Genomic DNA, 226382 nt, shown 5'->3' with positions numbered 1-226382 from the left:
GCTTCACCGCGGGCTATCTGGGACTATTGCTGTTCGTCGCGGCGCCGCTGCGCCGCTCGGGCGCCTACACCGTTCCCGACTTTGCCGAATTCCGGCTCGGCTCAGCTCGATTGCGCAAGCTGGCGATGCTCGTGGTGGTGATGATCTGTGTGTTCTACCTGGCCCCTCAATACCAGGGCGCCGGTCTAGCGTTGAAAACCATACTGGGAGTGCCGGTCTGGATCGGCCCGCTGCTGGTCGGCACGATCGTCATCGCCAATGTGGTGGCAGGCGGCATGCGCTCGATCACCTTCGTGCAGGCCTTCCAGTACTGGCTCAAGCTGACCGCGATCGCCGTCCCGGCGCTGGCCCTGCTGGGGTTGTTCATCGGCGGCGGTGGCGAACTCGGCGGCCCGTTGCCGCCGACCGTGCATCAGCAGACCACTGTCGCCGTCGACACCGCCGTCGTCGTGCACGTCACCGAACCGGCAGGCATCACCGTGACAGGCACCCTCGACGGACAGCACGTCGAGGCCGTCGCGATCGGCAACGCGGGCGAGCACACGCTCGGCACCGGCACCACGCTCACCCTTGCGGCAGGCGCCGCAACCCCCGTCGTGGCCGGAGCGCCGAGCACCGGCACCGAATGGATCGCCTCCGGCGGCGGGCTGGGTGGCGGCCATCCGCTCTATCAGGTGGTGTCGATCATCGTGGCCACGTTCCTCGGCACCATGGGCCTGCCGCACGTGCTGGTGCGCTTCTACACCAACCCCGACGGTCGGGCGGCCCGGCGTACCGCGCTCGCGGTGATCGCCCTGCTGTGGCTGTTCTATCTGTTCCCGACGCTGCTGGGCGTGTTCGCCCGCTTGTACGTTCCGCAACTGCTGATCACGGGAACCGCCGACGCGGCGGTGCTGCTGGCGCCCGGCGCCGCGATCGGCGGCGTCGGTGGCCAGCTGCTGGCGGCCCTGGTGGCGGCCGGGGCCATCGCGGCTTTCCTCGCCACGTCGTCGGGACTGCTGGTCAGCATCGCGGGCGCGCTGGCCACCGACGTGTTGCGCGGGCGGGTGCGGGACTTTCGGGTGGCCGCGGTGATCGGCGGGCTGATCCCAATCCCGCTGTCGCTGGTGGTGTCCGGGTTGGAGCTCTCTCGCAGTGTCGGTCTGGCCTTCGCGGTCGCGGCGTCGACGCTGTGCCCGCTGCTGGTCCTCGGCATCTGGTGGCGCGGGCTGACGGTGACTGGCGCAGCATGCGGGCTGGTGGCGGGTGGCGGCGTGTGCGGCGGCGCAGTGACGGTGGCCATCGCCGGCGGCGTCGACGAGGACGTGCTCGGTGGCTGGCCGGCCGTCATGGTCGGCTACCCGGCCGCGATCAGCGTGCCGTTGGCGTTCCTGACGATGGTCGTGGTCAGCCGTTTCACCCGGGCCACGCCGAACGTGGCGCAGATCTTCGCCCGCATGCATGTGCCCGAGCGCCTCGGCATGGGCGTCGAGCGCGTGCCGCGGGGCTGATTTCTTCCGCCGAGCAGACGCTCGGGGCCGCGACACGCCGCTGTTCCGGTACCGCCGCGTCTGCTCGGCAGGGAAAAAGGACCCACCGCTCACCGTGACTGACCGACCACTCGGCGCACCGACACCCGGCTTCGGCGTATCGCCTCGATTGTGACTCACATCTCATCTAGGTTCGATTCCCAGCTGCCTCACAGACAACCTCAAGGAGCCCCGGTGCCCGAGACCGACCTTCCGCCACGCGTCGTGCCCAGCGGCGCGCAATTCCTCGCCGCCCAGGCCAGTCCGGAGTTTCAGGAGCTGCGTAGCAAGCTGCGCCGGTTCGTGTTCCCGATGACGGCGTTCTTCCTGCTCTGGTACGGCCTGTACGTCGTACTCGGCGCCTTCGCGCACGACTTCATGGCGACCAAGGTGTTCGGCAATGTCAATGTCGGCCTGCTGCTTGGCCTGGGCCAGTTCGTCACGACGTTCGTCATCACCGGCGTCTACGTGCGGTTCGCCAACCGCGAGCTCGATCCCCGGGCCGCGGCCATCCGCACCGAGCTGGAAGGGCCTACCCAGTGAACACGCTTCTCGCAGCAGCGGATTCGGTCGGCAACCCGATCGCCAACATCGCCATCTTCGGCGCCTTCGTCGTCATCACGATGTTCGTGGTGATCCGGGCCAGCGGCAACAACCGCTCCGCCGATCAGTTCTTCACCGGCGGCCGGGCCTTCTCCGGCCCGCAGAACGGCATCGCCATCGCCGGGGACTACCTGTCGGCGGCCAGCTTCCTCGGTATCGCCGGGGCCATCGCCGTGTACGGCTATGACGGCTTCCTCTACTCCATCGGCTTCCTCGTGGCCTGGCTCGTGGCGCTGCTGCTGGTCGCCGAACTGCTGCGCAACACCGGCCGATTCACCATGGCCGACGTGCTGAGCTTCCGGCTCAAACAGCGCCCGGTACGGCTGGCCGCGGCCACCACGACACTGACGGTGTCCCTGTTCTACCTGCTGGCCCAGATGGCAGGCGCGGGCGGCCTGGTGGCGCTGCTGCTCAACGTGCACAGCAAGGCCGGGCAGTCCGTGGTGATCGCCGTGGTGGGCGTGCTGATGATCATCTATGTGCTGGTGGGCGGGATGAAGGGCACCACCTGGGTGCAGATCATCAAAGCCGTCCTGCTGATCACGGGCGCCGCGCTGATGACGTTCATGGTGCTGGCCAGGTTCGGGCTGAACTTTTCCGAAATCCTGGGCTCGGCGCAGTCGGCGATCTCCGGTGCCACCACCAAGGGCGTCGCCAGCCGGGACGTCCTCGCCCCGGGCGCCCAGTACGGCGGGTCGACCACCTCCAAGATCAACTTCCTGTCGCTGGGCCTGGCGCTGGTGTTGGGCACCGCGGGCCTGCCGCACGTGTTGATGCGCTTCTACACCGTGCCCACCGCCAAGGAAGCGCGGCGCTCCGTCGTCTGGGCCATCTCCCTGATCGGCGCGTTCTACCTGTTCACCCTGGTGCTGGGGTACGGCGCCGCAGCGATCGTCGGCCCCGACCGCATCCTGTCCGCCGCGGGCAAGGAGAACTCCGCGGCCCCGCTGCTGGCCCTCGAGTTGGGCGGCGTGGTGCTGCTCGGCATCATCTCCGCGGTGGCCTTCGCGACCATCCTGGCCGTGGTCGCCGGGCTGACCATCACCGCGTCGGCATCGTTCGCTCACGATGTCTATGCCTCGGTGCTGAAGTCCCACAACGTGACCGAAGAGGAACAGGTGCGGGTCTCGCGGATCACGGCGGTGGTCCTCGGCGTCTTCGCCATCGTGCTGGGCATCCTGGCCAACGGGCAGAACATCGCGTTCCTGGTCGCGCTGGCCTTCGCCGTCGCGGCCGCCGCCAACCTGCCGACCATCGTGTACTCGCTGTACTGGCACCGGTTCAACACCCGTGGCGCACTGTGGAGCATGTACGGCGGGTTGGTGTCGACCATCGTGCTGATCGTGTTCTCCCCGGCCGTATCGGGTACTCCGAAAGCCATGTTCCCCAACCTGGATTTCGCCTGGTTCCCGCTGGCCAACCCCGGCATCGTGTCCATCCCGCTGGCGTTCCTGCTGGGCGTCATCGGCACGCTGAGCTCGTCGGACCGCGGCAATCCCGAACTCAACGCCGAGATGGAGGTGCGGTCGCTGACCGGTGTCGGCGCCGAGAAGGCCATCGCGCACTGAGGTGATTTCGCCATCCCCGGACCCGGTTCGGGGATGGCGAACCGCCTCGACAACGTTGGACTGCCACATGCCCGACTCCCGGAGCCCCGAGCCACGTAACCGTTCCGCCTTCGCGTTCGGCCTACTCGCCTATGCGTTCGCAGCCATCATGGTCGGCACGACACTGCCCACCCCGATGTACGCGCTGTACGCCGAACGCATGCATTTCGCGGTGCTCACCACGACGGTGGTCTACGCCACCTACGCGGGCGGCGTGCTGTTCGCGCTGCTGGTGTTCGGCCGGTGGTCTGACGCGGTGGGCCGACGACCGATGTTGTTGGCCGGTGTAATTGCTGCTCTGGCCAGCGCCGTGGTGTTCCTGGTCGCCGACTCGGTGCCGGTGCTGCTGATCGGCCGGGTGCTGTCCGGCTTGTCGGCAGGTCTGTTCACGGGCACCGCCACCGCCGCCGTCATCGAGGCCGCACCGCCGCGCTGGCACACGCGTGCCGCCACGATTGCGACGGTTGCCAACATCGGCGGGCTCGGAGCAGGCCCGCTGCTGGCAGGCCTGCTGGTGCAGTACGCACCGCATCCGCTGCAGCTGCCGTTCCTGATCCATATCGTGCTCGCCGTCATCGCGGGCATCGCCGTTCTGGTCGTTCCCGAGACCTCGGAGCGCAGCGGCAGCATCGGCGTGCAGCGCCTGTCCGTTCCTGCCGAGGTGCGCGCAGTGTTCGTCATCGCGGCACTGGCGGCGTTCGCAGGTTTCGCCGTCACCGGTCTGTATACCGCGGTGGCGCCGTCGTTTCTCGCCAATGTCGTCGGCATCGACAACCACGCGATCGCGGGTGCCATCGCGTGCTCGATCTTCGCGGCATCCGCCGTCGCGCAGATCGCCGCGACGCTCATCCCGCCGCAGCGCGCGGTTGCGATCGGCTGCGCGATCCTCGCGGCTGGCATGGCCGTTCTGGCTGTCGCGCTGTACTTTTCGTCGTTGTTCGGACTGATCGTCGCGGCCGTGGTGGCGGGCGTCGGGCAGGGCATCAGCTTCAGCCGCGGGCTAGCCGCGGTCGCCGAGCTGACGCCGCCGGAGCGCCGCGCGGAGGTCAGTTCCACCTACTTCGTCGTCGCCTATGTGGCCATCTCGCTGCCGGTGGTCGGCGAGGGTCTGGCAGCCCGCGTCTGGGGTCTGCGGACCGCGGGCGTGGCGTTCGCCATCGCGATCGGCGTGCTTGCCGTCATCTGTCTGGCAGCCATCCTGTGGCAGGAATCCCGGCAGGCCCGCGAGGCCGAATTGAGTGCAATTACCTAGATCTGCGCGACCGTGAAGCCCTTAGCGTTACTGCCATGACCAGTGCTGTCGCGACACCGGCCGCCAAAGCCGCATCGCTGTTCCCCACCCCCGCCGAAGTCGAGGCGGCCACCCCGGCCGGCCGTGACCGCGCCATCGACGTGATCCGCATCGTGTCCCTGGTGGGCGTGGTGTTCGGGCACACCGTCATGGCTACCAGCACCATCCGCGACGATGTCTTCATCTGGAGCAACCTGCTCACGGCCTCGACCGTGTTTCAGGCCCTGACCTGGGTGTTGCAGATCATGCCGTTGTTCTTCTTCGCCGGGGTCGCGGCATCGGTCACGTCCTGGCGCCCCGGGACGCCATGGGGTGGCTGGCTGCTGAAGCGCTGCACACGGTTGTACCGGCCGGTGTTCTACTACCTGGCGTTCTGGGGCGTGACGCTGGCGGTGCTGCGGTTCGTGCTCCCGATCCACGTGTACGAGCCGGTCGCCGGCATCTCGATTCAGCTGCTCTGGTTCCTCGGCGCCTACGTGCTGGTGCTCGCCGCGGTGCCGCTGCTGTCCCGGATCACCACGACGGCACAGCTGGCCGCCGCCGTGATCGGTACCTATGCGTTCATCGCCGTGATCGACGCGATCCGGATCAACGTCCACGGCTACGCCACGCTGGGCTACCTCAACACCGTGGTGTGGCTGATCCCCGGCATGTTCGGCGTGGCCTACCGCCGCAACCTCCTACCCGGCCGGTCGGCGCTGGCGCTCGGTATCTCCATGCTCGGCGTGAACCTGGCGCTGCTGGTGTTCGGCCCCTATGAGCTGAGCCTGGTCGGCATCGAGAGCCAGCATCTGAAGAACATGACGCCTCCTTCGCTGCTGCTGGCCGGGCACGCGATCATGATGTGCGCGTTCGCGATTGCCGCGGCGCCCGCGATCGCCAGGTGGGCGCGGCGGCCGCGGGTGTGGTGGCTGGCCGCGATCGGCAACTCCGGCGCGATGACGCTGTACCTGTGGCACATGCCGCTGCTGCTGGGCATGCACCTGGTGTTCGACTACCTGGGCTTCGACCGGTACGACCCGGCTTCCCCCGGCTTCGTCGCGTTGTCCGTGCTGCAGCTGGTGCTCATGGCCGCGGTGGTGGCAATGGCGTTCGTCGCTCTGCGGCCGCTGGAGAACTCCCCGCTGCCCCTGTGGGACGGCGGAGCGGTCGACCACCGTGGAATCCGCAGCGCCACAGTCGGTTTGCTGCTCTGCACAGCGGGCGCTGCCACCCTCACCTCGGTGGCGTGGGGACTCAAAGACCAGGGCCTGTACTGCGTCGCGGTGATGTTGACCGCGCTGGCCGCCGCCCGCTGGCTGGCGACACCGCAGAGGATCGCAGCCACTGGGTGACTGCAATCCTCGGCGCTGTCACAACGCCCTAACCGCTCTTGCGGCGGAACTCCCTACGGTTCTCCACGGGGCCGTGCGCTCGGGGCTGCTTGTTGCCGCCGTCCTTGTGCGCCGATCCGCCGCTTGCCTGGGCCTTCTTACGTTCCAGCGCCTCCCGGAACTTAGCCTTGGTGTCGTCTGCTTCCGGTGTCTCCGCCATGGCGCCAGCCTAGCCAATCACCGGAGGCCCGGCGGCATTCCGTACAGGTGCGAGATGGGCAGTGTCAGCTTCACCCGACGATCGTCGACCATGGCCCGCCGGTAGTCGTCCCAGTCAGGGTGCTCCCCGGCGATGTTGCGATACAACGCGATCAGGGCCTCGACGGTGTCGTCGTCGGGGGATGCCGCGGGTGGGGTGAGGATTGCGTCGCCCTCGGCGACGGCATACGCCCAACCGTCGTCGGAACTGACATGGATCGATGCCCGCGGATCGCGGCGCAAGTTCCGGGTCTTGGCCCGCGGTTCGGTGATCGACACCTCCAGGGCCACGGCACGCGGGTCGAAGTAGTAGGACACGTTCGACAGCTGCGGCCTCCCGTCCTGTTTGATCGTGGCCAACACGCCCAGCGAGTTGCCGCTGATCAGTGCCAAGAGCTTGTCGTCGAAAACGTGGCGCCCCATGAACCGAGCGTACGTCTTTACTATCAACTCGATGACTGTGATTGACGGCAATATCCTCGACGGTGTCTCGGCCACCACGTTGTGGACACTGCACAACCGCGGCACCGAGGCCAAGCGCTCCGACGGCGTGATCAGGGACCCGTGGGCGGTCTCCCTGCTCGACGCGATCGACTACGACTACCTCAAGTTCGGCAGGCCCAACCAATCCCACGGTTTGCGGGCCCGCGCGTTCGACACCGAAGCAACCGACTACCTCTCGGCCCATCCGCGGGCCGCGGTGGTGGCCCTTGCCGAGGGCTTGCAGACCAGTTTCTGGCGACTGGCCCAGGCGGGCGTCGCCGACGAATTGACTTGGTACTCGGTCGATCTGCCACCCGTCATGGCGTTGCGCGAACAGCTGCTGCCGGCTGACGACCGCATCGTGGCGCTGGCCCAGTCCGCCCTGGACCGCAGCTGGATGGACCGAGTCGACGCGTCGCACGGGGTGTTCATCACGGCCGAAGGCCTGTTGATGTACCTGCAGGCCGACGACGTGATCGACCTGATCACCGACTGTGCCGCGCGATTCCCCGGCGGCCGGTTCATGTTCGACTCGGTCCCGCACTGGTTCAGTCGCCGCACCATCAAAGGTCTACGGCTGTCCGATCGTTATGTCGCGCCGCCTATGCCGTTCGGGATGACCGCCGATGAAGGCCTGGCCCTCGCCGAACGCGTTCCCGGGGTGCGGGCAGCGCGCGACATCGCGCTGCCGCCCGGGCGCGGCCTGTTCAAAGTGGCGGCGTGGCCGCCACTGGATCGCGTCGGCGCGTTCCACCGGGCGCGGCCGAGCATCACGCTTCTGGAATTCGCCTAGCCCCAGCCGCCCGCGCCGAATATGGTGTCAGGCAAAGGGAGAGGGCATTGCGTCGGAGGGACCTGGCCGCCGTTTTCGGCGCGGTGTTGGCAGTTGCGGTGGTGCCGTCGTGTGCGGAGAGTTCGGTTGCGCCGAAGGTGCTCGCCCCCGCGCCCGAGTTGGTCAGCCTCGCCGAGATCACGGTCGAACGGTTCTGGTACCCCATCGATGAGCGGCCCGGCTCCCCGGCCGACACCGGCCAGAACTGGGCCGACCTGTACCTGCCCGCAGGCCCGCAGCGGGTCGACAGCATCCCGCTGATCGTGCTCATCCACGGTGGCGCGTGGCAAAGCACCCTCAGCGCCCACGTATTCGACGGCCTGGCCCGCGAACTCGCCGGCCGCGGTTTCGCGGTCTACAACGTCGAATACCGCCGGATCGGCTCCGGCGGTGGGTGGCCGAACACGTTCCGCGACGTGGCCCACGCGCTCGACAACATCATCGAGGTGGCCCGCAAGTATCCCCAGCTGACCACCGACGACGAGCTGGTCGTCGGGCACAGCGCGGGGGCTCAGCTCGCAGTATGGGCAGGCACCCGCAAAAACCTCAAGGCCAACGAAGAGGGCGCTCGGCCGGTTTTCCGTCCGACCCGGGTCATCTCGCTGGCTGGTCCGCTCGACATGGTGTATGCCGCCAACCACGGTGACGACCACATCGTCACCGTGCTCGGTGGACGCCCCAGTGAGGTTCCGGACCGCTACGCATCGGTGGACCCGATCCAGAACATCGATCCGACGGTTCCGGTGATCGCCCTGCACGGCACCCGCGACACCGTCGTCGCACCCGCGAACTCCCAGCGTTACGTCGCGGCGGTCAAACAGCGCGGCGGCCGGGCTGCGGTCGAGTTGCTGCCCGGCGACACCCACACCTCGATCGTGTCGGCGCGCTCCCCCAACTACCAGCACGTACTGCATGTCATCACCACGACGTCGCAGGCGGAATTGGCCACCCTGCTCAAGGAGTAATCCCATGCCCCGATATGCGGTCTTTCTGCGCGGCGTCAACGTCGGCGGTGTGAACCTCAAGATGGCCGAGGTGGCCAAAGCCCTCACCGACGCCGGTTTCGACAACGTCAAGACGATCCTTGCCAGTGGAAATGTATTGCTGGACAGTAGATCCAGCGCCAAGGCCGTGCGCTCCAAGGCCGAACGGGCGCTGCGCGACACGTTCGGTTACGAGGCGTGGGTGCTGGTGTACGACGTCGATGAGCTGCGCGCACTGTCGGATGATTACCCGTTCGAGCGTGAAGTCGAAGGCCACCACTCGTATGTCACGTTCGTCAGCGACGCCGATCTGCTCGACGAATTGGCGGCCCTTGAACCGGGACCCGAGGAGAAGGTGCAGCGCGGTGACGGCGTGCTCTACTGGCAGGTCGCCCGCAACGCCACCCTCGACAGCACCATCGGCAAGACCATGGGCAAGAAGCGGTACAAGTCATCGACCACCACCCGCAACCTGCGGACCGTGGAGAAGGTGCTGCGGTGAGCCAGAACGAGTTGGCGGCGTCGCGACGAACTGCGTGGTGGATCGCTGACACCGCCGTCGGGATCAGTATCAGCTTCTCGGTGATCGCACGTGTGTGCCAACTGTTCGCTGATCACCACCGGTTCGATATGACCGGGACCGAGTACGGATTCGTCACACAAGTCGGCCACGGCTTCGGGTACGTCGCATTCGGCTGGATCGTGGTCAGTGCCATCTTTGCCATCACGAGCCGCATCAAATACGGAATCGCCAACGACACAACGATTTACCTTGTGCTGCTTCTGCTGGCGGTCATTGCCGTCGTGGTCGTGCAGTAGTTACAACTCAGCTCACCGCTACTGCGCCCACACGTCTTCGACGTACCGATCAGTGTTGACCAGATCGGCAAGCCAGCCGGCGGCTGCGTCGTCGTCGGCCCCGGTGAATCGGCGATAGATGTCCCGGAACGCGCCGCGCACGGCAGGAGCCATCCGGGCCCCGTCTCCGCAGACGTATACGTGGGCATCCATGTCCGGGTCGCCAAGCATCGCCCACACCTCGTCGGCGTCGGCGGCGATACGGTCCTGCACGTACCGGATCTCGTCTTCGGGCCGCCTCGAGAAAGCTGGGCGCATCCGCACGACGCCGGCCTGTTCGGCCGCCTCGAACTCGTCCCGGAACAGATAGTCCACATCGGGATGCCGCACGCCGAAGAAGCACAGTGCCGACGTGAACGGTTCACCCGCGTCCTGCGCGGCGAGCCGGTCGCCGATGAAGCCGCGGAACGGGGCCACGCCGGTTCCGGCGCCGACCATGATGACGTTCTTCGCCGGCTCGGCACCGGCCCGGAACGCCTTGCGGGCAGTGTCGACGCGCATCCGGATCTGTTGTCCCGGTATGGCATCGGCGAGGTAGCTCGACGACACCCCGCGGAACACGCCGTACCCGGAGCGCGCCGGCCCCTCGAGCACACTGACCACCAACTCGACCTCCCTCGCCGACCGGCGCGCTGACGAGGCGATCGAATAGTGCCGGGTGCCCATCGGCTCGAACAACTCCAGCAGTTCGGCACGCGACAGCTCGGTGGCCGGGAACTCGGCCAGGCACTCGGTGACGCTCAGCGCCCGGGTCTCGGGGTGTTCGGCGAGTTCGGCCAGCGCCGTGCGTTCGGGTGGGCAGGGGTTGGCCATCGCGAGCTTCAGCAGCTGGCTGCGGCTGGCGGCCTTGCGCAATTCGATGAAATGCGTGAGCAATTCGCGCACACTGACTTCGCGGTCGATGGCGATGGCCCGTCGGGTGCTGCGCCGGGGATTGACCGAGATGCGGCGGTCGAGCCGCAGCTCAAGCAGTTCGGCGACCTCCTCCACCACCTCGGGACTGTTGTCAGGCAGCACCGTCACGTGGTCCCCGGTGTGGTACTCGACGCCATCGGGCAACGCAATCCGGATGAGCCGCTTGCCATTTCCCATACCGTGGGCATCGACGTCGACCAGCGCCACGTTGTCGAGCACCGTGGCGGGCTGCACCTCGAAGCGCGCGTCGATCGCCGACGTCACCGGGCCGTCGATGGCGCGCAGCTCGTAGAGCAACTCCGTGTTGTCGGCAGCGTCGAGCACCGCGGTACCCGATGCGGGGGCAAGAGCTTGCCACAGCGCCGCCGAGAAATCCTCGACCGCTCCGGCAAAGTCGCCTGACGTGTCCGCCTCACCACGCGGAATCACCGCTGCACCAACCAGTTCCGCCAAACGCTCGTCGATACGCTTCGGGACGGACTGATACGTCTCGGCCCAGTTGCGATCTCCGACACCGAGAACGGCATACGGGATGGCCGGTTGCTTCGGTGTGTCGGCATCGTCGAGCCATTCGACGAAACGTCTTGCGTCGTCGGTGGGCTGGCCGTTGTACGACGCGGCGACCACCACCACCGCACCCTCGCCCGGCAGCGCACCCGCTGCCGTGTCAAGGGCGGCCACGGTCGTCTGGTAACCGAGATCGGTCGCCTCGTCGGCCAGTTGCTGCGCCAACGCCCGGCAGTTGCCGAGGTTCGAGCCATGCAGCACAGTCACTTTCGAACCGGGCGCGGCCACGGCACGCGGACGTGCCGCGGTTGCCGCCTGCGGGGCGGGTTCGGCGTGCCGGCGATCCGACGGAGTGCGCCGCGCCAACTCAAGATGGAAGCCGACGGGTTTGCGTAGCAGGTCACTGTGGGTGCGCAGCTGGTAATGCTCGACGTCAAGGAAGCGGTAGCGGTGCAGTAGCGTCGCCAACGCCATCGTCGCCTCGTGCAACGCGAACTGCCTGCCGATACACGACCGGGCTCCGGTGCCGAAGGGCTTGAACAGGTTCGCGGGCCGCGCGGCGGCGTGCTCGACGCCGAAGCGGTCCGGATCGAAGATGTCGACGTTGTCACCCCATTCGGGCTGGCGGTGCAACGCCGAGGTGGTGATCGTGACAACCGTGCCCTTCGGTATCGGATAACGACCCCCGATGACGGTGTCAGCCAAGGCCATTCGGTCGATCTCGCGCACCGGTGGTGAGAGCCGCAACGTTTCGTCGACGATCTGGCGGATGTAGGTGAGTTTGCCGATCTCGTCGAAGGCAGGCACATGGTCGTCGTCCGGGCCGAACAGCGCATCCACCTCGCGACAGGCCCGGTGCAGCACTGCGGGGTGCTTGACGATGCTGTACATCGCCGTCGGCATCAGCGTCGACGTGGTGTCCTGCCCGGCGATGAGGAACGTCAGGATCTGGTTGCGGACGGCGTCGTGGTCGAGGAGCGGCGTACCGTCGGCGCCCGGTTCGAGCATGAGCGCGAGCAGGTCGTCGAGGTCGGCGGCTCCGGCGCGGTGCCCGGCGATCAGGTCGTCGATGAAGGCGTAGAGCTTGTCGCGCTCGGCGTCGAAGACCGTCCGGTCGCCACCGCCCGGGGCGAGGATCTGGTCCAGCGCGGCCGCGAAGCTCGCCGGGATATCGGCGAGTCCGTCGTGGTGGTAGGAGTCGAACCGGGCGCCGAATCCGGCCAGGCCGACGGTGTCCATGGCGAGCTTGGCGAGGTCGCCGGCCACGTCGACGGCGCGCCGCCCAGCAGCGTCATCCCACTGCGCCAGCAACTGCCGGTTGATGTCCAGCATGGCCGGGTGATAGCTGCGCAGCCCGCTGAAGCTGAAGCCGGGGATCAGGACGTCATGCGCCTGCTGCCAACCGTTTTCACCGGGATACGACGTGAACAGCCCGTTTTCGACGAGGGTGCGGAAGCGGTCGAGCCGGTCGGTGATGCCCTTGGTGAACCGGCTCTCGTCGCAGAGTTCGTCGACCAGCGCCAGCGAGCACGCGTACAGCCGCCGGCTGCCGGTGAAGTCGCCGTAGAACAGTGGTCCGTACTGTTCGGCGAGCACGTCGGCGGGCAGTGCGTACGGCCGGCCGGGAACCGGCCCAGGTGGCAGTTCTGCGCCGACGGCCGAGGGCACGCCGTCGATCTCGGGTGGCAGCGCCGGCGAGAACGTCTCCATGTGCGCAGAGCATAGCCACCGGACGCCGCTGATCCGCGAGAACGAACCTCAGAGAACGAGCTGTGGGGTCTGTGCCGAATTCCTGGCAGTACGCCGGGATCCGAACCGTAGGCTCGGGTCGACCACCGGGCCGTTGCGCAGCATGTCCGCGTCGTAGGTGTAGTTCATCGACATCACCCAGGGTCCGCTGGCGCCCTGCCGCGGCATCTGGTCGGCGGCGCGCTGCACGTAGCCCGCGGCGAAGTCGAGCAGCGGCAGCGTCGCGATACCCGGATCGTCGAACACGGGCCGCACCGAGTCAAAGCCGTTGTCGTCCATGTACTTCAGCAGTCGGCAGAAGTGCTCGCACAGCAGCCCGACCTTGAGCGTCCACGACGAGTTGGTGTACCCGAAGGCGAACGCGAAATTCGGCACACCCGAGAGCATGATGCCCTTGTAGGCAACGGCCTCGGGCAGATTCACCGGCTGACCATCGACGGTGAGCGTCATGCCGCCGAACAGCTGGACGTTGAGACCCGTTGCGGTGACGATGATGTCGGCGTCAAGCTCGCGGCCCGACTCGAGCAGGATGCCGCGCTCGGTGAAGGTCGCGATGCGGTCGGTGACCACCGAGGCGGTGCCGTTGCTGATCGCCTTGAAGAGGTCGCCGTCGGGCACGGCGCACAAGCGCTGGTCCCACGGGTTGTACTGCGGCGCGAAGTGCTCGTCGACGGCATACCCCTGGGGCAGCTGGCTGGCGTTGACCTTGCGGATCAGCCGGCGCGCAGCGGTCGGGTACTTCTGGCACAGCGTGTAGACGGCGCGCTGTTTGATGATGTTCTTGCGCCGGGTCAGGGCGTATCCGCGGTGATCGCCCAGCAGCCGCTTGGCGGTGTTGGCGAAAGAGTCCTTGGCCGGCACCGGAAGCACGTAGGAGGGCGAGCGCTGCAGCATGGTCACGTGGCCTGCCGTCGGCGCCATCGACGGCACCAGCGTCACCGCGGTCGCGCCGCTGCCGATCACGACGACCTTTTTGCCGGTGTAATCGAGGTCTTCGGGCCAGTGCTGGGGGTGCACGATCTGCCCGGTGAACCGCTCCTGCCCTTCGAACGTCGGCGTGTAGCCCTGGTCGTAGCGGTAGTAGCCGCCCGCGCAGAACAGCCAGTTCGCCGAGATCTGCACCAGTTCGACGTCCTCGCCGCGCTCGTCGGTGCGTTCGACGTCGACGACCCAGCGGGCGTCGGCCGAACTCCAGGCTGCGCCGAGCACCTTGTGGTGGAACCGGATCTTGCGGTCGATGCCGTTTTCGGTCACCGTCTCCCGCAGGTAGGCCAGGATCTTGTCGGCGGTGGCGATGGCGTGCTCGTCACGCCACGGCTTGAACTCGTAGCCGAAGGTGTGCAGGTCGGAGTCCGAGCGGATTCCCGGGTAGCGGAACAGGTCCCATGTGCCACCGGTCGCGCCACGGGCCTCGAGGATCGCGAAGTTGCGTCCCGGGTGCTCCTGCTGCAGGTAGTAGGCCGCGCCGATGCCGGAGATGCCGGCCCCGACGATCAGGACGTCAACGTGCTCGGTGAGGGTCATTCGGGCTCCCGTGGGGTGGTCTGGTGGAGATGTGTTCAATCGTCGCGGGTTCCGGGGGCGCCACCAAGGTCAAAACAAACCATTTCGAAGAGTCGATGGTGCACTGTGCACCACCGCCCTAGGCTTGGCGGATGACGTGGCAACTGCCGTCACCGCAGGTGCGGGAGCTGATCCGGCAATGCGCGCAGATCGTCGTAACCGCACGCCCGGAATGGCTGGAGGAGCTCGACGAAGCCGTGCTGGCCGCCAGCCCGGTGATCGCGGCGGATCCCGAACTCGCGGGTGCGGTCAGCCGCAGCAACCGGGCCAATCTGTTCTTCTGGGGTGCGGCCAATGTCCGTGACCCAGGGGCGCCGGTGCCGCCGAACACCGGGCCCGAACCACTGAGCATCGCACGGGAAATGGTGCGGCGCGGCATCACCGGATTCCCACTCGACGCCTACCGGGTCGGCGAGGGTGTCGCGTGGCGGCGCCTCATGGAAATCGCCTTCGAACTGACATCGGACGCCGGGCAATTGCACGAACTGCTCGACGTCTGCTCACGGTCGATCAGCGCCTTCATCGATGCGACGCTGTCCGGTATTGCCGCGCAGATCGAGCTCGAGCGCGACGAGCTCACCCGGGGCACCCATGCCGAGCGGCGCGAAACTGTCGCACTGATCCTCGACGGGGCCCCGATCCCGCGCCAGCGCGCCGAGACGCGCCTCGGCTACTCACTGACCGGCGCGCACACCGCGGCGGTGATCTGGACCGAACGCCCGGACAGCGACCTGGTCCGATTGGACCGCGCCGCCGAGTCTTTCGGGGTGACGCGCCCCCTGAGCCTGCTGGCCAGCGTGGCCACGCGCTGGGTGTGGACACACAGCCCGATCGACGTGGCAGCGCTGGGTGAGCACATCCGTGCGGATCCCGACATCCGGATCGCGATCGGACCGACCGCCGAGGGCGTGGACGGCTTCCGGCGCAGCCATTTCGGCGCGCTCACCACCCAGCACATGATGGCGCGGCTGCACTCGCCACAGCAGATCGCCACCTTCACCGAGATCGAACTGGTCGCGCTGATCACCGCCGACGCCGACCGCGCTGCCGCCTTCGTCAGTCGAGTGCTCGGTGATTTCGAGACAGCAAGTACCGAATTGCAGGAAACGGTACGGACTTTCGTCGAACAGCAGTGCAACGCGTCGCGCGCGGCAGCGACGCTCTACACGCACCGCAACACGCTGCTGCGTCGGCTGGCCCGCGCCGATGAACTCCTGCCCCGCCCGCTCGCCGAATCCGCCGTCGACGTCGCGGTGGCTCTCGACGTGGTGCGCTGGCGGGGTCAGGCGAACCCGCGCGGTTAGTCGAATGCCGTGTCGAGGTAACGCAGCGCATCGACCTTGGCGATGCCCAGCGCCCGAGCCGCTTCGGCAAACGAATTCGCGGCCGCGGCCATCGCGGCATCCGCCGGATCGGCCCGCGCGACAAACGTGCCGTACCGTCCGCGGGTCTCCAGCACGCCTGCCGCCTCAAGTTCGCGATAAGCCCTGGCCACGGTGTTGACAGCCAGTCCGATCTGGCCCGCCAACTCCCGGACCGTCGGCAGCCGGGTGCCCGGCGAAAGGCGCCCGTCTCTGATGCCGTCGATGATCTGGATTCTCAACTGGTCGAACAACGGCCTGTCAGCATCCGGATCGACCCGGACCCAATCCCCCAACTCGGTCACGTGCTCAGTATCACCCAAAGCCGCTACGTTGGTGAACGTGCAATTGACAGTGCTCAGCGGTGCGGGGATATCGGCGGAAAGTGGCGTGCCGACCTTCCGCGACGTCGAGACGGGCCTGTGGGCCAAGGTCGACCCCTACGAGATCTCGAGCTCGGAAGGGTGGCAGCGGCACCCGGAGCGCGTATGGGCCTGGTACCTGTGGCGGCACTACATGATGGATGCGGTCGAACCGAACAACGGACATCGCGCCGTGGCGGCCTGGCAGGACTACGCCGACGTGCACGTGGTGACCCAGAATGTCGACAACCTGCACGAGCGGGCCGGCAGCACCAATGTGCACCATCTGCATGGCAGTCTCTTCGAATTCCGCTGTGACGCTTGCGAATCACAATTCGAAGGGGTGCTGCCGGAGATGCCGGAGCCCGTGGAGGAGGTCGAGCCGCCAGTGTGCTTCTGCGGCGGGCTGATCCGGCCGAACGTGGTCTGGTTCGGCGAACCGCTGCCCGAGCGGGCCTGGCAACAATCGGTGGCCGCGGTGGGCAATTCCGACCTCGTCATCGTGGTGGGGACCAGTTCGATCGTGTACCCGGCGGCCGGTCTTCCCGAGGCAGCGCTGGCCAACGGCATCCCCGTCATCGAGGTCAATCCGCAGCGCACACCGCTGTCGGACAGCGCGACGGTGTCGTTGCGGGAGACCGCGGTGAGCGCGCTGCCCGGACTGCTGCAGCGCCTGCCGACACTTCTCGGCTAGGGCCGCACTGCTGGGCTGAGGCCGTCGCCGTTCCATAGGTATTGCACTCAATGGTTCGTACGCGCTAGATTGCGATCTGCATCATGCAAAGCGCTTTGCATAGGAGTTGAGGATGGCCACGATCGCTGAAGTCGCGCGGCTGGCGGGTGTCAGCCCGACGACGGTGTCGCATGCGCTCAGCGGTCGGCGCGCAGTGTCGGAGGAGACCAGACGCCGCGTGCAGGAGGTCATGGACGAACTCGGCTACAGCCCTCGCCGCGCCGCCCAGAACCTGGCCACAGGCGGCACCCGACTGCTCGGCCTGATCGTCCCGGACATCTCGAACAGTTTCTTCGCCGAGTTGGCCAAAGGCGTCGAAGAGGCGGCGATCGATGCCGGGTACAACATGGTGCTCTGCAATTCGGCGTTCAATCACGACCGCGAACTGCTCTACCTGGAGACCATCCGCTCCCGCGCGGTCGACGGCGTGGTCTACGCGGCCGGCTCACCGACCACCCACCGGGAAATGGCCGATTCCCTCGGCAGCATCCCGGTGGTGCTGGTCGACGAAGAGGTGCTCGGGTCGAACACCTGCTCATTCGTTTCCGACAATGCCGAAGGCGGTCGGCTTGCCGCCGAGCACCTCATCGGACTCGGCCACACAGACGCAATCATCCTGTCCATGGCCGGGCTCGCCAGCTCCGACGACCGCGCACAGGGCTTTTCGGACGCCTGGGTGTCACACGATCTCCCGCAACCCGTGGTGATCGGCGGCGACTTCACCTACGACGGCGGATACGCGGCGCTGACCGATGCCGTCGGCCCGCTGCACGACATCGATTTCTCTGCCGTCTTCGCGACGAACGATCTGATGGCGCTCGGCGCGATGAAGCGGCTGATGGAGATCGGTTTGCATGTCCCGCAAGATGTTTCGGTCGTCGGGTTCGACGACATCAACATCGCCGGCATGACCAATCCGGGCCTGACGACCGTCAGACAAGACGTGTGGCAGCTCGGATTCCGTGCCGCGGAGGCACTCATCGCCTCGATCGACACCTCAAGCCCGCCACCGGCCGAACGGCACGTCCAGCGCGTGGAACTCATCGTGCGCGGGACGACGTCACTGTGCATGTCCGACGCCGACTGACCGGCGTCGTAGCTGTGCGGGCTGACCCGCAGCGAACCAAAGGAACAGCATGTCTCTTCAGATTCACCACATCGTCACCGGCGAGCTCGAGAGCTCGTTGTCGGTATCCATCCTCAACAGCGGAATTCACCCCGACATCCCCGATAACAAGGCACTTCTGTACGGCTTCCGCGATGACATTGTGCGCCTTGATGGTTCGGTGCACGAGGGTGTCATGGTCCCGGTGCCCGTGTGGCTCATCCTCGGTGGTGACAAGACCATTCTCATCGACTCCGGACTGGGTGACGTCGACGAAGTCGCGGCGATGCAGCACCGCTACGGCGTCGACTTCGTCGCGTCACGCAGCCATGACCAGGATCTCCGGGCCGGGCTCGCCCGCTACGGCGTCAAGCCCGAGGACGTCGACATCGTCGTCCTGACCCACCTGCACTTCGACCATGTGGGAAACAACGAGATCTTCCCGAACGCAACGTTTTTCGTGCAGAAGGACGAGTTGCCACAAGCCACCACACCACCTCATTTCTGCATGTTCTACTACCCGGAGTACGTGTACAAGGTTGATCAGATCCGCGACCGGCTGTGCGTGATCGACGGCGATTACGACCTCGCCGACGGAATCCGGTTGCTGAAGATCGGCGGCCACACCCCGGGATGTATGGTGGTGCTGGTCGAAACCGGCTCGGGCGTAGTGTGTTTGACAAGCGATGTGATGTACAACTACGTCAATCTCGAACTCAACTGGCCGATGGGCTCATTCTGGAATCTGCCGGAGCTCATGACGGGCTACGACAGGATCCGCAACTCGGCGGACATCATCGTCCCCGAACACGACTGGAAATTCCTGCAGCACTTCCCCTCCGGAACCATCTCTTGATCAGATAGGACCTCTGTCATGCCGCGTTTGCTTCTGCTCGGTGAGTCTTGGACCACCCACATGATCCACCAAAAAGGGTTCGACACCTTCACCACCACCGAATACGTCGAGGGTGGCGCCGAATTCGTCGCCGCGATGCGCTCAGGTGGGTGGGACGTCACGCACATCCCGGCCCACAAGATCGAAAGCGATTGTCCGCGTTCGCCGGCCGAGTTCGGCGAGTACGACGTCGTCGTGATCAGCGATGTCGGAGCCAACACATTCCTGCTCACTCGGGCGGTGTTCAACCGCAGCCAGCCCGAACCCAATCGTCTTGCCGCCCTTCGGGAATACGTCGAGACTGGCGGCGGCCTGGCCATGATCGGCGGCTATCTGTCGTTCTCCGGAATCGACGCCAAGGCCAACTACGCCAACAGCCCGATCGGCGACATTCTCGCCGTTGCGCCACTGCTGACCGACGATCGTGCCGAAACCCCCGAGGGCGCGGTACCGACCGTGACCGCCGCAGGCCACCCTGCCCTCGGCAGCACGGGTGAAACCTGGCCCGCGTTGCTCGGTTTCAACCGCACCAACCCGCATCTCGATTCCGAGGTGCTGGCCGAAATCAATGGCTCCCCCCTTGTCGCGGTCCGCACGGTCAAGGCCGGTCGCTCGGTCGCATTCACCTCCGACATGTCCCCGCACTGGGCGCCACCGTCATTCGTGGCCTGGGAGGGGTACGCCGCACTCTGGCTCGCGCTCATGGCATGGGCGGCAGACCGCACCACCGTCGACGCCCGGTAACGACAGCAACCAAGGACAAACAATGGCCGTAGAACTCGTCGAAGACCGTTCGTTCGACTATGTGCCGCCCTCGGCACGCACGGGAAGTCTCTGGTCGCAGACCCAGTTGTGGTTCATGATCAACGCCTCGTTCCTCACGGCGTCCACCGGGGCACTCGGGTCGCTCGCCGGCCTCGGCCTGCGATGGTCGATCACGGCGATCGTGCTCGGCAGCGTCTTCGGCACGCTGTTCCAGGCCTTTCACGGGGCGCAAGGCCCGCGCATGGGACTGCCCCAGATGATCCAGTCCCGGGCGCAGTTCGGGACGCGCGGCGCCGTACTGCCGCTCGTGGCAGCGACTCTCGTGCAGTTCGGCTTCGCCATCTTCTATGTGCAGACCGGTGCGGCGTCGATTCACGTCATCACCACAGGGATTTCACTACCGGTACTGTCCCTGGGCGTCGGCGTCGTCGCGCTGCTGGTGGCCACCATCGGCTACCAGGTGGTGCTACGGGCGGAGAAGACCGTCTCCTACCTGATGCTCGCCGCACTGGTCGTGCTGAGCGTGTGCGCATTGCGCTATCTGCCCGTCGGCGCCTACCTCGGCGTCGCCGACTTCGGGCTCGCGCCGTTCCTGCTGCAGTTCGCCGCGTCGGCAACGTTCCAGATCGCCGTCGCGCCAGTGGTTTCCGACTACACCCGCTATCTGCCCGAATGGATATCCGGTTGGAAGGTGTCGGCGACCGTCTTCGGCGGCACCTTGCTCTCGGCGATCTGGATCGAGATTCTCGGTGCCATCCTGGCGATCGCCTACCCCGATGCCAGCACCGTCGCGGGTTTCGACCAACTCGCCGCGAACATGTCCCCGGTGCTGGCCGGCGTCATGATGGTGGTGTCGCTGCTCACCTGCCTCAATGCCGTCGCGGTGGCCTTCTACAGCGGATCCATCGCGTTTCTCACGGCGGTCGAAGGCTTCCGCCGCTTCACCTCAACCTTCAAGGTCAGGGCAGCAGCGATCGTGTCGCTCGGCTCGATCGCCATCTTCGCCAGCCTCTTCGTGCCGGAGAACGCACTCAACGCGTTCAGCGTCTTCCTGGCGATCCTGACCTACTTCCTCATCCCGTGGACCGCCGTCAACCTCATCGACTACTACATCGTTCGCCGGGGAATCCTCTCCATCAGCGACATCCTCAAGACCGATGGCGGCATCTACGGGCGCTGGGGACGCTCGGGAATGATCAGCTACACAGTGGGATTCATCGCGATGATCCCGTTCTTCAGCACCACCGTCTGGGTTGGCCCCGCCGCTGCGGCAATCGGCGGCGCCGACTTCTCCTTCGCCGTAGGGCTTTTCGTATCAGGCGGGCTGTACCTGTTCCTGACCCGCGACTTCGATCGCGAAGCCGAATACCAACTGGTCGCACGTTCCCCCATCAACACCATCGACACTCGGGTGACCGCGACATCCAGCCCGGTGGGAGGTCGATGATGACCACGTTGCGACTCGAATGGCCGCAATGGCAGGGCGGCGAACCGCAGGCCGTGGCGCACTACACCCCCGGCCTCGACGTCGCCGAAAGCCGCACCGTCTACGGCCTCGGCGGACAACTGACAGCCGCGCTGGCTCCCCGGCACGATGGGCCCACCGTGCGCGTGGCGGTGCCCGACTACAGCCACGACCTACCTGAGATCGACGGCATCGTCGGGAAGGACGAGGTGCTGCGCCAACACGCGGAAGCGCTGTCGCTCATACGCGAAGCGGACGCCGACCGCATCCTCACTCTCGGTGGCACGTGTGCCGTCAGCCTGACACCGTTCGGCTACCTCGCCGAACGATACGCCGACGACCTTGTCGTCATCTGGCTCGACAGTCACGCCGACTGCAACCTGCCCGGCGGCCCGAACCGTGGCTTCAACACCATGGTGGTCAGCCACCTGTCGGGGCGCGGCGACAACGACGTCCTCGAGAGCATGCCGGCCACGCTGCCGTCGAGTCGGGTCCTGCTCGCAGGGGTGCACGCGTGGGACGATCAAGACAGCCACACGCATGAGTCCTGGGGGCTGCGCCTGATTCCGCCCGCCGACACCGAGCCATTCGTCGACGCGGTCCTCGGGTGGATCCGCGACAGCGGAGTCCGCCATGTCGCGGTCCACTTCGACCTCGATGTTATCGACAGCGATGAACTCGCCTTCGGAATGGCATGGGAGAAGGGCGGAATCTCGAAGGCGACCGCACTGCGCACCATCGCGGCCATCGCGGAAGCGTTCGATCTGGTCGGCCTGACGGTGGCCGAATTCGTTCCCCGCGAAGCCGTCGCGCTGCGCTCCATATTGCACGGCCTACCTCTCGCAGGGAGCGAAAGGTCGGCTGAATAGACCATGCCGACCGGCCCTGAACCACTCATCGCCGTCCTGGGCAGCATCAACCTCGATCTGACCGTCGAAGTCGAGACCTTGCCCAGGCCTGGGCAGACGGTGCTGGCTCATCGCGTCGTCCGCGGGCTCGGCGGCAAAGGCGCCAACCAGGCTGCCGCCGCAGCGCAGCTGCTCGGCCGCAGCCGGATGATCGGCGCGGTCGGCAACGACGCCGACGGAGTCTGGCTGCGCGAGCAGTTGGAGAGCTTCGGCGTCGACGTGAGCACCGTCGAGTTCGATGACGTGCTTCCATCCGGTATGGCGCTGATCGGCGTCGACCGGGCCGGTGAGAACAGCATCATCGTCGTTCCCGGTGCCAACGCACACGCCGCAGCGCCGCCTGCGGCCCTTGCCGACGCCGACGCGCTGATGTTGCAGTTCGAGATCCCGATCCCCGAAGTCGTGCGCGCGGCAGAGCAGTTCGAGGGACTGGTCGCCGTCAATCCCTCTCCGAGTCAACGTATCCCGGCCGCGCTGCTCGATCGTGCCGACCTGTTTGTGGTGAACGCCGCGGAGTACCGCGACATGCCGGAACTCGCCGACGCCGCGCTCGTGGCGGTGACGCTGGGCGCGCAAGGGGCCGAACTCCGGGAGCGGGGACGCAAAACCGAAGCGCTGGAAGCCTTCCCGGTCAGCCGAGTGGTGAGCACAGTCGGCGCGGGTGATGCCTTCTTTGCGGCTCTGACATGTGCCCTCACCCGAGCTTTTCCGCATCGCGTCGCCCTCGAAATCGCCTGCTGTGTCGCAGCAGTCGCGGTCGAGGACCCGTGCTCGCAACCGCGGCTGGACAAACTCGAGTGCTACCTGAGCAGCAGGGTGTAGTCACCCCCAGAGAGTCACGCCGGCCGCACAGCATGCCCGATTGCCCACTCCGACACCGGCAGCGGCACCCAGGACGGCAACACCCATTCGCGACGGGCGCCGTCGATCACGAAACCGGCCTCTACGATGGCGTGCTCGGTGTCGCGATGTGTGTGGCAGTTTCCCAGCAGCCGCGGCCACACGGTGGCATCGGCGATCCGTTGCAGCCGATCCTTGTAACCCGAGCTGGCCACGTGCTCCAGGTACCGCAGTTGCCCACCCGGGCGCAACAACGAAAAGAGCTGCCGCAGAACAGCACCCGGATCATCGATGGAACACAGCACCAGTGAGCAGACCACCGCGTCGAACGGCTCGGAGCTCGCGAATTGTTCGGCGGTTTCACCGGTCACCCTGACAGGTACCGACGCGACGGCCGCGGCCTGCTGCGCCACCTCGGCGAGATGGCGTTCGGGTTCGATCGCCACGACCTCGGTGACCGTGTCGGGGTAGAGCGCGAAGTTGGTGCCGGTGCCCGCGCCGACCTCGAGCACCCGGCCTGTGAGCCCGGTCAGGTTCTCGGCCCGCAGCCGGCGCAGCGCGTCCGGTTCGTAGCTCGACAGCGTTTTCCACACCCGCGCGAAGAACGGGTTGTCGACGATGGTCGGAGTGCTCATTGGTGGATCCCTTCGGCGAATTCCTTCAACCGGGCGACGGTGTCGCTCGGCGCCACGTCGGTGCCGATCATGCCCCCGACGATCTGCCCGAGACACACCGCGCGCAAGACACGGTCGGCGAATTCCTCGGCGTCACCCCAGGGCAGATACGGCTTGGCGACGAGCATGGCCGCGACGCCATGGGCCGCGGTCCACAGTTCGAGCGCCATTGCCGTGGCGTCACCCGCCGGGTAGACACCTTCGGCGATGAGCGCTTCCACGGAGGTCCGCAGATGCATGAACGCCGAACTGTTGAGTGTCAGGTCGACATCGCTGCCCGGCCTGCCCTCGCCCATGGTGGCGATGCGGTAGAGCTCCGGGGTGGCCATGGCGAAGCGCACGTAGGCCAGACCCTGCGCACGCAGCACCTCGATCGCCGATGGCTGGTCGGCGACCGCCTGCATCTGCTCGTCGAGCTTCTCGAAGTACCGTGCGCACACGGCGTCCAGCAACGCGTCCTTGTCGGCGAAATGCAGATAGATCGACGGCGGCGTGATACCCACTCGCTGCGCCACCGACCGGATCGACACGGCCTTGGCGTGGCCCGTTTCGAGCAGCAGTTCGGTGGCGGCGTCGAGGATCTCCTCGCGCAATTGCTCTCCGGAACCGCGCGGGGCGCGTCGGCGCTTGAGGGGCTGTATCACATCACCCAGCATCCGCCACCCCGACGGCGGCGCATTCCCGTTCGACGGGTTTGGTTGGCGCAGCACCGGATTCGCTGATGCCGATCCGACGATGCAGGCGGGCCAACGGGGCAGGCGCCCACCAGGACCACTTCCCCAACACATGCATGAAGGCGGGGACCAGCAGGACGCGGACCAGGGTCGCGTCGACGAGGATGGCCAACGTCAACCCGAGCCCGAACATCCGCATGAAGGCGACCTGGGCCGCGATCAGCGCGGCGAACGATATCGACATCAGCAGTGCCGCCGCGGTGATCACGCGGCCCGTGCGGGCCAGGCCGAGTGCCACCGCCTCGTCGTTCCGTGCGCGTGGAGACGTCTCGCCGGATTCGAGCCAGTACTCGCGGACGCGCGAAACCAGGAACACCTCGTAGTCCATCGACAGCCCGAACGCGATGCAGAACAGCAGCACCGGCAAGTTGGCGACGAGCGTTCCGGTGGATGTGGTGCCCAGCGCGCCCAGATGGCCGTCCTGGAAGATCCACACCAGAGCGCCGAACGCCGCGGACAGGGATAACACGTTGAGCAACAACGCTTTCAGCGGCAGGACCACGCTGCCGGTGAGCAGGAACAGCAGGATGAAGGTGATAGCCGCGATCACGCCGAGAACCAGCGGCAGCCGCGACGTGATGGCCACGGAACTGTCCCGGTTGGTCTGTGCGGTGCCGGTCAACTGCACCGCGGCCGGGGCAGGGACTGCCCGCAGGGCGTCGAGCTGTTTCTCGGACGCGGCGCTGAACAGTGGTGCGCTACTGCCGACGCTGAGGAACGCACTGCCGTCTTTGAGCCCGGTCGCCGCCGACGGCGGGCCTACCGGCCGTCCCCCGACGAACGTGCCACCCGGGGCGGACACCGAGGTCACGTCGGTGACCGTCGACAGCGCACCGGCATACCGGTCGAGATCGGCGGGCGTGAGGCCGGCGGCATCGGGGAGGACGACGGTCACCGTAGTGGCCGCGTCGGCCGCGAAGGCCGTCCGCAGTTCGTCGCCCACCTGACGCGCCGACGCCGACTGCGGCAGCACCCGATCGTCGGGGAAACCCCATTTGATCCCGAGGAACGGCGCGCCCAGCAACAGCAGCACCGCGACCAGCGTGACGCCGATCGGAAGCGACCGCCGCATAACGCGTTTCGTCATGCGGTACCAGAGCGTCTGGTCCACCGGTCTGCGCACCGGTTCGGGCCTGCCGAGGATGCGCCGGGCGAAACGACGGACGTCGAAGGCGTCGAGTCGGTCGCCGAGCAACACGATCGCCGCGGGGGCGATGACGATGGCGGCCAGCGCCGCCAAGCCCACCACCGCGATGCCCGCGTAGGCGAACGACTTGAGGAAGTACATCGGGAACAGGACCATTGCGACCATCGACAGCGCCACGGTCATCGCCGAGAACAGCACGGTGCGTCCGGCGGTCGTCATGGTCCGCACCAGGGCCTGCTCGGGCGCGGCGCCGTCGGCCAGCTCGTCGCGATACCGGCTGATGATCAGCAGGGTGTAGTCGATGGCCAGGGCCAATCCCATGGCGACGGTGAGGTTCAGCGCGAAGATCGACACGTCGGTGATCATGGTGAAGCCGCGCAGTACCGCCAGCGATCCCAGGATCGCGAACCCGCCGACGGCCAGCGGCAGAGCGGCCGCCAGCAGCCCACCGAACACCCAGACCAGCACCACGAAGCTGAGCGGGATGGCGATGGACTCCATCATCAACAGGTCTTTCTCACTCTGCCCGTTGATCTGGACGTAGATCATGGCCTCGCCACCGGAGCGCACGGTCACACCGTTGCGGTCGTGCACGAGACGGTCCGTCAGTTCCTTGGCGTGCTTCTGCGCCCCGCTCTCACCACCGCTGATGCCCGCGACGATGAGTCCCGTCCGGCCGTCCTTGCTGATCAGGCCGGCCGCGGCAGGCGGAGGTGCCGTCCAGGCCGAGCTGACCTGCGTCACATCCGGGGAGCTCTGCAGCGCGGTGACGATGTCGGTGCCCGCGGCCGTCGCGGCGGCGCTGTGTACGCCGTGATCGGCGGTCACGCTGATCACCAGCTGCATGTCACCGCGGTCGAACTTGTCCGAGAGCAGCTTGGCAGCCCGGGCGGACTCCGACGACGGGTCTTGGAAGCCGCCGGCGGACAGGCTCTTGGCGACGGGGATACCGAAGATCGCGGCTGCGGCCATCACCAATGCGGCGACGACGAGGATGCGCCTGGGCGCGGCGATGGCCAGATGAGCAATCCGGTTCAGCACGTCGGTTCCTTCCCACGACCCATTACCGGCGTTAACTTAACTCCGATAACTTAGGGACGTCAACACCGGCCTCGCTGATTCATACGGCGCAGGACCGCGAAACGTTCACACTTGATGCGCACGAGATGAATTGCCGGCCGACGACGGGTCTAGTAGTCATGACAACCACCACAGCGCTCCGCGCGGACACCACAACGACAGACATCGGCCTGCTGATCCTGCGCATCGCCACCGGCGCCACGATGCTGCAGGCAGGCCTGATCAAGGCCTTTGACTTCGGCACCGTCACCGGGTTCATGCAGAGCGGGGGCTGGCGACTGCCGCCGCTGGCAGCCTTCATGGTGACCGCTGCGGAGACCTTGGGCGGCATCGGCTTGCTACTGGGGGTACTGACTCCGCTGGCGGCCTTGGCGGTGATCTCGGCGATGGTCGACGCCTGGGCGGTGAACGTGTCGGGCGGGGCCTTCTGGTCGCAGCCGTTCAACGTTCCGTTCATGGTGGCCTTCGCCGCGGCGGCCCTGCTGTTCACCGGGGCCGGGACGCTGTCGATCGATCACCGGGTCTTCGGCCGGGCCCGCGGCACGCGTTCGGTCGCGGTCGCCATGTTGGTGGCGGGCGTAGCCATCGCGGTCGTGACCTGGATCGCCCTGAACGGCACCAACCCGATCCATTTCACTCACAGCGGGAGCTGAGAACCCGCCCCAGAGTCGCCGAACCGGCCGGAAACCTACCGCGAAGTAAGTATTGCCACCATTTTCCGAATCGTGACTCAAAGATTCCTTAATGGTGACACCTACTGTTCAGTACATGTGGATCGACGACACCAGTGCAGATGTCATCAAGGTCGACTTCGACGCTCTCTACCACGGCGATGTCCTGGTCGAGGGTGATACGTCGGAGCAGTTTGACGACTTCCAGCCGCTCCGTACCGCGGTATGAGAAAGCGCGCGCCGCGCGGCGCGCGCTTCACACGTTGAGTTTGCCCGGCACGGGCGTTTCTCAGCACCCCATGCCGTGATGGCCAGTCCCCGCCTATGCGGGGACTGTTTCTTTCTCAAGGTCCGTCTCATCGGCGCCGATCATGTCCAACAGGCGCCCCGTGATGAGTCCTTCGGCCTCGGTCACCATCCGCGACACCAGCTCACCCACCGTGGGGATGTCGTTGATGAGGCCCATCGAGGTACCGACCGACCAAATGCCGGCATCCAGGTCACCCAGTTCATAGACCTTGTTGCCCCGCACGCCGGCCACCAGATCCTTGACATCGGGGAACTGCCCACCCTTGTTGAGGATGTCCACGACCTCCCGCGACACCGCGTTACTGGCCACCCGAGCAGTGTTGCGCAGCGGACGGAAGATCAATTCGGTATCCAACTCCGAGCCGGCCACGATGGCTTCCTTGACGTTCTGATGAATCGACGACTCCGCGGTGCACATGAACCGCGAGCCCATGTTGACCCCGTCAGCACCCAGCGCCAACGCCGCCACCAAACCCCGCGCATCGGCGAAACCACCCGAAGCGATCATCGGAATCTCGATCTTGGCCGATGCGGCCGGGATCAGCACCAGGCCCGGAATGTCGTCCTCGCCGGGGTGCCCGGCGCATTCGAACCCGTCGATGCTGATGCCGTCCACACCCAGGCTCTGCGCCTTGACCGCGTGACGCACCGATGTGCACTTGTGCAGCACCTTGATGCCGTTGTCGTGGAACATCGGCAGGTGCGGCGCGGGGTTGGAGCCCGCGGTCTCGACGATCTTGATGCCCGCATCGACGATCACCTGGCGGTATTCGTCGTAGGGCGGCGGGTTGATCGTCGGCAGGATCGTCAGGTTCACCCCGAACGGCTTGTCGGTCAGCTCCCTGGTCTTGGCGATCTCTTTGGCCAGATCCGCCGGTGTCGGCTGCGTCAGCGCCGTCAGAAAACCCAACGCACCCGCATTGGCCACCGCGGCAACCAATTCCGCACGACCCACCCACTGCATACCACCCTGCACGATGGGATGCTCGACCCCGAACGTCTCGGTGAACTTCGTCTTCAATGCCATATGTTCGCCTTCCTCAGTTACCGGGGGGCCATGCGGATGGCGCCGTCGAGGCGGATCACTTCGCCGTTGAGCATGGGGTTTTCGATGATGTGCACGGCCAGGGCGCCGTATTCGTCGGGATCACCGAGCCGGGCCGGGTGCGGCACCTGAGCGCCCAGCGATTTCTGGGCCTCTTCGGGCAGCGAGCCCAGCAGCGGGGTCTTGAACAAGCCGGGCGCGATGGTGCACACCCGGATCAGCTCCCGCGACAGATCGCGCGCGATCGGCAGGGTCATGCCGACCACACCGCCCTTGGACGCCGAGTACGCGGCTTGGCCGATCTGCCCGTCGAACGCCGCCACCGAGGCGGTGTTGATGATGACACCACGCTCTTCACCGACCGGTTCGGTCTTGGCGATGCGCTGCGCTGCCAGGCGGATCACGTTGAACGTGCCGATCAGATTGACCTCGACGACCTTGCGGAACCCCGCCAGCGGGAACGGCCCGTCTTTACCGAGGGTCTTGATCGCGTTGCCGATGCCCGCACAGTTGACATTGATCCGCACGGGGCCAAGCGATTCCGCGACATCGAGTGCCTCGGACACCCCGGCCTCATCGGTGACGTCGGTGCCCACGAACCGGGCCCGATCGCCCAGTTCGGCGATCACCTCTTCGCCCTTGAGATCGATCACGACCACCGACGCCCCCGCATCCAACAACCGCTTCGTGGTGGCCAACCCCAAACCCGAAGCCCCGCCGGTGACGACGGCTACCGAATCCCTGATCTCCATGTACCGCATTCCTCTCCGGCCGGCCCGGTGCCGACCAACTAGTCGGTTGGGACTATACCCAGTCGCGCAAGACCGCTTCGGTGTCAGCGCCGCGCGCTCCCGGCGGCGTCGGCCGGACCGGGGCACTGCGCGAAAACCGCGGCGCAGGCATCGGCTGCAGGTTGCCGCGGTCGTCATAGAACGTGTCGCGCTCGGCGATGTGCGGTTCGGTGAGCACCTCGGCGAACGACAGCACCGGCGTCACACACGCATCCGTACCGTCGAACACCGACACCCAGTGGTCGCGGTCATGTGCCGCAATGGCTTTGGTCAAGATCTCGCGCAGCTCGGGCCAGCGGGCCACGTCGTTCTGCCCGGGCAGATCGGCGGCGTCGAGCCCGAGACCCTTGAGCAGCTCGGCGTAGAACTGCGGTTCGATCGCGCCGACGGCGACGTACTTTCCGTCCGAGGTCTCGTAGGTGTCGTAGTAGGGCGCACCGGTGTCGAGCATGTTGACGCCGCGCTCGTCGCTCCACATGCCCTGCGCCCGGAAGCTCCACATCATCTGCATCAGCACGCTGGAGCCGTCCACCATAGCGGCGTCGATCACCTGCCCCTTGCCGGAGGTCTGCCGCTCGAACAGCGCGGCGAGTATGCCGACCAGCAGGAACATCGAGCCGCCACCGAAGTCGCCGGCCAGGTTCAGCGGCGGCACCGGCCGCTCCCCGTGGCGACCAACGGCATGCAGCAGACCATTGAGCGAGATGTAGTTGATGTCGTGCCCGGCCTGCAGAGCCCGCGGACCCTGCTGACCCCATCCCGTCATCCGCGCATAGATCAGGCGCTCGTTGACCTTCGCGCAGTCATCGGGGCCCAGGCCCAGGCGCTCGGTAACCCCGGGGCGGAAGCCTTCGATCAGCACGTCGGCCTTCGAGATGAGCGTGAGCACCAGTTCGCGGCCCTCGTCGCTCTTCATGTCCGCTTCGACCGATCTGCGGTTGCGCAGCATGGCATCAGCGCTCGGTGTGCCGGAGGCCTTGCTGGGTCGCTCGATCCGCACAACGTCCGCGCCCAAGTCGCCAAGAATCATCGCCGCGTGCGGGCCCGGGCCGATGCCGGCCAGCTCCACAACGCGCAAACCCTGCAATGGTCCTGCCATGCTCATCCGCCCTTCGCGTATCCGGCCTTGGTTGACCGCCGACATAGCTTACTTGTATAACCTTCTCAACCGGCCGTAGCCTATAGCGGGCCCCTCGCCTGCCAGACCGAAGGTGCAGATATGACATCCACCGACACCAGCGCAGCCCCGTCCATCAGGGAGTACCGCAGCATCGATGACCTGTCGGTGAGACTGGCCGATGGCGTGCTGTCCGTGACGCTCAGTCGGCCGGAAAGCCTGAACTCTCTGACCCAGCCGATGCTCGTCGCCATCGCCGACGCGATGGACCTCGCCGCAGACGACCCCGCGGTGCGCGTGGTTCGGCTGGGTGGAGCGGGCCGCGGATTCAGCTCGGGCGCGGGGATCAGCGAGGCCGACCAGAATGCCGAATCCCATGACGCAGAAGGCGTTCTCGACGCGGCCAACCGCGCCGTCGGGTCCATCGTGGCGCTGCCCAAGCCAGTCGTCGTGGTGGTGCAGGGCCCTGCCGCCGGAGTCGGGGTCTCGCTGGCCTTGGCCGGTGATGTGGTGCTGGCTTCCGATGCGGCGTTCTTCCTGCTGGCCTTCACCAAGATCGGGTTGATGCCAGACGGTGGCGCGTCAGCTCTGGTCGCGGCGTCGATCGGCAGGGCCCGCGCGATGCGGATGGCGCTGCTCGCCGAGCGGCTCACCGCTGCCGACGCCTACGCAGCGGGTCTGATCGGCGGCGTCTACCCGGCTGCCGAGCTGGATGCCGAAGTGGACAAGGTCATCGCCAAACTGCGCTCGGGTCCGGCGGTGGCCCTGCGCAAGACCAAGCACGCCATCAATGCGGCCACCCTGACCGAGCTCGAGAGCGCCTTCGCCCTCGAGCGGGAAGGCCAGCTGCAGCTGTTGGCGTCCAACGACTTCCGTGAGGGCACCCGCGCATTCCAGCAGAACCGACGGGCGGAGTTCACCGACTCCTGACTCCCCGGGCGAAAATCGTTGGACGCGGGCGGTATCCGTCCGCGACCATCGAGGGATGAGTACGCAACTCGACGCCGGCCGACCGGTCCGATGGCGCGTGCTCGCCCCGTTCCGGGTGCGGGAGTACCGGCTGCTGATCGGCGCCGTGAGCCTGTCGATCTTCGCCGAAGGCATGTGGTCGGTGGTGATGGCGCTACAGGTCATCGCCCTGGACAACGATCCGGCGTCCCTGTCGCTGGTCGCCACCTGCCTCGGTGGAGGTCTGGTGCTGTTCGTCCTCATCGGCGGCATCGCCGCGGACCGGATCAACCAGCGCGCCATCATCATCGCCGTCGAGACGGTCAACCTGTTGACGGTCTCCGCCGTCGCTGTGCTCGGACTCCTTGGCGCCCTTCGGATCTGGCACATGGCGGTGGCCGCCGGTGTGCTCGGCATCGCCGCGGCCTTCTTCTTCCCGGCCTACAGCGCGCTGCTGCCACGCATCCTGCCCGCCGAACAACTGTTGGCCGCCAACGGGGTTGAAGGCGTCGTACGGCCGGTGTTCCAGCGCTCGGTGGGCCCCGCAGTGGCGGGCATCGTGGTCGGTGCGACGCTCCCGTCGGTGGGCGCAGTAGGCGTTGCCTGCCTGTTCGGCCTGGGCCTGGTGCTGCTGGTGGCCACCCGCGGTGCCACTGATTCGCCTGCGCCGCAAGCGGATCAGCGGCCACATGTACTGCACGATCTGATCGACGGATTCCGGTTCATGGTGCGCACGCCGTGGCTGTTGTGGACGCTGTTGTTCGCCAGCATCTTCGTGCTGGTGGTGGTCGGGCCCATCGAGGTGTTGCTGCCGTTCATCGCCAAGGACCGGTTCGCCGACGGCGCGCGCATGTACGGGTTCATCCTGGCGTTCTTCGGTTTCGGTAGTGCGCTGGGTGCGTTGACGGTGTCATCTCGGCGGATGCCGCGTCGCTACCTGACCTCGTTGATGGTGATGTGGGGGCTCGGTGCCCTCCCGCTCGTGATCGTCGGCATCACAACGTCATTCCCGTTGATGGCGGCCGCCACGTTCGTCATCGGCGTCACCGACGGAGCCGGGTTGGTGATCTGGGGAACGCTGCTGCAGCGTCGGGTGCCGACGCAGATGCTGGGCCGGGTGTCGAGCCTGGACTTCTTCGTGTCGCTGGCCTTCATGCCGCTGTCGTTCGCGATCGTCGGGCCGTTGTCGAAGGTGGTCGGAATGCACACCATCTTCCTGGTGTCGGGTGTGGCGCCGGTCCTGCTGGCGCTCGTGGCACTCGTCGCCGCACGCATGCCCCGCGACGAACTGGCGCACCCGCTGCGCTGACTCAGTGCGCCTCGCGGTGCAGCCCGGTGAGATGCGTGTAGGCCTGGGCGTTGAGCTGGTTGTGGCCGACCTCGTCATCGCTGAGCTCGCGGCGCACCTTGGCCGGAACCCCCGCCACCAGCGACCGCGGTGGTACCACCATGCCCTGCGGTACCACCGCGCCTGCGGCCACCAGGGAACCTGCACCGATCACGGCGCCATTGAGCACGACGGCCCCCATGCCGATCAGGCTGTTGTCCTCGACAGTGCAGCCGTGCAGGACGACGTTGTGGCCGACGGTCACCCCGGCCGCGATGCGGCATGGGAATCCGGGGTCGACGTGTACCGTCACGCCGTCCTGAATGTTGCTGCCCGCGCCCACCTCGATGGGTTCGAACTCGGCGCGCAGCGTGGCGCCGTACCAGACACTGGCGTCGGCCGCGAGCGAAACCTGGCCGATCACATTGGCATTGGGCGCGATCCAGGCGTCGGGATCCACTGTGGGGGTATGACCGGCGACGGACACGATGAGCGGCTCAGGCATGTCGGCCATGGTAATCAGGCGCTCATGCGAGGTGCGCGCAGCCTCAAGTTCCCTGGAATACCTTGCGATAGCTCGACGGGGACATGCCGAGCCCGCGGCGCAGGTGATGCCGCAGGTTGCCTGCACTGCCAAGGCCGGCGCGCCGAGCCACCTCATCGACCGAAAGGTCATGGGATTCCAGCAGTTCCCTGGCGCGGTCCACGCGGCGGCTGCGGATCCACGCTCCGGGGGCCTGGCCGGTTTCCGCGAGGAATCGGCGGCTGAACGTGCGTGTGCTCATGTGGGCGTGCCGTGCCAGCCGCTGCACGGTGAGTTCCTCGTCGAGGTGGGCCAGCGCCCACTGGCGGGTGGCGGCCGTGGACGCCTGCGGCACGTCCGGCTCGGCGACAGGAGCGATGAACTGGGCCTGACCGCCCTCCCGCCAGGGCGGCACCACGCAGTAGCGCGCCACGCCGTTGGCCACCGCGGCGCCGTGATCGCTGCGAATGATGTGCAGACACAGGTCGATTCCGGCGGCCAGGCCAGCGGAGGTGAGCACATCACCGTCGTCGACGAACAGCACGTCCTCGTCGAGTCGCACCGCGGGATGCAGCCGCCGCATGTCCGCGGCGAAACGCCAATGGGTGGTCGCGGGTCTGCCGTCGAGCAGCCCCGCAGCGGCGAGCACGAATGCCCCGGTGCAGATCGACACCAGACGCGTTCCGGGACGGATGCGGGCCAGCGCCCCGGACACCTCGGCATCCAGCACACCGTCGATGCGCGCCGGGGTATAGCGGGTTCCCGGGATCACCACGGTGTCGGCGGTATCCAGCGCCTCCGGCCCGGCCGCGGGCACGATCGCGAAGCCGTTGGTGGCGGGCACCGGTCCGATGTCGAGACCACACGTCACGACGTCGTAGAGCGGATTGCCGTCGGCGTCGACGGCGTTGCAGAACAGTGTCGGCGCGATGGCCGCGTCGAATCCGACCACTTCCGCCAGCAGCAGTACGGCCACGCGGTGCATACCCGATTCTGGCATGTTTTTGATGAATGCTGGCATTTATGCCACTGGCCGGTCGGCCGCCGGTCGGACACAGTGGTCGGGTGAAAACCCGCGTCCACTGGGCCTGGGTGGTGGCGGCGGTCAGCTTCGTCGCGATCCTCGGTGCCGCAGGCTTCCGCTCGATCCCGGGCGTCATGATGAACCCGCTGCACCACGAGTTCGGCTGGTCGCACGGCACTGTCGGCCTGGCTATGTCGGTCAACATGACGCTGTACGGCCTGACCGCGCCGTTCGCCGCCGCGCTGATGGACCGCTTCGGTGTGCGGCCGGTGCTGACGGTGTCCCTGCTGCTGATCGCGACCGGTTCAGCGGTCAGCACCCTGATGACCGCCAGCTGGCAACTGGTGCTGCTGTGGGGCGTGCTGGTGGGTATCGGGACCGGCTCCATCTCGATGGGGTTCGTCGCCACGGTCGCCACGCGCTGGTTCGACGCGCGTCGCGGTCTGGTCACCGGCGTGCTCACGGCGGCCAGCGCGACGGGCCAGCTGATCTTCCTGCCGGTCGTCGCAGCAGTCACCACCGCCCACGGCTGGCGTTGGGCCTCGCTCATCGTCGCAGCTGCCGCGCTGGCGGTCGTCCCGCTGGTGGCGCTGTTCATGCGCAACTACCCCAGCGACAAAGGCCTTGCCCCCTACGGCGCCCACGCCATCGCACCGCCCACGCCACTGCCCACCGGCAGCTTCAGCGCGGCCTTCGACGGGCTGCGCATCGGCTCGCAAGTCCCGGCGTTCTGGCTGCTGGCGGGCAGCTTCGCGATCTGCGGCATGACCACCAACGGTCTGATCGGCACGCACTTCATCCCCGCCGCCAACGACCACGGCATGCCGACCACGGTGGCCGCCGGCTTGCTGGCCACCATCGGCATCTTCGACGTGGCAGGCACGGTGTTCTCCGGCTGGCTCACCGACCGCGTCGATCCCCGCGTGCTGCTCCTCGTGTACTACGCGGGCCGGGCCGTCTCACTGCTGCTGTTGCCGTCGTTGCTCTCGCCGCACGCCGAGCCGAGCACGTGGGTGTTCGTGTTGTTCTACGGCCTGGACTGGGTGGCCACCGTGCCGCCGACGATCGTGCTGTGCCGCGAGTACTTCGGCGATCGCTCCCCCGTGGTGTTCGGCTGGGTCTTCGCGTCGCATCAGCTGGGCGCAGCCGTCGCCGCAGCGGGCGCGGGCTGGCTACGTGATCTGAACGGCAGTTACGACGTGGCGTTCTACCTGGCTGCGGGGCTGTGCTTCGTCGCGGCGGCATTCTCGGCAAGCATCAGAAAAGTGCAGGTCGGTACAGTCGAACCAGCGGCAGTAGACACTTCTGCTTTGCCGTAACCGCACGGTTACCTTTACCATCCGATGCGGCGCCGCGGGGAACGCCGAGGCCGTCGTATCTTCGTGTGCCCCCCTGGGGTACGCGCGCCACCGGCTGCCGACGAACCACAGGCCAGGCATGAGCGGGAGGAAAACCCACCTATGAAGACTCGCACCAAGACTCTTGGCGCAGCCGCGGCGGTTGCCGCCATCGCGGCGTCGCTGCCGTTGTCGATCACCGCCAATGCCGATCCGGCAGCACCGACGACGACAGAGACGATCAACGTCGAGATCCCGGACCCACAGGGCCCCGGCTGCGACAACTTCAAGAAGGAAATGCCGGACTGGAAGGCACTGTCCAAGCAGCCCGTCAGCAAGGTCCTGGCGAGCATCCCCGAGATCAGCACCTTCAACTCCGCGGTCGCCGGCGGGATGAACCCGGCGGTCAACATCACCGCGGTCCTGGACAACGGCCCGTACGTGGTGTTCGCCCCGAACAACGACGCGTTCGCCGCCATGGAACCGGGCAAGCTTGACGCGCTGAAGGGCAACGTCGCCGCGCTCACCAGCCTGGACTACTACCACGCGTTCCTCGGCCTGCTCGGCCCGGACGACGTCAAGGGCCAGCGGCCCACCCAGCAGGGCGCCGAGATCAAGGTGACCGGCAAGGGCGGCGACATCAAGGTCAACGACACCGCCAAGATCGTCTGCGGCGGCATCGAGGCCCAGAACGCCCGGATCTACATCATCGACGCGGTGCTTGACCCCAACTCGCCTCCGGAGCCGTTCACCCCGACCGGTGTCAGCACCACGTCCACGACCCCGACGACGCTGTCCAGCGAAGCTCCGAAGCCGTCGCCCAGCGCGACGCCTGCCGCCGACGCACCGATCGGCTGATCTCTCTTCTCCGCGAGCAGACACAAAACTGCCCCTTTTCGCGTGAAAAGGGGCAGTTTTGTGTCTGCTCGGCGAACTAAACCCCCAGATCGCGACCGATGATCTCCTTCATGATCTCGGTGGTGCCCCCGAAGATCGTCTGGATGCGCCCGTCGACATAGGCGCGCGCGACGCGGTACTCCATCATGTAGCCGTAACCGCCATGCAACTGCACGCAGTTGTCGATGACCTTCTTGGCGGTCTCTGTCGCCCACCACTTGGCCTTGGCCGCCTCGACCGCCGTCAGCTCACCGTCGACGACGGCCTGCAGGCAGCGGTCGATGTAGGTCTCGGTGACCTCCAGCTCGGTGTCCATCTCCGCGAGCAGGAACCGGTTGTGCTGGAAGCTGCCGATCGGCTGGCCGAATGCCTTGCGGTCCTTGGCGTATTGCAGGGTCTCCTGCCACACCGCGCGGGCGCCATAGATCGCGGAGATGGCGATCGAGAGCCGCTCCGAGGGCAGATTGGTCATCAGGTGGTAGAAGCCGCGCCCTTCCTTGCCCAGCAGGTTGGCGTTCGGCACCCGCACGTTCTCGAAGTGCAGCTCGGAGGTGTCCTGGCTGTGCAGGCCCATCTTGTCGAGCTTGCGACCGCGAGTGAAGCCTTCCATGCCCCGCTCCACCACGAACAGCGTGAAGCCCTTGTGCCCGGCCTCGGGATCGGTCCGGGCGACCACGACGACCAGGTCACTGTTGATGCCCGACGAGATGAAGGTCTTGGAGCCGTTGATGATCCAGTCATCACCGTCGCGCACCGCGGAGGTCCGGATACCGGCCAGATCGCTGCCCGCGCCGGGCTCGGTCATGGCGATGGCGATGATCAGCTCGCCGCTGGCGATGCCGGGCATCCAGCGCTGCTTCTGCTCGTCGTTGGCCAGCTCCTTGAAGTACGGGCCGACGACGTCGTTGTGCAGGCTCAGCGCCGGGCCGTGCACGCCGGCACGGGCGATCTCCTCGTCGATGATCGCGTTGAACCGGAAGTCATCCGAACCACCGCCGCCGTACTCCTCGGGCATGTTGAAGCCGATGACGCCGTACTTGCCCGCAGCCGTGTAGGCGGAGCGGTCGACGATGCGCTCGGTCTCCCACTTCTCGCTGTTGGGCACGAGCTCGCGCTCGATGTATTCCTTGACGGTCTCGCGGAACGCTTCGTGTTCCGGGGTATAAATCTGTCGCTTCATGGCTTACTTTGCCTTCCAAACAGGTTGGCGCTTCTGAGCGAAGGCCAGTGGCCCTTCTTTGGCGTCATCGGTCTGCAGCAGCGTGCTGAATTCGCGGTTGGTGCGCTTCCATCCGTCCTTGTCCGCGGTGATCACGCCGTCGTCGACGCCGTAGGCCACGCGCTTGCTGGCCTGCACGGCCAGCGGCGCGTTGCCCGTGATCCGTTCGGCCAGTTTGAGTGCCGCGTCGACCACGGTGCCGTCGGGCACCACCTGGTTGATCAGGCCCCACCGCAGCGCGTCGGCCGAGGACATCGGCTCACCGGTGAACAGCAGCTCGTTGGCCACCTTGCGGGGCAGCTGCTCGGCGATGCGGAACACCCCGCCCGCTCCCGCGATGAGTCCCCGCTTCACCTCGGGCAGACCGAATTTCGCGCTTTCCTCGGCCACGATCAGGTCGCTGGCAAGGGCCAGTTCGGTGCCGCCGCCCAGTGCGGTTCCGTTCACCGCGGCGATGGTCGGCTTGTCGATGAAATGGCTGACGTATCCGGCGAATCCGTATTCGGGATGGTCGGGGTGGAAGAGGTTCTCCCCACGCGAGATCGCCTTCAGGTCGGCGCCCGCACAGAACGACTTGTCGCCCGCACCGGTGATCACCACGGCACGGATCTCCGGATCGTTCTGGGCCTGCTCCAGCGCGTCGCCTACGGCGATGCTCACCGCGGAATTGACCGCGTTGCGGGCCTCGGGCCGGTTGATGGTGATGAGCAGGACGTTACCGCGCTTTTCGACAATCGCGCCGGGTTGGTCGGTCACAGGAGCTCCAGGATGGTCGCGTTGGCCTGGCCGCCGCCCTCGCACATGGTCTGCAGGCCGTACTGAATGTTGTTGTCCCGCATGTGGTGCACGAGAGTGGTGAGAATGCGGGCGCCGGATCCGCCGAGCGGGTGGCCGAGTGCGATGGCCCCGCCGTTGGGGTTCAGGCGGTTCTCGTCGGCGCCGATCTCTTTGAGCCATGCCAGCGGCACCGGGGCGAATGCCTCGTTGACCTCGAATGCTCCGATCTCATCGACGCTCAGGCCGGATTTCTTGAGCGCCTTCTCGGTGGCGGGGATGGGCGCGGTCAACATGATGACCGGGTCGGCACCGGCGAGCACTGCGGTGTGCACCTTGGCAATCGGCTTGAGCCCCAGCTCTTTCGCCTTGTCGGCTGACATGACCAGCAGCGCCGCCGACCCGTCGGAGATCTGGCTCGAGTTGCCGGCGTGGATCACGCCGTCCTCTTTGAATGCCGGCTTGATGGCGGCCATGGACTCGACCGTGCCGCCTCGGCGGATGCCGCCGTCCTCCAGGACGATGCCGCCTTCCTGGTCCTTGATCGCCACGATCTGATCTTTGAACGCGCCGGAATCCTGTGCAGCGGCAGCCTTTTCATGCGATCGTAGCGAGAACTCGTCGAGCTGGGTCCGCGAAAGACCCCACTGCTCGGCGATCATCTCGGCGCCGATGCCCTGATTGGGGGTCTTGTGGTCGTAGCGGGCCTGGAACGCCTCGGGATAGGGATGCCCGCCGTTGGCCAGCGAGGAACCCATCGGCGTGCGCGACATGGACTCGACGCCACCCGCGACGACGACGTCGTAGTGCCCGGCGATCACCCCGGCGACGGCGAAGTGCAGCGACTGCTGACTGGAACCACATTGGCGATCCACGGTGACGCCGGGGACGGTCTCGGGCCACCCGGCCGCCAGCACCGCGGTCCGCGCGATGTCGAGCGCCTGCTCACCGGCCTGCATGACACAGCCCCAGATGACGTCATCGACAAGAGCGGGATCGACGCCGGCACGCTCCACCAGCGCATTGAGCACCTGCGCGGAGAGTTCCGCGGGGTGCACCCCCGACAGCGCGCCGTTGCGCTTGCCGACCGGAGAGCGCACCGCCTCCACGATGACAGCTTCAGCCATGGACTTCTCCTTCGAAGATGGGTTGGCGTTGACACAGACTCTGCATTACAAGTGAACGTAGAACAGAAGGTTTACTAGGTCAACCTACTGGTTGGTAGACGGCCCTACCCTGGGGTTTCGGGTACGGTGATTGCTCCGTTTGCCGCGGCTGCCGGGCTTCACATGGTTTACTGAGTTGTACACCTAGCCGCAGCGGCCGGGTCGTTCAGTATTACCGGGAGAGTTAGCAGGAGACCGTTGTGGCTGGAAGTACACCCCTGGCGCCGATGATCGGGCCGGACTCGATCACGCCGCACACCCCGGTTCGCTCCCCGAAGACCGCCGAGCTCGTGGCGGGCACCCTGCGCCGCATGGTCGTCGACGGCCAGCTCAGGGAGGGCGACTTCCTGCCCAACGAAGCCGAGCTCATGGAGCACTTCGGCGTCAGCAGGCCCACGTTGCGCGAGGCGGTGCGCGTGCTGGAATCCGAGCGGCTGGTCGAGGTGCGGCGCGGCTCCCGCACCGGCGCCCGGGTCCGGGTGCCGGGCCCCGAGATCGTCGCGCGACCGGCCGGGCTGCTGCTCGAGCTCTCCGGCGCCGACATCGCCGATCTGCTGGTCGGACGTGCGGCGATCGAGCCGATGGCCGCACGACTGCTCGCCGAGAAGGGTGACGAAGAGGCCTTCGCCGAACTGGAACATATGCTCGACGAGCACATCCCGAAGGACTACCAGTCAGACCGGCTGGCCGAGACCACCGGAGATTTTCACCGCCGGGTGGTGGAACTGTCGGGCAACGCCACGTTGGGCATCATCGCCGGCATGCTGCACGAGATCACGGTGCGGCACCACGCCTTCCTGTTCAAGGAGCGCCGCCCGGTCGCCAAGAACGACTACGACAAGCTGATGCGCTCCTACCGCAAGCTGATTCAGCTGATCCGCTCCGGCGACGGCGATGCCGCCGAGGCGCACTGGCGCAAGCATCTGGACACCGCGCGCATCCTCATGCTCAAGGACATCGAGAGCGTCAAGGTCCGCGACGTCATGCGCTGAGCCCCGGCTCAATCCGGCCAGACCGCCAGCCGCGCAGCGGTATCCCGCCAGCCGTCGGCGGTCTTCCATCGCATCGGCAGCAGCCGGTAGCGCCAGCTGCCCGGCGGGCCGCCGGCGCCCACATGGTCCACACTGATCGAGATCATGTCGGCCGCAATGAGTTTTGCGTGGGTCTCCAGGTAGATCCCGGCCTCGTCGTCGAGTTCGGACATCAACTCGCCGAACAGCAGTCGCGGCCCCGGCGGCCGGTGCACCAGGACGCACTGCCGACGCTGCGCACAGTGGCCCGCCCGCACGGTGGCGTGACATCCCGTGTCCACAGCGCCGAGGTCACTCATGAGCCGGCCGGTCTCGTCGCGCCAGACCGCAACGGGCTCAGGCGGAGTCATGTCGATCGATGTGCACGGGCACGTCGTCGGCCCATGGCTGGCGGGTCACCATGTCGGCGACGTTGACATATCCGCTCTCGAACTCGCCCGTCGCGGCGTCGACCAGTCGGTACCGCTGCGTCTGCCGGTGGATGGGTTGCGCATCGAGCATGACGATGCGAACCTCGCCCGGCTCGAAGCCGCACCGCTTCTGCAGTGCGGCAACCAATTGCTCGTTGCTCATGTGCCCGTCGCCGAAGTTCCAGCCGATGGCGGTGCTGACGATGCGCTCACCGTCGGTGAGGGTGTAGTCGTCCTCGTTGTGCCCGGCCATCGCGCGGTGAGCCAGAGTGAACAGCGCACGGCCGTGAGTGTTGAACGCGCGGAAGGCATATCCCATGTACAGCGGGATCTGCGCGGCTTCCTTGCTGCCGTAGAACCGCTCCAGCTGCGCGGCGGGCATGCTGGCGATCGCGACGATGCCCTTGCCGATCTTCTCGTCGGCCGATCCTTTGATGCACCACAGCGACGTGTCCCAGTTGCCCGCGTAGTACCGCATGCCTGGCAGGAAAGACACCTTGCGCGGGAACAGGTTTCCCAGCGCCACGGTGCCTGCGACGACGGCGAACAGCACGATCGGCCAGGGACTCGCGAGGTCACCGAGCCCGATGCCGGCGTGGCCGACGAACAGGGCCAGTACCGAGAACATCATGAAGACGTTCCATTCCAGCGGCACCCCCATCGGGATCGAGGACAGGATGCCGAAGTGGAAGCACAGCATGACGAAGGCCGCGACGTACGTCGGCCAGCCGCCACCGGAGAAGAACAACACCAACGGCACCAGGCCCTCGATCGCCGTACTGAAAGGCGCGAGCCACCGCGACAACAGGCCCGGCCGCAGATCGTCGGGGAAGTGCTCGAAGAACCTGCGCTTGATCCACCGCGGACGGAACACCGGGTTGTTGCTCATCATCGTCGAGATGACGAACGGGAAGTGCTTGTTGAGCTTGGAGGTGGCCGCGCCCAACCAGATCACCAGGCAGACCAGTTTGGCGGCGATGACGATGTCGGCGCCGGTGAACAGGAAGCACACCGCCAGCGAGCCGTACACCTCACCGCGGGCGGCCAGGAAGATCACCTTGTCCCGCAAACCGGCCACGGCGAGGAGGCCGACGATGGTCGCGGTCTGCCAGACCGGCAGCACACCGATCTCGGTGCCGAGCGCCGGGATGGGGCCGGTGCCCTGCGAGAACAGCGCCACCAGCAGCGCGACGAGGAGGGCGGCGTAGAGCAGCACATCGAGCGGCGTGCGGCTGTCGCCTGCGGTGAGCGGGATCCGGTTGGGCCACGGCGGAAGCCGAATGGTCTTGGGGCGCAACCAGTACAGCGCCGAGCCCATCGGCGGGAAGAACCGGTTGTTCAACGGCCCGAAGCCGCAGCCGAACCCGACTACCTCGAACAGCATCGTGAAGAACACGGTCTTCTGGTACACGATCGGTTCGGCATACCAGTGCGCGACATTGGTGAAGCCGTTGATGCCGTCGGTGCCGAGTGCGATCAACCAGGCCACCAGGATGTAGGCGGCGATCTTCGCGACGTAGAACAGATGCAGTGCGACCGGCGTGCCGAAGCCGACCTCAGCCCAGTGCCGGGCCATCGGAACGATCTTCTCCGCCCGCGTGCCCTTGCTCCACTGCTCGAAGTCGATCTGTGGGGTGTCCTGTTTGAGAAATCCCATGCCCGCAAGACTAGAACGTGTTCTAGTCCCACCAACGCCGAAACTACGGTTTTTGGCGCGAAAACGCGGGAAATGCAGCAGAAACCGTAGCGTGGGCGCTAGGCGCTGCCGGCCTTGACCGGCGGACGGAAGAAGATCACCAATTGGCCGATGCCGCCGGCCAACCCGAGCACCACCGCGATGGCCAGCCCACACCATCCGTGCAGTAGGTGATACAAGCCTGAAGTGTGGAACAGGGCGTAGTCCAGGCTGTAGCGCCCGGCGCCGGTGCCTGCGATCGCGACCGCGGTCACCGCGAGGATCAGGTTGTACTCCCAACCCTCCTTCACGATGAAGAACCCGTTGTGCCGGTGCACGGTCCACGCCGCAACCAGCATGAGCGCGACGAACCCGGCCGCGGGCACGGGCGTCAGCAGACCGACCGCCAAGCCGAGGCCCGCGGCCAGTTCCGTACTGGCCGCGACCCGGGCGTGGAAGGTGCCCGGCTTCATGCCGATGCTCTCGAACCATCGCGCAGTGCCGGCGATCCGGCCCCCGCCGAAGAACTTGTTGTAGCCGTGGGCGGCCATGGTCAGCCCGAGAACCACCCGCAGAATCAGGATCGCAACGTCAGCAGCCATGTAACAGAATCTAGGTCATCTGTTAAACGGCTGCCCAGCCACCGTCGACACTGAGGACCGCACCGTGAATGTTGGCGGCGTCGTCGGCAGCCAGGAACACGACCGCGGCCGCGACCTCCTCGGGCGTGCTCATCCGTCGGGACGGGATGCGGGCCAGCACCGGGGCCAGTTCATCGGCGATGTCGACAACCCGCTCGGTGGCGATGGGCCCTGGCGCGACGGCGTTCACCCGCACCCCGCGCGGGCCGTACTCCACCGCCCACGACTTGGTCAGCGAGTGCACGGCCGCCTTGGTCGACGAGTACAGCGCCGACTGATCTCCGCCGATCAGCCCGTTGATCGATCCGATGTTGACCACCGCGCCGGTGCCGCGCTCGGCCATCGCCGCCGCCAGTTCGCCGGTCAGCAGGAACGGAGCGATGACGTTGGCCCGGTAGGACTCCAGCAGGACCCGCTCGGACACCTCGGCCGTGGGCTCGGGCATGCCCCACACGGCCGCGTTGTTCACCAGGATGTCGATCTGCCCGCCGGCTGCCGCCGCGGCTTCACGCGCCAGCCTGCGGACCTCGTCGGCCCCCGCGCCGAGATCAGCGGCGACGAACTCGGCCCGCCCTCCGGCGGCGCGGATCTCGGCGACGACGACGTCACCTCGTTCCTTGTTGCGACCACTCACGACGACGAAGGCGCCTTCGGCGGCCAACGCCTTGGCGATGGCGACGCCAAGCCCGCCGGTGGACCCTGTGACCAGTGTTGTTCGACCTTGCAACCGCGTACTCTTTGGACTCATGAGTCCAGGTGTACTGCCATGAAAATGGACCTGCAAGTCCAGAAATTTACCGCCAAGGGTGAAGCGACCCGGCAGCGCATCATCGAGGGCGCCGCCGCCGAGATCCGCAGCCGCGGCGTGGCCGAAACCACGCTCGACGACATCCGCGCCCGCACGCAGACATCCAAAAGCCAACTGTTCCACTACTTCCCGGGCGGTAAGGAGCAGCTGCTGCTCGCCGTCGCGTCGCATGAGGCCGATCAGGTGCTCGCCGACCAGCAACCGCACCTCGGCGCACTGACCTCATGGGCGGCGTGGCAGCGCTGGCGCGATGCCGTCGTCGATCGCTACCGCCAACAGGGCCAGAGCTGCCCGATGAGCGTGCTGATGTCGGAGATCGGGCGCACCACCCCGGGTGCGCAAGCCGTCACGGCAACGCTCGTTCGGCGCTGGCATGACGACATCGCAGCAGGGATCACCGCGATGCAGGCCCAGGGCAAGATCTCGGCGGGCATCGACGCCGGCCGCGCATCGGCGGCACTACTGGCGGGAATCCAGGGTGGCGTCGGCATCCTGCTGGCCACCGGCGACATCTCATACCTCGAGACCGCGCTCGACCTCGGAATCGAGAACTTGCGCCCCAGGCCGTAATTCAGTCGGCAGGGCCCGATCGATGCCGCTTGCCCCACGCGCACATGGCGTCGGTGACCGGGCGGAGGGTCTCGCCGTATTCGGTCAGCGAATATTCGACCCGCGGCGGAATCTCCGGAAAGACCTCGCGCCGCACCACGCCGTCGCGCACCAACTCGCGCAGCTGGCTCGTGAGCACCCGTTCACTGATCCCCGGGACCTTGCGGCGCAACTCGGCGAACCTGTGGGTGCCACCGTGCATCAGGTGGAAGATCAGCACGGCCTTCCATTTGCCGCCGATCACCGCGAGCGTGGTCTCGACCGGACACAGATCGAGAGGCTCGGTGGTTGCCGCAGCGCGCCCACTTACCTCCACCTCAGTAACCCACCTCGAAATGCGTTATTGCCGGTCAGTCATCCGATACCTAGCGTAACGCTCATCATGATCGCGATCATCGGAGCAGGCAATGTCGGTCGGGCACTGGGGAATGCGTGGGCCCGCACCCATGACGTGAGCTACGGGGTACGGACGCCCGACGACGACAAATACGCCGACCTGGGGCCGGCTGTCACCACGAACGCCCGCGCCGTCGAGCAGGCCGACGTCGTCGCGCTGTGCACTCCCTGGCAAGCCACCCGCCGGGCGATCCTCGATTGCGGCGACCTGACCGGCAAGGTGCTCATCGACTGCACCAATCCGCTGACCCCCGATTTCAGCGGACTGGAGGTGGGCCACGACACCTCGGGCGCCGAGCTGGTCGCGCAGTGGGCGCCGGGTGCACTGGTCTGCAAGGCCATGAACCAAATCGGGGCGCCGATGATGGATCACCCGCCGGTGCCCTCCGTGCCGGTGATGTTCATCTGCGGCGACGACGCCGCGGCAAAGCGGCGCACCGGAGATCTTGTTGGTGATTGGGTTTTCGGACAATCGATATCGGCGAACTCGCATTGGCGCGGCTATTGGAGCCGTATGCCCTGCTGTGGATCCATCTGGCACTGCGTTGCGGGCTGGGACCGACGTTTGCGTTCGGGTTGCTGAGCACCCCATCCTGACAATCGTTCAACGACTCTGTTGACTATTTTCATCCTCCGTGCTGTGCTGGGTGGAGAACATTCAACAGAGTTGTTAAACGATTGAAGGGAAGTGCCCCGGTATGGCGACCGCTGACCCCCTCTACGTCTGGACGCTCTACCGCGATACGCGGCAGCGCATCGTCGACCTCTTGACCGATGACGCGTGGGAGGTCGCCCTGCCGGCGTGCCCGCTGTGGTCGGTGCGCGATGTCGTCGCGCACATGACCGCCGTCGCCGAGGACTGGGTCGCCGGCACGCTGACCGTACCCCCATCCGACATCGAAACCGCCTCGCAGATAGCACGTTTCGACGGGAAGGACACCACCGCGGTGCTGACCGCCTGGGATGCGGCGGCGGCCGAGTTGCACCGCCTCGCCGAACAGGGCACCGCTGCACCGCTCGGTGACATCGTCGTGCACGAGCACGACATCCGGGGCGCCCTCGACGCGCCTGGGGCCCGCACCGACCCCGCGGTGGCACAGGCTTCCGATCAGTTGCTGAACATCCTGGACACTCCCGTCCCGCTGCGGGTGACCGTCGAGGACGGCGACTACCGCAGCGGCCCGCACGACGGCACCGAGATCGGTCTCCGCACAACCCGATTCGAGGTATTGCGGTGGCGCACCGGTCGGCGCAGCCGTGCGCAACTGGCAGCCATGGACTGGTCGGCCGATCCCGCACCGCTGCTCGAGCACCTGTACCTGTTCGGCCCCACCGACACCGACCTCACCGAGTAGGAGGGCCCGTGAACACCGAATCACCAAGCCGGCCGGCGATTGTGGATCGGTCGCAGTTCGAAGCCGACGTCGCCGCACTGCGCGTACGTGAGAAGGCGCACGTCCGCGAGGGCGACGCGATCGCCGCAGCGCGCCGCCGGCTGCCCATGGTGGAGGTCGACGCGAGCTCCGAGCTGATCGGGCCCGACGGGCCCACCACCCTGCTCGACGCCTTCGAAGGCCGGAGCCAACTGCTGGCGTACTACTTCATGTGGCATACCGGGCATCCCGCACCGGAGCAATGCGAGGGGTGCACCTGGGTGACCACGCAAGTCGCCGAACTGTCCTACCTGCATTCCCGCGACATCACCTACGCCGTCTTCGCGCAAGGCCCTTATCCCGAAACGGCGCGGTATCGCGAGTTCATGGGCTGGCAGGTGCCGTGGTACTCCGCGCTGCCGTCAATGGACACCCTGCTCGTCGGGCGCAGCGTCGGGATGATGCACATCGTCTGCTACCTGCGTACCGATGACCGGGTGTTCGAGACGTACTGGACCACCCGACGCGGCGTGGAAGCCATGGACTACAGCTACGCACTCATGGACCTCACCGTGTACGGGCGCCAGGAACCATGGGAGGACTCCCCCGCGGGATGGCCGCAGCACTGGCCGGTCGACGGTTCCAACACGCGCATCGACGGCAGGCCGATACCGCAGTGGTCCCGGTTGGCCGCCGGCCGGTCTGACGACCTCAGCGGCTAGTCAACGCCCGCTCGAGCCGCGCCACATAGGCATCGATGTCGCCGACCGCCGACTCGGCGGCGTGGACGCTGAGGGCCACGGTGTCGCCAACGCCGTGCACGCCGTGCGTCAGACCCATCATCGGCGAGAGCGCCGGGTAGCCGGCTGTCATCACCACCGGCGTGGCGCCGAACCGCAGATCGGCCGGGCCGCGGTTGACGCTGGACACCACGGTGTTGCCGGTCACCGTCGGCGAACGCTGCGACGAATCGAATTGGGTTACCCCCCAGCGCAACAACGGAGCAGGCGTCGCAGCGTACGCCCGGCTGGCGGCGAGCATCGCAGGATGCTGCGCGCGACGGCGGCGCTGGGCGAGATCCTGCCCGATCCGTCCGATGCGGGTGTCGCGGTCCAGCATCGGATAGAGCCCGACGCCGACGTTGCCGAACTGGTTGTTCGCCATACGCGGACCGGCTTTGGCCATCGGCACCTCGGCACCCAGGTCTGACGGATCGTCGCCGAGCTCACGCAGGTGTTCAGCGAGGGCGGCGGACACCGCCGCCAGCACCGCGACCGTGACAGTCGGACCACCCAGTTGATCGCGGCTGCGGACGATCGTGCGCAGCGAGACCGGCCCTGCGGGCGCCGCGTTACTGCGCAGCGCCGCACGGGAATCCGCCTGCCGCGGAACTCGGTCGCTCTCTTCGTCCCGCACCAGCCTGCGGTGCCACCGGGCTGCTTGCGCCGCACGCCACGGCAGCCTGGCGGTCACCAACCGGGGTACCTCGACGGCACGCACCTCACCCGGCCTGCCGAACATCAACCCCGCCAAATCCGCCGACCGGCCGCCGTCGGCCAGCGCGTGCGCCACCTGCACGACGATCACCGTCCCCATATCGGTGACCGTGGGTATGTCGCGGACCCGAGGGAAGACGTGCATGCGCCAGGTGACCCGAGTCGCATCGAGCTGGTGATCGGCCAAAGCCGCCACGGCAGCCAAGCAATCGTCGAAGCCCGGATCGCCGAGATCGTGCACGAGGAACTGGTCGTCGCCGATCTCGCGGGGTTCCCACACCGGATATCGCAGCCCGTGGTCATCCCTGATCTGCAGACCCAGTTCGGGACATCGCCGGGCGCGTTGACGCACGTCCCGCAGCGCGTCCTCCAATTGTGTTGGCACACCGGAGAACCCGTACAGGAGGAACTGATCGTTGGGAATCACGGATGACATCCAGTAGTTCTGGGCGTCGATCGCCGCCAGCCTGCGCACTATTGCGACGTCCGGGCGGTACCGATGAAGTCGAGGATGCGTCCGGCGACCGCGTCGGGCTGTTCGAGCGCCAGGAAGTGCCCGGCGCCCGCCACGATGCCGACGTCACTGCCCTCGGGCAGGATCCTCTCCACCCAGCGAGCGTAATCCGGTGTGGCGCAGCCATCATCTGCTCCGTGCAGGTACAGAGAGGGGATCCGCGGTGGGGACATCCAATGCTGGTGCAGGCCGGCGTACCGGGCCGGCGGCGTGGTTCCGCGCAGCATCGCCCGGTAGTAGCCGATCGCAGCACGCCACCGCGCCAGGGCACCGATCGCGGCGTCGACGTGCCGCAGATCGTCGGCCGCCGCGTATCCCGGCGACCACCAGCGCCACAGGCGCGGCACCACCCAGGATGCGGAACGCTCAGGCAGCCAAGGCAATTGAAAGTACAACATGTACCAGCTGCGGAGCAGCTGGCGTGGCAGTTGGGCAGCGAGCCGGGCGCCGTCGGGCACTCGCCCCAACGGTTGGAACGACGCAAACGGCGGTACCGACATGATCACCGCCCGCCGAAACGGTCCGTCGGGCAACGCCGACAGACCGGTGGCCGCCATGGCTCCCCAGTCGTGCCCGATGATCACGTCGCGACCCGTCGGCCCGACCGACTCGAGCACCTGCAGCGCGTCGTGCATCAACGCGCCGACGTGATAGCTGCCGTCTGCCGGGATTCCCGACGGCACGTAGCCACGCTGGAACGGCGCCACCACTTTCCAGCCGGCGTCGGCCAAAACCGGAGCGACCGTGCGCCAGCCGTAAGCGGTGTCGGGAAAGCCGTGCAGACACAACGCGATCGGCCCGTCCTGCGGACCCCACACCAGTGCCCGCAGTTGCACGGCAGGAGTGGTGACGTCACACCAGCGGGGCTCGGTCACTGCGCCGTCACCGGCTCGAACTTCGACATCAGCCAGCGCCCGTCCTCGTTCACCATGGTGACCCGCACCGTCGAGACCGTCTTCTGCGGCGGTTTCTGGGCGACGGTCACGGTCTGGTCCAGGTACAGCAGCACCTCGGCGCGGTCGGGGCTCGCGCTCACCGAGCCGGCCTGTGGCACGTCGGCGAATGCGGTGACACCCTGCGATTTGGCCCCCGGGATGACCGCGTTCTCGATCATCGCCGTGTAGATGCCGAGAAACTCTCCCGTCATCCTCTCGCGCGCGGCGTGGAGCTGCTGCTCGACTTTGTCAGGTTGGTAGGAGAGCATCTCGACGGTGATATCCCGGGCCGCCTGAACGGATTCGGTGCGGGCCCGCTCAACCCCGGTGGACGAGGCGACCTGCCACTTGAAGACGCCGGCAGCGACCGCGAGCACCAGTGCGACGGCGGGCAGCACCCCGAGCACCAGGATCCGCGTCCGCCTGGTCGGCTCGAAAGTGTGTTTGCCGGTCATTGGATGAAATCCACGTTGGACACCTTCGTCACGCCCTGGTTCTCCTGCATCCTGAGCACCATCCGCCAGGACTGGGCCTGGCCTGCCACCCCGGCATTGCTGGAGTTGACGGTCATCGACACCATCACCTGCGCGTCGTGGTCCGACGCCGACACCAGCGCGGAGGCGGTGATCGTGCCGACCGCCTTCGATTTGGCCTGCTTGACGACCGCGAGATACGACTGCGACCGCCTCTCGAAATCGTCGTAGAACTGACCGCTGGCCGAGTCGAGCACGCGCTGCACGTCGTCGTCGGCGTGCTCCCAGTCGACATTGGTCAGCGTCAACGCCGCCTGCCTGCCCGCATCGAGGAACATCTGGCGCTTCTCGTCGGCCCGATGGGTCTGCACGGCGCGAAACCCGAGCCATGCGGTGGCAGCCACCAACGCGACCACGATCGCCGCCCCGGCCAGGGCCGCCAACCGCAGCTGCGACATCCGCGGCCCCGAGCTCTCCGCTGCGGCTGCGGCCTGGGAGTCTTGGGTGTCGGGCTCGTGCACGTCCTGCGCCGACTCCTGCGCGTCGGCGCTGTCGTCTGCCATAGATGCTCCTCCGCGGGACCGCAAGTTCACACACTCGCCGTCCAACGTAACGTGCCGCAGCGTCGCCCCCGGTGGGCGGCTGCCGGCACGAGGAGCTACGCGCTGTCGGCGGCGGCCTCCAATTCGGCGACCACCAGTTTGCGCATCCCCATCATCGCCTTGGTCGCGGCCTGCGCCCGGGCGGGATCGGGATCACTGATGAGCTCGAACAGCCGGTCAGGAACAACCTGCCAGCTCAACCCATACCGATCCTTGAGCCAGCCGCACTGCGACTCCTCCCCGCCATCGGTGAGGCGGGTCCAGTAGTAGTCGACTTCGTCCTGGTCCTTACAGCCGATCATGAACGACACCGCCTCGGTGAACGGGAACTGCGGGCCACCGTTGATGCCGATGAACCGGTGACCGTCCAGCACGAAAACCACCGACAGGTCGTTGAGCTCTTCGATCGACGAGTTCGGGAACACCGACAGGTAGAACTCGGCGGCTTCGGCGAGATGACCGTCGAACCAGAGGGCGGGCGTGATGGGTGGCATTGGGGCCTCCTTGGCGTGCTCGGCAGATGTCGTTTCCAGAACAGACCCTCCCTGCGCCCGAAACTCACCGCGGTCCTGGGTAACGTGACGCACGGGGGCGGCCGAGAGGAATGTCCGTGAGCACCGGGAAACACAGCGAATCACGCGTCGTCACCTTCCGCGGGGTCGACGATCTGAGCTTGGTTGGCGACGAATGGAACGCCGACGCGCCCCCCGACCGGCCCGCCGTGCTGTTGCTGCACGGCGGCGGACAGAACCGGCACTCCTGGAAGAACACCGGTCAGATCCTGGCCGACCAGGGTCTGCGGGTCATCGCTCTGGATTCGCGCGGCCACGGCGACAGTGACCGCTCCCCCACAGCCAACTATTCGATCGAAGCGCTGTGCGGCGACGTGGTGCGGATCCTCCACCAGCTCGGCCGGCCGGTGGTGTTGATCGGCGCAAGCATGGGTGGATTGACCGGGATTCTCGCCGCGCACGAGGCAGGCCCGGACGTGGTGACCAAGCTGGTGCTCGTCGACGTGGTGCCCCGCTTCGAGAAAAGCGGCAGCGCCCGCATCCGCGACTTCATGTTCAACCACGTGCACGGCTTCGACTCGCTGGAGCAGGCGGCCGACGCGGTCGCCGAATACCTGCCGCACCGCACCAAACCGCGTAGCCCCGAGGGGCTGAAGAAGAACCTGCGGCTGCGCGACGGCCGATGGTACTGGCACTGGGACCCGGCATTTTTGACCAAACCCGAAGACGACCCGTTCATCCGGGTGGACAAACTGGAGCGTGCGGCGATGAACCTGACCATCCCGATCCTGTTGATCCGCGGAAAGCTGTCCGATGTGGTGAGCACCGAGGGAGTGCAAGACTTCCTGGAGAAGGTGCCCGCCGCGGAGTTCGCCGAGCTTTCCGAGGCAGGCCACACCGCCGCAGGCGACGACAATGACGCGTTCACCGAAGTTGTCGTGGAGTTCGTGAACCGATGACCACTGAGCGTGCCAACCCCGTCGGCTTCAACTTCCTCACCGAGCCGGAGCTGCCCGCACCGCAGGTCACCGAGACGCAGGCCCAGGAGCTGCTCGCAACCCACTACGGCATCGAGGCTCAAGCGAAATCGCTGGGCAGCCAACAGGACAAGAACTTCCTGGTGACCCAGGGCGACACCGTCGTCGGCGTGCTCAAGATCGCCAACCCGGCGTTCAACGAGACCGAGCTGACCGCCCAGGATCTGGCGGCCGAACTGATCGCGACGACCGAGCCGGGCCTGCGAGTTGCGGTCCCCCAGCCCAACATCCGTGGCGAAATACGCACCGCGGTAAACGGATTGCTCGACGGTACGGCCTACCTGCGGCTACTGCGCTACCTGCCGGGAGGCGCACTGCTCGATGCCGGGTACCTGTCCCCGGACACCGTCGCCGAACTGGGCGACGTGGCCGGCCGCGTCACGCGCGCACTGGCCGGGTTCGACCATCCGGGCTTGGACCGCATCCTGCAGTGGGATCTGCGTTACGGAGCCGAGGTGGTGACGACGCTGGCCTCCCACGTCGCCGACGAAGGAGACCGGGACCGCATCCTGGCGGCGACTCAATCCGCCTGGGCCCGTATCGAACCCCACGCCGACGCGCTGCCCCGACAGGCCATCCACATGGACCTGACCGACGCCAATGTGGTGGTGTCGCACGCCCCCGGCGGGGCCGTGCATCCGGACGGGATCATCGACCTCGGCGATCTGACCGACAGCTGGGCGGTCGGTGAACTGGCGATCACCCTGTCCTCGGTGCTGCAGCATCCCGGCAACGGCCCGACGCACATCCTGCCGGGGGTGCGGGCGTTCCACCGGATCCGCCCATTGACTGCCGCCGAGGCGGAAGTCTTGTGGCCCTTGCTCGTTCTGCGGACGGCGGTGCTCATCGTCAGCGGTGCGCAGCAGGCGGCGCTCGACCCCGACAACGACTACATCACCGAACAGTCCGACGGTGAGTGGCAGATGTTCGAGCAGGCCACCTCGGTGCCCATGGATGTGATGACCGAGCTGATCAAGGCCGATCTGGGGCTCAGCACCCCGGTCGGCCCACTGACGGCCACGACGCCGCTGATCGCTGGACTCGATCCCGCGACCGTGACGACCCTGGACCTGTCGGTGACCTCGGATGCGCTCGATTCCGCATTCGTACCGGGCGCCTGGCTACGGCCCGACCTCGAAGATGAATTCGCAAGGGCCGCAGTGGCCGACGGTGCCCGACTGGTCGTCACACAGTTCGGCAGGCCGCGGATAACCCAAGCCCCTCCGCTGAGCCAGGCGGAACCCGCTGTGGTGCCCACCGGGATCAGCCTGTGGCCCGCCGAATCCGTATCGCTGGTCGCCCCGTTTGACGGCGAAATCGTCGCGTGCTCACACGATTCCGTCACTTTCCGCGGCCGCGATGTCGAGTTGACGGTCTCGGGGATCACCGTGGCCGCCGACAACGGCGCGCTGGGCGTTGCGACCGCAGGCCGGTGGGTGCAGTTGGCCGTACGGCCCGTCGGCGCGCGCGAGGCACCGACGTTCACCACACCCGCGCTCGCGCCGGGATGGCTGGCGCTCAGCCGCGACCCCCGCCCCCTGCTGGGCCTACCCGCCCTGGCCGACGATGCGGCCGAGGGCGACCTGATCGCGCGCCGGGACCAGTCGTTCGCGCCTGTGCAGGAGCACTACTACCGCAAACCGCCGCAGATCGAACGCGGTTGGCGCCACTACCTGATGGCCACCAGCGGTCGCTGCTACCTCGACATGGTCAACAACGTGACGGTGCTCGGGCACGCCCACCCGCGGATCGCCACGGCCGCGGCGCGGCAGTTGCGCAGGCTCAACACCAACTCGCGCTTCAACTACGCCGCGGTCGTCGAATTCAGTGAGCGCCTCGCCGGCCTGTTGCCCGAACCGCTGGACACCGTGTTCCTGGTGAACTCCGGGTCGGAGGCAAGCGACCTCGCGCTGCGCCTGGCCATCGCGGCAGCCGGACGCCCGGACGTGGTCGCGATGCGCGAGGCCTACCACGGCTGGACCTACGGCACCGACGCCGTGTCGACGTCGACCGCCGACAACCCGAACGCGCTTGCCACCCGGCCGAATTGGGTGCACACCGTGGAATCGCCCAACAGCTTCCGCGGCAAGTACCGCGGCGATGACCTCGGGCGGTACGCCGCCGAGGCGGTGGCCCAGATCGAACAGCTGGCCGGCGACGGCCGAGCACCCGCGGCGTTCATCTGCGAGACGGTCTACGGCAACGCCGGTGGCATGGCACTGCCGGACGGCTATCTGGAAAAGGTCTACGGCGCGGTCCGGGCGAACGGCGGATACGCGGTCGCCGACGAGGTGCAGGTCGGCTACGGCCGCCTGGGCCACTGGTTCTGGGGCTTCCAGCAGCAAGGCGTCGTGCCCGACATCGTGTCGATGGCGAAGTCACTCGGCAACGGTTATCCGTTGGGCGCCGTCGTCACCAGTCGCGAGGTCGCCGACGCGTTCCGCAGCCAGGGCTACTTCTTCTCCTCCACCGGCGGAAGCCCGCTGTCGTGCACCATCGGCATGACGGTGCTCGACGTGCTCCACGACGAAGGCTTGCAGCAGAACGCCGTTGAGGTCGGAGCCCATCTCAAGTCACGCCTGCAGGCCCTGGCCGCCAAGCATCCGATCATCGGCACCGTGCACGGCGTCGGCCTGTACCTCGGTGTCGAGATGATCCGCGACCCCGAGACCCTCGAACCCGCCACCGAGGAAACCACGCTGATCTGCAACCGCATGCTCGAGCTCGGCGTGATCATCCAACCCACCGGCGATCACCAGAACATCCTGAAAACCAAGCCGCCCTTGTGCATTGACATTGCTGGCGCGGATTTCTACGTCGACGCCCTGGACCGCGTGCTGACGGAGGGCTGGTAGCACCCCGACGAATGGCCAGATGGTCTAGTCGACGAGGCTGTCCAGCTGGGGGTCAGTGCCGATTCGCTGGAACGCGGTGAGCAGCAGACGGTCGTAGGCCGCCCGGTCGGGGCGCGGCTGGGCTTGGGCCAGGCCCAGGAAGTCGTGCACGATCTGCTCGGCCAACAGGCGCGTTTGACGTTGTATTGCTGAGATTGCCAGCGCAACAGATCGAATGCGGCGTCGGCATTGATCCCGTAGGCCAGCATCAGCATGCCTTTGGCCTGCTCGATGCTCTCCCGATGCTCGACGATGGCAGCGAGGGCGACATCGATGCGCTGCTCACGCTGCTGCTGCAGCGCGGCCGTGATGTCGACGTAGAAGCCGGTGCTGCCGATCACCACGCCGGTGTCGTCCGCGAGCTGTTCGGCGATCACCACCACGTGGTGCACCCGGGCCTGCGTGTCGATGATGCGGTGCCGGGTGCTGAAGGCCTGGCGGTCGCGGCGCACCGCGTCGAGCGTGGCCGCCACGTGCCCGTAGTCGGCGGGATGTTTGTGGGAGAGCACTACTTCCGTGGTCGTGGTCATGGCTGCGGCCGGATAGCCGTGCATGGCGGCCACCTCGGGTGACCACTCCCACCGTTGGTCGGCGAAGTAGAACCAGAACCGGCCCGCGCGGGGCAGGCGCGGATCCTCCGCGTGGATCTGCTGGATGAGAATGCCAGGGCCGGGCTCGGAAGTGCCGGAAGGTTCCTGGCGGTTCGCCTCCACGTCACACCCCCCTTCTGGGAGAGAAACACGCTGCAACCAGCCGTTGTAGTAAGGGTTTTACGCCCCCCGGAGTCGCGTTTCAATGGTCGAGCTCTGGGTGAACAACTCGGGATGCACCGCGGGGTGGGCCTTCTGAGAGCCGGCCGATGATTCCGTTCCGGAAAAAGGGGTACTCGTCGGATCGGTGCGTGAATGCCCAGCTCTCGGGGGCATGGAGAAGATGGGATTGGCCATGGCAGTCGATTACGACGCACGACGGGCAGACGCCGCCGGCGGCTCCGATGAGGCCCTACCAGAGCTCCTGCCGGGGGCAGCCCCGCGTACACGAGAACTGGATCTTGATGAATCCGACACGCTGGAACCGTTCGAGCTCCCTGGTGCCGATTTGTCCGGTGAACAGCTGTCGGTGAGCGTCGTTCCCGTACAGGAAGACGAGTTCACCTGCACGGTCTGCTTTCTCGTGCAACACCGGAGTCGGCTCGCCCGCAGTGGGCTTTCCGGGCCGATCTGCAGGGACTGCTTCGGCTGAAGACGCCACTGCGAACGTCCCACCGACACCCAGGCGGTATCGAATACTGGTGCGGTGAGCCTTGCCCTCGTCGCCATCGTCGTACTGGGTCTCGTCGCGGCAGCCGAAGCCATTGCGTTGATGGTGGTCTCGCAGCGGTTGCGGACCAGCCGTGAGGAAGCCGAGGCGCTCCGGCGTCGAACCGACACCCGAGCGATGCTGCTGTCCGGCAGCCGCGAGGCCGTCAAGACCGTCTGGCAGACCGCGAACATCCTGCGCAAGGAGGGCTTCGGTGCCGCGGTGCGCTCGTCCATCGAGGACCTGGCCGACTGGGCCGAGGTCGAACGGCCCGATCTCGCACGGCTGGCGCCCAACGGCAAGGTGACGATCCTGTTCTCCGACATCGAGGGTTCCACCGCGCTCAACGAGCAAATGGGTGACCGGGCCTGGGTCAAGCTGTTGGGCCGTCATGACCGGCTGGTGCAGAAGTGCGTCAAGAACCACTCCGGTCATGTGGTCAAGAACCAGGGAGACGGATACATGATCGCCTTCGCCCAGCCGGGCGAGGCCGTGCGCTGTGGCGTCGACCTGCAACGCGCAATGCGGCGCGAGCCGAGCGGCATCCGCGTCCGCATCGGCATCCACAGCGGCCGGTCAGTGCGGCGCGGCGATGATCTGTTCGGCCGCAACGTGGCGATGGCCGCGCGGGTGGCCGCGCAGGCCGAGGGCGGCGAGACGCTCGTCAGCGAGGCTGTGCGGGACGCCCTTGGCGGCCAGGACGATGTCGTGTTCGACGAGGGGCGCGAGGTGGAGCTGAAAGGCTTCGCGGGGCAACACCGGCTGTATGCGATTCGGTGAACGTCAGCCGAGTTCGAGGGCGGTCACCACAGGTGTCGAGTTCCGGGCCAGGTCGAGCACCGGGCAGTGGGCGTCGACAGCGCGCTGCAGTTCGCGGTAACGATCAGCGGACTCCGGGCCGGTGACGGTGACCACCACCCGCACTTCGCCGAAGCCGGGCCGCACCTGATCATCGAGACCGAAGAACCCGCGGACGTCGAGATCCCCGTCGGCCCGTGCGGAGATGTCGTCCACCACGATGCCGAGCTTCTCGGCCCAGAACCGCCACGTCACCACCTGGCAGGACAGCAGCGCGGCCAGAAAGTACTCAACGGGGTTCGGCGCCGCGTTCTGGCCGCCGAGAGCCGGCGGCTCGTCGACCTCGATCGCGTACCGGCCGAGCGACACGGCGCTGGCCACCGCGTCATGAGCGGTTGCCGCTGCCCGGAAAACCACGTGGGCATTGGCCGGGTCTGCCGCGACGGCGTCCCCCGTCGCGGCGATCACGCGACCGAGGTGGCTGGTGCATGTCGATGTCGTCACGATCAACCAACCCTAGGCAGTGACCTTCCGATGTCACGAGTTACGTTCAGCGTGAATGCAACTCACCGTTGAATCAAGTCGCCGGCGGAGTGTTCGCGTCGGCCAGCCGCTGATGCAGCCGGGCCCGGATGTCGTCGGGGGTGTACGCGTTGCGTTTGCGTTGGTCGCGGGCGACCAGCACGCCGCCGGCCACAACGCCGGCGACACCGGCCAGACCAATCCACTTCCACAGACTTTTCATGACGAGATTCTGCATAAGCTGCCCGGGTGAACGCACACACGGTGTCCCTCAGCCGGGCATTGCAGGAGACGCGGACCGGTGACATCTGGCTGTTCCGAGGCGGCTCCGGGCCGGACCGCGCCATCCAGACGCTGACCAACGCCCCGGTGAATCATGTCGGGATGACGGTGGCGATCGACGATCTGCCGCCGCTGATCTGGCATGCCGAGCTGGGCCAGAAGCTGGTGGACCTCTGGACCGGCACTCATCACCGCGGCGTGCAACTCAATGACGCCCGCGAGGTGGTCGAGCAGTGGATGACCCACTACGGGCAACGCTGCTGGCTCCGCCAACTGACGCCGTTCGCCACCCGCGAGCAGGAAGATCGGCTGCTCAAGGTGGTGGCTCGGATGAACGGCACCGCATTTCCGACCACGGCACGCTTGACGGGTCGGTGGATACGTGGCCGGCTGCCGATCGTCAGCGACTTCACCCGAGGATTGCCGTTCGTGCACAAGAAGGTTCGCGAGTCCGCATTGCGTGACAAGGCGCGCAAACGCGAGGCGGGGCTGGAGACCGCGTACTGTGCGGAGACCGTCGCCATCACGTATGAGGAAATGGGTCTGATCAACACGGAGAAGCGGGAGAACTATTTCGACCCCGGCTCGTTCTGGAGCGGGGACCGGTTGCCGCTCACGCAGGGTTACCGACTCGGCGATGAGATCTCCGTCACTCTCGACTGAGAGTCGCTATACCTGCTGGCAGGTATAGCGGATTGGGGCCAGCACCGAGGAAATCCTCCGTGCCCACAGGAAGGCTGGGTTCAGCAACCCAACCGGAGGTGTCGGATGCTGACTGTCGAGCGCCCGAGCGATCAGATGCTGCAGCTCTACCATCACCACGCTGCCCCGTTGCGCCGCTACGCCTTCCGACTCACCAACAATCGCACGAGGGCCGAGGACGTGGTCCAGGAGACGTTGCTGCGGGCTTGGCGTCACATGTTGTCCACCGAGGGCGAGCCACCTGTTGGAGCTTGGCTTTTCACTGTCGCCCGTAACATCGTCATCGACGGCAGCCGAACGGCCCGATTTCGTTTCGAGATCAGTTCTCCCGAGGTGCCAGAGCTGCCCGATCAGCTGGGAGCCGATGAGGTGAACGCCGCCTTGGACCGCATGTTGCTCGCCGAGGCGCTGACGCAACTGCCCGAATCACACCGCGCCGTGCTCAGCCGGTCCTTCTATCTCGGCTGGACCACGCGGCAGATCGCCGACGATCTCGGCGTCGCCGAGGGCACCGTGAAATCGAGATTGCACTACGCCTTGCGGCGGCTGCGGCTCATTCTGTTCGAAATGGGGTGCGGCACGAGCACCTGAACCCGGCTCCCGCAGGCAGCGCAAGGTACATACTCATCCCGACCTGACGGATATGTGCGCGTGGGCTGGAGTGGGACATGAAGCGGATGCTGCCCTTGCTGGCGCTCGTTCTGATCGCGGGTTGTTCGGCTTCACACGAGAACGCCTCGACGCCAACATCATCGACGCCGCAGGCCTCGTCGGCAACCGTGGCGAGTTCGACGCCGCAGGCTTCACCCACACCGGCTGTGTCAGCGACCAATGTGCCCGCGGAGCTCGGCCTGTGCACCGACGCCGATCTCGCGATCTCCAACGGAGACGTCGAATCGGCCGACACCATGCGCCGGCTGGCCGTGTCCTTCAAGAACACGTCGTCACACCCCTGCACGCTCGTCGGCTACCCCGGGGCCGATCTGGTGACCGCGGCCGGTGGCGTCCTGGTCCACGTCGACAGGCGTCCCGCGGCAGCGGCACACCGGCTGACCCTGAACCCTGGTGACACTGCGAATGCGGACATCCAGGCGTCGGCGATCGACACCGCATCCGGCAAGGCGTGCCCGCGCATAGGGACAGTGGTCATCACCGCACCGGGCGTCGGTGTCGCTCACACCCTCAACGCCGCACTGCCCATCTGCAACGCGACGGTCAGTTCAGTCGACTGAGCGTCGTCCTCACACCGTCCCTCGTGCGGCCCACGCCGTGGCCGTAACAGTGAACGGCCCGTCCCCTAACCGTTCGCGGGCCACCGCTGCCAGCCGTGCGCGGCCATCATCGTCGAGTCGCTGAACGTAGTCGCCGGCCGGGCCGACACCGAATGTGTATGGCTCCCACCACTCTTCAAATGTCGGGTGCACAACATCGACGGAAATGGCATCTTCATGCACGTCATGCAAACCGGCTGCTTCGAACAGCTCCGTCAGATGACCTCGGTGCGCCCCCGACAACAGCGCCTCGTCCGTCGCCGCGGCATCCAGCACATGAACCGCATCCCAGAACGGCGCCAGCGCGCCGGTGGGTCCATCCCACACGCACGCTGCGATGACACCGCCGCGCCGCGTCGCCCGCGCCATGTGTCTGAGGCCGGTCACCGGATCTGTCATGAAGTGCACTACCAATTGCGCCAACGCAGCGTCGAAAGTGGCAGTGTCATAAGGCAGTTCCTCTGCAGTACCGCGACGGACGTCAACCTGCGGGAAGCGCACCCGGACCGCTTCGATGAACGACGGCGAAGGGTCGATCGCCGCGACCTCAGCTCCGATCGACAGCAAATGCGCTGTCAGAGCCCCAGGCCCGCAGCCCACGTCGAGCACCTTGGCACCGGCGCTTACCCCGGCAAATGCGCCGAAGACCTCTGCCAGAGGCTCGGCATACCGACCCATGTACCGCCCGTATGCCTCCGGCGGGACGTCGAAACCCACCACAGAATGCTACGTCGCTGATCGCGCTGTGAGATGGTCGATGCAGACGCCATTCAGGGCTGCTCGAAGCGGATCAGGCCCTCGGTCTCGGCCGTCTCCCGGTCGATGTCGGCTTGCTCGCGCCGGGCCTCGGCGTCACGCCGATCGATCCGTTCGTCGACGCGTCGCTGCCGGCTGAGCTCTTGCTCCACGGCCGTACCCTCACGCTCGTCGGCGCGCTGCTCACGGTCATCAGCCAACTGTTCGCGCTCGTCGGCGATCCGTTCCCGCTCGTCAGCGATCCAATCGCGCCTGTCGGCAAGCAGTTCACGCCTTCTGACCTCAGCCGCGCGCTGCTCGATCGCGTCCTCGCGCTCGTCGAGCGCGGCGGCCTTGCGTCGAAGCTCAGCGGGCGTGCCGGTGCAGTCGTCAGCCACACTTCAACGATAGACCTAGCCGGGCATGTGGTCCTTTGTCGAATCAGCGGGAGACTTACCGTCATGAACGACAGCGACGTGCGGCGCGCGCTCGAAGCCCATTGGTCCGCCTCCGACGCCAACGACTTTGACGCCGAACATCGCATCTATCGAGCTGACGCGGTTCTTGAGTATCCGCAGTCAGGTGAGCGGATCCGCGGTCGCGACAATATTCGGTCCTCGCGCCAGGCCCAGCCGAATGCGAAGCGTTTCACGGTTCGGCGGATCATCGGCGCCGGCGCTCTGTGGATCAGCGAACTCGTCTTGACTTACGACGGGCAACCGTTCTACGTGGTGAGCGTCATGGAGTTCGAAGACGGTGAAGTCGTCCGTGAGACACAGTATTTCGGTGATCCGTTCGAACCCGGGGCCTCGCGAGCCCAGTGGGTGGAACGGATGGAATGACGGAGCGGTTGCGTGTGAACGGGCATCAAGGCGTGCCCCGCCTGTGACCTTCCTGCGACCGCGACCCGTCAGGCTCACGTCATGGTGGCCCTCGAACTGCTCTGCGTCGCGGTCGCAGCGATGTGGCTCGGCTATCGGCTGGGCCGCCGCACCACAAAGCCCGCTGCGACCTGGTGGCGGCGCATGCCACGGTCGGCGCTGGGACAACAAGCCGTCGCACTGATCGTCTTGGTGGCGGCCAATCAGGTCCAGCGGTCGATGCGGCGCAAACTCAAAAGTCCACGCGCCGCATGGTTCCCACTTGCGCCGCGGCGACGCGCTACACCCCGAACTTTGCGCGCGCCGCTTCGGTGACCGGGGTGAACAAATTGACGAGGTTCCCGTCGGGGTCTCGGAACAACAGCGCACGATTGCCCCACGGCATCGTCGTCGGCGCGGTCACCACCTCGGGAACCTGCTCACGAAGCCGCTCGTACTCGGTGTCCACGTCGTCGACGATGAACTCGATGATCGCCGTCCGGTTCGCCGCAGGCTCGGCGGACCCGGCACCGAACAAGGGCACGGTCTTCTCGCTGCCGATCGCCAAAGCGCCCACCGGCGTAGGGATTTCCGCGAAGAGCTCATTACCCCAGATCGCGGTGACCCCCGTCACGAGCTCGTAGAACGTGACCAGACGCAGCACGTCGGCGGTGATGATCCGGGTCGAGACAAATTTCATGCCGCGCACGCTAGCCCCGACCACCGACATGGAGCGGTCGACGTCAGCGGTCGTAGCATCGAAATCCGTGACCGCCCGGAAACCGAAACCGGCGCTCGTCGTCCTGTCAGGACTGCCCGGGGTCGGCAAGACGACACTCGCCCGCCGCGTCAGTTCAGCTGTCGCCGCGGTGCATGTGCGACTCGACACGATCGAGGCCGCGTTGACCACTTCAGGCGTGATCGATGCGGCGGGTGGGTGGTCGGCTTGTCCCCACGCGGGCTATCGGGTCGCCTACGCCGTCACAGCAGATTTTCTGAACGCGGGCCATGATGTCGTGGCCGACAGCGTGAATCCTCTCGCTGTCACGCGGCAGGCTTGGGCTGACACGGCGCGCGCAGCAGACGCACTGCTGGTCGATGTCGAAGTGATCTGCAGTGACCGAGAGGTGCACAGAAGACGTGTCGAAGCGCGGTGCTCAGACATTGACGGACTGACCGTGCCGACCTGGCGACAAGTCGAAGACCGGGCCTATGAACCCTGGAGCACCGAGATTCTTCGGGTCGACACCGCCACCGGAATGGACCAGGCCGCCGACGCCGTCGTCGCCGCGTTCAGGCGCAGGCAGGCAACAATTGTGGGATGAGCACTGCCGACCGACTTGGGCTGGAACACCGCCTGGCCACATACGGCACGCTCGCTCCGGGACACTCGAACGCACATGTGCTCGACGGGCTCCCCGGCACCTGGACCCGCGGGTCGGTCAGAGGTCACCTGCACGAACCTGGCTGGCGCATCTACCCGGGCATCGTCCTGGACGACTCAGGCCCCGAGGTCGCCGTGCACGTCTTCGCCTCGCCTGAACTACCAGCACACTGGCGTCGACTCGACGAATTCGAGGGACCCGGGTATCGGCGCGTCCCTGTCTCCGTCAACAGCGAGACCGGCGAGGTGGCCGCCTATGTGTACGCGTTGGTGGAAGATCCGGCACGGGGACCTGCCGAGAGTGAACAAGATGCCGAAACTTCGCGCTGATCTCGCGATCTCCTTCACATTCGGCGCGACGAGCAATTGACTCTTCGATCGCACCATGCTGCGTCGCAGTTCATCTAGATAGGCACGCTCACATCGTCGCCGCTTTGAAGGCTTCGAACAGGACCGTGTCGGCGCCGATCAAGACCTGGACCGCGTAGTTGCTACCACTGAGGACGAACTGGTGCGCGCCGCCGGCAGCACATGATCCAGCGCTGGCTGCACCGCCCGAGTAGGCCAACACACCGCAGTTCTTGCACCACCGCCAGTTGGCCTGATGTTCGGTATCGCTCTGGCCACTCTGGCTCAGCACGAACGTGTTGCCCGTGGGCGTATGACGGCCGCCGGCCTTGCACTGACTTGGGTCGGTTGACCCGGGCTCGTAACACAGCGCCGCGCATTTCGAGCACTGGCGCCAACCACTTTGGCCACCCGGCTGTTGGGCGGTACTGACAATGTACTGACCGCCCGTTGTGTGCGCTTTTCCGTTGGCAGGGCACAGGTTTCCGGCGGACTGCGAGGTGAAGAGCGAGTTGCATTTCTGGCAGTAGAACCAGGCGTTGCTCGCCCCCGGACCTCCCGAGACATCCGAGTTGATGCAGAGCGCGGCATAGAACGGACCATTGTCCGGGTTCGCCGTCGGCTGCATCGAGCCGAAGAATGCCACCGAGGCCGACAGCGAACCGCCGCCCGAGGTGACAAACCAGCCAAGGCCCCCGTTCTTCTCCACCCACCGATATTGGTTGCCGTTCACATTCACGCTGAGTTGATCGATACCCATGCCCAAACCCTGGTATCCACTGGGCACACCGATGCCTTGCATGTGTTCCCACTGCTCAAGGGTGAGGAGGCGCTGATCGATTTTGTTGATGCTGTCCAAGACCGGAGCAAACCAATCGATCGACACCCAGGCGGTTCCGGCCCCGGCACACAGCGGCTGTCCCTCGCCGGGCGCGGTCTGTCCGGGGTACTTCCACTGGCTCCAGTCGTAGCCCGAGGTATTGCCCGGGTAGGTGTACATGAACGCGTGATTGTTGCCTGCGGGAGTGCCTTGCGAAGGCCCGGTGATGTTGAGCTGTCCCCAGATGTTGTCGTTCAGGATTTCCTGATACTGCGTGGCGTACTGGGTGGCACGTTGCTGCTCGTACTGCCCCGGATTGTCAGTCGGAACCAAGCCGACGATGTTCGGCAGCAGAATTCGGAAAAGACCGAACCCAAAATTGCTGTACCTGGCGGTGCCTCGAGATGCCAATGGCGTCGAGCCTGCCGGCGGGTTCGGGGACAGGTAGTTCTTGAGACTGAAGTAGTCCTGCCCCGGCTCGCCTTGGGCACCCTCGGCCGGCAGGCCGCTGGTGTGTGTCAGTAGGTCGCGGAAAGTGATCTGTTGAATGTCGTTGCGCAGGGTCCAGTACGGGGGCAAGGCCTTGTACATCGGAGTATCGAGATTCGCGTTGAGGACGTTCCAGCCCTGGACGCCGCCTGCGTCGGGGCGGTCCAGGAGTTGCACGGCTGCGATGGCCGTGATGAATTTCGAGACGCTGCCGACGCCAGTAGGCGTAGACGTCAGGAACGGGAGTGCGGGAGCATTGGCGGCTGTTCGCGCCGAGCCCGCGCTGTGTTTCACGGCGGGAACGGCGGCGCCCCCGACGACGAACGCATAGCCAACAACGGAGTTGTTGAGCCGCGCCTCAATAGCGCTGGCAAACTTTTCGACGTTAACCACAGGAGTGCCCATATCCATTCGCCTCCAAGCGATTTACTAGGGAGATGAGGGCTGACGAGATTACATCGTCCTCTTCGCCGGACCGCAGAATATATCTTTTCAGCTAACTGACAGGATGAAGGGCCGGCGTCGTGCCGGCGACGAAAACGCGTAGCTGCGCCACCGCAAAATCCGTAGCCGGAGGGTCGCCATGAACGTCAACGAATTGCGAGCCGCACTCGAAGCCCACAGGGCAGCGTCCGACGCGAACGACTTCGACGCGACCCTCGAATACTCGCAGTCGGGTGGACGAATCCACAGCCGCGACAACATTCAGGCCTCGCGCGAAGGCAGCCGGACAACAAGCGGTTCACCGCGCGACGGATACCGGCAGCGGCGATCCGCGGGTCAGCGAACGCATCACAATTTGAGACGGGAAGCCCTACTACGTAGTGAGCATCGCCGAGTTCGAGAACGGCGAAATCGTCCGGGAGACAAAGCGCTTCAGCGATCCGTTCGATCGAGGGCCGTCCCGCGCACAATGGGTCGGGTCAACGGAGGACTGAACGTTGAAGCAGCACTCCACCAAAGTGCGTCACCGATAAACGTCTCGCCGGTGACGCACATCGATAACCCGAACCACGATTCTGTCGTCGTGGATCTCGTAGATCACCCTGAAGTCACCGCGCCTGGCGGAATATCTGCCTGCGAGGTCATCACGTAGTGCCTTCCCGACCCGTAACGGGTTGTCCGCCAGCACGTCCGTAATGAACTCCCAACAGGCTGCCGCGACCTCCTTTGGCAACTCCTCAGACAGGCTCCTGCGGGCGCGGCGGGTCAGCTCGATCCGATACGCCGCTATTTCACAATCCCTTTCGCACGGAGTTCCGCCTCAACCTCGTCAGCGGAGTAGAGGCGCCCAGCAGCGATATCGGCGTCCGCCTCCCGCATTGCGGCCATCGCGGCCGCGTCGCCGAGGATGTCCAAAGTCTCCATGATCGAGTCATAGTCATCGGCGCTGAGAAGCACTGCCGCTCGACGGCCCTGCCGGGTTACTTCGACACGCTGATGCGTGCGCACGGCCTCGTCAACCAGCTTTGAGAGGTTGGCGCGAACTTCTGCGAGCGGAAGCGTCACCATGTACAGAATCTAGCGTCTAGTGCGCCGCTGATGCTGTGTCGGCTGGATCGCTCGGCGAGAGCCGCTAAACGTTGAACCGGAACTCCACCACGTCGCCATCGGCCATGACGTAGTCCTTGCCTTCCATGCGCACCTTGCCTGCGGCCTTGGCAGCGGCCATCGACCCGGCCGCGACGAGGTCGTCGAACGACACCACCTCGGCCTTGATGAAGCCCTTCTCGAAGTCGCTGTGGATGACGCCGGCCGCCTTGGGTGCGGTGTCGCCCTGGTGGATCGTCCAGGCGCGTGCTTCTTTGGGGCCCGCGGTCAGGTACGTCTGCAGGCGCAGGGTGTGGAATCCGGCGCGCGCCAGCGCGTCGAGCCCGCGTTCGGTCTGGCCGATCGACTCCAGCAGCTCGGCCGCGGACTCGTCGTCGAGCTCCAGCAGTTCCGCCTCGATCTTCGCGTCCAGGAACACCGCGTCGGCCGGGGCGACGAGCTCGCGCAGCTCGTTCTTGCGGGCCTCGTCGGTCAGGACGCCCTCGTCGGCGTTGAACACGTAGAGGAACGGCTTGGTGGTGAGCAGGTTGAGCTCGCGCAGCAGAGAGGCGTCAGCTCGCACGCTGAAGAGCGTCTTGCCGCTGTTGAGCACCTCCTGGGCGGCCACTGCGGCGTCGTAGATGGGCTTGCGGTCCTTGTGGGTGCGGGCTTCCTTCTCCAGCCGGGGCACCGCCTTCTCCAGGGTCTGCATGTCGGCGAGGATCAGTTCGGTCTCGATGACCTCGATGTCGGAGCGCGGATCGACCCGGCCGTCGACATGCACCACGTCGTCATCGGTGAATACCCGGACAACCTGGCAAATTGCGTCACATTCGCGGATGTTGGCCAGGAACTTGTTGCCGAGCCCCGCGCCCTCGGACGCGCCTTTGACGATTCCGGCAATATCGACGAACGTCACCGGCGCGGGAACGAGCTTCTCCGAGCCGAACATCTTCGCGAGTTCATCGAGGCGCGGATCCGGCAGCGGCACCACACCCTCGTTGGGCTCGATGGTCGCGAAGGGGTAGTTGGCCGCCAACACGTTGTTGCGTGTCAGGGCATTGAACAGAGTCGACTTACCCACGTTCGGCAAACCGACGATTCCCAGGTTCAGGCTCACAGGAACCACAGTCTGCCAGAGTGTCGGGGGCACGCCAGCGCGCGCTGGCGGCACGCGGTGCCGTCGAGCCGGTACGGTCTACCTGTGTCCGGACAGCGCGCACAGTCGGCAGTGCCGGCTGACCACCGCTCTGTGTACCCCAAATGGCCTGGTGTGCCGTGGTGGGGTGCTGTGCTGCTGGCTGTGACGGCTACCGCGATCGGCTTCGCGTTCGACGCCGGATCCGGTGACCGAGAACTCAGCACATTCTTCGCCGTCTGCTACGTCCTGGGCTGCCTCGGAGCCGTGCTCGCGGTGCGGCAATCCGGGGTGTTCACGGCAGTGATCCAGCCGCCGTTGATCCTGTTCGTGGCCGTGCCCGGGTCCTACTTCCTGTTCCACGGCGGCCAGTTGGGCGGCATCAAAGACCTGGCGATCAACTGCGGGTATCCGCTGATCGAACGTTTCCCGCTGATGCTGTTCACCACGGCCGCGGTGTTGCTGATCGGCCTGGCCCGCTGGTACTTCGCCCTTGCCACCCGACACAGCGCTGCGAAGGCCGCGAACACCGAGAGCGCAGAGACCGGCAACACGCGAAAAGCGACCGTCGCCGCGGCCAAAACCGGAATTGTGGCGGCTGTCACAACAAAGCTGTCAGGGCTGATACTCCGCAAACCCCCGACGCGACGATCCTCGGCGCAGCGGTCCGCCGACGAGGCACCACCGCGGCGGCGCCGCAGTGACCGTCCGCAGCGGTCCGAGCGAGCGAGCCGAGCCGGCCGTACGGACCGCACCACCGATCGACCCGACCGCACCGACCGGCCCAGGCGGCGGCGCCCCGAGGCGGCCGAGGAGGCCGGTACCGAGCGCCGGGCGACCAAGCGGACCACACCTCCACGGCCCCGGCCCAGCCGCCCGCCGCTCGACGAATTCGGCGAGCCCGTACCCGAGCGGCCCCGCAAGCCGAGGGCGCCCCGAACCTCCGAGCCGCCCCTGGTGCCGCCGGCCGAAGCCCGCCGCCGGGTACGTACCCAGCCCCGCGAACCTCGTAAACAACCTCCCCCCGAGCGGCACAGCGCCGCCGCCCACGACCGGCAGCCGCGTCGGCGTCGTTTCGACGACTACCAACCGTTCGAGGACCCGTTCGAGGCACCCCGCAACGGCAACGGCAGTTCCAACGGCCGTCCGACCCACCACCCGGTCTCGCGGGTGCGTTACCGCGGTGCCGAGGACGAAGACGATCGCCACGAGTACAGGAGCCGGCCGCGCTCATCTACGCGCGGCCGGGACAACACCTGGGAGTACGACAGCTGAACGCGCTCAGGCGCGCGGCGGACGGATTTCTCGCGGAAGCGCGAACACCAGCGTCTCGTTGGCCGTGGTGACGGGTTGCACGGTGTCGAAGCCGTAGTCGGCAAGCCGCTCCAAAACACCGCGGACCAGCACCTCGGGCACTGACGCCCCGGACGTGACGCCGACGGTTGTGACGCCTTCCAGCCAGGTCGGGTCGATGTCCTCGGCGTAGTCCACGAGGTGCGCGTCGCGAGATCCGGCGCCCAACGCCACCTCGACCAGGCGGACCGAGTTGGACGAGTTGCGCGAGCCGACGACGATGACCAACTCGCACTCGGGTGCCATGGCCTTGACCGCCACCTGGCGATTCTGCGTGGCGTAGCAGATGTCGTCGCTCGGTGGATCCTGTAGCTTGGGGAACTTCTCCCGCAACCGCTGCACGGTTTCCATGGTCTCGTCGACGCTCAGCGTGGTCTGCGACAGCCAGATCACCTTGTCCTCGTCGCGGACGGTGACGTTGTCCACCGAGTCGGGGCCGTCGACGAGCTGGACGTGGTCGGGCGCCTCGCCGGCCGTACCGATCACTTCCTCGTGGCCCTCGTGGCCGATCAGCAGGATGTCGTAGTCGTCGCGGGCGAACCGCTTGGCCTCGTTATGCACCTTGGTGACCAACGGGCAGGTGGCGTCGATGACCTTGAGGTCACGCTCGGCAGCGGACTCGTGCACCGTCGGCGCAACACCGTGCGCCGAGAACACGACGATCGAGCCTTCCGGCACTTCGTCGGTCTCGTCGACGAAAATCGCGCCGGCCTTGGCCAAGGTCTGCACCACGTGCACGTTGTGCACGATCTCGTGACGGACGTACACCGGTGCTCCGTGCTTTTCGAGCGCTCGCTCGACGGTTTCCACGGCACGGTCGACGCCTGCGCAGTAGCCCCGCGGCTCGGCCAGCAGGACGCGCTTGCCGGCCACGCCGGAACTCACCGAGCTGGAGGCACCCGGGATACCCATATTCACTGTTGGCGGCATGTCACCAGGGTACGGGGAGCCGCCTTGAGTGAGCCAGCCGTAGTCTGGTGCCCATGGGAACTGCACCGTATGGGGTCCGGCTGCTCGTAGGCGCGGCGGTGACGGCGATCGAGGAGACCCGCAGGCTGCCCCACACCATTCTCACGTACCCGATGACCGTGGCCAGCCAGGCCGCCAACCTCTTCATGCACATGCAGCAGAACCTCGCCGAGCTGGTCATCAAGGGTGACGAGGCGCTCGAGCAGCTGTTTCCGCCCAAGGATGAACAGCCCGAGTGGGCGACGTTCGACGAAGACCTCGACACCGGTGCCGACGATGACCAGGGCCCGCAGACCGAAGGCGAGCGCCGCACCGAGGGCAGGTTCGCCCTCTACAGCACGGGCGAGCCGCGGGCCGACGTTACCTCCGGCAATGGCCGGGCCGCCGCATCCCAGCCGGCCGCGACGGGCACCGCGCCCGCGATCGTCGGCGAGGTGGACTACGACTCGCTGACGCTGGCGCAGTTGCGGGCGCGGCTGACCTCGCTGCGCGTCGCAGATCTGGAGGCTCTACTGGCCTACGAGGAGGCCGGCCGGGCCCGCGCCCCGTTCGTCACGCTGCTCACCAACAGGATCACCCGCGCGACCGCGAAGTGACCGAACCCGGCCAGTCACCGGAGAACCCTTGGCCGGTTCGCGCCGTCGCGACCCGCGTCGCCAAGTGGATCGACCGGCTCGGGGCCGTCTGGGTCGAGGGTCAGCTCACCGAGCTGAAGGTGCGCCCTGACTCCAAGACCGTGTTCATGGTGCTGCGCGACCCGGCCGCCGATATGTCGCTGGCCCTGACCTGCCCGCGCGATCTGGTGCGCAATGCCCCGGTCAGACTCTCCGAGGGCACGCAGGTGATCATCTGCGGCAAGCCCAACTTCTACACCGGCCGCGGCTCGTTTTCGTTGCGGGTCAGCGAGATTCGTGCCGTCGGCATCGGCGAACTGCTCGCCCGCATCGACCGGCTGCGCCGGCTGCTGGACGCCGAAGGGTTGTTCGACCCGCGGCTCAAACGGCCAATCCCCTTCCTGCCCAACACCATCGGACTGATCACCGGACGCGCGTCGGCCGCCGAGCACGACGTCACCACCGTCGCAACCGGACGCTGGCCCGCCGTGCGGTTCGCGATCCGCAACACCATCGTGCAAGGCCCCAACGCGGTGCCGCAGATCGTCGAGGCATTGGCGGCGCTCGACACGGACCCTGCCGTCGACGTCATCGTGCTGGCGCGCGGGGGCGGCAGTGTCGAGGATCTCCTGCCGTTCTCCGACGAAACCCTGTGCCGGGCCATATCCGCCTGCCGCACACCGGTGGTCAGCGCAATCGGCCACGAGCCGGACAATCCGGTGTGCGATCTGGTCGCCGACCTGCGCGCGGCCACCCCGACCGACGCTGCCAAGCGCATCGTGCCCGACGCCGCCGCGGAGCAGGCCCTGATCACCGATCTGCGCGAGCGCAGCGCCCGCGCGTTGCGCAATTGGGTGCATCGTGAACAGCACCACCTCGACCAGCTGCGCAGCCGCCCGGTGCTGGCCCTGCCCCTGGCCACGCTGGCTGCGCGCGAGGACGAGATCCAGCGGGCGCGGGCCACGACGCAACGGGACATCACGCGGTTGATCTCGGCGGAGCGGGAGACCATCGGCCACCTGTCGGCCCGGCTGACCACCCTGGGCCCGGCCGCCACGCTGGCACGCGGTTACGCGGTGGTGCAGACCGTGCCGACCTCGGGCGCTCCCGCGGTGTTGCGCTCGGTCGCTGACGCGCCGGAAGGCACTCAGCTGCGGATTCGGGTGTCCGACGGTGTGGTGGCCGCGGTGAGCGGTGGCCCCGAGAAGAGCACGGCAGAAGGATCGAAATGAAGCCCATTAGTGAGCTGGGGTACGAAGAGGCCCGCGACGAGTTGATTGCCGTCGTGCAGCAACTCGAACAGGGCGGGCTCGACCTTGATACGTCGCTGAACCTGTGGGAAAGAGGCGAAGAACTGGCAAAACGCTGCGAGGAGCACTTAGCCGGTGCTCGCCAGAGGGTCGAGCAGGCACTTGCCACCCGCGAGGGTGACGACGATTGATCAGGCAAGCGATATTCCGGACCACGCTCGAAACTGGAACATGTTTCAGTTATGCTCTGCGCCATGGGTGACGCATCTCTCAACACCGGGGATTTCTCTGCTCCTCGCGTCCGCGACGACACTTCTGCTCCTCACGTCCGCGGCGACACTTCTGCTCCTCGCGTCCGCGACCTCGGCCGCGTGCTGGTTACCGGCGGCTCCGGCTTCGTCGGCGCCAACCTGGTGACCGAACTGCTCGACCGCGGATACCTCGTGCGGTCCTTCGATCGGGCACCGTCGACGTTGAGCGACCACGCCGGTCTTGAGGTGCTGCAGGGCGACATCTGCGATCCCGAAACGGTGGCCGCAGCCGTGAAAGACATCGACACGGTGTTCCACACCGCGGCCATCATCGACCTCATGGGCGGTGCGTCGGTCACCGAGGAATACCGAAACCGGAGCTTCGCCGTCAATGTCGAAGGCACCAGGAACCTGGTCCACGCAGCGCAGGCTGCAGGCGTCAAACGCTTCGTCTACACGGCCTCCAACAGCGTGGTGATGGGTGGCCAGAACATCGTCAACGGCGACGAGACCCTGCCGTACACGCAGCGGTTCAACGATCTGTACACCGAGACCAAGGTCGTCGCCGAGAAGTTCGTGCTCAGCCAGAACGGGGAGCACGACATGCTCACCTGTTCTATCCGGCCCAGCGGCATCTGGGGCCGCGGCGACCAGACCATGTTCCGCAAGGTCTTCGAGAACGTGCTGGCCGGGCACGTCAAGGTGCTGGTCGGCAACAAGAACATCAAGCTGGACAACACCTACGTGCACAACCTGATTCACGGTTTCATCCTGGCCGCCGAGCATCTCGTGCCCGGCGGCACGGCTCCCGGTCAGGCGTACTTCATCAACGACGGCGACCCCGTCAACATGTTCGAGTTCGCCCGCCCGGTGATCGCGGCATGCGGACGCAGGCTTCCCAACATCCGGGTGTCAGGCAGGCTCGTGCACAAGGCCATGACGCTCTGGCAGCGGTTGCACTTCAAGTTCGGAATCCCCGAGCCGCTGATCGAACCCCTTGCCGTGGAACGGCTTTACCTCAACAACTACTTCTCGATCGCCAAGGCCAAGCGCGATCTGGGCTACGAGCCGCTGTTCACCACGCAGCAGGCGATGACCGCGAGCATGCCGTACTACGTCGAGTTGTTCCGCCAGATGGAGGCCGGGCCGGCCAAGCAGCCGGCGCTCGCCTGACCTCAGCGGTACAGGTGCACCGGATGGTGGGTGCCCTGCTCGATGCGGGCTGACGCCAGGTGCAACAGCTCGGTACCCAGTGCAATCAGGGCACGGGCCGCGGCGATGTCCTCGCCGACCGTCGGTGCGCTCGGGTCTTTGGGATTGCGGTAGGCATCCCCGGTGGTCGTGATGACGCCGTCGTGCCGCTGTGCGTGCGCTGATGCGTGGGTGTGAACGTCGTCCTCGGAGAACTCGATTTCGACGAACCACTTGTTGGACAGATCTTTGTCGTACATGTCGATCAACCTCCGCTTTCCAGCGTGCGCCGTCGCCGTCCGCAACGCCAGAGTGGACATTGGCGTAAATTTCGCTTCCGGCACTCTCCAACTCGCAGCGCCCGGCCTGCTCACCGCATAAAGTCCCACGGACACAGGTTTTTCCGCTACGAGGGGGCTTGCATGCCTGACGGCAAACCGAACATCCTGGTCATCTGGGGCGACGATATCGGCATCAGCAACCTGAGTTGCTACAGCGACGGTCTGATGGGCTATCGGACTCCGAACATCGACCGCATCGCCAACGAGGGAATGCGCTTCACCGACTCTTACGGCGAGCAAAGCTGCACCGCAGGGCGGGCGGCATTCATCAGCGGCCAGAGCGTGTATCGCACAGGGATGAGCAAAGTCGGCGTCCCGGGCGTCGACATCGGTTGGGCCGCTGAGGACCCCACGATCGCCGAGTTGCTCAAGCCGCTGGGCTACGCCACCGGGCAGTTCGGCAAAAACCACTTCGGCGATCTCAACAAGTACCTACCGACCGTGCACGGGTTCGACGAGTTCTTCGGCAACCTGTATCACCTCAATGCCGAGGAGGAGCCGGAGAACTTCGACTACCCCCACGAGGACCGGTACCCGCGGCTGTACAACCTGGCCAAGCCGCGCGGCGTGCTCAAGTGCAAGGCCACCACGGAGGTCTCGACAGAACCCGACGACCCGAAATTCGGCCCGGTCGGTAAGCAGACCATCGAGGACACCGGTCCGCTGACCACCAAGCGCATGGAGACCATCGACGAGGACATCGCCGACGCCACGGTGGACTACATCAAGCGCCAGCACGACGCGGGCAACCCGTTCTTCGTATGGTGCAACTTCACCCACATGCACCTCTACACCCACACCAAGCCGGAAAGCCGTGGGCAAGCGGGACTTTGGCAGTCGCCGTACCACGACACCATGATCGATCACGACCGCAACGTCGGCACGGTGCTCGACGTGCTCGATGAACTGGGTATCGCCGATGACACCATCGTCATCTACTCGACCGACAACGGCCCGCACCGCAACAGCTGGCCCGACGGCGGCACCACCCCGTTCCGCAGCGAGAAGGACACCAACTGGGAAGGCGCGTTCCGGGTGCCGGAAATGATCCGCTGGCCCGGAAAGATCACGCCGGGCACGGTGTCCAACGAGATCGTCCAGCACCACGACTGGCTGCCCACCCTGCTGGCCGCCGCCGGTGAGCCCGACATCATCGAGAAGCTCAAAAACGGCCACAAGGCCGGTGCCGACGGACAAACCGAGTACAAGGTGCACATCGACGGCTACAACCTGCTGCCGTACCTCACGGGCGAGGTGGCCGAGAGCCCCCGGCGCGGGTTCTTCTACTTCTCCGACGACGGCGACCTCGTGGCACTGCGGTTCGAGAACTGGAAGATCGTGTTCGCCGAGCAGCGCTGCCGGGGCACGCTGCAGGTGTGGGCCGAACCGTTCACCCATCTGCGAGTGCCCAAGATCTTCAATCTGCGCACCGACCCGTACGAGTTCGCCGACGTCACCTCGAACACGTACTACGACTGGCTGCTGCGACACGACTTCTTCATCTTCTACGCGACGGCGATGGCCACGAAGTTCCTGGAGACGTTCAAGGAGTTCCCGCCCCGGCACCCACCGGCGAGCTTCAGCGTGGACCAGGTGGTGGAGAAATTGCACGAGTACCTAGCAAAGGACTGACCCATGCCGAACTCAAAACCGAACATTCTCGTCATCTGGGGCGACGACATCGGGATCTGGAACCTGAGTTGTTACAGCCGAGGGATGATGGGCTATCAAACCCCCAACATCGACCGGATCGCCAATGAGGGAATGCTTTTCACCGACTCGTACGGTGAGCAGAGCTGCACCGCGGGCCGGGCGTCGTTCATCACCGGCCAGAGCGTCTACCGCACCGGGATGAGCAAGGTGGGGATGCCCGGCGTCGACGTAGGCCTTCAGAAGGAAGACCCGACCATCGCCGAACTGTTGAAGCCGTTGGGTTATGCCACGGGGCAATTCGGCAAGAACCATCTCGGGGACCTGAACAAATACCTTCCGACCGCACACGGCTTCGATGAGTTCTTCGGCAACCTCTACCACCTCAACGCCGAGGAGGAGCCCGAGCACGACGACTATCCCACCGCGGAGGAGGCCCCTCTGCTTCGCAAGGCGCTCCTGCCCCGCGGTGTCATCCACTCATGGGCCACCGAGGAAGATTCCGGCGAAGTCGACCCGCGGTACGGCCCGGTCGGCAAACAACGCATCGAGGACACGGGACCGCTGACGAAGAAGCGGATGGAAACCGTCGACGACGAGACCACCGGGGCCTGCGCGGATTTCATCAGGCGCCAACACGAGTCCAGCACGCCGTTCTTCGTCTGGATGAACATGACCCACATGCATTTCCGGACCCACACCAAGCCGGAGAGCAAAGGGCAGGCCGGACGCTGGCAGTCGACCTATCACGACACGATGATCGATCATGACCGCAACGTCGGCACGCTGCTCGACCTCGTCGACGAGCTCGGCATCGCCGAGGACACCATCGTCATCTACTCGACCGACAACGGCCCGCACGCCAACAGTTGGCCTGACGGCGCGACGACCCCGTTCCGCAGCGAGAAGAACACGAACTGGGAGGGCGCATTCCGGATCCCTGAGATGATCCGGTGGACCGGCAAGATCGCTCCCCGAAGCGTCTCCAACGAGATTGTCCAGCACCATGATTGGTTGCCAACATTTCTCGCGGCCGCCGGTGACCCGGACATCGTCGAGAAACTCAAATCCGGCCATAAGGCCGGCGCGGACGGCGAGACCGAGTATAAGGTCCACATCGACGGCTACAACCTGCTGCCTTACTTGACCGGGGAGGTCGACAAATCTCCCAGGCGCGGAATGATCTACTTCTCCGATGACGGCGACGTCCTGGGAATCCGCGCGGACAACTGGAAGATCGTGTTCATGGAGCAACGCTGCCAAGGCACGCTCGAGGTGTGGTTCGAACCGTTCACCAAGCTGCGGGCACCCAAGCTGTTCAATCTGCGCACCGACCCGTTCGAACATGCCGACGTCACATCGAACACCTACTGGGACTGGCTGATCGATCGGCTGTACCTCATGTTCTACGGCAGCGCGATCGTCAACCAGTTCCTGCAGACGTTCAAAGAGTTCCCGCCACGACAGAAGCCGGCCTCGTTCACGATCAACAACGCCGTGGAGGAACTCCAGAAGTTCCTGGCCACGCGGGGCGGGTGAGCGTGACCCCACTGGAGTCGTGGAAAGACGGGCCGGTGAAGGAAGCGATCGTCGACTTCACCGGCCGGGCTACCACCGAAGTCGCCCCTGAGGACCGGGTCGCGGTGTTCGACAACGACGGGACGCTGTGGTGTGAGAAGCCGGCCTACATCCAGCTGGATTTTCTGGTGCGCAGGCTGGCCCAGCAGGCCGCGGCCGACCCATCACTCGCAGCCGAGCAACCGTACGCCGCAGCCGCATCCGGTGACCTCGGCTGGTTCGGCGACGCCGTCACCAAGCATTACAACGGGGACGACTCGGCCCTCAAAGTCCTTGCCGGAGGAATCCTCTCGGCCTATGCCGGCTTGCCGGTCGAGGAACACGCAGCGTGCGTCAAGGCGTTCTTCGCCGAGGCGCAGCATCCGACCCTGAAGCGGCCGTACACGTCGTGCGGCTACGGTCCGATGGTCGAGTTGCTGCGCTACCTCGAGGCCAACGGCTTCACCACCTACATCGCCTCCGGCGGCGGCCGCGACTTCATGCGGCCCGTCACCACGGCGATGTACGGCATTCCACCGGAACGGGTCATCGGCAGTTCGGTCGGACTCGACTTCGCCGACGGGCACCTCAAAACCACGGCGACACCGGAGTTCCTGGACGACGGGCCGGTCAAGCCGGTGCGCATCTGGGGCCGCGTCGGCAGGCGCCCGATCTTCGCGGCGGGCAACTCCAACGGCGATATCGAAATGCTCGAGTACACCAGTGCAGGCACCGGTCCGTCGTTGAGCATGCTGGTGCGCCACGACGACGCGGAGCGCGAATTCGATTACACCGCAGGCGCCGAGAGAGCACTGGCCCTGGCCGCTGACCGCGGCTGGACGGTGGCGAGCATGCGTGACGACTGGGCGCGAGTCTTTGACTGAGCCCACCACCGATCTGGTCTGGATCCCGGCGCAGACCACCCTGCTCGGCTCCGAGCAGCACTATGCCGAGGAAGGCCCGGTGCGGTCGGTCGAGACCCCCGGCTTCTGGATCCAGTCGCACCAGGTGACGAATGACCAATTCGCACAGTTCGTTTCAGCCACGAACTACGTGACGGTGGCCGAACGCGCACCGAACCCCGCCGATTTCCCCGATGCGCCGCCGGAAAATCTGGTGCCCGGCTCGATGGTGTTCCAGCGGACCGCAGGCCCAGTGGACCTACGGCACCTCAACCTGTGGTGGCACTGGACGCCCGGCGCGTGCTGGAACCACCCGCGCGGGCCGCGGTCGTCGCTGCGCGGACGCGAGAACCATCCGGTGGTGCACGTCGCGTACGAGGACGCCGAGGCCTACGCCGCTTGGGCCGGTTTGGCCCTGCCCACCGAGGCCGAATGGGAGACCGCCGCCCGCGGCGGACTTTCCGGCGCGGCTTACACGTGGGGCGACGAGCCCGAGCAGCCCGGAAAACGGCTGGCCAACTATTGGCACGGCGAGTTCCCGTATCTACCCGAAACCGGTTACGGCACTACCAAACCGGTGGGGAGTTTCCCACCCAACGGCTACGGGCTCTACGACATGGCCGGCAACGTCTGGGAGTGGACCAGCGACTGGTACGGCGCCGACCGCTCAACGCAATCCTGCTGTGCCGCAGACAGTTACGATCCGAATCAGCCGCAGTTCCAGATCGGACGCAAGGTGATCAAGGGCGGATCGTTCCTGTGCGCCGACAGCTACTGCATGCGGTACCGGCCCGCGGCACGGCGGCCGCAGATGGTGGACACCGGCATGAGCCACATCGGTTTTCGCTGCGTCAAGCGTCCCTAGGTGAACGCGGGGACGACGAACCGGCGCAGCATCTCGTGTTCGGCGTCCGCATCGGCGCCCGGCCACACCAGCAGCGACAACACCAGGCGCACGATCCAGGCCGCCGCGGCCGGATCGTTCTCGGCGAGTCCGCTCAGTTCGGTGGCGAATGCCGCCGGGACACGTGATTCGGTCAACTCGCCACTGCCGCTGCGCAGCCAGGTCATGAGCAGATCGGCCATGGGATCCGACCGGATGAGCCGCAGCGCCACGACGATCGCCGTCACAACCCGGTCGGGCCCGGCGAGCCCGTCCACCTGACGTCGGACTTCTTCGACGATCCTGGCCGCCAGCCGGGACAGCACGGCATCGCGGATCTCGGATTTGCCGCCGGCATGCCGGTACACCGTGGCGCGCGAGCAGTGCACCCGCGCGGCGATGGCGTCGATGTCGAGGGAGTCGAGACCGTCGCGGGCCACCAACTCGGTGGCGGCGGCATAGATGCGCTCAGCGGCGTGCGCACGTCGGTCACCACCGACCAACCAATCGTCACCGCGTGGAGACACGGTAGCCACGCTATCTCAACTTGAGACAAAATCGAAGGCTGATCTCAGCATTGCCGCAGCGTGCTCGGCCGCCTTGAGACGGCGGCCGCTGCCCGTCGCCGAACCGGCATGTCAACTTCCGCCCAGCCCGTTGACGATGCCGGGAACAGGCCGTCAACCTGGGCCAATGCTCCTGGCACACGACCTCTTCGACCGGGCCTGCCTGCAAGACCCGTACGGCCTCTACGACCGCATGCGCACCGAGAACCCCGTCGCGCGCATCGGTGAATCGGCGTTCTATGCCGCGACATCATTCGAAGCCGTCGTCGAGGCCACCGGCCGCCCGCAGGACTTCTCGTCGAACCTGACAGCCACCATGTGGCATCAACCTGACGGCACGATCACCGAGTTCGCCATGGAAGGTCCGGGCGGTGCCACGCACGTGCTGGCCACCGCCGACGATCCGGTCCACGCCACCCACCGCAAGCTGGTGTTGCCCCGCCTGGCGGCCAAACGGATACGTGAGCTCGAACCGTTCATCGCCGCGACCACCGCCGACCTGCTGCCGACCGGCGACGTCGACTGGATGGCCACGATCGCCGACCGGTTGCCCATGCTGGTGGTGGCACGGCTGCTCGGGCTGCCTGCCGCCGACGCCGACCAATTGGCCAGGTGGGCGTATGCCAGCACGCAGTTGTTGGACGGTCTGGTCGATCAGGACCAGCTGACGGCGGCGGGTATCGCGGCGGTCGAGCTCGGGGGCTATCTGGTCGAACAGTTCGGGCGGGCCTCGGCGCACCCGGGGGACGATCTGCTTGGCGATTTCGCGACGTACTGCGCCGCGGAGCGGCTCGGCACGGATACCGCCGCGTTCATGCTGATCCAGCTGGTCAGCGCCGGTGCGGAGTCGACGGCGTCGCTGATCGGCAGCGCTGTGCACATCCTGGCGCAACGGCCGGACGTCGCCGACCGGCTGCGTGGGGACGTGAGCTCGGTCCCGATGTTTCTGGAGGAGGTGCTGCGGTACGAGTCACCGTTTCGGGGCCACTTCCGGCACGTGCTGGCAGATACGGCGCTGGCGGGGACCGCCATGCCCGCCGGATCTCATCTCCTGCTGCTGTGGGGTGCGGCCAACAGGGATCCGGCGGCGTTCGAGAACCCGCACGAGTTCCGAGTGGATCGTGCCAATGCCAAGGGCCATCTGGCGTTCGGGCGGGGTGCGCACTTCTGTGTGGGCGCCGCGCTGGCGCGGCTTGAGGCGCGGGTCGTGATATCGCAGTTGCTGGCGGATCGCGGCGTCATCGAGCCGACCGGGGACGCCGATTGGCTCCCCAGCCTGCTGGTGCGCCGGCTGAGCCGGCTGCCGCTGACTGTGCGGTGAGGCTCAGGCCAGTTGTGGGTCGGCGGCGATGCTGTCGTCGTCGACGAACACCAGGCCACCGTCATCGAGGTTGACGGCCCATCGTCGGGCCGGCCCGACGCTCCGCTCACCGGCGATCTCGACGGCGGTGCCTGCCAGATCCGCGAAGTCCTCGACGACGACCCCATGTAAGGCATCGTCGGTTCCGGGATACACCGTGACCGGTGTGCCCACAGCTATCTGACCGGCAACCTGTTCCGATCCGCTGTCGTTAACCCCCGCTACGACATCTTCTGACATTCCGCACCTCCCCAATTGTCGACGAGTGCAACCGAGTACATCACAATCACCTGCGATCTGCTCGTTTTCTTTTCTTCTCCACAGCCACAATGCAGACCCATCAGGCAAACTGACAAATCGGAATATGAATGGCCGTCGGGCAAATCGTCACAGAAACGATGACAGGGCGCGGGTCATCACATTCCGACTCTGATGGTGATCTAGATCTCATGCATCCATGGCAACGCCGCCTGCATTCGCCGTACCGATCCTCTGCCCAGCGCAGTCCCCGTATGCACGTTGCTGACCGCCGGCAAGCGAAGGATGGTTCGACAGCCTTCAGAAATCACCTCCGTGACAGTGACGCGCGCCACAGCACGGTTCGCTACTGTTGCAACACGTTCTAGCGAGGAGGCCCATGTCGGGAGACACCGTTCTGGTGACCGGAGCGTTCGGACTGGTCGGGACGAAAGTCGTACAGACACTGGCCGCCTCGGGACGCGACGTCGTGGCGACCGATCTCGACGTGGCGCCCAACCGGAAAGCGGCCACCCAGCTACCTTCCGGCGTGCGGGTGCGGTGGGCCGATCTCACCGACACGGCGGCCGTCGACGCGCTCGTCGCCGGGGTCTCCCCCGCCGCCATCGTTCACCTTGCGGCGATCATCCCGCCGTTCTGCTACATGCGCCGCAGCCTGGCCCGCAAGGTCAACGTCGAGGCCACCGCCGCACTGTTGCGCGCGGCCCAGGCGCAGGCCCAACCGCCACGGTTCGTGCAGGCCTCCAGCGTCGCGGTCTACGGTGCCCGCAATCCGCATCGGATCACCGATCTACTGACCGCGGACACCCCGACCAATCCGTCCGACATCTACGGCGCCCACAAGGTCGAGGCCGAAGCCCTGGTGCGGGCGTCCACACTGGACTGGCTGATCCTGCGCCTGGGCGGGGTGATGAGCTGCGAGTTCAGTCTCGACATCGATGTCGACCTCATCTCGTTCGAGAGCGTGCTGCCCGCCGACGGACGTCTGCAGACCGTCGACGTGCGCGACGTCGCCGAGGCTTTCGCGACGGCCACCACGACCGCGGACGCCAACCATGAAGTGCTGCTGATCGGCGGCGACCCGCAGACGCATCGGCATATCCAGTCGGCAGTCGGCTCCCAGGCGGCCGCCGCCATGGGGATCAGGGGCGGTCTGCCGATCGGCCGGCCCGGCGATCCGGACAGCGACACGGCGTGGTTCGCCACCGACTGGATGGACACCACCCGCGCACAGGACGTGCTCGGCTTTCAGCATCACTCGTGGAGCCAACTGCTGGCCGATACCAGCGCCAACGCCGGATGGAAACGCTTCCCGATCGGCCTGGCCGCACCGCTGATCCGCGGGTTCCTGCGATCGAAGTCCGCATACAAGGACTATCCCGGCCAGTACGCCGACGTGTGGAACGCGATAGCCAAGAAGTGGGGCGACCCGACTCCGGACATGGCCGACGCATGACGGGCCGACGGGTCGCATTGGTCATCGGCGCCGCGTCCGGGATCGGCTGGGCCAGTGCGCAGGCGCTGGCCGACGACGGCTGTCGCGTGGTGCTGGCCGATCGCAATGCCGAGGGTGCGGCCGCCCGGGCCGCCGACCTCGGCGGGCCACACACCAGTGCGTACGTCGAGGTCACCGACGAGGAAACGGTGCAGCAGCTGTTCACCGAAGTCGGCCCGATCGACGTCGTGATCAACTGCGCGGGGTTCAGCAATGTCGGGTTGATCACCGACATGCCCGTCGACCAGTTCCGCTCGGTCGTCGACGTCTGCCTCACCGGCGCATTCATCGTCGCCAAACACGCCGGTGCGCGCTTGCCGGAAGGCGGTGTGCTGGTGTCGATCTCGTCACTGAACGGGCGCCAGCCCGCAGCCGGGATGAGCGCCTACTGCGCGGCCAAGGCGGGGTTGTCGATGCTGACCCAGGTCGCGGCCCTCGAACTGGGTCCGCGCGGCATCCGGGTCAATGCAATCGCGCCGGGATTCGTGCACACGCCGCTGACCGAGCCCGCGGCGATGATTCCTGGCGTGGTCGAGGACTACGTCGAGAACACCGCGTTGGGCCGGGCAGGCACTCCGCAGGACATCGCCGCGGCCGTGGTGTTCGTCTGTTCACCGCAGGCGTCGTGGCTGACCGGTGAGGTCATCGACCTCAACGGCGGTGCGCATCTCAAGCGCTACCCCGACGTGCTGGGTCACGTCATGAAACTCGCCGGGGCGTAGCCGGCGAACGACGAGCCCGCCGGGCGATAAGGTCAGCGCAACGGCGGGAAAGGCGGCATGGACAACCAATTCACGCTCACCCAGAGACGCGCATTGGCGGTCACCACCGTCATCGCACTGTTGCTCGGCGCCTACTTCCTTCGCAGTTTCTTCATCCTGATCGTGATGGCCGCCGTCGGCGCCTACCTGTTCTCCCCGCTGTATCACCGATTGCTGCGCCGGTTCGGCACCGGGCTGTCAGCCACCCTGACGCTGCTGTGGGCGCTGTTGCTGTTGATCGTGCCGGTGTCGCTGCTGGTCTTCCTCGGCATCGTGCAGGTCACCCAGATGGTCAACGCGGTGAGCAATTGGGTGGCCGGGACCGATCTGAGCACGCTGGGCACCCGGACCCTCGATCTGGTCAACTCCCTGCTGGAGCGGGTGCCGTTCCTGCACATCCACGTCACCGCGGAATCGTTGCGCGGCACCATCGTCACGCTGTCGCAGCGGATCGGCGAATGGCTGCTCAGTGTCCTGCAGGGCGCGGTCGGCGGGATGGTCGGCGCCATCACATCGTCGATCATCTTCCTGTACGTGTTCATATCGCTGCTGGTCAACCAGGACAGCGTGCTCACGTTGATCCGTCGGCTCAACCCGCTCGGCGAGGAGATCACCGACCTGTACCTGGCCAAGACCGGCGCCATGGTCAAGGGCACGGTCAAAGGTCAGTTCGTCATCGCGCTGTGCCAGGGCGTGGCAGGCGCGATCTCGATCTACATCGGCGGCTTCCACGAAGGGTTCTTCATCTTCGCGATCCTGCTGACCGCACTGTCGGTGATCCCGCTCGGCGGCGGCATCGTCACCATCCCGTTCGGCATCGGGATGGTGTTCTTCGGCAACGTCGCGGGTGGCATCTTCGTGGTGGCGTGGCATCTGCTGGTCGTCACCAACATCGACAACGTGCTGCGCCCGTTCCTGGTACCGAAGACCGCGCGGCTTGACCCCGCGCTGATGCTGCTCGCGGTCTTCGCGGGCATCTCGATGTTCGGTTTCTTCGGCCTGGTGATCGGCCCGGTACTGATGATCATCATCGTCACCACCGTGAGCGTCTACCTGGCGGTCTACAAGGGCGTCGAGTTGGAGGTGCACGAGGCCGAGGCGCCCCGCAAACGGCTGTGGTCCCGGTTCCGCACCGGCACCACCAAGACCGCCGCTCCGCGGGAGGAGACCGCCCCGGCCGCCGGACCCGCTACGCCGCCGTCAGACGAGTCTTGAGGAACTCGACCACACGCTTGCGCGCCTCGTAGGCGGGATGCCCGTCGACCTCGCGGACCTGGTCGGTGAGCACCGAGTGGGCCATCGGCGAAATCCCGTGCGAATTGCCCTTTTTCGAATCGATCTCGATGACCTCGAACGCATCGCCGAGCCGCGACTTGAGCGTCCCGAACCGCGCCCCGGGCGCCAGGCGGTCCTCACTGAAGCGCAGGCCCAGAGCGCACAGACCGTCGTTGGCGGCACGTTGCTCGATGATCTTGAGCTCCTGCTCGGAGAGCCCGGGGTCCCGGCGCATCTTCGCGGTGAGCGCGATCGGCGCCGACGGCTGGCTCAGCACCGGGGCCAGCACACTGTCGTCGACGGCGGCGGCCAGCGCGAACCCACCGGTGAAGCACTGCCCGATCACGCCGACGCCCTTACCGGGTGTGCTTGCGTTGAGATCGCGGGCCAGTGCCCGCAGGTAATGCGCGACGGGCCGGTCGGCATTGGTCGCAAACGCCGCGAATTCCTTTGTCACACAAGCCTTCATCATCACCGGGACCGCGCCCGGACGTACCGCGGGTGCCCCCGGGGTGCCGAACAGTGACGGGGCGGCGACGGTGAACCCGTTGTCCACCAGGTGATTACCCAGCGCCAGCACGCCGGGATGCAGGCCGGGGATTTCCGGGATCAGGACGACTCCCGGCCCCTCCCCTTTGCGGTACACGTCGTAGGTCTGGTCGGCCGCCGAGAACGGTGCGACGGTCCAACCGGTGAGATCAGCTTCTGGTGCGGTCATTCACCAGCTCCATCCGTTATCGCTTGACGGGAAGTGGCGACTGCTTCTGCGTCGCCGCTGCCAGCGTACGGTACTCATCCGTACCACCAGCTCCCGTGATCGCGATCTGCACCGGACCGGCCAGGCGCGTCGTCCACACCGACTCGGGGCTTTCGCTCTCGTACACCACCCAGGTGACGCCGTCGACGTTCTGGGTGCCTGACGGATATCCGCCCGCCTTGATCGAGGACACCAACGCGGTCTCGTCGGCGTTGCTCTGGGTCAGGCTCAGGTACGCCCCGGTGGGTGTGAGATAGCCGACCCGGGACCACACCGCCCGCCCACGCTGCCCGTCGGGCAACGTCGCGCCGCTGTCGATGCTGCCGCGGCTACCGGAATTGGCCTGCCAGCCGGCAGGCAGCTGGGGAAGCCGCAGCGGGATCTTGAGCGCGTCGGCGTCGGCACGCAACCCGGCCGCGGCGTCGTACACCGGCGCGGGACCGCGGCCCGGTCCGTCGGTCGCCAGCGAGCACATGCCGAGCATGCCGGCGAGCACGATACACGCCAGTACCAGCGGCGCCATCGACCAGAACATGTCCCGGCCGTCCTGCAGCAACCGGGACTTTTCCGGCCTGGGAACCGGGGTGGGCTGGGTGGTCATGGTTGCAGTATCCCAGCTCGCAGCGCGCAGGCCGGTTCTGGGAGAATCAGCCCATGAGTCCCACTCGCGGCGAAGCCCCGGATCGCAACCTTGCCCTCGAACTCGTCCGGGTAACCGAGGCGGGAGCCATGGCCGCAGGCAGGTGGGTCGGCCGCGGCGACAAAGAACGCGGTGACGGCGCCGCCGTCGACGCCATGCGGGAGCTGGTCAACTCGGTCTCCATGCGCGGCGTCGTGGTGATCGGCGAGGGCGAGAAGGACAACGCCCCGATGCTCTACAACGGGGAGGAAGTCGGCAACGGCGATGGCCCCAACTGCGACTTCGCCGTCGACCCGGTCGACGGCACCACCCTTCTGAGCAAGGGCCTGCCCAACGCCATCTCCGTGCTCGCGGTCGCAGAGCGCGGCGCGATGTTCGACCCGTCGGCCGTCTTCTACATGAACAAGATCGCCGTCGGCCCCGAAGCCGCCGACGTCATCGACGTCACCGCCCCGATCGGCGAGAACATCCGCAAGGTCGCCAAGGCCAAGCGGCTCTCGGCCGAAGACGTGACGGTCTGCATCCTCGACCGGCCCCGCCACGAGAAGCTGATGGCCGATGTCCGCGACGCCGGCGCCCGGATCCGGCTGATCACCGACGGCGACGTCGCAGGCGCGATCGCGGCCTGCCGACCCAACTCGGGTACCGACATCCTGGCCGGCATCGGCGGCACCCCCGAGGGCATCATCGCCGCGGCCGCCATCCGTTGTATGGGCGGCGCGATCCAGGCCCAGCTGGCGCCCAAGGACGACGCCGAGCGGCAGAAGGCCCTCGACCGGGGCTATGACCTCGACGCGGTACTGGTCACCGATCAGCTGGTGTCCGGCGAGAACGTCTTCTTCTGCGCCACCGGCGTGACCGACGGCGACCTGCTGCGGGGCGTGCGCTACGCCAGCGGTGGCTGCACCACGCAGTCGATCGTCATGCGGTCCAAGTCCGGCACCGTCCGGATGATCGAGGCCTACCACCGGCTCTCCAAGCTCAACGAGTACTCCGCCATCGATTTCATCGGTGACGCGGCCGCAGTCCGTCCCCTGCCGTAATCCACCCGAACAACTCCACCGCACACAAAAGGGAGCACATGTCCGCCGACAGCGCAGTCGAAGGTGAATTCCGAATCGAGCACGACACCATGGGCGAAGTCCGGGTGCCGATCAACGCCCTGTGGCGGGCTCAGACCCAACGAGCGGTCGAGAACTTCCCGATCTCGTTCCGCGGGCTGGAGCGCACCCAGATCCGGGCGCTGGGCCTGCTGAAGGCCGCGTGTGCCCAGGTGAACAAGGACCTTGGTCTGCTGGCACCGGAGAAGGCCGACGCGATCATCGCCGCGGCCGGGGAGATCGCCGACGGACTGCACGACGACCAGTTCCCCATCGACGTCTTCCAGACCGGTTCGGGCACCAGCTCGAACATGAACGCCAACGAGGTGATCGCGTCGATCGCAGCGCGCGACGGCGTGACGGTGCACCCCAACGACGACGTGAACATGTCGCAGAGCTCCAATGACACGTTCCCCACCGCCACGCACATCGCGGCAACGGAAGCCGCTGTGCGCCACCTGATTCCGGCACTCGAGGTGCTGCACGCCTCGCTGGCAGCCAAGGCCAGGCAGTGGCGGACCACGGTGAAGTCGGGCCGCACGCACCTGATGGATGCCGTGCCGGTGACACTGGGCCAGGAGTTCGGCGGTTACGCACGCCAGATCGAGGCAGGCATCGAACGGGTCAAGGCAACGCTGCCCCGCCTGGGTGAGCTGGCCATCGGCGGCACCGCCGTGGGCACCGGCCTCAACGCGCCCGACGGTTTCGGTGCCAAGGTGGTCGAGGTGCTGGTCAACGAAACCGGCCTTGCCGAATTGCGGACCGCCGTCGACTCTTTCGAGGCTCAGGCGGCACGCGACGGGCTGGTCGAAGCGTCCGGCGCCCTGCGCACCATCGCAGTGTCGCTGACCAAGATCGCCAACGACGTGCGGTGGATGGGCTCGGGGCCGCTGACCGGTCTCGGCGAGATTCAGCTGCCGGACCTGCAGCCGGGCAGCTCGATCATGCCGGGCAAGGTCAATCCGGTTCTGCCCGAGGCGGTTACCCAGGTGGCCTGCCAGGTGGTCGGCAACGACGCCGCCATCGCCATGGGCGGGGCTTCGGGCGCATTCGAGCTCAACGTCTACATCCCGATGATGGCACGCAACCTCCTGGAGTCATTCACGTTGCTGTCCAACGTGTCTCGACTCTTCGCCGAGCGCTGCATCGACGGCCTGGTGGCCAACGAAGCGCACCTGCGCGAGCTCGCGGAGTCCTCGCCGTCCATCGTGACGCCGCTGAACTCGGCGATCGGTTACGAAGAAGCCGCCAAGGTCGCCAAGCAGGCCCTGGCGGAGAAGAAGACCATCCGGCAGACCGTGATCGACCGCGGGCTGATCGGTGACAAGCTCTCGGAGGCCGAGCTCGACAAGCGCCTCGACGTTCTCGCGATGGCGAAAGTGAAGGACGGCCAGTAACTTTCCCTGCGCGAGCAGACGCAAAGGTCCCCCGACACGCCGATGTCGGGGGACCTTTGCGTCTGCTCGGCGGAATTCCCGCAGCCGAACTCGGCACTGAAAGTGACTTTGGTCCTCGGCGAAGAGGACTTTCGCCCGACGCCCTCGACCCGTCCGGCTACGTACGGTTTTCCCATGCCGTACGTGATCGGAACCGCATGCGTCGACGTCATGCACAAGGCGTGTGTCCTGCAATGCCCGGTGGACTGCATCTACGAGGGCGCACGATCCCTCTACATCAATCCCGATGAGTGCGTGGATTGCGGTGCGTGCCGGCTGGAGTGCGACGCAGGGGCCATCTACTACGAAACCGATCTTCCCGACGACCAGCTACAACATCTGGCCGACAATGCCGCATTCTTCAGCGAGACGTTGCCGGGCCGGGATGCACCGCTCGGTACCCCCGGCGGTGCCGCCGCACTCGGCCGGCTGGGCGTCGACACGCCACTGGTGAGCGCCCTCGCGCCGCGAGACGCCTGACCGGCCGGACGGGACGGTCTAAGCCGGCAGTGGTGCCGTCCAGCACACCACTGTGCCACCGCCGGAACGGTTTTCGATGCGCAACTGCCCACCTGAGGCCGCGGCCCGGTCACGCATGTTCGCCAGCCCGCTCTCGGTCACCGCACCGGTGATACCGCTGCCGTTGTCGGTCACCGTGATGGTCAGATCATCGGCCACCTCCACGCGCACGACGAGTTCGGTTGCCGCAGCGTGCCTTACCGCATTGCTGACCGCCTCCCGCAGCACCGCCTCGGCGTGGTCGGCGAGTACGGCGTCGACAACCGACAGCGGGCCGACGAACTGGGTGGTGGTGTGCAGCCCACTGCCGGCGAACTGGGTCAGCACGTCATCGAGCCGTTGCCGCAGCCGTGTCGTACCTGCCGAACGGCCGTGCAGGTCGAATATGGCGGTGCGGATCTCCTGGATGACCGCCTGCAGATCATCCACGCTGTCGGTCAGCCTCTGCTGCACGTCCGTTGAGCGGGCCCGCGGAATGGTGGCCTGCAGCGACAGTCCCACTGCGAAGAGTCGCTGGATCACGTGGTCGTGCAGATCGCGCGCGATGCGCTCCCGGTCGGAGAGGATCTCCAGCTCCTGTACCCGGCGTTGCGAGCTGGCCAGCTGCCAAGCCAGCGCGGCCTGGTCGGCGAAACCCGCGGCCATGTCCATCTGCTCGTCGGTGAAGGCGTGGCCGCCCTCGGTGCGCAGTGCCACCAGGACACCCGCCACGGTGTCAGTGGCGCGCAGCGGCAGCACCAGTGCGGGCCCGGTGAATCCGCACAGCTCGAACAGATCGGGACGTTGTGGTGTGCCTGCCCGAAAGACCTCGCCCACCGCCGTTCCCGTCACCGGGATCGACTCGGTGCCGCAGTCCCGCACCGTGCCAGCGGTGGCCGCCACCATCAGCTCGGTGACGTCGCCGCGATCGGCCTCGGCATCGGCAGGCACGGCGACCACCGTGCCGTCGGCGCCGGTCAGCTTGAGTGCCTCGTCGGCCACCAGCCGGAAAACCCTCGCCGGATCGGTACCGCCGAGCAGCTCCGTGCCGATGTCGCGGGTCGCGGCGATCCACGCCTGCCGGGCCCGGGACTGTTCGTAGAGCCGGGCGTTCTCGACGGCGATGCCCGCCGCCGCCGCGAGCGCCTGCACCAGTACTTCGTCGTCCTCACTGAACGGTTGGCCGGTGGTCTTGTCGGTCAGGTACAGATTGCCGAACACCTCGTCGCGAATGCGCACCGGAACACCGAGGAATGTGCGCATCGGCGGGTGATTCGGCGGGAAGCCCACGGACGCCGGATGCAGCCGGATGTCGTCGAGCCGAATGGGTTTCGGATCGTCGATCAGGACGCCCAGCACTCCGCGGCCCTCAGGTAGGTGGCCGATGCGCTCCCGCATGGCGTCGTCGATGCCCTCGTTGACGAACTGGGTCAGCTCGTGGCCTTCGCCGCGCACACCCAGGGCGCCGTAGCGCGCATCGACCAACTGGATCGCGGTGTGCACGATGGTGCTCAGCGTGACATCGAGTTCGAGGCCCGAGGTGACCGCCAACATCGCCTCGACCAGTCCGTCGATCCGGTCGCGTCCGGTCAGGATCTGCTCGACCCGGTCCTGAACCTCCGTCAGCAATTCGCGCAATCTCAACTGCGAGAGCGTTCCTCGCAGATCGTCGGTCACCGTTCCAACCTAGCCGGAACGGTCGAGTTTGGAGACGAAGACCGCGGCCTGAGTCCGACGCTCCATGCCGAGCTTGGCCAGCAGCCGCGACACGTAGTTCTTCACGGTCTTTTCGGCGAGGAACATCCTGGCCGCGATCTGCTTGTTGGTCAGGCCCTCGCCCAATAGATCGAGCAGCACGCGTTCCTGTTGCGTCAACCCCGACAACGGATCTGCATGCTCGGCGTCGTGGCGCAGTTTGGCCATCAGCGCCGCGGCGGCGCGGTTGTCCAGCAATGACCGGCCGGCCCCGACATCCTTGATGGCCTGCGCGAGCTCCATACCTTTGATGTCCTTGACCACATAGCCGCTGGCGCCGGCCAGGATCGCGTCGAGCATCGCCTCGTCGGAGGTGAACGACGTCAGTATCAGACACCGCAGATCGGGCATGCGCGACAACAGTTCCCGGCACAGCTCGATGCCATTGCCGTCGGGTAGGCGCACGTCGAGCACCGCGACATCGGGTGCGCTCGCGGGCACTCGGGCCAGCGCCTGGGCCACCGAATCGGCCTCACCGATCACTTCGAGCTCCGGGTCTGCGCTGAGCAGATCGATCAGGCCGCGGCGCACCACCTCATGGTCGTCGACCAGGAAGACTCTGATCATCTCCTGAGTCTCGCCGCCGCCGGGCCCGATCGCAAACTCATCGCCAATTCCTAAGCGATGGTGAGGAAGTCGCTGACGGGCCGGCGCGGGGTGGGCGGCGGCACGTCGTCGAGCGCGGGTGCCAGCCCGATCCGCACCAGCACCTGCGGGCACGCGTCCCGCCCGATCAGGTTTGCGACGATGTCCCGGCTGGCGTGCAATTCGGTCACCTGTGACACCGGGCAGGTCGCCAGGCCTGCCATCGTGGCCTCCAGCAACACCTTCGACAACGCCTCACCGGCATCCAGCGCGTCAGCGCGGCTGTAGCCGTCGGTGGACAGTACGACGATGCGCGCGGCGTCGTCCCCGATGGCCAGTCGGCGGTCGGCGTGAGCGGTCACCGGAAACGCCCGGGACACCGCGACGCGGTCACTCTCCGCGGCGGACACCAGCGCGCTCTGGGGAATGCCGTCGGTTGTCGCGAAAGGCGTTGTCCACCAGGCAAGGTCGGCGTGGTATCCGGAGTCGTAGAGGCGCAACGACTCACTGAGCATGGCGGCCTCGGCCACCTGCGGACGCATCTCGTCGGTCAGCACGTCTAAGTGCACCGGACCGTCGGCCAGCCAGGCCCGCAGCAACGGTTCGAAAGACTCCCAATCGGCAGGCGCGGCCATCGGCAACCGGTCCGTGCGACGCGCCAGGATCGCGTCGGCGCGCCGACGGTGTGCGTCGGTCACGAAGCCGAGCGGACTGAACTGCAGCGTGGCCAGGTGATCGGGATGGTTGGGGTCAGGGAACCGCTCGACGCCGGTGGCCCAGCCCGCGGCGGCCATCGCGACCACGACGTGGTCGAGCATCACGCCGCAGCTGATGACCGCTTCACGCGCCGACCGGTCCGTGGAACGCACCACCCGTTCGGGATCGAGATGCAGCTGCAGAGCCTCACCGGTGTACACCCAGCGCCACGGCTGGGTGTTGTGCAATGACGGTGCGCGCGAGGCCAGCTGGACGGCTGTGGTGATGGTGGCGCTGTCGAACATGGTGTCGGGCATGACACCAGCGTCGTCCCGAATGGCTGATCCGGTTAGGGTCTTTGGTCCTCAACCGGGCGCGACGCGCGTCACGCCCCGTTGTTCACTCCACCGGAGTTGGCGCCCGGGATGTCTTTGATCGGGAAGTTCGGCATGGGAGGCGGCGACGGTGTCGGCGGCAACGTCGGGATACTGGCGGGCGGGATGTCCTGCAGGCCGTTGACGGGCGGGCCGTTCTCGCGGCTGCCGTAGCTGGTGCCCGGCTCTCGCGGGCCCAGCAGGTGGCTGACCGTCACCAGGTGGTAGTCGTTGGCCTTGAGCACCGGGATGAACTGCTGCACCAGATCCACGGTGGACGAATACGTGTCGTGGAAGAGCACCACCGAGCCGGGTTTGATCTGGGTCATCAGCATGTACCGGGTGGCCGCGGTGTTCGAGTCGTTGGCCCAGTCGAACGGGATGACATCCCAGTTGATGTCGGCCAGGCCCTGCTTCTTGGCCTCCGCCAGCACCTGGTCGTTGATCAGGCCACCCGCGGTGCGAAGCAGTTTCGGCCGCTGGCCGGTTGCCTGCTCGATGGCGTCGCTGGCCTTGGACAGCTGCGACGGGATGTCCTCGGGCGGAATGGTGGTCATGTTCGGGTGTTCCCAGGTGTGCTGGCCCAGCTCCATGCCTGCCTCGACCACCCGCTTGGCCCCCTCGGGGTTGGCGGCGACCTTGTTGCCGATCTCGAAGAACGTCGCCTTGGCGTCGTTGGCCTGCAGGATCTTCAGCAGCCGGTCGGTATACGGGCTGGGGCCGTCGTCGAAGGTCAGGGCGACACACTTCTCCACTGCGCAGTTGACGTCATCGGCCGACGCGCGCCGGACGTGCCCGGTGACCGCACCAGCCACGAGGACCACGACCGCGACGAAAATGCCGATCACGGTCCACCGCCACGCCTGGCTGTTGGGGAGTCTCACCACCCCGGCAGCCTACCGGCTGGCGATATGTGCACCTCCCGTGACGCCCACCGTCACGGGAGGTGCACATGAATCACTCAGGGAAGAGCAGCGGGGCTGTACTCCTCCAGCATCTCGGTGACCAGCGCGGCGATCGGCGAGCGTTCACTGCGCTGCAGCGTGATGTGGGCGAACAGTGGGTGGCCCTTGAGCTTCTCGATGACCGCCGCGACGCCGTCATGGCGGCCGACTCGCAGATTGTCCCGCTGTGCGACATCGTGGGTGAGCACCACGCGTGAGCCTGCACCCAGCCGCGACAGCACGGTCAGCAGCACGTTGCGCTCCAACGACTGCGCCTCGTCGACGATGACGAACGAATCGTGCAGCGAACGGCCGCGGATGTGGGTCAGCGGCAGCACTTCGAGCATGCCGCGCGAAAGCACCTCTTCGAGCACCGCCGGACTGGCCAAGCCTTCCAGGGTGTCGAAGACGGCCTGCGCCCACGGGCCCATCTTCTCGCTCTCGCTGCCGGGCAGGTAGCCGAGATCCTGACCACCGACCGCATACAGCGGACGGAACACCACGACCTTGCGTTGGGTGCGACGCTCCAGCACCGCCTCCAGGCCCGCGCAGAGCGCCAGCGCCGACTTGCCGGTGCCGGCCTTGCCGCCCAGCGAGACGATGCCGACGGACTCGTCGAGCAGCAGATCCAGTGCGACGCGTTGTTCGGCTGACCTTCCCCGGAGGCCGAACACTTCGCGATCACCGCGGACCAGCTGCACGCGCTTGTCGGCGTTGACCCGCCCCAGCGCGTGGGAGTTTCCGCCGAGCAGACGAATTCCGGTGTGGCACGGAAGATCCCGGGCATCGGCCAAGTCGATCTCACCGTCGGCGAACATCGCGTCGATGTCCTCGGCGGCGACATCCAGCTCGGTCATCCCGGTCCAGCCCGAGACCACGACATCCTGGGCGTGGTACTCGTCGGCGGCCAAGCCCACCGCGCCGGCCTTGACCCGCAGCGGAATGTCCTTGCTCACCAACGTGACTCGCTTGCCCTCCGCGGCCAGGTTGGCCGCACAGGTCAGGATGCGGGAATCGTTGCTGTCGGTACGGAAGCCCTGCGGCAGCACGGTCGGATCGCTGTGGTTCAGCTCGACGTGCAGCGTCCCGCCCTGTGTCCCAACCGGAATCGGCTGATCCAGCCGTCCGTGCTCGAGACGCAGATCGTCGAACATCCGCAGTGCCTGCCGGGCGAACCAGCCCAGCTCGTGGTGGTGCCGTTTGGCTTCCAGTTCGCTGATGACAACCAGCGGAACCACCACTTCGTGCTCAGCAAACCGGCTGCACGCCCAAGGATCGGACAGCAACACGGAGGTGTCGAGCACATAGGTACGGACAGGCGAATCAGTCACGTGGCGCTCCTAGAGGCGAAGCTCGTTACGCGGCCCCACACGAACTTCTCGGTGGACGCTGCGGCACCAGGACCGGGGCCGGTCCTCTCGCAATCGTTACGATCGGTACCGCCCGGACAGCAGAGCATGTCGCTAGCCATCGGAATCGACGCTACCCCCGCCGCGCCGAATGCGCCTGACAGGCGCGCCGTAGCTAACCCGCCGGCACGTTAAGTGTTGATGAACTGCTGGAGCTGGGCCTCACCGGCCAGACCCCATGCGGTGATGCGATCGGCGATCACCGTGCGCAGCGCGGCCTTGTCGAAGATGCCCGCCTCGGCCACCAGCGCCACCTTGTCGCCGTAGGCGTCGATGTCCGCGCCGATCACATCGAGGTCGGCCGCGCGGGCGGCGATCGCGGCGACGACCTCGTCGCGGTGCTGCTCGAGCAGGAACGAGACCAGGTTCGCGAAGAACTCCTCGTGACGCTCCTCGTCACCGGCGATCCGGCCCATCAACGACGCGAGCACCGGCTCGGTGACCTGCGCCTGCAGGTTGCGGCAGTACACCGCGTGGGCGCGCTCGAAGAACGCCATGAACACCAGGGTCTCGATCTGGCTGAAGTGGTCGGCCCGGTAGCCCTTCATCACGTGCTCGACGCGGACGTCCTCATTGGCGGCCGGGTCGATCTCACGGGTGACCACGAGGTAGTTGCGCAGCGCGACTGCGTGCAGGTGCTCCTCGGCGGTCCAGCGGCCGAGGAACCGGCCCCACTTCTCCTCGAGGATGAAGTGCTCGACCAGCTCGCGGTGATATCCGGCGAGATTGTCCTTGGTGATCAACAGGATCTCCAGGGCATCGGTGACCTTCTTGGGCAGGGTCACCTGGGAGGGATCCCAGTCCCGTCCACCTAGGAATGCGAAGTTCTCGCCCTGGTCGAACGGCACGTAATCGTGGGCGTACCAGAGATCCTCGGAATCGATGTGACGACGCAGCTCGGCGCTCACCACCGGCTCCAGCTCGAGGGTCAGCGCATTAGGGACAGGTTTCTGTGCCATGAAGTAACTGTAACCCTAGTACACACATTCCTTGAAATCGGGGCAGGACGGCGTGTCGCACGCCACGCCAACGGCTCCTGTGAGTCTCCTGATTCCCAAATCTACCTGCACAGATGCGCTCTACGCTTAGCCATGACCCTCCACCCACCGGCCCGCCGAATGCTTGTCGCCGCCACTGTCGCAGGCTTGGCGCTCCTGCCGATCACGGCTGCGACGTCCGGTTCGATGCCACGCGCTCTTGCCCAAGACGAGTGCTCGTCGAGTGACGTGCAAGACAGCTACTCACTGTCATGCGTGCCGACCATGGTGCCTGACACCAGCGATCAACTCACCGAGGACGAGATCGCCCAGCCCGGGTACAACGGCCACAGCGATGGAGGCGGCGGGGGCGGCGGCCACCGCTGACCGCCGCCCGACGCCTCAGAGCGTCAGGCCCGGGTACAGCGGGTTGGCTTCGAGCAGCTCGGCGGACGCCGCGTGGACGCGCTCGGCGGTGCCGTCGGCCATCTTGTACTTGGCCTTGGAGGATCCGTCGGGCTGCGTGTTGGACAGCACGTCGACGATCAACTCGGCGACCCGGTCGAAGTCGTCGGCGTCGAATCCGCGGCTGGTCAACGCCGGGGTGCCCAGCCGGACCCCGCTGGTGTACCAGGCGCCGTTCGGGTCCGCGGGGACCGAGTTGCGGTTGGTGACGACGCCGGCGTCGAGCAGCGCTGATTCGGCCTGGCGGCCGGTGAGCCCGAACGACCGCACGTCGAGCAGCACGATGTGGTTGTCGGTACCGCCGGTGACCAGCCCGGCATCGCGCTTGGTGAAGCCGTCGGCGAGGGCCTGGGCGTTGTCGGCGACCTGCTGTGCGTAGGCCTGGAACGCGGGCTGGCGGGCTTCGGCCAGCGCGACGGCCTTGGCGGCCATCACGTGTGACAGCGGGCCGCCGAGCACCATCGGGCAGCCCTTGTCGACTGCGGGCGCGAACTCCTCGGTGGCCAGCACCATGCCGCCGCGCGGGCCGCGCAGCGACTTGTGTGTCGTCGTGGTCGTGACGTGTGCGTGCGGCACCGGATCCTCGTCACCGGTGAACACCTTGCCCGCCACCAGACCTGCGAAGTGCGCCATGTCGACCATCAGCGTCGCGCCGACCTCGTCGGCGATCTCCCGCATCTTGGCGAAGTTCACGCGCCGCGGGTACGCCGAGTAGCCGGCGACCAGGATCAGCGGCTTGAACTCGCGGGCCGCGGCGGCGACGGCGTCGTAGTCGAGGAACCCGGTCTCCGGGTTGGTGCCGTAGCTCTGCTGGTGGAACATCTTGCCGGAGATGTTGGGCCGGAAGCCGTGGGTCAGGTGACCACCCGCGTCCAGCGACATGCCCAGCAGCCGCTGATTGCCCAGCTTGTTGCGCAGGGTTTCCCAGTCGGCCTCGGACAGATCGTTGACGTGCTTGGCGCCGAGGTTGGCGAGCTCGGGTGCCTCGACCTTGGTGGCCAGGATCGCCCAGAACGCAACGAGATTGGCGTCGATGCCGGAGTGCGGCTGCACGTAGGCGTAGGGCGCGCCGAACAACTCGCGCGCATGCTCGGCGGCCAGCGCCTCGACGGTGTCGACGTTCTGGCAGCCTGCGTAGAACCGGTGCCCCACCGTGCCCTCGGCGTACTTGTCCGAGAACCAGGTACCCATGGTCAGCAGCACGGCGGGCGAAGCGTAGTTCTCACTCGCGATCAGCTTGAGCGAATCCCGTTGGTCGGCAAGCTCTTTGCGGGTGGCCGCGGCCACCCGGGGCTCGACCGACTCGATCACCTGCAGCGCGGCCTGATAGGCGGCGCTGGCGGTATCGGCGTAATCGGCGCCCGAAGCCGCAGGCACAGAAGATGGGGTGGACGACGAGTCAGCTGCCATGGCGTTCAGCCTAGTCGTGGCGGGTCAGGTCAATGGTCCCGGGCCGGTTTGGCCCGGCGGGTAGCCGGGGTAGGGATACGGCTGTTGAGCAGGCGGCGTCGCCGCGATGTCCTTGGTCAGCTTCCCGTGCAACACGATCCACGCGCCGATCCCGACGAAAACCGATGCAGCGCACAGCACATCGCTGACGGTCTTCATCGCCGGCCCCTCGCCGAGCAGCTTCATCAGCACCGACGGAAAGGGGGTGGGGCTGTCGCCACTGTCGACGCAGGCAAGCCCGAACACCAACATCGCTGCCCACAACACGATCTGAGCCCAGGCCTGCCCGGAGGTGAGCGGACGGCGCCCACGCTCACGCATCATCCGCGTCGTCAGCCACAGGAGGAAGAGCAATATCGGCGATGCGAGGATGCCGAATAGCGCCATCCATCCCATCTGCACGAACAGTCCCCGACCCACGACCATCCACAGCACCAACAGGACGTTGAGCGGCGTAGCCAGCGCAGGAATGTCCTGCCGGAGTTCATTCACCTTCCGAGCCTAAGCCCGCAACGTGGACGGGATCAGCGGCTCATCGAGCAGCCTGCCGAACCGCGAAGTCAACGTCACGCCGTCGGGCCGTGCATCGAGCCAGGCCCGCAGCAGCCGGTAACCCTCGATGTAGGTGCTGGTGTAGGCGCGCCACAGCGGCGAGGACAAGAACCGCAGCATCTGCCGCGCCCGCTCGTCGTTGACCAGCAGCCACCGCTTGAGAAATGCGACCACGTCGTCGACGTCGCGGTGCTCGTCGTGCAGCATCAGCGCCGCGTCCTGACGCACGTCGGCCAGCCCGGCCATCGCCTCGGACACGGCTTCGGCGCGCTCGCCGTCGAAGCGCAGACCCAGGTCGGCGTAGATCTCCGACGCCCAGGCGCCCCAGCCCGGTCCGATGGCGGCGTACAGGGCCAGATCGGCCAAGCCTTCCGCCATCAGGCACTGCGGGGTGTTGACCAGGAAGATCGTCTGTTCGAGCTGGCCCTGCCGCGCCACCAAACCGGCCTCCTTGCGGCAGTGCTCGGTGTGATGGCCGGGATAGCTCTCGTGGGCGACGAGCCGGGGCAGGTTGGCCATCTGCTGCTTGAGGTCGGCGTTGACCGCCACCGTCGAGCGGTAGTCGCCGAGGTAGTAGTTGAAGCCCGACCACGGCTTGTCGGTGACCACCTCGTAGGTGATGGTTTCGGTGTCGGGCAGCGGGTATTCGGCACGCACCCGGTCGCGCAGCGCCGAGGAGAACGCGTGGATGCACTCCTCGAGACGTTCCGGCGGGATCTCGTCGCCCGTTCGATGCGCCTGGATGCGGTCGGCCAGCGGGCCCGCGCCGCCGAGCGCCTCGTCGAGCTTGGCGTGCGCCTCCCGATACCGCTCGGGATCGCCCTTGGTGATCCGGACGTCGAAGTAGGCCTGCACCTCGTCGACGAAGCCGACCTGCTCACCGGCGAACTTGCGCCCCGCGCAGTTCAGCGCGCGCAGGTGCGCGGCGAGATATTCGGCGCGGTCGCGCTCCAGATCCTGCGGAATCTCACCGAGGAGTCGGTCGGCTTGCCGGGCCAGGTCCGCAGGGTCGGGCGCGGGCTCGTTCTCGACAGCGCGACGCAATGCCGGGTCGCCGGTGAACGAGTCGACGTAGCCCTCCTCGACGCGGTCGAAGCGCAAACCGAGCAGCAGATATTCGCGGATGAACGCATCTGAGGGCGCCCCTATGTCGATACCGGAGTCCATGCCCTCAACCGTAAATGTAAGACTGACCGAATGCCGCGGCCCAGCGAGCCGAGCCCCTATGTGGAGTTCGACCGAATCCAATGGCGTTCGCTGCGCATGTCGACCCCGCTGAAACTCACCGAGGACGAACTGCTGCGCTTGCGCGGCATGGGCGAGAAGCTCGACCTCCTCGAGGTGGAAGAGGTCTACCTGCCGCTCGCCCGTTTGATCCACCTGCAGGTGGCCGCACGCCAGCGGCTGTTCGCCGCCACCGCGGAGTTCCTCGGTGAGCCGCAGCAGAACCCGGACCGGCCCGTGCCGTTCGTGATCGGGGTCGCGGGCAGCGTGGCGGTCGGCAAGTCCACCACCGCACGTGTGCTGCAAGCCCTGCTGGCCCGTTGGGAACACCACCTGCGTGTCGATCTGGTGACCACCGACGGTTTCCTCTACCCGAACAAAGAGCTCAACCGTCGGAACCTGATGCACCGCAAAGGTTTCCCGGAGAGTTACGACCGCCGGGCGTTGATGCGGTTCGTCACCGCGGTGAAATCAGGGGCCGACGAGGCCTGCGCACCGGTGTATTCGCACCTGCTCTACGACATCGTGCCCGGCGAGAAGCAGATCATCCGCCACCCGGACATTCTCATCCTGGAGGGGCTCAACGTCCTGCAGACGGGCCCTGCGCTGATGGTGTCCGACCTCTTCGACTTCTCGGTGTATGTCGACGCGCGCATCGAAGACATCGAGCAGTGGTACATCTCACGCTTCCTGACCATGCGCTCGACGGCATTCGCCGATCCGGCGTCGCACTTCCACCACTACTCGACGCTGACCGACGAGCAGGCCGTGTTCGCCGCGCGCGACATCTGGCATTCCATCAACCGGCCCAACCTGATCGAGAACATCCTGCCGACCCGCCCGCGCGCCACCCTGGTGCTGCGCAAGGATGCCGACCACGCCATCAACCGGCTGCGGCTACGGAAACTCTGACCGCCGAAAGGCCAGTTGTCGCACGCATTCTCGCGATTCGCGTGCAACAACTGGCCACTCGGCAGTGCGGTGTTACGCCCGGATTCGGCGGACCCCGATGAACTGCCATTCCGCCATCACCGCGGTGTAGATACCGGTGGCGATGACGATGACGCCGCCTGCCGTGGTGAGCGTCATGGTGAGCACGGCGGCCACTGCGATCACGGTGCACAGCGCGTTGGCCACGGCGGTGCCGATGCCTGCGGGGCGCACCCGGTCCATGGCCGCGAGCGCGAACACCACGACGCCGTAGCCGACCGAGAAGATGCCGACGCCGTATTCGATGGACTTGGGCAGACCGGTGAGATCCGAGAACCACCCGGCGGTGGCGAGCAGGACGATGCCGGTGATTCCGACGCAGATCGCGTCGACCCGCATGGCCAGCCGCAGCAGGGAGTCGGATGCGCTTGCGGTGCGAGGGGTGGTGATGGCGGTCATGATTCTCCTTCTTGGTGGGTGTTGAGGGTGAGCACGGTGCGAGGACCACAGCCGCAACCTCTACGGATGCGGCCCCCGCACCGGCGGGTACAGGTCACGCCAGACGGCGCACTCCGCGGTGTTGCAGCCAGGCCAGGCCCAGCGTGATGGCGACGAACCCGAGCAGCAGATCGGTGCCCAGCGCGGTCAGCGGCAACCATCCGGCCAGGACCGCCGTGACGGCCACCGCTCCGAAGGCCACGTTGCCGGCGTAGACGGCGGTGCCCACGCGGCGGATGTCGGGTAACGCGGCGAGGGCATAGAGCAGCGCTCCGTAGCTGACGAGGGCCGCGCCGACGAGCCAACCGGTTGTCGCGGTCATGCCGGCCAGCCGGGCCAGTGGATCAGCCACCATGGCGCCGAGCAGGCCCAGCGCCGCGCACACCGTGGCGTCGGCGCGCAGCGCGAACCGCAGCAGGGCGGCTTCCGCGGTGCCGCCTCTGGGGGCGGATCGGTGAAGTGGTCGGGTGACGAAGGCGGTCATGGTTGGCTCCTCGGCAATGAGGCGGTGTCGAGCTTTTCGAACACCTCCGACATTGCTCACGACGCACTGCCAGATCGACGCCGGACACTGCCAAGCACTGCCAACCGCAGGTCAGGCCCTATTGCGCCGCCGGGGTCGAGGCATGGACCAAGCTCCCGCGCAGGTCTGCGGCGATCACCTTGGCCGCGGCGTTCTGCCAGTTGTGCAACGACCGCTGCGGCACTTCGGTGACCAACCACTGCCAGGCCTGCCGAGCGACCGGGTCAAGGCCTGCCGCGGTGGCGTTCTGCGCGTAGGCACGCACTCCGACGACGTACGGGAAGTACAGCGAGTTGTAGTGCCGCCACTGCTCGGTGGTACCGAAGTCGCCACCGTCGCGAGGCTTGAGCGCCGCGATGCGATCGGCCAGCAGCGCCTTGAGTTCATTTGCTCGCTCGAGCGGTTGATCGGCCGCGCCCCGCTGCGCCAGTCGAGCGTCGATGGCGGGCAGTGCGGTCAGCGGGCTTGCCATCAGCTTGGAGAGGTCGCCGTAGTGCCCCAGTGCGCGGCGGGTGAGTCGGGCGAACGCGTCGTCGTCGATATCGTCGAGCGGGCTGCCCGACCGCAGCGGCAACGCGGCCTCCGTCCGGCGCAGCGCCTCGCGGTCGGCGCGCAGGGCAGGCGACCGCGAGAACGCCAGCCGGTCGAGCAGCCCGGCCAGCGGATCGGCGAGCACCTCCACCGCCACGGCGACAGCCAGGCTGGTGAACAGCAGCACCGTCATCGCCACCCGGCCGTTGCCGGCGAGCACGGCCGCACCGATGAGAGCCTGGGCGCCGAACGGCACCGCGATCACCAACGTGCCGAGAATCGATCGCCGCATGTCGGCGCGCAGGGCCTGCCCCTCGTCGAACGCGTCCCAGATGGCCACCGCGATACCCAGCAGTGCGACGTCAAAACCGGTGGACGCCAACGCCAGCCAGCTCGGCAGCAGCCCGAGCGGAATGACGATGATCGCGTTGCCGAGCGCGAAGAACAGTGTCGCGACGATGATGAAGCCCACCACGGATCCGGGCTTGGCCCCACCGATGACGGCCTTGATCATCGCGCCGAGCGAGGCCAGGGATATCACCGCGAACATCACCCAGTGCCCCGGGCGCAGCGGCCCTACGACGCTGCCGGCCAGCGCGGCCCCGGCGAAGGCAAGCACCGCGACAGCGAAGATCGCGGCGAACTCCCCGGCCCGGGCACGCCAGCTGTCACTGGGCCGGGACAGCTCGATCATCACCGCGAACCAGGCGATGCCCGGCAGCGCGACCAGGTAGATCTCGATGCGGCTGAGCAGCTCCGATCCGCTGATGAGCCGGACGGCATCGAGGGCGACGACGACTGCGAAGCTCGTCAGCCCGATCGCGGCGCACACCAGAACGGGTTTGCGCGGGTCGCGGGCAAGCAGATAGAGCCCCAGCCACCAGCTGAGCGTGAAGACCACCGCCGACAGCGCAGCCATGAATCCCAGTGTGGCACGCGCCTACTTGCCGAAGCGGCGGTGCCTCGCGGTGTAGTCGCGCAGCGCGCGCAGAAAATCCACGCGCCGGAACGCGGGCCAGTACGCCTCGGTGAACCACATCTCCGAATAGGCGCTCTGCCACAACAGGAATCCGCTCAACCGCTGCTCCCCCGACGTCCGGATGACCAGATCAGGATCGGGTTGGCCCGAGGTGTAGAGGTTCTCCGAGATGCCCTCGGCGGTCACGGCGTCGATGAGCTGCTCGGCGGTGGCGCCGTTGGCGAGCTCCTTGTTGAGCAGCGAGCGGACGGCGTCGACGATCTCCTGCCTGCCACCGTAGGCTACCGCCACGTTGACATGGAACTTGCCGCCGTTGCCGTTGGTGCTCTCCACTGCCTCGCGCAACCGGCGGGCCGGTTCGTCGCCGAGCAACGACAGATCGCCGACCGTGCGCACGCTCCACTTGTTGGCCGGCGCGCAGATCTCTTCGACCACGTCGGTGATGATCTCGATCAGGCCGGACAACTCTTCGGGGTCGCGTTGCAGGTTCTCGGTCGAGAGCAGGTACACCGTCGCCATTTCGATGCCTGCGGCCTGGCACCACCGCAGCATCTCGGCGATCTTGGCCGCGCCCATGCGATAGCCGATGCTGACATCGTCGTGACCTGCCTCACGCGCCCACCGCCGGTTGCCGTCGCACAGAACCGCGATGTGCCGGGGCAGTTGGGCTTTGGACTGCGCCAACTCCTGACGCAACCGCATCTCGTAGAGCCGGTAGGCCGGTTCTTTGAGCCGCGGGGGAATGATGTCCACGAGAATCCAGACTACTGTCATAGTCAGCGAACTCATGGCTGTTAAACGGAGGTGACATGACCGCGGACGCGAGGAGCACCGATATGACCGCGGACGCGAGGAGCACGGATCAAGCCGCGCCGATCGATGCCACCAAGCCCTACCGCTCAGCGGCAGCAGGGAGCAGACCCGCCGAAGATCTGCCCGAGGCTGTCGCCGACGGCGTCGCCCAGTTCCTCGGCAGGCCGCGCGCCCGCGGCTGGATCCACGTCTATTCGGCGGTTGTCGCGTTCATCGCCGGTGCTGCCTTGGTGTCTGTGTCGTGGTCGGTAGAGTCCACTCGCGCCGGCCTGGCGACACTGCTCTACACCTTCACCATCGTGGCAATGTTCGCGGTCAGTGGCACCTATCACCGGGTGACCTGGAAATCAGCGGACGCCCGCAAGTGGATGAAGCGCGCAGACCACTCGATGATCTTCATCTTCATCGCGGGCAGCTACACCCCTTTCGCGCTGCTGGCCCTGCCGGAATCCAAAGGCATGGTGCTGTTCTGGATCGTCTGGGGCGGGGCCATCGCGGGCGTCCTGTTGAAGATGTTCTGGCCGTCGGCGCCGCGCTGGCTGGGGGTACCGCTCTACATCCTGCTGGGCTGGGTGGCCGCCTGGTTCATCGGCCCGATCATGAACGGCGCCGGCGTGGCGGCGGTGGTGCTGCTGATCGTCGGTGGCGCGCTGTACAGCATCGGTGGCGTGCTCTACGCACTGAAGTGGCCCAACCCGTGGCCGACGACGTTCGGCCACCACGAGTTCTTCCACGCCTGCACGGCGGTGGCGGCGATCTGCCACTACATCGCCATGTGGTTCGCGGTGTTCTGAGCCCGCCCTACAGCTTGACGGTGTCAGCAGGCGACCAGTAGGCCTTCATCGCCGAGATCTTGCCGTCGGCGTCGAACACCATGACGTCGATGGGCTCGATCCGCATGCCGCTGTTGCCGAAGTCCAGCGTGAGCCGGAAATGGAACGCAGCCTCGTGCCCGGCGACCCGCAGCGTCACCAGTTCGGTCTTGCTCTTGATGTTCTCGACGTTGGCGTAGAAGCCGCGGATGGCGGCCCGTCCGATGTGCACCTCGCCGCCGCCCACCGGGTCCTCGACGGTCGCATCGTCTGCGTAGAGCTCGGCGATCTCATCAGCACTTCCGTTGGCGACCAGCTCGAGGTAGCGGTTGACGGTCTGGGTGATGTGCTCGACGTTCGGCATGGCCGCGAGGCTACACGGCGCCGCGTCGGCCGTCCTCGGGTTGACCGGCCAGTGAGACCGCGAGATCCCCGACCGTGGTGACGGGCAGGTCGCACACGCGGCCGCGGCAGACGTACGCCGCGTCGGCTCCGTCGACGCGGTCGCGTCCTTCCAGCAAGGCGGACGAGTTCGCTGGGCCGCCGACGACGATGGCCCCACCGGGAGCCAGTGCGCGTGCGGCGGTGAGCAATTCGGCCGGCGATCGGTTGCACGCCACTGCGACCTGGATGGGCCCGCGGATCTGCGCCTCGGCCACCGCGAGCCAGTGTCCGCCCGAGCGGGGCGCCCGAGCCAGGATCGGTGTCGCCGAAGCCAGCGTGTCCTGTGCGGCGGCCGCGTACGTTTCCGACGCGGTCAGATGCGCAGCCAGTTGCAGCGCCTCGGCGATCAGCGACGCACCCGACGGCGTGGCCCCGTCGACGGGGTCGGCGGGCCGCACCATGAGCTGCTCGGCGTCGTCGGCAGTGTCGAACCAGCGGCCCGGCCGCTGCGGATCGGCGTAATGCTGCAGCGCGGTGTCCAGCAGTCCCAGCGCCTCGGGCAACCAGGATCCGGTGAGCTGATAGAGCGTCAGCAGCCCAGTCGTCAGCGCGGCGTAGTCCTCCAGGATTGCCGCGCTGTCCCCCACCCGGCCGCCGAGGCTGGCCCGGCGTAGCCGGCCGTCGACGAGGTGCAGATCCAGTAGCCGGCGTGCGCATTCCGAAGCGGCAGTGAGGTATTCGGGGTTGTCGAGAGCCACCGAGGCTTCGGCCAGGGCGGTGATGGCCAACCCGTTCCACGCCGAGACCACCTTGTCGTCGCGTGCGGGTTGCGGACGGGTACCGCGGTGCGCCAACAACTTCGAGCGGACGCATGCGAACCTGGAGGTGTCGTCGGGGTCGACGGGCAGCTGCAGCACAGACGCGCCGTGCTCGAAGGTTCCGTCGGCGGTGACGGCGAAAAGCGAAGCCGCCCAGTCTCCGTCGTCGTCACCGAGCACTTCGGCCAATTCACCGGGCGTCCACACGTACGTCAGCCCCTCACGCCCGGCCGCATCGGCGTCCAGCGACGCGGTGAACATCCCGTCGGCCCCGAGCCCGGCGATGATGAAGCCGGCCGTCTCCTCGGCCACCTTGCGTGCCAACGGATTCCCGGTGCGCCGCGCCCAGTGCGCATACGCCCGCAGCAGCAACGCGTTGTCGTACAGCATCTTCTCGAAGTGCGGCACCACCCAGTACGGATCGACGCTGTACCGGGCGAACCCGCCCGCCAGCTGGTCATAGATGCCGCCGCGGGCCATCGCCGCGCCGGTGCGCTCGACGGCCTGCAGGACCGCGCCGGACCCGGTGCGTTCGTAATGCCGCAGCAGGCCTTCCAGCAGCGCCGAGGGCGGGAACTTCGGCGCTTTGCCGAACCCGCCGTGGGCACCGTCCTCGTCGCGCAGCACCGCGGCCACCGCGTGATCGCACAGTTCGGGTCCCACGGGCGCGCCGCCGTCCGGCAGCCCGGCGGACATCGACCGCAGTTCGGTCGCGATCTGCTCCGACGCCCGCTCGACGTCGTCGCGCCGATCGCGCCAGGTCTCGGCCACCGCCGCCAGCAGCTGCAGGAAGCCCAGCTTCGGGTAGTAGGTACCGCAGAAGAACGGGCGCCCGTCAGGAGTCAGGAAGCAGGTCATCGGCCAGCCGCCCTGCCCGGTCAACGCCACCGTGGCGTTCATGTAGACGGCATCGAGGTCAGGGCGTTCCTCACGGTCGACCTTGATGCAGACGAACCCGTCGTTGGCGGCGGCCGCGACCTCGGGATCCTCGAAGGATTCGTGAGCCATCACATGGCACCAATGACAAGCCGCGTAGCCGATCGACAGCAGGATCGGGACGTCGCGTGCGGCCGCCTCGGCCAGCGCTTCGGGCGACCATTGCCGCCAGTGCACCGGATTGTCGGCGTGCTGGCGCAGGTAGGGGCTGGTGGCCCCGGCGAGGGTGTTACCCCCCGGACTCACGCGGCTGTCGGTCGTCGGATCGCTCCTCAGAGGTGTCGTCGGAATGTTCGTCTTCCGTGGCTTCCACCGTACCGTCGTCGAGCGCCTGGTCGGGCTCAGGATGCTCAGGGTCGAACGATTCGGGCAGCTTGCGCAGGTGCCGGTTCATCGACCAGACCAGCGCAAACGTGCCTACCAGCAGCGCTACCGTGATCAGCAGGCCGAACGGGCTGGCCTTACCGAAGTCCGGTCCGGTGTTGCGGGGCTCGTCGGCAAGAAGCGTCACGACGGCCGTCAGGGTATCCATCACTTTTCAATCCCACTGAACAGATCATCCTCGGGCAGGCTTACCGGCACCCGGGACCGGGCCAGCTCGAACTCCTCGGTCGGCCACAACCGTTGCTGCCATTCGATCGGCGCGTGGAAGAAGTGACCGTTGGGGTCGATCTGGGTGGCATGTGCACGCAGCGCATCGTCACGCTGACTGAAGTACTCGGCGCATTCGATCCGGGTGGTGACCCGGCCCGCGAACGCGTCGTGCTCCGGGTCCCAATGTTCGAGCCATTTGGCGAACGGACCCTCCTGGCCGTTCTTGGCGAACTCGTCCTGCAGCAGTTGCATGCGCTCTCGCAGGAACCCGTGGTTGTAGTACAGCTTGGAGACGCTCCACGGGTCGCCGGCGTCGGGGAACTGCACGTGGTCGGCGGCGGCCTCGTACGCGGCGACCGACACCTGGTGGCAGCGGATGTGGTCGGGGTGCGGATATCCGCCGTTCTCGTCGTACGTGGTCATCACGTGCGGCCGGAATTCCCGGATCACCCGCACCAGCCGGGATATCGGCTCTTCGATGGGCACCACGCCGAAGCAGCCGTCGGGCAGCGGCGGCAGGGGGTCTCCCTCGGGCAGCCCGGAGTCGACAAAGCCCAGCCAGTGGTGCTCGACGCCCAGGATCTCGGCGGCCTTGGCCATCTCGTCGCGCCGCACCTCGGCGATGCGGCCGTGCACCTCCGGGATGTCCATCGCCGGGTTCAGAATGTCTCCGCGCTCGCCGCCGGTCAGCGTGACAACCATGACGCGCACACCTTTGGCCGCATAGCGCGCGGTGGTCGCCGCACCCTTGCTGGACTCGTCGTCCGGGTGGGCGTGCACCGCCATCAACCGCAGTTCACTCATTTCGTCTCATCTAACTACGGCGACCTCTTGTGTAATCCGAGACCTGCGCCGGTTGGCCGCAGGCTGTCCCCGCCTATAGTTCCAGTTCTGATGATCGAACGCCCCGTCGCCCGGTACGGACGACAGTCTCTGCCCCGCCGAAACCGTCGCTGGGTCCTCGTCGCGATCCTTGCTCTCGTGGTGGTTGCGGGGGTCCTCCTCGCGGTCGCCGCATGGCACAAATTCGCCAACAACGATGTGAAAGGCGAGCTCACGGCCTACGAGTTGGTCGGTGACGACAGCGTCTCGGTGACCATCGGGGTGACCCGTCCCGACCCGTCGCGGCCGGTGGTCTGCATCGTGCGGGCCCGCTCCATCGACGGCGGGGAGACCGGCAGACGCGAAATCCTGGTCGGTCCGTCGACGCAGAAGACGGTTCAGGTCACCGCGGTGGTGAAATCCAGCAAGCCACCCGTCGTCGGTGACGTCTACGGCTGCGGGACGGACGTGCCATCGTACCTGGTAGCGCCTTGATTTGAGCCGACGCAACAAACGCCGAACTGCGAATACATGAAGATCGGCTGTCTGTTCGGTGCTAAACTGGCCGGATACACGGTTCCGCGCTGGGGCCGTGTATTGCTGCATTAGCCCGCAGAAATCACTTGCGCTAGCGGCAATACACGCGGAACGATCCCGGCCCGAAACCGAGGCTTTCGCATGCGAGGCAACAACGACAGGAGCGCGAAGACATGACCGACACCCAGGTCACCTGGCTCACCCAGGAAGCTTTCGACCGGCTGAAGGCCGAACTGGATCAGCTGATCGCGAACCGGCCGATCATCGCCGCCGAGATCAACGACCGCCGCGAAGAGGGCGATCTGCGCGAGAACGGCGGCTACCACGCTGCCCGCGAAGAGCAGGGCCAGCAGGAGGCCCGCATCCGCCAGCTGCAGGAACTGCTCAACAACGCCAAGGTGGGCGAAGCCCCCAAGCAGTCCGGCGTTGCGCTGCCCGGCTCGGTGGTCAAGGTCTACTACGACGACGACAAGAGCGACACCGAGACGTTCCTGATCGCCACCCGCCAGGAGGGCATCAGCGACGGCAAACTCGAGGTGTACTCGCCCAACTCGCCGCTCGGTGGGGCCCTGATCGACGCCAAGGTCGGCGAGACCCGCACCTACACGGTGCCCAACGGCAACACTGTCAAGGTCACGCTGGTCAGCGCCGAGCCGTACCACTCGTAGACGTACGGCTCGCGGGGGAAGCACTACAGTCGGGGCAATGGCGCAAATCGCCGAAGATCTCTTTCTGCTGTTGCTGGACAATGCCTCCGCGCAGCCTGGTCTGGACCGGCGGCGCCGGGAACGAGTCTTGGCCGCCGCCGCCCTCCTCGACCTCGCCTACGCTTGCCGGATCCGGCCGGCATTGGCCGACGAACCGATGGAGCCGGGTCTACTGATCGCACTGGAAGGCACTGGGCCGTCCGATCCGGTCACCGACCCGGCGTTCCAGCTGCTGCGGCAGCGGCCGCTGTCGGCGGACTCAGCGCTGACCAAACTCGGCAAGTCGATCCAGCCCGCGCTTGAACTGCATCTGGAGAGAATCGGCCAGATCCATCGAGTTCGCATGCCGGGCAAGGGTTTTCGCGCAACATACTGCTGGCCGCTGGCCGATCGGGAACGCGTCGGTCTGGCCCGCGCAGCACTGCTGGGCGCGTTGTTCGACGGGCAGAACCCGGTTCCGGCGATCGCTGCCATCATCTGCCTGCTACACGCCGTCGACGGTCTGGGCGCCGTGCTCAGCCTCAACGAGCGGGGCTGGCGCTGGGTGCATGCCCGCGCGACCGAGATCACCACGGGCGCATGGGTCGACGACACCGCCGCCGGGTTGGCCGAGATGAACCTGGCGGTGACGACGTCGACCCTGCGCCCCGCTCTGATGGGCTAGTCAGTGTCTCCCGCGTGACTAGCTGAGCGCCTGCTCCAGGTCAGCCAGCAGATCGGCGGGGTGCTCGATGCCGACCGACAGCCGCACCAGGTCGTCGGGCACCTCCAACTGCGAGCCCGCTGTCGAAGCGTGCGTCATCGCACCGGGGTACTCGATCAGCGACTCAACGCCGCCGAGCGACTCGGCGAGAATGAAAATCTCTGTGCGCGAGCACAGTTCACGTGCAGCCTGGGGGCCGCCACGCAGCCTGACCGACACCATGCCGCCGAAACCGCTCATCTGCCGCGCCGCGACGTCGTGATTGGGGTGCGACTCCAGTCCCGGGTACAGCACCGACTCGACGGCAGGATGCCCGTCGAGGAATTCGGCGATGAGAGCAGCGTTTTCACTGTGCTGACGCATCCGCAGCACCAGGGTCTTGAGCCCGCGCATGGTCAGATACGCATCGAACGGCCCTGGCACCGCGCCCGCCCCGTTCTGCAGGAACGCGAAAGCGGTGTCGAGTTCCTCGTCGTTGGTCAGCAGCGCACCACCGACCACGTCGGAGTGCCCGCCGATGTACTTGGTGGTCGAATGCAGCACGATGTCCGCGCCGAGCAGCAACGGCTGCTGCAGTGCCGGTGAGGCGAAGGTGTTGTCCACCAACACCTTTACTCCCGAAGCCGAGGCGATCTGCACGATCCCCGCGATGTCGGCGATGGTCAACAACGGGTTGGTCGGCGTCTCCACCCAGATCATCCGGGTGCTCGGAGTGATCGCCGCGCTAACGGCGTCGAGGTCCGACAGCGGCGCAGGCGTGTGGGTGATGCCCCACTGCGAGAAGACCTTGTCGATGAGCCGGAACGTGCCGCCGTAGGCGTCGTCGGGAATCACCACGTGGTCACCGGGCCGCAGGACCGCCCGCAGGGCACAGTCGGTGGCGGCCATGCCCGAGCTGAACGCCCGCCCGTAGTCGGCTTCCTCGACCGCGGCCAGCGACGCTTCGAGCGCGGCGCGGGTGGGGTTGCCGGTGCGGGCGTACTCGAACCCGCCGCGCAACCCACCGACGCCGTCCTGGGCGAAGGTCGAACTGGCGTAGATCGGGGTGTTGACGGCTCCGGTGCCCGGGTCGGGGCGGTAACCGGCGTGGATGGCTTTTGTGGCCAGGCCGTGCCACTTGCGCTGTTCACTCATAACCTGTTGAGCCTATCCGGACCAACCCGGGTACGGTCCCGCGACCGGTGCAGGATTCATCGGTACGCAAACCGTCGACATGATCTTGTCGGCGAAGGTCTGGCGCTTGGCGTCCCACAGCGGGAACAGGTAGCCGAGGTAGCAGATGAGCCCGTCGAGGACGTGGACGATCTGACGCATCAGCGACATACCGAAACCGATTGGCTCGCCGGTCTTCTCACTGACGACCTGAAATTTCATCGCCTTCTTGCCGATGCTCTGGCCGGTCGTCCCCTGCCGTTGCCCGTAATTCCATACCGAGAAGGTGAACGGCAGCACCATGCCGAACAGCGCGGCCGTCCCGTACAGGGCAAGCTCACTGTTGGTCGAATAGCCCGGGCAACTGAATTGGCGCCGGCACGTCGAGTCACTGCCCGCGACCGAGCCGATGGCCACCGTCAAGATCGCGATCGCGATGACCAGGAACACCGTGACGGGCAGCTGGTCGATCACGAACGCGACCACGCGCGTACCCCACGGCGTGTACCGGTGCTGCGGGTTCGGAGGCTTCTGGTAGGGCTGCCGCGGCTGGTATCCGGACGTGGGCGCGTAGAAGACCGGGATGGGCTCCTGGCCGAAGGTGTTTCCGCCCGCGTTGTCGTTCGGCAGCATCGAACTCATGACGACGCCCGATCAGTAGATCCCGTTGACGGGAGGGCTCGGCACAGGATTGGCGGGCACGCAGACGGTCGACATGATCTTGTCTGCGAAGGTCTGCCGCTTGGCGTCCCACAGTGGAAGCAGGTACCCGATGTAACAGACGACGCTGTCGGCGAAGTGGGCGATCTGACGAACCAGTGACATGCCGAAACCGATTGGCTGACCCGTGCTTTCGGAGACGACCTTGAACTTCATCACCTTTTTGCCGATGCTCTGGCCGGTCGTCCCCTGTTTGTAACCGTAGTTCCACACCGCGAAGACCAGCGGAAGGGTGAACATCACGATCGTCACGAGCCCCAGTAACACCGCGACGACGCCCGAGGGCCCGGTGCTGCTGCTGGTGCAGTCGACGTAGCTGCCGGTGCTGGAGCACTGCGGCTGTGAGGTTCCGACGAGCGCCAGTCCCCCGATCAGCACGACGGCGTAGGCGGCCACGAGGATGGCCGCGATGGGCAGCTGATCGATGAGAAACGCCACGGCCCGGTCCGACCATGGTGTGTACGAATTCGTGTTGGGCGCCGGCGGGTAATAGCTGTGCTGCGGCGCGAAACCCGGTTGGGGCGAGGCGAATCCAGGTTGACCGGCGTAGTTCGGTTGGCCGTAACCGGGTTGGCCGTAACCGGGTTGGCCGTAGCCGGGCTGCCCATAGCTCGGCTGGTTCGGTCCGGGCTGGCCGGGGCCGTATCCGGCTCCATAAGGGTTGGGCGGCATCGCGGTCATGGCCAGATGATGCCATGAGAGCACTGTGCCCACGGTGCGGACCTGTCGGCCGGGTGCACCGTGGGCACAGTGTTGTTGACGATTACTACGGGGTCAGCGGGGCAACCTGGGCGCCCGTGAGCCGACGCCAGGTGTACACCAGGAACAGCGCAGCCACCGGTGCGGCGACCAGCAGGCCGATGCCGCAAAGCAGTTCACCGACGAAGATGGTCACGAAGATGACGATGTAGGCCACCAGCGCATTGACGAAGTTCGACTTGACGAGCTCGAAGCTGGTCTTGATGGCGTCGATCGCCGACAGGTTGCGGTCCAGTATGGCGGGCAGCGTGAACAACGTGAAGATGCCCACCACGATGCTGCCGATGAAGCAGATCGAACCGATTGCGCTGAGCACACCGACGATGAGACCGGCGATGATGAAATTGCCGAGCTGACGCGGCTTGAAGAACGAACCGATGGTCACCGGCTGCCCGTTCGCGATATCGATCACACCGCTCAGATACGCCGAAGACACCACGGCCATGAGCACGATGAGAATCAGGCCGCCGAGGAGCAGTACAGCGATGCTGCCCGCACCGAGGCTGTAGCTGGCCGAGTATTCGTAGTCCGAACCGTAGCTGCCGTACGACGACGTGGAGCTCGAGGCCATCGCGATCGCAAGGCCGTACGCGACGCCCGCGATCACACCGACGATCAATCCGTACACCAGCGTCGGCACGATCAGAGCGGCGGCGTTCTTGCTGAACTTGTTCCACGCCCAGGAGAACGCTTCACCGACGCTGTAGGCGGCGCCCTGCTGCCCGTAACCGGGAGGCGGGTAGCCCGGCGCACCGGGAGGCGGTGGTGGCGGGTAGCCGCCCGGCCCGCCGGGAGGCGGAGGTGGCGGATAACCGCCCTGCGGCGGAGGCGGATACCCACCTTGCTGCGGAGGTGGCGGCGGCGGATAACCGCCGCCGCCCTGCGGCTGGAACCCACCACCCTGCGGCGGTTGGTAGCCACCGCCGTGGGGCGGTTGGTAGCCGCCGCCACCCTGAGGCGGTGGCGGGAATCCTCCGGGCGGAGGCGGCGGGTAGTTTCCGGGCGGCGGTTGATTACTCACGTTCATGGCTCCTATCTCGGGTAGCGACCGTCACCCGGTCACCACTGACTGCCAGCACCTAGATGTACAGCGAGCGGAACGGCTCACTGGGGAGATTACGCACCACGGGGCTTGTTCACATGCCCCTCGCGGCAAAGGCCGTATCGGTAGATCGGTCGCGGACCCCCTCCGCAGTCGAGTTTGCTGGATAGCGCTCGCTGACACTACCCGAGAAGTGGCCGATTGCAGCGCTTCTCACCTGCTGTTCAGTGCCGCGCGTTTCCCTCCGAAAGGAACCCGAGCAAGTCGTGACGGGTCAGCACACCGACGGGCTTACCGTCCTCGACGACCATAACCGCGTCGCTGTCCCGCAGCGACTTGGCCGCGGTGCTCACCAACTCTCCCGCGCCGATCAGTGGCAGAGCCGGACCCATGTGTTCGGAGACGGCGTCGGCGAGCTTGGCCCGGCCTTCGAATACCGCTGACAGCAGTTCACGTTCCGACACACTGCCTGCAACCTCGCCGGCCATCACGGGTGGTTCGGCACCGACGACGGGCATCTGCGACACGCCGTATTCGCGCAGGATCCCGATGGCGTCGCGCACGGTCTCCGACGGGTGGGTGTGCACCAGGTCCGGTAGCGCACCGGACTTGCCGCGCAGTACATCTCCGACGGTCGACTGTTCGATCGAGCCGTCCAGGCGGCTGCGCAGGAAGCCGTACGAGGACATCCACGCATCGTTGAAAATCTTTGAGAGATAACCACGTCCGCCATCGGGCAGCAGCACCACCACGACCGCGTCAGGCCCCGCTTTGCGAGCCACCTCGATGGCTGCGACCACGGCCATGCCGCAGGATCCACCGACCAGCAGAGCTTCCTCGCGCGCCAGTCTGCGCGTCATGTCGAAGGAATCCGCGTCGGAGACGGCGATGATCTCGTCGGGCACGGTCGGGTCATAGGCGCTGGGCCAGAAGTCCTCGCCGACACCTTCGACGAGATACGGCCGGCCGGTCCCGCCGCTGTACACCGACCCTTCGGGGTCGGCCCCGATGATCTGGACCTTTCCGCCGGAGACCTCTTTGAGGTACCGCCCGGTGCCGGTGATGGTGCCACCGGTCCCGACGCCTGCCACGAAATGGGTGATCTTGCCTTCGGTGTCGGCCCAGATCTCTGGGCCCGTGGTCTCGTAGTGGCTGGCCGGCCCCATCGGGTTGGAGTACTGGTCGGGCTTCCACGCCCCGTCGATCTCCCTGACCAGCCGGTCGGAGACGCTGTAGTAGCTGTCGGGATGATCCGGCGGCACCGCCGTCGGGCATACGACTACGTCAGCGCCGTACGCGCGCAACACATTCTGCTTGTCCTCGCTGACCTTGTCCGGGCAGACGAAGATGCACTTGTAACCGCGTTGCTGCGCCACCAGGGCCAGCCCCACTCCGGTGTTGCCGGACGTCGGCTCGACGATGGTGCCACCAGCCTTGAGTTCGCCGCTGGCCTCCGCGGCGTCGATCATCTTGACGGCGATGCGGTCCTTGGCACTACCACCCGGGTTGAGGTACTCGATCTTGGCGGCCACCAAGCCCGCACCTGTTGGGACAACCGAGTTCAGCTGTACCAGAGGGGTATTGCCGATGAGCTCACTGACGTGCTTGGCGATGCGCATAGTCACATCGTGTCAGGCTCGCGCGCGGGTTACCAGGTGGCCTCACGAATGTAGTCGCCGATCTGGCGCAGCGAGCGCGTCGCTTCGGACACCAGAGGCGAGGCGAGCTGGAAGACGTGCATCTGACCGGGCCAAACGCGGATCTCGACCGGGACACCGGCAGCGGCGAGCATGCGGGCTGCTTTCCGCGCATCGCTGATCAAAACCTCGGAACCGGAAACGTGGATGAGCGTGCGCGGCAGGCCCGGCTCGATGTGGTCGAGCGGTTCGTAGACTTCTTCGCCCTTGCGGCTTGCGGCGTGCTCGACGAGTTCGACCAGCGCTTCGAAGGCGCGGGCCGGAAACATGGCGTCACGACGGATGTTCGGATGGTTGGCGCGCGTGACGTTGTCGATCTCGAACAGCGGCGACATCGTGACCAGGGCCGCGGGCTCTTCCCCTTCGGCCAGCAGTCGCTCGGCCAGCGCGAGTCCCAGATAACCGCCTGCGGAATCACCCGCCAGCACGATCTGGTCGGGCTCGTACCCGGTGAGGCGCAGCCACTGGTAGGCGTCGTAACAGTCGTCGAGCGCGGTGCCCACCGAATGCTTGGGGATCATCCGGTAGTTGACCACGAGCACCGGGCTGTCCGCGTACTGCGACAGCGACGACACGATGCCTGAGTGGGTACTCGCACCGCACACGATGAACGCGCCACCGTGCAGATACAGGATCACGCTGCGCTTGCCGTCCGCCGGCAGCACCCCGTTTGCCCGCACGAGCTGTGCAGTGCAGTTAGGCAACCCGATCGTCGCCCTGATGGTGCCCGGAGAAGGACGCAGCGTTCGAGCCGCGAATTCGACGATGCCGAATGGCCACGGCAGACGTGGAGCATGGCTACCAATTGCCAGCACCGGACGGATTGTCAGCATTGCTGCCAGCGAAGCCAGCCGACCACCCAGGCTCGGGCCGTCTTCTACGATCTCTACGGGCCTCTGGTCACTCACCGGGTACTTGCGTGCGCGGTGCAATCTAGCTGGGCTTATCCCAGCGCGATGGGACCTCGAGACCTTACTCGGTGCAGTCATCGCCACCACTTCCTACGTCTTTGTAGTGCTAGGTGTGCTACGTCACTCAGACAACCCGGGTAACTTAGCTTGACACGGTCAATCAGTTCAACAATCAAATAACCTGAATTGATACCGGACTTGATACCGCAACGTAATCGCTGATCCGCCTTCGCCGCGCGCAAAACCCCGTGTGTCGCACCTAAACTTGCGGTGTGGGGTCAAGTAGTGATGCTCCTCGCGTCCGCAGCCGTAGTCGGACGCCACGTCGAGCCACCGTCGCCTTGGCGGCCGCAGCGACGCTGGCGTCGACCGGCACGGCCTACATCGGAGCACGCAATCTGCTGTCCGGGCAGGCCGACCAGGCCCGCCGAGTCATTCCGAAGTCCTGGGACATCCCGCCCCGAGCCGACGGCGTGTACGCGCCCGGCGGTGGGCCGGTGCAGCGGTGGGAGCGCGGGGTTCCGTTCGACATCCACCTGATGGTGTTCGGCGATTCCACGGCCACGGGTTACGGCTGCCACGAGGCCGACGAGGTACCCGGAGTCGTGATCGCCCGCGGTGTGGCCGAGCAGTTCGGCAAGCGGATTCGCCTGAGCACCAAGGCAATTGTCGGCGCCACGTCGAAGGGGTTGTCCGGCCAGATCGACGCGATGTTCGTCGCGGGACCACCACCGGACGCGGCCGTCATCATGATCGGAGCCAACGACATCACCAAGCCGAACGGCATCGGCCCGTCGGCGCGGCGTCTGGGCGCCGCGGTGCGCAGGCTGCGGTCGGCGGGTGCGGTGGTGGTCGTCGGCACCTGTCCCGACTTCGGGGTGATCACCGCGATACCCCAACCCCTGCGCATGGTGGCGCGCAGCCGCGGGTTGCGGCTGGCCCGCGCGCAGGCAGGCGCTGTGCGTGCTGCGGGCGGCGTTCCGGTCCCGTTCTCGGATCTGCTGGCACCGGACTTCTACAAGGCGCCCGAGCTGCTGTTCTCCCAGGACATGTTCCACCCGTCGGCAGCGGGATACGCACTGGCGGCGAGCCAGCTGCTGCCCGCACTCTGTAATGCCCTGGGCGACTGGGACGGTGCCGAAGCCTTGGAAACCGGGTCGGCGGACGACACGTCGCTGCTGTCGCGACTGGGCGGTGTGAGCAGGCTCTGGCGGCGCCCGACCGGGGTGCCCGCACCCATCGTGGTGCCCGCGGGTTAGGTTCGTTTCTAGAACACGATCTAGGAGCCTGCCATGCCTGAAGCTGTCATCGTTGCCACTGCCCGCTCGCCGATCGGCCGCGCAGGCAAAGGTTCACTCGTCAACATGCGTCCCGACGACCTGGCCGCGCAGATGGTCAAGGCCGTGCTGGACAAAGTGCCTGCTCTCGACCCCCGCGACATCGACGACCTGATCATGGGCTGCGGCCAGCCCGGTGGTGAGGCCGGGTTCAACATCGGTCGCGCCGTCGCGGTTTCACTCGGCTACGACTTCCTGCCGGGCACCACCGTCAACCGCTACTGTTCGTCGTCTCTGCAGACCACCCGCATGGCGTTCCACGCGATCAAAGCCGGTGAGGGCCACGCATTCATCTCCGCAGGCGTCGAAACCGTGTCCCGGTTCGCCAAGGGCAACGCCGACGGCTGGCCCGACACCAAGAACCCGATCTACGCCGACGCGATGGCACGCTCCGACCAGGCAGCCGCAGGCGCCGACGAGTGGCACGATCCCCGCGAAGACGGCGTGCTGCCCGACGTGTACATCGCCATGGGCCAGACCGCCGAAAACGTCGCACTGCACACCGGTATCAGCCGTGAGGATCAGGACCACTGGGGCGTCCGCTCGCAGAACCGCGCCGAAGAGGCGATCAAGAACGGCTTCTTCGAGCGCGAGATCGTTCCCGTGACCCTGCCCGACGGCACCGTGGTCTCCACCGACGACGGACCGCGGCCCGGCACCACCTACGAGAAGATCAGCCAGCTCAAGCCGGTCTTCCGGCCCAACGGCACCATCACCGCCGGCAACGCCTGCCCGCTCAATGACGGCGCCGCGGCGCTCGTGGTCATGAGCGACGTGCGTGCTCGCGAGCTCGGCCTCACCCCGCTGGCCCGCGTCGTGTCGACGGGCGTGTCCGGACTGTCGCCGGAGATCATGGGCCTCGGTCCCATCGAGGCCGTCAAGAAGGCGCTCGCCAACGCGAAGATGAGCATCGACGACATCGACCTCTACGAGATCAACGAGGCCTTCGCCGTGCAGGTGCTCGGCTCGGCCCGCGCGCTGGGCATGGACGAGGACAAGCTCAATGTGTCCGGTGGCGCAATCGCTTTGGGCCACCCGTTCGGCATGACGGGTGCCCGCATCACCGCCACGCTCCTGAACAACCTGCAGACCTACGACAAGACCTTCGGCATCGAGACCATGTGTGTCGGTGGCGGCCAGGGCATGGCGATGGTCGTGGAGCGGCTCTCCTAAATTCTCGGCGTTTGACTCTGCGGGTGAGGCGTGAAAGGGCGAGAACCCAACACCCTCACCGCAGAGCCAACCGCGGGGCAACCCGGCCAGTGCATTGACTCTGCGTGTGCGGCGGCAACGGGCGAGTAGCCAACACCCTCACCGCAGAATCAACCGCAGGCCAACCGATCCCATGCAAGCTGCAGCCGCCGCAGGATGTCCGGCCGACGGTGTCCGGCCGCCACGCGGATGGTGGTCCAGCCGAGTGAAGCGACGTACTCCTGGCGGATGATGTCGTATCCGAGCGCGTCGGCGTGCTGTGCGCCGTCATATTCGGCTGCGAGCATGTGCTCCTCCCAACCCATGTCGAGGTAGTACCGCGGTTGCCCGTTCGGGCCCAGGACCGGGATCTGTGTCTGCGGCCGCGGGTATCGGGCATCGATGATCATCAGCCGAAGCCACGTCTCTTGAGGCGACTGGGCACCGGGATCGTAAAGGTCGAGCGCGGCCTCGAGCTGCCGTAGCCCGCGCACATGCCGATGACGAGCGGCCAGCTCCAAAACGTCAAGAGCTTTCAACCCCGTAGCGTTGCCGCGTGCGTCTAGCCGGGCCACCGCCTCGCCCAATGAACCGCGCCTGCCGAGGTCGAACGCCGTCCGCTCAGGCGTCGTCACGCTCAGCTCGTCGAGCCGTTGAGACTCCACCGGCAACAACAGCTCGGCACGAGTGATCACGGATTTTGGCGGCCTCGCATTCGCCCAGATCAACTCGATCGGATCGTCGTCACCAATCCATTTCGCCCCGTGCAGGGCGGACGCCGCGAGCCCGGCGACGACACCCTGTCGCTGCGACCACAACCACGCCGCTTGTGTTCGCCGCTGCAGAGTCGGGGCTATCCGCTTGTCCAGGTAGATATTTGGCATCAGTGGCCGGTAATAGCGACGTAACTCGTAGCGGTTCAGCGCGCCGCATGCCAGAGCCTCGCTGCCGATGAACGGTGAGGTACCAATGTCCATGGCGACAGGCTTGTTTCGGCCACCGACTATTTGTCGGGCTGCCAGACGTGCAGGTGGCGGACTGTGGATGAACCTGGGGTTGGGGATAACTCAGCCGTGGCCACATTCCCAGCTGACTCTGCGCCCACGGCACAAAAGTGCGAGACGCCAACACCCTCACTGCAGACCCAACACCGGGCCAACCCGCACCCCCTCTGGCTCTGCGTCCACGGCGCAAAAGTACGAGAAGCCAATGCCCTCACCGCAGACTCAACCCAAAGAAAAAGGCGCCCGCAATCGCGGACGCCCTTCTCGGGTATGACTGCTAGTCGTTGTTGAAGTAGCTCAGCAGTCGCAGGATTTCGATGTACAGCCAGACCAGGGTGACGGTCAGGCCGAGCGCGATGCCCCATGCAGCCTTCTCGGGTGCGCCGGCGCGGATCATCTGGTCGGCGGCGTCGAAGTCGATGAGGAAGCTGAACGCGGCCAGGCCGATGCACAGCAGCGAGAAGCCGATGGCCAGCGGGCCGCCGTCGGTCAGCGGGGCGTTGCCGGTGAAGATCGCGAACAGGATGTTCACGATGGCCAGTGCGACGACGCCGAAGATGCCGGCGACGATCATGCGGGTGAGCTTCGGGGTGACGCGGATGGCGCCGGTCTTGTAGACGACGAGCATGCCGAAGAACACACCGAAGGTGGCGACCACGGCCTGGAAGATCATGGCCGGTCCGCCGGTGGACACCAGGTTGGCGAACAGGAATGACGCGGTGCCGACGAACACACCCTCGAACGCCGCGTAGGACAGCACGATGGCCGGGTTGTCCTGCTTACGCCCGAACGTCGCGATGAGCACCAGCACCAGGCCGCCGATGCTGCCGACCATGAACATCGGGAACATCAACGCCGGGTTGGCGGCGGCGAAGAAGTAGGAAAGCACACCCACGATCGACACGATCGCGAGCGTCATACCGGTCTTGGTGACGACGTCGTCGATGGTGAGCGGACGCGACACACCGGTCTGCCGCTGTTCGGGGTACTCGGTATAAGGCTGTGCATGTACCTGCTGAGCGCCGTATCCGGCGGCTCCGGTACCGAATTGTGCGTATCCGCCCTGCGTCTTGGGCAGAGACCGGAATACCGGGTTGCTGGTCTCGCGCACCGTCGGGTCCTCTCCTATGTGCCGTTGGTCGGCAGTGAACTACTTGGGTCAACGTTCGGCGATCTGCACAGGTTCCCGCAAAACCGAATGAGTTCCCAGGAAACGTACAGGTTTGATATCGAGGCAAACCCTACCCGGCGAAAGCCCCCGACGGGCGTCGAACTAGATTGCATCCGTGACAGAAAACGAGGACATCCTAGTAAACGTCCGCAACGGCGTCGGCATCCTCACCCTGAACCGGCCCAAGGCGATCAATTCGCTCAACGAGGGCATGGTCGCGGGCATAGCGGCGGCGCTCGACGCGTGGGAGCACGACGAGACCGTTCACACCGTTCTGCTCACCGGCGCCGGCGAGCGCGGCCTGTGCGCCGGTGGCGATGTCGTGGCGCTCTATCACAGCGCCAAGGCGGGCGGGGCCGATGCCCGCAGGTTCTGGTACGACGAATATCGGCTCAACGCCCGCATCGGCAGCTATCCCAAACCGTATGTGGCACTCATGGACGGCATCGTGATGGGCGGCGGCGTAGGTGTAGCGGCGCACGGCAGCATCCGAGTGGTCACCGACAGCACCAAGATGGCGATGCCGGAGGTCGGTATCGGCTTCATCCCCGACGTCGGCGGCACCTACCTGCTCTCGCGGGCCCCGGGCGCTCTGGGCCTGCACGCCGCGCTGACCGGGGCGCCGTTCAGCGGAGCCGACGCGATCGCGATGGGCTTCGCCGATCACTACGTGCCCCATGAGAGCCTTGCCGAGTTCACCGAGGCCATCGTCAACGACGGCGTCGAGCACGCCCTGGCCGCGCACGCCGTCGAGCCGCCGGCCAGTCCCCTGCTGGCCCAACGGGATTGGATCGACGCGTGCTACGCCGGGGACTCGGTCGCCGACATCCTGGCCACGCTGCGCGAGTACGGCACCGCCGCCGCCAATCTCATCGCCACCCGCTCCCCCGTCTCGCTGGCCGTGGCACTGGAAGCCGTGCGCCGGGCTGCCAAGCTGGACTCTCTCGAAGAGGTCCTGCAGCAGGAGTACCGGACCTCGTGTGCGTCGGTGCGCTCGCATGATTTCGTCGAGGGCATCCGTGCCCAGCTGGTGGACAAGGATCGCAATCCACAATGGTCTCCGGCGTCGATTGCGGAGGTCACCCAGGCCGATGTCGACGCATACTTTGTTCCGGCGGATCCCGACCTGACGTTCTGAGAGGACATCCGATGAGCTTTGAGACGATCCTGGTGACCCGCGTCGAACGCGTCGCCACCATCACCCTGAACCGGCCAAAGGCGCTCAACGCGCTCAACAGCCAGGTGATGAACGAAGTCACTACGGCCGCAGCCGAACTCGACAACGACCCGGGCGTCGGCGCGATCATCGTCACGGGCAACGACAAGGCCTTCGCCGCGGGCGCGGACATCAAGGAGATGGCCGAGCTGTCGTTCGCCGATGTGTACTCCGCCGACTTCTTCGAGCAGTGGTCGAAGTTCGCCGCCACGCGGACGCCGACCATCGCCGCGGTCGCCGGGTACGCCCTGGGCGGCGGCTGTGAGCTGGCGATGATGTGCGACATCCTGATCGCCGCGGACACCGCGAAGTTCGGTCAGCCCGAGATCAAGCTGGGTGTGCTGCCGGGCATGGGCGGCAGCCAGCGGTTGACGCGCGCGATCGGCAAGGCCAAGGCGATGGACCTGATCCTGACCGGCCGCACCATCGACGCGGTCGAGGCCGAGCGGGCCGGGCTGGTGTCGCGGCTGGTACCGGCGGACTCGCTGATCGACGAGGCTCTCGCGGTCGCGGAGACCATCGCGGGGATGTCGCTGTCGGCGGCGCGGATGGCCAAGGAAGCCGTCAATCGTGCCTTCGAGTCGTCGCTCACCGAAGGCTTGCTCTACGAGCGGCGGCTGTTCCACTCGGCGTTCGCCACGGCCGATCAGAAGGAAGGCATGGCGGCCTTCACCGAGAAGCGCGCCCCCAACTTCACGCATCGTTAAAGTCAACGGGTGACCGAGACCGCCGAGCCCGAAGCCGAGACGCCTGAAACCCAGTCACGCGAGACGGACAAGCCCGACTGGTGGCAGCGTCGTTACACGTTCTTCGGAACGGCGATCGGCCTGGTGTTCCTGTGGTTGTCGATGACGCCGTCGCTGCTGCCCCGCGGCCCGCTGTTTCAGGGTCTGGTCAGCGGAGCCGCCGGCGCTATCGGCTACGGCCTCGGCGTTTTCGGCGTGTGGCTGGTGCGGTTCATGGGTTCCAGGGAGACCAGCCCCAAGGCGCCCAAGTGGGCGTGGCTGACACTGGTGGCGGTCGGCATCGTCGGCCAGATCCTGATGATCGTGTATTTCCACGTGTGGCAGGACGAGGTCCGTGACTTCATGGGCGTGCCTCGGCTGTCGTTCTGGGATCACCCGCTGACGGCCGTGCTGTCGGTGGTGTTGCTGTTCGTGTTCGTCGAGATCGGGCAGCTCATCGGCAGGCTCGTGCGCTTCCTGGTGCGTCAGCTCAATCGCTTTGCGCCGCCTAGGGTTTCGGCGGTCGTAGTGGTTGTGCTGTTGCTGGCGTTCAGCATCGCGTTGCTCAACGGCGTTGTGGTCCGGGTCGCGATGGACAAGATCAACAGCACGTTCTCGAACATCAACAACGAGGACAGCCCTGATTTCGCGGCACCGACCTCGAAGTTGCGCTCCGGTGGCCCCGAGTCACTGGCGAAGTGGACGACGCTGGGCCACCAGGGGCGGGTGTTCGTCTCGTCCGGGCCCAGTGTCGAAGCACTGAGCAAGTTCAACGGCAAACCTGCGATGCCACCGATCCGGGCGTACGCGGGGCTGCATTCCGCCGAGGGCATCCGAGCGACCGCCGCGCTGGCCGCACAGGAATTGCTGCGCACCGGCGGGTTGGACCGCAAGGTGGTCGCGGTGGCCACCACCACCGGCACGGGCTGGATCAACGAAGCCGAGGCCTCCGCACTGGAGTACATGTACAACGGCGACAGCGCGATCGTGTCGATGCAGTACTCGTTCCTGCCCAGCTGGATCTCGTTCCTGGTGGACAAGGAGAACGCACGCCAGGCCGGGCAGGCCTTGTTCGAGGCCGTCGACGAGCTGGTCAAGCAGCGGCCGGAAGGCAAGCGCCCCAAGCTCGTGGTGTTCGGCGAGAGCCTCGGTTCGTTCGGCGGTGAGGCGCCGTTCCTGAGCCTGAACAATTTGATCGCCCGCACCGACGGTGCACTGTTCTCGGGCCCGACGTTCAACAACACCATCTGGACGGAACTGACCCGCAACCGCGACGCCGGTTCACCGGAGTGGCTGCCGATCTACGAAAAGGGCGACTACGTACGGTTCTCCGCGCGCCCGGAGAACCTGGACCGGCCTGCCGAGCCGTGGTTGACCCCACGCACGGTCTACCTGCAGCACGCATCCGATCCGATCGCGTGGTGGAACCCGGATCTGCTGTTCTCCGAGCCGGATTGGCTCAAGGAGCCGCGTGGTTACGACGTCTCGGGGCGCATGCAGTGGATCCCGGTGGTGACGTTCCTGCAGGTGTCCGCGGACATGGCGGTCGCGGTCGACGTGCCCGACGGGCACGGCCACGTGTACGTCAAGGACGTCGCCAACGCGTGGGCCAAGGTCCTGCAGCCGCCGGACTGGACCCCGGACAAGACCGAGCGGTTGCGCCCGCTGCTGAACAACAACGAAAACGCTTGAGCCCAGGCAGCTTCAGCCCTGGACTGTCGGCCGGATGGTGATCTCGCCGATCTCGACCTCGCGAGGCTGCTCGATGGCGAAGGCGATGGCTGCCGCGACCGCATCGGGCGGCAGGCCGAACTCGTTCATACTGCTGCGGATTCGCTCCCGCTGAGCGAGGTCCTCGATGGAATCGGCGAGCTCGGTGCGCACGAAACCGGGTGAGATCGTGGTGGTCCGCACAACGCCGTCAGTGGACTCCTGGCGTAGCGCTTCCAACAGGGTTCGCACCGCGTTCTTCGTCGCGGCGTAGACACCCTGGTTCGGCACGATCTTGAGCCCCGCGGTGGAAAGTGTTGTGACGAAGTGACCGTGGCCCTGCCGCCGGAATACCGGCAGGGCGGCAGCGATGCCGTGCAGCACACCACGGAGGTTCACGTCGATCATCTCCGACCACCCGGCGAGGTCGAGATCCGCGATGGGCCCGATCTTGCTGATGCCGGCATTGCCGACGAATACGTCCAGCCCGCCGAACTCGCTGACGGCGAGGTCGACGAGCTGCTGCAGGTCTTCGGGATCCGTGACGTCGGTCGCGCGCGCGACGGCGACACCTCCGTCACGGCGGATGTCGTCGGCCAGCCGATCGAGCCGCTCGGCGCGGCGGGCGCCGAGGACGACGGACGCACCGCGACGCGCGAGCAGACGTGCAGTGGCCTCGCCGATGCCGCTGCTGGCCCCGGTGATGGCGACTATCGGCGACATCGCGGCCCCTTCCGAGGGTGATACGAACACGTGTCGCCATCATCCGCCCGGTTAGACCAGCTCAGCCACTTTCAGGGCCTGGTAGCCGCCGATGACGTCGGTGGCGCGGTGCAGCCCGAGGTCGAGCAGGGCCGCGGCGGCCAGGCTTGAGGTGTAGCCCTCCGAGCACAGGATCACCCAGTAGACGCCATCGTCGACGGCCTGCGGAATGCGCGCATCGCTGGTGGGGTCGCACCGCCACTCGAGGACGTTGCGCTCGATCACCAAGGCGTCGGGAACGTCGCCCTCGAGGGCTCGTTGCGCGGCGGGCCGGATGTCGACGAGCACCGCGCCCGACGCCAGCGCGGCGGGCACCTCGGCGGCGGGCAGCCGCTGCAGGCGCTCCCGCGCGGCGGCCAGGACTGCGTCGATCCGGCTCATGCTCACCCCTCCGGCGCGTCGGTCAGCTCGGTACGGTTGCGGCGCAACGTGTTCCGTTCGGTCACTTCGTAGTACGACATGGCCGTCAAGGGTGGCGAGTAGGCGTGCACGCTCAACGTCGGACCGGTGATCGGCGCGGGCGCGCGGACCACGTCGTGCACCCATCCGAGCGGGAACGCGGCCTGGGCACCGGCTGTGAGGCGCCGGCGACGCAATGCCTCTCCATCCCAACGGGTTTCGGTGAGCGCGCCCGACACCACGGTCAGCGCCCCCAGCGAGCCGCCGTGGTCGTGCAGTTCGGTGGATTTGTCCGGCACCCAGCTGATGAGCCAGATGTCCAACTCGTCGTCACCGGAGAGCCGGGTGTACCAGCGTTCGTCGTGCGGCAGGCCGCGCAACAGTCGGTCGTAGCGGCCGGACAGGACATCGTCGGCGGCGCGGTCGGTGGTGTGCAGCAGATCGGGCAGGCGCAGCCGGGTGGGTGCGGACACAGCAGGCAGAACGGCAGGGGCAAGGGTGGAAACCATGCGGAGGACTCCAGAACTGACGTACGGACAGGGTTGGTCAAGGACGCGCTAGCGAGCCCGACAACACCGCAGAGAACTGGTCCGTTCCGTCACGGCGGCCAGTGTTGCATAGATTGGCGTCATGCGCAGTAACACCTCGGCCGTGCGGTGGACGACCGGAGCCATCGCCGTTACCGGCCTCACGTTGTTGACGGGCTGTTCGTCGACCGGCGATCAGGGGCAGCCTTCCGGGTCCCCCGCGACACCGTCGACCGCCTCCACCCGCACGGCGACACCCACCGCCGCACCGGGGGAAGCGGCGATCTCGCCGGGTGGCGTCACCACCGCCGTGGGGGCCGACGCCCAGTCCTCCGAAGAGGAGTATTTCCAGGCCTGCCACGCCGCCAAGGTGTGGATGGACGAGAAGGGCGGCGACCCCAAGGCGCAGATCGAGCCGTATCTGGCCTCCCTGCAGACCCCTGGCGCGATCCCGGGGCCCGGCACCTACAACAAGGCCTGGGCGGAGCTGGAGCCGAGCCGTCAGGCAGCGGTGATCGTCGCGGTCCGCGCAGCGGCCGATCAGCTCTGCGGCTAGTTCGAATCAGGCTGCGCCGAACCACCGCTCTCGCCGCGCTGGGCGGCCACCCATGCACGTCCGCGGTCGACGGCGATGTCGAGGGCGCCAAAGACCCGGTCGGTGGCTGCCACGATGCCGTCGTCGCCCAGCACGTCGTCGAGCCCGCCGCGCTGCAACACCTCGGCGGTGCCCGGATTCACGCCCGAGATGATCAGCCTGCCGTTGTTCGCCGCCAGCTGGCCGGCCCACCGGCGAAGCGCCTTGATGGTCACCGACGACGGCACATCGGGCAACGAGCGAAGGCTCAGCACCACGACAGCGTTCGTGGTGCCGTCGGCCCGTGGCCAGGTCTCGTCGATGCGGGCCACTTCGGCGAACAGCCCGACCCCCGCGTAATGCAGCACGGTCACGTCGTCGCTGGCGCACCGCGCGGGCACGGGCACCTGTCGCCAACCGCCGTCGGCTGCCGGTTCGAGCGCCACCAGTTGCGCGGCCTGAGCGGCCTTGGCGCAGTACAGCACCAGCGATGTGATGACACCGATGAGGATCGCGGTGTGCAGTGGCAGCTGTGTGGTGGCCGCGAACGTGATCAGCATCGCCACGGCCGACAGTGGCGCGACCCGCAGCACCAGCTTGATGTCGGGCAGCCGGCCCACCACCAGCTCGGCGCCGATCACCAGGATGAGCCCGCCGATGACCGGCATCGGGATGATCTCGGCGGCCGAGCCGGCGACCAGGACCAGCACGGCGAGCCAGATACCGGCGAAGATGCCGGTCCAGCGGCTGCGGGCGCCTGCGGAGGTGGCCACCCCGGTGCGCGACAGCGAACCTCCGGTGGGCAGCGCACCGAAGAAGCTACCTGCGAAGTTGGCCGCACCCTGGGCCAGGAAGTCGCCGTTCATGTTGGTTCGGCTGCCGTCGGGATTGGGCAGCGCTGCGGAGATTCCCGCGGCCTGGGCCAGCGCGACCAGCGCGACGGCGACCCCGCCGACGAGCAGCTCCGGCACCGCGGAGAAATTCGGGATCGTCACCGGTGGAAGCGAATTGGTGATCGACGCGATGTCGCCCACGGTTTCGACGTCGATGTGCGCGACGGCCACGACGGCGGTGACGACCACCAGGGCGATCAGTGTGGCGAACGATTCCAGCGGCTTGACGAAGTGGAACACCGCCCACACCGCGACGGTGCCTGCCGCGACCGCGACGGCCGTGCCGTGCCACAGCCCGATGTGCGCCAGCGAGTCGATGAACTTGCCGATGGTGTTGCCGCTCTGCGGTTTGTAGCCGGTCGCGTCGCCGAGCACGCCTGCCACGATCTGCAGCGCGATACCTGTGGAGAAGCCCGTCATCACCGCGTTGGAGACGAAGTTCATGATCGAGCCGAACCGCAGCAGTCCGAACAGCAGCATCACCACCCCGACCACGAGCGCCAAGGCCGCGACGTTGGCCGGGTCCTGCGGATCGAGTCCGGCTTCTTTGAGGACGCTGCGTGACGACAGTGCGATGGCACTGGTCAACGTCGTCACCATCAGCACCGTGCGGGCAAACAGGGAACCGATGATGCCGGGCACCACGCCTGCATAGAGGCCGGCCACCGGGTTGAACCCGCCAATACTGGCGTAAGCCATGCCTTCCGGGATCGAGAACAGCCCGGTCACCAGACCGGCGATGACATCGCGTGGGCTGGGACGGCCGAGACTACGCACCGCCCCCGACACTCTCGAAGCCGCGTTCGGTGGCGCACTCATGGTGAACAACCCTGCCACGGCGACGGTCTACGCGGGCCATACTTGCGCCGTGCGATTTCGCGTTGCGCCCAGCCCCGCGCTGCTGCCCTACCAACGACAATGGTTGCGCGGCGACGTGTTCGCCGGACTCACTGCGGGCGCGGTGGTCATCCCGCAGGCGATGGCGTACGCGACGGTGGCCAACATGCCCGTCGAATTCGGCCTCTACAGTTGCATGCTGCCGATGGTCGTCTATGCGCTCACGGGCGGATCGCGCAGCGTCAGCGTCAGCACCACGTCGACGGTCGCGACGCTGACGGCGTCGACGATGCTGGGTGCTGGCGTGCTGGCCGGATCATCAGGCGCCCCTTCGGAATTGATGGCCTTGACGCTGCTCGTCGGGGTGATCCTGCTGGTCGCGCGGGTGTTGCGGCTGGGATCGGTGGTCGAGAACATCAACGAGGCCACCCTGATCGGGCTCAAGGCCGGTGTCGGGTTGACCATCGCGGCCGGTCAGCTGCCGAAACTGCTGGGTGTGAAACCAGATCCGAATCACGAAGGCTTCTTCCGCGTCCTTGCCTCGGCGCTGCGCCAACTCGGCCATGCCCATCTCATGACCGTGGTGCTCTCACTGGCCAGCATCGGGCTGCTGTGGTTCATCGGCCGCGCCTACCCGAAGGTGCCCGGCCCACTGGTGGTCGCCGGGCTGGGTATCGCCGGCGCCGCGTTCGGCGGGTTGACCGCACTCGGCGTCAAATTGATACCGGCTGTGCCCGAAGGCCTTCCAGTGCCCGGATGGCCGGCGTTCGATCAGATCGGCCATCTGCTGCCCGGGGCACTGGCGATCGCGATGATGGCATTCCTGGAAACCGTCTCGGCGGCCCGCGGCATCCGCCACCGCGACGATGCGCAGATCGAGCCGGACCGGGAGCTCAGTGCTCTGGGGTTGGCCGCGGTCGCCGGTGCGTTCTTCCACGCGCTACCGCCGTCGGGTGGCTTCTCGCAGAGCCAGGTGAACACCCGGGCGGGTGCCCGCAGCCAGGTATCGGGGTTGGTCACCGCTGCGCTGGCGGTCGTGGTGGCGCTGCTGCTGGCGCCGGTGCTGTCCAAGTTGCCGGAAGCGACGCTCGGTGCCATGGTGCTGGTTCCCGTGCTCGGGCTGATCGAGGTGCGGGCGCTGCGGCAGCTGTGGACGTTCAGCCGCCGCGAGTTCACCTTGGCGATCCTGGTGATGGCGGTGGCGCTCACCGTGGGCCTGCTGCCTGCCGTCGCCGTCGGCGTGCTCCTGACGCTGTACGCGGTGCTGCACAACGCAAATCAGCCGCATGTGGTGCAGGTGGTCAAGAACGACGGCATCAGCACCGACGGGCCGGAGGGCGAACTGGTCCACCCGGCCGATCCCCTGGTGCTGCGGACGCAGGTGGCGCTGTACACCGCGAACCTGAGGGCCAACACCCGGATGATCCGCATCATGGCGCTGTCGGCCGATCCGCCGCCAAAGACGTTGGTAGTGGACCTTTCCCGGCAACTGCGCATCAGCACCACGATCCTGGACGGCCTGCGCGACCTGGATGCCGACCTGGATGCGGCAGCAGTGCGCGTCGAGTTCACCGCGATGCCCGCGGCGGCACTGGCACTCGCGCGCCGGTCGCCGTGGTGGCAGGACGTCGAACGCGAGGGACGCTACCGGCAGGTGTGACGGCACCACTCGCACGGCAGAATGGACGCATGCGAGTTGCGCTGGCTCTCGGCAGCGGAAGTGCGCGGGGCTACGCGCACATCGGCGTCATCAACGAACTGCGCGAACGCGGCTACGAGGTGGTCGGGGTCTCCGGATCGTCCATGGGGGCGCTGGTCGGCGGGCTGCACGCCGCGGGCAAGCTCGACGACTTCGCGGAGTGGGCACGGACTTTGACCCAGCGTGCGGTGTTGCGGCTGCTCGACCCGTCGCTCACGGCCGCAGGGATCATGCGCGCCGAGAAGATCCTCGACGCCGTCCGCGACATCCTCGGCGAGGCGACCATCGAGGATCTGCCCATCCCCTATACCGCGGTCGCGACGGATCTGATCGCCGGGAAATCGGTCTGGCTGCAGCACGGCCCGGTCGATGCGGCGATCCGGGCATCGATTGCCATCCCTGGTGTGATCGCCCCGCATGCGCTGGGTGGCCGGTTGCTCGGCGACGGCGGCATTCTCGATCCGTTGCCGATGGCGCCGATCGCCGCGGTCAACGCCGACCTGACCATCGCGGTGAGCGTGTCGGGCGGTGATCCGGGCACGGCCGCGACTCCGGAGGACCGCGAACCACGGCCGAGCGCCGAGTGGCTCAACCGGATGTTGCGCAGCACGTCGGGGGTGCTGGATACGGCGTCGGTGCGCAGCATGCTGGACCGGCCGACGGCCCGCGCGGTGCTGAGCCGGTTCGGGGCGACGATCCCCGACGGTGAGCTCGCGGAAACCGACACCGACGACATCCCGGAGACCGCTGGGGTGCCGCGGTTGGGCAGCTTCGAGGTGATGTACCGCACCATCGACATCGCGCAGGCCGCGCTGGCCCGGCATACGCTGGCGGCCTATCCCCCCGATCTGCTGATCGAGGTGCCCCGCTCGGTGTGCCGCAGCCTGGAGTTCCACCGGGCAGGCGAGGTGATCGAGATCGGGCAGGAGTTGGCCGCCCGCGCGCTCGACGGCTGATTCAGCCGGCCAGGAACGCGGCCACCGACGCCGCGACGCGTTGCCCCTGCCTGCGGCCGGCCTGCGCCGACGGTACGCGGCAGGCCGGATCGAGCGGGTTCTCGCCGAACGCGTCCACCGCGTCGTCGTCGGCGTAGACGCCGAGCGATTTGCCGGCGAAACCATCGATCTCGGCGCTCACCCCGCTGCCGAAGGGTGAAGGCGTGTTCCGCCCAGACGGCACCAGTACGACGGCGGCGTCGCAGTCGGCGGCCAGCACCATGTTCACGCTGCTGTTGACCCCGCCGTCCATGTAGCGCCGGTCACCGATCGTGACGACCGGCCACACTCCGGGGACCGCGCAGCTCGCCGCGACGGCGTCGACGAGTGCCACGCCGGAATCCCTGTCGAAGCTGACCAGCTCGCCCAGGTCGATGTCGACCGCCGAGATCCGCAGCACCCGCTGCGGCCACTCGTGCGACGGCAGCCGCGCGGCGATCACCTCGCGGCGCATGGCCTCGGACACGGTCGGGGTGTCCAGCGCGACCTGGCCGATCTTCTGGAGTTTCTGGGCCTTATCGGTGTTCGGGGTGAGCATGGCGTCGAGGAACAGGTCGGTGACACTGTCGATGCCGACCCCGGGGTCCAGTTCGGCCGATTTCGCGCCGATCTGACGTTGGTAGAGCTCATCGAGGCTCAGCCCGCTGCCGAGTTGCGCGGCGACCGTCGAACCGGCCGACGTGCCGACCAAAACGTCACTGTCCAGCAGTGCCTCGGCCGTCTGCGGCGATTCGTCGGCGATGCCGCGCAGAATGCCGGTCTCCCATGCGATCCCCGCGATGCCGCCACCTGCCAGGACCAGTGCGCGTTTGGTTGCCACGGGATTCCAGTGTGCCAGCCGGGCGCGGGCTCACCCGGCAGGGTGTTGTGACGCGGCAGCCTGTTCGGTGAGATCGGCGAGTTGCAGCAGATGCTTCGGAGGATCGGGGAAGATCACCTCGCGGTGGATGTTCAGGTCGGCGTCGACGTGCACGAGTTCACCGGGCGCCAGCGGCTGCCAGAGCTCGCCGTCCATCGGCTCGCTCGCGAACACCACCGCGGGATGCCGGCTCAGCGCATCGGAGTGCGCGGTGATGCGGTGGCTGCGCATCCGCAGCCGTCGCTCGGCCAGCTCGCGGCGATCCAGCAGGTACAGCTCGTGAGTGTCCGGGTAGCGCAACGCCCACAGTCCGGTGGCGGTGCTGAGCAGGATGTTGACGGCGTATATCGGCACGGTGTCGGCGAGCCAGCCGATGGCGTCGCGCAGCCCGGCGGACACGTCACCGTCGGCGTCGCGGATCGCGGCGGTGATCAAGGCGAACACCCGCTCGGAGTCGCTCTCGCCGCCGACCAGGTCGGCGACTCCCAGCTGGTCGAGCCGCGCGTCCAGCACGTCGAGCCCTTCGACCACGCCGTTGTGCGCGAAGATCCGTCCGTTCTGCAGGAAGGGATGCGTGTTACGGACCTCGAGTGCACCGGTCGACGCGTACCGGACATGGGCGACGAACGTGGTTGCGGTGAGGTCGTGGGCCTCGGTCGCGAAAGCGCAGTCCTGCCACGCCGCAATGGGCTGCTTGTAGACGTGCGGTGCGCCGTCGGGCCCGAATACGCCCAGTCCGGTGCCGTCCGGGTTGTGTCTACTCTGCGCGGCGAGGCTGTCCGGCGCATTCAGCAGCCAGAAGGTCGCCGTGACGGCGTGATGGCCCGCGTGCAGTCCGAACAACCGACACATCGGTCAGCGTCGTTGCTCGACGACCCGCGACTGCGACATGATGCCGATAGTAGCCGCCGGACGAAGGGAACCGAGATGACCGCGACGATGCGGGCCGAGCGCTTCTACGCCGACACCAAAACGGTTGTCGTGGAAGATGTTCCGATTCCCGAGCCCGGTCCGGGCGAAGTCCTGGTGAAGGTGGCGTTCTGCGGCATCTGCCACTCGGACCTGAGCTTGATCAACGGCACGTTCCCGGCGCAGGCCCCGGTGGTGACGCAGGGGCACGAGGCGTCGGGCACCATCGCCAAACTCGGCCCAGGGGTGACGGGGTGGGCCGAGGGTGACCGGGTGATCGTCGCGGCAGGCAGGCCCTGCCTGACGTGTGCCAACTGCCGGCGCGGCGACATCGCCAACTGCATGCGGATCCAGTTGATGGCGTTCGCCTACGACGGCGCATGGGCCGAGTACACCGTCGCGCAGGCATTCGGGCTGACCCGCGTGCCGGACAACGTGCCGTTGGAGCAGGCCGCGATCCTGGCCGATGCGGTGTCGACGCCGTACGGCGCGGTGGTGCGCACCGGCAAGGTGGGGATCGGCGAGTCGGTCGGGGTATGGGGACTCGGTGGTGTCGGCACTCATATCGCACAACTGGCCCGGCTGGTCGGTGCCGTACCGGTGATCGCCGTCGACATCAAACCCGAAGTCCTCGACCGCTCATTGGAACTCGGTGCCGATTACGCGTTCGATTCGCGTGACGAGAACCTCGGCGAGAAGATCGCCGAGGTGACCGGCGGCCGCGGGCTCGATGTCGCGTTCGACGCGGTCGGGCTCAAGTCGACGTTCGAACAGGCGTTGGGGCAGTTGACCGTTGGCGGCAGGCTGGTGTCGGTCGGCATGAGCGCACAGGAGCCCACCGTGGGGCCGACGTCGATGTTCGGCCTGACGCAGAAGCAGGTGCTCGGCCATCTCGGCTATCAGAACGTCGACATCTCGACGCTGGCGACGCTGGTGTCACTGGGCAGGCTCGACCTGTCGCGGTCGATCAGCGGGATCGTCCCGCTGGAGGACATCGCCACGGGTATCGACAGGCTGGAACGCCAGGACGGCAATCCGATCCGAATCCTGGTGCAGCCCTAGGGATCACCGCAGAGCGGGAGCCGCCTTCCCGCTGATCAGCGGAAGGTCGGGGTAGGTGGCGATGCCCGGCGCCGCCGCGCACACCGCGGGCACGGAGTTGACGCAATGCGCCGCGGTGGCGACGACGCCGGGTTCGGGCCCTTCCTCACCGACGAGACCCTGAAATCCGTTGATGACCATGGTGAAATCCGGATTTCCCCGGACCTCCATCTCGTAGCGCTGCCCAGCCGGACCGAAAGTCCATGCCGGGTCCAGGTTTTCCTCACCCATCAGCCAGTTGACCGTGATCCTGACGACGGGTTCGTCGCCGACGAGGGCCTCCCAGTGGAACTTTCGCCCGGCGACCTGGCCCGGTTCGATCGCACCGATCGGCGACTCGATGGGCGCGGTGGCCACGGCGATCTCCTGCGTGGCCCTGACGCGGGGCTCCGCGTTGAACCCGATCTGGTCCACGATCAACTTGATGGCCTGGATGAAGCCGCCGTCGAGCAGCTTCTGCATCGGTCCACTCAGCGCACTGTCCGGTTCGCCGCCGAAGCCCATCACATGGCGCACCACGTCGGGCGCCTCATAGGTGCGCAGGTCGGAGAACTCCTCGGCGCGCACGAATCGCACGCCGGTGGACAGCGCGGACAGCAGCAGCGGGAACTTCTCGCTGATGCCGCCGGGCGCGATACCGGTGCCGTGCAATGTCGCGCCGCCTTCGAGTGCCGCGGCCCGCAGCGGCTCGGCCTGCTTGTCGGACGGGTAGAACCAGCCGATCGGGGTGACGACGTTCTTGCCGGACCGCAGCAGCGCCGCCACTTCGTCGGGATTGGGCACGAGCGGTGCGTAGATGACCGCGTCGGCTTCCAACGAGAGGATCTCGTCGACGCTGTTGGTCGCGACGACGCCGATGGGCCCGCCGCCGATCAGCGCGCCGACGTCCCTGCCGTTCTTGGCGTCGGAATGCACCCAGCAGCCGGCCAACTCCAGGTCAGGGTGCTCGAGCACACCCTTGATGGCGGCCACGCCGACGCCTCCGGTTGCCCACTGCACCACGCGCAACGCCACGACGCCTCCTCGACGAACTAGAACGTGTTCTATTTATCTCTACACTAAGCGCGCGGCGATATGTATGTTTCTCGACATGGTCAACAAAGTGTTCGTTGTCGGTGTGGGGATGACGAAGTTCGAGAAGCCCGGACGTCGCGTCAATGAGGACGGATCCGCCTGGGACTACCCGCAGATGGCCAACGAGTCCGGCACCAAGGCACTCGCCGACGCCGGGATCTCCTACGACCAGGTTCAGCAGGGTTATGTCGGATACTGCTCGGGTGATTCGACCTCGGGTCAGCGCGCACTCTATGAACTGGGTATGACGGGCATCCCGATCGTCAACGTCAACAACAACTGTTCGACCGGCTCGACGGCGCTTTATCTTGCCGCACAAGCGATCCGCGGTGGTCTGGCAGACTGCACCATCGCGCTCGGCTTCGAGAAGATGCAGCCCGGGTCGCTGCAGGCGGGCGCCCAGGACCGCGAATCGCCGCTGGGCCGCCACGTCAAGGCCCTCGCCGAGATCGACGAATTCGCCTTCCCGGTGGCGCCGTGGATGTTCGGCGCTGCGGGCCGCGAACACATGAAGAAGTACGGCAGCACCGCCGAGCATTTCGCGAAGATCGGCTACAAGAACCACAAGCACTCGGTCAACAATCCGTACGCGCAGTTCCAGGACGAGTACACCCTCGACGACATCCTGGCCGCCAAGATGATCTCCGAACCGCTGACCAAGCTGCAGTGCTCCCCCACCTCCGACGGGTCGGGTGCGGCGATCCTGGCCAGTGAGGCATTCGTCGACAAGCACGGACTGGCCGGCCAGGCCGTCGAGATCGTCGGGCAGGCCATGACCACCGACTTCGCCTCGACCTTCGACGGCAGCGCCGCCAACATCATCGGATACGACATGAATGTGCAAGCGGCCCAACAGGTCTACGCACAGTCGGGCCTCGGTCCTGAGGATTTCCAGGTCATCGAGCTGCACGACTGCTTCTCCGCCAACGAGCTGCTGCTCTACGAAGCCCTTGGCCTGTGCGGCGAAGGTGAGGCACCGCGGCTGATCGACAACGCCGACACCACCTACGGCGGGCGGTGGGTGGTCAACCCGTCCGGCGGGCTCATCTCCAAGGGCCACCCGCTGGGCGCGACGGGCCTGGCCCAGTGCGCCGAGCTGACCTGGCAGCTGCGCGGCACCGCCGACAAGCGCCAGGTCGACGGCGTCAACGCTGCGCTGCAGCACAACATCGGCCTCGGCGGCGCCGCCGTCGTGACGGCCTACCAGCGCGCCGACCGCTAGGACTTCTCTCGCCGAGCAGACATGCGGGTACCGGACACGCCGCGTTTCGCGTACCTGACTGTCTGCTCGCGGGAGAAACCCTCGCGGGAGAAAGCCGCGTAAATCAACCGGTCAGCATTGCGTCGATCAGCCGGCGTAGCACCTGGCGAATCTCGCGGCGGGCCTTCTTCGGATCCTCGGCGGTGGCGATGGCCATGGCCGCCTCGTCGAGGGCGCCGATCAGCACGTGCGCCAGTGCCCGCACGGGCTGACGCGCGAGTTGACCGGCCTTGATCGCCTCGGCGAGCATCTGTTCGGTCATGCCGAGGCTGTAGCGCTGGGCCACGTCGCGGAACCCTGCCCAGCCGAGCACGCTCGGCGCGTCGAGCAGGATCAGCTGGCGCACCTCGGGATCGCCGGACACCTCCAGCCACGCATCGACCGCGGCGCGGATCGCGTCGGCCGGGGTCGTCGCGCCCGACGCGGCCACCTCGGTCGCCAGCCTCGCCATCACGTCCTGCTCCACGACCTCCACCACGGCCAGGAAAAGTGCTGCCTTGTCGGCGAATTGGTGATACATCGCGCCGCGGGTCACCCCTGCGGCAGTGGCGATCTCCGGCGTCCCCACCTCTGCGTAACCGCGCTCACCCCACAGGCGCCGGGCAGCCGCGATCAACGCTTCACGGGTGGCCGCGGAGCGCTCTTCCTGAGTACGTCTCTTGTTTTCCATACACCCTGTTGGTAAGTTACCGGCAGACTGTTCGTAAATGTGTATCGAGCCGGGAGTCATCCATGTCGATCATTGAGATTAGCGCCGGAACCGTCCATTTCGAGGAATTCGGACCGAAGGACGGCAGGCCCGTCGTCTTCGTCCACGGGTACATGATGGGTGGGCAGCTGTGGCGCCAGGTCAGCGCGCGCCTGGCGGCGCGTGGCCTGCGGTGCATCGCCCCGACCTGGCCACTGGGCGCGCATCCCGAACCGTTGCGACCCGGCGCCGACCGCAGCATCCACGGCGTCGCGACCATCGTCGCCGACACCCTGGCCGCGTTGGATCTCGACGACGTCGTGCTGGTCGGCAACGACACCGGCGGCGTGGTCACGCAGCTGGTCGCCGTGCATCACCCTGAGCGGATCGGCGCCCTGGTGTTGACCAGTTGCGATGCGTTCGAACACTTTCCGCCGCCCATCCTCAAGCCGCTGATCCGTGCCGCACACTCCAAGGTGCTGTTCCGGAGCGTCGCACAGGCCGTGCGGATCCCTGTTGTACGCAGGCGGGCCTATGCCGGCCTGGCCCACGCGAACATCGATGTCATGACCCGGGAATGGGTGCACACCACCCGGGCGAATCCGGCGATCGCCGAGGACCTGAGACAGTTCACCCTGTCGCTGCGCACCGAGGTCACCACCGCAGTGGCCGCCCGGCTCCCCGAATTCGACAAGCCGACACTGATCGCGTGGTCGGCCGACGACGTGTTCTTCGAACTCGGCGACGGCGAACGGCTCGCGCAGACCATCCCGAACGCGCGGCTGGAAGTGATCGACGGCGCCCGCACCTTCTCGATGATCGACCGGCCGGATCGCCTGGCCGACCTGCTGTCGAGCATCGCCGTACGCGCCTGACCCGCGCCCTAGATGGTGAGCACCTCGTAGGCGCCGTCGGCGTGCCGGGCCCGGATGGTCTTCTTGTCGTACTTGCCGACGCTGGTGCGCGGCACCTGGTCGACGAATGTCCAGCGCTCCGGAAGCCACCACCGAACCACCTTGTCCGCCAGGAAGTCTCGTAGTTCCGCCGGGCTGGTCGTGGCATTCTCGTGCAACACCACGACGGCCAGCGGGCGTTCCTGCCAGCGCTCGTCGGGCACGCCGACCACGGCGGCCTCCAACACGTCGGGATGGGCGATCAGCAGATTCTCCAGCTCCACCGAGGAAATCCATTCACCACCGGATTTGATGACGTCCTTGGCGCGGTCCGTGAGGGTGACGTAGCCGTCTTCGTCGATGCAGCCCACGTCTCCGGTGCGCAGCCAGCCGGTGTCGAACCTCTCCGCGTCCCGGCCCTGGTAGTAACTGCCGGTGATCCACGGACCGCGTACTTCCAGCTCCCCCACGGCTTTGCCGTCGGCGGGCATGGGTTTACCCGTGTCGTCGACGATGCGGACCTCGACACCGCACATCGGTCGTCCCGCGGTGGCCCGCATTGCCCAGTGCCGTTCCTCGGACACCCCGGGCAGCGGTTTGGCGACCGTCGCCAGCGGCGACGTCTCCGTCATACCCCACGCCTGCTGGATGTAGACGCCGTAGCGCTCCTGGAATGTCCGCATCAGCGAGACCGGCACCGCCGAACCGCCACAGGCAACCAGTCGCAACGACGAAATATCATGTCCGGGCGCCTTTTCCAGGCAGTGCATCACGTCGTTCCAGATCGTGGGCACCGCCCCGGCCACCGTGGGGCGCCGCGATTCGATCAGCTCGATCAGTGAGGCACCATCGAGGAAGCGGTCCGGCATCACCAGATCCGCCCCGGCCATGAGGGCCGCGTACGGCAACCCCCAAGCGTTCGCGTGGAACATCGGCACGACCGGCAACACCACATCGCCCGCGCCCACATCGAGCGCATTGGCCGTGCACGTGGACAGCGAATGCAGATAACTCGACCGGTGGCTGTACACCACCCCTTTGGGGTTTCCGGTGGTGCCACTCGTGTAACACATTGCGGCAGCAGAGTTCTCGTCGATGTCAGGCCAGTCGAACTGCGCGGGACGGCCCGCCAGCACTTCGTCATACCGCACGACCGTGACCCCTTTGAGAGCACTGACGTCACCGTCGCCGGACACGATCACCGTGTGCACGGTCTCCAGGAGCGGCAGCACCGGCGCCAGCTGCGGCACCAGAGATGCGTCGGCCACGATCACCCGGTCCTGTGCTTCGTTGGCGATGTAGGCGATCTGCTCCGGGGACAACCGGATGTTGAGGGTGTGCAGCACCGCGCCCATCGCGGGCAAGGCCAGGTAGGCAGTCAGATGTTCGGCGTTGTTCCACATGAACGTGCCCACGCGCTCGTCGCCGGTGATGCCGAACCCCCGCAGGGCATGTGCCAGTCGCGCGGCCTGTTCACCGATCTCCCGGTAGGTGCTGGTGCGGTATCCACCCTGACCAGTGGCGGTGGTGATGGTTCGGTCGCCGTTGGCGCCACAGGCGTGCCGCAGGATCGCCGTGATGGTCAACGGCCAGTTCTGCATGGTGCTGTCCACGGGCGCGATGCTATCCGGGTGTATGCAGGAACGAATCGGGTTCCCTAAACGATGTACTTCAGGGGAAGATGTGAAGTAGCTGAACGAGAGGCACGACAATGCGGGTGAAGTACGCCATGGGTGCGGTCGCAGTGGCTGTGATCGGGCTGGTGGGCGCCCCCGCCGGCCTCGCATCGGCCGATGAGACGGCACAGGAAACCATCAGTCGTCTGCAGTCGCAGGGCTACACCGTCAACATAGATCGCGTCGGCACCGCGCCGCTGGACCAGTGCGTGGTGACCAGCGTCCGCAACCCGCAGCAGGTGAAGCAGTGGGTGCCCTACACCGGCCCGGGCCGCGGTAACGGCAACGACCGGGTGCTGGTGCAGGTGGTCACCAGCCAGACGGTGTCGGTGTCGCTGAACTGCCAGGGCTGAGCGAGGCTCACCAGCCCCACGGCCCCCAGTGTCGGTAATGGCCCCAGCCGTAGTCTCCGCGCCAGCCGCGATCGCCCCAGCCTCCGTGCCAGCCGTGATATCCGGCATCGGATGCATGCGCGACCCGATCCGGTGCCGCTGACACCGAGTGGGTTGGCTCCGCGGGTGCGCGGTCCACTGCTGCGCCCGCGGGGGCGGCGACGACGGCGCCTGTGACGACGGCCGCCACTACTGCGGCCGCAACGCGCTTGACTGTTCGATGCATGGTGTCACTCCTTGGAAAGTGCTGTGCTCCTTGCTCTTTCCACGATCCGCCGACACAGTCTCGAGATCGTTGGCGCTGACCTCCAATCGCTGATGCCTGCCAGCTGCAATCCCGGTCAATGCGCGTAGAGCTGCTTGACGGCATTGCGGTCGATGGCGCCCTTGGCGGTATGTGGCAGCGCCGTGACGACGTCGATCCGCTCGGGGACTTCGAAGGCCGGCAGCTTGGCGCGGCATTCCAGGGTGATCTGTTCGGGTCCGCCGGCACGCCGGCCGGAGAGCACCACAGCCGCGCCGACCCGTTCGCCGAACGTTTCGTCGGGAATCGCGAACACCGCCGCCTCCACGACGCCGTCGCACCCCGTGAGGACGCCTTCGACATGTTCGGGAGAGATGTTCTCGCCGCCCCGGATGATGATGTTCTTGATTCGGCCAGTCAGATGCAGCCGTTCGTCGACATCCACGATGCCCAGGTCACCCGTGCGGAACCAGCCGTCGACGAAGCTCTTGGCCGTCTCATCCGGATCAGCGAGATAGCCGCGGGCGACGGTGGGGCCGCTCACCCACACCTCACCCATCACACCGGGCGGGCAGGAGTTTCCGGCACCGTCGACGATTCGCAGCCGTACCGCGCCCGTGCCACGCCCCACCGAGCCGAGTTCGTCTGGCATCCGCGCGCGGATCTGCTCGCCGGCGGCCTGGTGGGTGGTCTCGGTCATTCCATAGGCCTCCAGGAGGGGCGTGCCGAAGGCCCGCTCGATGGCGCGGGCGGTGGTGATGTCCAGCGGCGCGCTACAGCTGCGGACGAATCGCAGTGGCAACACGTCCGGGCCGGGAACATCCGCGGCGGGGCGATTCAGCAGGATCTGGTGGATGGTGGGCACCGCGCTGAACCATGTGGCGCCGACGGATCGCATCTCGTTCCAGAACATGTGCGCAGAGAACCGCCCGCGCGCCGGGAGCAGCACTCGTCCCCCGCTGGCCAACGAGCCGAGTAGCACGGCCACCAACCCGTGGCCATGGAACAGCGGCATCACCGCCACGGTCGCGTCATCGGGGCCCAGGTCGTAGGTCGCACAGATTCCCCGCACCGAGGCGGCCACATTGCCGTGCGTCAGAGGCACCATCTTGGCCCGGCCGGTGGTGCCCGAGGTGAACAGCACCAGCGCATCCTCGGGTCGGAGGCCGAGATTCGCGTGGTCGTCGAGGGCACCCGATGCGGGGCCGAACTCGAGCCACGCCGTCCCTGCCGTCGGACCGGCGAGTTCCACGCGCACGCGCATGCCCGCACGGTCGGAGCCGGCGTCGACCGGCGTCTGATCCGTTGCCGCCGAACCGATCAGCAGGGCCCTGGCGCCGACCCGGTCGAGCCGATCTCTCAGTTCCGCAGCGGGCAGCGCCGGATCCAGCGGGGCGGTCACGAGGCCGGCCCGTGCCGCGCCGAGCAGTCCCACGACGAACTCGACGGTGTTGGCGCCCACCAGCCCGACGGCATCCCCTCGGCGCAAACCCGCATCGCGCAGGCCCACGACGATCTGGTCCACCAGGTCGGACAACGTTCCGTAGCTCACCGGGATGCGCTCGGCGGTGGCCACCAGCGCGGTAGCCCATGGCGCGATCCGCAGCTGCTCGTCGAGCACGTCGAACAATCCGGTCATCGTGATCATGGCAATCACCTTCTTGCAGTGTGTGAGTCGAGCGATCCGCCTTGAACGCATCAATAATGTTGTCTGACAACAGATTTACCGCACTTCTCGAATGCGGTCATCTCGCATGGTAGGCGGGATGACCCCGATCGTCGCGTCCGCTGCTCGGATTCGCCGCGATTTTGCAGCTAGCAGGGGGGCGGTGGTGACACTGCCCCAACCGGGCAATGGGCGCCAGCGCTGCTGACGGCGATCACCGCGAGCGACGACGATGGCAGTGAGATCACCAGCGCCGAGAGGAATTCCGACATGACTTCCGCACCTCCCATCGGACAACAGCGCACGGCAGCCGCGATGACATCCTCGACCGCCACGGCCACCGACGGGTATCACGTGGCGGTCGAGGCACTCAAACTCAACGGGATTGAGACGATCTACGGCGTGGTCGGCATCCCGGTCACCGACATCGCCCGCGTGGCCCAGGCCGAAGGCCTGCGCTACATCGGATTCCGTCATGAGAGCGACGCCGGACACGCCGCGGCGGCAGCCGGGTTCCTCACCAAGAAGCCGGGTATCTGCCTCACGGTGTCCGCACCCGGTTTTCTCAATGGGCTGGTCGCCCTCGCCAACGCGACCACGAATTGCTTTCCCATGGTGCAGATTTCGGGATCGAGTGAGCGTCACATCGTCGACCTGCAACGCGGCGACTACGAGGAGCTCGACCAGCTCGCGGCCGCGCGGCCGTACACCAAGGCCGCCTTCCGGGTGAACCGGGTCCAGGACATCGGCCTGGCCGTCGCGCGCGCCGTCCGCATCGCGTCCTCCGGCCGCCCCGGTGGCGTCTACCTAGATATTCCCGCGGCCGTGCTCGGTGACGTCATGGATGCCGATCAGGCGCGCGCGTCACTGCGGACGGTGGTCGACGCGGCTCCCGACCAGGTCCCGTCACCGGCTGCGATCGACCGCGCCGTCGAGTTGCTCGCCGGGGCCGAGCGTCCGCTCGTCGTGCTCGGCAAGGGAGCAGCGTACGCCCGGGCCGACGACGCGATTCGCGCGTTCGTCGAGAACACCGGCATACCGTTCCTGCCGATGTCGATGGCGAAAGGCCTACTACCCGATGGCCATCCACAGTCAGCCGCCACGGCGAGGTCGCTGGCGCTGCGCAACGCCGACGTGGTGTTGCTCGTCGGCGCACGGCTGAACTGGCTGCTCGGGCACGGCGAGTCACCGCAGTGGAGCGCGGACGTGAAGTTCATCCAGGTCGACATCGACCCGAACGAGCTGGACAGCAACGCACCGATCGCTGCACCCCTGCTCGGCGATATCGGCTCGGTGATGGCCGAACTCGCCCAGCGGACCCGCGAGATCACGGCACCGTCGTCGTGGCGCGACCAGCTCGCCGCGCGTTCGGCGCGCAACACCGCGGCGATGGCCAAACGACTTGGCGAGCAGACGCATCCGATGCGGTTCCACGGGGCGCTGCGCGCGCTTCGCGACGTGCTTCGTGACCGCCCCGAGGTCTATGTGGTCAACGAAGGCGCCAATGCGCTCGACCTGGCGCGCAACGTCATCGACATGACGGTGCCCCGACACCGGCTCGACAGCGGCACCTGGGGCGTCATGGGTATCGGGATGGGCTACGCCATCGCAGCGGCCGTCGAAAGCGGCGACCCGGTGGTGGCGATCGAGGGCGACAGCGCCTTCGGCTTCAGCGGCATGGAGTTGGAGACCATCTGCCGCTACTGGCTTCCCGTCGTCGTGGTCGTGCTCAACAACGGCGGCGTCTACCGGGGCGACGGGGCCAATCCCGCGTCGACCGACCCCTCGCCCACCACTCTCATGCCCACAGCCCGCCACGACCGGCTGATCACCGCGTTCGGCGGCGTCGGGTATCACGCGAGCACACCAGAACAACTCGAGGCCGCGCTGCGCAAAGCCCTTGCCTCCCGTGGGCCGTCACTCATCGACTGCGTCATCGACCCCACCGACGGCACCGAGAGCGGTCACCTGACCCATCTGAACCCGGTCGGTATCGGTCACAGGGCTTAGAACCCGGCCGCCTGGCCGTCCCGGCGCGGATCGCTCGCGGCAAGATACCCGTCACCCAGTCGCCAAATCGCCTGGCAGCTCCCGAATTGTTGGTAGTCGCCCACGGTGACCAGGTCGTGGCCGAGGTCGCGCAGGCCTTCCAGCGTTGCGGCCGGGAAACCGTCCTCGACGGACACTCGCGTGCCCTGCAACCAGCGGAAGCGTGGTCCGTCGCACGCGGCCTGCGGATTCTGCCCGTAGTCGGCGATCCGCGCCACGACCTGAAGATGGCCCTGTGGTTGCATGGTCCCGCCCATCACGCCGAAGCTCATCACGGGAGCACCGGCCTTGGTGAGGAAGCCGGGAATGATGGTGTGGAACGGACGCTTTCGCGGCCCGACGCGGTTCGGATGCCCCGGGGTCAGGACGAAGCCAGTGCCGCGGTTCTGCAGCGAGATCCCGGTGCCCGGCACCACCACACCCGAGCCGAAACCGAGGTAATTCGACTGGATCATCGAGACCATCATTCCCGAGTCGTCGGCTGCGGTCAGGTAGACCGTGCCTCCCCCGGGTGGGCGTCCTGTCGTGAAATGTTGAGCCTTGGTGCGGTCGATGAGCCCCGCTCTCTCCCGCAGGTATTCGGCGTCGAGAAGCTCGCTCGGCGGCAGTGTCATGTGCTCGCGGTCGGCCAGATGGGAAAGCGCGTCGGCGAACGCGAGTTTCACCGCCTCGATCTGCAGGTGCACACTCTCGGGTGAATCGACGGGAAGCGAAGCCATGTCGAAGTTCTCGAGGATGCCCAGCGCCGCGAGTGCCACGATGCCCTGACCGTTCGGCGGGATCTCGTGGACCGTGTACCCGCGGTAGTCGACATCGATCGTGTCGACCCACTCGACGCGGTGCGCGGCCAGGTCGGAGCTGGCCATCGCGCCGCCGTTGGCGTCCGAGTGCGCCGCCATCCTCTCTGCAAGGTCGCCACGGTAGAACGCTTCGCCGTGCGTTGCGGCGATGAGCTCAAGGCTGGCAGCGTGGTCGGGGAATCTGAACAGTTCGCCAGGCACCGGTGCCCGGCCACCCGGCAAGAACGCCGCGGCGAAGCCGGGCTGCGATGCGAGTACCGGTGCTTGCGCCGCCCACTGTCCTGCGACCGTCGGCGAGACCAGGAACCCGTTGCGGCCGTAGCGGATCGCAGGCTCGAACAGCCGCGTGAACGGCAACCTGCCGAACCTGTCGTGCAACGCGATCCAGGCCGCGACCGCGCCCGGCACGGTCACCGCATTCCAGCCCAGCGCAGGAATCTTCCCGCCGCGGAAGTACTCCGGTGTCCACGCCGCGGGCGAGCGGCCCGAGGCATTCAAGCCGTGCAATTGCCCACTGTCCCAGACGATTGCGAAAGCATCCGAGCCGATCCCGTTGGAAACGGGCTCCACCAGCGAAAGCGTGATCGCCGTCGCGACAGCCGCGTCGACAGCGTTTCCGCCTTCCGCGAGCATCGCCAGGCCTGCCTGCGCGGCGAGTGGCTGCGAGGTGCAGACGACGTTGCGCGCCAGGACAGGCTTTCTGGGCCAGGCGTACGGCAGATTCCAGGAGAACGGCACGCTCATGTTCGCATGCTAGGCCTGCGTCACGTCGGGATCCGGTCGAACGTGTCGGGGTTGGGGCCCGTGCGTCCGGGTTCGCCACGGTCGAGAGCCGAGATCGCCTCCATGTCGGCGTCGGTCAGTTCGAAGTCGAACAACTCGAAGTTGGACCGGACCCGTTCGGGCGACACTGATTTCGGAAACACGATATCGCCGCGCTGGATGTGCCAACGCAGCACGACTTGCGCGGGGAACCGGCCCACCGCCTCGGCGATCCTCGTGACGACCGGGTCGTCGAGCACCCGGCCTTTCGCGATCGGCGACCAGGCCTCGGTCGCGATGCCATGCTCTCGCCCGTACGCGCGGACTTCTTCGTTGGTGAAGTACGGATGCACCTCGATCTGGTTGACCGAGGGCACCGTGTCGGATTCCTTCAACAGACGCTCCAGATGCGCCGGCTGGAAATTCGAGACCCCGATGCTGCGGGCGCGGCCGTCCCTGGCGAATTCCTCCAGTACGTGCCACGTCGAGACGAAGTCGCCGTCGTACAGCGTCGGCAGCGGCCAGTGGATCAGGAACAGGTCGACGTAATCGGACCCGAGCGCCTTCAGGGTGTCATCGAAGGCCCGTCGGGCGTCGTCTGGTCGGTGGAAACCGTTGTTGAGCTTGCTGGTGATGAACACGTCGCCACGGTCCAAGCCTGCGTCGCGGACGCCCTGGCCCACTTCCCGTTCATTGCCGTACATCTCGGCGGTATCGATGTGGCGGTAACCGACGTCCAGCGCGACCTTGACCGCTGCCGCGGTCTTCTCCGGCTCGATCTTGAACACACCGAATCCCAACTGCGGGATGCGGGTCCCGTCGTTGAGCTCGATCGGAGCATTCATCGGTGGGAATGTCTTGCTCGTGACCATGACCTCCAGCGTGCCCTGTCCGCGCATTCGCCGCCCATCCGGGGCACCACGCACTCACGTCAATGCGTACAGTCCAGCGACACCGTGATGGTGCGCCGCACCACGATGGGGACAAGGTCGAAGGTCTTCTTGCCGTTCTTGCCGATGTTCTCGACCCGAACCAACCTGGTTTCGGTCTGGGGGTTGCGCACGCTGGTCACCGTGCACTGCTCCAGCGGAGCACTCCCGATCCGGTCGATCGTCACGTCGAAGCCATCGGCCTGAAGTTCGCCGATGGTCACCACCGCTGATTCTGCCGACGCCACTGCTGTCGGCGTTGCCATGATTGCCAGTACCGCCCCCGATACGGCCAGCGCTACTGATGTTGCTCGCATACCACTGTCACGGCGCCGGGGCCGACATGGTTCACAGGAAACGCAAAGCCCGGCCGGAGAATCCGGCCGGGCTTCTGATGCTCGGGCTCAGTGAGCAGCTACCGCAACGGGCGCCGCATGGTTGTCGACCATCGTGAGCTCGTCGAAGGGGTCCCTGCCGCCCAGCACTGCGTCGACCTTGGCCCGGTCCACCGTCTTGGTCCACGAGCCGACGAGCAAGGTGGCCACCGCGTTTCCGGAAAAGTTGGTCACGGCGCGCGCCTCGGACATGAACCGGTCGATGCCGACGATCAGGCCCACGCCGTCCAGCAATTCGGGGCGGTGGCTCTGCAGCCCGCCGGCCAAGGTGGCCAGGCCTGCGCCGCTGACGCCGGCCGCACCCTTGGAGGCGACGATCATGAACACCAGCAACGAGACCTGCTCGCCGATGGACAGCGGGTCACCCATCGCGTCGGCGATGAACAGCGAGGCCATGGTCAGGTAGATCGCGGTGCCGTCCAGGTTGAACGAGTATCCGGTCGGCACGACGACACCGACGGTGCTCCGCTCGACGCCGAGGTGTTCCATCTTGGCGATCAGCCGCGGCAGTGCCGACTCAGAGGACGATGTCGAGAAGATCAGCAGATACTCGCGGGCGAGGTAGCGCACCAGCTTGAAGATCGACACACCCGACACCAGGCGCAGGAGCGCGCCGAGGACCCCGAAGACGAACACCGCGCACGTCAGGTAGAACGCGAGCATCAGGGTCAGCAGCTGGGTGACCGCTGTCCAGCCGGTCTGACCGACCACGTTCGCGATCGCACCGAACGCACCGATCGGGGCCAGCCACAGGATCATGATCAGCACCTTGAACACGAGCTTCTGCAGGTGCTCGACACCGCGCAGGATGGGCTCGCCCGCCGTGCCCATCGCCTGCAGTGCGAAACCGACCAGCAAGGCCACGAAGAGGGCTTCCAGCACGTTGCCATCGGTCAGTGCCGAGAACAGGGTGGTCGGGATGATGTGCTGGATGAAGTCCATCAGACCGCCGGCCTCGTGGGCCTTCTCGGCCAGCTTCGCGCCCTGCCCAGCGGTCTTCTCCGACAGGTGCATGCCCGAGCCCGGGTCGAGCAGATTGCCCACCAGCAGGCCGATGGCCAGCGCGACGGTGGACATCACCAGGAAATAGACGAACGCCAGCCCGCCGATCTTGCCAACGGTCGCGGCCTTGCGGACCGAGCCGATGCCCAACACGATCGTGCAGAAGATGACCGGGACGATCATCATCTTGATCAGGTTGACGAACATCGTGCCGAGCACGCCGACGTCTTTGCCGATTCCCGGTGCGACGAGCCCGACGGCAACACCGGCCACCACCGCGACGATGACGGCGATATAGAGCCAGTGGGTGCGGTCTCGTCGGGTCTTCGGTTCGGGGTGTGGGTCCAAGGTGGTGCTCATCGGTACCTCCGGGTCGACATCGGTTTGCTCTGCAAGTAGGTTCGCCGATGACGTGAGCCACGTCACGCATAAGTTCATTTAGTTCAAGCTGGGGCGGAAATCGTGCGGTTGAGCAGGTGGTGGCCGCGGTCGCTGGCCGGTCAGGCGATCGCCCTGCAGGTGATCGTGGTCGCCGTCGTGGTGCTGGCCGGGTCAGCACTTGCGCTGCTCGACGCGCGACGCGACGGTGACGCCGCCGCACGCCAGCAGGTCGTCGGCATCGCGACTGCTCTCGCCGATTCCCCGTCGACCGCTGCGGCCATTCAATCCGGCACGGCGACACAGGTTTTGCAGCCGATGACCGAGGCGGTGCGCAGGGCCACCGACATCGCGTTCATCACGATCATGGCGCCCGACGGAACACGGTTCACCCACACCGATCCCAGCCAGATCGGCGGCCACTACCTCGGCACCGTCGCACCGGCGTTGCGTGGCCAGACGTTCAGCGAGGTCTACACCGGAACGCTCGGCCCGTCGGTGCGGGCGGTGGCCCCGGTGCACGGCAGCAATGGGCACATCGTGGGCCTGGTCTCCGCGGGCATCACCCAGCAGACCCTGGCGCAGCGCTGGCGCGCGCAGATCCCGGTCATCGCCGCGGTAACCGCTGGGGCGCTGGCGGTTTCGTCGTTGGGGGTATGGGCGATCCGGCGTAGGCTGCTGCGCCAGACCCGGGGCCTGCGGCCCGAGGAACTGCGGGTGATGTACGACCACCACGACGCGATCCTGCATTCGGTGTCGGAGGGATTGATCGTGCTCGACCGCGACGGCGTGGCCGTGATCAACGACGAGGCGCGACGGCTGCTGGGCGTGCCGCCGGGGCCGGTACGGCTGTCCGACCTGCCGGAGTTTCTGCGCAGTCGTGATCCGGGTGTGCGCGACGAGGTACACGTCACCGATGACCGGGTCCTGGTGGTGAACCGTTCCGGGGTCACCAGCGGGCAGGCGCGCAGCGGCGGGAAGATCGATTCCGATTCCGAGGTCGTCACCATCCGGGATCGCACCGAATTACAGGGCGCGCTGGGCGAACTCAGCTCCATGCAGGTGTTGGCCGATTCCCTGCGGGCCCAAGCGCACGAGTCGGCGAACAAGCTGCACACCGTCATCACCCTGGTCGAGATGGGGCGTGCGGACGATGCGGTCCGGTTCGCCACAGAGGATCTGGAGCTGTCTCAGCAACTGGTCGACCGGCTGTCGCTGGCGGTGCACGAGCCCGCGCTGGTGGCGCTGCTGCTCGGCAAGACCGCGCAGGCCGACGAACGCGGCATCGCGCTGACGGTCACCGAGGACACCCAGTTGCCCACGGACACAGTGCTGTCGGGTCAGGAGATGGTCACCGTGGTGGGTAATCTGATCGACAATGCGATGGACGCGTGCGACCGCGACGATCCGTGGGTCGAGGTCACGGTGAGCCAGAACGGCGATGAGCTTCTGATCCGGGTGGCCGACAGCGGCCCCGGCATGGATGCGTCGACGTTCGAAAAGGCCATGCAGCGAGGGTATTCCACCAAACCGGGCGACACTTCGGGCCATGGTCTGGGTTTGGCACTGGTGGCTCAGGTGGCCAGAAAGCACGGCGGCACCATACGGGCCGACGTGACATACGGTTCGGTCGTCACGGTGACGGTGCCGAGATGAGCGATGTCCACGTCCTCATCGTGGAGGACGATCCGCTGATCGCCGAAGCGCACGCCACGTATCTTGCTCGGCTGGAAGGGTTTTCGACTGCCGCAGTGGTGCACACCGCACGCGACGCGATGCGCACGGCGGCCGAGGCCGCGGCATCCGAGCGGCCGATCGATCTGGTGCTGCTGGACCTCGGGCTGCCCGACGCCAGTGGGATCTCGTTGGCCTCGGGATTGTCGGGGCTGCGACCGGCGCCCGACATCATCGCCATCACCTCCGAACGTGATCTGGAGATGGTGCGGGCCGCGGTCGCCCACGGCGCCCTGGCGTATCTGCTGAAGCCGTTCACGTTCGCGGCGTTCCGCGATCGGCTCGAGCGCTACCGCCGCTACCGCACGGCACTTCCGGCCGGCACGGACGCGGCCAGTCAAGCCGAGGTGGACCGCGCCCTGGGGGAACTACGCGTCGCCCCGGAGAAAGCCGCTTCCCCGAAAGGGGCGGCGCCGCAGACCACCGACGAGATCGCACGCGCGGTGCGCGACAACCCTGACGGCTTGACCGCCGACGAGGTCGCCAAACAGGTGGGGGTGTCGCGGGTGACGGCGTGGCGCTATTTGGAGCGGTTGGCCGACGGCGGCACCGTCACCCGCAGCACGGAGTACGGCAAGACGGGCCGACCGAGCACCCGTTACCACTGGCGCTGACTCCCCTGGCCAGCAGACGCAGAATCGCACATTCTCCGAGGACAATGTGCGATTCTGCGTCTGCTCGCGAAGGTTAGACGGCGATGGGCTCGCGGGCCGGTGCGGCAAGCTCGCGCACCGCCGCAGGCCCGGAGGCCAGCTGCGAGTACAGCGCGGGCAGTTCGGCCGCGACGTCGACGGCGTTGACATGGCCGGTGTAGTCGGCGATGAAGACCCGGCCGCCGTCGGCGCGCACGGCGACCGCGGAGGGCTGGGCATTGACGTCGACGCTGCCGATGATCTCGCTGGTCAACGTACACAGCACGCTCACGCGGTCGTAGTCGACGATGTAGGCGCGGGTGGCGTCCGGGCTGAGCACCAGCTGCGTGGGCGCGCCGCCGACGCCGATGGTGCCGAGGACCGTGCCCGCCGCGGTATCGATGACGTGCACCTCACCGCGGTACTGCAGATCCGAGGTGAGCGCGTAGGCGATTCCGTCGGCGCCCAGTGCAATGTCGCGGACCGGGGCGCCGATCCACACCGTGGACTCGACATGTGCGGTCTCGGTGTTGATGGCCACCAGCCGGCTGCCCCGCGGACCCGAGGTGGCCGCGTAGAGCCGCTTACCGGTGGAATCGACGCGCAGCGCGTCGAGGTTGATGCCCGCACCGGTGGCGATGTCGATGGTGCCGACCCGCTCGGCGGTCACGTCGATGACGGCGACGTCGATGCGGTCGTGGCCGCTGCGGCCGGCGAACACGCGCTTGCCGTCCGGGCTCACGGTCAGTGCGGTCACATTCATGGCCAGCGGATACTCGGCGAGCACCGCACCGGAGATGGTGTCGACGACGGCGATCGAGTCATGACCGGCGCCGGCGATGCTGACGTAGGCGCGATCGTCGGCAGCGGCGATCGCGAACGGTTCACCACCGAGCCGTACCGAACCGACGACCCGCAGGGTGTCGGGGTTGATGACGGTGAGGCAGTCGCTGCCGTAGTTGGTCACCACGATGGTGTCGCGGTCGGCATCGACGGCGATGTCGGCGATGGGGCCGCGCTGGACTTCCACCAGGCCGGCGACGTCCAGGTCGTCGAGGGCCCCGTCGAACGCGACGCTGCCGGCCGCATTCTCTGCGACAGCAGCCTCACGACGAAGCAGATTGCTGATCGCACGCAGGAAGTTATTTGCCATGGTCATCGGCACCTCCGCCGGCATGGCGTTCACCGGCACTAGATTCCAGGGTCTGTCTGCGCCAGGGTGGCGCGGTTGGATCGAGTCTAGCGACGAAAATGGGCGCCCTTCATCATCAGCTCGGCGCCCCGGCCAACTGCCGAGCCATTCTCTCAGGTTGCGCTTAGGAAATTCTTCGTTACGGGGTCGTTATGTTTTGGTAGCAATACATTGCACGTCAAGTTACCTGGCAAGACGCTGCCAGCGGCTATCACCCGGCTGACATCGCGCAATGGTGTTGGCGAAATGGCCTCTTACCATTCCAGACAAAAATGAGCGATAAATCACACTTCGACACGCCAGCAAACTTTTCGAATCCCCAGGCGACGGCAAGCGACCACACCGGCTGACCCCATGTTACGGCTGGGAAAGCTGAGCCCGGGTGGGGCAGATGTTCGCTGGACATGACCCCGCTCACACCTGCATCGTCAACCGCCCGCACCCGGGCGCCGCGTATGCGAGCATCACCGCATGGACCCGCAGGACGATCCCGAGGCCCGCATCCGGGACCTGGAACGCCCGCTCGCCGACGCCGCCTACGCGTCGGAATTGGGGACCGGGTCCAGCACCCCGCCGCCGACCCAGCCGCTGACCGCCGACAACCAATTCCCGCCACCGACCTACAGCGGACAATTCCCGGGCCAATACCCGCCGCCGACCTACGGCAACCAGTACCCGGGCCAGTTCTCCGGCTATCCCCCGCCGCCGCAGCGAAGCTCGGGCAGTGCCGTGCGCGTGCTGGTGATACTGGCCGCGGTCGGCTCGTTTCTGGTGGCCGGCGGTGTCGCGGCGTACCTGATGTTCGGCAGCTCGCAGAACACCGGATCCAGCGGCACCACCACCAGTCGCTCCACGAAGACGACCGTTCGCACCGCGCCGACCCACACGCAGACGGTCGTGCCCACGCCGCCCTCCGCCTCGGTGAGCCCATCCACACCCGGCCAGCCGGTCACCGTGACGGGCATCAACGAGAACCGGACCATCGCGTGCACCGACAACGCCGTGATCGTGCAAGGTATCCAGAACACCGTGACCATCACGGGGCACTGCGCCACCGTCACGGTGTCGGGTATCCAGAACACGATCACCGTCGATGCCGTCGACACAATCGACGTCTCCGGGATGGAGAACCGGCTCACCTTCCACGCGGGCGAACCACAGATCTCCAACTCCGGCTCGGACAACACCGTCGAACAGGGCTGAGGCTCACAGCACCTTCGACAAAAACTCCTGCAGCCGTGGATGTTTGGGGCTGTCGAAGACCTCGGCCGGGGTGTCGTCCTCGACGATGTTCCCGTCGGCCATGAAGATCACTCGCGACGCCACCTCCCGCGCGAAGCCCATCTCGTGAGTGACCACCACCATCGTCATGCCTTCCGCGGCCAGGGTGCGCAGCACTTCGAGCACATCGCCGACCATTTCAGGGTCGAGCGCGCTGGTGGCCTCGTCGAACAGCATGATCGACGGGCTCATGGCCAGCGCCCGCGCGATGGCGACGCGTTGCTTCTGGCCACCGGAAAGCGTGGCAGGCTTGACGTTCGCCTTCTCCGCCAGCCCCACCTGGCCCAGCAGATCCAGGGCCCGCTTCTCGGCGGTGGCCTTGTCCATCTTCTTGGTCAAAAGCGGTGCCAGCGTGACGTTCTCGATCACCGTCATGTGTGGAAACAGGTTGAAGTGTTGGAACACCATGCCGATGTGCTGGCGGACCTTGTCGAGGTCGACCTTGGGGTCGGTCAGGTCGTAGTCGTCGACCACGACCTTGCCGTCGGTGATGTCCTCGAGCTTGTTGAGGCACCGCAGGAACGTCGATTTCCCCGAACCGGACGGCCCGATCACGCAGACCACCTCGCCCTGGCTGATGGTGGTGTTGATACCGTCGAGGACGACCAGGTCGCCGTAGGCCTTCTTGAGGCCCTCGATGCGGATCTTGACGGTGCCTTCTGGTTCGGCCGCAACCGATTCCGGGACGAGGTGAGTCATTTCACGAGCCTCTTCTCGAGTCGGTCGGACAGTTTGGTGAGCGCCATGATCACGATGAAGTAGATGATGCCGATGATCAACCACATGTTGAACGACTGGAAGTTACGGGCGATGATCAACCGGCCGGTCTGGGTGAGTTCGGCGATGCCGATCACCGACAGGATCGAGGTGTCCTTCAACGTGATGACGAACTGGTTGATGTAGGACGGGATCATGGTCCGGATCGCTTGCGGGAGAATCACCTTCCGCATGGTCGGCAGGTAGCCGATGCCGAGGCTGCGGGCCGCCTCCATCTGGCCTTTGTCCACCGACTGGATACCGCCGCGCACGATCTCGGTCATGTACGCACCGGCGTTCAGCGACAGCGTGATGATGCCCGCCGTCATCGCCGTCATCTGGAAGCCGAGCGCGGCCGGGATACCGAAGTAGATGAAGAACGCTTGAACCAGAAGCGGTGTGCCACGGAAGATGTCGACGAACGTGGTGCCGATGGCACGTAGCCATATCGACCGCGAGACCCGAAACAACCCGAAGATGATGCCGAGTACCAGGGCGATGGCGATCGAGACGATCGTCAGGATGATGGTCATCTTGAGGCCGGCCATCAGGATCGGGAAGGTGCTCTTGACCAGGCCCAGGAACGAGTTGTCGTTCTCGGTGGCGCCCTTGCCGAGGTAGGTCTCGATGATCTGGTCGTAGCGGCCCGAGGATTTGAGGTTCTTCAGGCCCGCATTGAATTTCGCGAGCAGCTCGGCGTTCTGGCCCTTGTTGACCGCGAACCCGTAGCTCGATCCGCTCTCCTTGGGCGTCACGGTCTTGAATCCGTTGCCCTGCTGGATGCCGTAGTTCAGCACCGGATAGTCCTCGAAGACCGCCACCGAATTGCCGGTGCGTACCTCGTCGAACATCGACGACGAGTCGGCGAACGACACGATGTCGAACCCGTACTTGTCCTTGATGGAGGCCGCGAATTGTGCACCCTCGGTGCCGTTCTTGACCGCGACGCGCTTGCCGCGCAGGTCCGCGTAGGACTTGATGTCGTCGTTGGTCTTGAGCACCGCCATCTGCACGCCCGATTCGAAGTACGGGTCAGAGAAGTCGAAGACCTTCTTGCGTTCGTCGGTGATGGACATTCCGGCGATCACCCCGGCGGCCTGGCTGGCCTGTACCGCCTGCAGCGCGGCATCGAAGCCCAGTGGCTTGATGTCGACGGTGAAGCCCTGATCCTTGGCGATCTCGCGCATCAGGTCCATGTCGATGCCCACCAGATTGCCCTGTGCGTCCTGGAATTCGAACGGGGCGAACGTAGTGTCGGTGGCGATGACATAGTGTTCCCCGGCCGCCGAGGCGGGCGCGGTCATACACAGTGCGATGCCGAGCACACCGACGAACACGGCCGCGATGACGGCCGTGAGTCGGTGCAAGGGCCGTGTTGCCCGCGTGATGGCGCGGCCCGGCGAGGGGGTGACTCGCATTTTGCCTCCGATCCAGATGCGACGGGCCTCACGCTATCGTCGCCACGGCTGTCCGCGAGGGATCTCGGGCCAATCGCTCAGTGTCACCCCTGAATCAGCCGCAGCACGCGCTTGTCAGCGCCGTCGGTCACCACCACGCTGCCGTCGCCGGCGACCACCACTGCCCTGGGCTCTGACAAACCCGTGAACGGCAGCGGAGTTGGGGTGTCCGCCCCCGCGGCGAGCTGGTACACCTGATGCTCGCCGGTGACATACACGTCGCCGGTGGCGTCGACCGCCACTTGCCCCAGCAGGCTCACGTCGGCGAACGGCAAGCGCGTCGGGGTGCTCGCACCGGGCGCGAGCTTGAGCACACCCTTGGCCGGGTGCGTCACGTCACCGGTGTCGGCGACGACGTAGACGTCGCCCGCTGCGTCGACCGCCACGTCTTCTGGCTGGTGCAAACCTGGGAAAGGCAGTGCGGACGGCGCATTCGCACCCGGCGCCAACTTCCACACCCGATCCACGTCACCGCGGCTGTGCAGACGTTCCACGGTCTCCGCTCGATCGGTGACATAGACATTTCCGACTGAATCCACCGCCACTCCGGCCGGGTTGCCGAGGTCGCCGAACGGCAGTACGCGTGGCGACGCCGCGCCGGCAGGCAATGTCCACACCCGGCCCATGCGATCGGTGACGAAGACGTCTCCAGCGGCGTCCACCGCAACGTCCTCGGGTCCGGTCAGGTCGGGGAACGCCAGCGCAGTCGGCGAATTTGCACCGGGCGCCAACGTCAGCACCCGATTGTCGAAGGTGTCGACCACGTACACCGTGCCCGCGCCGTCCACCGCGATACCGCCCGGCTGGGCTAGCCCGTGGATCGGCAGCACCTCCTGTCGGGGCCCGGCGTAGGCCGGGGCCGCGAGTGCCGTCGTCGCCATCAGCACCGCGGCGACGAGGCCGACCAATCGCGCTCGGTCGATGCCCATTTCAGGCCAACACCGCGGCCAGCTCGGCGCGTGGCACCGAGATTCGTTGTGCCCCGTCCACTTGCGACAGCAGGAGACCCTGCGCGAAGAAGAAGATCACCGCGTCATCGGTCACCGCGAAGTTCTGGTACGCCGTCTCGTCGAGGTCATCGATCGACTCCGAGACCTCGGCGCCACGTTTTCCCAACTCGCGCTTCACAATCGGTGTCAGCAGCTGCGCGGCGTTCGCTCCGGGACGGAACAGTGTGGCCAGGGTGATCGGCACAGACCGGGTCACGTCGTAGTTGAACGCTCTGAACGTACCCACCGGGTGGGCGCCGAAGTCGGAGTTCAGTGCGATCACCAGGCTGCGGGTGGCTGCGGACTGATACGCGGTTCCCGACATCGCCAGCACGTGGCGTACGTGCATCGGGTCGTGTTCGGCGGCGGTGACCCATTCGTCGCGGGTGCGGGTCACGAAGTCCTGCACCGGCTGCGGGTCGGGATAGCCGACCGGCACGCTGACGTCCAGACTGTAGTTGGGCGTGCTGGTACGGCTCGTGCACACCTGATGTGCGCTGACGGTTCCGCCCAGGTCAGCACACAGTGGCTGCGCGCCGGCCATCCCGGGCGTAGCGCCGATCAGCAGTCCCGCCGTCACCACGGCTGTCTGCAGCAGTCGTCTCATCGCAGGTATTCCTCTCTCCGGTCAGCCAACTGACTCAGCCGAGCTCGAGCGACTCACGGGACAGCCGCAGATAATGTCCGGTGCTGTTGTCGGTGCATGTCATCCGCGCCGGTTCACTGTGGCAGACGATGGGCCCCGCCGAACGGCTTTGGCCGTAGGCCAGCGTCGGCAGTCCGGGGGCGAAGTTGGTGTCGCCGTGGCAATGCACGACGGGAGCACTGCCCTGCTTGATGCTGATGCGGTCGCCCCAGCCGAGGTGGCAGTCGGCGGGTTTTTGAGGCGGGGTGTAGCTGTAGTCACGGATTTCGCATTCGGCCCCGTTGGTGCCGTCGAAGCTGGTCGACACCAGGCACATGATGTTGCCCGACGGCGTGATGAACGTGGACGCTGCCGGGCAGGCCTGGGCGGTTGCCGGAAAAGCGAGGCAGGCCGCGCCGGCGGCGAGTGCGATGTGGCGCCAAACTGTGGTCATGGGCTAAGGCTGCGGGGCGCGCCTTGCGGAATCCTCAATGAACTCTCGCGGCCAGCAGGTCGGTGGCCCAGGCGGTGGCCGCTGCGCGGCGCATGGCGTCGGGATCGCCGGTGGTGAGGTAGGTGCGGGCAGCCCGCCGGGTAGTGCCGCGGGCTTGTGGGTGACGCTGAGCCACGGCAGCGGCGAAGCGCTCGGCAGGATCGAGAAGCATGATGTCCCCGAGCACGGCCGAGAACCACGGGGTCGCAGCCGGATAGTGCGTGCAGGCCAATATCAGGGCCTGCACGTGGCGCAGCGGCGCGACGATCCCCCTCAGGTCGGCGAGGAATTGCGGGGACCCCAGTCGTCCCGCTTCGATGTGCGCCGAGAGCGGCTGGGCGACCCGTGACAGCACCACCCGGCCGGGCCGAGCCAGCCCGCGCCGGTAGCACCCGCTGGCGATGGTGCGACGCCCGCCCACCACGCCGATGGGGCCGCGGATCTCCTCGGGAACCGAGGCCACGCCGTGCCCGATGATGCCTTCCACCGGGACCGGCACCGACCTCAGCCGTGCCGTGACCGTGCTGGCGGCATTGCAGGCCAGCACCACTTCGGTGGCGCCGCGGCGCGCGAGGGCGGTGACCACCGCGGTGAGCCGTGCGACCAGTTCGCCGGTGTGCATCCGGCCGTACGGCGTGACGCCGGTGTCGGACCAGTACAGCACGTCAAGACCGGGTGCCAGTTCGTCCAAGGCCCGCACCAGCCCGACACCGCCGACGCCCCAGTCGACGATGCCAAGACATGCGTTCACGGGTACGTGAGCGGGGCGGTGCACCCCTTGGGAAGCGGTCCGGAGTCGAAGGCCACCACGCGTTGAGTGGATGTGGCCGTCAGCAGATCCAACCCGGTTCCGGGGAACCGGCTGGCGAAGTACCAACGGTATTCGTGCTCAGCGCGAATCGGATTGCGCGCCAGCATCTTCAACCAGTCCGGATGTGAGGTCAGGGCGGCCAGATCCGCGGCGAACCGTGGTCGGGTACGCCGGGTGCGCAGGTGCGCCAGTGCGGAGCGGGCCAAGACGCCCAACTCCTTCATCCGCACCGGCTGGGCCACCATGTCGACAACCCACAGCCGCCCGCCCGGGGCGAGCACCCGGCGGATCTCGGCCATCACCGGATCCCAGTCCAGATACCGGAAGGACAGGAACGAGATGACCACGTCGAACTGGTCGTCGGGAACATCCAGCGCGGGGCTGTGCACCTGCAGGAAACGTAACCGACGACTGTCCTGGCTGCGCTCGCGGGCCCGGGCCAGCATCGGGGCCGAGCTGTCCACCCCGACCGCGAAATCGATCAAGCCGTCATCGTCCAGGGCCCGCAGGAGAGCGCCAGTGCCACAACCGATTTCCAGCACCCGCAGACCGCGGCCGAGCTGGGCCCGCACCTGTGCGGCACGCTGCGCGACCCATCGCCACTCGGCGCCGCGGACCCTGATGTCCACGTAGGCACGGTCGTACAGCTCGGCGACCGGATCGTAGGTGCCCGCCGACTGGTTCACAGCGAATCCCCCGGCCGGGTCGCACTGCACCGGCGGCCGCGCCGCCGCGCCGAGATACTTGCGGACCGAACCGGTCCAGCCGTGCGACTTGTGCCCGGGAGTGTCGATCAGATAGAGATTCTGACGCGTCTCGGGTTGCCGGCCGGCCCACGCGAACCGGTCGCGGCGCGCGGACACCGTGGTGTAGTCGCGGTTCCCGAAAGTCGCCACCCCGAAGACATCGGCGAAAAACGGGGCGAACCAGCGCGCCGTCCGGCAGGCGTGGAAATACGCCCGCCCGGTGGCGCTGAACGGTATGGTCATGGTCCGCCACTCGTGCGGCGAGAACTGCTCGGGCCATTGCGTCGAGCCGAACATCGGCCCGTACATCCCGGAGTGGCTGATCAAGTGCAACTCTCTGATCTCCCGGCCGGTGTCGGCCAACCGGGTCATCGCACTGATGAAGTCGGCCTTGCGATTCAGGCCCGCGACCACGACGTCGGCCTCCGGATTCGCTGCAGCCAACTCTCGGGCCATGGTGGCCGCGGCCGTCGCGAACTCCGCCGAGCCGCCGCGGTAGGCGGTGGTGTGCGCCACCCAGATGACCGGCGGCGCGTGGCGTGCAGGTGCCACCCGTGCGAACGGGATCCGGGCATGGTCTCCTTGCGGGATCCAGGCTCCGTAGTTGCCGACGAGCTCGAGTACCTCGCGACGCTCCAGATCGAATACCCGCATGCTGTTGGCCGGCGGGCTGTACAGATGCAGGCTCAACCCGCCGTCGGGAGCCATCATGTCGTGGATCACCTCGCTGGTGATGCTGGTGACCGCGCCTGCCGGCAGCGTGTCGCTGTGGGTGACGACGAGGTCCTCACCGTCCCAGTCGAATCGCCGCTCCACGAACGTGCCCTCGAGGAGAATCACGAAACCTCCTGCACCACCGTGATCGTGGGGTGCGCAACGCTGCCCCGGGTGCCAACGGGCGAGCATGATCTCGACCTCGTCATCGACCCGCAGGACCAAGCGGGAGTATGGCTCGCCGGGCTGTGCGGTCAGCGCCGCAGCGGCCAATTCGGGGCGGGCCTGAGCGACGCGGGTCAACACCTCGGCGTCGGGAACATTGCCACCGACGGCGGCGGCCGCCAGCGTGTCGAACATGGATGCCAGCCCGGCGAGTGGGTCTTGCCGGATCGGCTGGGGCGCGATGGTAGTCATGCCGCCAGGGTGCGGGGCCGCCCTTGTGGGATTCTCAATGAACCACACAAGGATGTCTCGTCGACCGGCTGGAGGGTGCGAAAGCGCGATGGGGACAACTCGACTCGGGTTCGGCCTGCTGGGACCATTGCAGTTGACGGTCGACGGGACACCCGCGGCGCTGGGCACCCCGAAGCAGCGGGCTGTCCTGGCCGTCCTTCTGATCAACCGCAACCGGGTGATCAGCATGGATGCACTGATCGACGCCGTCTGGGATCAGAACCCGGTGCCCGCGGCCCGCGCGACGGTGCACACGCACGTGTCCAACCTGCGCCGCCTGCTGGGCAGCGGGTCTTCATCGGTGTTGGCCAGCGCGGCACCGGGATACCGGCTCTCGGTGGCCGCGGGTGACTGCGATCTCGATCGATTCGTCATCGAAAAGACAGCAGGTCTGCGGGCGGCGGCGGACGGGCGATTCGAGCAGGCCACCACGCATCTGTCGGCGGCTCTGGCGCAATGGCGCGGACCTGCCCTGGATGATCTACGTGCGTTCACGTTCGCCGACACCTTTGCCGCCGCACTCGCGGAAGACCTCGTCCTGGTGCAGACCAGCCGCGCCGAAGCCGAGATCGCCTGCGGGCGCGCCGCGACCGTGATCAGAGACTTGGAAGAGCTTGCCGCCGAACACCCTTACCGCGAACCGGTGTGGGCACAACTGATGACCGCGTATTACGCCGCGGAACGGCAGTCCGACGCCCTCGACGCGTACCGGCGGCTCAAGACTGTGCTGGCCGAAGACCTGGGCATCGACCCCGGGCCCACTCTGAGTGCGCTGCACGCACGCATCCTGCGGCAGGAACGTCTCGACATCAGACAGGCCGCCATGGCGACCGCCGTCCGGACCGTCAGCGGTGGTCGTCCCACGGATGGGCCGGGGGTCGGGGTCGCCGCGTTACGCGATGCCGCCGGGCGGCGGTACCCGCTGCGGCCGGCGGCCACGCGGATCGGGCGCCTGCCCGACAACGACATCGTGCTCGACGACGTCGACGTCAGCCGCCACCACGCGGTGATCATCGACACCGGAAGCAGTTTCGTGATCACCGACCTGAGGTCGGCCAACGGTATCGAGGTGCAGCACCAACGCCTACGCCCGAGCGCAACCCTCAGCCATGGCGACCACATCCGGATCTGCGGCTACCGGTTCACCTTCGAAATCGACAGCGTCCCCGGCCATCACCACAGATAGACGCGGGCGTTCTTGCCGCCTGTGCAGGTGATCCAGCTGTCGCCGGGAAATTGCTGGCAGTGCATGAGGAAGTTCGCGCCGTCGCACAGCGCTCCCGGCACCTTGCTGCAGTCGACTGCGCCGGGCGCCGACACCGCGCGCGGCAACGGACTCGCGTTGCCGTACTCGGCCCAGTACGACGTGAGCACACTGTTGGTGAAAAGGCATGAGGTTTCCGGTGTTCCGCGTCCGGCGCGGCTGCCGAACCCGGTTACGGTGGTCGCCGTGAAGCCCTGATCGCACGACTGATGCAAGGCGCTCTGATCCGGCCCCGTAACCAGCGGCGGCAGCGGGCCTCCCGGCGACGGACCCGCCGTGGACGTCGCGGCGGCAGGCCCGGCCGGCTGCCCCAGGTTGTTCGCGAGCATGCCGATCACAATCCCGATGGCGCCGACAATCAGCGCTGCGGCAATCGCGAGCACCGTCGGCAACACCCAGCTGCGGGACCGACGATGCGCGTCGGGATCACGCGGCGCGGGTACCGGTAGGTCCCTCGTCGGGTCGGGCGCCTCGGTGACAACAGTTGCCGCATAGCGCCCTTGCGATCCGGTTGCACCACCGGTGCGTGACGTGGCGCCTCCCCCGCCCTGCAGGGCGCGCTGCGCGGCGCGGGCCAGACCGCCTGCCGTCCCGAACCGGTCATCGGGGTCCTTGGCCATGCCGCGGGCCACCACGTCGTCAAATGCGCTGGGCACCAGAGGGTTGGCCACGCTGGGCCGCGGCGGCGGCGCAGACAGGTGGGCTGCGAAGAGGCTCTCCTGACTGTCGGACGCGAACGGGGTTTCGCCGGTGAGCGCCTCGTATAGCACGCATGCCAAGGCGTACGAGTCCACTGCCGCGGTGATCAGCTGGCCGGTAAACCGCTCGGGCGCCATGTAATTCAGCGTTCCGATCCGGGTTCCCGCGGTCGTCAACCGGCTGTCCCCGCGGGTCTCGGCGATACCGAAGTCGACGAGGTAGGCGAAGTCGGCCGGGGTGACGATGATGTTCTGCGGCTTGATGTCGCGGTGGATCAAGCCTTCGGCGTGGGCCGCATCGAGCGCGGCGGCGATCTGACCGACGATGTTCACTGCTCTGGCCGGTGCGAGCGGGCCGGTGGCGATGAGCTCGGACAGCGTCTGGCCCTGCACCAGCCGCATGTCTATGTAGAGGCTGCCGTCGATCTCGCCCCAGTCGTGGATCGGGATGACGTGCGGCTCCTGCAGAACGGCCGCTGCGTGGGACTCCCGCTGGAAGCGGGTCCGGAACGTGACGTCGTGGGAGTACTCGTCGGCGAGGATTTTCAGAGCGACCGTTCGTCCCTTCTCGGTGTCATACGCCTCGTACACCTCCCCCATCCCGCCCTTGCCGAGCACACGCGTGATGGAGTACTTGCCGAAGGCGGTACCGACGCGCGCGTTCACTGCTGATCCCCTTGCTCTCTCGGATACAGACGCAGTATCGCTGTCGCGGCCGGACGGTGCGGTTGTTTGCCGCACTGAGCGCGCAGTGACGGCGCCCATACAGGCAGTATGAGACCCGAATGTTGTTCGAAGTGCCGGAAACACAGTAGGGATCTCGATGACCGAACCAACCGAACGTACCGCCGCCAGGCCCAGCCGGCTCCGGGTGGTGGCCTCGACACCCATCAGTGAGGAGCTGATCGAACGGATCGTCCGGCGCGAACCGCGCGTCGACTTCATCCGGGACCAGACGCTGCTTCCCCCGCAGCGGTTCCCGGGTGACCACGTCGGCGACCCCGCTTTCCGCCGCACCCCGGAACAGCAACACGCCTTCGACGAGCTCGTCGATTCCGCGCAGGCTCTCTACGGCGTGCCCGAGGAGAACCCGGCCGCGCTCAAGCGCACGGTCGAGCACAATCCGGAGCTGCTGTGGGTACACACCATGGCGGCAGGAGGCGGCGCTCAGATCAAGGCTGCGCAACTCACCGACGACCAACTGGCCCGGATCCGGTTCACCACCTCAGCCGGGGTGCACGCCGAGCCGTTGGCGGAGTACGCCCTGTTCGGTCTGCTGGCCGGGGCCAAGACCCTGCCGAAGCTCTTGGCCCACCAGGCCGAGCGGGAGTGGGCCGGCCGGTGGGAGATGGGATTGCTCAGTCAGCAGCGCGTGCTGTTGGTCGGCCTGGGCGGCATCGGCAAGGCAGTCGCGGCCAAGCTCTCGGCGCTGGGGGTCACCGTCGTCGGCACCAGCCGTTCAGGCACGCCGGTCGACGGTGTCGACGAGATCGTCCACCCCGACGATCTCGCGCAGGCCGCTGCCGACGTCGACGGGATCGTGGTGAGCCTGCCTGGCACCGCCGCCACCGACGGGCTCGTCGACGAGAAGGTATTGCGGGCCGCAAAGCCCGGGTTCACGCTGGTCAGCATCGGCCGGGGCACCGTGATCGATGAGCAGGCACTGATTGCCGCCCTGCGCGATGGCCAGGTCGGGTTCGCCGCGCTCGACGTGTTCGCGGTCGAACCTCTGCCTGCCGACAGTCCGTTGTGGAGCGATCCGAAGGTGTTGATCAGCCCGCACACCGCCGCGCTGAACTCGGCCGAGGACCGACTGATCGCCGATCTGTTCGCCGACAACGCCGGCAGGCTCCTCGACGGCCGGCCGCTGCGCAATCCCGTTGACACCGTTGAGTTCTACTGACGGCTGAGTGCTACCGACGACAGTGGCCCCGTCCAGCGACAGCGAGCGGGCTGGACGGGGCCACTGCGGTCTCATGGGTTACTCGCTGCCACCACCGGCATTGCCGGAACCGCCCGAGCTTGAGCCGCCGGACTTCGCCGAGCTGCCGGCCTTGGCGGATCCGCCGGTTGTGCCTGCTTTGGTGCTCTTGCCGCCGAGACCCGACACGGCGTCCTTGAGCCCCTTGCCGGCGTCCTTGAGCGCACCGCGGATGCCATCGCTGACGTCCTTGAGCCGGTTGGCCTTGGCCGCGGAGGTGCCGGTCTTACCCGCCTTCGGGCTGCTCTTCGTGGTGCCGGTGTCCGGCGCCGTCGTTTCGGTAGCCGTCGAGGACTGCGCGTCGGTGCTTGTGCCGGGCGTGGCCGAGGTCGCCGCCGCACCCTCTGCATCCTTGAACCCGGCGTCCTTGACGCCGGCGTCCGCGGTGGTCAGCTTGCCCTTGGGCGCCTCGATGGCCGGGGCCACATCGAGTGTCACGGTGTTGGCTGCGGTCACCTTGGTGACGTTCGCCTCGGGAAGCGCGAGTGTCGTGGTCTTGGGCGTGATCGCCTGCGCGACGAGATCCCTGAGGGTCAGCAGCCCGGCGGCGATGCCGTAGGGCCCGAGCAGACCGGCAGCGTAGTCTCCGGCCAGCTTGTCACCATTGATGACGGCCTGAGCCAGGTTCGGCCCGAAGCTGAGGACGGCATTTGCGACTTGTTCGGCATTGCCGGACTTGAGGCCGGCGACGATGTTGTCACCTGCCCCGCCCACAGCGTTCGTGACGTCCCCGAGGACCTGAATCGGCGCCACAAGCGGCCCCAGCAGGTTGCCGAAGTTCTCCAAGCTCAGCATGTCGACGACGGCGAGCGCATTCGCAATGGGCTGACGCAGCGCATTCTGGAAGTTGGTCCAGACCTCGGGTTGCCCGAACATGATGCCGACCACGGTCTCGACCACCGGTCCGAGCAGCGCGTTCTGGAACGTGGTGAGGCCGGCGGTGATCTGCCCGGCGGACAATTCCTGGAGCGCTTGCTGCAGCTCCGCAGGCGTGCCTGCGTATGCGTCGCTGAGGCTGCTGCCCAGCACCTGCACGAAAGCGCCGACCGCGGCCGCGCTGCTGAGCTGGTTCTTCACGATCTGCGACAGAATCGGCGCGGGGTTCTCGGCGACCCGGCCGCCGAGCGCCGATACGTTCTCGAGCGCCTGCGCGAACACCGCACCGAACTGCTCGATCGGGTTGACCAACGCCGACAACTCGACCGTCGAAGTATGTACCTCTGGCACCTTCAGGTCGGGCATCGGCGGTGCCACGGGGCTCACCGCCACGGCGCCGATCGCGGCGACCGCCACGCCTGATGCGAGGTACGAGCGAACAGCTAGCTCCACAAAAACTCCTTTGCCATGTCATCCCCCGGCCGATCAACTTACCTGACAGTAAGTTAATTGCAAGCCAAAACTGCATGTCAAAGCTCTTCGATCCTTGCGTATGCGACCATACCGGGCCACGCAACATCGTTTTCGTAGTTAGCTACCCAATCGCAGTCACCACGTCTCCAGATTCCGCAGCAAACCCCATTCGCAACCATTACGGCGCCAAACACGCAAAGAGGAAGCCCGATACCGGCCCCAGAGCAGCCCTACGGACACCATTAGCTGACGGCTACGTCAGTCGAGCCGGGGCCAGCTTTCGTACCGGCCGGTAACCACGAACTGACTATGTCTGCCATCACGTTGCCGGCTGATCGTGACACGCATCACCCGCGCCCGTCGTCAGCGAAAGCCTCGGGCACTGGGGTAGACGCATTCAGCAATATGTCGTTTACAAACTCCACAGCATGTCTAGTTCGCTGTCGCACACCGGTCATGTGTAAAGCACGGATCGCGCAGCCGTCGTCGACCACGATGATTCAGAACGGTAGGTGGAACCCACCGAAGATGTTCGGCAATGCCGGCATGGGCGGCGGAGGCGGCAGCGCAGGCATCTGCGGGGGAACGAACGCCGGAATCACCGGCGGCGGCAGCATCGGCGGCGGCGCCGCGGGCAGGTCCGGCACGAACGGCGCGGGCGCAACGGGCGCTGCGGGCAGGTCCGGCAGCGCGGCGGGCAGCTCCGGGGCCGCCTCTACGGGAGGCGCCTTGGGCACCAGTGTCGGCAGTTTCACCGGAAGCTGCGTCGGCGGGTCGAGAGCAATCGGCGCGGGGCCGGGCATCTCGAGCTTCGGCGGGGTCTGCGCGGGCGCCTGGTGGACCGGAACCGCGAGCGGGATCGGTTGGGGCGTGGCCTGCACAGGTGCAGACCACGGCATGGTCAAGTCCCGTTTGGGCGACACCGACGGCGCTTGCGCCACCGTCGGTGTCGCCGGAACCGATGGCGCTGCAACCGGTTTGGGCTCTACGGCCTGCCAGCCGCCGAGGCGTGGTCCGATGGGCAGCGCCGCGGAAGGCGGCTTCGCGACGGCAGGCTGGGCGGTCGGAACCGAGGGCGCGGTGCCGGCGGCCGGCGCGGCGACGTTCGATGTCGGCGCCGGTACCGGAACACCGTTGGTGTCGAACGATCCTGCATTGACCGGCGGTCCGCCGACACCGTACGGACTGCGTTGGTCCACCGGCGCGGTTCCGAATGGCCGGATGTTGGCCGCTTCCTGCGCGCCGTCATCGAGCCCGGTCGGGATGGCGACGATGAAGTTGACTCCGGTCTGCGCCGGATTCGGGAAGTACAACACGTTGATCCCGGTCGGCTGCCCCGGGCTGACGGTCCGGTCGTAGCCAGACTCCACCAGCACCCGCGTCGGCGCATCCACCACCGCCAGAACCGGATCCGGCACGCCGGCCTGGGCCAGCGGCATGAGCAGGGGCAAACGGTTACTGGGAATCATGTAGTACTGCGTGTCGCCGTAGGACCCCTGATAGATCGCGTTGCCCAGGCCGACGCTCTGGTAGTCGCCGTGCACGTAGTAGATGCCGGCAACAGCGTTCGCCGTGGCGAGCGGGTTCAGCGGATTGAGCGGGAAGTCCGACCATCCGTCGTACTGCCGGGTGACGTCGACGGTCTTGAAACTGGTATTGGTCGGTGTCGCCCCGTCGAAGGTGACTCCGAGGATGGGTATCTGCTGGCCCTGGAACCGGGACAGCACACCGCCATTGGGGCGGTTCGGATTGCCGATCAATACGAACGACACCGGCAGCGTCGAGCCCGAGGCGGCCAGATCGCGCTTCTCGATCGATGCGATCCGAGCGCTCTGCGAGTAACCGAAAACGACGATCGGGGTGCCCGCGGGTTGTGCGTTGATCGCGTGGTCCAGGTTGGTCGTCCCCTGCGCCACAGACTGGTCGAACGGCATGGTGCCCGATACGGGCATGAACTGTTCCGGAGTGGATACCGCTGTGGGAGTGCAGGTTTCATCCCCACAAAAGCCCGTGAGCACGATGTAGTTGTTGGTCGCGTCGTTCGTGTAGGTCTCGATGAACTCGGGGCTGTCCTGCGGTGAGCTCAGCGGATGTCCGGTGCCGCCCATGATCAACGCAGTCGCGGCCACAAGAACCAGTGGCATCACCATCGTCTGCGCGCCGGCCAGAACGATGGTGGTGGCCATCGCCAGCATCACGACGGCACAGGTGCGGAGTACACGGCGCACGAGAAACCCCTCAGCTATGAGTGTGGTGTCCCCGGCAAGAGAATTCTGCATGGCGACCTGCCGTCGCGCAGCCGAATCTCCATGTTTCCCGTTACTGCCATCGAACTGCCATATTTTTGCCAGCAAACCGCCAAATCCGCTGCAGCTGCACGGATCCGTCTGCGGATCGATAGCCAGAAATAGAGGTAGTGGACTACTCGTGAAGCCACGCCGCCGCGGCCGTACGTTTCTTACATCAGCGTCAGCGTTCCCGACGCTTCGATCAGAGGAAGTTCGAAATGAGTAAGGTCCGAACCACTTCCCTACACAAAAACGTTGCCGCCCAGTCGAATACCCCGGTAGCGACCACCGCGGCGCCGGCCCTGATCACCGAGCAGCAGGTACTGTTCAGCACCGCGGCGGCCGTGGCACTGCCCCGACGCAGACGCCTCGGCGACACGGTGTCACACGCGATGTCGTCGGCGGCCACCTGGTGGCGGACCCGCGCTGAACGCCGACCGGTCCGCCACGACCACCCGTCGCGGATGAGCTACCTGGAGAGCTCGATGATGTCCCGGGAGATGGACCGGCTCTGATCAGCCTGCCAGGCGTACCGGATCGACGACATCGGCGTAATGCGAGGCATCGCCTGCGATGACTCGGCTGCGCTGCCCGTGAACGTCGACCGGGATGTCACCGGCGAGCGTGACGCGGCTCAACCGGCGGAACTGGTCGTCGTAATCGGCCACCGCGTAGTGCTGGGTTGCCCGGTTGTCCCAGATCGCCAGGTCACCGAGCTCCCAGTTCCACCGAATTGTGTTCTCCAGCTTGATCACCCGGTTCTGCAGGAGCTGGAACAGCGTTGTCGACTCGGCGACGCTCAACCCCACGAACTGCTTGATGAAGTGCCCGAGCAGCAGCACCCGCCGTCCGGTTTCCGGATGGACCCGCACCACCGGATGCTCGGTTTCGTAGTACTCCGACCGGAACTCCTCGCGGTATTCGCGTTCGGTGTCGGCGAGCTGTTCGTGGCGGCCGTCGAAGTCGGTCGCGTAGTCGTACTGGTTGGTGTGCACCGCCCACAGGTTCTCCACCAGGGCGCGCAGCGGTTCCGGCAGACGGTCATACGCGGCCTCGGTCGATGCCCACGTCGTGGTGCCGCCGTAGCTGGGCAGGGTAACCGCGCGCAGCAGCGACGCTTTCGGGACCCGGTCGACGAACGTCACGTCGGTATGCCAGCTGTTGGCCTTCTCGTATCGGGAGTCGATCGGCAGGATCCGCTCGCCGCGCGACGTGACGGTGGGGTGCGCCGTCGTCGGCACACCGAGCAGGCGCGCGAAGGCCAACTGATGATCGTCATCGAGATGGTGCTGGCCGCGGAAGAAGATCACCTTGTGTTCCAGCAGCGCATCGTTGATGGCGGCCACTGTGGCCGCGTCGAGATCGCCGCTTATTTCGACTCCGTCAATACGCGCCCCGATGTTGGCGCCGAGCTTGACCACCTGCAGTGTTGACACTCCGTCACCTTCGGCGGGAATTGTTGCCTACGCCACCATTTGGCTCAACCGGAACCTAATTGAGCAGCGGCAAAACGCTGAGGACATCGTCAATCTTCAGCAGTTTGTCGTCTATGCTTCGCGCCGGAAACAATGCGGGAACAATATGCGGTCAGTCGGCGTTCTGCGTGCACAGGTCTCGACAGGGAGGGTCACCAATGGCAACTGATTACGACGCACCTCGGGTCAAGGAAGCTGACGAGTCCACCGAGGAGTCACTTGAGGAGCTCGCCACTCAGCGGCGGGCGTCGACCGACACCGCGGTGATCGATGAGGATGAGGTTGTCGACTCCTTCGACCTGCCCGACGCCGATCTCACCGGTGAAGAACTCACCGTGCGGGTGATCCCGAAGCAGGCCGACGAGTTCACCTGTTCGAGCTGTTTCCTGGTGCAGCACCGCAACCGCTTGGCGTTGCAGCAGGGCAGCCAGCAGATCTGCGTCGACTGCGTCTGACGCACATATCCGTCGGGGCCGCATGAACATGCGGCTCCGACCGATATTTCCCCCGGATCGGGGGATGGCCGGCTCTTAGTTGGTGCATAGTGTCATTGCCATGTGGCACAACGGAAATGAAGCCTGGTCTCGACCCGCAGCACAAGCCCTTCCCAAGGAGGGCTACTTCGAGCTCACCCGCGGCCGCTACGGTCCCGTCTATCCGCGGACCCCGGCGTGCTACGGCTTCAACATCATCGCGAAGGTGCTCGACGGCCACGAGCAGGCGATCCGCGACTACGGCAAGCAGCTAGAGGCGGCCGTCGCCGCGCAGCCCGACGTCCTTGCCCCACTGAAGCTGCACTACCTGCGGTGGCAACTGTTCGACGTGGGATCCGGACTGCATTTCCAGTACCAAGGCATCTTCGACACCGACTTCGACAAGTACACCGAGGACGCCGTCAAACTGTTCAGCTCGACCGGCATCACCACGGCGTTCACCCATCTGGAGGGCTTCCCCGAGGACTGGAAGACCAACCCGGAGGCCTTCATCCGGTTCGTCCGGGACCACCAGGTACCCAGCTTCCTCGAGTACGGCGAGTATCCGTACGTCACGTCCGATGAGATCAAGAAGGCCCTGCGCCTCAAGGCCGCCTTCTCGGACATGCTGGACCAGATGCAGTGACCGACCTCGAGTTCGACGACATTCAGCACATCATGCTGACCGGGACGCCCCATCTGACCGGTCGGTACGAGTTCCTGAGCTTCGACACGCCCGAAGCGGGGCGGGCCTGGTTGGCCGAGATGGTTCCGCTCGTGCAATCGGCCACCGATGTCCGCAAGACAGTCAACATCTTCAAGCGTTGGGTCAATCTGGCCTTCACTTGGACTGGACTACGCGCACTGGGTCTGGACGACGAGTCACTGGCGACCTTCCCTGCCGAGTTCCGGGAGGGCATGGCGGCGCGCGCGGACATCCTCGGTGACACCGGAGCGGCCGCACCCGAACACTGGGTAGGTGGGCTCGCGGACGACGCCCTACACGCGATCGTCATCCTGTTCGCCCGCGACGAGGACGAACGCTTGCGCTGTGTGGCCGAACACGATGCGCTGCTCGCGCGCTGTCCCGGTGTGCGGTCACTGTCGCATCTGGATCTGGCCGCCACGGCACCGTACGAGTACGACCATGATCACTTCGGGTATCGCGATCCCGTGTCTCAACCGCAGATGCAGGGTTCCGGCGAGGTGCTGATCCCCGGCGCGGGTGGAGCACTGCAGCCGGGCGAGTTCATCCTGGGTTACCCGGACGAGGACGGGCTGGTGGCGAACAGTCCTGCGCCCAAAGAGCTTTTGCGCAACGGCAGCTATATGGCGTACCGCAGGCTGGAGGAGCACGTCGGGGTGTTCCGCGACTACCTGAAAGAACATGCCGACGATGCCGAAGGTGAGGAGCTGCTGGCCGCAAAGTTCATGGGCCGCTGGCGCAGCGGAGCACCTTTGGTGCTGGCGCCCCAGCACGACGATCCAGAACTGGGCGCGGATCCGATGCGCAACAACGATTTCGACTACGGCGAGATGGATCCGCACGGCTACGCCTGCCCACTCGGCTCCCACGCCCGCAGGCTCAACCCCCGCGATACCGAACCGAACCCGAACCGGCGCAGGTTGATCCGGCGCAGCGGCACCTACGGACCGGCGCTGCCCGACGGTGTCGCCGACGACGGGGTCGAGCGCGGTGTCGGGATGTTTCTGATCTGCGCCAGCCTGGTCCGCCAGTTCGAGTTCGCGCAGAACGTCTGGATCAACGACGCGGCATTCCAGGAGCTGGGCAACGAACACGACCCCATCTGCGGAACGCAGGACGGCACGCTGGACTTCACCATCCCGAAGCGGCCGATCCGCAAGGTACACAAAGGGTTACCCGCATTCACCACGCTGCGCGGCGGGGCGTACTTCTTCCTGCCCGGCCTCAGCGCACTGCGTTACCTCACGACATTGACAACCCAGGAGGCATCATGATGTCCCGCGCCCGTACCTACAACCAGGCCCACATCGCTCGCCCGCGCAACGGCAAGCGGCGGGTGTCCATCTACTGGTCGTGGAGCTACCCGTGGGAAGCGCAACGCGACCCGGCCCTGCTGTACAACCGGTTCTCGACCATGACCGAGGTTCGCCTGGCGACGTGGCCGGCCTACGAAGGACCCGAGTACAGCCCGCGGAATTTCCTGCAGGGTGTCGATGGAACGTTGGAGCTGTTCCACCGATCCTCATTGGGATTTCAAGACGTGGCCGGCGCTGTGACCGGGCATCCGGTAGCGGTATTCCAGCGGGTCGATCAAGCCGGTTACCGGCTGCCTGTCGACGAGCGGATCTTGGACGACACCGACACATTGATGATCTTCGGCCTCGACCACCTGCTGGGCGACGAGGCCGCGACGGATGACGAGATCGCCGCGATCCAGCAGTGGCTACGCCGCGAGGGCACCTGCTTGATGTTGGCACCGCATCACGACGTCGGGTTCGCCGATGACAAGGAACAGCAGCAGATGGAGTTCCTGCACCACGGCGATCCGCTGACGCCACGCATCCAACGATTCAGTGGCTACGCCAGGTCGCTGCTGGCGGGACTGAACATCCCGGTGCACAACACCTGGGGACTGCGCCCGGCCACGATCGAGGGAACCAAACAGATTGTGCCGCTTACAACGTTCCGGGACCTGGATTCTGCCGGCCTGCTGCGCGACGTCACCACTCTGGCACTGCATCCGCACCTGCCGCACTACGCGCTCACCGCACCCGAGGGCCCAGAACTTCGAGTACTGGGCCGGCAGTTGATCGACCAGACTCGGCCGCATCCGTTCACCCTGGCGGGCAACACCGAGTTCAACGCCCTGATCCACATGCCCCCGACCGGGGACCGCGCCGGGGATATCGTGCTGGTCGACTCCACGCATTTCACGACGCTCTTCGGCGCGAGTGACAGTCTGAAGTCCTTCTGGCGCAACCTCGTAACCATGGCCTGACGGAGATTGGCATGACCGATCTCCTCCTTCGCGGCTCGAATATCGCGGTCGTCTTCTTCGTCGTATCGAGCACGCTGGCCGTCGGTCTGAGCCTGACGGTAGGCCAGATACTCACGCCGCTGAAGAACGTTCGACTGGTCGCGCTGTGCCTCGTCGCCAACTTCGTGCTGGCCCCGCTGGCGGCGCTCGGATTGTGGAAGGCGCTCGGCCTCGACGAGCCGTTCGGGATCGGCCTGCTGCTGGCCGGGTTGGCAGCGGGCGCACCGTTTCTCATCAAGCTCGCCGAGTTCGCCAAGGCGGACATCGCGCTGGCGGTGGGACTGATGGTGCTCCTCATGGTGGTCACCGTGGGATACGTCCCGTTGGTCCTGCCGCTGTTGGTTCAGGGCACGGCGGTCAATCCCGTACGGATCGCGGTGTCACTCGTCGTGTTGATGCTCATCCCGCTGGCCATCGGTCTCGCGCTGCGGGCCCGCGGCCCGGGCATCGCCGGTCCCATCCGGCCCGCCGTCGGCATTGTGTCCAATGCCAGCATGGTCCTGGTGGTGCTGCTGACGGTGGCCGGCCATTTCCGAAGCGTCGTCTCGGTGTTCGGCACTTTCGCTGTGCTGGCCGCCGTGGTGTACACAGCCGTCTGCGCTGGAATCGGCTGGCTGGTAGCAGTTCCCGGAACCCGCGACGTGCTGGCGCTCGGGACGGCTCAGCGCAATGCCGCCGCGGCGTTCGTCGTGGCAGGCCAGAACTTCGGCGATCCGAAGGTGGTCGTGATGATCACCGTGGTATTGATCGTCGAGTTCGTGATGCTGCTGCCGTTCTCCCGTGCTCTCGCCCGGCGGAGCTGAAGTTCAGCGCCCGTCGAGCAGGCCGCTGGCGGTGGCCTCGGCCACCGCGGCGGCGCGCGACGATACGCCGAGCTTTCGGTAGATCGATTTGGCTTGACTCTTGACCGTTTCCCGGCCGATGACGAGTTTGTCGGCGATCTGCTGTAGCGACATGTGCGTTGCCAGGTGTGGCAGCAACCGCAGCTCGGCAGCGGTCAGCGAAGGCCGCACTCCACGGGTGGCACGCACAGCCGACCGCTCACGCACCTGATCGAGCCGACGTGCGATGCCGACCGCGTCGGGCTCACGTCGATGTGCCCGCTGTGCGGCAGCCAGATGAGCGTCGCACAGTTCGGGGTCGTCGATCTCGACAGCTGTAGCGGCCATGAGAACATGGGCAAGCAGCGCGGTGCGGGCGGACAGGTCGCCGAGCCTGGGCAGCAGACGTTCGGTGGCGCGCACCGCCGTTCGCGCTCCGGACGCATCCCCGCGACGGGCACGTACCAACGCGTCGACGGCGTAGACCACCACCATCGGAACCATGTCAGAGAGGTCACGGGTGTCGACGATGGCCCTTGCGGCACTGCTGTGCCGCGAGGCCGCGACATCGTCCCCCTCATCGATGTCCAGCAGTGCCAGGTGAGCGAGCGCCGCGGCCTGAAAGCCGGGAAGATCCTCGATCACCGGTAGCGCCGCTTCCAGTTGTACGCGTGCCCGGTCGGACTCCCCCAGCATGGCCAGAGCGGTGCCGGTCATGGTGGTGGCCGCACCCCACCACGGGTTGACCAGATGATCGCCTGCGCTGCACACCGTTTCGGCGTGCCGGATCACTTCACGCACACCGCCGACACCGATGACCGAACCGATGAGCGCCGCCGCCACCTCCACCGAAACGGTGCCGTCACTGAGCGGTTGGCCCTTGTCGGCCGCGCTGGCCAGCAGCAGCGACCGCTGGATCAAGTCGGAGTCTCCGGTCGTCACGCCCAGCCAGGCCCGGGCGATGGCAGCGTCTGGATACTCGGCGAACATCGGCTCATCGATCAGGTCGAGTCGGCGAGCCAGCACACCGGCACGGCCGTCGAAGCCCAGCCGCACCGCATCAGCGCCGACGAGCGCGGCAGCCCGGGCGCGGTCTTCTGCTGCCAACGCCTGCAGCAACGCGCCGTCGGTGTCACCGGTGCGAGCCAGCCACTCGGCAGCTCTGCTCGCCAACAACCGGAACCTGCCCGGGTCTCGGTCCCGCAGTCGCGCCCGCAGCAGCTCGCCGAACAACTGGTGGTAGCGGTACCAGATTCCTTGCTCGTCAAGGGAAACCAGGAACAGGTTGCCCGACCGGATCACGGCCGCCAGCATCTCCGCGGAATCATGGCGCTGCAACACGGTGTCGAGTTCTGCGGCGCAGAACCGGTCCGGCACGGCCGATTCGGTGAGGAATTCAGCGGTTTGCGGATCGAGCTGATTGAGCACCTCCTCCACCAGATAATCGGCCACCACCCGGTGCCGGCCGGTGACGGCGGCCGCGGAGGCACCGTCGCGCATCGCCAAGGCCGCCATGACCACACCGGCCGCCCAGCCTTCACATGTGTCGAGCACGCGGGCCGCGATATCGCTGTCGGCGCCATCCGCGACGGCGGCGAACATCGCGGCGCCTTCCGAACCGGACAGGATGAGGTCTGGGACACCGATTTCGACGACGCCGCCTTGCAACCTGCGGCGTCCCAGGTCGACACTCGGCAGCTGCCTGCCGACCAGTGCCAGCGTGGCCGTCGCGGGCGACAGGTCGACGACATCCCGCAGGGCCTCGACAGCTGTCGGGGCGGTGAGTTCGTGGACGTCGTCGAGCACGAGCACGATCGGCCCGGCATTCTCCAGTGCACGCACAAGCGCGGGCACGAGCTGGGTGTCGACGGCACGACCCGCGCCCTGCAGATACTGCAGGACGGCCGGGTCGACGGGCCTGACCTGATCGATCGCGGCGGCCAGGTGCAACAGCAGGTGTGCCGGATCGTTGTCCAGGTGCTCGATGCGCGCCCAGGCGAACGGACGCGGGTCGGCGTCCTCCCACAGCGCGACGACCGTCGTTTTCCCATAGCCGGCAGGCGCATTCACCACCACCAAGCCATCGCCACGCAGCAACTGCGTGACCGCGCCGCGGGCAACCGTCGTGCCGGACATCCGCGGTCGGCCGTAGGTGGCCGCCGGAATGTGCGTCAACCAGTCGCCCGTTACCACCTGGGCATCGTAGGTCAGAGACGGCGCGTCAATCCCGCGTGTGGTGTCGGTTCCGTTGGACCGGTGAGTACGGCGTCGGGTCGATGTCCGGGCGTCGCTCATCGATCAAGTCGGCGAGCATCCGCGCCGATCCGCACGCCATCGTCCAGCCGACGTGGCCGTGGCCGGTGTTGTAGTAGAGGTTGTCGTGACGCCCCAAACCGATCAACGGCGGACCGTCGGGCGTCATCGGCCGTAATCCCGTGCGGTATCGCGCGGTATCCCAATCGATGACCCCGGGAAACAGCTGGTTCCCCGCCTCGATGATGTCGGCGTAGTCCGCGGGGGTGCTACTGCGGTCGTAGCCGACGAACTCCGCCGTCGCCGACATCCGCAACTCGCCACCGAACCGGGACCACGCCACCAGTGATCGCTCGTCGATACCGCCGATGGCCGGCGCCCGGTCTGGGTCCTTGATCGTGGCGGTCAACGTGTATCCCTTTGCCGGGTAGACGGGTATCCGCTGCCGCATGGTCCTGGTCAGCAGCGGGCTCGCCGCCCCGGCGGCCAATACGACTGCGTCGGCGCGAATCTCACCGTCGGAACCCAGGATTCGGGTGACCGACGAGCCGTCACTGACCAGTTCGGTGACCGAGGTGCCAAGGTGGAAGCTCACCCCCAGCCTGCGGCACACCTCGGCCAGTCCACCGGCGAACAGGTGCGGATCGCCGGTGCCGTCTGAGGTGTCGTGGATGGCCCCGGCGAACCGGGTCAGGCTGTGACCGAGCGCCGGTTCGAGTGCGGTCACCTGATCGAAACTCAGCACCTGCTGGCACCTGCCGTGCTCCCGCAACAGGCGGGAATGCTGTTCTGCCGCACGAAGATCGGCGTCGGCATGGTAGAGGTACAGCACGCCCGCATGGGTCTGCCAGTAGTGCAGGCCTTCGCGGACCGCGAGCTCGTCCATCAACTGCTGGCTGTAGCGGGCGAGCCGCAGCTTGGCCACGGTGTTGGCGCGTGACCGCGACGGCACGCATTCCCGCAAGAACCGTAGTCCCCACCGGAAGAGGTCTGCATCCGCCCTGGGCCGGATCCGGATCGAGGTGGCCTCGCCGAGCAGCGATTTCACCAGCATCGCAGGCGCTTTCGGAGAAGCCCAGGCGTACGAGTGCCCGGGCGCGACCAGTCCGGCCGTGCTGGCGCTGGTGTCCGAGGCGACGTCGCCGCGACGGTCGTAGACGTGAACCTCGTGGCCGCGTTCGGCGAGGGCATGAGCGGTCGCGACGCCGACGACACCGGCTCCGATCACAGCGATCTTCACAGTGCAGCCTCCGTCCGCGGCGTGCTCGGTACCGAGACGGCACTGGATTCGGTGAGCAACATGCCGTTGGTTTCCGGTGCCAGCAGGAAGGTGATGAACCACCCGAATCCGGCCACGACGGCTCCGACCAACATCGTCAGCTGCACCGAATGGGCGAGCAGCAGCGGCGCACCGTACACGCCGATGGCCGCACCGACCCGGCTTGCGCCGGTAGCGAATCCGTTGGCGGTGGCCCGCACCCCGGTCGGGAACAGCTCGGACGGATAGATCGCCTCAAGGCACTGACCCGAGTACATCGCAAGGCCGAACACCGCGAACAGCACCAGTACCAACCACATCGGTGGGTGGGCGACGACGGCCAGACCCAGCAGCGGCAGTGCGGAGACGGCAAAGCTCCACAGCAGCAGCTTGCGCCTGCCCTTGTTGATCCACAGTGCGCCCGACAACGAGCCGACGACATAGAAGATCTGAATGATGACGGCGCCAAGGTAGGCGGTATTGCCTTCAGCCAGCCCGAACTGCTTGAGAATGGCGGGCTCATAAGTCGCGATCGCGTAGATCGGCAGTAGCTGGCAGGCCCAGAACAGGGCAACGAACAGCGTGCGTTTGCGATACTCAGGCCGGAAGATCGTCAGGTAGCCCGTCGGACTGCCTTGGGGCTCTTCGATATCGGCCAGCGTCGCGTCGGGTCCGAGCATCTGCTTGAGAACTGCTTCGGCCTCCTCATGGCGTCCCTTGCTCAGCAGCCACCGCGGCGATTCCGGTGTACCGAGCCGCATCGTGAGGATGAGCACCGCCGGGATGGCGCTGCTGGCGAGCATCCAGCGCCAGGCCTCCGGACCGAGGTCGAGCATGAAATACCCGACGGTGTAAGCGATCGCGGCGCCGACGGAGAACATGGTGACCAGTACGACCAGCAGCGGCCCGCGGGACTTCTGCGGCGCGAACTCAGAGGCGATGGTTCCGGCGATCGCGAGGTCGGCGCCCACCGCGACACCCATCAGGGTGCGCAGCACGATGAGTTGCCAGGGTTCATCGGCGAAGAACTGCAGCGCCGACAGCACGACGAAGCAGGCCAGGTCGGCGATATAGACCTTCTGTCGGCCGAACCGGTCGGTCACCGCGCCGAAGATCAGGCCGCCGAAGAACATGCCCACGAGCGACGAGGCACCGAGTAGGCCCGCAGCGACCGGGGTCAGTGCGAAATGGGCAGTGAGCAGCGGCAGTGCGACGCCAATGATGCTCAGGATGTAGCCGTCACAGAACTCGCCACCACCTGCATACAGGGTGATGAGCCACTGAGTTCGCGACGCCTTGGTGTGTTCGAGCGAGGCAGTGGATGTCGTCATGCGGCACGACGATAGTAACCGACGTGACGCAGGTCACTGTATGTACAGTACTTTTCTATACCGATAATTGGGGCTATCACTGTATGGAATGCACAAGATGGAACCAGTAGTGCTCACCTCCGAACTGGCCGGCGAGATCGCCGACGAGACCACCCGCATCCTCGGCCACAACGTCCTGATCACCGACGCGAACGCGCAGGTGATCGGCAGCGGTGACCCGTCGCGCATCGGCACGGTCCACGAGGCGTCGGTGGCCGTGCTACAGACCGGTGCGGCCGCCAGCCATGACGCCAAGCAGGCCTCAGCTTTGGTAGGCGTCCGACCCGGTATCACCATGCCGATCGTGCTCGACGGTGCGATCGTCGGCACAGTCGGTATCACCGGACCGCCCGCGCAGGTGGTCAAGCTGGGCCGCCTGGTGCAACGACAGACGGAAATCCTGCTGCGCGAGTCACAGTTTCAGCGCACCCGGCTGCTGCGGGCGAACAGGCTCAACCAGTTGGTGCGCGACATCGTGGAATTCGATCCGCGCCTGGTAGACGAGCAGATCATCCGGGCCAGTGCCGTCGATTTGGGTTATGACCTGACCCGGCCGCGGGTGGCGATCGTCTTCGAGGTGCAGCCCGGTCCGGTGAGCTATCCGTCGTCGGTGCGGGCGATCGGAGAGATCTTCGGCGCCCGGATGGATCTGGTCGCCGAGCTCGCCACAGGACGATACGTTGTCCTGCATCATCTTTCCGGAGCCGATTCACCACGGGACCGAGCCAGGCGCACTGCCGACCTGTTGGGCGAGCGCCATGGCATCACTGTGCGCGTCGGCATCGGTGAAGTAGGCACCGACGTGGCCGCGCTCGCGGACTCCTACGCCGACGCCGTCACGGCGTTGCGCCTCGGTCCCGCAGGCACGGCGATAGCGATACACGAGATCGACGACCTGCGGGTGGCCCAGGTGCTGGATTCGGTGAGCAACCAGGCACGCGAACGGTTCACGCATTCACAATTGGCGCCGATCGCCGGCGAGAACGATTTCGCCGTACTGCGTGCGACATTGGTCGCATGGTGCGAAAGCGGATGCAATCTCGTAACGACCGCTCACCTGCTGAACATCCACCGCAATACGGTGATCTACCGCCTCGACAAGATCTCCCGACTCACCGGGCGGGACGTGCGTGAACCTCGGGTCGCCGTTGCGCTCTATCTGGCGTGCCTCATGGCCGGCGGCTAGCCTGGCCCGCGGGGAGGTCACCGATGAGATTGCCCGTTCTGTTGGCAGGTTCCATGTTGGGTACCGGGCTGCTGACGGTCCCGCCTGCGTCGGCCGAGCCCCCGGTCACCTGCGGGAAAAACCTCGCCGCGTACCAAATCGCCATGGCAACACAACATCTCGCGCCGTACCCGGGAACCGATTGGCGATGGTCCACCGACCCGCGCATGACCGAGGGCAATTTCAATCCTTGTGTCGCACTGTCGACGGCACTCGTGACGGTCGAAGGAGCCACCGCCAGTTCACCGGTGGCCGCCCTGATGTTCCACAACGGCGAGTACCTCGGCACGGCCACCTCGAAGGCCTACGGCTTCACGTCCCTGAACACCGCGCGGACCACCGACGACACCGTCGTCCTCGACTACAAGACGCCCGGCGCGTGCAACGCCTGCCCACCCGCCGCCATGACGAGCGTCCGCTACCAGTGGCAGGGCGACCACGTCGTCATGTTGGATCCGCCGCCGGCGGGGTGAGGCGTAGCGTCGAATCACTTGACCAACGAGGAGCGCTCATGGCGACGGGATCCCACGGCGAGATTCAGCTGGAGAACGACCTGTTCCGGGTGACCAAGTGGACCATCGAACCCGGCGGGGCGATCCCCATGCATCGGCACGAGTACGAGTACGTGGTGGTGCCCATGGTCACCGGCACCATGTACGTCGTGACCTCCGACGGCGACGAGATCGTCGCGGAACTCGTGGCGGGCCAGAGTTATTCGCGCCCTGCCGGCGCCGAGCACACGGTCGAGAACCGCGGGGAGCACGACCCGATCGTCTTCGTCGAAGTCGAGAGACTCTCTTAGCTAAGCCTCTCGCCTCGACGATCCGGCGATACTGCCTAGCCTTTGTTCAGCAGCGGCTCCATGTTGTCGACGCCGTGAATGCCGGTGTTCCGGTTGCTCTCCATGACCACGATCCCGTTGCCCTGGCGATTGAGCGTGATCAGCAGGGACTCGTGCGCCATCCCCGCAGCGCTCTTCCCCTGTTTCTGCAACGGCTTGACGATGTCGTCGTTCAACTTGGCGAAGAAGTTGTAGTCGACGCCGTCGGCGTTCCATGCCCGATAAGTGTGTTTGGTGTTGTTGCCGTGCATGTCGTGGCCCGTGACGTCGATGGTCGAGTTCAACCACGTCTGCTCAGTTTTGGCGAGCTTGCCGGCCTTGGCCGCCCTGTCGATGTCGTCGCGAGCCGGCCCGTACAACCGCGTCAGATGGATGTGGAACTGATTGCGCGTGCGACCGTCCTGGGAGTTGATTGCAAGTGCCCAGTCTGAGCCACCCATCAAGCTGACCTCGTCGTAGGCGTGCTTGAAGTAGTGCGGGGCGTCGGCGCGCAGCAGGTTGTCGCATTCGATGCCTGCCTCGCGGACCGTGGGTACCACCAGCAGATCGGTGGTGGTCTTCATATCCTTCCCCGGGTGGACGGCCCAGCCGCGCGTGGAGTCGTGGTTCGGCCACTGGATGTCGAAGTTGTGGATCTTGTTGGTCGGCGTGTGCAGCGGTGGCTTCACACCATCCCAGATGGGGTCACTCCCGCCGGGATCGCAGCTGGCGAATGCCGCCGTCTGAGCGTTGGCGACGGGTGAGAGTCCAAGCCCCAGCACCGGCACGGCCGCAAGGGCGGCGGCTGCGCCGGTGCGGCGGAGGAAGTGGGCGCGCGGGGTACGGTTCATGTTTGCTCCTACGAGTGGCTGCTATGTCAGGACAACCTTCTCGTGATCGCCGCCGGCGGTCTGTCCGCTGCTCAGGCCACAATGGGGTGGAATCGGGCATCCGCCGATCGGGGGACACAGGAACATGGGATTTCCATAGCCGGTGCTTCGAATTTCCTCAGTTCGGCCCGGCACTGTGGTGTCATGACCGGTTCAACCGAAGGCTTTGATGTGGCTCCTGCCGATACCGTGCCGGAGAGCCGCAGGCGCGCGGGCCTTGCCGTCGCGCTGTTGGCAACCTTCGGATTGATCCTTCTAGCTGTTACCCAGGCAGGCCCTGCTTGGGTTCACGGCTTCACCTCGGTGGGCGCCGCGGTGGCGGCGACTGCCGTGCTGTTGGCTGCCGAACTCCGTTGGATGGAGTGGGTCACCACCGCCGAGTCTGCCGGCTTGGTAGCCGCGTCTGGCTCCTGACGAAATCGAGTAGGCGGCTACTCACGCAGATTCGACGTGATCCTCGTAGGTTTCCCAAGCAGGGCAGCCGAGAGAGGAATGAACAAGTGGTCATGGGCTTGATATTCGTCGCGTTGGGTCTGATCGCAGTCGCCGTGGGCATAGCCGGGTTTCGAGGTCGCAGGAGCGCGCATCGGACCGGGATCAAGCTTCCGGCGACGGTGGTCTCAGAACGGAAGACCGTGAATCGCCAAGGCGGGCATTCTTATTTCGCCACAGTGCGGTTCAAGGCGCCCGACGGAAGTGCCATGGAACAGGCCAGCCGGTGGGGAAACAACAAGTCTCGGCTCGGGCAATCGGTCGACGTGTGGTACACCCCCGGCAAACCCGTCTGGCTCGATAGCTCCAGTTCCGCCTCGGGGACCTGGGTAGCCGCCGCAACCGGTCTGGTTTTCGTCGCGGTGGGAGTCGCCTTGGCATCCGGCCACCTCCATCGCTAGGTGCCGATGACATCGTGCGCGTCCCACTGAGCCGCCCCGCGGTAGGTCGACCTTCTTACTTTCCGGAAAGCACTGTCACGCCGGACTTCGTGGTCACGAACACCGAATGCATGACCGGATCGGCCACGACGTGTTCGGGCTCATCATCGAGATGGACCGTTGTCGTGAGTGTGTGAGTATCGGCGTCGACGACCGATAGGCTCTTCTGCTCCTTGGTCGTGACGTAGATGCTGTGGGCGCCTGGGTCGATCGACAACGACCTGTCGGAGGGCACCGCGTCCAGCGGGGTGCTGTCGAGGACAGCGTGAGTGCTCGGGTCGACGCTCATCACATGACCGTTGTAACCCACTGCGATCACAGTGCCGGACTTCGGATCGACGGCTACATCGTCGGCCTGGTCAGGCAGCGGCACCGTGCCGGTGACCTTGTTGGCCGTGGCGTCGATAGCCAGGAGATCGGAGCTGCCGTTTCCGGCGGCATAGATGGTGCGGTTGACCGGATTCAGTGCCATCGCCTCGACGGGCTCGCTGAGTTCGACTGCACCCGTGACTTTCTCGGTCGCGAGGTCGATGGTTTTCAGCGCATTCTCACCGCTGTACTGGACGTAGAGGGTCTTCCCGTCCGGGCCGAGGACCAGCCCGCCAGGGCTGCCGCCGACTGCGATGGTGCCAGCAACCCGACCTGACGCCAGGTCGGCCACCAACACATTGCCATCCGTACCGGAAACTCCTGCGAGGTAGAGCTTTTGGCCCGACGGGTCGACCGCAATCCCGTCGAGGATGTAGCTACCGCCACCGAGCGCGACGGCGCCGACTTTATTGCGCGTGGCCGTGTCGATCACGGTGGGGTCACCCATGCCTCCGACGTACAGCCTGTGAGCGTCAGAGTCGATCGCCATCCTTGATGGAAATATCCCCACGTTCATATTCGACACCACCGCGGTCGCCGGCGCGGCTTTCCGCTCGGTCGTCGGCGATGCGGCAGCGGGATCGCTGGGACGATTCGCGCACCCGACGACGACGCTCACGCTCATCAAGGCACCGATCAAACCAACCTTGACCGCCATCGACAGCCCACCACGCCTAGTTGTCGCACACACCGATTCCTCCTGAGTTTCGAGCCAGCGCAGCCCAATTGGCTTCGAGCCGTTTACGGTTATGCCACTCCCGACAGGCGAGGACCAAAAACACCAGACCTACAACGGCGTAGGAGATGTAGAAGTGACCGACCACCGCGCATGCCAACGTGATCAGCACCCAGAACACACCGATCCCGCTGAGCACCAACGGGCCACGACGATTGCGGGCCAGAGACCATCCGGCAAAGGTTCGACCGGCGGCACGGACTGATGGTTCAGCCAGGACCGAGCCATTACTGACGGCCTGTGCTGCCGCGATGCGTTCGTCGTCCGACAGGCCCGGTGTCGCGTGCCAATACCGCGTGGCGGTACGACTCTTCGACCACGCGCTGACCAGTCCGATAACGAGCGCGGCGGTGAAGATGAACGGCAGCCACGCCAGCCAGAGCGATGAGAACGCGAGGTGAACGACACTGCTGTCTTCCATGGCGAGACGGTTCAGAGTCAACGCGACGGCCACCCCGGGCACGCCAAACAAGAAGGCATGCAGTGCTTTGCGCCAGAATGGCCGGAATATCGACTGAATCCCCATGTCCCTGCCCCCCTATCATCCTCTGCCGATCACCCGGCAACTCAATGACCGAGCATCAGCGAGGCGCCGACCAGGAAGGTGAAAAGAGCGCCACCGACGAACAGCGCGACCTTCCGCGTGAAGGTGGGATCATCGACCCAGATGCGCTTGCCCGGTGTGTACCAGACGCATACGGCCTTGCCGAGCCGCGATGTGCGCGTCGCCGCCTGTGCGGATTGCTCCATCCATGCTCCGTCGGGTGCCTGGAACCGCACTCTGGCCTGATACGACTGGAGACCTCGACCGTCTTGGCGGGTAGTCTCGGCCGTCACCGTCGCCATGAGCTTCATACCGGAATGCTTGGCGCTCAACCGCCGAACAATGAGTGCGACTCCCCACGAGAGCGCCAACAGACCCATGGCAAATGGCAGGGCCGCGATCAGCATGTCTTTCATGCGAGTCTCCGCTTCTCGGACCGTGGTTCGCGAGTAGCAAAACCACCAAGTGCCGACACCTCAGACTGCGACGGGTAGTCGTGGCTTGGAGGCGTGCCACGCGCCGACGGTACCGAATGCTCGCAGAGACTTGAAGGTACAGCCGGGCATCCGATTGGGCAGTCGGCTGCGCTGTCAACGGATTTCGGGATCGTGTCCCGGGCGGTCTGGACCTGTGGAAGGGCCATTTGCGCATGTGGCCAGGAAGCTCACCGACTCTGAATCTGCCAGGCCTTGGCAGCGATGAGTTCTGGTACCAGCACTTCGGTCAACAGCCGGACGTCGTCGTCCTCATCATCCGGATAGCGCACGGTCCGTCGCGATCCCGGCACGTCGCCGCCGACGCCCACAACGGTGCTGTGCCGCACCGTAGTCCACCCGGCCAGTTGGGACTCCCACGCGGAGCCGGCGAAGACCAGCAAGCGGTAGTCGGTCGTCTTGGTCAGGTAGACGTCGACGTGGCTCCAGTCCCCGGTCTCGCAGCCGACCGCACCGAGCCGCGGTCCTTCCCGGAGCATCAGCGCGCCCTGTTGTGCGGACGAGAAACGGTGTGCTGGCGCGGCGAGGTGGGTACCGGTAGGCCCGAGGAGCAATTCGGCAAGCTCGGGCCGCCAGTCGGGTTCGGTGTCGAGCAGGTGAGCACTCGCAGCGGCGGCCTTCCGCACCGACGTCACAAGCGGTTTCGTGTCCGCTTGCATCATGTGCAGTTCGAGCGCCAGCAGTAGCGCCACGGTGTGCTGATAGCTGCGACAGGCGACGCCGCCCACCTCGGTGTCGGCGGCGAGGTCGACGACGGCATGGCATCGCGTGGCGATCGGTGCATCCGCCGTGTTGGTCAGCGCCACGAACTTCAGCCCGGGTTGCGAGGCGGCCATGCGGTCAAGCGCATCAAGGGTTTCCACCGATCCGCCGGTCGCCGAGATCGCGACCACAAGTGTGCCTGGTCCCCAATGCGGCAGAAGCGTCGAAGATGCCAGTTCGGATACCGCGAGCAGCCCGCGCGACCGCATCCGGGCCGCGGCGACGCCGGCCGCGTAGGCCGAGGATCCCATCCCGAGGAACACCACCCGCTCGACGCCAGAGGGCACCACATCAGCCCATGGATTGACGGCCAGTGTCGAGGCCAAGCGGTCGAGGACCTCGGGCTTGCGCTGGAGGTCGGTCAGGAACGCATCAGCATTCACGCGGTGATCCCTTCATCGAGCAACTCGGGCAGCGCCGCGTCGGGCACGTACATCCATCGCGGCAGATGCTTTGCGGCGTAGATGATCTCACGGAGAACCTGTTGGAGACGCAGGGCCCGCAGCGGTGCGGGATCATAGCGTGGTGCGCTTCGCTGGTAGGCGTCCAGGAATGTTCGCCGGACCAGATTGCTTACGTCCGTGAGCGCATGTGGCTCGAGATCGGTGTACTTGCGCGCGACGATCGCGACATGTGCCAGCGACTGCACCATGCCGGCGACGTCGAAGGCGGTCGGGATGGGTTGCATTCGAGCCTCTGCGGACAACACCGGGTTGCCGTCGAAGTCGGTGATGACGAAGCGCCCCTCGGTCTGCAGTACCTGGCCCACGTGTAAGTCGCCGTGCCCCTCGAAGACGGGTATCCCCGCGAGACTTCCGAGTCCGTCGAGCAGCGCTTCGATGTAGCCACGGCGCTCGCGCAGGATGGCACCGCTGACCGAAGTGCTCAGCGCCACCGCAGTTTCCAGTGTTTCGAAGGCCCCGTCACGCCAGGCTCTCGCCTGTGCCGCGTCGGCAACCGAGGCGGTGGCTGCCAGCGCGGTGTGCATATCGGCGACCAGACTTCCCACCGCATCGGCCGCGGCAATCATGCGCGGCCGGGCGGCAGGATCCTGTGCCGCCGTGGTCACCAGGTCCACGGCCCAGGTCCAGCCGTCGACCGCGCCGGGAAGGTATTCGTCGATGGTCGCAACGAGGGTCTGCTCGCCGCGCGGGGAGCGCCAGGTGACCAGGCCCCACGGGGTGGGCATGCCCGCGAATCCCGCGGCTCGCAATGCGGTGATCCGGCCGGGTGCGGGGTGAGGACCGTCATCGAGGTGCGTCGCCCACTTCACGATCGCCTCCCCACCGACGATCACCGACTCGTTGGTCTGGTCGACGGTGATGGGCCGCTCCCCCGCCGCGCGGCACTGTGTCCACGAAACCACCGTGAAATTGCCGTATTCGGCGGATCCGTCGGCCAGTACGTCCAGCATGGCCTCGGCGACGCCGTCACCCGGGGCGGCGCGGCGCCAACTGCCGTCCGGGTCTCGCACGGTCGGCACGGCCGCCAGACCGCCCGGTCTCTCGACGATCACCAACCGCCGGTCAGCTGCGAGCTCGAGATGGTCGCGCTCCGTCACGCCCGGTGTTCCAGGCCGACCCGTTCGATCGCGTCGGCACCGGTGCGCAAGCCGTCGCGGGCTCGGATGGCGGCACCCATGTCGGCCAGTCGTGAGCGGAGGGCGGTGTCGGCGAGCAGCCGGTCGACCGCATCGGTCAACTCGGTGTCGGTGAACCCGTAGGTGTTCAACCGCACGCCGAAGCCGAGTTCATCGATGCGCTGGGCGTTTTCGTACTGGTCCCAGAACAGCGGCAGCACGATCAAGGGCTTGCCGAAATGCAGTGTCTCGGTGACGGTGTTGTTGCCGCCGTGCGAGATCACCAGATCGACCTGCGGGATGACCTTGGTCTGCGGCAGCATCTGAGCACCGACCATGTTGTCGGCTAGCGTGATTCGATCCGCCTGCGGGCCCATGCTGACGATGTAGCGGTGCCGGGTCTTGGCGAGCACGTCGACGAGGCGCTGCATCAGCTCGACGTCGGCGCCGCCGAGCGAACCCAACGAGAGGTAGATCAGCGCACTGTCGTCGGGCCGGTCGGCGACCTCGGCGGGGACGAGGTATTCGTCGTCGGTTTCGCGGACACTGGAGTCCATCCGGATCCAGCTTTCGTCCAGGGGCCGGACCTGCCGATAGTCAGCTTCGGCCGGATAAACGTACAGATTGGCGGCGTTGGCGCGCGGCATGAACTCGAGATCTGGGAGTGCCGCGCCACCCTGAGCCTGAACCCAGGCGTTGAAGTCCGACCACATGGCTCGATGGGTGCGGTCGAATTCGGCACGGTAGGTGTCCCATTCGGTGGAGTCTGCGCTCGGCAGACCTGAAAAGGGCGGCGGCACTTGCGGAGCGGTGATCTCCAGCGGGCTGCACGACACGATCCGGACGAACGGCGCTCCCGCGGTGGCCAAGGCCGGAAAGAGCACGACGTTGTCCTCGACGATGACATCCGGCTGATGGGTGGCGATGATCTCGCGGAGGCGTGGCTCGCTGTACTTGGCGCCGTCGATGAGGGCCTGATACGTCGGCTGAATGAAGGTCTGCAACTGTTCGATGGTCGGCTTGCGGAATTCCGGAGCCGTCTCGGCGATGAAGTCTGCCCAGAACTTGCCGGCGTCCTCGTCGGCGGCGCCTTCGGCCGGCGCTGCGAGATCCACGAGTTCCTCGATGAATCCGAACGGTGCGAGCTTGCCTGCCCACGAACTCTCGGCGGCGAACACGATCGTGTGCCCCCGTTCGCGCAGTACCGCCGCCAACCCGATGCACTGATTTGTTGGGCCATAAGCAGATTCAGGCCAGAACATGATGGTCAGCGGTTCGTTGGTCATGGGCAGCCCTTCATACTCGGACGGGTCTGGGAAGCGGGTGGCCGGTTGCTGTCCGCGCGTAGTCACAGATCAATTCGGTGGTGGTCTCGACGTCCAGGCTCGGGTGCCGCGCCACCATGCGGTAGCCGTAGGCGTCCTCGAGCGCGACGATGTTGCGCGCGATGGTCAGCGACGGCGACGTCAGCGTGAACACCCCCTGCGCGGCACCTGTTTCCAGGATCACCTGATACATCGCCACCTGCCGGTCATAGAGCGCGGTCAGCATGACGGCGTACGCGGGATAGCGTGCAGCGGCACCGCCCAGCTCGCACATGAGCTTGACGGCCGGATCGTCGGAGTCGACCGGCAGGCCCGACTCGATGGTCATGACCAGCTTGCGTTCCGGTTCGGGAATGCCCTCGATGGCACGCAGTCGGGCATCGTAGAACCTCTCCATCCCGGCCCTGTTCGCCTCGACGAGCAGGGTCTGAATGTCACGGAAGTGGTAGAGCACCGCGCCGGGGGTCAGGCTCGCCTCCGCGGCGACCTGCTTGAGCTGTACGTCGGCACCGTGCTTCATCACCGCACTCTGCGCGGCACGCAACAGCTTTTCTCGGCGTTCTGTGCGGCTGACGGGCACGAATGCATGGTGTCAAGGTCAGAAGGCGCTTGCGGTGGTTTTCCTGAATTTCGATGTAGTTTTTATCCAGGTTTTACACGTGATCTGCGGTCTTTCCCGGATCGGCCACTGAATCCACGTGCAGTCATCGGCTCAGGCGTTGAGATTGCCGACACGGCTGCGAGCCGCGAGAAATCACGACCCTGGGCGCAATCTCAACGCATGCTGAGTCCCTGGTGAGGCCGTTCGATCCGTGCTTGCGCACGCGTCCCGGTTAAGGTGATCCGATATGGCTAACTTGGACCGTCGAAAAATGATGATGCTGTCGGGTCTCGGCGTCGTCGCAGCGGCTATGCCTGTCCGGCAAGCCCAAGCCCTCCCGACCAGGCCCATTCCTGCTCCCGAGGCGCCCCAAGCCGCGACGAACTACGTGTTCGTGGACGAATTCGACGGGGCCGCGGGTTCGTCGCCGGATACGTCGAAATGGACCATCGCCAAGGCCCGCGAGGTCATCCAGGACCCCACCTATTGGGAGCAGCCCGGCCGCATCGGCCAGTACCGCGACGACCGCAAGAACGTCTTCGTCGACGGCAAGTCGAATCTGGTCATCCGGGCTGCCAAGGAAGGCGACACCTACTACGGCGGCAAGCTGGCCAGCGTGTGGGAAGGCGGCGCCGGCCACACCTGGGAAGCGCGGATCAAGTTCAACTGCCTGACTCCTGGCGCCTGGCCGGCCTTCTGGCTGGGCAGCCTGGGCCAGGGTGAACTCGACATCATCGAGTGGTACGGCAACGGCAAATGGCCCTCGGGGACCACCGTGCACGCCAAGTCCAACGGCGGGGAATGGCAGACCCACAACGTCACCGTCGACAACAACTGGCACACGTGGCGCACCCAGTGGGACGGCAACGGCGCCCGGTTCTGGCAGGACTACACCGACGGCGCGAAGCCGTACTTCGAGGTCGCGGCGAGCTCGTTGCCGGACTGGCCGTTCAATCAGCCCGGCTACACGATGTTCGTGGTGCTGAACCTCGCCGTCGCGGGATCCGGCGGAGAAGACCCCAGCGGAGGCACCTACCCGGCCGACATGCTCGTGGACTGGGTGCGCGTCTGGTAGCTGGGCCGTACCCCGATCAGAGGGGTCTGGAGGTGATCTCCAGCCACGCCTGGAATTGCCACTGCTCACAGCGCTTTTGCGCCCGTGTTCGACGGTGTTGTGATCGCAGCAGCTCTGCACAAGGCAGTCGAGTTGTGAGATGTGCCCGCTGCACGGGACGGCTGCGGCGCCGTCGGGACATCGCCACGACCATTGCCATCGGCAGCATTGTCAGCACTGCATACGTTGCGTAGGCCATCGTCCGCGCCTTCTTTCCCGGGCTCATTGACGATTACTACGTTCGTCGCCGCAGCTGCGCGGCACCATCGCCCGAGGATCGATCTTTAGGTGCCGACGGATGTAGCAGTAGGCGCATTTGCCCGGGCTATCGTGGATGGATGCTCGACAGAACCGGCGCAGAGACGCGCGTCCTCGAACATCCTGGCCGGTTCACCATCGAGGTCGACGGCAGCCCCGTCGGCGTCGCCGACTTCCACGACGTCGACGGCCGCCGCATCTTCCCGCACACCGAGGTTCTGCCTCAGTACCGAGGGCGGGGTCTTGCGACGATCCTCGTCGGCGAGGCCTTGCGGTCGACACGTGCGGCCGGCTTACGGATCGTGCCGACGTGCTGGATGGTGGCCGAATACATCGACAAGCACCCGGAGTATGCCAAATTCACCGACACCCGGTGACGCGGCTAGAGCCGACTAGCGACGAAATCGGCTGACTGCGCGACCTTTCCGGACTGCACGTAGGACACGTGGGCGCCCATGTCCCAGCCGCCCTCCCAGCAGATGGGGTCGGCCTGATTGCACTGGTCGATGGAGTTGGCGGCGTACTGCGGCGCCAGCGTCGGCAGCGGTCCCCCGGCGAGCATGCCCGAGAAGCTGGTGCGCGGCGTACCGAACAGTGCACTGGCCGCCACGTGATCGGCGGCCTGCGGAGACATCTCGTTACTCGCCAACTCGATGACCGCGGCGCCCTGCGAGTAGCCACCGAGCACGATCTTGGTGTTCGGGCAGTTGGCGGCGGTGGACTCGATGAGTGCCCGTGCCGCGTCGGCGCCGGCAGTCGGGCTGGAGCTGAAGTCATTGCTGGCCGGGTAATCGACAGCCGTTCCCTCGACGGTACGCGGCGCGACCCGCGTGCGCAGATCGTCGACGAACGGGCCGCCCACGCTACCCAGCCCCGGTGGCTCGTTGGTGCCGCGGGCGAACACCACCGCGACATCGGAGCACGGGGCGGCTGATGCCGGTGTGGACGCGACGATCGGGGCAGCTGTGGCCAGTGCTGCGCATACCAACAGCAAAGCGGGCTTGGTCGTCATACCAACCGATCGTAGGGGCGACGGGTTCGCTGTCCACGCTCTCGTCGGCGCAAGCGCCGCCGAACTGGCGCTCTGCCTGGTTCAATTGACGAAGGCGTTGGCCACGCACGAGCAGGGTTGGCGGCAGCATGGATGACACAGTCGTAGGCGGCGACGACGACGGCGACGCCACGCAAGGCTCGGCCCCCGCCGGGAAGTTCGGGCGTTACGAGTTGCTGTCACTGATCGCCTCGGGTGGCATGGGTCAGGTATGGCGGGCACGCGATTCGCAGACCAATCGAGTTGTCGCGCTGAAGGTCTTGCCCGAACATTCCGCCGATGACGAGGAGCCGCGTGAACGGTTCCGCCGGGAGTGCCTGGCGGTGGCACAACTGACAGAGCCGCACGTGATCCCGATCCACGACTTCGGTGACGTGGACGGTCGGCTCTTTCTGAACATGCGGCTGGTCGAAGGCACGGACCTGCGCACGCTGATCAAACAAGATGGTGCCCTGACGCCGACGCGTGCGGTGGCGATCATCGCTCAGGTGGCCGGCGCGCTGCAGGCCGCCCACGACGCCGGACTGGTGCACCGCGACGTCAAACCGTCCAACATTCTGGTGTGCGCCAACGACTTCGCCTATCTGATCGACTTCGGGATCGCCCATGCTTCCGAAGACCGGACGCTGACCAAGGTCGGCGAAACCATCGGAACCGCAGCGTATCTGGCGCCGGAGGCCGTCAGCACGGCGGCGAAAACTCATCCTCGCGTCGACGTGTATGCGCTAGCTTGTGTCCTCTACGAATGCCTCACCGGCAAGCCACCATTCAGCAGCGACTTGGGCGTACAGGGTTTGATCGCTCACCATTTGTACACTCCGCCACCACAACCCAGCGCCAACACCGACGTACCCGCCGCATTTGACGCAGTCATCGCCAAGGGAATGGCCAAGAACCCCGACGATCGCTACACGACCGTTCAGGATCTGGCCGAGGCGGCCCGTGCCGCGGTCAGCGATCCTGAGGCTCCAGCTTCGGCTCCTGCGCGGCGAATTCACCTGTCACGCAAGACCATCGGCGCACTCGTAGCCGCAGTCGCCGTCGTGGCTGTCATCACCACGGCAGTCTTTGTCGTCAACCGGCGCTCATCGGGTACCGGCGGCACGGCGCCCGCACCGGCCGCCGGAGGTAACTCGGCACAGAGTTCACTACCGTTTACCGACGTACAGCTCGTCACCGGTATCGCGGTCGATGGTGTAGGTACCGCATACGTCACCGACATCGGTCGGGACGAGGTGCTGAGGTTGGCTGCGGGCGCGTCGACGCCCACCGTACTGCCCTTCAGCGGCCTCAAAAATCCCAGGGACGTGGCAGTCGCCGTCGACGGCAGCGTCTATGTCGCCGACTCGAGCAACGACCGCGTGTTGCGACTGGCTGCGGGCGCCACAGCGGCTACGCCCCTGCCGTTCAGCGGCCTCAACGACCCCCGTGGCGTCGCCGTCGACCGCGCAGGAGACGTCTATGTGAGCGACCGAGGCAACAATCGGGTGCTGCTACTGCCAGTCGGCACTACAGCACCAACCACGCTGCCCTTCACCGGTCTCAACGATCCCCGAGGGGTGGCCGTCGAATCGACAGGCACCGTCGATGTGACCGATACGGGCAACAACCGAGTGCTGACCCTGGCGGCGGGCGCGACGGCGCCGACCACGCTGCCGTTCAGCGGCCTCAACGATCCTCAAGGCCTGGCTGTCGACACAGAAGACAACGTCTATGTGACCGATCGCGGTAACGCCGGGGTCCTTCAATTGCGCCACGGCGCGACAGCAGCTACCCCACTCCCCTTCACCGGCCTTACCGATCCCCAAGGTGTTGCCGTCGACGCCCACGGCAACGTGTACGTCACTGATGCGGGGCGCGTTCCGGTGGTGAAGTTGGCGGTGGGGTGATTCGTGCTCCGTGCCAGTTGCCCCAGTCGGACTCGAACCGACACTGTGCCGAGCTTAAGATCGCCCTGCCTCTCAGCAGGCTCTGCAATGCTTCGCCGCAATCCATCAGATGCCACACAAGCCCATTTCAGATGGTATCGAAACGGCGTCGACGATCCACCAGAAGCTGCGCAGTCCGTTGCCGAATCTCCGCTTACGCGGTGCTGACGCGGGCATCCGCAATGCGGCATTGCTGGCCGCCCACACTGGGATATCCGCCGCCACGGCCAACCAATACCGAATCCACAGCTCGACTGCCGATAGTCTCGTCCGGTGGCAGACAGTGACGTCGTCGAGACGAATTCGCAAGGTCCGAGCTCATCGCGGAAGGTTCGCGACCCCAAGCCCTCGGCGGAGCGCATAACCCAGTTGGCGTCGCGCGTGCTGTCCGGCGATATCGTTCTACCGGAGTTTCAACGCCCGTTCGTCTGGAAGCGTCACCAGATCATCGAGCTTCTCGACTCCATCTACCGTAACTACCCAATCGGAAGTCTCCTTCTGTGGGAGTCTACAAGCAGCCTCACCAGCAAGCGCTCAATAGCTGGCCTAGATATCGCCGATCGAAGTCCGACATATCCCTGGAACTACCTACTAGATGGACAGCAACGGCTTTCCACGGTGTGCGGTGTCCTGTATTGGACACCTGATACCAAGAACAGTGTTTGGAACGTCGCGTTCGATCTGAAGAAGAAAGAGTTCTTCCATACCGACACACTCGATGATCTACCGCTCCACCAGATCCCGATGCGTCGACTTCCAGATCCGTCGGCCTATTGGAGTGCGCTAGCGACACTTACCGATCAGAACCTGAAAGACTCCGCGAAGCTGCTTTTCGACAGGTTTACGGATTACATCGTACCGTTGGTCACTTTGGGCGACATGTCACTCCACGACGTTGCTCCGATCTTCGAAAGAATCAATTCGACCGGGACACGTCTGACGATCTTTGATCTGATGCGCGCCGCAACATGGAGTACCACCTTCGATCTGGGCAAGTCAGTCGAAGACCTTAGAGCGGCTATCGAACCCAAGCGGTTCGCTGGCCTAGACGAAAAGGTGTACCTTCGAGCTCTCAGCGCATCGGCTGGTGGTTCGTTCAATGTGGAGAGCATCGACGATCTACGCAGCAAAGACTCGGAGACTCTTGTAAGTGCGGTCAGCACCACTGAGGCGTCCTCCAAGCTGGCGTGCGACTTCCTAACCACCCAGGTCGGCGTACCACGGTACGAAGCACTTCCATATGCGAACCAGTTCGCCGTTCTGTGCGAGATTTTCAGACTCGTCCCTAGCCCCTCAGCCGTTCAAGTCTCAGACATTCGCCACTGGTTCTGGCGTACAACTCTCTCCGGATACTTCGGCGGCTGGAATACCGGCCAGATGACAGGCGACAGTGACACTATCCGCGCATGGGCCACTGACGGCAAGACCGCCCTCGATATCGGCACAGTGACTTCAAACGCTCGACTCTGGCGGACAAAGACGTTTCGCGCCAATTCTGCCACGGCGAAAATGCTGGCGCTGATGCTTGCCGCCGCGCGACCGGAAGATTTGATTTCGGGCCAGGCGATTGATATCGACAAGTCTCTTGCCTGGTCGAATGACAAAGAGTTCCACCACTTCTTCCCGCAGGCGTACCTGAAAGGCTCCGGTAAGGGAAGCCCCCACCTTGTGTCGAACATTGTGCTACTGACATCCTCCAGCAACATCGCTATCCGCGATAAAGCACCCAGCGCCTATTTACAAGAGATCATCGATAGGGACGGACGTGCGGCATTGGTATCGCGCCTGGAGTCAAACCTTGTTTCCGAGGAAGCTCTTGAAGCTGCCCTCGCCGACAACTACGACGGCTTCCTGACAGCCCGATCAGCCACGCTCCAGGCACGAGCCCTTCAACTCTGCGGCGAGAAGCCAGACGCCTTTCAAGAATCCGGGGCAGATCCCGAAGAAGTTCAAGATTCCGACGAAGAGTTACTACTCTAGGTTGGGAACGAATGAGTTTCGGCTTCCGATCCAGCGGTACGTCATTGCGGCCTTCGATCACGCCCCGGCCAACCTTTGGCGCGGCCTAGTTGTCTTGTTGATGAAGTCCGCGTAAGTGGACAGAGTGAGCACGAAAGTCCAGTGCCCCATCCATTTTGAGACGGCCATGTAGTGCTCCCCCGCACTCAAGCTCATGGTCGCGAAGGTTCGGCGCAGGTCGTGGAAGCGAACGCCTCCGAGACCGAGCAACGGGCAGTTAGCTACGGGGCACAGCGGCGACGAGCCACTTTGCTTACCCATTGACTCCAGCGCTGGGGTGAGGCTGCAAACACCACCAGAGTTTCGCCAGCCAAATCAGCCAAAGTGTCACAGCGTGCCAGTAGCGTCCACGCCGTGCGATTTTGGAAGCGTGACGCGCCTACCATCAACGGCACCAAGCCGAAGAAACCTATCCGAGTCGGATTCGCCTGGCAGATTGTGTTTTGCCTGGTACTCGGCTTCGGGCTGGCTGGTGGCTTGACATACGCCGGATGGCGCGTGCTGGGCAGCCCTCCCGTCGTTCCGAAAACCAGCAAGCAAACCGCGCCGAATCAATCGCCCGCGCCGAGCGCACAGCCGCCGTCAACCCCTCAAACCCCGCCCAGCGAATTGCCTGTCGATGTATCGCTAGACCTTCTACGGATTTCTCTGACCGTGGTCGCCGGTGTCGGCGGAATCGTCGCGTTGGTTGTCGCGTATCGAAAGCAGCGACTCGGAGAAGCGCAGCATCAGCGCGAGGATGCTGCGGCGCGACGTGAAGACCAGAAGATGTATTCCGAACGGTTCTCGAAGGCGAGCGAGCTTTTGGGTTCAGAACGATCCGCAATGCGGCTAGCGGGCGTCTACGCGATGGCTAGTCTGGCCGATGATTGGGAAGGCGGTCGGCAAACCTGCATAGACGTGCTATGCGCCTATTTGAGGATGCCCCATAAACCGCTCAATGATCCTCCCATCGATCAGATACGCGAACGCCCACATCGGCCGTCTGAACAGAAAAAATGGCGACTTGCGCTATCTGATGATTCTAATCCCGCGCCAACTGAAGAACACCAAGTTAGGTCAACGATTATCCGTGTAATAGTTGACCATCTAGACCCGGAAGCGAGTACACCGTGGTTCGGGCACAGCTTCAATTTAAGCGGCGCTATCTTAGATTCGCCAAGCTTCGCGGGCGCTCATATCCATGGCTGCTATTTCGACTTCGGGGAAAGTCTTCTTTACGGCGAAAGCGATTTCAGCGGATGCGACTTCGTAGACTCGAAGATTGATTTCTTCTTTACGGATATTGTAGGTAGCTGCGGGTTTGAGATTTCTAACTTCAGAAATACTGAAATACAGCTTTCAGCGGATATCAGCGGCGGAGTTAAATTCTATGCGTCCAACATGGAGAATACAACCGTAGACATCTCGGGGCTTGATCTTGAGGGCGGCGATTTTTCGTTCATGGAGATTGTCATGAAAGAGAAAAGCAAGCTGGAAATAGGGAGGGCTGATCTTAAGCAGTCTAGCCTCGCCCTAAGTAGGTGCCACGTGAGCAATTCAAAGATAGTTTTGCGAAATGCGTCGTTGACGAATTCTTCAATGTACTTCAGCGGCTTACGGGTAGAGGCCGGGGGCCGCGTGATGTTGACCAGCGGAATCCACAATAAGAATCCTAGTCCAGAAATTATGGACTCCGAGTTGCACTTTAACGACGTGCGGGTTTCAGCTGGTGGATTTTTTGGCCTGCAACGACAGAACTTTATACGGTCGCCGCTACATTTCCCTCATCTGAGTATTGACAAATCTGAGTTCATTATCACAGAATGCCACCTGAATACGTCGACCGTGAGCTTTGACAACGCCGACTTACCAAGTAAAGGACGCCTAGTCATAGACGTTTGCTCCGACGATGAGAATCCAGTGAATACAGATGGCCTCACGGCACCGCCGGGTAACGAAGGGTTGTCAGTCGTCGTCCGAACGGGCGCTGTCGACGACGTCGACCCGTCCTTATGGGCGCGAGCGCGAACGCGGCAGGACGCCGACTTAGATCCGGCGCTACGTCCGCACATCGTGTCGTGGTACTAGCCAGTCCGATCCGGCAGAGCCACCGCCCAGAGCGGAATCACGTTGTCGCTCTTCCCGGGGGTCGCCTGGTCCAGGGCGTCGCGCGGCCATCGGGTCCACGTGGTTATCGGCGTAGAGGAGCCCGCAGAAGCCGGACGGCATACTGGCGCGCGGCCCTTCAAAGTTACTAGCGAGCCGAGCCCGCCGCCGCGATCTCGCCGCTCGCCGGGGTGAGCGGGCTGGGAAGCGATCCACTCGGCCCGAAAACGCATCTAGCCAGGTGAAATACCGTGCCCCCAGTCGGACTCGAACCGACACTGTGCGGATTTTAAGTCCGCTGCCTCTGCCAATTGGGCTATGGGGGCCGTGACAGATCGTAAGCACGGTACCCGGGCACATCTTGGCCCCGATCACGCAGGTCAGGCATGACCCACAGCATCAGTGGCAGGCCGTCAAAATTCTGGCTCTTGTGACGCATCTGTGGGTCAGTGGCGGCCGGGTAGGGCTGGTCGGTGCCCTCCGAGGGTGAGCATGGCGAGGGCGATGGGTTCGGGGGTGGCGAAGCCGAAGGCCATGCGGGTCAGGAGTCGGATTTTGGTGTTCGCTGATTCGAGGAGCCCGTTGGAGAGTCCGTGTTCGATGGAGGCGAGGATCTGCCTACGGTGGCGGGTGATGCGTTGTTGCAGCAGGACGAATGATTCGAGGCGACAGCGCCGCGCCCAGGCAACCCATTTGTCGAGTGCTTCGGCGGCCTGCTCCACCAGCAGTTTGAAGATCGTACGGAGGGCTTCCTTGAGCAGGTAGGCACGGTAGAGCCGGGGGTCGGTTTTGGCGATCCATTCCAGTTTCGCCCGTTGCCGCTCGCTAAGGTTCTCCGGGTTCTTCCACAGCGCAAACCTGGTGCGCTTCAACGCTTTCGCCGCTCCGGTCGCCACGGTGACCCGCCGGCCAGCGACCCATCCATGGCGCTGTGTGTGGCCAGCTCGGCGGGCGGCGTTCCACGCCTGGCGACGCACCTCATCGAGTGCTTCATTGGCCCAGCTGACGACGTGAAACGGATCTGCGCAGCGGATCGCCTCAGGGCAGCGCTCGGCGACTACGTCGGCGATCCATTCGGCCCCATCAGCGCTGACACGGGTGATCTGAGCGCACCGACCGGCAGCGGAGGCTTCCAGAGCATCGAAGAAGGCGTTCACGGTCGCCTTATCGCGGCCGGGGCTGGCCCACACCAGCCGTCCGCTGTCATGGTCGACCACGACGGTCAAGTACTTGTGGTGGCGTTTGTAGGAGATCTCGTCGATCCCGATGCGGGTCAGGTCGGCGAACGCATCGATGCCCGAGGCGGTGTCGGCCCACACCCGCGCGATGATCGACCCCACTGTGCGCCAAGCGATCCGCATCAGCTCGGTGATCGCTCGTTTGGAACAGTGGGTCGCCAACCAGGCCACCTGCGCATCGAATACGCGAGTGTGCCCGGCGCCGTGGCGGGCCCACGGGACCTGACACACCGTCGGCCCGTGGGTAGCACAGTTGACCCGCCGAACGTCTGTTTCCAGGAACACCTCGACGGTGCCCAGGTCCAGGGTGCGCCAGCGCCGTCGGCCCTGACCGCGGTCATACCGCCCGGCCCGCGCACCGCAGGCTCCGCACCGCCCCCGGACTGCTCGACGGGGCCGCACATGGACCACCACCACCTGCGCGGCCTCATCGAACGCGACATCTTCGATTACCGTGTCCTGGACGCACAACACCGCACGCCATAAGCTGGCATTCCGCACGCCGTTCTCCGCTCTATGCGTTTTTGACCTTCGACAAGCCAAAAACCTAGACCGAGAACGGCGTCCGGCCATTTAGGCGCCACCAACCACCCACAGATCCGTCACAAGAGCCAAAATTCTTGACGCCGCGCAAGTGAACACCATGCCAAGAAGCTCCGACCCGCACCGACGCACATGTTTCAATAACCCTCGGGGCACGAGGGTGGGGCAAGCATGGCGAACAAGCCGGCCAACGTAATTGCCACAGCCGCAGAACAGATTTCATCGATACTAGGCCCACGAGCCATGCGCGCACTCGCCCGGTTCAACAAGTACGTGACCAACCCGATCCAGCGGATGTGGGCACCGTACCTGCCCTACATGGCGGTCATCGAGCATGTGGGCCGCAAGTCAGGCACCAGCTACCGCACCCCGGTGATGGCGTTCGTCGAAGCTGCAAACACAGCCACGGTGACACACCGGGGCAAGCGCCACCGCCTGGTCGACCCGAAGGTGCTCCCCCTCGACTCCCCTGACCTGCCGAGGGCCGTGCAGGGCATCAACACCTCCGCGCGCAGCGCCCTGCACGGCCGTCTCGCCGCCGACTAACTGGCCAGCGGCATGCGGTTGGCCGGCTCGGCCAACACGGTGACGACGGGCCGCGGGAACCGCAGGGTCGCGCACGCGTCGTCGAGCGTCTCGTCGACCGAGGTCGCCACGTCGGCGAGATCACCGACACCGTCGCCGAAGGTGAAACCGTGCCCGCCCAACCCGATCCGGGTCAGCACCACACCGTGATCGCGGCGAATCTGCGTCATCTCAGCGAGCATGTCGCCGATGGCGGCAGGATGGCTGACGAAATGATGCTCGTCGGGTTCGATCTCGCTGTACAAGCCCACCAGATCCAGTCGTGGGCAACGCAATACAGCGCTGTACGCATCCGTGGCCTCATGGGTGTCGAAGCCGAATCCGACGCCTGTACCACGGCGAGTCACCGCGACCAACACTCGCTGCGTGCGTCCCTTGGCCGACGCAAGCTGCTCGATCTGAGAGAGGGAGTCGACGACGATTCTTCCGACGCCGAGATTGACTGTGCAGAAGAGTAATTCGTTGGCGTTCAACCCACCGGCGTGGACCGTCATCCGGATGGGTGCGATATCGGCCGCGAGGGCGATCCCCAGTTCCCGGCTGGTGCGCACACCCACCGTCACGCCGCAGTCCCGGGCCCACCGCGCGACCGCGCTGTCGGCGAGTGCCGACGCCGGAAGCGCCAGCTCGACCGTGCCCAAGGAGCGCTGAGTGCTCGCGCAGCCGCGCACCGCTTCGGGTTCCGTCGAGGGCAGCGTTGCAGAATGTCGCCTGGCCACTGACGCGGGCAGGGCGGACGAGAACACGGACATGACGACCGTCGAAAGTGTCACTGCAACCTCTTCACCACCGCGCCCGACTGGATGTCATTGGGCGCCTGGTTCCACGATCGCTCCGCCGCATACCACGTGACCAGTGATTTTGCGGTCTCTTGACGGTTCAGACCGAAACTTTGACGCCGCGCTGACGAACGGGCCCATGGGTGTAAACGACCTGATCAGATGCCCCCAGGACGCAGCGACCAGCCCAATTGGCGCCATTTTGACGGCTACGGCGCTCCTGACGCAGGCGGGCGGAAGGAGACCGTAAAGGAGCGCGACGCCGGCGTAAAGAAACCGTCAACGGCCCGCCAACCGACCGAAAACCGGGCAGATCCTGGGGCAGGCCCCGAAAGTCGGAGGCCTGTGAACGTGTCTTCGAACGGAGACAGCATGTCTGTCCTGATTTACATCGTGCTGACGGTGGCGATCTTCGCCGTGCTCGGCCTGGTGCAGAGGTTGGTCGAACGACTGTGAGCTACGAAAACATCATCGGCCTGATCCTGGCGGTGCTCATCGCCGTCTTCGTGTTCGCCGCCCTGCTCTTCCCCGAGAGGTTCTAGTGACTGCCACCACCGCGGGGATCCTGTTCCTCGCATTGCTCGTCGCGGTGATCGTGCTGGTGCATGTGCCGTTGGGTGACTACATGTTCCGCGTCTACACCGGCGACAAGGATTCTCGTGCCGAACGGTTGATCTACCGCGTGATCGGGGCCGACCCCCGATCCGAGCAGACCTGGGGCTCCTATGCCCGCAGCGTGCTCGCGTTCTCGGCCGTCAGCATCCTGTTCCTGTTCATCTTCCAGCTGGTTCAGGGCAAACTGCCGCTGCACCTTCATGATCCGGCCACTCCGATGACCCCCGCGCTGGCCTGGAACACCGCCGTCAGCTTCGTCACCAACACCAACTGGCAGGCCTACTCGGGCGAAACCACCCAAGGCCACCTGGTGCAGATGGCCGGCCTGGCGGTGCAGAACTTCGTCTCCGCCGCGGTCGGCATGGCCGTCGCAGTGGCCCTGGTCCGCGGGTTCGCACGTCGCCACACCGGCGACCTCGGCAACTTCTGGGCCGACCTGGTCCGCGGCAGTATCCGTATCCTGCTGCCCATTTCGATCATCGGTGCCATCGTGCTCATCGCGGGCGGCGCCATCCAGAACTTCGCGTTGCACGACCAGCTGGTCACCACGCTCAGCGGCGCGCAACAGACCATCCCCGGCGGACCGGTCGCCAGCCAGGAGGCCATCAAAGAGCTGGGCACCAACGGCGGCGGCTTCTACAACGCCAACTCGGCACATCCGTTCGAGAACCCGACCACCTGGACCAACTGGTTCGAGATCTTCCTGATCCTGCTGATCCCGTTCTCGTTGCCGCGCACCTTCGGTCAGATGGTCGACAGCCGCAAGCAGGGCTACGCGATCGCGGCGGTGATGGGCGTCATCGCCCTGCTGAGCACCAGCTTCATGATGTGGTTCCAGCTGCAGCATCACGGCACCGTGCCCAGCGCGGTCGGAAGTGCCATGGAAGGCGTCGAACAGCGCTTCGGCGTGGCTGATTCAGCGGTCTTCGCCTCGGCGACCACGCTGACCTCCACCGGTGCAGTCGACTCGTTCCACGACTCCTACACGAGCCTCGGCGGCATGATGACGATGTTCAACATGCAGCTCGGCGAGGTCGCGCCGGGCGGTGTCGGATCGGGCCTCTACGGCATGCTGATCCTCGCGATCATCACCGTGTTCGTCGCCGGGCTGATGGTCGGACGGACCCCGGAATACCTGGGAAAGAAGATCACGCCGCGCGAAATCAAGCTGGCGGCAAGCTATTTCCTGGTCACGCCGCTGATCGTGCTGACCGGCACCGCGGTGGCCATGGCGATGCCGGGCCAACGTGCCGGGATGCTCAACACCGGACCGCACGGCCTGAGTGAGGTGCTCTACGCCTTCACCTCCGCGGCCAACAACAACGGCTCGGCGTTCGCCGGCATCAGCGTCAACACCGAGTGGTACAACACCGCGCTGGGCCTGGCGATGGTGTTCGGCCGGTTCCTGCCCATCGTGCTCGTGCTGGCACTGGCAGGATCCCTTGCCGCCCAAGGCACCACACCCGAGTCGATCGGAACCCTGCCGACCCACCGTCCGCAGTTCGTCGGAATGGTCGTGGGCGTCACGGTGATCCTGGTCGCCCTCACCTTCCTGCCCATGCTCGCACTCGGACCCCTCGCCGAAGGAATCCACTGATGTCTACCCCCACCGCCGAACGCGCGGTTTCCCACCAACCCAAATCCAAATCCGTGCCGACCGGTTTGATCGACCCGGCGATGCTGTGGCGATCGGTGCCCGACGCGCTGCGCAAGCTCGACCCCCGCACGCTGTGGCGCAACCCGGTGATGTTCATCGTCGAGCTCGGCGCTGTCTGGAGCACAGTGCTGGCCATCGTCGACCCGACCTGGTTCGGTTGGCTCATCGTCGGCTGGCTGTGGCTGACCGTGGTGTTCGCCAACCTGGCCGAGGCGGTCGCCGAAGGTCGCGGCAAGGCACAGGCCGAATCACTGCGAAAGACCAAGGCCGACACCATGGCTCGCAGGCTCACCGAATCTGGTGCCGAAGAGTCGGTACCCGCACCGCAGCTCAAGCTCGGTGACATCGTGGTGGTCGAAGCCGGCCAGGTCATCCCCGGTGACGGCGACGTGGTGGAAGGCATTGCCTCGGTGGACGAATCGGCCATCACCGGCGAATCCGCCCCGGTCATCCGGGAATCCGGTGGCGACCGCTCCGCGGTGACCGGTGGCACCACGGTGCTGTCGGACCGCATCGTCGTGAAGATCACCCAGAAGCCCGGGGAGAGCTTCATCGACCGCATGATCGCGCTCGTCGAAGGTGCGAACCGGCAGAAGACGCCCAACGAGATCGCGCTGAACATCCTGCTGGCCGCCCTGACGGTCATCTTCGTGTTCGCCGTCGCCACCCTGCAGCCGCTGGCCATCTACTCCAAGGCCAACAACCCGGGCGTCCCGGACAGCCTGTCGCTCACCGCAAACGGCGTCAGCGGCATCGTGATGGTGGCGCTGCTGGTGTGCCTGATCCCGACGACCATCGGCGCGCTGCTGTCCGCCATCGGCATCGCAGGCATGGACCGACTGGTGCAGCGCAACGTGCTGGCCATGTCCGGCCGGGCCGTCGAGGCCGCCGGAGACGTCAACACCCTGCTGCTCGACAAGACCGGCACCATCACCCTGGGCAACCGGCAGGCCTCCGAGTTCGTGCCGCTGACCGGTGTATCGGCCGAGCAGCTGGCCGACGCCGCGCAGCTCTCCAGCCTGGCCGACGAGACCCCCGAGGGCCGCTCGATCGTGGTGTTCGCCAAGCAGCATCACGGCCTGCGCGCCCGCACGCCTGGCGAACTCACACACGCACACTGGATCGAATTCAGCGCCACCACACGGATGTCCGGCGTCGACCTGGACGGGCACAAGCTGCGCAAGGGTGCCGCCAGCGCGGTCGCCGAGTGGGTGCGCTCCGAAGGTGGCACGGTGCCAGAGGAGTTGGGCGCGATCGTCGACGGCATCTCCGGTGCCGGTGGCACCCCGTTGGTCGTCGGTCAGGTGGCCGGTGCCTGCGGCAAGGCGGAGGTGCTCGGGGTCATTCATCTCAAGGACGTCGTCAAGCAGGGCATGCGCGACCGGTTCGACGAGATGCGCAAGATGGGCATCCGCACGGTGATGATCACCGGCGACAATCCGTTGACCGCCAAGGCCATTGCCGATGAGGCAGGTGTCGACGACTTTCTCGCCGAGGCCACCCCTGAGGACAAGCTGGCGCTGATCAAGAAGGAGCAGGCCGGCGGCCGGCTCGTCGCTATGACCGGCGACGGTACCAACGACGCCCCCGCACTGGCCCAGGCCGACGTGGGCGTGGCGATGAACACCGGTACCTCGGCGGCCAAAGAGGCCGGCAACATGGTCGATCTCGACTCCGACCCGACCAAGCTCATCGAGATCGTGGAGATCGGCAAGCAGTTGCTGATCACTCGCGGCGCACTGACCACGTTCTCGATCGCCAACGATATCGCCAAGTACTTCGCGATCATCCCGGCCATGTTCGTCGCCCTGTTCCCCGGCCTGGACCTGCTGAACATCATGCGGCTGCACAGCCCCCAGTCGGCCATCCTGTCCGCGGTGATCTTCAACGCCATCGTGATCATCGCGCTGATCCCCCTGGCGCTCAAGGGTGTCCGTTACACCCCGAGCAGTGCGTCGAAACTGTTGAGCCGCAACCTGTATCTGTATGGCCTCGGCGGTATCGTCGCCCCGTTCATCGGGATCAAGCTCATCGACCTCGTTGTCCAACTTCTCCCTGGAATGTCGTAAACCATGCAAATCTCAAACCTGGTCCGCCAGCATCTCGCCGCGCTACGGGCGCTGCTCATCCTGACCGTCATCCTGGGCATCGGCTATCCGCTGTTCATCTGGCTGGTGGCGCAGGTGCCGGGTCTCTCCCACAAAGCCGACGGCTCGATCGTCGAGGTCGCCGGAAAACCGGTGGGCAGCAGCCTGATCGGACAGTCGTTCACCGACTCCGACGGCAAGCCGCTGGCCCGGTACTTCCAGTCCCGCCCGTCGGCGGCAGGCGACGGCTACGACCCGATGGCCTCGGGTGCGAGCAACCTTGGGCCGGAAAGCGTCATCGACACACCGGACAAGCCCAGCCTGCTGACCCAGGTGTGCACCCGCAGCCTCGATGTGGCCAAGCTCGACGGCACCACCGGCACGCGTCCGTTCTGCACCGGCGACGGCGTCGGCGCGGTGCTGGCGGTGATCGGCCCACGCGATCCGCACGGCAACGTCGTGCACCCCACCCAGGTGGTCAGCGTCAACCAACCGTGCCCGGCCGTTCCGTTCCTGGCCAGCTACGAGGGCGTCCGCGTGGGGTGTGCGAAGCCCGGTGACGATTACAGCATCGGGCAGATCGTCCCGATCCCCGGTGCGGCGACCGCCGCGGTGCCCGCCGATGCGGTGACCGCCAGCGGCAGTGGGCTGGATCCGAACATCTCCCCCGCGTACGCGGAGCTGCAGGTGAACCGGGTGGCCAAGGCCCGCAACCTGAATCCCGACGTGGTCCGCCAGTTGGTCGCCGAGCACACCGACGGCCGAACCCTGGGCTTCATCGGTGAACCTCGGGTCAACGTGCTCGAGCTCAATATCGCTCTCGACCACCTGGGTGGATGATGGGTTGATGACGGCCACTGCCCCTAAGCGAGGTGAACTGCGCATCTATCTGGGCGCAGCTCCCGGCGTGGGCAAAACCTACGCCATGCTCGGTGAGGCGCACCGACGGCTCGAACGCGGCACCGACGTGGTGGCCGCCGTGGTCGAAACCCACGGTCGCGCCAAGACAGCCGAGCTGCTCGAGGGAATCGAGATGATCCCGCCGCACTACGTCGAGTACCGGGGCAGCCGCTTCCCGGAACTCGATGTGCCGGCGGTGTTGGCCCGCAACCCGCAGGTGGTGCTGGTCGACGAGCTCGCCCACACCAACACGCCCGGCAGCAAGAACGCGAAACGCTGGCAGGACGTCGAGGAGCTGCTCGCCGCGGGCATCACCGTGGTCTCGACGGTGAACGTGCAGCACCTCGAAAGCCTCAACGACGTCGTCAGCGGGATCACCGGTATCGAGCAGCAGGAGAAGGTGCCCGATGAGGTGGTGCGGGCCGCCGATCAGATCGAGCTGGTCGACATCACCCCGGAGGCGTTGCAGCGCAGGCTTTCTCACGGCAACGTGTACGCACCGGAACGTATCGACGCGGCACTGTCGAACTATTTCCGGCGCGGAAACCTCACGGCCCTGCGGGAATTGGCCCTGCTGTGGCTGGCCGACCAGGTGGACGCGGCGTTGGCCAAGTACCGCGCCGACAACAAGATCACCGATACCTGGGAGGCCCGCGAGCGGGTCGTGGTGGCCGTGACCGGTGGCCCGGAATCAGAGACCCTCGTACGCCGCGCAACGCGGATCGCGTCGAGATCCAGCGCTGAGCTGATGGTGGTTCACGTGGTCCGCGGCGACGGGCTCTCGGGTGTATCGGCCGCGCATATGGGCAAGGTGCGGGAGCTGGCCGCCAGCCTCGGTGCCACGGTGCACACCGTCGTCGGCGACGACGTCCCCACGGCCCTGCTGGATTTCGCCCGCGAACGCAACGCCACCCAGCTGGTGCTCGGTACGTCGCGGCGATCCCGCTGGGCCCGACTGTTCGACGAGGGCATCGGCGCGGCGGTGGTGCAACAATCCGGCAAGATCGACGTGCACATGGTGACCCACGAGCACGCCAGACGCGGCGCGCGGCTGGAGTCCGAGCACCGGCATCTCGCGTCGTGGCTTGCCGCCGTGGTGGTTCCGTCGGCGATCTGCACGGTGACGGTGTATCTGCTCGACCCGTACCTCGGGGTCGGCGGTGAGAGCGCACTGTTCTTCGTCGGCGTCCTCGTCGTGGCGCTGCTCGGCGGTGTCGCACCCGCGGCAGTGTCTGCGGTGCTCTCGGGCCTGCTGCTGAACTACTTCCTGGTGGCGCCGCGGCACACCTTTACCATCGCCGATCCCAACAGCGCCATCACCGTCGTGGTGCTGCTCGCGGTCGCCGTGGCGGTCGCGGCCTTGGTCGACGGCGCCGCGAAACGAGCCAGAGAGGCCAAGTGGGCCTCGCGGGAAGCCGAGCTGCTGGCGCTGTTCGCCGGATCGGTGCTGCGCGGCGCGGACCTGGACACGTTGCTGGAACGCGTCAGGGAGACCTACAGCCAACGCGCAGTGAGCCTGCTGCGCGAAGGCACGGGCATCGTGGCGTGTGTGGGCGAAGATCCGTGTGTGCACGTGGATTCGGCCGACACCGCCATCGAAGTCGGCGACGACGAGTTCTGGCTGCTGATGTCCGGGCGCCAGCTGCCTGCCCGCGACCGCCGGGTGCTCGGCGCCGTCGCGATGCAAGCCGCGGGGCTGGTGCGGCAGCGGGAACTGAGCGAGGCCGCAGGCAAGGCCAACGCCATCGCGCAGGCCGACGAACTGCGTCGCTCCCTGCTCTCGGCCGTCAGTCATGATCTGCGCACCCCGTTGGCTGCCGCCAAAGCCGCCGTGTCCAGCCTGCGCAGCGACGACGTCGATTTCTCCGAGGACGACACCGCCGAACTGCTGGCCACGGTCGAGGAGTCCGTCGACGCATTGACCGCGTTGGTGGGCAACCTGCTGGACTCGTCGCGACTGGCCGCCGGCGTGGTGCGGCCTGAGTTGCGTCCGGTATATCTGGAGGAGGCCGTGCAACGCGCCCTGATCGGAATCAGCAGGGGCACCACAGGATTCGGGCGGCAAGGGCTGGACCGGGTGAAGGTCGAAGTGGACGATTCGGTGGCGATGGCCGACGGCGGATTGCTGGAGCGGGTGCTGGCCAACTTGATCGACAACGCGCTGCGCTACGCGCCTGACGGCCCGATCCGGGTGACCGCAGGACGCGTTGCCGACCGCGTGCTGATCGCGGTCATCGACGAAGGCCCCGGTGTGCCACGGGGAACCGACACCGCCCTGTTCGCGCCGTTCCAACGCCTCGGCGACCACGACAACAGCACCGGCGTCGGACTCGGCCTGTCGGTGGCCCGCGGGTTCGTCGAGGCGATGGGCGGCACCATCTCGGCCACCGACACTCCCGGCGGCGGACTGACCGTCGAGATCGACTTGGCTGCGCCGTGAGGGTCAGGGAAAAACCGGAGGCGGATCGGGGCATGAGTTTGAGTGAGGAGCCGGAGGCGGACCGGGCATGGGCGTAGCCAAGACCAGGGTGCTGGTGATCGACGACGAGCCGCAGATCCTGCGGGCCCTGCGCATCAACCTCTCGGTGCGCGGCTACGAGGTCACCTGTGCGGCCAGCGGAGCGGAAGCACTGCGCAGTGCTGCCGACCATCGCCCCGACGTCATCGTGCTCGACCTCGGGTTGCCCGACATGTCCGGCATCGAGGTGCTCGCCGGGCTGCGCGGCTGGCTGTCCGCGCCGGTGATCGTGCTCTCGGCCCGCACCGATTCCTCCGACAAGGTCGAAGCGCTCGACGCGGGAGCCGACGACTACGTCACCAAACCCTTTGGCATGGACGAGTTTCTGGCACGGTTGCGGGCCGCGGTACGCCGGGCCGCCGTCGCCGACGCCGACCAGCCGGTGATCGAGACATCGTCGTTCACCGTCGACCTCGCCGCCAAGAAGGTCACCAAGAACGACGCCGAGGTCCACTTGACCCCCACCGAATGGGGGATGCTGGAAATGCTGGTGCGCAACCGCGGCAAGCTGGTGGGCCGCGAGGAGCTGCTCAAAGAGGTGTGGGGCCCGGCCTACGCCAAGGAAACCCACTATCTGCGGGTCTACCTCGCGCAGTTGCGGCGCAAGCTCGAAGACGATCCGTCGCACCCCGTGCATCTGTTGACCGAGGCGGGAATGGGCTACCGGTTCCAGGAGTGAGCCCCCTCAAGGCTAATCCGTCAGTAGCGAGACGACGGCCTTGTTGAGCCGCCGCTGCGGCCAGCCCAACACACCGTCACCGCCCAGCGCGGCCCTGGCCGCGTTACGCCCACACGCGCCGTGCACACCGCCGCCTGGCGTCGCGCCAGCGCTGCCCAGGTAGACGTTCTCGACCGGTGTCTGCGCCCGGCCGAATCCCGGTGCGGGCCGGAAGATCAACTGTTGGTAGAGCTGTGACGTCCCACCGTTGACCGCTCCGCCGTGCAGGTTCTCGTCGCCGCTCTGCAGGTCCGAGGGCCGCTGCACCATGGTTCCGATCACGCGATCGGTGAATCCGGGTGCGTGCTCCTCCAGCACCCGGCCGACCGACTCGGCGACCCGGTCAGCCGACGCGTCGTCGGTGACACCACGCGGCAGATGTGTGTACGCCCAGGCGCTTTCGGTGCCCGCCGGGGAACGGCTGGGGTCGGCGGTGGTCATCTGCCCGAAGAGCATGAACGGCTGCCGCGGAAGTGTGGCGGTGTGCAGATCGGCCATCCAGCGGACGAGGCCGTCATGGTCGGCGCCGAGGTGCACGGTGCCGACCTCGTTGAGGTTCTTCGACCGCCACGGCACCGGCGCGTCGAGCGCGTAATTGACCTTCAAAACCGGTGTATCCCAGTCGAAATGACGCATGCTGTCGAGCACCGAAGCGGGCACCGCGTCCGCGGGGAGCAGGTCGCGGTAGAGCCTGGGCGCCGAGGTGTCGGCGATGACGGCACGTCGCACCCGCACCGTGGTTCCGTCGGTCGTTCGCACCCCGATCGCGCGGCCACCGCGTACCGCGATGCCGTCCACCTCACGCCCGCACTCGATCTGGACGCCCGCGGCCGTGGCTCGCCGCACGAGCGCCGCGGTCAACTGTCCCGCACCGCCGACCGGCACGGGCCACCCACCGTCCTGCGCCATCATGATCAGCAGATAACCCATGACCCCGCTGCCGGGCGCGTCGATCGGCACGTCGGCATGCATCGCGTTGCCCAGCAACAACAGTCGTGCCGCGGCGCCGCCGAACAACCGCTCGGCCATGACACCTGCCGGCAACAGCAACAGGTGCGCAAGCCGCAGCGCGTCGGCGGTACCCAGCCGGCGCAACATCCCAAGCAACCCACGGATCGGCGGAAACGGCGCGAACAACGCCTGCAGCAGCGGCTCGCGGACCTGCTCCCACTGCTCGAACAGGGCACACCAGTTATGCCCGTCACCGCGGTGACGGCGATCCAATTCCGCTGCAGTGCGGTCGATGTCGCGATAAATGACCGGGGCGTCCTCGTCCGCTGCCGAATGCGGATGTCCCACCACCGCAGGCGCGCGGCTCCACCGCAGGCCGTGGTCTTCCAAGTGCAGTGCGCGCAACGCCGGCGACGCCACCGACAGCGGATAGAACGCGCTGTAGAGATCGCTGACGTAGCCGGGAAAGAGCTCGGCACTCTTGACCGCGCCACCGGGCTCGGATTGCACCTCGAGCACCAGCACATCCCAGCCCGCGTCGGCGAGCATGGCTGCGGCGACAAGGCCGTGGTGGCCCGCACCGATCACCACGGCATCCGCGCTGAGCGGGCTCATTACGGCGCTTCCCGGCGTTCGGCCAGTGCCGCCAACCGCTCGACGCACTCCCGATTGCGCGGGTACACCAGCAGTAGGGACAGCCGACGTGGCACCCAGTTGAGTGGCCCGCCCACCGGCACCTCGGCCATCTCGATCCGCGTGCCGTCATGGATGTCAGCCAGCCGCAGGGTGATCCGCGCACCGCCGAACGGCCGCACCCTGGCCAGCAACACCAGCTCCTCGAGAGGCGTGCACGACTCGACCACGGTCTCGTCGTTGACCACCAGGGGCCAGACACCGATCGTGTGGTGAATCTTGCTGCCCGGTGCGGGCCAGTTGGGTGCGACGGCGCGCATCCGCGTGTTGCCGACGACCCACTGCGAGTACGTCCACCCATCGGCGACGACATCCCACACCTGCCTGCGTGACGCCGTGGTGTGGCGCTTGACGATCAGCGGGCTGTCAACCGCTGCCGGAGACGACTCAACCATGGGCGCTGGGCTACCCGACGACAGCGCGGTCAAACGTCACCCAGGCGCGGATTAGCCCCGGACGAGCCGCCGAGCAGACACAGAATCGCCCAATTTCGCGCCAAATGGTGCGATTCTGCGACTGCTCGCGGGGAGGGGTGACCACCGGCTACGGTGTCGGGCTATGTCCGGTTATCGCGACCTCTTCGACGTCAGCATCAACGACCCGGCCACCTTCTGGGCCGACGCGGCCAAGGCGGTCACCTGGACACGCGAACCACAACGAATCCTCGATGACGACAACCCGCCGTTCTACCGCTGGTTCCCCGACGGTGAGCTGAACACCTGCGCCAACGCGCTCGATCGCCACATCGCCGAACGCGGGGACCAGGCCGCGCTAATCTACGACTCCCCCGTCACGGGTACCAAACGCACCTACACCTACCGCGAGCTGCGCGACGCGACCGCCCAATTCGCCGGTGCGCTAAGCCAATTGGGCGTCGGCAAGGGCGATCTGGTGGTCGTGTACATGCCGATGATCCCCGAGGCCGTCATCGCGATGCTGGCCTGCGCGCGCCTGGGTGCAGTGCACTCGGTAGTGTTCGGCGGGTTTGCCGCCAGCGAACTAGCCACCCGCATCGATGACGCCAAGCCGGTGGTCGTGGTGAGCGCGTCGTGCGGCATCGAGCCGACGCGCGTCGTCGAGTACAAGCCGATGCTCGACGCCGCACTGCACATCGCCGAGCACAAACCACGGGCCTGCGTGATCCTGCAGCGCGAACAACGCCGGTGCGACCTGGTCGCCGGGCGCGACCACGACTGGCGGGAGCTGACGGCTTCGGCGACTCCGGTCGACCCGGTGCCCGTCGCCGCCACCGACCCGCTCTACGTGCTCTACACGTCGGGCACCACTGGCAAGCCGAAGGGCATCGTCCGCGACAACGGTGGGCACGCGGTGGCCCTGCTGTGGAGCATGCGCCACATCTACGACACCGCTCCCGGCGACGTGTACTGGGCCGCGTCCGATGTCGGATGGGTGGTCGGCCACTCCTACATCGTCTACGCGCCGCTGTTGCTCGGTGCGACAACCGTGCTCTACGAGGGCAAGCCGATCGGTACGCCTGACGCCGGGGCGTTCTGGCGGGTCGCCGCCGAACACAAGGTCAAGGCGCTGTTCACCGCGCCCACGGCCATCCGCGCCATCAAGAAGGAAGACCCCGACGGCGCACTGATCGGCGACTACGACCTGTCGGGCCTCAAGTACCTGTTCCAGGCCGGCGAGCGGTTGGACCCCGACACCTATCACTGGGCCGCCGACAAACTGGGCATCCCCGTCATCGACCACTGGTGGCAGACCGAGACCGGCTGGGCGATCGCCGCCAACCCGATGGGCGTCGAACCCCTGCCGGTCAAGCCCGGTTCGGCGACAGTGCCGATGCCGGGCTACGACGTACAGATCTTGCATTCGGACGGCGCAGTGGCCGAGCCCGGTGAGGAGGGCGCGATCTGCGTCAAACTGCCGCTGCCGCCGGGCACCCTGCCGACCCTGTGGGGCGACGACCATCGTTACGTCTCGGCGTACCTGTCGGCGTTCACCGGCTACTACCTGACCGGCGACGGCGGCTACATCGACTCAGACGGCTACCTGTTCGTGATGGGCCGCACCGACGACGTCATCAACGTGGCCGGGCACCGGCTGTCCACCGGGTCGATCGAGACGGTGCTGGCCCAGCATCCGGCGGTGGCGGAATGCGCGGTGATCGGCGTGGCCGACGAGATCAAGGGACAGGTTCCGCGTGGGTTCGTGGTGCTCAAATCCGGGGCGTCCGCCGACCGGCTGACCGAGGAGCTCATCGCCGCGGTGCGCGACAACATCGGCGCGGTGGCCTTTTTCAAGAAGGTCGACGTGGTGGCGGCGCTGCCGAAGACCCGCTCGGGCAAGATCCTGCGCAAGACCATGCGCGCCATCGCCGACGGGCGCGAGGAGCCGGTGCCCTCGACGATCGAAGATCCTGCGGTGCTGGACGCACTGACGCCGGTGCTCCGCGGAGAGGGCGCCTGAGCGTTTGCCGGCGTGGCGGCTCATCCGCCGAGCAGACATGGGAGTCCCCAATTCCTCGGCGTGTCGGGTGCTTTCATTGGGGGTACCGCCCGCTTGCGGGGGCCTGCTCGGCAAGGGGAATCCTTTATTTTCCCTGTGAGCCGAACTATTGTGAGGTAGTCATATGTTGATTTCCCGTCCCAGCTTGGGCGTTTGCTACCGGTTGACACCGGCACCGCCCGGGCACCTGAGGAGTTGAACAACGATGCGCACCACTCACACCAAGGGCACCTGCACCTGTCATTGCAACGCCTGCGACGGCGGCCACCACTGCGGCAACCCGCCGAACTGCAACGCACGCCGCTGACTCCATGACAATGGCCTGCTGCCGGAGCACCGGCAGCAGGCCATTGTGGTCTTTCACGGTCGACCCGCGGGCCAAAGGATAGGTTCACCCGTATGACTTCCGAGTGGCATCTTGGGCCGGTGCCGGTTCCGGTGCACGGCCTGTTCGTGGCCCTCGGAGTGCTGGCCGCTGTAGTGGTTTTCGTCTACGAGGCGCGCCGGCGTGGCGCGCTCGGTGAGCAGGCCGTCGTCGCCGCGTCCGGTGCCCTCATCGGCGGCGCGATCGGCATGCGGCTGTCCGGGTGGGCCCATCATCTCGACTTCTCCACGAATCCCAGCCTGGCTCAGGCCTGGCAGTTCGGCTCGCGCAGCATCCTCGGTGGCCTGCTCGGCGCGTACCTCGGTGTGCACATCGCCAAACGCCTTGGCGGATACCGCGGAAAAACCGGGGACCTGTTCGCGCCTGCGGTCGCGCTCGGCATGGCCATCGGCCGCATCGGCTGCTTTCTCACCGAAGCGCCCGGACGGCCCACCACATTGCCGTGGGGTATCCACGCACCCGCCACCACCCCCGAATGCCCGGGCTGCTTAGCCGGACAGGCCATGCACCCGTCGTTCCTCTACGAAATCGCGTTCCAACTCTGCGCATTCGGTGTGCTGCTGTGGCTGCGCCACCGGATCAGCCACCCCGGTGAACTTTTCGTCATCTACATCGCCGCCTACGCCGTGTTCCGGTTCTTCGTCGAGTTCGTCCGGGCCAACGAAACCGTGTGGCTGGATCTGACCCGGCCCCAATGGTTCCTGCTGCCCTCGCTGATGATCATCGGTGTTCGGGTGTGGCGTGGCTACCGCCGCGGGTACTATCGCCTTTCACCCAGCAACCAGGAAGTGCCGGCATGACGTCACCCACATCGGGTCCGCCACCTGACGAGCCCGCGGATGACCCTGCTGCGCAAGATATTCCACCGGCCTATCAAGACGACATCGCCCCTCAGGCCGGCCCACCGGCGTATCCACCGCAACCACCACCCGGCCCGATGCCACAGTCGCCCGGCTATTTCCCGGGCGACCTGCGCCAGCCGCCGGGCTACCTTCCGCCGCGGGGCGACCATCAGCAGCCGTACGGATATCCGCCGCCCCCTGCCGGATACCCGCCGGCGGCGGGCTACCCATACGGCGGGCCGCCCAAGCCCGAACCCCGAATCTCCATAGCGATGGTGATCCTTGGACCGTTCATCTATGCGGGCATCAACTTCGTGATCGCGCTGATGGCCATCATGACCGCGGGGAGCCGCGTCGAGCCCCACCAGGGCAACACGGTGTTGGGTTTCGGCGCAGCGTTGTTGGCCCTCATCGCGTTCGGCGGGGGCGCCGCCCTGCTGATGTCCCGCAGCCCCAGCGCCCGAGGACTGGGCATCGGCCTCATGGTCGGCTGGGCCCTGATGTCACTGTTCACTGCCGGGTTCTGCACTGGCATCAACCCCGAACTGTACAAGTGACCGCGGGCATGGGCCTGCGGGGCGACCGGTTGCACCGGTACGTCACGGCATTCTGCCCGCGCTGCCACGACGAAGCACCTGAGCGGCCGCTGGCCGATGTCGCGCGACTGAGCGGGATGCTGATCGAGCGTGACGGCCGCATCTGGCTTGAACGGGGCTGCCGCAGCCACGGTTTGGTGCGCACGCTGTATGACGAGGATCCCGAGATCCTGTCCTACCTCGAAGAGTGGACTGCCCCGACCAAGGCTCACACTCCGGATACGCCAGGCAATTTCGATCCGGTGCCGTCGGCGTATCTGCGCGGGTTGCCGGAGATGCAGACCCAGCACACGTGCATTCTGCTGGAGGACATCGCCGAGACGTGTAATCTGCGCTGCCCCACCTGCTTCACCGACAGTTCACCGGACCTGCGGCACGTGGTGCCGGTCGCCGACGTTCTGGCCAATGTCGATCAACGCCTGGCCCGCGAGAACGGTCGCCTGGACGTACTCATGCTCAGTGGCGGCGAGCCCACCCTGCATCCGGCGCTGGCCGAGCTGCTCGGCGAACTCGTCAGCCGGCCGATCACTCGAATCCTGGTCAACAGCAACGGCGTCCGCATCGCCAGCGACGACCGGTTGCTCGACCTGCTGACCGAACACCGCGAACGCGTCGAGATCTACCTGCAGTACGACGGGTTGTCGGAGACCGCCCATCGGCATCACCGTGGCGGCGATCTGCGTCGGACGAAACAGCAAGCCCTGCAGCGCCTGTCGGAGCGCGAGATCTTCACCACGCTGGTGATGACCGCGGCTCTCGGCGTCAACGACGACGAGATCGGCGCAATGGTCCAATTGGCTTTGGACACACCCTATGTCGGCGGATTGACGGTCCAGCCGCAGTTCGGCTCCGGCCGCTCGGGGACCATCGATCCGCTCGACCGGCTCACCCACACCGGCGTGCTCAAACGTCTTGGCCCACAGACCGACGGTGCCGTGACGTGGCGCGATCTGACCGCGCTGCCCTGCTCGCACCCGCACTGCTGCTCGGTCGGCTATCTGGTGCGAGACGACGCCGGCCAGTGGCGGTCGCTGGTGTCCTTGATCGGCACCGATAGTCTCAAAGACAAGCTCGGGCTGGTGGCAAACCGCATCGCCGACGCCGAGATCCCACGACAGTTGCGTCAGGCAGTACAGGAATCACTGTTGGGCTTGCTCTCCGAGCAGTCCTCGTTGTCGCATCCCCAGATCGGCGACGTCTGGCGCAACATCTGCGAGAACTGCGATCTGGGGATGTCGACGCTGCTGACGCTCGCGTCGTCCGCGCTGCCAGGCAGGCGCCGCAAGATCCGTCAGCTCCTCGGGGAACGCGTCGTGCGCCTCACGGTCAAACCGTTCATGGACATGTCGACGATGATCGAGGAACGCCTCGTGCAGTGCTGCGTTCACGTCGGCACCCGGGCCGGCTCGGCCGAATCCCCGTCGCTCCGCTCGCCTCAGGCCGACCAGTGCGCACCCTTTTGCGCCGTGCAAGCCTGGCCCGCGCTGGGGCGTCAACGGCTCTCGCTGTCGGTCGGGCAAGAACTACCACTCATCGAGATTCGATGAGCCAGCAGGCCAACGAGCCGTACGATCCGCTGCGGTTGTGCGTGTACGCAACCGTGGCCCTGCTGGCCTGGTTGGTGGGTCCAGTGATGGTTGCCGTGTTCGCTGGACTGGGCCTGATCGGCTACATCCGCGCACGCCGCGCCGGTTTACAACACAGCAAATGCGCATTGCGCGACACCCGCCTGGTAATCGCATACCTCGGGGTCATTGCGCTGGTGGCAGTAGCCGCGACCGTCAATAATCTGTGGCCGCGCTGACCGGGGGCGCAGCTTGACTGCCTGAGCCCGAAGAAGCAATATGCCACTCCGGTTCCACAGCAACCTCTTAACCTGCTAGCTTTCCCCTGTAGTGAGCCCCACTGTCGGGGGCCTGGATGCTCGTCGGAACACTCAGGAGTGAACCATCTTGAAGATCACGAATATCAGTGCTGCCATGGCTGCAGCAGCCATCGCCGCCGCGGGGATCATCGGCGCGACACCCCTCGCTTTCGCCGATGACAGCGCCGTCACCACCGCCGCGCTGGGCAGCCAGGCGAAGCTGGAAGACGGCAACGTGGTCCAGGGCTGGACGGTCAGCGGCCTCAAGCCGAGCACCGACACGATCCCCTACCAGGTGCACGGCACCCTGTGGGAGGTCACCGCAACCAACGAGGCCCTTCAGGGCTCGGTCACCCCGATCGTGTCCAACTTCAACGCCCGCGCAGCCGATGGCAAGAATTACCGCGCGCTGTTCCAGGTGGCCACCCCGCAAGGCGTGAACCCGGCCACCATCAACCAGGGCGAGAAGACCTCCGGCAAGGTGTACTTCGACGTCACCGAGGCCGACCCGACCACGGTTGTGTACAACGCGGGCGGCCGTGACATCGCCGTGTGGAACGTCGTCCCGGCAGCCCCCGCCGCGACCGGCGGCAACAGCAACACCGTCCCGCTGGCGAACCACCCCGCTCAGGCATCGGCGGCCGCGCCCGTCGCCGCCACCCCCGCCCCCGCCGCGACGCCTGCAGCCGTCCCGGCCGCGGCACCCGGCGGTGCGGGAAGCCGCGCGACCGATCTGCCCGCAGCTGCCGAAGGCGCCACCCCGGTTCCGGCAGCCACCCAGACCGCGCCGGCCCCGGCAGGCACCGCGGCCCAACCGGCCGCCGCCCCCGGTACCACCGGGACGCAGGCCGAGGGGGCTGTTCCGGCCAGCAACGGCACGCCGGTCCCGGCAGCAGCCCCGGCGCCGGCAGGCACCGCTCCCGCTCCTGCCGCCGCACCCACGGGTGCGGGCAACGCCGCAACCGCGGTTCCGCCGGCCGAGCAGGCACCAGCAGGCACCCCGACCGTGCCCGCCGCGAACCCGGCCGCCCCGGCTCCGGCTGCGCCGGCCGCTCCGGCCGAACCCAACCTGGTGCCGGCGGCCACCCAGCCGACCACGACGGCTCCGGCCGCACCGGTCAGCAACCACGGGCCGACGTCCTGACAATCAGCTCGACGACAACGGCCGGATGCGGGAAACCCGCATCCGGCCGTTCGCTGTCTGGGGCGCTGTCAGCGCGCTGCGATGGACAACGCGATGCCGTCGAGGATGTCGTGCTCGCTGACCACGAGTTCATCGATCCCGGCGCGCTCGCCGAGTACGGCCGCGAGTTCCTCGACGATGATCGCTCCGCCGCCGATGACATCGGCACGGCCCTGATGCATCGGGCCGAGCGCCAGCCGCTGCGCCGACGTCATGGCGATCAGGTCGTCGCATACCTGCCGCAAGCCATCGAAACCGATGCGGGACAAGTGAATAGCCTCGGCGTCGTACTCGGTCATCCCCTGCGCCAGCGCCGACAACGTGGTCATCGTCCCTGCCACGCCCACCCACGTCCTGGCGCCGTCGACCGGAACCGCTTGCAACGCTTGCGCTAAACCGTCCCGGACCACCGCGCGGGCCGCGTCGATCTCTGCTGGTGTGGGCGGATCGGTGTGCAGACAGCGTTCGGTCAACCGGACACATCCGATGTCGGCCGAGTAGCTGGCCTTGACCCCGTCGGTGCCGAGCACCAGTTCCGTGGACCCGCCGCCGAGGTCGACGACGAGGAAAGGCGCACCGGCAGCGTCGAGTTCGCCCACGGCGCCCTGGAACGACAGTTCGGCTTCTTCGGTACCGGTGATCACCTCGGCGGCGGCGCCAGCCACCACGGTACCGAGGATGCGCGACGTCATGGCGAAGAACTCATCGCGGTTACCGGCGTCCCGCGCGGCCGACGTGGCCACCATCCGGACCGCCGAAACGTTCAGCTCGGACATCAGTGCGGCATAATCCGCGAGCGCGGATTCGGTGCGCGCCAACGCTTCCGGTGCGAACTGACCGGTCGCATCCACACCCTGACCGAGCCGGACGATGCGCATCTCGCGGTGCACGTCGCGCAGAGATCCCTCCACCACATCGGCGATGAGCAGCCGGATCGAGTTGGTGCCACAGTCGATTGCGCCGACGCGGTTCACACCCATGTATCGCGCTCCAGAATCCCGGCCATCGCCGGCTCGACAGCCAAGACCGCCAACGCCTCGTCACCGAGCGGGTTGACACCCGGACCCTTCGCCAACGAATGCGCCATCAGCACATGCAGGCACTTGACGCGGTCGGGCATGCCGCCGCCGGTGAACGTGGTGCCCAGCGACTCGATGGCGTCGCGTTCGGACAGATACGACTCGTGGGCGCGCCGGTAGGCAGCCGCCAATTCCGGGTCCTGCTGCAGGCGTTCGGTCATCTCCCGCATCATGCCCGACGATTCCAGCCGGCTGGCCGCCGCGGTCAGGGCCGGGTGCGTCAGGTAGTACAGCGTCGGAAACGGTGTGCCGTCAGGCAATTTGGGGGCGGTCTTGACGACGGCAGGCTCACCGTTGGGGCAGCGGTAGGCGATCTCGAGAACACCTCGCGGCTCGCGGCCCAGTTGCTGGGCGACGGCCTCGAGGTCGGCGGGCTCAACCACCAGGCACCGCCGGTGGCGGGGCGGGCGGACCACCAGGTGCCGGTTCACCGGGGCCAGGTGGAGCGGGCGCGATGGTCGGCGAAACCCCATGCGGCTGATCGGCGATCGTGTGCCACAGCGAGGTGTACCAAGGCTGGCCTGCGGGCGTGGTGGAGCCCGGTGCGATGGGCCCCGGCTCGTTCGGCACCGCGGCGGTGGGCGGCAACTGCACCTGGTACGGCGTATCGCCGGGCATGACAAAGCCGAGCCGCTCGCGTGCCTGCGCCGCGATGAACACCGGGTCGGCCAGCTTGACCTTCTGCTGTTCCAGCTCGGCGATCTGGGATCGCAGCTGCTCTTCGGTTGCCTTGAGCTGCTTCATTTCCGTCCGCTGTGCAAAGTACGTGCGCACCGGTCCCGCGATGGTCAGGGTCAGCACGCACACCACCGCGGCCAGGATCGCCGCGCGCCGCGCCGCAGACCCGAAGCGCTGCTCGGACTGCAGCTCGGCCTGCTGTTCAGCCTGTACCGCAATGGCTTTGGTGATGGTCTCCTCGGCCACCGGTTGCGGTGCCGAGGGGCGCGGCTCCGACACCCGCCGCCGCGCCTGGCCGGCGCGGGGACGATTCGACCCGCCGTTCTTGCCCGGACCCCCCGGCCGGTTGGCCGGGGACCGCCGCTTGGGATCGGGTCGTTTCGCTTCGGGCATCGTCTTCAGATCACCGCCGCATCGGGTCGGATTACTTGGCCTCCACGGCGAAACGCGGGAAGGCCAGATCACCGGCGTAGCGGGCGGCGTCACCGAGGAGTTCCTCGATACGCAGCAGCTGGTTGTACTTGGCCACACGCTCGCTGCGCGCCGGTGCGCCGGTCTTGATCTGACCGCTGCCGACCGCGACCGCCAGGTCGGCGATGGTGGTGTCCTCGGTCTCGCCGCTGCGGTGGCTCATCATGGTGCGGTAACCGCTGTTGTGCGCCAGCGCCACGGCGTCGAGGGTCTCGGTGAGCGTGCCGATCTGGTTGACCTTCACCAGCAGCGCGTTGGCTGCGCCCTTCTCGATGCCCTCTTCCAGACGCTCCGGGTTGGTGACGAACAGATCGTCGCCGACGAGCTGGACGCGGTCACCGATGGCCGAGGTGAGCGCCACCCAGCCGTCCCAGTCATCCTCGGACAGCGGGTCCTCGATGGACACCAGCGGGTAGCTGTCGAGCAGCCCGGCGTAGAACTCGGCCATCTGCTCGGCGCTGCGGGTCTCCTTCTCGAAGGCGTAACCCGTTCCGTCGGTGAAGAATTCGGTGGCGGCCACGTCGAGGGCCAGAGCCACATCGGTGCCGAGGGAGAACCCGGTGCTCTCGATGGCCGACGAAATCAGGTCCAGCGCGGCCCTGGTTCCGGCCACGTCCGGCGCGAAGCCGCCCTCGTCACCGAGACCGGTGGCCAGGCCCTGCTTCTTGAGCACCGACTTCAGCGCGTGGTAGACCTCGGCGCCCCAGCGCAGCGCCTCCTTGAACGACGGTGCGCCGATCGGGGCCACCATGAACTCCTGGACGTCCACGCCGGTGTCGGCGTGCGCGCCACCATTGAGGATGTTCATCATCGGCACCGGAAGGATGTGGGCGTTGGGGCCACCGATGTAGCGGAAGAGCGGCAATCCGGCAGACTCCGCCGCAGCCTTCGAAACAGCCAGGGAGACACCGAGAATGGCGTTGGCGCCAAGGCGCGACTTGTCCGGGGTGCCATCGAGGTCCAGCAGGGCCTGATCGACCAGGCGCTGATCGTCGGCGCCGAGCCCGATCACGGCGGGAGCAACCTCGTCGAGCACGGCCTCGACCGCCTTCTCGACACCCTTGCCGCCGTAGCGGGCTGCGCCGTCGCGCAACTCGACGGCCTCATGCTCACCGGTCGACGCTCCGGAAGGCACCGCGGCCCTGGCGAACGTGCCGTCGGTCAGGGCGACTTCGACCTCGACCGTCGGGTTGCCGCGCGAATCGAGAATCTCGCGGGCTCCAACCTGCTCGATGATGGGCACTGGCTTGCTCCTTATTGGCGTCGTCCTTGGTTCTGCTGGGTAAGCCTAGAGCCTGACCGGCGGCGCGGCGTGTCAGAGGGGGTGGCCGCCGGCGTACGCCGTCGCCCAATCGCGCACCGTACGGGCGTACTGGTCAGAGTTGTTGTACGCCCTCAGAGCCTTCATCCAGCCGCGGGGCGTCGACAGATTCTTGCCGTTCCAGCACAGATAGCCGGCCGCCGACAACGCCGCGTCGTCGAAGTTGTCCGGGCTGACCTTGCCGTCATTGTTGCCGTCCACTCCGAACAGGCGCCAGGTCTCGGGGATGAACTGCATCGGCCCCATTGCCCGGTCCAGCGTGGCGTCCCCGTCGAGCAGGCCGTGGTCGGTGTCGGCGATGTGCAGATTGCCCGATGTGCCGTCGAGCTGCACGCCCCGGATCGGTGGGGTCACATCACCGTTCGGCGCAATCATCGCGCCCCGGTAGGTGCCGTGGTGGCTCTCCACCATCCCGATCCCGGCCAGGGTGGTCCAGGCCAATCGGCAGTTCGGGTTCTCGACCTCGGCGACGCGCGCTGCGTAGGCGTAGGCCTCCAGCGCGTTGATCGGCATGCCCAGTTTGGGTGCGCGCTCGGCAGCCCACTCGTGCAGCTGGTCGGCGGGACGGCCCTTGGCGTAGGTGTCGACCGCGGGCACCCGATCACCCGCAGGCGGCGGCACTCCGTCGGGAATCGGGATGCCGAGCTGCCACGAGCAGCTGGAAGCCATCAGCAGCGCTGCCGCCACAACCACTGCGACAGCCCGCAGCCATCGAACTGGCGACACTGGACTCCCTCAACCCCTGCTCTACTCGGCACCCATCGTCCCATGCGTCCGATGTGCCATGCGCCTGACGGTCCCCCGGCTCGAACATATCCAGGTGCTCCTCAGCCCCTGCTAAGGTGAGGCACGCCTTGCTATGGCAAGGCAAGGCTATGTTTCTTTACCCGGTCTAGCGAGGACGCTACACATGATTGCCAGCGCAGACGCTGCGACGACCATCCTGGCCGCATCAAACGTCACATCACAGCTGTTCGGCAGCGGTTTGATCGGCCTGCGCGAAGGCCTGGAAACCGCAATCGTCGTATCGATCCTGGTGGCATTCCTGGTCAAGTCCGACCGCCGTGACGCCCTGAAATGGGTGTGGCTGGGAGTCGCCGCAGCAATCGCCATGACGATCACCGTCTTCCTGGTGATCCAGTTGGGCGAAAACACCATCAGCGGGCTGGGCGCCGAAGCGATCGCTGGCGTTGCGTCGCTCGTGGCCGTCGTCATCGTCACCACGATGGTGCTGTGGATGCGTAAGGCCGCCGCGTCGATCTCGGGTGAATTGCGCAGCGGCATGTCGCAGGCCTTGGAAACCGGCGGCGTCGCCGTGGCGCTGCTGGCATTCTTCGCGGTGGGCCGCGAAGGCGTGGAGACCGCGCTGTTCATGGTCGGCTACGCCGAAGCCGAGACTCTCTGGCCGCTGATCGGGCTGATCGTCGGCGTGCTGGTCGCCACCGCCATCGCCTACGGCATGTACGCGGGCGCGGTCCGCATCAACCTCGCCAAGTTCTTCACCTACACCGGCGCGTTCCTCATCGTCGTCGCCGCAGGCATCCTCGCCTACGGCGTCAAGGCGCTGCAGACCGTCGGCTGGATCCCCGGCCTCGGCTCCGTCGCGTTCGACATGAGCGGTGCATTCGATTGGTCCGCCTGGTACGGCGAGATCATCCAGGGCGTCTTCAACATCGACCCCACCCCGACCGTGCTGCAGTTCTCCGCCTGGCTGGCCTACCTGGTCGTCGTGCTGGCCTTGTTCTTCCGTCCCACCGGCGCCCGCACTCCGGCCAAGCCGGCCCCGTCCCAGACTCCTGACACCGCCGAGTCGACTGCCGACCCGGAACCCTCTCCCTCATCCGAAAGGTCGACCAAGTGAAGCTCACACCTGCCGTGAAAACCGGGGTGGCGACAACCGCCGCGCTGCTGGCCGGGTTCTCCCTGGCCGGCTGCCAGGCCAAGGATTCGAGCCCCAGCGCGGAAGGCAAGGACAAGCCCGCGCCGATCACGGTCGACGCGTCCGAGACCGGGTGCAAGCTCTCAGGGACGACCGCCACGACGGGCCCCACCACGTTCGTGGTGAACAACAGTGGCGAGAAGGTCACCGAGTTCTACGTCTACGGCGAGGGCGAGCGCGTGATGGGCGAGGTAGAGAACATCTCCCCCGGCCTCAAGCGCCAGCTCATCGTGCAGCTCACCGAGCCGGGCACCTACCAGACCTCATGCCGTCCGGGCATGGTCGGTGAAGGCATCCGCGGCGACTTCACCGTCACCGGTGACGCAGTGAAGATCGACACCGAGGGCAAGTTCAAAGAAGCCGCCGACAGCTACAAGCGGTACGTGAACAGCCAGACCGACGCGCTGGTGCCCGCCACCGAGGCCTTCGTGGCGGCCATCAAGGCCAAGGACGTCGCCAAGGCCAAGGCGCTCTACCCGACCACCCGCACCTACTACGAGCGCATCGAGCCGGTCGCCGAATCGTTCCCCAACGATCTCGACCCGCGCATCGACCTGCGGGAGGCCGACCTGGAACCGGGCCAGAAGTGGACCGGCTTCCACCGCTTGGAGAAGGACCTGTGGGTCACCGGCCTGCAACCCGACTCCGACGCCGTCGCCGACCAGTTGGTGGCCGACGTCAACGAGCTCGACGCGGGCGTGAAGGCGCCGACGTGGACCATCGATTCGACCCAGATCGCCGGTGGCGCCCAGGGCCTGCTCGACGAGATCTCCAAGAGCAAGATCAGCGGTGAAGAAGACATCTTCAGCCACACCGATCTGTGGGACTTCAAGGCCAACGTCGAAGGCTCGCAGACCGCGGTGGCCTCGGTGCGGCCGATCCTCGACGAGCGCAACGCCGATCTCGGCAAGCGGGTCGACCAGCGGTTCGCCGACGTGGAGAAGCTCCTGGAGAAGTACCGCAAGGGTGACGGCTTCGTGTCCTATGACCAAGTGACCGATCCGCAGCGCCAGGAGCTGTCGCGTGCGATCGATGCGCTGAGCAACGAAGTGAGCCAGGTGCAAGGTGTCATCGCCCACCAGTGAGACCGTGTCCCCTGATCCCGGCGCCACACCAGCGGGCGGCGGGTTCTCCCGCCGCAAGCTGTTCGGTGCGGCCGGGGTCACCGCGGCGGTAGTCGGCGCGGCCAGCGCGGGTGCGCTGGCCGGCCGGGCCTCGGCGGCCAGCACACCGCACGGCGCCTTGACGGGCCCGGTGCCGTTCCGTGGCCAGCGCCAAGCCGGCATCATCACCGAGGCGCAGGACCGGATGCACTTCTGCACCTTCGACGTCACCACCGAAAACCGCGCCGACGTCATCAACCTGCTCAAGCAGTGGACCCGGATGGCCGAGCGGATGACCCGCGGCGAGGAAACCGAAGTCGGCGGGGCCGTCGACGGCAATCCCTATGCCCCACCGTCGGACACCGGCGAGGCGCTGGGCTTGCCGCCCTCACAGCTGACGCTGACGATCGGATTCGGACCGTCGTTCTTCCTCAAAGACGGCAAGGACCGCTTCGGCATCGCCAAGCAGCGGCCCGCGGAGTTGACCGACCTGCCCAAGTTCCCCAACGAGACAATGGATCCTGCCCGCTGCGGCGGCGACATCTGTGTGCAGGCCTGCGCCAACGATCCCCAGGTCGCCGTGCACGCGATCCGCAACCTCGCGCGCGTCGGCTTCGGCACCGTCGCCGTGCGCTACTCCCAGCTCGGGTTCGGCCGCACGTCGTCGACCACCCGGGACCAGGAGACACCGCGAAACCTGTTCGGGTTCAAGGACGGAACGGCCAACCTGAAGGCCGACGAGACCGATCTGCTCAACCAGAACGTGTGGGTCGCCGAGGGTGACGGGCCCGCCTGGCTGACCGGCGGCTCTTACCTGGTGTCCCGCCGTATCCGCATGCGCATCGAAAGTTGGGATCGCACAACGCTGCTGGAGCAGGAGCGGGTGATCGGCAGGCAGAAGGGCAGCGGCGCGCCGATGGGCCTGCAGCAAGAGTTCGAGGAGCTCGACTTCGACATCGCCGACGACAAGGGCAATCCGTTGATCGACATGGCAGCGCATGTTCGGTTGGCGTCGGCGCAGCACAACGGCGGTATCCAGATTCTGCGTCGCGGCTACAACTTCACCGACGGCTCAGACGGATTCGGCCACCTCGACGCCGGGCTGTTCTTCATTGCCTTCGTGCGCAGCCCCTCGAAGCAGTTCATCCCGATGCAGCGCGAACTGGCCCGCAAGGATGCCCTCAACGAGTACATCACCCACACCGGGTCGGGGATCTTCGCGTGCCCACCGGGCCTGCGCGAAGGCGACGACTCCGCCTACTGGGGCTCGACACTGTTCGGCTGAGCGGTTACCCGATCAGCCGTTGGGGCTCAACAGGATCTGGCTCAGCCGGGTGGTGGTTGCGACGCCGTCGTCGTAACCACCCTGGCCGTTGAGCCCGTTCATGATGGCCAGCGTGTACCGCTGATTGGGCCCGGCGAAGCCCACCGAGTTGATGACCCAACCGCCCTGCTCCTCGGACCACCCGTTCTTGTTGCCGGGCGTCATCGAGGGCCCTGCGCCCCATACGCCCCACTGCTGATCGGAGCTGACCTTCTGCATCTCGGCGACGACGGCAGCCGCGTCGGACGGATTCAGTTGGGTGAGTGTGTAATTCATCAGCCGGTCGAGATCATTGGTGGTCGACTTCTGAAAACCCCAGTACGGGAACATGTCTCCAAAACCGGGCTGCGGCCGTAAGTCCGTCATGCCGTAGCGGGGAAAGTCGGCGTTGAATGCCCGATGGTCCGGCCCGCCGTACCGGCTCCACAGCGAATCGGTCGCATCGTTGTCGGAGTCCCGCAACATCTTCACCATCAGTTGCCGGTCATCGCCCGACAGCCGCAGCGCGCCCGCCCGTTCCCTGGTCAGCAGGTCCACGACCATCGCCAGCTTGATGGTCGACGCCGTCCAGATCATCGCGTTCGAGTTGGCGTTCGCGAACCGCGCACCGGTCGCCCGGTCACGCAGGACGTAGCCCACCGTGCCGGGCCGCGACGCCAGGTAGTTGTCCGCAGCGGCAAGGCGCGAGCGCAGGTCACAGCCGGTCGCCGCACACTCGGCGTTGGCCTGCGGCGCAGCGGTTCCCAGGCCGAGCACCATGACGACGGCGGCCAGCCACCTCACCTTCACTACCTCACCCCTTCGCGTCTGCCCCGTCACCGTAGTGCGACGGGTCGCGGTTCAGGCTTCACACAGCGCGCCCCTGCCGAGCTGAGACCTGGCCGTTGCTGGTTTGTGACGGCAGGGCACTCGGGCCGAGTGGCCAGTTATGACACGGGATTCGACGGAAACGGGTTGTTGCGAAATTGAGCGGTTGATCGGGGGCTTCGGTATGTCTTACCGGGGGTCGGGGGTGGTGGCCGTGATGATGTGTTGGTGGCCAAGGGATATCGCCCGGTGGAGCGTGATCAACAGTTTTTGATGCCGGAGAGTATGCGGGACTGGTTGCCTGCATCGGATCCGGTGTGGCTGGTGATCAGCGTGGTGGCCGGGCTGGATACCTCGCCGTT

At 66.4% G+C, this 226382-nt stretch carries 225 protein-coding genes, 1 tRNA gene and 2 pseudogenes (1 of these 228 running past the window's edge); 110 read left to right on the top strand and 118 right to left on the bottom strand.

Annotation, left to right across the window (positions count from 1 at the left end; genetic code table 11):
* The 5 genes from BST13_RS10500 to BST13_RS10480 all read left to right on the top strand — a co-directional run.
* On the top strand, positions 1-1490 hold the 3' portion of the coding sequence (locus tag BST13_RS10500) for a sodium/solute symporter (protein WP_083163360.1). Its footprint begins 241 nt before the window's first position; 1490 of the gene's 1731 nt are visible here — the last part of the coding sequence; its start codon lies off the left edge, out of view; it ends in the stop codon at positions 1488-1490.
* A 213-nt stretch (positions 1491-1703) separates the two neighbouring features.
* The gene (locus BST13_RS10495) at positions 1704-2051 is read left to right on the top strand and encodes a DUF485 domain-containing protein (protein WP_083163357.1); all 348 of its coding nucleotides are present in this window, start codon (positions 1704-1706) and stop codon (positions 2049-2051) included.
* Positions 2048-3679: a solute symporter family protein gene (locus tag BST13_RS10490; RefSeq protein WP_083163354.1), complete on the top strand. Its 1632-nt coding sequence runs from the start codon at positions 2048-2050 to the stop codon at positions 3677-3679. Before BST13_RS10495 ends, BST13_RS10490 begins: the two co-directional genes overlap by 4 nt.
* Positions 3680-3746: 67 nt before the next feature.
* Positions 3747-4970, top strand: coding sequence for an MFS transporter (locus BST13_RS10485; protein ID WP_083163352.1), 1224 nt, complete (start codon positions 3747-3749; stop codon positions 4968-4970).
* 35 nt (positions 4971-5005) lie between these two features.
* On the top strand, positions 5006-6343 hold the full coding sequence (locus BST13_RS10480) for an acyltransferase family protein (RefSeq protein WP_083163349.1): 1338 nt from the start codon (positions 5006-5008) through the stop codon (positions 6341-6343).
* Positions 6344-6371: 28 nt separating this feature from the next.
* Here the strand turns inward: BST13_RS10480 and BST13_RS38235 are convergent, their stop codons facing one another.
* Both BST13_RS38235 and BST13_RS10475 read right to left on the bottom strand, forming a co-directional pair.
* Positions 6372-6542 (bottom strand): DUF5302 domain-containing protein, encoded by a 171-nt coding sequence (locus BST13_RS38235; RefSeq protein ID WP_087075055.1) that lies wholly within the window; start codon positions 6540-6542, stop codon positions 6372-6374.
* 17 nt (positions 6543-6559) lie between these two features.
* Complete coding sequence (locus BST13_RS10475; RefSeq protein WP_029366812.1) at positions 6560-7003, bottom strand: PPOX class F420-dependent oxidoreductase; 444 nt, start codon at positions 7001-7003, stop codon at positions 6560-6562.
* A gap of 31 nt (positions 7004-7034) precedes the next feature.
* Here BST13_RS10475 and BST13_RS10470 point away from each other — a divergent pair, with 31 nt between their 5' ends.
* From BST13_RS10470 to BST13_RS10455, 4 genes are read left to right on the top strand one after another with little or no spacing between them, the layout of a single operon-like run.
* Entirely contained in the window at positions 7035-7856 is an 822-nt protein-coding gene (locus tag BST13_RS10470) for a class I SAM-dependent methyltransferase (RefSeq protein WP_083163433.1), read from the top strand.
* 47 nt (positions 7857-7903) lie between these two features.
* The gene (locus BST13_RS10465) at positions 7904-8860 is read left to right on the top strand and encodes an alpha/beta hydrolase family protein (RefSeq protein WP_425437002.1); all 957 of its coding nucleotides are present in this window, start codon (positions 7904-7906) and stop codon (positions 8858-8860) included.
* A gap of 4 nt (positions 8861-8864) precedes the next feature.
* Positions 8865-9380, top strand: a complete 516-nt coding sequence (locus BST13_RS10460; protein ID WP_083163346.1) for a DUF1697 domain-containing protein — start codon at positions 8865-8867, stop codon at positions 9378-9380.
* Entirely contained in the window at positions 9377-9697 is a 321-nt protein-coding gene (locus BST13_RS10455; RefSeq protein WP_083163343.1) for a hypothetical protein, read from the top strand. The genes BST13_RS10460 and BST13_RS10455 overlap by 4 nt, the downstream gene beginning before the upstream one ends.
* An 18-nt stretch (positions 9698-9715) precedes the next feature.
* Here the strand turns inward: BST13_RS10455 and BST13_RS10450 are convergent, their stop codons facing one another.
* Complete coding sequence (locus BST13_RS10450) at positions 9716-12868, bottom strand: bifunctional cytochrome P450/NADPH--P450 reductase (RefSeq protein ID WP_083163340.1); 3153 nt, start codon at positions 12866-12868, stop codon at positions 9716-9718.
* Between the two features lie 48 nt (positions 12869-12916).
* The gene (locus tag BST13_RS10445) at positions 12917-14431 is read right to left on the bottom strand and encodes a flavin-containing monooxygenase (protein WP_083163338.1); all 1515 of its coding nucleotides are present in this window, start codon (positions 14429-14431) and stop codon (positions 12917-12919) included.
* A 131-nt stretch (positions 14432-14562) separates the two neighbouring features.
* Between BST13_RS10445 and BST13_RS10440 the strand changes: the two genes are divergently transcribed.
* Complete coding sequence (locus BST13_RS10440) at positions 14563-15774, top strand: helix-turn-helix domain-containing protein (protein WP_083163335.1); 1212 nt, start codon at positions 14563-14565, stop codon at positions 15772-15774.
* On the opposite strand, the gene BST13_RS10435 is transcribed toward BST13_RS10440, so the two are convergent.
* Positions 15771-16136, bottom strand: a complete 366-nt coding sequence (locus BST13_RS10435) for an Rv1152 family transcriptional regulator (RefSeq protein WP_083163333.1) — start codon at positions 16134-16136, stop codon at positions 15771-15773. The genes BST13_RS10440 and BST13_RS10435 overlap by 4 nt on opposite strands.
* 37 nt (positions 16137-16173) lie before the next feature.
* Here BST13_RS10435 and BST13_RS10430 point away from each other — a divergent pair, with 37 nt between their 5' ends.
* The 7 genes from BST13_RS10430 to BST13_RS10400 all read left to right on the top strand — a co-directional run bounded on the left by BST13_RS10430 (position 16174) and on the right by BST13_RS10400 (position 22886).
* Positions 16174-16887 (top strand): NAD-dependent deacylase, encoded by a 714-nt coding sequence (locus tag BST13_RS10430; protein ID WP_083163429.1) that lies wholly within the window; start codon positions 16174-16176, stop codon positions 16885-16887.
* A 112-nt stretch (positions 16888-16999) separates the two neighbouring features.
* A complete protein-coding gene (locus BST13_RS10425; protein WP_083163330.1) occupies positions 17000-18013 on the top strand; it encodes a LacI family DNA-binding transcriptional regulator in 1014 nt (337 codons plus the stop codon).
* Between the two features lie 49 nt (positions 18014-18062).
* Complete coding sequence (locus BST13_RS10420) at positions 18063-18887, top strand: N-acyl homoserine lactonase family protein (protein WP_083163327.1); 825 nt, start codon at positions 18063-18065, stop codon at positions 18885-18887.
* 18 nt (positions 18888-18905) lie between these two features.
* The gene (locus BST13_RS10415) at positions 18906-19670 is read left to right on the top strand and encodes a glutamine amidotransferase (protein WP_083163325.1); all 765 of its coding nucleotides are present in this window, start codon (positions 18906-18908) and stop codon (positions 19668-19670) included.
* Positions 19671-19692: 22 nt separating this feature from the next.
* Complete coding sequence (locus BST13_RS10410; RefSeq protein ID WP_083163322.1) at positions 19693-21138, top strand: purine-cytosine permease family protein; 1446 nt, start codon at positions 19693-19695, stop codon at positions 21136-21138.
* Positions 21138-22025, top strand: coding sequence for an arginase family protein (locus tag BST13_RS10405; RefSeq protein ID WP_158087138.1), 888 nt, complete (start codon positions 21138-21140; stop codon positions 22023-22025). The genes BST13_RS10410 and BST13_RS10405 overlap by 1 nt, the downstream gene beginning before the upstream one ends.
* A gap of 3 nt (positions 22026-22028) precedes the next feature.
* Complete coding sequence (locus BST13_RS10400; RefSeq protein WP_083163317.1) at positions 22029-22886, top strand: PfkB family carbohydrate kinase; 858 nt, start codon at positions 22029-22031, stop codon at positions 22884-22886.
* A 14-nt stretch (positions 22887-22900) separates the two neighbouring features.
* Here BST13_RS10400 and BST13_RS10395 read toward each other — a convergent pair whose 3' ends face one another.
* The 3 genes from BST13_RS10395 to BST13_RS10385 are packed head-to-tail and all read right to left on the bottom strand — an operon-like array spanning position 22901 to position 26500.
* Entirely contained in the window at positions 22901-23539 is a 639-nt protein-coding gene (locus tag BST13_RS10395) for a class I SAM-dependent methyltransferase (protein ID WP_083163314.1), read from the bottom strand.
* A complete protein-coding gene (locus BST13_RS10390; RefSeq protein ID WP_083163311.1) occupies positions 23536-24234 on the bottom strand; it encodes a TetR/AcrR family transcriptional regulator in 699 nt (232 codons plus the stop codon). The genes BST13_RS10395 and BST13_RS10390 overlap by 4 nt, the downstream gene beginning before the upstream one ends.
* On the bottom strand, positions 24224-26500 hold the full coding sequence (locus BST13_RS10385) for an MMPL family transporter (protein WP_083163308.1): 2277 nt from the start codon (positions 26498-26500) through the stop codon (positions 24224-24226). The genes BST13_RS10390 and BST13_RS10385 overlap by 11 nt, the downstream gene beginning before the upstream one ends.
* 158 nt (positions 26501-26658) lie before the next feature.
* On the opposite strand from BST13_RS10385, the gene BST13_RS10380 reads away from it, so the two are divergent.
* Together BST13_RS10380 and BST13_RS40180 are read left to right on the top strand one after the other, a co-directional pair.
* Positions 26659-27192: a DoxX family protein gene (locus BST13_RS10380; protein ID WP_083163305.1), complete on the top strand. Its 534-nt coding sequence runs from the start codon at positions 26659-26661 to the stop codon at positions 27190-27192.
* A gap of 115 nt (positions 27193-27307) precedes the next feature.
* On the top strand, positions 27308-27439 hold the full coding sequence (locus BST13_RS40180; RefSeq protein ID WP_018598896.1) for a hypothetical protein: 132 nt from the start codon (positions 27308-27310) through the stop codon (positions 27437-27439).
* Between the two features lie 93 nt (positions 27440-27532).
* Here the strand turns inward: BST13_RS40180 and BST13_RS10375 are convergent, their stop codons facing one another.
* From BST13_RS10375 to BST13_RS10365, 3 genes are read right to left on the bottom strand one after another with little or no spacing between them, the layout of a single operon-like run.
* Positions 27533-28546, bottom strand: a complete 1014-nt coding sequence (locus BST13_RS10375; RefSeq protein WP_083163302.1) for an NAD(P)H-dependent flavin oxidoreductase — start codon at positions 28544-28546, stop codon at positions 27533-27535.
* A gap of 17 nt (positions 28547-28563) precedes the next feature.
* Entirely contained in the window at positions 28564-29316 is a 753-nt protein-coding gene (locus tag BST13_RS10370) for a 3-hydroxyacyl-CoA dehydrogenase (protein ID WP_083163426.1), read from the bottom strand.
* 52 nt (positions 29317-29368) lie between these two features.
* Positions 29369-30454 carry a CaiB/BaiF CoA transferase family protein gene (locus tag BST13_RS10365; RefSeq protein ID WP_083163424.1) on the bottom strand — a complete coding sequence of 362 codons (1086 nt, stop codon included), beginning with the start codon at positions 30452-30454 and terminating at the stop codon, positions 29369-29371.
* Positions 30455-30574: 120 nt separating this feature from the next.
* Here BST13_RS10365 and BST13_RS10360 point away from each other — a divergent pair, with 120 nt between their 5' ends.
* On the top strand, positions 30575-31402 hold the full coding sequence (locus tag BST13_RS10360) for an enoyl-CoA hydratase (RefSeq protein ID WP_083163300.1): 828 nt from the start codon (positions 30575-30577) through the stop codon (positions 31400-31402).
* A 55-nt stretch (positions 31403-31457) separates the two neighbouring features.
* A complete protein-coding gene (gene tet(V), locus BST13_RS10355; RefSeq protein WP_083163298.1) occupies positions 31458-32729 on the top strand; it encodes a tetracycline efflux MFS transporter Tet(V) in 1272 nt (423 codons plus the stop codon).
* A gap of 1 nt (position 32730) precedes the next feature.
* On the opposite strand, the gene BST13_RS10350 is transcribed toward tet(V), so the two are convergent.
* Positions 32731-33252, bottom strand: a complete 522-nt coding sequence (locus tag BST13_RS10350) for a gamma carbonic anhydrase family protein (RefSeq protein ID WP_083163421.1) — start codon at positions 33250-33252, stop codon at positions 32731-32733.
* Positions 33253-33295: 43 nt separating this feature from the next.
* Positions 33296-34255, bottom strand: coding sequence for a GlxA family transcriptional regulator (locus BST13_RS10345; protein WP_083163419.1), 960 nt, complete (start codon positions 34253-34255; stop codon positions 33296-33298).
* A 38-nt stretch (positions 34256-34293) separates the two neighbouring features.
* Between BST13_RS10345 and BST13_RS10340 the strand changes: the two genes are divergently transcribed.
* Both BST13_RS10340 and BST13_RS10335 read left to right on the top strand, forming a co-directional pair.
* Positions 34294-35613 carry an MFS transporter gene (locus BST13_RS10340; RefSeq protein ID WP_083163296.1) on the top strand — a complete coding sequence of 440 codons (1320 nt, stop codon included), beginning with the start codon at positions 34294-34296 and terminating at the stop codon, positions 35611-35613.
* Between the two features lie 141 nt (positions 35614-35754).
* Positions 35755-36489 (top strand): fasciclin domain-containing protein, encoded by a 735-nt coding sequence (locus BST13_RS10335; RefSeq protein ID WP_083163294.1) that lies wholly within the window; start codon positions 35755-35757, stop codon positions 36487-36489.
* Between the two features lie 76 nt (positions 36490-36565).
* Here the strand turns inward: BST13_RS10335 and BST13_RS10330 are convergent, their stop codons facing one another.
* Genes BST13_RS10330 through BST13_RS10320 form a run of 3 tightly spaced genes read right to left on the bottom strand, consistent with a single transcriptional unit; the run spans position 36566 to position 39648 of the window.
* On the bottom strand, positions 36566-37708 hold the full coding sequence (locus tag BST13_RS10330; protein ID WP_083163292.1) for an acyl-CoA dehydrogenase family protein: 1143 nt from the start codon (positions 37706-37708) through the stop codon (positions 36566-36568).
* Positions 37709-37711: 3 nt separating this feature from the next.
* Positions 37712-38503, bottom strand: coding sequence for a crotonase/enoyl-CoA hydratase family protein (locus BST13_RS10325; RefSeq protein ID WP_083163290.1), 792 nt, complete (start codon positions 38501-38503; stop codon positions 37712-37714).
* A complete protein-coding gene (locus tag BST13_RS10320) occupies positions 38500-39648 on the bottom strand; it encodes a thiolase family protein (protein ID WP_083163288.1) in 1149 nt (382 codons plus the stop codon). Before BST13_RS10320 ends, BST13_RS10325 begins: the two co-directional genes overlap by 4 nt.
* A gap of 239 nt (positions 39649-39887) precedes the next feature.
* On the opposite strand from BST13_RS10320, the gene BST13_RS10315 reads away from it, so the two are divergent.
* A complete protein-coding gene (locus tag BST13_RS10315; RefSeq protein ID WP_083163286.1) occupies positions 39888-40679 on the top strand; it encodes a FadR/GntR family transcriptional regulator in 792 nt (263 codons plus the stop codon).
* Between the two features lie 8 nt (positions 40680-40687).
* Here BST13_RS10315 and BST13_RS10310 read toward each other — a convergent pair whose 3' ends face one another.
* From BST13_RS10310 to BST13_RS10295, 4 genes are all read right to left on the bottom strand, one after another.
* Positions 40688-41068, bottom strand: a complete 381-nt coding sequence (locus BST13_RS10310; protein WP_083163284.1) for a hypothetical protein — start codon at positions 41066-41068, stop codon at positions 40688-40690.
* Positions 41055-42785 (bottom strand): DUF3556 domain-containing protein, encoded by a 1731-nt coding sequence (locus tag BST13_RS10305; RefSeq protein WP_083163282.1) that lies wholly within the window; start codon positions 42783-42785, stop codon positions 41055-41057. Before BST13_RS10305 ends, BST13_RS10310 begins: the two co-directional genes overlap by 14 nt.
* 98 nt (positions 42786-42883) lie before the next feature.
* The gene (locus BST13_RS10300; RefSeq protein ID WP_083163280.1) at positions 42884-43405 is read right to left on the bottom strand and encodes a DoxX family protein; all 522 of its coding nucleotides are present in this window, start codon (positions 43403-43405) and stop codon (positions 42884-42886) included.
* A gap of 22 nt (positions 43406-43427) precedes the next feature.
* On the bottom strand, positions 43428-44192 hold the full coding sequence (locus tag BST13_RS10295) for an SDR family NAD(P)-dependent oxidoreductase (protein ID WP_083163278.1): 765 nt from the start codon (positions 44190-44192) through the stop codon (positions 43428-43430).
* 24 nt (positions 44193-44216) lie between these two features.
* Between BST13_RS10295 and BST13_RS10290 the strand changes: the two genes are divergently transcribed.
* Positions 44217-44822 carry a TetR/AcrR family transcriptional regulator gene (locus tag BST13_RS10290; protein WP_083163276.1) on the top strand — a complete coding sequence of 202 codons (606 nt, stop codon included), beginning with the start codon at positions 44217-44219 and terminating at the stop codon, positions 44820-44822.
* A 1-nt stretch (position 44823) separates the two neighbouring features.
* On the opposite strand, the gene BST13_RS10285 is transcribed toward BST13_RS10290, so the two are convergent.
* A complete protein-coding gene (locus BST13_RS10285; protein WP_083163274.1) occupies positions 44824-45177 on the bottom strand; it encodes a winged helix-turn-helix transcriptional regulator in 354 nt (117 codons plus the stop codon).
* Between the two features lie 66 nt (positions 45178-45243).
* Here BST13_RS10285 and BST13_RS10280 point away from each other — a divergent pair, with 66 nt between their 5' ends.
* The 3 genes from BST13_RS10280 to BST13_RS10270 all read left to right on the top strand — a co-directional run bounded on the left by BST13_RS10280 (position 45244) and on the right by BST13_RS10270 (position 47352).
* Positions 45244-45840, top strand: coding sequence for an NADPH-dependent F420 reductase (locus BST13_RS10280; protein ID WP_245839486.1), 597 nt, complete (start codon positions 45244-45246; stop codon positions 45838-45840).
* Positions 45841-45955: 115 nt separating this feature from the next.
* Positions 45956-46612 (top strand): maleylpyruvate isomerase N-terminal domain-containing protein, encoded by a 657-nt coding sequence (locus BST13_RS10275; RefSeq protein WP_083163272.1) that lies wholly within the window; start codon positions 45956-45958, stop codon positions 46610-46612.
* 8 nt (positions 46613-46620) lie between these two features.
* A complete protein-coding gene (locus BST13_RS10270; RefSeq protein ID WP_083163270.1) occupies positions 46621-47352 on the top strand; it encodes a DUF899 family protein in 732 nt (243 codons plus the stop codon).
* On the opposite strand, the gene BST13_RS10265 is transcribed toward BST13_RS10270, so the two are convergent.
* The 5 genes from BST13_RS10265 to BST13_RS10245 form a co-directional block, all read right to left on the bottom strand.
* Complete coding sequence (locus BST13_RS10265; protein ID WP_245839484.1) at positions 47342-48562, bottom strand: WS/DGAT domain-containing protein; 1221 nt, start codon at positions 48560-48562, stop codon at positions 47342-47344. The genes BST13_RS10270 and BST13_RS10265 overlap by 11 nt on opposite strands.
* A 38-nt stretch (positions 48563-48600) precedes the next feature.
* Positions 48601-49515: an alpha/beta fold hydrolase gene (locus BST13_RS10260; protein ID WP_083163266.1), complete on the bottom strand. Its 915-nt coding sequence runs from the start codon at positions 49513-49515 to the stop codon at positions 48601-48603.
* Complete coding sequence (locus tag BST13_RS10255) at positions 49512-50030, bottom strand: hypothetical protein (protein ID WP_083163264.1); 519 nt, start codon at positions 50028-50030, stop codon at positions 49512-49514. The genes BST13_RS10260 and BST13_RS10255 overlap by 4 nt, the downstream gene beginning before the upstream one ends.
* Positions 50027-50611: an Mce protein gene (locus BST13_RS10250; protein ID WP_083163262.1), complete on the bottom strand. Its 585-nt coding sequence runs from the start codon at positions 50609-50611 to the stop codon at positions 50027-50029. Before BST13_RS10250 ends, BST13_RS10255 begins: the two co-directional genes overlap by 4 nt.
* A 95-nt stretch (positions 50612-50706) precedes the next feature.
* Positions 50707-51144 carry a VOC family protein gene (locus BST13_RS10245; RefSeq protein WP_083163260.1) on the bottom strand — a complete coding sequence of 146 codons (438 nt, stop codon included), beginning with the start codon at positions 51142-51144 and terminating at the stop codon, positions 50707-50709.
* A 116-nt stretch (positions 51145-51260) separates the two neighbouring features.
* Here BST13_RS10245 and BST13_RS10240 point away from each other — a divergent pair, with 116 nt between their 5' ends.
* Together BST13_RS10240 and BST13_RS10235 are read left to right on the top strand one after the other, a co-directional pair.
* Complete coding sequence (locus BST13_RS10240) at positions 51261-52121, top strand: alpha/beta fold hydrolase (protein WP_095533474.1); 861 nt, start codon at positions 51261-51263, stop codon at positions 52119-52121.
* Positions 52118-55054: an aminotransferase gene (locus BST13_RS10235; RefSeq protein ID WP_083163256.1), complete on the top strand. Its 2937-nt coding sequence runs from the start codon at positions 52118-52120 to the stop codon at positions 55052-55054. Before BST13_RS10240 ends, BST13_RS10235 begins: the two co-directional genes overlap by 4 nt.
* Before the next feature lie 24 nt (positions 55055-55078).
* Here BST13_RS10235 and BST13_RS10230 read toward each other — a convergent pair.
* A pseudogene (locus BST13_RS10230) lies at positions 55079-55755 on the bottom strand (PAS and ANTAR domain-containing protein).
* A gap of 283 nt (positions 55756-56038) precedes the next feature.
* On the opposite strand from BST13_RS10230, the gene BST13_RS10225 reads away from it, so the two are divergent.
* Together BST13_RS10225 and BST13_RS10220 are read left to right on the top strand one after the other, a co-directional pair.
* Complete coding sequence (locus BST13_RS10225) at positions 56039-56335, top strand: DUF4193 domain-containing protein (protein ID WP_083163417.1); 297 nt, start codon at positions 56039-56041, stop codon at positions 56333-56335.
* Between the two features lie 120 nt (positions 56336-56455).
* Entirely contained in the window at positions 56456-57172 is a 717-nt protein-coding gene (locus BST13_RS10220) for an adenylate/guanylate cyclase domain-containing protein (protein ID WP_083163414.1), read from the top strand.
* 3 nt (positions 57173-57175) lie between these two features.
* On the opposite strand, the gene BST13_RS10215 is transcribed toward BST13_RS10220, so the two are convergent.
* Complete coding sequence (locus BST13_RS10215; protein ID WP_083163254.1) at positions 57176-57694, bottom strand: OsmC family protein; 519 nt, start codon at positions 57692-57694, stop codon at positions 57176-57178.
* A gap of 73 nt (positions 57695-57767) precedes the next feature.
* Positions 57768-57935 (bottom strand): hypothetical protein, encoded by a 168-nt coding sequence (locus BST13_RS10210; protein WP_095533481.1) that lies wholly within the window; start codon positions 57933-57935, stop codon positions 57768-57770.
* Positions 57936-57961: 26 nt separating this feature from the next.
* On the opposite strand from BST13_RS10210, the gene BST13_RS10205 reads away from it, so the two are divergent.
* From BST13_RS10205 to BST13_RS10195, 3 genes are all read left to right on the top strand, one after another.
* A complete protein-coding gene (locus tag BST13_RS10205) occupies positions 57962-58657 on the top strand; it encodes a guanylate cyclase (RefSeq protein ID WP_083163250.1) in 696 nt (231 codons plus the stop codon).
* Positions 58658-58762: 105 nt separating this feature from the next.
* Positions 58763-59287, top strand: a complete 525-nt coding sequence (locus BST13_RS10200; protein WP_083163249.1) for a sigma-70 family RNA polymerase sigma factor — start codon at positions 58763-58765, stop codon at positions 59285-59287.
* A 77-nt stretch (positions 59288-59364) separates the two neighbouring features.
* Positions 59365-59928, top strand: coding sequence for a DUF4232 domain-containing protein (locus BST13_RS10195; protein ID WP_083163247.1), 564 nt, complete (start codon positions 59365-59367; stop codon positions 59926-59928).
* A gap of 9 nt (positions 59929-59937) precedes the next feature.
* On the opposite strand, the gene BST13_RS10190 is transcribed toward BST13_RS10195, so the two are convergent.
* Positions 59938-60684: a class I SAM-dependent methyltransferase gene (locus tag BST13_RS10190; RefSeq protein WP_083163412.1), complete on the bottom strand. Its 747-nt coding sequence runs from the start codon at positions 60682-60684 to the stop codon at positions 59938-59940.
* A 53-nt stretch (positions 60685-60737) separates the two neighbouring features.
* Positions 60738-61100 carry a hypothetical protein gene (locus tag BST13_RS10185; protein WP_083163245.1) on the bottom strand — a complete coding sequence of 121 codons (363 nt, stop codon included), beginning with the start codon at positions 61098-61100 and terminating at the stop codon, positions 60738-60740.
* Between the two features lie 63 nt (positions 61101-61163).
* On the opposite strand from BST13_RS10185, the gene BST13_RS10180 reads away from it, so the two are divergent.
* Positions 61164-61544 carry a nuclear transport factor 2 family protein gene (locus BST13_RS10180; protein WP_083163243.1) on the top strand — a complete coding sequence of 127 codons (381 nt, stop codon included), beginning with the start codon at positions 61164-61166 and terminating at the stop codon, positions 61542-61544.
* A 319-nt stretch (positions 61545-61863) separates the two neighbouring features.
* On the opposite strand, the gene BST13_RS10175 is transcribed toward BST13_RS10180, so the two are convergent.
* Entirely contained in the window at positions 61864-62262 is a 399-nt protein-coding gene (locus BST13_RS10175) for a VOC family protein (protein WP_083163409.1), read from the bottom strand.
* A gap of 67 nt (positions 62263-62329) precedes the next feature.
* Between BST13_RS10175 and BST13_RS10170 the strand changes: the two genes are divergently transcribed.
* Complete coding sequence (locus BST13_RS10170; RefSeq protein WP_245839483.1) at positions 62330-62887, top strand: P-loop nucleotide/nucleoside kinase family protein; 558 nt, start codon at positions 62330-62332, stop codon at positions 62885-62887.
* The gene (locus BST13_RS10165; protein WP_083163239.1) at positions 62884-63276 is read left to right on the top strand and encodes a gamma-glutamylcyclotransferase family protein; all 393 of its coding nucleotides are present in this window, start codon (positions 62884-62886) and stop codon (positions 63274-63276) included. The genes BST13_RS10170 and BST13_RS10165 overlap by 4 nt, the downstream gene beginning before the upstream one ends.
* Positions 63277-63364: 88 nt before the next feature.
* On the opposite strand, the gene BST13_RS10160 is transcribed toward BST13_RS10165, so the two are convergent.
* From BST13_RS10160 to ychF, 4 genes are all read right to left on the bottom strand, one after another.
* Complete coding sequence (locus BST13_RS10160) at positions 63365-65008, bottom strand: serine hydrolase domain-containing protein (RefSeq protein ID WP_158087137.1); 1644 nt, start codon at positions 65006-65008, stop codon at positions 63365-63367.
* 562 nt (positions 65009-65570) lie between these two features.
* The gene (locus BST13_RS10150; RefSeq protein ID WP_281254739.1) at positions 65571-65816 is read right to left on the bottom strand and encodes a type II toxin-antitoxin system RelE family toxin; all 246 of its coding nucleotides are present in this window, start codon (positions 65814-65816) and stop codon (positions 65571-65573) included.
* Positions 65817-65833: 17 nt separating this feature from the next.
* Entirely contained in the window at positions 65834-66115 is a 282-nt protein-coding gene (locus BST13_RS10145) for a type II toxin-antitoxin system Phd/YefM family antitoxin (RefSeq protein ID WP_083163233.1), read from the bottom strand.
* A 64-nt stretch (positions 66116-66179) separates the two neighbouring features.
* A complete protein-coding gene (gene ychF, locus BST13_RS10140; RefSeq protein ID WP_083163231.1) occupies positions 66180-67253 on the bottom strand; it encodes a redox-regulated ATPase YchF in 1074 nt (357 codons plus the stop codon).
* An 84-nt stretch (positions 67254-67337) separates the two neighbouring features.
* On the opposite strand from ychF, the gene BST13_RS10135 reads away from it, so the two are divergent.
* On the top strand, positions 67338-68546 hold the full coding sequence (locus BST13_RS10135; RefSeq protein ID WP_083163229.1) for a DUF6542 domain-containing protein: 1209 nt from the start codon (positions 67338-67340) through the stop codon (positions 68544-68546).
* A gap of 6 nt (positions 68547-68552) precedes the next feature.
* Here the strand turns inward: BST13_RS10135 and BST13_RS10130 are convergent, their stop codons facing one another.
* Positions 68553-69554 (bottom strand): 4-hydroxy-3-methylbut-2-enyl diphosphate reductase, encoded by a 1002-nt coding sequence (locus BST13_RS10130; protein WP_083163227.1) that lies wholly within the window; start codon positions 69552-69554, stop codon positions 68553-68555.
* Between the two features lie 53 nt (positions 69555-69607).
* Between BST13_RS10130 and BST13_RS10125 the strand changes: the two genes are divergently transcribed.
* Genes BST13_RS10125 through BST13_RS10110 form a run of 4 tightly spaced genes read left to right on the top strand, consistent with a single transcriptional unit; the run spans position 69608 to position 72881 of the window.
* A complete protein-coding gene (locus BST13_RS10125) occupies positions 69608-70189 on the top strand; it encodes a lipid droplet-associated protein (protein ID WP_083163225.1) in 582 nt (193 codons plus the stop codon).
* On the top strand, positions 70186-71439 hold the full coding sequence (gene xseA, locus BST13_RS10120) for an exodeoxyribonuclease VII large subunit (protein ID WP_083163223.1): 1254 nt from the start codon (positions 70186-70188) through the stop codon (positions 71437-71439). Before BST13_RS10125 ends, xseA begins: the two co-directional genes overlap by 4 nt.
* The gene (locus tag BST13_RS10115; RefSeq protein WP_083163221.1) at positions 71436-71648 is read left to right on the top strand and encodes an exodeoxyribonuclease VII small subunit; all 213 of its coding nucleotides are present in this window, start codon (positions 71436-71438) and stop codon (positions 71646-71648) included. The genes xseA and BST13_RS10115 overlap by 4 nt, the downstream gene beginning before the upstream one ends.
* A 51-nt stretch (positions 71649-71699) precedes the next feature.
* Positions 71700-72881, top strand: coding sequence for an NAD-dependent epimerase/dehydratase family protein (locus BST13_RS10110; protein WP_170064274.1), 1182 nt, complete (start codon positions 71700-71702; stop codon positions 72879-72881).
* A gap of 2 nt (positions 72882-72883) precedes the next feature.
* On the opposite strand, the gene BST13_RS10105 is transcribed toward BST13_RS10110, so the two are convergent.
* The gene (locus tag BST13_RS10105; protein WP_083163217.1) at positions 72884-73159 is read right to left on the bottom strand and encodes a dsRBD fold-containing protein; all 276 of its coding nucleotides are present in this window, start codon (positions 73157-73159) and stop codon (positions 72884-72886) included.
* A 162-nt stretch (positions 73160-73321) separates the two neighbouring features.
* Here BST13_RS10105 and BST13_RS10100 point away from each other — a divergent pair, with 162 nt between their 5' ends.
* The 4 genes from BST13_RS10100 to BST13_RS10085 are packed head-to-tail and all read left to right on the top strand — an operon-like array spanning position 73322 to position 78214.
* The gene (locus BST13_RS10100) at positions 73322-74872 is read left to right on the top strand and encodes an arylsulfatase (RefSeq protein ID WP_083163215.1); all 1551 of its coding nucleotides are present in this window, start codon (positions 73322-73324) and stop codon (positions 74870-74872) included.
* Between the two features lie 3 nt (positions 74873-74875).
* Positions 74876-76429: an arylsulfatase gene (locus BST13_RS10095; protein WP_083163213.1), complete on the top strand. Its 1554-nt coding sequence runs from the start codon at positions 74876-74878 to the stop codon at positions 76427-76429.
* Positions 76426-77331, top strand: coding sequence for an HAD family hydrolase (locus BST13_RS10090; protein WP_083163212.1), 906 nt, complete (start codon positions 76426-76428; stop codon positions 77329-77331). The genes BST13_RS10095 and BST13_RS10090 overlap by 4 nt, the downstream gene beginning before the upstream one ends.
* A complete protein-coding gene (locus tag BST13_RS10085) occupies positions 77324-78214 on the top strand; it encodes a formylglycine-generating enzyme family protein (protein WP_083163210.1) in 891 nt (296 codons plus the stop codon). Before BST13_RS10090 ends, BST13_RS10085 begins: the two co-directional genes overlap by 8 nt.
* Here the strand turns inward: BST13_RS10085 and BST13_RS10080 are convergent.
* Entirely contained in the window at positions 78211-78759 is a 549-nt protein-coding gene (locus tag BST13_RS10080) for a TetR/AcrR family transcriptional regulator (protein WP_083163208.1), read from the bottom strand. The two genes, BST13_RS10085 and BST13_RS10080, sit on opposite strands and share 4 nt — an antisense overlap.
* A gap of 166 nt (positions 78760-78925) precedes the next feature.
* On the opposite strand from BST13_RS10080, the gene BST13_RS10075 reads away from it, so the two are divergent.
* Entirely contained in the window at positions 78926-80119 is a 1194-nt protein-coding gene (locus BST13_RS10075; RefSeq protein WP_083163206.1) for a cytochrome P450, read from the top strand.
* A 3-nt stretch (positions 80120-80122) separates the two neighbouring features.
* On the opposite strand, the gene BST13_RS10070 is transcribed toward BST13_RS10075, so the two are convergent.
* Positions 80123-80398 carry a hypothetical protein gene (locus tag BST13_RS10070; protein WP_211296057.1) on the bottom strand — a complete coding sequence of 92 codons (276 nt, stop codon included), beginning with the start codon at positions 80396-80398 and terminating at the stop codon, positions 80123-80125.
* 397 nt (positions 80399-80795) lie between these two features.
* On the opposite strand from BST13_RS10070, the gene BST13_RS10065 reads away from it, so the two are divergent.
* Genes BST13_RS10065 through BST13_RS10055 form a run of 3 tightly spaced genes read left to right on the top strand, consistent with a single transcriptional unit; the run spans position 80796 to position 83887 of the window.
* Positions 80796-81872, top strand: coding sequence for an NAD-dependent epimerase/dehydratase family protein (locus BST13_RS10065; protein WP_083163202.1), 1077 nt, complete (start codon positions 80796-80798; stop codon positions 81870-81872).
* On the top strand, positions 81869-82633 hold the full coding sequence (locus tag BST13_RS10060; RefSeq protein WP_083163200.1) for an SDR family NAD(P)-dependent oxidoreductase: 765 nt from the start codon (positions 81869-81871) through the stop codon (positions 82631-82633). The genes BST13_RS10065 and BST13_RS10060 overlap by 4 nt, the downstream gene beginning before the upstream one ends.
* A gap of 57 nt (positions 82634-82690) precedes the next feature.
* A complete protein-coding gene (locus BST13_RS10055; protein ID WP_083163198.1) occupies positions 82691-83887 on the top strand; it encodes an AI-2E family transporter in 1197 nt (398 codons plus the stop codon).
* Here the strand turns inward: BST13_RS10055 and BST13_RS10050 are convergent.
* Positions 83862-84665, bottom strand: coding sequence for a dienelactone hydrolase family protein (locus BST13_RS10050; RefSeq protein WP_083163196.1), 804 nt, complete (start codon positions 84663-84665; stop codon positions 83862-83864). The genes BST13_RS10055 and BST13_RS10050 overlap by 26 nt on opposite strands.
* A gap of 16 nt (positions 84666-84681) precedes the next feature.
* On the bottom strand, positions 84682-85305 hold the full coding sequence (locus BST13_RS10045) for a DUF4245 domain-containing protein (RefSeq protein ID WP_083163194.1): 624 nt from the start codon (positions 85303-85305) through the stop codon (positions 84682-84684).
* 53 nt (positions 85306-85358) lie between these two features.
* Between BST13_RS10045 and glpX the strand changes: the two genes are divergently transcribed.
* From glpX to fdxA, 3 genes are all read left to right on the top strand, one after another.
* Positions 85359-86387 (top strand): class II fructose-bisphosphatase, encoded by a 1029-nt coding sequence (gene glpX / locus BST13_RS10040; RefSeq protein ID WP_083163407.1) that lies wholly within the window; start codon positions 85359-85361, stop codon positions 86385-86387.
* A gap of 38 nt (positions 86388-86425) precedes the next feature.
* Positions 86426-87841, top strand: a complete 1416-nt coding sequence (locus tag BST13_RS10035; protein WP_083163192.1) for a class II fumarate hydratase — start codon at positions 86426-86428, stop codon at positions 87839-87841.
* 174 nt (positions 87842-88015) lie between these two features.
* A complete protein-coding gene (gene fdxA / locus BST13_RS10030; protein ID WP_083163190.1) occupies positions 88016-88360 on the top strand; it encodes a ferredoxin in 345 nt (114 codons plus the stop codon).
* Positions 88361-88378: 18 nt separating this feature from the next.
* On the opposite strand, the gene BST13_RS10025 is transcribed toward fdxA, so the two are convergent.
* From BST13_RS10025 to BST13_RS10000, 6 genes are all read right to left on the bottom strand, one after another.
* Positions 88379-90055: a sensor histidine kinase gene (locus BST13_RS10025; RefSeq protein ID WP_083163188.1), complete on the bottom strand. Its 1677-nt coding sequence runs from the start codon at positions 90053-90055 to the stop codon at positions 88379-88381.
* Positions 90056-90064: 9 nt separating this feature from the next.
* A complete protein-coding gene (gene dosR, locus BST13_RS10020) occupies positions 90065-90700 on the bottom strand; it encodes a hypoxia response regulator transcription factor DosR/DevR (RefSeq protein ID WP_083163186.1) in 636 nt (211 codons plus the stop codon).
* Positions 90701-90750: 50 nt separating this feature from the next.
* Complete coding sequence (locus tag BST13_RS10015) at positions 90751-91731, bottom strand: Acg family FMN-binding oxidoreductase (protein WP_083163184.1); 981 nt, start codon at positions 91729-91731, stop codon at positions 90751-90753.
* 68 nt (positions 91732-91799) lie between these two features.
* Positions 91800-92633: a polysaccharide deacetylase family protein gene (locus BST13_RS10010; protein ID WP_425437004.1), complete on the bottom strand. Its 834-nt coding sequence runs from the start codon at positions 92631-92633 to the stop codon at positions 91800-91802.
* 116 nt (positions 92634-92749) lie between these two features.
* A complete protein-coding gene (gene phoH2 / locus BST13_RS10005; protein ID WP_083163180.1) occupies positions 92750-94063 on the bottom strand; it encodes an RNA 5'-3' helicase PhoH2 in 1314 nt (437 codons plus the stop codon).
* A 209-nt stretch (positions 94064-94272) separates the two neighbouring features.
* Entirely contained in the window at positions 94273-95100 is an 828-nt protein-coding gene (locus BST13_RS10000) for an acyl-ACP desaturase (protein ID WP_083163178.1), read from the bottom strand.
* A 132-nt stretch (positions 95101-95232) separates the two neighbouring features.
* Between BST13_RS10000 and BST13_RS09995 the strand changes: the two genes are divergently transcribed.
* Positions 95233-95505 (top strand): hypothetical protein, encoded by a 273-nt coding sequence (locus BST13_RS09995; RefSeq protein WP_142282765.1) that lies wholly within the window; start codon positions 95233-95235, stop codon positions 95503-95505.
* 15 nt (positions 95506-95520) lie between these two features.
* Here the strand turns inward: BST13_RS09995 and BST13_RS09990 are convergent, their stop codons facing one another.
* Genes BST13_RS09990 through BST13_RS09980 form a run of 3 tightly spaced genes read right to left on the bottom strand, consistent with a single transcriptional unit; the run spans position 95521 to position 98751 of the window.
* Complete coding sequence (locus BST13_RS09990) at positions 95521-96993, bottom strand: glycine hydroxymethyltransferase (RefSeq protein ID WP_083163174.1); 1473 nt, start codon at positions 96991-96993, stop codon at positions 95521-95523.
* 24 nt (positions 96994-97017) lie between these two features.
* Positions 97018-97524, bottom strand: a complete 507-nt coding sequence (locus BST13_RS09985; protein WP_083163172.1) for a hypothetical protein — start codon at positions 97522-97524, stop codon at positions 97018-97020.
* 9 nt (positions 97525-97533) lie between these two features.
* A complete protein-coding gene (locus BST13_RS09980; RefSeq protein WP_083163170.1) occupies positions 97534-98751 on the bottom strand; it encodes a DUF885 domain-containing protein in 1218 nt (405 codons plus the stop codon).
* A 30-nt stretch (positions 98752-98781) separates the two neighbouring features.
* Here BST13_RS09980 and coaA point away from each other — a divergent pair, with 30 nt between their 5' ends.
* Positions 98782-99720 (top strand): type I pantothenate kinase, encoded by a 939-nt coding sequence (coaA, locus tag BST13_RS09975; protein ID WP_083163168.1) that lies wholly within the window; start codon positions 98782-98784, stop codon positions 99718-99720.
* 72 nt (positions 99721-99792) lie between these two features.
* Here coaA and BST13_RS09970 read toward each other — a convergent pair whose 3' ends face one another.
* From BST13_RS09970 to BST13_RS09955, 4 genes are all read right to left on the bottom strand, one after another.
* Positions 99793-100197, bottom strand: a complete 405-nt coding sequence (locus BST13_RS09970) for a hypothetical protein (protein WP_083163166.1) — start codon at positions 100195-100197, stop codon at positions 99793-99795.
* 94 nt (positions 100198-100291) lie between these two features.
* On the bottom strand, positions 100292-100720 hold the full coding sequence (locus tag BST13_RS09965) for a hypothetical protein (RefSeq protein ID WP_083163164.1): 429 nt from the start codon (positions 100718-100720) through the stop codon (positions 100292-100294).
* A gap of 118 nt (positions 100721-100838) precedes the next feature.
* The gene (locus BST13_RS09960; protein ID WP_083163162.1) at positions 100839-102209 is read right to left on the bottom strand and encodes a hypothetical protein; all 1371 of its coding nucleotides are present in this window, start codon (positions 102207-102209) and stop codon (positions 100839-100841) included.
* Positions 102210-102230: 21 nt separating this feature from the next.
* Entirely contained in the window at positions 102231-103022 is a 792-nt protein-coding gene (locus tag BST13_RS09955; RefSeq protein ID WP_064948258.1) for a (2Z,6E)-farnesyl diphosphate synthase, read from the bottom strand.
* 83 nt (positions 103023-103105) lie between these two features.
* On the opposite strand from BST13_RS09955, the gene trhA reads away from it, so the two are divergent.
* Entirely contained in the window at positions 103106-103876 is a 771-nt protein-coding gene (gene trhA / locus BST13_RS09950) for a PAQR family membrane homeostasis protein TrhA (protein ID WP_083163160.1), read from the top strand.
* Between the two features lie 7 nt (positions 103877-103883).
* On the opposite strand, the gene BST13_RS09945 is transcribed toward trhA, so the two are convergent.
* Genes BST13_RS09945 through mca form a run of 4 tightly spaced genes read right to left on the bottom strand, consistent with a single transcriptional unit; the run spans position 103884 to position 107430 of the window.
* Positions 103884-104258 (bottom strand): nuclear transport factor 2 family protein, encoded by a 375-nt coding sequence (locus BST13_RS09945; RefSeq protein ID WP_083163158.1) that lies wholly within the window; start codon positions 104256-104258, stop codon positions 103884-103886.
* Positions 104259-104268: 10 nt separating this feature from the next.
* Positions 104269-106278 carry a thioredoxin domain-containing protein gene (locus BST13_RS09940; RefSeq protein ID WP_083163146.1) on the bottom strand — a complete coding sequence of 670 codons (2010 nt, stop codon included), beginning with the start codon at positions 106276-106278 and terminating at the stop codon, positions 104269-104271.
* A complete protein-coding gene (locus BST13_RS09935) occupies positions 106262-106564 on the bottom strand; it encodes a hypothetical protein (RefSeq protein ID WP_211296056.1) in 303 nt (100 codons plus the stop codon). Before BST13_RS09935 ends, BST13_RS09940 begins: the two co-directional genes overlap by 17 nt.
* Positions 106564-107430 carry a mycothiol conjugate amidase Mca gene (gene mca, locus BST13_RS09930; RefSeq protein ID WP_083163142.1) on the bottom strand — a complete coding sequence of 289 codons (867 nt, stop codon included), beginning with the start codon at positions 107428-107430 and terminating at the stop codon, positions 106564-106566. Before mca ends, BST13_RS09935 begins: the two co-directional genes overlap by 1 nt.
* 90 nt (positions 107431-107520) lie before the next feature.
* Here mca and BST13_RS09925 point away from each other — a divergent pair, with 90 nt between their 5' ends.
* The 3 genes from BST13_RS09925 to BST13_RS09915 all read left to right on the top strand — a co-directional run bounded on the left by BST13_RS09925 (position 107521) and on the right by BST13_RS09915 (position 109356).
* Complete coding sequence (locus BST13_RS09925; protein ID WP_083163140.1) at positions 107521-107943, top strand: DUF4307 domain-containing protein; 423 nt, start codon at positions 107521-107523, stop codon at positions 107941-107943.
* 215 nt (positions 107944-108158) lie between these two features.
* The gene (gene greA / locus BST13_RS09920) at positions 108159-108653 is read left to right on the top strand and encodes a transcription elongation factor GreA (protein ID WP_029366355.1); all 495 of its coding nucleotides are present in this window, start codon (positions 108159-108161) and stop codon (positions 108651-108653) included.
* Positions 108654-108690: 37 nt separating this feature from the next.
* The gene (locus BST13_RS09915; protein WP_083163138.1) at positions 108691-109356 is read left to right on the top strand and encodes a GOLPH3/VPS74 family protein; all 666 of its coding nucleotides are present in this window, start codon (positions 108691-108693) and stop codon (positions 109354-109356) included.
* A gap of 18 nt (positions 109357-109374) precedes the next feature.
* On the opposite strand, the gene BST13_RS09910 is transcribed toward BST13_RS09915, so the two are convergent.
* The 6 genes from BST13_RS09910 to BST13_RS09885 form a co-directional block, all read right to left on the bottom strand.
* On the bottom strand, positions 109375-110529 hold the full coding sequence (locus BST13_RS09910) for a cystathionine gamma-synthase (RefSeq protein ID WP_083163136.1): 1155 nt from the start codon (positions 110527-110529) through the stop codon (positions 109375-109377).
* Positions 110530-110541: 12 nt separating this feature from the next.
* Positions 110542-111189: an RDD family protein gene (locus tag BST13_RS09905; RefSeq protein ID WP_083163134.1), complete on the bottom strand. Its 648-nt coding sequence runs from the start codon at positions 111187-111189 to the stop codon at positions 110542-110544.
* A gap of 12 nt (positions 111190-111201) precedes the next feature.
* Positions 111202-111948, bottom strand: coding sequence for an RDD family protein (locus BST13_RS09900; RefSeq protein WP_083163132.1), 747 nt, complete (start codon positions 111946-111948; stop codon positions 111202-111204).
* Positions 111949-112033: 85 nt separating this feature from the next.
* Positions 112034-113053 (bottom strand): DUF2189 domain-containing protein, encoded by a 1020-nt coding sequence (locus tag BST13_RS09895; RefSeq protein WP_083163130.1) that lies wholly within the window; start codon positions 113051-113053, stop codon positions 112034-112036.
* Positions 113054-113292: 239 nt separating this feature from the next.
* Positions 113293-114687 (bottom strand): cystathionine beta-synthase, encoded by a 1395-nt coding sequence (locus BST13_RS09890; protein ID WP_083163129.1) that lies wholly within the window; start codon positions 114685-114687, stop codon positions 113293-113295.
* Between the two features lie 29 nt (positions 114688-114716).
* Positions 114717-115754 (bottom strand): alpha/beta hydrolase, encoded by a 1038-nt coding sequence (locus tag BST13_RS09885; protein ID WP_083163405.1) that lies wholly within the window; start codon positions 115752-115754, stop codon positions 114717-114719.
* 194 nt (positions 115755-115948) lie between these two features.
* Here BST13_RS09885 and BST13_RS09880 point away from each other — a divergent pair, with 194 nt between their 5' ends.
* Both BST13_RS09880 and BST13_RS09875 read left to right on the top strand, forming a co-directional pair.
* Positions 115949-116935, top strand: coding sequence for an SGNH/GDSL hydrolase family protein (locus BST13_RS09880; RefSeq protein ID WP_083163127.1), 987 nt, complete (start codon positions 115949-115951; stop codon positions 116933-116935).
* A gap of 33 nt (positions 116936-116968) precedes the next feature.
* Complete coding sequence (locus tag BST13_RS09875) at positions 116969-118186, top strand: acetyl-CoA C-acetyltransferase (protein WP_083163125.1); 1218 nt, start codon at positions 116969-116971, stop codon at positions 118184-118186.
* 149 nt (positions 118187-118335) lie between these two features.
* Here the strand turns inward: BST13_RS09875 and BST13_RS09870 are convergent, their stop codons facing one another.
* The gene (locus tag BST13_RS09870) at positions 118336-119181 is read right to left on the bottom strand and encodes an endonuclease domain-containing protein (protein WP_083163123.1); all 846 of its coding nucleotides are present in this window, start codon (positions 119179-119181) and stop codon (positions 118336-118338) included.
* 304 nt (positions 119182-119485) lie between these two features.
* Positions 119486-120319, bottom strand: coding sequence for a Bax inhibitor-1/YccA family protein (locus BST13_RS09865; protein WP_029366345.1), 834 nt, complete (start codon positions 120317-120319; stop codon positions 119486-119488).
* 175 nt (positions 120320-120494) lie between these two features.
* Between BST13_RS09865 and BST13_RS09860 the strand changes: the two genes are divergently transcribed.
* From BST13_RS09860 to BST13_RS09850, 3 genes are read left to right on the top strand one after another with little or no spacing between them, the layout of a single operon-like run.
* Positions 120495-121517: an enoyl-CoA hydratase/isomerase family protein gene (locus BST13_RS09860; protein ID WP_083163121.1), complete on the top strand. Its 1023-nt coding sequence runs from the start codon at positions 120495-120497 to the stop codon at positions 121515-121517.
* A gap of 11 nt (positions 121518-121528) precedes the next feature.
* Positions 121529-122302 (top strand): enoyl-CoA hydratase, encoded by a 774-nt coding sequence (locus BST13_RS09855; protein ID WP_083163119.1) that lies wholly within the window; start codon positions 121529-121531, stop codon positions 122300-122302.
* 9 nt (positions 122303-122311) lie between these two features.
* Positions 122312-124012, top strand: coding sequence for an alpha/beta hydrolase (locus BST13_RS09850; protein ID WP_083163117.1), 1701 nt, complete (start codon positions 122312-122314; stop codon positions 124010-124012).
* 12 nt (positions 124013-124024) lie between these two features.
* Here the strand turns inward: BST13_RS09850 and BST13_RS09845 are convergent, their stop codons facing one another.
* Genes BST13_RS09845 through BST13_RS09835 form a run of 3 tightly spaced genes read right to left on the bottom strand, consistent with a single transcriptional unit; the run spans position 124025 to position 125700 of the window.
* Entirely contained in the window at positions 124025-124753 is a 729-nt protein-coding gene (locus BST13_RS09845; protein WP_083163115.1) for an SDR family oxidoreductase, read from the bottom strand.
* A 51-nt stretch (positions 124754-124804) separates the two neighbouring features.
* Positions 124805-125173: a rhodanese-like domain-containing protein gene (locus BST13_RS09840; protein WP_083163113.1), complete on the bottom strand. Its 369-nt coding sequence runs from the start codon at positions 125171-125173 to the stop codon at positions 124805-124807.
* 2 nt (positions 125174-125175) lie between these two features.
* A complete protein-coding gene (locus BST13_RS09835) occupies positions 125176-125700 on the bottom strand; it encodes a cysteine dioxygenase (RefSeq protein ID WP_083163111.1) in 525 nt (174 codons plus the stop codon).
* A 121-nt stretch (positions 125701-125821) separates the two neighbouring features.
* Here BST13_RS09835 and lpqV point away from each other — a divergent pair, with 121 nt between their 5' ends.
* A complete protein-coding gene (lpqV, locus tag BST13_RS09830; protein ID WP_083163109.1) occupies positions 125822-126274 on the top strand; it encodes a lipoprotein LpqV in 453 nt (150 codons plus the stop codon).
* Here the strand turns inward: lpqV and BST13_RS09825 are convergent.
* Complete coding sequence (locus tag BST13_RS09825; protein ID WP_083163107.1) at positions 126271-128004, bottom strand: SulP family inorganic anion transporter; 1734 nt, start codon at positions 128002-128004, stop codon at positions 126271-126273. The genes lpqV and BST13_RS09825 overlap by 4 nt on opposite strands.
* A 49-nt stretch (positions 128005-128053) precedes the next feature.
* Between BST13_RS09825 and BST13_RS09820 the strand changes: the two genes are divergently transcribed.
* Both BST13_RS09820 and BST13_RS09815 read left to right on the top strand, forming a co-directional pair.
* A complete protein-coding gene (locus BST13_RS09820) occupies positions 128054-129682 on the top strand; it encodes a SulP family inorganic anion transporter (RefSeq protein WP_245839481.1) in 1629 nt (542 codons plus the stop codon).
* Positions 129683-129711: 29 nt separating this feature from the next.
* Entirely contained in the window at positions 129712-130677 is a 966-nt protein-coding gene (locus BST13_RS09815) for a patatin-like phospholipase family protein (protein WP_083163103.1), read from the top strand.
* A 1-nt stretch (position 130678) separates the two neighbouring features.
* On the opposite strand, the gene BST13_RS09810 is transcribed toward BST13_RS09815, so the two are convergent.
* Together BST13_RS09810 and BST13_RS09805 are read right to left on the bottom strand one after the other, a co-directional pair.
* A complete protein-coding gene (locus tag BST13_RS09810; protein ID WP_083163101.1) occupies positions 130679-131536 on the bottom strand; it encodes a patatin-like phospholipase family protein in 858 nt (285 codons plus the stop codon).
* 30 nt (positions 131537-131566) lie between these two features.
* Positions 131567-132427, bottom strand: coding sequence for a class II glutamine amidotransferase (locus BST13_RS09805; protein ID WP_083163099.1), 861 nt, complete (start codon positions 132425-132427; stop codon positions 131567-131569).
* Positions 132428-132502: 75 nt separating this feature from the next.
* Here BST13_RS09805 and BST13_RS09800 point away from each other — a divergent pair, with 75 nt between their 5' ends.
* On the top strand, positions 132503-133546 hold the full coding sequence (locus tag BST13_RS09800; RefSeq protein ID WP_083163097.1) for a zinc-binding dehydrogenase: 1044 nt from the start codon (positions 132503-132505) through the stop codon (positions 133544-133546).
* A gap of 3 nt (positions 133547-133549) precedes the next feature.
* On the opposite strand, the gene BST13_RS09795 is transcribed toward BST13_RS09800, so the two are convergent.
* Complete coding sequence (locus tag BST13_RS09795) at positions 133550-134599, bottom strand: NAD(P)H-dependent amine dehydrogenase family protein (RefSeq protein ID WP_083163085.1); 1050 nt, start codon at positions 134597-134599, stop codon at positions 133550-133552.
* Positions 134600-134675: 76 nt separating this feature from the next.
* On the opposite strand from BST13_RS09795, the gene BST13_RS09790 reads away from it, so the two are divergent.
* On the top strand, positions 134676-135881 hold the full coding sequence (locus BST13_RS09790) for a lipid-transfer protein (protein WP_083163402.1): 1206 nt from the start codon (positions 134676-134678) through the stop codon (positions 135879-135881).
* Positions 135882-135984: 103 nt separating this feature from the next.
* On the opposite strand, the gene BST13_RS09785 is transcribed toward BST13_RS09790, so the two are convergent.
* The gene (locus BST13_RS09785; RefSeq protein ID WP_083163083.1) at positions 135985-136590 is read right to left on the bottom strand and encodes a TetR/AcrR family transcriptional regulator; all 606 of its coding nucleotides are present in this window, start codon (positions 136588-136590) and stop codon (positions 135985-135987) included.
* A 62-nt stretch (positions 136591-136652) separates the two neighbouring features.
* Between BST13_RS09785 and BST13_RS09780 the strand changes: the two genes are divergently transcribed.
* Positions 136653-137483, top strand: coding sequence for an alpha/beta fold hydrolase (locus BST13_RS09780; RefSeq protein WP_083163082.1), 831 nt, complete (start codon positions 136653-136655; stop codon positions 137481-137483).
* A gap of 8 nt (positions 137484-137491) precedes the next feature.
* Here BST13_RS09780 and BST13_RS09775 read toward each other — a convergent pair whose 3' ends face one another.
* Positions 137492-139114 (bottom strand): fatty acid--CoA ligase, encoded by a 1623-nt coding sequence (locus tag BST13_RS09775; protein ID WP_083163080.1) that lies wholly within the window; start codon positions 139112-139114, stop codon positions 137492-137494.
* 98 nt (positions 139115-139212) lie between these two features.
* Between BST13_RS09775 and BST13_RS09770 the strand changes: the two genes are divergently transcribed.
* Positions 139213-139530 (top strand): hypothetical protein, encoded by a 318-nt coding sequence (locus tag BST13_RS09770; RefSeq protein WP_083163078.1) that lies wholly within the window; start codon positions 139213-139215, stop codon positions 139528-139530.
* Between the two features lie 7 nt (positions 139531-139537).
* Here BST13_RS09770 and BST13_RS38665 read toward each other — a convergent pair whose 3' ends face one another.
* Both BST13_RS38665 and BST13_RS09765 read right to left on the bottom strand, forming a co-directional pair.
* Entirely contained in the window at positions 139538-139795 is a 258-nt protein-coding gene (locus BST13_RS38665; RefSeq protein ID WP_142282764.1) for a hypothetical protein, read from the bottom strand.
* A 115-nt stretch (positions 139796-139910) separates the two neighbouring features.
* The gene (locus BST13_RS09765) at positions 139911-141461 is read right to left on the bottom strand and encodes a FadD7 family fatty acid--CoA ligase (RefSeq protein WP_083163076.1); all 1551 of its coding nucleotides are present in this window, start codon (positions 141459-141461) and stop codon (positions 139911-139913) included.
* A 333-nt stretch (positions 141462-141794) separates the two neighbouring features.
* Between BST13_RS09765 and oxc the strand changes: the two genes are divergently transcribed.
* Entirely contained in the window at positions 141795-143489 is a 1695-nt protein-coding gene (gene oxc / locus BST13_RS09760) for an oxalyl-CoA decarboxylase (protein ID WP_083163400.1), read from the top strand.
* Here oxc and ggt read toward each other — a convergent pair.
* From ggt to BST13_RS09740, 4 genes are all read right to left on the bottom strand, one after another.
* Positions 143486-145072, bottom strand: coding sequence for a gamma-glutamyltransferase (gene ggt / locus BST13_RS09755; protein WP_083163074.1), 1587 nt, complete (start codon positions 145070-145072; stop codon positions 143486-143488). The genes oxc and ggt overlap by 4 nt on opposite strands.
* 20 nt (positions 145073-145092) lie before the next feature.
* A complete protein-coding gene (locus tag BST13_RS09750; protein WP_083163397.1) occupies positions 145093-145935 on the bottom strand; it encodes an aldo/keto reductase in 843 nt (280 codons plus the stop codon).
* Positions 145936-146021: 86 nt separating this feature from the next.
* On the bottom strand, positions 146022-146336 hold the full coding sequence (locus BST13_RS09745; protein ID WP_083163072.1) for a hypothetical protein: 315 nt from the start codon (positions 146334-146336) through the stop codon (positions 146022-146024).
* Between the two features lie 87 nt (positions 146337-146423).
* On the bottom strand, positions 146424-147776 hold the full coding sequence (locus BST13_RS09740) for a cation:dicarboxylate symporter family transporter (protein WP_083163070.1): 1353 nt from the start codon (positions 147774-147776) through the stop codon (positions 146424-146426).
* A gap of 108 nt (positions 147777-147884) precedes the next feature.
* On the opposite strand from BST13_RS09740, the gene BST13_RS09735 reads away from it, so the two are divergent.
* Together BST13_RS09735 and BST13_RS09730 are read left to right on the top strand one after the other, a co-directional pair.
* Positions 147885-149450, top strand: coding sequence for a sensor histidine kinase (locus tag BST13_RS09735; RefSeq protein ID WP_083163395.1), 1566 nt, complete (start codon positions 147885-147887; stop codon positions 149448-149450).
* Entirely contained in the window at positions 149447-150142 is a 696-nt protein-coding gene (locus BST13_RS09730; RefSeq protein WP_083163068.1) for a response regulator, read from the top strand. The genes BST13_RS09735 and BST13_RS09730 overlap by 4 nt, the downstream gene beginning before the upstream one ends.
* Before the next feature lie 73 nt (positions 150143-150215).
* On the opposite strand, the gene BST13_RS09725 is transcribed toward BST13_RS09730, so the two are convergent.
* A complete protein-coding gene (locus tag BST13_RS09725; RefSeq protein ID WP_245839474.1) occupies positions 150216-151319 on the bottom strand; it encodes an MmpL3/TtfA transport complex stabilizer in 1104 nt (367 codons plus the stop codon).
* 504 nt (positions 151320-151823) lie between these two features.
* Between BST13_RS09725 and BST13_RS09720 the strand changes: the two genes are divergently transcribed.
* A complete protein-coding gene (locus BST13_RS09720; RefSeq protein WP_083163064.1) occupies positions 151824-152555 on the top strand; it encodes a DUF3060 domain-containing protein in 732 nt (243 codons plus the stop codon).
* 3 nt (positions 152556-152558) lie between these two features.
* Here the strand turns inward: BST13_RS09720 and BST13_RS09715 are convergent, their stop codons facing one another.
* The 7 genes from BST13_RS09715 to BST13_RS09685 all read right to left on the bottom strand — a co-directional run bounded on the left by BST13_RS09715 (position 152559) and on the right by BST13_RS09685 (position 159641).
* On the bottom strand, positions 152559-153332 hold the full coding sequence (locus BST13_RS09715) for an amino acid ABC transporter ATP-binding protein (protein WP_083163062.1): 774 nt from the start codon (positions 153330-153332) through the stop codon (positions 152559-152561).
* Positions 153329-154693 (bottom strand): amino acid ABC transporter substrate-binding protein/permease, encoded by a 1365-nt coding sequence (locus BST13_RS09710; RefSeq protein ID WP_083163392.1) that lies wholly within the window; start codon positions 154691-154693, stop codon positions 153329-153331. Before BST13_RS09710 ends, BST13_RS09715 begins: the two co-directional genes overlap by 4 nt.
* A 197-nt stretch (positions 154694-154890) precedes the next feature.
* The gene (locus BST13_RS09705; protein ID WP_083163060.1) at positions 154891-155775 is read right to left on the bottom strand and encodes an NHL repeat-containing protein; all 885 of its coding nucleotides are present in this window, start codon (positions 155773-155775) and stop codon (positions 154891-154893) included.
* Between the two features lies 1 nt (position 155776).
* Positions 155777-156442 carry an esterase gene (locus BST13_RS09700; RefSeq protein WP_083163058.1) on the bottom strand — a complete coding sequence of 222 codons (666 nt, stop codon included), beginning with the start codon at positions 156440-156442 and terminating at the stop codon, positions 155777-155779.
* 34 nt (positions 156443-156476) lie between these two features.
* Positions 156477-156914: a DUF6636 domain-containing protein gene (locus tag BST13_RS09695; RefSeq protein WP_083163056.1), complete on the bottom strand. Its 438-nt coding sequence runs from the start codon at positions 156912-156914 to the stop codon at positions 156477-156479.
* A 34-nt stretch (positions 156915-156948) separates the two neighbouring features.
* Positions 156949-157704 (bottom strand): glutamate racemase, encoded by a 756-nt coding sequence (locus BST13_RS09690; RefSeq protein WP_158087136.1) that lies wholly within the window; start codon positions 157702-157704, stop codon positions 156949-156951.
* The gene (locus tag BST13_RS09685) at positions 157701-159641 is read right to left on the bottom strand and encodes a methyltransferase domain-containing protein (protein WP_083163052.1); all 1941 of its coding nucleotides are present in this window, start codon (positions 159639-159641) and stop codon (positions 157701-157703) included. Before BST13_RS09685 ends, BST13_RS09690 begins: the two co-directional genes overlap by 4 nt.
* An 88-nt stretch (positions 159642-159729) precedes the next feature.
* Between BST13_RS09685 and BST13_RS09680 the strand changes: the two genes are divergently transcribed.
* Entirely contained in the window at positions 159730-160866 is a 1137-nt protein-coding gene (locus tag BST13_RS09680; RefSeq protein ID WP_083163050.1) for a BTAD domain-containing putative transcriptional regulator, read from the top strand.
* On the opposite strand, the gene BST13_RS09675 is transcribed toward BST13_RS09680, so the two are convergent.
* Positions 160854-162308 (bottom strand): serine/threonine-protein kinase, encoded by a 1455-nt coding sequence (locus BST13_RS09675; protein ID WP_083163048.1) that lies wholly within the window; start codon positions 162306-162308, stop codon positions 160854-160856. The genes BST13_RS09680 and BST13_RS09675 overlap by 13 nt on opposite strands.
* Positions 162309-162465: 157 nt before the next feature.
* Between BST13_RS09675 and BST13_RS09670 the strand changes: the two genes are divergently transcribed.
* Positions 162466-163545 (top strand): D-2-hydroxyacid dehydrogenase, encoded by a 1080-nt coding sequence (locus BST13_RS09670; RefSeq protein WP_211296055.1) that lies wholly within the window; start codon positions 162466-162468, stop codon positions 163543-163545.
* A gap of 78 nt (positions 163546-163623) precedes the next feature.
* Here BST13_RS09670 and BST13_RS09665 read toward each other — a convergent pair whose 3' ends face one another.
* Both BST13_RS09665 and BST13_RS09660 read right to left on the bottom strand, forming a co-directional pair.
* Positions 163624-164952, bottom strand: a complete 1329-nt coding sequence (locus tag BST13_RS09665; protein ID WP_142282763.1) for a hypothetical protein — start codon at positions 164950-164952, stop codon at positions 163624-163626.
* 521 nt (positions 164953-165473) lie between these two features.
* The gene (locus tag BST13_RS09660) at positions 165474-167201 is read right to left on the bottom strand and encodes a PE-PPE domain-containing protein (protein ID WP_158087135.1); all 1728 of its coding nucleotides are present in this window, start codon (positions 167199-167201) and stop codon (positions 165474-165476) included.
* 278 nt (positions 167202-167479) lie between these two features.
* Here BST13_RS09660 and BST13_RS09655 point away from each other — a divergent pair, with 278 nt between their 5' ends.
* Positions 167480-167776: a hypothetical protein gene (locus BST13_RS09655; RefSeq protein WP_083163042.1), complete on the top strand. Its 297-nt coding sequence runs from the start codon at positions 167480-167482 to the stop codon at positions 167774-167776.
* On the opposite strand, the gene BST13_RS09650 is transcribed toward BST13_RS09655, so the two are convergent.
* Entirely contained in the window at positions 167777-168697 is a 921-nt protein-coding gene (locus BST13_RS09650; protein ID WP_083163040.1) for a TauD/TfdA dioxygenase family protein, read from the bottom strand.
* A 197-nt stretch (positions 168698-168894) separates the two neighbouring features.
* Here BST13_RS09650 and BST13_RS09645 point away from each other — a divergent pair, with 197 nt between their 5' ends.
* From BST13_RS09645 to BST13_RS09625, 5 genes are all read left to right on the top strand, one after another.
* Positions 168895-169191 carry a DUF4193 domain-containing protein gene (locus BST13_RS09645; RefSeq protein WP_064948303.1) on the top strand — a complete coding sequence of 99 codons (297 nt, stop codon included), beginning with the start codon at positions 168895-168897 and terminating at the stop codon, positions 169189-169191.
* Between the two features lie 100 nt (positions 169192-169291).
* On the top strand, positions 169292-169855 hold the full coding sequence (locus BST13_RS09640; protein ID WP_083163038.1) for a hypothetical protein: 564 nt from the start codon (positions 169292-169294) through the stop codon (positions 169853-169855).
* Complete coding sequence (locus BST13_RS09635) at positions 169852-171189, top strand: Dyp-type peroxidase (RefSeq protein ID WP_342744287.1); 1338 nt, start codon at positions 169852-169854, stop codon at positions 171187-171189. Before BST13_RS09640 ends, BST13_RS09635 begins: the two co-directional genes overlap by 4 nt.
* Positions 171189-172193, top strand: a complete 1005-nt coding sequence (locus BST13_RS09630; RefSeq protein WP_083163036.1) for a hypothetical protein — start codon at positions 171189-171191, stop codon at positions 172191-172193. Before BST13_RS09635 ends, BST13_RS09630 begins: the two co-directional genes overlap by 1 nt.
* Positions 172194-172204: 11 nt before the next feature.
* Positions 172205-173035 (top strand): bile acid:sodium symporter family protein, encoded by an 831-nt coding sequence (locus BST13_RS09625; protein ID WP_245839473.1) that lies wholly within the window; start codon positions 172205-172207, stop codon positions 173033-173035.
* Between the two features lie 3 nt (positions 173036-173038).
* Here BST13_RS09625 and BST13_RS09620 read toward each other — a convergent pair whose 3' ends face one another.
* The 3 genes from BST13_RS09620 to BST13_RS09610 are packed head-to-tail and all read right to left on the bottom strand — an operon-like array spanning position 173039 to position 177895.
* Positions 173039-175246 carry a LuxR family transcriptional regulator gene (locus tag BST13_RS09620; protein ID WP_083163032.1) on the bottom strand — a complete coding sequence of 736 codons (2208 nt, stop codon included), beginning with the start codon at positions 175244-175246 and terminating at the stop codon, positions 173039-173041.
* A gap of 28 nt (positions 175247-175274) precedes the next feature.
* A complete protein-coding gene (locus BST13_RS09615; protein WP_083163030.1) occupies positions 175275-176546 on the bottom strand; it encodes a D-amino acid dehydrogenase in 1272 nt (423 codons plus the stop codon).
* A complete protein-coding gene (locus tag BST13_RS09610) occupies positions 176543-177895 on the bottom strand; it encodes an MFS transporter (protein WP_083163028.1) in 1353 nt (450 codons plus the stop codon). The genes BST13_RS09615 and BST13_RS09610 overlap by 4 nt, the downstream gene beginning before the upstream one ends.
* Positions 177896-177992: 97 nt before the next feature.
* On the opposite strand from BST13_RS09610, the gene BST13_RS09605 reads away from it, so the two are divergent.
* From BST13_RS09605 to BST13_RS09595, 3 genes are all read left to right on the top strand, one after another.
* Positions 177993-179120: a CdaR family transcriptional regulator gene (locus BST13_RS09605; protein WP_158087134.1), complete on the top strand. Its 1128-nt coding sequence runs from the start codon at positions 177993-177995 to the stop codon at positions 179118-179120.
* A gap of 143 nt (positions 179121-179263) precedes the next feature.
* Positions 179264-179632, top strand: a complete 369-nt coding sequence (locus tag BST13_RS09600; protein ID WP_245839472.1) for an LppP/LprE family lipoprotein — start codon at positions 179264-179266, stop codon at positions 179630-179632.
* A 38-nt stretch (positions 179633-179670) separates the two neighbouring features.
* A complete protein-coding gene (locus BST13_RS09595) occupies positions 179671-179961 on the top strand; it encodes a cupin domain-containing protein (RefSeq protein WP_083163022.1) in 291 nt (96 codons plus the stop codon).
* A gap of 35 nt (positions 179962-179996) precedes the next feature.
* Here the strand turns inward: BST13_RS09595 and BST13_RS09590 are convergent, their stop codons facing one another.
* Entirely contained in the window at positions 179997-180830 is an 834-nt protein-coding gene (locus BST13_RS09590) for a CDP-diacylglycerol diphosphatase (protein WP_083163020.1), read from the bottom strand.
* A gap of 183 nt (positions 180831-181013) precedes the next feature.
* Between BST13_RS09590 and BST13_RS09585 the strand changes: the two genes are divergently transcribed.
* Positions 181014-181283: a hypothetical protein gene (locus BST13_RS09585; protein ID WP_083163018.1), complete on the top strand. Its 270-nt coding sequence runs from the start codon at positions 181014-181016 to the stop codon at positions 181281-181283.
* A 534-nt stretch (positions 181284-181817) separates the two neighbouring features.
* On the opposite strand, the gene BST13_RS09575 is transcribed toward BST13_RS09585, so the two are convergent.
* The 7 genes from BST13_RS09575 to BST13_RS09545 form a co-directional block, all read right to left on the bottom strand.
* Positions 181818-182618, bottom strand: coding sequence for a YncE family protein (locus tag BST13_RS09575; RefSeq protein ID WP_142282761.1), 801 nt, complete (start codon positions 182616-182618; stop codon positions 181818-181820).
* 226 nt (positions 182619-182844) lie between these two features.
* Positions 182845-183432 carry a hypothetical protein gene (locus BST13_RS09570; protein ID WP_083163012.1) on the bottom strand — a complete coding sequence of 196 codons (588 nt, stop codon included), beginning with the start codon at positions 183430-183432 and terminating at the stop codon, positions 182845-182847.
* A 41-nt stretch (positions 183433-183473) separates the two neighbouring features.
* Positions 183474-183866, bottom strand: a complete 393-nt coding sequence (locus BST13_RS09565) for a DUF3592 domain-containing protein (protein WP_083163010.1) — start codon at positions 183864-183866, stop codon at positions 183474-183476.
* 248 nt (positions 183867-184114) lie between these two features.
* Positions 184115-185089 (bottom strand): SIS domain-containing protein, encoded by a 975-nt coding sequence (locus BST13_RS09560; protein WP_083163008.1) that lies wholly within the window; start codon positions 185087-185089, stop codon positions 184115-184117.
* Positions 185086-186267, bottom strand: coding sequence for a glucosamine kinase (locus BST13_RS09555; protein ID WP_083163006.1), 1182 nt, complete (start codon positions 186265-186267; stop codon positions 185086-185088). Before BST13_RS09555 ends, BST13_RS09560 begins: the two co-directional genes overlap by 4 nt.
* Positions 186264-187571 (bottom strand): glycosyltransferase, encoded by a 1308-nt coding sequence (locus BST13_RS09550; RefSeq protein WP_083163004.1) that lies wholly within the window; start codon positions 187569-187571, stop codon positions 186264-186266. The genes BST13_RS09555 and BST13_RS09550 overlap by 4 nt, the downstream gene beginning before the upstream one ends.
* 10 nt (positions 187572-187581) lie before the next feature.
* Positions 187582-188190 (bottom strand): TetR/AcrR family transcriptional regulator, encoded by a 609-nt coding sequence (locus BST13_RS09545; RefSeq protein WP_083163002.1) that lies wholly within the window; start codon positions 188188-188190, stop codon positions 187582-187584.
* A gap of 268 nt (positions 188191-188458) precedes the next feature.
* Here BST13_RS09545 and BST13_RS09540 point away from each other — a divergent pair, with 268 nt between their 5' ends.
* Entirely contained in the window at positions 188459-189286 is an 828-nt protein-coding gene (locus BST13_RS09540; RefSeq protein WP_083163000.1) for a glycoside hydrolase family 16 protein, read from the top strand.
* Between the two features lie 377 nt (positions 189287-189663).
* A complete protein-coding gene (locus BST13_RS09535; RefSeq protein WP_083162998.1) occupies positions 189664-189960 on the top strand; it encodes a GNAT family N-acetyltransferase in 297 nt (98 codons plus the stop codon).
* A gap of 5 nt (positions 189961-189965) precedes the next feature.
* Here BST13_RS09535 and BST13_RS09530 read toward each other — a convergent pair whose 3' ends face one another.
* Positions 189966-190595 carry a cutinase family protein gene (locus BST13_RS09530; protein ID WP_083162997.1) on the bottom strand — a complete coding sequence of 210 codons (630 nt, stop codon included), beginning with the start codon at positions 190593-190595 and terminating at the stop codon, positions 189966-189968.
* A gap of 128 nt (positions 190596-190723) precedes the next feature.
* Between BST13_RS09530 and BST13_RS09525 the strand changes: the two genes are divergently transcribed.
* Positions 190724-192523 carry a serine/threonine-protein kinase PknD gene (locus BST13_RS09525; protein ID WP_083162995.1) on the top strand — a complete coding sequence of 600 codons (1800 nt, stop codon included), beginning with the start codon at positions 190724-190726 and terminating at the stop codon, positions 192521-192523.
* Positions 192524-192835: 312 nt separating this feature from the next.
* Entirely contained in the window at positions 192836-194542 is a 1707-nt protein-coding gene (locus BST13_RS09520; RefSeq protein WP_083162993.1) for a GmrSD restriction endonuclease domain-containing protein, read from the top strand.
* Between the two features lie 58 nt (positions 194543-194600).
* Here BST13_RS09520 and BST13_RS39705 read toward each other — a convergent pair.
* Positions 194601-194797 (bottom strand): annotated as a pseudogene (locus tag BST13_RS39705) (tyrosine-type recombinase/integrase); the annotation flags it as partial.
* 138 nt (positions 194798-194935) lie between these two features.
* On the opposite strand from BST13_RS39705, the gene BST13_RS38660 reads away from it, so the two are divergent.
* Entirely contained in the window at positions 194936-196651 is a 1716-nt protein-coding gene (locus BST13_RS38660) for a pentapeptide repeat-containing protein (protein WP_142282759.1), read from the top strand.
* Positions 196652-196921: 270 nt separating this feature from the next.
* Here BST13_RS38660 and BST13_RS09510 read toward each other — a convergent pair.
* Positions 196922-196995 (bottom strand) — tRNA-Leu (locus tag BST13_RS09510).
* Between the two features lie 120 nt (positions 196996-197115).
* Positions 197116-198408, bottom strand: a complete 1293-nt coding sequence (locus BST13_RS09505; RefSeq protein WP_083162991.1) for an ISL3 family transposase — start codon at positions 198406-198408, stop codon at positions 197116-197118.
* Positions 198409-198693: 285 nt separating this feature from the next.
* Here BST13_RS09505 and BST13_RS09500 point away from each other — a divergent pair, with 285 nt between their 5' ends.
* Complete coding sequence (locus BST13_RS09500; protein WP_095533472.1) at positions 198694-198996, top strand: PNPOx family protein; 303 nt, start codon at positions 198694-198696, stop codon at positions 198994-198996.
* Here BST13_RS09500 and BST13_RS09495 read toward each other — a convergent pair.
* A complete protein-coding gene (locus BST13_RS09495) occupies positions 198993-199808 on the bottom strand; it encodes a type III PLP-dependent enzyme domain-containing protein (protein ID WP_245839471.1) in 816 nt (271 codons plus the stop codon). The genes BST13_RS09500 and BST13_RS09495 overlap by 4 nt on opposite strands.
* A 357-nt stretch (positions 199809-200165) precedes the next feature.
* Between BST13_RS09495 and BST13_RS39440 the strand changes: the two genes are divergently transcribed.
* From BST13_RS39440 to BST13_RS09465, 7 genes are all read left to right on the top strand, one after another.
* Positions 200166-200270: a potassium-transporting ATPase gene (locus BST13_RS39440; RefSeq protein ID WP_211296054.1), complete on the top strand. Its 105-nt coding sequence runs from the start codon at positions 200166-200168 to the stop codon at positions 200268-200270.
* Positions 200267-200356: a potassium-transporting ATPase subunit F gene (locus BST13_RS09490; protein WP_083162975.1), complete on the top strand. Its 90-nt coding sequence runs from the start codon at positions 200267-200269 to the stop codon at positions 200354-200356. The genes BST13_RS39440 and BST13_RS09490 overlap by 4 nt, the downstream gene beginning before the upstream one ends.
* Positions 200356-202026: a potassium-transporting ATPase subunit KdpA gene (gene kdpA / locus BST13_RS09485; RefSeq protein ID WP_083162973.1), complete on the top strand. Its 1671-nt coding sequence runs from the start codon at positions 200356-200358 to the stop codon at positions 202024-202026. The genes BST13_RS09490 and kdpA overlap by 1 nt, the downstream gene beginning before the upstream one ends.
* The gene (gene kdpB, locus BST13_RS09480) at positions 202026-204155 is read left to right on the top strand and encodes a potassium-transporting ATPase subunit KdpB (RefSeq protein WP_083162971.1); all 2130 of its coding nucleotides are present in this window, start codon (positions 202026-202028) and stop codon (positions 204153-204155) included. Before kdpA ends, kdpB begins: the two co-directional genes overlap by 1 nt.
* Positions 204156-204158: 3 nt before the next feature.
* Positions 204159-205013 (top strand): potassium-transporting ATPase subunit C, encoded by an 855-nt coding sequence (locus tag BST13_RS09475; RefSeq protein WP_083162969.1) that lies wholly within the window; start codon positions 204159-204161, stop codon positions 205011-205013.
* Between the two features lie 7 nt (positions 205014-205020).
* Positions 205021-207513, top strand: coding sequence for a sensor histidine kinase (locus BST13_RS09470; protein WP_095533471.1), 2493 nt, complete (start codon positions 205021-205023; stop codon positions 207511-207513).
* 67 nt (positions 207514-207580) lie between these two features.
* Positions 207581-208270, top strand: coding sequence for a response regulator (locus tag BST13_RS09465; protein ID WP_029370719.1), 690 nt, complete (start codon positions 207581-207583; stop codon positions 208268-208270).
* A gap of 12 nt (positions 208271-208282) precedes the next feature.
* Here BST13_RS09465 and BST13_RS09460 read toward each other — a convergent pair whose 3' ends face one another.
* Positions 208283-209875 (bottom strand): phytoene desaturase family protein, encoded by a 1593-nt coding sequence (locus BST13_RS09460; protein WP_083162965.1) that lies wholly within the window; start codon positions 209873-209875, stop codon positions 208283-208285.
* Entirely contained in the window at positions 209875-210348 is a 474-nt protein-coding gene (locus tag BST13_RS09455; protein ID WP_083162963.1) for an SRPBCC family protein, read from the bottom strand. Before BST13_RS09455 ends, BST13_RS09460 begins: the two co-directional genes overlap by 1 nt.
* Before the next feature lie 163 nt (positions 210349-210511).
* Between BST13_RS09455 and BST13_RS09450 the strand changes: the two genes are divergently transcribed.
* From BST13_RS09450 to BST13_RS09425, 6 genes are all read left to right on the top strand, one after another.
* Positions 210512-212389, top strand: coding sequence for a propionyl-CoA synthetase (locus BST13_RS09450; RefSeq protein WP_083162961.1), 1878 nt, complete (start codon positions 210512-210514; stop codon positions 212387-212389).
* Between the two features lie 438 nt (positions 212390-212827).
* The gene (locus BST13_RS09445) at positions 212828-213613 is read left to right on the top strand and encodes a prolipoprotein diacylglyceryl transferase (RefSeq protein WP_083162959.1); all 786 of its coding nucleotides are present in this window, start codon (positions 212828-212830) and stop codon (positions 213611-213613) included.
* Entirely contained in the window at positions 213610-214212 is a 603-nt protein-coding gene (locus BST13_RS39700) for a hypothetical protein (RefSeq protein ID WP_245839470.1), read from the top strand. Before BST13_RS09445 ends, BST13_RS39700 begins: the two co-directional genes overlap by 4 nt.
* 8 nt (positions 214213-214220) lie before the next feature.
* Positions 214221-215798, top strand: a complete 1578-nt coding sequence (locus BST13_RS09435; protein WP_083163380.1) for a radical SAM protein — start codon at positions 214221-214223, stop codon at positions 215796-215798.
* A complete protein-coding gene (locus BST13_RS09430) occupies positions 215795-216055 on the top strand; it encodes a hypothetical protein (protein ID WP_083162957.1) in 261 nt (86 codons plus the stop codon). The genes BST13_RS09435 and BST13_RS09430 overlap by 4 nt, the downstream gene beginning before the upstream one ends.
* Before the next feature lie 148 nt (positions 216056-216203).
* Entirely contained in the window at positions 216204-217259 is a 1056-nt protein-coding gene (locus BST13_RS09425; RefSeq protein ID WP_095533469.1) for an MPT63 family protein, read from the top strand.
* Positions 217260-217327: 68 nt separating this feature from the next.
* On the opposite strand, the gene BST13_RS09420 is transcribed toward BST13_RS09425, so the two are convergent.
* From BST13_RS09420 to BST13_RS09400, 5 genes are all read right to left on the bottom strand, one after another.
* Entirely contained in the window at positions 217328-218278 is a 951-nt protein-coding gene (locus tag BST13_RS09420) for a Ppx/GppA phosphatase family protein (protein WP_083162953.1), read from the bottom strand.
* On the bottom strand, positions 218269-218760 hold the full coding sequence (locus BST13_RS09415) for a DUF501 domain-containing protein (RefSeq protein ID WP_064948360.1): 492 nt from the start codon (positions 218758-218760) through the stop codon (positions 218269-218271). Before BST13_RS09415 ends, BST13_RS09420 begins: the two co-directional genes overlap by 10 nt.
* Positions 218753-219448 (bottom strand): FtsB family cell division protein, encoded by a 696-nt coding sequence (locus BST13_RS09410; protein WP_083162951.1) that lies wholly within the window; start codon positions 219446-219448, stop codon positions 218753-218755. Before BST13_RS09410 ends, BST13_RS09415 begins: the two co-directional genes overlap by 8 nt.
* 31 nt (positions 219449-219479) lie before the next feature.
* Positions 219480-220769: a phosphopyruvate hydratase gene (eno, locus tag BST13_RS09405; RefSeq protein WP_083162950.1), complete on the bottom strand. Its 1290-nt coding sequence runs from the start codon at positions 220767-220769 to the stop codon at positions 219480-219482.
* 72 nt (positions 220770-220841) lie between these two features.
* Positions 220842-221573 (bottom strand): lytic transglycosylase domain-containing protein, encoded by a 732-nt coding sequence (locus BST13_RS09400; protein ID WP_083162948.1) that lies wholly within the window; start codon positions 221571-221573, stop codon positions 220842-220844.
* A 184-nt stretch (positions 221574-221757) separates the two neighbouring features.
* Here BST13_RS09400 and efeU point away from each other — a divergent pair, with 184 nt between their 5' ends.
* The 3 genes from efeU to efeB are packed head-to-tail and all read left to right on the top strand — an operon-like array spanning position 221758 to position 225174.
* The gene (gene efeU / locus BST13_RS09395) at positions 221758-222708 is read left to right on the top strand and encodes an iron uptake transporter permease EfeU (RefSeq protein WP_083162946.1); all 951 of its coding nucleotides are present in this window, start codon (positions 221758-221760) and stop codon (positions 222706-222708) included.
* Positions 222705-223871 (top strand): iron uptake system protein EfeO, encoded by a 1167-nt coding sequence (efeO, locus tag BST13_RS09390; protein ID WP_083162944.1) that lies wholly within the window; start codon positions 222705-222707, stop codon positions 223869-223871. Before efeU ends, efeO begins: the two co-directional genes overlap by 4 nt.
* Positions 223852-225174: an iron uptake transporter deferrochelatase/peroxidase subunit gene (efeB, locus tag BST13_RS09385; protein ID WP_083162943.1), complete on the top strand. Its 1323-nt coding sequence runs from the start codon at positions 223852-223854 to the stop codon at positions 225172-225174. The genes efeO and efeB overlap by 20 nt, the downstream gene beginning before the upstream one ends.
* 12 nt (positions 225175-225186) lie before the next feature.
* Here the strand turns inward: efeB and BST13_RS09380 are convergent, their stop codons facing one another.
* Positions 225187-225972 (bottom strand): serine hydrolase, encoded by a 786-nt coding sequence (locus BST13_RS09380; protein WP_425437003.1) that lies wholly within the window; start codon positions 225970-225972, stop codon positions 225187-225189.
* Positions 225973-226382 lie beyond the last annotated feature (410 nt).

The sequence above is a fragment of the Mycobacterium aquaticum genome, assembly GCF_002086485.1.
Lineage (GTDB): Bacteria > Actinomycetota > Actinomycetes > Mycobacteriales > Mycobacteriaceae > Mycobacterium > Mycobacterium aquaticum.
This window is presented reverse-complemented; position numbering and strand designations above follow the sequence as displayed.

What these genes read in the sequence shown, in the direction of transcription:
- BST13_RS09445 (WP_083162959.1), top strand. Translation starts at nt 212,828, where the DNA reads ATGACTTCCGAGTGGCATCTTGGGCCGGTGCCGGTTCCGGTGCACGGC.
- BST13_RS10115 (WP_083163221.1), top strand. Translation starts at nt 71,436, where the DNA reads ATGAAGCCCATTAGTGAGCTGGGGTACGAAGAGGCCCGCGACGAGTTG.
- BST13_RS10370 (WP_083163426.1), bottom strand. Translation starts at nt 29,316, where the DNA reads ATGGAGATCAGGGATTCGGTAGCCGTCGTCACCGGCGGGGCTTCGGGT.
- BST13_RS09770 (WP_083163078.1), top strand. Translation starts at nt 139,213, where the DNA reads ATGCGGGTGAAGTACGCCATGGGTGCGGTCGCAGTGGCTGTGATCGGG.
- BST13_RS09500 (WP_095533472.1), top strand. Translation starts at nt 198,694, where the DNA reads ATGCGCGCACTCGCCCGGTTCAACAAGTACGTGACCAACCCGATCCAG.
- BST13_RS10415 (WP_083163325.1), top strand. Translation starts at nt 18,906, where the DNA reads ATGCCGCGTTTGCTTCTGCTCGGTGAGTCTTGGACCACCCACATGATC.
- BST13_RS40180 (WP_018598896.1), top strand. Translation starts at nt 27,308, where the DNA reads ATGTGGATCGACGACACCAGTGCAGATGTCATCAAGGTCGACTTCGAC.
- BST13_RS09680 (WP_083163050.1), top strand. Translation starts at nt 159,730, where the DNA reads ATGGGGACAACTCGACTCGGGTTCGGCCTGCTGGGACCATTGCAGTTG.
- lpqV (WP_083163109.1), top strand. Translation starts at nt 125,822, where the DNA reads ATGCGCAGTAACACCTCGGCCGTGCGGTGGACGACCGGAGCCATCGCC.
- BST13_RS09410 (WP_083162951.1), bottom strand. Translation starts at nt 219,448, where the DNA reads ATGCCCGAAGCGAAACGACCCGATCCCAAGCGGCGGTCCCCGGCCAAC.
- BST13_RS09470 (WP_095533471.1), top strand. Translation starts at nt 205,021, where the DNA reads ATGACGGCCACTGCCCCTAAGCGAGGTGAACTGCGCATCTATCTGGGC.
- BST13_RS09980 (WP_083163170.1), bottom strand. Translation starts at nt 98,751, where the DNA reads ATGGACTCCGGTATCGACATAGGGGCGCCCTCAGATGCGTTCATCCGC.
- BST13_RS10045 (WP_083163194.1), bottom strand. Translation starts at nt 85,305, where the DNA reads ATGACCACCCAGCCCACCCCGGTTCCCAGGCCGGAAAAGTCCCGGTTG.
- BST13_RS09960 (WP_083163162.1), bottom strand. Translation starts at nt 102,209, where the DNA reads ATGGCTGCGCTGTCGGCGGTGGTCTTCACGCTCAGCTGGTGGCTGGGG.
- BST13_RS09450 (WP_083162961.1), top strand. Translation starts at nt 210,512, where the DNA reads ATGTCCGGTTATCGCGACCTCTTCGACGTCAGCATCAACGACCCGGCC.
- BST13_RS10380 (WP_083163305.1), top strand. Translation starts at nt 26,659, where the DNA reads ATGACAACCACCACAGCGCTCCGCGCGGACACCACAACGACAGACATC.
- BST13_RS09835 (WP_083163111.1), bottom strand. Translation starts at nt 125,700, where the DNA reads ATGGTTTCCACCCTTGCCCCTGCCGTTCTGCCTGCTGTGTCCGCACCC.
- BST13_RS10225 (WP_083163417.1), top strand. Translation starts at nt 56,039, where the DNA reads ATGGCAGTCGATTACGACGCACGACGGGCAGACGCCGCCGGCGGCTCC.
- BST13_RS09700 (WP_083163058.1), bottom strand. Translation starts at nt 156,442, where the DNA reads ATGAGACGACTGCTGCAGACAGCCGTGGTGACGGCGGGACTGCTGATC.
- BST13_RS10100 (WP_083163215.1), top strand. Translation starts at nt 73,322, where the DNA reads ATGCCTGACGGCAAACCGAACATCCTGGTCATCTGGGGCGACGATATC.
- BST13_RS10300 (WP_083163280.1), bottom strand. Translation starts at nt 43,405, where the DNA reads ATGGCTGCTGACGTTGCGATCCTGATTCTGCGGGTGGTTCTCGGGCTG.
- oxc (WP_083163400.1), top strand. Translation starts at nt 141,795, where the DNA reads ATGACATCCTCGACCGCCACGGCCACCGACGGGTATCACGTGGCGGTC.
- BST13_RS10210 (WP_095533481.1), bottom strand. Translation starts at nt 57,935, where the DNA reads ATGAAAAGTCTGTGGAAGTGGATTGGTCTGGCCGGTGTCGCCGGCGTT.
- BST13_RS09845 (WP_083163115.1), bottom strand. Translation starts at nt 124,753, where the DNA reads ATGTCGCCGATAGTCGCCATCACCGGGGCCAGCAGCGGCATCGGCGAG.
- BST13_RS09905 (WP_083163134.1), bottom strand. Translation starts at nt 111,189, where the DNA reads ATGAGTTCGATGCTGCCGAACGACAACGCGGGCGGAAACACCTTCGGC.
- BST13_RS10440 (WP_083163335.1), top strand. Translation starts at nt 14,563, where the DNA reads ATGACGTGGCAACTGCCGTCACCGCAGGTGCGGGAGCTGATCCGGCAA.
- BST13_RS10305 (WP_083163282.1), bottom strand. Translation starts at nt 42,785, where the DNA reads ATGGGATTTCTCAAACAGGACACCCCACAGATCGACTTCGAGCAGTGG.
- BST13_RS09840 (WP_083163113.1), bottom strand. Translation starts at nt 125,173, where the DNA reads ATGAGCCGGATCGACGCAGTCCTGGCCGCCGCGCGGGAGCGCCTGCAG.
- BST13_RS09745 (WP_083163072.1), bottom strand. Translation starts at nt 146,336, where the DNA reads ATGCGAGCAACATCAGTAGCGCTGGCCGTATCGGGGGCGGTACTGGCA.
- BST13_RS09900 (WP_083163132.1), bottom strand. Translation starts at nt 111,948, where the DNA reads ATGACCGCGATGCCGCCCAACCCTTATGGAGCCGGATACGGCCCCGGC.
- BST13_RS10365 (WP_083163424.1), bottom strand. Translation starts at nt 30,454, where the DNA reads ATGGCAGGACCATTGCAGGGTTTGCGCGTTGTGGAGCTGGCCGGCATC.
- BST13_RS10330 (WP_083163292.1), bottom strand. Translation starts at nt 37,708, where the DNA reads ATGAAGCGACAGATTTATACCCCGGAACACGAAGCGTTCCGCGAGACC.
- BST13_RS09915 (WP_083163138.1), top strand. Translation starts at nt 108,691, where the DNA reads ATGGCGCAAATCGCCGAAGATCTCTTTCTGCTGTTGCTGGACAATGCC.
- BST13_RS10145 (WP_083163233.1), bottom strand. Translation starts at nt 66,115, where the DNA reads ATGGTGACGCTTCCGCTCGCAGAAGTTCGCGCCAACCTCTCAAAGCTG.
- BST13_RS09625 (WP_245839473.1), top strand. Translation starts at nt 172,205, where the DNA reads ATGACCGATCTCCTCCTTCGCGGCTCGAATATCGCGGTCGTCTTCTTC.
- trhA (WP_083163160.1), top strand. Translation starts at nt 103,106, where the DNA reads ATGACCGCGGACGCGAGGAGCACGGATCAAGCCGCGCCGATCGATGCC.
- mca (WP_083163142.1), bottom strand. Translation starts at nt 107,430, where the DNA reads ATGAGTGAACTGCGGTTGATGGCGGTGCACGCCCACCCGGACGACGAG.
- BST13_RS09730 (WP_083163068.1), top strand. Translation starts at nt 149,447, where the DNA reads ATGAGCGATGTCCACGTCCTCATCGTGGAGGACGATCCGCTGATCGCC.
- BST13_RS09935 (WP_211296056.1), bottom strand. Translation starts at nt 106,564, where the DNA reads ATGGATACCCTGACGGCCGTCGTGACGCTTCTTGCCGACGAGCCCCGC.
- BST13_RS10255 (WP_083163264.1), bottom strand. Translation starts at nt 50,030, where the DNA reads ATGACCGGCAAACACACTTTCGAGCCGACCAGGCGGACGCGGATCCTG.
- BST13_RS10245 (WP_083163260.1), bottom strand. Translation starts at nt 51,144, where the DNA reads ATGCCACCCATCACGCCCGCCCTCTGGTTCGACGGTCATCTCGCCGAA.
- BST13_RS10445 (WP_083163338.1), bottom strand. Translation starts at nt 14,431, where the DNA reads ATGACCCTCACCGAGCACGTTGACGTCCTGATCGTCGGGGCCGGCATC.
- BST13_RS10175 (WP_083163409.1), bottom strand. Translation starts at nt 62,262, where the DNA reads ATGAAATTTGTCTCGACCCGGATCATCACCGCCGACGTGCTGCGTCTG.
- BST13_RS09535 (WP_083162998.1), top strand. Translation starts at nt 189,664, where the DNA reads ATGCTCGACAGAACCGGCGCAGAGACGCGCGTCCTCGAACATCCTGGC.
- BST13_RS10075 (WP_083163206.1), top strand. Translation starts at nt 78,926, where the DNA reads ATGCTCCTGGCACACGACCTCTTCGACCGGGCCTGCCTGCAAGACCCG.
- BST13_RS10110 (WP_170064274.1), top strand. Translation starts at nt 71,700, where the DNA reads ATGCTCTGCGCCATGGGTGACGCATCTCTCAACACCGGGGATTTCTCT.
- greA (WP_029366355.1), top strand. Translation starts at nt 108,159, where the DNA reads ATGACCGACACCCAGGTCACCTGGCTCACCCAGGAAGCTTTCGACCGG.
- BST13_RS09765 (WP_083163076.1), bottom strand. Translation starts at nt 141,461, where the DNA reads ATGATCACGATGACCGGATTGTTCGACGTGCTCGACGAGCAGCTGCGG.
- BST13_RS09925 (WP_083163140.1), top strand. Translation starts at nt 107,521, where the DNA reads ATGATCGAACGCCCCGTCGCCCGGTACGGACGACAGTCTCTGCCCCGC.
- BST13_RS09430 (WP_083162957.1), top strand. Translation starts at nt 215,795, where the DNA reads ATGAGCCAGCAGGCCAACGAGCCGTACGATCCGCTGCGGTTGTGCGTG.
- BST13_RS10485 (WP_083163352.1), top strand. Translation starts at nt 3,747, where the DNA reads ATGCCCGACTCCCGGAGCCCCGAGCCACGTAACCGTTCCGCCTTCGCG.
- BST13_RS10425 (WP_083163330.1), top strand. Translation starts at nt 17,000, where the DNA reads ATGGCCACGATCGCTGAAGTCGCGCGGCTGGCGGGTGTCAGCCCGACG.
- BST13_RS10350 (WP_083163421.1), bottom strand. Translation starts at nt 33,252, where the DNA reads ATGCCTGAGCCGCTCATCGTGTCCGTCGCCGGTCATACCCCCACAGTG.
- BST13_RS10405 (WP_158087138.1), top strand. Translation starts at nt 21,138, where the DNA reads ATGACCACGTTGCGACTCGAATGGCCGCAATGGCAGGGCGGCGAACCG.
- BST13_RS10410 (WP_083163322.1), top strand. Translation starts at nt 19,693, where the DNA reads ATGGCCGTAGAACTCGTCGAAGACCGTTCGTTCGACTATGTGCCGCCC.
- BST13_RS10280 (WP_245839486.1), top strand. Translation starts at nt 45,244, where the DNA reads ATGATCGCGATCATCGGAGCAGGCAATGTCGGTCGGGCACTGGGGAAT.
- BST13_RS10195 (WP_083163247.1), top strand. Translation starts at nt 59,365, where the DNA reads ATGAAGCGGATGCTGCCCTTGCTGGCGCTCGTTCTGATCGCGGGTTGT.
- BST13_RS10095 (WP_083163213.1), top strand. Translation starts at nt 74,876, where the DNA reads ATGCCGAACTCAAAACCGAACATTCTCGTCATCTGGGGCGACGACATC.
- BST13_RS09540 (WP_083163000.1), top strand. Translation starts at nt 188,459, where the DNA reads ATGGCTAACTTGGACCGTCGAAAAATGATGATGCTGTCGGGTCTCGGC.
- BST13_RS09725 (WP_245839474.1), bottom strand. Translation starts at nt 151,319, where the DNA reads ATGACCATGGCAAATAACTTCCTGCGTGCGATCAGCAATCTGCTTCGT.
- BST13_RS09970 (WP_083163166.1), bottom strand. Translation starts at nt 100,197, where the DNA reads ATGACCGCCATCACCACCCCTCGCACCGCAAGCGCATCCGACTCCCTG.
- BST13_RS09460 (WP_083162965.1), bottom strand. Translation starts at nt 209,875, where the DNA reads ATGAGCCCGCTCAGCGCGGATGCCGTGGTGATCGGTGCGGGCCACCAC.
- BST13_RS10400 (WP_083163317.1), top strand. Translation starts at nt 22,029, where the DNA reads ATGCCGACCGGCCCTGAACCACTCATCGCCGTCCTGGGCAGCATCAAC.
- BST13_RS10105 (WP_083163217.1), bottom strand. Translation starts at nt 73,159, where the DNA reads ATGTACGACAAAGATCTGTCCAACAAGTGGTTCGTCGAAATCGAGTTC.
- BST13_RS10000 (WP_083163178.1), bottom strand. Translation starts at nt 95,100, where the DNA reads ATGGCACAGAAACCTGTCCCTAATGCGCTGACCCTCGAGCTGGAGCCG.
- BST13_RS10475 (WP_029366812.1), bottom strand. Translation starts at nt 7,003, where the DNA reads ATGGGGCGCCACGTTTTCGACGACAAGCTCTTGGCACTGATCAGCGGC.
- BST13_RS09945 (WP_083163158.1), bottom strand. Translation starts at nt 104,258, where the DNA reads ATGCCGAACGTCGAGCACATCACCCAGACCGTCAACCGCTACCTCGAG.
- BST13_RS10070 (WP_211296057.1), bottom strand. Translation starts at nt 80,398, where the DNA reads ATGTCAGAAGATGTCGTAGCGGGGGTTAACGACAGCGGATCGGAACAG.
- BST13_RS10310 (WP_083163284.1), bottom strand. Translation starts at nt 41,068, where the DNA reads ATGACTCCGCCTGAGCCCGTTGCGGTCTGGCGCGACGAGACCGGCCGG.
- BST13_RS10420 (WP_083163327.1), top strand. Translation starts at nt 18,063, where the DNA reads ATGTCTCTTCAGATTCACCACATCGTCACCGGCGAGCTCGAGAGCTCG.
- BST13_RS10125 (WP_083163225.1), top strand. Translation starts at nt 69,608, where the DNA reads ATGGGAACTGCACCGTATGGGGTCCGGCTGCTCGTAGGCGCGGCGGTG.
- BST13_RS09910 (WP_083163136.1), bottom strand. Translation starts at nt 110,529, where the DNA reads ATGAGTGAACAGCGCAAGTGGCACGGCCTGGCCACAAAAGCCATCCAC.
- BST13_RS09965 (WP_083163164.1), bottom strand. Translation starts at nt 100,720, where the DNA reads ATGACCGCCTTCGTCACCCGACCACTTCACCGATCCGCCCCCAGAGGC.
- BST13_RS09655 (WP_083163042.1), top strand. Translation starts at nt 167,480, where the DNA reads ATGAGTAAGGTCCGAACCACTTCCCTACACAAAAACGTTGCCGCCCAG.
- BST13_RS09750 (WP_083163397.1), bottom strand. Translation starts at nt 145,935, where the DNA reads ATGAATGCTCCGATCGAGCTCAACGACGGGACCCGCATCCCGCAGTTG.
- BST13_RS10265 (WP_245839484.1), bottom strand. Translation starts at nt 48,562, where the DNA reads ATGTCATCCGTGATTCCCAACGATCAGTTCCTCCTGTACGGGTTCTCC.
- efeU (WP_083162946.1), top strand. Translation starts at nt 221,758, where the DNA reads ATGATTGCCAGCGCAGACGCTGCGACGACCATCCTGGCCGCATCAAAC.
- BST13_RS09575 (WP_142282761.1), bottom strand. Translation starts at nt 182,618, where the DNA reads ATGGGTGACCCCACCGTGATCGACACGGCCACGCGCAATAAAGTCGGC.
- BST13_RS09565 (WP_083163010.1), bottom strand. Translation starts at nt 183,866, where the DNA reads ATGAAAGACATGCTGATCGCGGCCCTGCCATTTGCCATGGGTCTGTTG.
- BST13_RS09705 (WP_083163060.1), bottom strand. Translation starts at nt 155,775, where the DNA reads ATGGGCATCGACCGAGCGCGATTGGTCGGCCTCGTCGCCGCGGTGCTG.
- BST13_RS09785 (WP_083163083.1), bottom strand. Translation starts at nt 136,590, where the DNA reads ATGGAAAACAAGAGACGTACTCAGGAAGAGCGCTCCGCGGCCACCCGT.
- BST13_RS38665 (WP_142282764.1), bottom strand. Translation starts at nt 139,795, where the DNA reads ATGCATCGAACAGTCAAGCGCGTTGCGGCCGCAGTAGTGGCGGCCGTC.
- BST13_RS09435 (WP_083163380.1), top strand. Translation starts at nt 214,221, where the DNA reads ATGGGCCTGCGGGGCGACCGGTTGCACCGGTACGTCACGGCATTCTGC.
- BST13_RS09815 (WP_083163103.1), top strand. Translation starts at nt 129,712, where the DNA reads ATGCGAGTTGCGCTGGCTCTCGGCAGCGGAAGTGCGCGGGGCTACGCG.
- BST13_RS09685 (WP_083163052.1), bottom strand. Translation starts at nt 159,641, where the DNA reads ATGACTACCATCGCGCCCCAGCCGATCCGGCAAGACCCACTCGCCGGG.
- BST13_RS09695 (WP_083163056.1), bottom strand. Translation starts at nt 156,914, where the DNA reads ATGACCACAGTTTGGCGCCACATCGCACTCGCCGCCGGCGCGGCCTGC.
- BST13_RS10290 (WP_083163276.1), top strand. Translation starts at nt 44,217, where the DNA reads ATGGACCTGCAAGTCCAGAAATTTACCGCCAAGGGTGAAGCGACCCGG.
- BST13_RS09595 (WP_083163022.1), top strand. Translation starts at nt 179,671, where the DNA reads ATGGCGACGGGATCCCACGGCGAGATTCAGCTGGAGAACGACCTGTTC.
- BST13_RS10055 (WP_083163198.1), top strand. Translation starts at nt 82,691, where the DNA reads ATGGACAACCAATTCACGCTCACCCAGAGACGCGCATTGGCGGTCACC.
- BST13_RS10250 (WP_083163262.1), bottom strand. Translation starts at nt 50,611, where the DNA reads ATGGCAGACGACAGCGCCGACGCGCAGGAGTCGGCGCAGGACGTGCAC.
- BST13_RS10340 (WP_083163296.1), top strand. Translation starts at nt 34,294, where the DNA reads ATGCCACTGGCCGGTCGGCCGCCGGTCGGACACAGTGGTCGGGTGAAA.
- BST13_RS09870 (WP_083163123.1), bottom strand. Translation starts at nt 119,181, where the DNA reads ATGGACATTGGTACCTCACCGTTCATCGGCAGCGAGGCTCTGGCATGC.
- kdpB (WP_083162971.1), top strand. Translation starts at nt 202,026, where the DNA reads ATGTCTACCCCCACCGCCGAACGCGCGGTTTCCCACCAACCCAAATCC.
- BST13_RS10235 (WP_083163256.1), top strand. Translation starts at nt 52,118, where the DNA reads ATGACCACTGAGCGTGCCAACCCCGTCGGCTTCAACTTCCTCACCGAG.
- BST13_RS09455 (WP_083162963.1), bottom strand. Translation starts at nt 210,348, where the DNA reads ATGGTTGAGTCGTCTCCGGCAGCGGTTGACAGCCCGCTGATCGTCAAG.
- BST13_RS09825 (WP_083163107.1), bottom strand. Translation starts at nt 128,004, where the DNA reads ATGAGTGCGCCACCGAACGCGGCTTCGAGAGTGTCGGGGGCGGTGCGT.
- BST13_RS39700 (WP_245839470.1), top strand. Translation starts at nt 213,610, where the DNA reads ATGACGTCACCCACATCGGGTCCGCCACCTGACGAGCCCGCGGATGAC.
- BST13_RS09630 (WP_083163036.1), top strand. Translation starts at nt 171,189, where the DNA reads ATGTCCCGCGCCCGTACCTACAACCAGGCCCACATCGCTCGCCCGCGC.
- BST13_RS09720 (WP_083163064.1), top strand. Translation starts at nt 151,824, where the DNA reads ATGGACCCGCAGGACGATCCCGAGGCCCGCATCCGGGACCTGGAACGC.
- BST13_RS10065 (WP_083163202.1), top strand. Translation starts at nt 80,796, where the DNA reads ATGTCGGGAGACACCGTTCTGGTGACCGGAGCGTTCGGACTGGTCGGG.
- BST13_RS09550 (WP_083163004.1), bottom strand. Translation starts at nt 187,571, where the DNA reads ATGACCAACGAACCGCTGACCATCATGTTCTGGCCTGAATCTGCTTAT.
- BST13_RS10130 (WP_083163227.1), bottom strand. Translation starts at nt 69,554, where the DNA reads ATGCCGCCAACAGTGAATATGGGTATCCCGGGTGCCTCCAGCTCGGTG.
- BST13_RS09600 (WP_245839472.1), top strand. Translation starts at nt 179,264, where the DNA reads ATGGCAACACAACATCTCGCGCCGTACCCGGGAACCGATTGGCGATGG.
- BST13_RS10460 (WP_083163346.1), top strand. Translation starts at nt 8,865, where the DNA reads ATGCCCCGATATGCGGTCTTTCTGCGCGGCGTCAACGTCGGCGGTGTG.
- coaA (WP_083163168.1), top strand. Translation starts at nt 98,782, where the DNA reads ATGCCGCGGCCCAGCGAGCCGAGCCCCTATGTGGAGTTCGACCGAATC.
- BST13_RS09895 (WP_083163130.1), bottom strand. Translation starts at nt 113,053, where the DNA reads ATGAACGTGAGTAATCAACCGCCGCCCGGAAACTACCCGCCGCCTCCG.
- BST13_RS09855 (WP_083163119.1), top strand. Translation starts at nt 121,529, where the DNA reads ATGAGCTTTGAGACGATCCTGGTGACCCGCGTCGAACGCGTCGCCACC.
- BST13_RS09645 (WP_064948303.1), top strand. Translation starts at nt 168,895, where the DNA reads ATGGCAACTGATTACGACGCACCTCGGGTCAAGGAAGCTGACGAGTCC.
- BST13_RS10060 (WP_083163200.1), top strand. Translation starts at nt 81,869, where the DNA reads ATGACGGGCCGACGGGTCGCATTGGTCATCGGCGCCGCGTCCGGGATC.
- BST13_RS09715 (WP_083163062.1), bottom strand. Translation starts at nt 153,332, where the DNA reads ATGACTCACCTCGTCCCGGAATCGGTTGCGGCCGAACCAGAAGGCACC.
- BST13_RS09780 (WP_083163082.1), top strand. Translation starts at nt 136,653, where the DNA reads ATGTCGATCATTGAGATTAGCGCCGGAACCGTCCATTTCGAGGAATTC.
- BST13_RS09585 (WP_083163018.1), top strand. Translation starts at nt 181,014, where the DNA reads ATGACCGGTTCAACCGAAGGCTTTGATGTGGCTCCTGCCGATACCGTG.
- BST13_RS09570 (WP_083163012.1), bottom strand. Translation starts at nt 183,432, where the DNA reads ATGGGGATTCAGTCGATATTCCGGCCATTCTGGCGCAAAGCACTGCAT.
- BST13_RS09805 (WP_083163099.1), bottom strand. Translation starts at nt 132,427, where the DNA reads ATGTGTCGGTTGTTCGGACTGCACGCGGGCCATCACGCCGTCACGGCG.
- dosR (WP_083163186.1), bottom strand. Translation starts at nt 90,700, where the DNA reads ATGATCAGAGTCTTCCTGGTCGACGACCATGAGGTGGTGCGCCGCGGC.
- BST13_RS10160 (WP_158087137.1), bottom strand. Translation starts at nt 65,008, where the DNA reads ATGGGCACTCCTGTGGTTAACGTCGAAAAGTTTGCCAGCGCTATTGAG.
- BST13_RS10180 (WP_083163243.1), top strand. Translation starts at nt 61,164, where the DNA reads ATGAACGACAGCGACGTGCGGCGCGCGCTCGAAGCCCATTGGTCCGCC.
- BST13_RS09640 (WP_083163038.1), top strand. Translation starts at nt 169,292, where the DNA reads ATGTGGCACAACGGAAATGAAGCCTGGTCTCGACCCGCAGCACAAGCC.
- ggt (WP_083163074.1), bottom strand. Translation starts at nt 145,072, where the DNA reads ATGAGCGTGCCGTTCTCCTGGAATCTGCCGTACGCCTGGCCCAGAAAG.
- BST13_RS10295 (WP_083163278.1), bottom strand. Translation starts at nt 44,192, where the DNA reads ATGAGTCCAAAGAGTACGCGGTTGCAAGGTCGAACAACACTGGTCACA.
- glpX (WP_083163407.1), top strand. Translation starts at nt 85,359, where the DNA reads ATGAGTCCCACTCGCGGCGAAGCCCCGGATCGCAACCTTGCCCTCGAA.
- BST13_RS10335 (WP_083163294.1), top strand. Translation starts at nt 35,755, where the DNA reads ATGAAGACTCGCACCAAGACTCTTGGCGCAGCCGCGGCGGTTGCCGCC.
- BST13_RS09995 (WP_142282765.1), top strand. Translation starts at nt 95,233, where the DNA reads ATGACCCTCCACCCACCGGCCCGCCGAATGCTTGTCGCCGCCACTGTC.
- BST13_RS09590 (WP_083163020.1), bottom strand. Translation starts at nt 180,830, where the DNA reads ATGAACCGTACCCCGCGCGCCCACTTCCTCCGCCGCACCGGCGCAGCC.
- BST13_RS10275 (WP_083163272.1), top strand. Translation starts at nt 45,956, where the DNA reads ATGGCGACCGCTGACCCCCTCTACGTCTGGACGCTCTACCGCGATACG.
- BST13_RS09610 (WP_083163028.1), bottom strand. Translation starts at nt 177,895, where the DNA reads ATGACGACATCCACTGCCTCGCTCGAACACACCAAGGCGTCGCGAACT.
- BST13_RS09475 (WP_083162969.1), top strand. Translation starts at nt 204,159, where the DNA reads ATGCAAATCTCAAACCTGGTCCGCCAGCATCTCGCCGCGCTACGGGCG.
- BST13_RS09990 (WP_083163174.1), bottom strand. Translation starts at nt 96,993, where the DNA reads ATGGCAGCTGACTCGTCGTCCACCCCATCTTCTGTGCCTGCGGCTTCG.
- BST13_RS09525 (WP_083162995.1), top strand. Translation starts at nt 190,724, where the DNA reads ATGGATGACACAGTCGTAGGCGGCGACGACGACGGCGACGCCACGCAA.
- BST13_RS10345 (WP_083163419.1), bottom strand. Translation starts at nt 34,255, where the DNA reads ATGCACCGCGTGGCCGTACTGCTGCTGGCGGAAGTGGTCGGATTCGAC.
- BST13_RS09890 (WP_083163129.1), bottom strand. Translation starts at nt 114,687, where the DNA reads ATGCGCATCGCCAAGCACGTCAGTGAGCTCATCGGCAATACCCCTCTG.
- BST13_RS10470 (WP_083163433.1), top strand. Translation starts at nt 7,035, where the DNA reads ATGACTGTGATTGACGGCAATATCCTCGACGGTGTCTCGGCCACCACG.
- BST13_RS09885 (WP_083163405.1), bottom strand. Translation starts at nt 115,754, where the DNA reads ATGACTGCACCGAGTAAGGTCTCGAGGTCCCATCGCGCTGGGATAAGC.
- BST13_RS10395 (WP_083163314.1), bottom strand. Translation starts at nt 23,539, where the DNA reads ATGAGCACTCCGACCATCGTCGACAACCCGTTCTTCGCGCGGGTGTGG.
- BST13_RS10035 (WP_083163192.1), top strand. Translation starts at nt 86,426, where the DNA reads ATGTCCGCCGACAGCGCAGTCGAAGGTGAATTCCGAATCGAGCACGAC.
- BST13_RS10015 (WP_083163184.1), bottom strand. Translation starts at nt 91,731, where the DNA reads ATGCCCGACACCATGTTCGACAGCGCCACCATCACCACAGCCGTCCAG.
- BST13_RS09800 (WP_083163097.1), top strand. Translation starts at nt 132,503, where the DNA reads ATGACCGCGACGATGCGGGCCGAGCGCTTCTACGCCGACACCAAAACG.
- BST13_RS09710 (WP_083163392.1), bottom strand. Translation starts at nt 154,693, where the DNA reads ATGACCGCGCCCGCCTCGGCGGCCGGGGAACACTATGTCATCGCCACC.
- BST13_RS09790 (WP_083163402.1), top strand. Translation starts at nt 134,676, where the DNA reads ATGGTCAACAAAGTGTTCGTTGTCGGTGTGGGGATGACGAAGTTCGAG.
- BST13_RS10050 (WP_083163196.1), bottom strand. Translation starts at nt 84,665, where the DNA reads ATGACCGCACCAGAAGCTGATCTCACCGGTTGGACCGTCGCACCGTTC.
- BST13_RS09740 (WP_083163070.1), bottom strand. Translation starts at nt 147,776, where the DNA reads ATGAGCACCACCTTGGACCCACACCCCGAACCGAAGACCCGACGAGAC.
- BST13_RS10165 (WP_083163239.1), top strand. Translation starts at nt 62,884, where the DNA reads ATGAGCACTGCCGACCGACTTGGGCTGGAACACCGCCTGGCCACATAC.
- BST13_RS10320 (WP_083163288.1), bottom strand. Translation starts at nt 39,648, where the DNA reads ATGGCTGAAGCTGTCATCGTGGAGGCGGTGCGCTCTCCGGTCGGCAAG.
- BST13_RS10375 (WP_083163302.1), bottom strand. Translation starts at nt 28,546, where the DNA reads ATGGCATTGAAGACGAAGTTCACCGAGACGTTCGGGGTCGAGCATCCC.
- BST13_RS09605 (WP_158087134.1), top strand. Translation starts at nt 177,993, where the DNA reads ATGGAACCAGTAGTGCTCACCTCCGAACTGGCCGGCGAGATCGCCGAC.
- BST13_RS09670 (WP_211296055.1), top strand. Translation starts at nt 162,466, where the DNA reads ATGACCGAACCAACCGAACGTACCGCCGCCAGGCCCAGCCGGCTCCGG.
- BST13_RS10220 (WP_083163414.1), top strand. Translation starts at nt 56,456, where the DNA reads ATGGTGGTCTCGCAGCGGTTGCGGACCAGCCGTGAGGAAGCCGAGGCG.
- BST13_RS10200 (WP_083163249.1), top strand. Translation starts at nt 58,763, where the DNA reads ATGCTGACTGTCGAGCGCCCGAGCGATCAGATGCTGCAGCTCTACCAT.
- BST13_RS09875 (WP_083163125.1), top strand. Translation starts at nt 116,969, where the DNA reads ATGCCTGAAGCTGTCATCGTTGCCACTGCCCGCTCGCCGATCGGCCGC.
- BST13_RS09380 (WP_425437003.1), bottom strand. Translation starts at nt 225,972, where the DNA reads ATGGTGCTCGGCCTGGGAACCGCTGCGCCGCAGGCCAACGCCGAGTGT.
- BST13_RS10450 (WP_083163340.1), bottom strand. Translation starts at nt 12,868, where the DNA reads ATGGAGACGTTCTCGCCGGCGCTGCCACCCGAGATCGACGGCGTGCCC.
- BST13_RS10360 (WP_083163300.1), top strand. Translation starts at nt 30,575, where the DNA reads ATGACATCCACCGACACCAGCGCAGCCCCGTCCATCAGGGAGTACCGC.
- BST13_RS10390 (WP_083163311.1), bottom strand. Translation starts at nt 24,234, where the DNA reads ATGCTGGGTGATGTGATACAGCCCCTCAAGCGCCGACGCGCCCCGCGC.
- BST13_RS10480 (WP_083163349.1), top strand. Translation starts at nt 5,006, where the DNA reads ATGACCAGTGCTGTCGCGACACCGGCCGCCAAAGCCGCATCGCTGTTC.
- BST13_RS09420 (WP_083162953.1), bottom strand. Translation starts at nt 218,278, where the DNA reads ATGGGTGTGAACCGCGTCGGCGCAATCGACTGTGGCACCAACTCGATC.
- BST13_RS09530 (WP_083162997.1), bottom strand. Translation starts at nt 190,595, where the DNA reads ATGACGACCAAGCCCGCTTTGCTGTTGGTATGCGCAGCACTGGCCACA.
- BST13_RS38235 (WP_087075055.1), bottom strand. Translation starts at nt 6,542, where the DNA reads ATGGCGGAGACACCGGAAGCAGACGACACCAAGGCTAAGTTCCGGGAG.
- fdxA (WP_083163190.1), top strand. Translation starts at nt 88,016, where the DNA reads ATGCCGTACGTGATCGGAACCGCATGCGTCGACGTCATGCACAAGGCG.
- BST13_RS09465 (WP_029370719.1), top strand. Translation starts at nt 207,581, where the DNA reads ATGGGCGTAGCCAAGACCAGGGTGCTGGTGATCGACGACGAGCCGCAG.